This window comes from Maritimimonas rapanae (genome assembly GCF_057837205.1).
Genome location: NZ_JBYQFI010000001.1, coordinates 634,386 through 865,071 on the forward strand (window position 1 = coordinate 634,386; position 230,686 = coordinate 865,071).

Annotated in this window: 221 protein-coding genes and 1 pseudogene (2 of these 222 only partly in view); 105 read left to right on the forward strand and 117 right to left on the reverse strand. The window is 30.9% G+C overall.

Translation table 11 applies throughout. The annotated features are described in order from the left end of the window. The 4 genes in view from rocD to ppk2 (AC3IF2_RS03025) are tightly spaced (at most 8 nt apart) and all read left to right on the forward strand, a layout consistent with a single transcriptional unit that may run on beyond the window. Positions 1-552 carry the 3' portion of an ornithine--oxo-acid transaminase gene (gene rocD, locus AC3IF2_RS03010; RefSeq protein WP_489165543.1) on the forward strand. The gene continues 693 nt to the left of window position 1, outside the view, so 552 of the gene's 1,245 nt are visible here — the last part of the coding sequence; its start codon lies beyond the left edge, outside the window; the stop codon is at positions 550-552. 4 nt (positions 553-556) lie between these two features. Then, positions 557-1,033 carry a nuclear transport factor 2 family protein gene (locus AC3IF2_RS03015; protein ID WP_489165544.1) on the forward strand — a complete coding sequence of 159 codons (477 nt, stop codon included), beginning with the start codon at positions 557-559 and terminating at the stop codon, positions 1,031-1,033. Between the two features lie 8 nt (positions 1,034-1,041). Beyond that, entirely contained in the window at positions 1,042-1,905 is an 864-nt protein-coding gene (ppk2, locus tag AC3IF2_RS03020) for a polyphosphate kinase 2 (RefSeq protein ID WP_489165545.1), read from the forward strand. Positions 1,906-1,907: 2 nt separating this feature from the next. After that, positions 1,908-2,693 (forward strand): polyphosphate kinase 2, encoded by a 786-nt coding sequence (ppk2, locus tag AC3IF2_RS03025; protein WP_489165546.1) that lies wholly within the window; start codon positions 1,908-1,910, stop codon positions 2,691-2,693. A gap of 32 nt (positions 2,694-2,725) precedes the next feature. Here the strand turns inward: ppk2 (AC3IF2_RS03025) and AC3IF2_RS03030 are convergent, their stop codons facing one another. Together AC3IF2_RS03030 and AC3IF2_RS03035 are read right to left on the reverse strand one after the other, a co-directional pair. After that, complete coding sequence (locus AC3IF2_RS03030) at positions 2,726-3,052, reverse strand: CCC motif membrane protein (RefSeq protein WP_489165547.1); 327 nt, start codon at positions 3,050-3,052, stop codon at positions 2,726-2,728. 17 nt (positions 3,053-3,069) lie between these two features. Further along, the gene (locus AC3IF2_RS03035) at positions 3,070-3,366 is read right to left on the reverse strand and encodes a DUF2752 domain-containing protein (protein ID WP_489165548.1); all 297 of its coding nucleotides are present in this window, start codon (positions 3,364-3,366) and stop codon (positions 3,070-3,072) included. 54 nt (positions 3,367-3,420) lie between these two features. Here AC3IF2_RS03035 and AC3IF2_RS03040 point away from each other — a divergent pair. Beyond that, positions 3,421-3,965 (forward strand): annotated as a pseudogene (locus AC3IF2_RS03040) (DUF8465 domain-containing protein). Here AC3IF2_RS03040 and AC3IF2_RS03045 read toward each other — a convergent pair. Further along, positions 3,962-4,474, reverse strand: coding sequence for a hypothetical protein (locus tag AC3IF2_RS03045; RefSeq protein WP_489165549.1), 513 nt, complete (start codon positions 4,472-4,474; stop codon positions 3,962-3,964). The pseudogene AC3IF2_RS03040 and the gene AC3IF2_RS03045 sit on opposite strands and share 4 nt — an antisense overlap. 81 nt (positions 4,475-4,555) lie before the next feature. Here AC3IF2_RS03045 and AC3IF2_RS03050 point away from each other — a divergent pair, with 81 nt between their 5' ends. Then, positions 4,556-5,692 (forward strand): cysteine desulfurase family protein, encoded by a 1,137-nt coding sequence (locus AC3IF2_RS03050; protein ID WP_489165550.1) that lies wholly within the window; start codon positions 4,556-4,558, stop codon positions 5,690-5,692. Here AC3IF2_RS03050 and AC3IF2_RS03055 read toward each other — a convergent pair. From AC3IF2_RS03055 to AC3IF2_RS03090, 8 genes are all read right to left on the reverse strand, one after another. Beyond that, a complete protein-coding gene (locus tag AC3IF2_RS03055; RefSeq protein WP_489165551.1) occupies positions 5,681-7,237 on the reverse strand; it encodes an alkaline phosphatase PhoX in 1,557 nt (518 codons plus the stop codon). The genes AC3IF2_RS03050 and AC3IF2_RS03055 overlap by 12 nt on opposite strands. 98 nt (positions 7,238-7,335) lie before the next feature. Next, on the reverse strand, positions 7,336-9,243 hold the full coding sequence (gene yidC / locus AC3IF2_RS03060) for a membrane protein insertase YidC (RefSeq protein WP_489165552.1): 1,908 nt from the start codon (positions 9,241-9,243) through the stop codon (positions 7,336-7,338). A 244-nt stretch (positions 9,244-9,487) separates the two neighbouring features. After that, positions 9,488-10,384, reverse strand: a complete 897-nt coding sequence (locus tag AC3IF2_RS03065; RefSeq protein WP_489165554.1) for an ATP-grasp domain-containing protein — start codon at positions 10,382-10,384, stop codon at positions 9,488-9,490. Between the two features lie 46 nt (positions 10,385-10,430). Continuing rightward, positions 10,431-11,000 carry a GNAT family N-acetyltransferase gene (locus AC3IF2_RS03070; RefSeq protein ID WP_489165555.1) on the reverse strand — a complete coding sequence of 190 codons (570 nt, stop codon included), beginning with the start codon at positions 10,998-11,000 and terminating at the stop codon, positions 10,431-10,433. Further along, a complete protein-coding gene (locus tag AC3IF2_RS03075) occupies positions 10,981-11,643 on the reverse strand; it encodes a pyridoxamine 5'-phosphate oxidase family protein (RefSeq protein WP_489165556.1) in 663 nt (220 codons plus the stop codon). The genes AC3IF2_RS03070 and AC3IF2_RS03075 overlap by 20 nt, the downstream gene beginning before the upstream one ends. Beyond that, positions 11,627-12,139, reverse strand: coding sequence for a hypothetical protein (locus tag AC3IF2_RS03080; protein ID WP_489165557.1), 513 nt, complete (start codon positions 12,137-12,139; stop codon positions 11,627-11,629). The genes AC3IF2_RS03075 and AC3IF2_RS03080 overlap by 17 nt, the downstream gene beginning before the upstream one ends. Further along, complete coding sequence (locus AC3IF2_RS03085) at positions 12,111-12,401, reverse strand: DUF1272 domain-containing protein (RefSeq protein WP_489165558.1); 291 nt, start codon at positions 12,399-12,401, stop codon at positions 12,111-12,113. Before AC3IF2_RS03085 ends, AC3IF2_RS03080 begins: the two co-directional genes overlap by 29 nt. A gap of 1 nt (position 12,402) precedes the next feature. Further along, positions 12,403-12,921 carry a DinB family protein gene (locus tag AC3IF2_RS03090; RefSeq protein ID WP_489165559.1) on the reverse strand — a complete coding sequence of 173 codons (519 nt, stop codon included), beginning with the start codon at positions 12,919-12,921 and terminating at the stop codon, positions 12,403-12,405. Between the two features lie 81 nt (positions 12,922-13,002). Between AC3IF2_RS03090 and pdxR the strand changes: the two genes are divergently transcribed. Beyond that, positions 13,003-14,484, forward strand: coding sequence for a MocR-like pyridoxine biosynthesis transcription factor PdxR (pdxR, locus tag AC3IF2_RS03095; protein WP_489165560.1), 1,482 nt, complete (start codon positions 13,003-13,005; stop codon positions 14,482-14,484). Here pdxR and ggt read toward each other — a convergent pair. The 5 genes from ggt to dnaN form a co-directional block, all read right to left on the reverse strand. Continuing rightward, the gene (ggt, locus tag AC3IF2_RS03100) at positions 14,481-16,184 is read right to left on the reverse strand and encodes a gamma-glutamyltransferase (RefSeq protein ID WP_489165561.1); all 1,704 of its coding nucleotides are present in this window, start codon (positions 16,182-16,184) and stop codon (positions 14,481-14,483) included. The two genes, pdxR and ggt, sit on opposite strands and share 4 nt — an antisense overlap. After that, on the reverse strand, positions 16,181-16,768 hold the full coding sequence (locus tag AC3IF2_RS03105) for an acyl carrier protein phosphodiesterase (protein ID WP_489165562.1): 588 nt from the start codon (positions 16,766-16,768) through the stop codon (positions 16,181-16,183). Before AC3IF2_RS03105 ends, ggt begins: the two co-directional genes overlap by 4 nt. Positions 16,769-16,852: 84 nt before the next feature. Further along, positions 16,853-17,557 carry a hypothetical protein gene (locus tag AC3IF2_RS03110; RefSeq protein ID WP_489165563.1) on the reverse strand — a complete coding sequence of 235 codons (705 nt, stop codon included), beginning with the start codon at positions 17,555-17,557 and terminating at the stop codon, positions 16,853-16,855. 93 nt (positions 17,558-17,650) lie between these two features. Continuing rightward, positions 17,651-18,346, reverse strand: a complete 696-nt coding sequence (locus AC3IF2_RS03115) for a hypothetical protein (protein ID WP_489165565.1) — start codon at positions 18,344-18,346, stop codon at positions 17,651-17,653. Positions 18,347-18,610: 264 nt separating this feature from the next. Then, positions 18,611-19,729 carry a DNA polymerase III subunit beta gene (gene dnaN / locus AC3IF2_RS03120; protein WP_489165566.1) on the reverse strand — a complete coding sequence of 373 codons (1,119 nt, stop codon included), beginning with the start codon at positions 19,727-19,729 and terminating at the stop codon, positions 18,611-18,613. Positions 19,730-19,902: 173 nt separating this feature from the next. Here dnaN and AC3IF2_RS03125 point away from each other — a divergent pair, with 173 nt between their 5' ends. Together AC3IF2_RS03125 and AC3IF2_RS03130 are read left to right on the forward strand one after the other, a co-directional pair. Next, complete coding sequence (locus AC3IF2_RS03125) at positions 19,903-22,404, forward strand: PIG-L family deacetylase (RefSeq protein ID WP_489165568.1); 2,502 nt, start codon at positions 19,903-19,905, stop codon at positions 22,402-22,404. 118 nt (positions 22,405-22,522) lie between these two features. Further along, positions 22,523-24,220: a sodium:solute symporter family protein gene (locus tag AC3IF2_RS03130; RefSeq protein ID WP_489165570.1), complete on the forward strand. Its 1,698-nt coding sequence runs from the start codon at positions 22,523-22,525 to the stop codon at positions 24,218-24,220. A gap of 48 nt (positions 24,221-24,268) precedes the next feature. On the opposite strand, the gene AC3IF2_RS03135 is transcribed toward AC3IF2_RS03130, so the two are convergent. The 7 genes from AC3IF2_RS03135 to AC3IF2_RS03165 form a co-directional block, all read right to left on the reverse strand. After that, positions 24,269-24,766: a DUF2911 domain-containing protein gene (locus tag AC3IF2_RS03135; protein ID WP_489165572.1), complete on the reverse strand. Its 498-nt coding sequence runs from the start codon at positions 24,764-24,766 to the stop codon at positions 24,269-24,271. A gap of 58 nt (positions 24,767-24,824) precedes the next feature. Then, a complete protein-coding gene (locus AC3IF2_RS03140; RefSeq protein ID WP_489165574.1) occupies positions 24,825-25,667 on the reverse strand; it encodes a DUF2911 domain-containing protein in 843 nt (280 codons plus the stop codon). A 78-nt stretch (positions 25,668-25,745) separates the two neighbouring features. Beyond that, positions 25,746-27,383 carry a gliding motility-associated ABC transporter substrate-binding protein GldG gene (gene gldG, locus AC3IF2_RS03145; RefSeq protein ID WP_489165575.1) on the reverse strand — a complete coding sequence of 546 codons (1,638 nt, stop codon included), beginning with the start codon at positions 27,381-27,383 and terminating at the stop codon, positions 25,746-25,748. Beyond that, positions 27,383-28,096 carry a gliding motility-associated ABC transporter permease subunit GldF gene (gldF, locus tag AC3IF2_RS03150; protein WP_489165577.1) on the reverse strand — a complete coding sequence of 238 codons (714 nt, stop codon included), beginning with the start codon at positions 28,094-28,096 and terminating at the stop codon, positions 27,383-27,385. The genes gldG and gldF overlap by 1 nt, the downstream gene beginning before the upstream one ends. Position 28,097: 1 nt before the next feature. After that, positions 28,098-28,730, reverse strand: a complete 633-nt coding sequence (locus tag AC3IF2_RS03155; RefSeq protein ID WP_489165578.1) for a hypothetical protein — start codon at positions 28,728-28,730, stop codon at positions 28,098-28,100. Between the two features lie 3 nt (positions 28,731-28,733). Then, positions 28,734-29,030: a putative quinol monooxygenase gene (locus tag AC3IF2_RS03160; RefSeq protein ID WP_489165579.1), complete on the reverse strand. Its 297-nt coding sequence runs from the start codon at positions 29,028-29,030 to the stop codon at positions 28,734-28,736. 2 nt (positions 29,031-29,032) lie between these two features. Continuing rightward, positions 29,033-29,863, reverse strand: coding sequence for an SAM hydrolase/SAM-dependent halogenase family protein (locus tag AC3IF2_RS03165; RefSeq protein ID WP_489165581.1), 831 nt, complete (start codon positions 29,861-29,863; stop codon positions 29,033-29,035). Positions 29,864-30,005: 142 nt separating this feature from the next. Here AC3IF2_RS03165 and AC3IF2_RS03170 point away from each other — a divergent pair, with 142 nt between their 5' ends. From AC3IF2_RS03170 to AC3IF2_RS03180, 3 genes are all read left to right on the forward strand, one after another. Continuing rightward, positions 30,006-30,953, forward strand: coding sequence for a PhoH family protein (locus tag AC3IF2_RS03170; protein WP_489165582.1), 948 nt, complete (start codon positions 30,006-30,008; stop codon positions 30,951-30,953). Positions 30,954-31,013: 60 nt separating this feature from the next. Then, positions 31,014-31,961, forward strand: a complete 948-nt coding sequence (locus AC3IF2_RS03175; RefSeq protein WP_489165583.1) for a phosphoribosylaminoimidazolesuccinocarboxamide synthase — start codon at positions 31,014-31,016, stop codon at positions 31,959-31,961. A 326-nt stretch (positions 31,962-32,287) separates the two neighbouring features. Continuing rightward, on the forward strand, positions 32,288-33,718 hold the full coding sequence (locus AC3IF2_RS03180) for a phosphoethanolamine transferase (RefSeq protein ID WP_489165584.1): 1,431 nt from the start codon (positions 32,288-32,290) through the stop codon (positions 33,716-33,718). Positions 33,719-33,776: 58 nt separating this feature from the next. Here AC3IF2_RS03180 and AC3IF2_RS03185 read toward each other — a convergent pair whose 3' ends face one another. Then, positions 33,777-35,003, reverse strand: coding sequence for an aminotransferase class I/II-fold pyridoxal phosphate-dependent enzyme (locus AC3IF2_RS03185; RefSeq protein WP_489165585.1), 1,227 nt, complete (start codon positions 35,001-35,003; stop codon positions 33,777-33,779). A 151-nt stretch (positions 35,004-35,154) separates the two neighbouring features. On the opposite strand from AC3IF2_RS03185, the gene AC3IF2_RS03190 reads away from it, so the two are divergent. After that, positions 35,155-35,613 carry an Lrp/AsnC family transcriptional regulator gene (locus AC3IF2_RS03190; protein WP_489165586.1) on the forward strand — a complete coding sequence of 153 codons (459 nt, stop codon included), beginning with the start codon at positions 35,155-35,157 and terminating at the stop codon, positions 35,611-35,613. Between the two features lie 42 nt (positions 35,614-35,655). Here AC3IF2_RS03190 and AC3IF2_RS03195 read toward each other — a convergent pair whose 3' ends face one another. From AC3IF2_RS03195 to AC3IF2_RS03210, 4 genes are all read right to left on the reverse strand, one after another. Next, positions 35,656-36,246 carry a YceI family protein gene (locus tag AC3IF2_RS03195; RefSeq protein ID WP_489165587.1) on the reverse strand — a complete coding sequence of 197 codons (591 nt, stop codon included), beginning with the start codon at positions 36,244-36,246 and terminating at the stop codon, positions 35,656-35,658. A 131-nt stretch (positions 36,247-36,377) separates the two neighbouring features. Continuing rightward, positions 36,378-38,645, reverse strand: coding sequence for a M1 family metallopeptidase (locus tag AC3IF2_RS03200; protein WP_489165588.1), 2,268 nt, complete (start codon positions 38,643-38,645; stop codon positions 36,378-36,380). A 64-nt stretch (positions 38,646-38,709) separates the two neighbouring features. Then, positions 38,710-39,210 (reverse strand): DUF6702 family protein, encoded by a 501-nt coding sequence (locus AC3IF2_RS03205; RefSeq protein ID WP_489165589.1) that lies wholly within the window; start codon positions 39,208-39,210, stop codon positions 38,710-38,712. A gap of 64 nt (positions 39,211-39,274) precedes the next feature. Beyond that, positions 39,275-40,069: a carboxypeptidase-like regulatory domain-containing protein gene (locus AC3IF2_RS03210; protein ID WP_489165590.1), complete on the reverse strand. Its 795-nt coding sequence runs from the start codon at positions 40,067-40,069 to the stop codon at positions 39,275-39,277. Between the two features lie 105 nt (positions 40,070-40,174). Between AC3IF2_RS03210 and pepE the strand changes: the two genes are divergently transcribed. Continuing rightward, positions 40,175-40,882 (forward strand): dipeptidase PepE, encoded by a 708-nt coding sequence (gene pepE, locus AC3IF2_RS03215; protein WP_489165591.1) that lies wholly within the window; start codon positions 40,175-40,177, stop codon positions 40,880-40,882. Here the strand turns inward: pepE and AC3IF2_RS03220 are convergent. Both AC3IF2_RS03220 and AC3IF2_RS03225 read right to left on the reverse strand, forming a co-directional pair. Further along, positions 40,874-41,638 (reverse strand): DUF4369 domain-containing protein, encoded by a 765-nt coding sequence (locus AC3IF2_RS03220; RefSeq protein ID WP_489165592.1) that lies wholly within the window; start codon positions 41,636-41,638, stop codon positions 40,874-40,876. The two genes, pepE and AC3IF2_RS03220, sit on opposite strands and share 9 nt — an antisense overlap. Beyond that, positions 41,635-42,411: an FkbM family methyltransferase gene (locus AC3IF2_RS03225; protein WP_489165593.1), complete on the reverse strand. Its 777-nt coding sequence runs from the start codon at positions 42,409-42,411 to the stop codon at positions 41,635-41,637. Before AC3IF2_RS03225 ends, AC3IF2_RS03220 begins: the two co-directional genes overlap by 4 nt. Positions 42,412-42,820: 409 nt before the next feature. On the opposite strand from AC3IF2_RS03225, the gene AC3IF2_RS03230 reads away from it, so the two are divergent. The 31 genes from AC3IF2_RS03230 to AC3IF2_RS03380 all read left to right on the forward strand — a co-directional run bounded on the left by AC3IF2_RS03230 (position 42,821) and on the right by AC3IF2_RS03380 (position 80,844). Next, entirely contained in the window at positions 42,821-46,327 is a 3,507-nt protein-coding gene (locus AC3IF2_RS03230) for a T9SS type A sorting domain-containing protein (protein WP_489165594.1), read from the forward strand. 179 nt (positions 46,328-46,506) lie between these two features. Beyond that, complete coding sequence (locus AC3IF2_RS03235; protein ID WP_489165595.1) at positions 46,507-47,490, forward strand: Gfo/Idh/MocA family protein; 984 nt, start codon at positions 46,507-46,509, stop codon at positions 47,488-47,490. Continuing rightward, complete coding sequence (locus AC3IF2_RS03240; RefSeq protein ID WP_489165596.1) at positions 47,490-48,629, forward strand: NAD(P)/FAD-dependent oxidoreductase; 1,140 nt, start codon at positions 47,490-47,492, stop codon at positions 48,627-48,629. Before AC3IF2_RS03235 ends, AC3IF2_RS03240 begins: the two co-directional genes overlap by 1 nt. Then, positions 48,626-49,660, forward strand: a complete 1,035-nt coding sequence (locus AC3IF2_RS03245) for an NAD-dependent epimerase/dehydratase family protein (protein WP_489165597.1) — start codon at positions 48,626-48,628, stop codon at positions 49,658-49,660. Before AC3IF2_RS03240 ends, AC3IF2_RS03245 begins: the two co-directional genes overlap by 4 nt. A 24-nt stretch (positions 49,661-49,684) precedes the next feature. Then, positions 49,685-50,473, forward strand: coding sequence for a glucose-1-phosphate cytidylyltransferase (gene rfbF, locus AC3IF2_RS03250; RefSeq protein ID WP_489165598.1), 789 nt, complete (start codon positions 49,685-49,687; stop codon positions 50,471-50,473). 26 nt (positions 50,474-50,499) lie between these two features. Continuing rightward, positions 50,500-51,033, forward strand: coding sequence for a dTDP-4-dehydrorhamnose 3,5-epimerase (gene rfbC, locus AC3IF2_RS03255; RefSeq protein WP_489165599.1), 534 nt, complete (start codon positions 50,500-50,502; stop codon positions 51,031-51,033). Between the two features lie 3 nt (positions 51,034-51,036). After that, complete coding sequence (locus AC3IF2_RS03260) at positions 51,037-52,341, forward strand: NAD(P)H-dependent oxidoreductase (RefSeq protein WP_489165600.1); 1,305 nt, start codon at positions 51,037-51,039, stop codon at positions 52,339-52,341. Between the two features lie 9 nt (positions 52,342-52,350). After that, positions 52,351-53,637 carry an O-antigen ligase family protein gene (locus tag AC3IF2_RS03265; protein WP_489165601.1) on the forward strand — a complete coding sequence of 429 codons (1,287 nt, stop codon included), beginning with the start codon at positions 52,351-52,353 and terminating at the stop codon, positions 53,635-53,637. After that, positions 53,630-54,994 carry a lipopolysaccharide biosynthesis protein gene (locus tag AC3IF2_RS03270; protein WP_489165602.1) on the forward strand — a complete coding sequence of 455 codons (1,365 nt, stop codon included), beginning with the start codon at positions 53,630-53,632 and terminating at the stop codon, positions 54,992-54,994. Before AC3IF2_RS03265 ends, AC3IF2_RS03270 begins: the two co-directional genes overlap by 8 nt. A 19-nt stretch (positions 54,995-55,013) precedes the next feature. Continuing rightward, entirely contained in the window at positions 55,014-56,015 is a 1,002-nt protein-coding gene (locus tag AC3IF2_RS03275) for a hypothetical protein (protein ID WP_489165603.1), read from the forward strand. Then, positions 56,003-56,374 (forward strand): sugar 3,4-ketoisomerase, encoded by a 372-nt coding sequence (locus AC3IF2_RS03280; protein WP_489165604.1) that lies wholly within the window; start codon positions 56,003-56,005, stop codon positions 56,372-56,374. Before AC3IF2_RS03275 ends, AC3IF2_RS03280 begins: the two co-directional genes overlap by 13 nt. 28 nt (positions 56,375-56,402) lie before the next feature. Further along, on the forward strand, positions 56,403-57,443 hold the full coding sequence (locus tag AC3IF2_RS03285; RefSeq protein ID WP_489165605.1) for a DegT/DnrJ/EryC1/StrS family aminotransferase: 1,041 nt from the start codon (positions 56,403-56,405) through the stop codon (positions 57,441-57,443). A 19-nt stretch (positions 57,444-57,462) separates the two neighbouring features. Next, entirely contained in the window at positions 57,463-59,370 is a 1,908-nt protein-coding gene (gene asnB, locus AC3IF2_RS03290; protein ID WP_489165606.1) for an asparagine synthase (glutamine-hydrolyzing), read from the forward strand. Positions 59,371-59,395: 25 nt separating this feature from the next. Beyond that, a complete protein-coding gene (locus AC3IF2_RS03295) occupies positions 59,396-61,408 on the forward strand; it encodes an alginate lyase family protein (protein WP_489165607.1) in 2,013 nt (670 codons plus the stop codon). Then, positions 61,392-63,554, forward strand: a complete 2,163-nt coding sequence (locus AC3IF2_RS03300; protein WP_489165608.1) for a bi-domain-containing oxidoreductase — start codon at positions 61,392-61,394, stop codon at positions 63,552-63,554. The genes AC3IF2_RS03295 and AC3IF2_RS03300 overlap by 17 nt, the downstream gene beginning before the upstream one ends. Next, complete coding sequence (locus tag AC3IF2_RS03305) at positions 63,541-64,746, forward strand: glycosyltransferase (protein ID WP_489165609.1); 1,206 nt, start codon at positions 63,541-63,543, stop codon at positions 64,744-64,746. The genes AC3IF2_RS03300 and AC3IF2_RS03305 overlap by 14 nt, the downstream gene beginning before the upstream one ends. A 346-nt stretch (positions 64,747-65,092) precedes the next feature. After that, the gene (locus tag AC3IF2_RS03310; protein WP_489165610.1) at positions 65,093-66,154 is read left to right on the forward strand and encodes an MBOAT family O-acyltransferase; all 1,062 of its coding nucleotides are present in this window, start codon (positions 65,093-65,095) and stop codon (positions 66,152-66,154) included. After that, complete coding sequence (locus AC3IF2_RS03315) at positions 66,154-67,065, forward strand: hypothetical protein (RefSeq protein ID WP_489165611.1); 912 nt, start codon at positions 66,154-66,156, stop codon at positions 67,063-67,065. Before AC3IF2_RS03310 ends, AC3IF2_RS03315 begins: the two co-directional genes overlap by 1 nt. Positions 67,066-67,071: 6 nt before the next feature. Further along, positions 67,072-68,922, forward strand: coding sequence for an asparagine synthase (glutamine-hydrolyzing) (asnB, locus tag AC3IF2_RS03320; protein ID WP_489165612.1), 1,851 nt, complete (start codon positions 67,072-67,074; stop codon positions 68,920-68,922). Next, positions 68,919-70,013 carry a glycosyltransferase gene (locus tag AC3IF2_RS03325; protein WP_489165613.1) on the forward strand — a complete coding sequence of 365 codons (1,095 nt, stop codon included), beginning with the start codon at positions 68,919-68,921 and terminating at the stop codon, positions 70,011-70,013. Before asnB (AC3IF2_RS03320) ends, AC3IF2_RS03325 begins: the two co-directional genes overlap by 4 nt. Before the next feature lie 45 nt (positions 70,014-70,058). Continuing rightward, positions 70,059-71,024 (forward strand): glycosyltransferase family A protein, encoded by a 966-nt coding sequence (locus AC3IF2_RS03330; protein ID WP_489165614.1) that lies wholly within the window; start codon positions 70,059-70,061, stop codon positions 71,022-71,024. Positions 71,025-71,119: 95 nt separating this feature from the next. Beyond that, a complete protein-coding gene (locus AC3IF2_RS03335) occupies positions 71,120-72,118 on the forward strand; it encodes a lipid II:glycine glycyltransferase FemX (RefSeq protein WP_489165615.1) in 999 nt (332 codons plus the stop codon). A 6-nt stretch (positions 72,119-72,124) separates the two neighbouring features. Next, positions 72,125-73,138 (forward strand): DUF354 domain-containing protein, encoded by a 1,014-nt coding sequence (locus AC3IF2_RS03340; RefSeq protein ID WP_489165616.1) that lies wholly within the window; start codon positions 72,125-72,127, stop codon positions 73,136-73,138. Between the two features lie 11 nt (positions 73,139-73,149). Then, complete coding sequence (locus tag AC3IF2_RS03345; RefSeq protein WP_489165617.1) at positions 73,150-74,316, forward strand: glycosyltransferase family 4 protein; 1,167 nt, start codon at positions 73,150-73,152, stop codon at positions 74,314-74,316. Further along, entirely contained in the window at positions 74,316-74,957 is a 642-nt protein-coding gene (locus AC3IF2_RS03350) for a hypothetical protein (RefSeq protein WP_489165618.1), read from the forward strand. Before AC3IF2_RS03345 ends, AC3IF2_RS03350 begins: the two co-directional genes overlap by 1 nt. After that, entirely contained in the window at positions 74,957-75,643 is a 687-nt protein-coding gene (locus AC3IF2_RS03355; RefSeq protein ID WP_489165619.1) for a hypothetical protein, read from the forward strand. Before AC3IF2_RS03350 ends, AC3IF2_RS03355 begins: the two co-directional genes overlap by 1 nt. 22 nt (positions 75,644-75,665) lie before the next feature. After that, a complete protein-coding gene (locus tag AC3IF2_RS03360) occupies positions 75,666-76,715 on the forward strand; it encodes a glycosyltransferase (protein WP_489165620.1) in 1,050 nt (349 codons plus the stop codon). Then, on the forward strand, positions 76,712-77,515 hold the full coding sequence (locus AC3IF2_RS03365) for a hypothetical protein (RefSeq protein ID WP_489165621.1): 804 nt from the start codon (positions 76,712-76,714) through the stop codon (positions 77,513-77,515). Before AC3IF2_RS03360 ends, AC3IF2_RS03365 begins: the two co-directional genes overlap by 4 nt. 11 nt (positions 77,516-77,526) lie before the next feature. Next, a complete protein-coding gene (locus AC3IF2_RS03370) occupies positions 77,527-78,474 on the forward strand; it encodes a polysaccharide deacetylase family protein (protein ID WP_489165622.1) in 948 nt (315 codons plus the stop codon). Then, positions 78,452-78,967 (forward strand): acyltransferase, encoded by a 516-nt coding sequence (locus AC3IF2_RS03375; protein WP_489165623.1) that lies wholly within the window; start codon positions 78,452-78,454, stop codon positions 78,965-78,967. Before AC3IF2_RS03370 ends, AC3IF2_RS03375 begins: the two co-directional genes overlap by 23 nt. A gap of 482 nt (positions 78,968-79,449) precedes the next feature. Beyond that, positions 79,450-80,844: a sugar transferase gene (locus AC3IF2_RS03380; protein ID WP_489165624.1), complete on the forward strand. Its 1,395-nt coding sequence runs from the start codon at positions 79,450-79,452 to the stop codon at positions 80,842-80,844. Between the two features lie 361 nt (positions 80,845-81,205). On the opposite strand, the gene AC3IF2_RS03385 is transcribed toward AC3IF2_RS03380, so the two are convergent. The 43 genes from AC3IF2_RS03385 to AC3IF2_RS03595 all read right to left on the reverse strand — a co-directional run bounded on the left by AC3IF2_RS03385 (position 81,206) and on the right by AC3IF2_RS03595 (position 115,778). Further along, positions 81,206-83,635 (reverse strand): GumC family protein, encoded by a 2,430-nt coding sequence (locus AC3IF2_RS03385; protein ID WP_489165625.1) that lies wholly within the window; start codon positions 83,633-83,635, stop codon positions 81,206-81,208. Between the two features lie 14 nt (positions 83,636-83,649). Continuing rightward, positions 83,650-84,447 (reverse strand): polysaccharide biosynthesis/export family protein, encoded by a 798-nt coding sequence (locus AC3IF2_RS03390; protein WP_489165626.1) that lies wholly within the window; start codon positions 84,445-84,447, stop codon positions 83,650-83,652. A gap of 515 nt (positions 84,448-84,962) precedes the next feature. Then, on the reverse strand, positions 84,963-85,244 hold the full coding sequence (locus AC3IF2_RS03395; RefSeq protein ID WP_489165627.1) for a hypothetical protein: 282 nt from the start codon (positions 85,242-85,244) through the stop codon (positions 84,963-84,965). A gap of 327 nt (positions 85,245-85,571) precedes the next feature. Next, on the reverse strand, positions 85,572-86,084 hold the full coding sequence (locus AC3IF2_RS03400; protein WP_489165628.1) for a hypothetical protein: 513 nt from the start codon (positions 86,082-86,084) through the stop codon (positions 85,572-85,574). 139 nt (positions 86,085-86,223) lie between these two features. Continuing rightward, positions 86,224-86,613, reverse strand: a complete 390-nt coding sequence (locus AC3IF2_RS03405) for a hypothetical protein (RefSeq protein ID WP_489165629.1) — start codon at positions 86,611-86,613, stop codon at positions 86,224-86,226. Positions 86,614-86,789: 176 nt separating this feature from the next. Then, positions 86,790-87,506 (reverse strand): hypothetical protein, encoded by a 717-nt coding sequence (locus tag AC3IF2_RS03410; protein WP_489165630.1) that lies wholly within the window; start codon positions 87,504-87,506, stop codon positions 86,790-86,792. Positions 87,507-88,200: 694 nt separating this feature from the next. Then, on the reverse strand, positions 88,201-88,539 hold the full coding sequence (locus AC3IF2_RS03415) for a cyclic-phosphate processing receiver domain-containing protein (RefSeq protein WP_489165631.1): 339 nt from the start codon (positions 88,537-88,539) through the stop codon (positions 88,201-88,203). 38 nt (positions 88,540-88,577) lie between these two features. Beyond that, positions 88,578-89,054 carry a hypothetical protein gene (locus tag AC3IF2_RS03420; RefSeq protein WP_489165632.1) on the reverse strand — a complete coding sequence of 159 codons (477 nt, stop codon included), beginning with the start codon at positions 89,052-89,054 and terminating at the stop codon, positions 88,578-88,580. A 140-nt stretch (positions 89,055-89,194) separates the two neighbouring features. Next, positions 89,195-89,503, reverse strand: a complete 309-nt coding sequence (locus AC3IF2_RS03425) for a hypothetical protein (RefSeq protein WP_489165633.1) — start codon at positions 89,501-89,503, stop codon at positions 89,195-89,197. Positions 89,504-89,650: 147 nt separating this feature from the next. Next, complete coding sequence (locus AC3IF2_RS03430) at positions 89,651-90,625, reverse strand: hypothetical protein (protein WP_489165634.1); 975 nt, start codon at positions 90,623-90,625, stop codon at positions 89,651-89,653. Between the two features lie 147 nt (positions 90,626-90,772). After that, the gene (locus AC3IF2_RS03435; protein ID WP_489165635.1) at positions 90,773-91,228 is read right to left on the reverse strand and encodes an Imm44 family immunity protein; all 456 of its coding nucleotides are present in this window, start codon (positions 91,226-91,228) and stop codon (positions 90,773-90,775) included. Between the two features lie 153 nt (positions 91,229-91,381). Next, positions 91,382-91,960 carry a DUF3997 domain-containing protein gene (locus AC3IF2_RS03440; protein WP_489165636.1) on the reverse strand — a complete coding sequence of 193 codons (579 nt, stop codon included), beginning with the start codon at positions 91,958-91,960 and terminating at the stop codon, positions 91,382-91,384. 154 nt (positions 91,961-92,114) lie between these two features. Beyond that, complete coding sequence (locus AC3IF2_RS03445; RefSeq protein ID WP_489165637.1) at positions 92,115-93,299, reverse strand: alpha/beta hydrolase-fold protein; 1,185 nt, start codon at positions 93,297-93,299, stop codon at positions 92,115-92,117. 153 nt (positions 93,300-93,452) lie between these two features. Continuing rightward, complete coding sequence (locus AC3IF2_RS03450; protein WP_489165638.1) at positions 93,453-93,866, reverse strand: hypothetical protein; 414 nt, start codon at positions 93,864-93,866, stop codon at positions 93,453-93,455. An 11-nt stretch (positions 93,867-93,877) separates the two neighbouring features. After that, a complete protein-coding gene (locus AC3IF2_RS03455; RefSeq protein ID WP_489165639.1) occupies positions 93,878-94,315 on the reverse strand; it encodes a hypothetical protein in 438 nt (145 codons plus the stop codon). Between the two features lie 153 nt (positions 94,316-94,468). Beyond that, positions 94,469-95,215, reverse strand: coding sequence for a hypothetical protein (locus AC3IF2_RS03460; RefSeq protein WP_489165640.1), 747 nt, complete (start codon positions 95,213-95,215; stop codon positions 94,469-94,471). A gap of 166 nt (positions 95,216-95,381) precedes the next feature. Then, on the reverse strand, positions 95,382-95,765 hold the full coding sequence (locus AC3IF2_RS03465) for a hypothetical protein (RefSeq protein WP_489165641.1): 384 nt from the start codon (positions 95,763-95,765) through the stop codon (positions 95,382-95,384). A gap of 162 nt (positions 95,766-95,927) precedes the next feature. Further along, positions 95,928-96,395 (reverse strand): hypothetical protein, encoded by a 468-nt coding sequence (locus AC3IF2_RS03470; protein ID WP_489165642.1) that lies wholly within the window; start codon positions 96,393-96,395, stop codon positions 95,928-95,930. A 254-nt stretch (positions 96,396-96,649) separates the two neighbouring features. Further along, entirely contained in the window at positions 96,650-97,345 is a 696-nt protein-coding gene (locus tag AC3IF2_RS03475; protein WP_489165643.1) for a hypothetical protein, read from the reverse strand. A 160-nt stretch (positions 97,346-97,505) separates the two neighbouring features. Next, positions 97,506-97,904 carry a hypothetical protein gene (locus AC3IF2_RS03480; protein WP_489165644.1) on the reverse strand — a complete coding sequence of 133 codons (399 nt, stop codon included), beginning with the start codon at positions 97,902-97,904 and terminating at the stop codon, positions 97,506-97,508. A 125-nt stretch (positions 97,905-98,029) separates the two neighbouring features. Continuing rightward, the gene (locus AC3IF2_RS03485) at positions 98,030-98,629 is read right to left on the reverse strand and encodes a hypothetical protein (protein WP_489165645.1); all 600 of its coding nucleotides are present in this window, start codon (positions 98,627-98,629) and stop codon (positions 98,030-98,032) included. 156 nt (positions 98,630-98,785) lie between these two features. Further along, on the reverse strand, positions 98,786-99,874 hold the full coding sequence (locus AC3IF2_RS03490) for a hypothetical protein (RefSeq protein ID WP_489165646.1): 1,089 nt from the start codon (positions 99,872-99,874) through the stop codon (positions 98,786-98,788). 150 nt (positions 99,875-100,024) lie between these two features. Further along, positions 100,025-100,444: a hypothetical protein gene (locus AC3IF2_RS03495; RefSeq protein WP_489165647.1), complete on the reverse strand. Its 420-nt coding sequence runs from the start codon at positions 100,442-100,444 to the stop codon at positions 100,025-100,027. 266 nt (positions 100,445-100,710) lie between these two features. Next, a complete protein-coding gene (locus tag AC3IF2_RS03500; RefSeq protein ID WP_489165648.1) occupies positions 100,711-101,109 on the reverse strand; it encodes a hypothetical protein in 399 nt (132 codons plus the stop codon). Between the two features lie 146 nt (positions 101,110-101,255). Next, entirely contained in the window at positions 101,256-101,981 is a 726-nt protein-coding gene (locus tag AC3IF2_RS03505; protein WP_489165649.1) for a DUF6090 family protein, read from the reverse strand. 158 nt (positions 101,982-102,139) lie between these two features. Next, a complete protein-coding gene (locus AC3IF2_RS03510; protein ID WP_489165650.1) occupies positions 102,140-102,784 on the reverse strand; it encodes a DUF6090 family protein in 645 nt (214 codons plus the stop codon). Positions 102,785-103,041: 257 nt separating this feature from the next. Continuing rightward, positions 103,042-103,806: a DUF6090 family protein gene (locus AC3IF2_RS03515; protein ID WP_489165651.1), complete on the reverse strand. Its 765-nt coding sequence runs from the start codon at positions 103,804-103,806 to the stop codon at positions 103,042-103,044. Positions 103,807-103,968: 162 nt separating this feature from the next. Next, positions 103,969-104,400, reverse strand: coding sequence for a hypothetical protein (locus tag AC3IF2_RS03520; protein WP_489165652.1), 432 nt, complete (start codon positions 104,398-104,400; stop codon positions 103,969-103,971). After that, positions 104,397-104,906: a tetratricopeptide repeat protein gene (locus AC3IF2_RS03525; protein ID WP_489165653.1), complete on the reverse strand. Its 510-nt coding sequence runs from the start codon at positions 104,904-104,906 to the stop codon at positions 104,397-104,399. The genes AC3IF2_RS03520 and AC3IF2_RS03525 overlap by 4 nt, the downstream gene beginning before the upstream one ends. 145 nt (positions 104,907-105,051) lie before the next feature. Continuing rightward, on the reverse strand, positions 105,052-105,462 hold the full coding sequence (locus AC3IF2_RS03530) for a hypothetical protein (RefSeq protein ID WP_489165654.1): 411 nt from the start codon (positions 105,460-105,462) through the stop codon (positions 105,052-105,054). Between the two features lie 160 nt (positions 105,463-105,622). Further along, the gene (locus AC3IF2_RS03535; RefSeq protein ID WP_489165655.1) at positions 105,623-106,081 is read right to left on the reverse strand and encodes a hypothetical protein; all 459 of its coding nucleotides are present in this window, start codon (positions 106,079-106,081) and stop codon (positions 105,623-105,625) included. 204 nt (positions 106,082-106,285) lie between these two features. Continuing rightward, positions 106,286-106,846, reverse strand: coding sequence for a hypothetical protein (locus AC3IF2_RS03540; RefSeq protein WP_489165656.1), 561 nt, complete (start codon positions 106,844-106,846; stop codon positions 106,286-106,288). 163 nt (positions 106,847-107,009) lie between these two features. Next, on the reverse strand, positions 107,010-107,468 hold the full coding sequence (locus AC3IF2_RS03545; RefSeq protein ID WP_489165657.1) for a hypothetical protein: 459 nt from the start codon (positions 107,466-107,468) through the stop codon (positions 107,010-107,012). Positions 107,469-107,614: 146 nt separating this feature from the next. After that, complete coding sequence (locus AC3IF2_RS03550; protein WP_489165658.1) at positions 107,615-108,181, reverse strand: hypothetical protein; 567 nt, start codon at positions 108,179-108,181, stop codon at positions 107,615-107,617. Between the two features lie 144 nt (positions 108,182-108,325). After that, positions 108,326-108,535 carry a hypothetical protein gene (locus tag AC3IF2_RS03555; RefSeq protein WP_489165659.1) on the reverse strand — a complete coding sequence of 70 codons (210 nt, stop codon included), beginning with the start codon at positions 108,533-108,535 and terminating at the stop codon, positions 108,326-108,328. Between the two features lie 272 nt (positions 108,536-108,807). Next, positions 108,808-109,323 carry a hypothetical protein gene (locus AC3IF2_RS03560; RefSeq protein ID WP_489165660.1) on the reverse strand — a complete coding sequence of 172 codons (516 nt, stop codon included), beginning with the start codon at positions 109,321-109,323 and terminating at the stop codon, positions 108,808-108,810. Between the two features lie 155 nt (positions 109,324-109,478). After that, positions 109,479-109,910, reverse strand: a complete 432-nt coding sequence (locus tag AC3IF2_RS03565; RefSeq protein ID WP_489165661.1) for a hypothetical protein — start codon at positions 109,908-109,910, stop codon at positions 109,479-109,481. A 148-nt stretch (positions 109,911-110,058) separates the two neighbouring features. Beyond that, positions 110,059-110,895 (reverse strand): SDR family oxidoreductase, encoded by an 837-nt coding sequence (locus AC3IF2_RS03570; protein ID WP_489165662.1) that lies wholly within the window; start codon positions 110,893-110,895, stop codon positions 110,059-110,061. Between the two features lie 91 nt (positions 110,896-110,986). Then, positions 110,987-111,838: a helix-turn-helix domain-containing protein gene (locus AC3IF2_RS03575; RefSeq protein ID WP_489165663.1), complete on the reverse strand. Its 852-nt coding sequence runs from the start codon at positions 111,836-111,838 to the stop codon at positions 110,987-110,989. A 195-nt stretch (positions 111,839-112,033) separates the two neighbouring features. Beyond that, positions 112,034-113,023, reverse strand: a complete 990-nt coding sequence (locus AC3IF2_RS03580; protein WP_489165664.1) for a hypothetical protein — start codon at positions 113,021-113,023, stop codon at positions 112,034-112,036. A gap of 185 nt (positions 113,024-113,208) precedes the next feature. Further along, positions 113,209-113,556 carry a hypothetical protein gene (locus AC3IF2_RS03585; protein WP_489165665.1) on the reverse strand — a complete coding sequence of 116 codons (348 nt, stop codon included), beginning with the start codon at positions 113,554-113,556 and terminating at the stop codon, positions 113,209-113,211. A gap of 164 nt (positions 113,557-113,720) precedes the next feature. Then, a complete protein-coding gene (locus AC3IF2_RS03590) occupies positions 113,721-114,503 on the reverse strand; it encodes a hypothetical protein (protein WP_489165666.1) in 783 nt (260 codons plus the stop codon). Positions 114,504-114,665: 162 nt separating this feature from the next. Further along, positions 114,666-115,778, reverse strand: a complete 1,113-nt coding sequence (locus tag AC3IF2_RS03595; RefSeq protein WP_489165667.1) for a tyrosine-type recombinase/integrase — start codon at positions 115,776-115,778, stop codon at positions 114,666-114,668. A gap of 98 nt (positions 115,779-115,876) precedes the next feature. On the opposite strand from AC3IF2_RS03595, the gene AC3IF2_RS03600 reads away from it, so the two are divergent. Then, on the forward strand, positions 115,877-116,257 hold the full coding sequence (locus AC3IF2_RS03600; RefSeq protein WP_489165668.1) for a hypothetical protein: 381 nt from the start codon (positions 115,877-115,879) through the stop codon (positions 116,255-116,257). A gap of 41 nt (positions 116,258-116,298) precedes the next feature. On the opposite strand, the gene mnmE is transcribed toward AC3IF2_RS03600, so the two are convergent. Further along, a complete protein-coding gene (gene mnmE, locus AC3IF2_RS03605; RefSeq protein ID WP_489165669.1) occupies positions 116,299-117,690 on the reverse strand; it encodes a tRNA uridine-5-carboxymethylaminomethyl(34) synthesis GTPase MnmE in 1,392 nt (463 codons plus the stop codon). A 155-nt stretch (positions 117,691-117,845) separates the two neighbouring features. On the opposite strand from mnmE, the gene AC3IF2_RS03610 reads away from it, so the two are divergent. Next, positions 117,846-118,181, forward strand: coding sequence for a DUF4870 domain-containing protein (locus AC3IF2_RS03610; protein WP_489165670.1), 336 nt, complete (start codon positions 117,846-117,848; stop codon positions 118,179-118,181). A 454-nt stretch (positions 118,182-118,635) separates the two neighbouring features. Here the strand turns inward: AC3IF2_RS03610 and AC3IF2_RS03615 are convergent, their stop codons facing one another. The 3 genes from AC3IF2_RS03615 to AC3IF2_RS03625 are packed head-to-tail and all read right to left on the reverse strand — an operon-like array spanning position 118,636 to position 122,769. Then, positions 118,636-119,217, reverse strand: coding sequence for a MiaE family protein (locus tag AC3IF2_RS03615; RefSeq protein ID WP_489165671.1), 582 nt, complete (start codon positions 119,215-119,217; stop codon positions 118,636-118,638). A 1-nt stretch (position 119,218) separates the two neighbouring features. Beyond that, entirely contained in the window at positions 119,219-120,961 is a 1,743-nt protein-coding gene (locus AC3IF2_RS03620) for a DNA polymerase III subunit gamma/tau (protein ID WP_489165672.1), read from the reverse strand. A gap of 35 nt (positions 120,962-120,996) precedes the next feature. Further along, on the reverse strand, positions 120,997-122,769 hold the full coding sequence (locus AC3IF2_RS03625) for an AMP-dependent synthetase/ligase (protein WP_489165673.1): 1,773 nt from the start codon (positions 122,767-122,769) through the stop codon (positions 120,997-120,999). A gap of 177 nt (positions 122,770-122,946) precedes the next feature. Between AC3IF2_RS03625 and pheT the strand changes: the two genes are divergently transcribed. Continuing rightward, positions 122,947-125,376 (forward strand): phenylalanine--tRNA ligase subunit beta, encoded by a 2,430-nt coding sequence (gene pheT, locus AC3IF2_RS03630; RefSeq protein ID WP_489165674.1) that lies wholly within the window; start codon positions 122,947-122,949, stop codon positions 125,374-125,376. Between the two features lie 10 nt (positions 125,377-125,386). Beyond that, the gene (locus AC3IF2_RS03635) at positions 125,387-126,421 is read left to right on the forward strand and encodes a quinone-dependent dihydroorotate dehydrogenase (protein WP_489165675.1); all 1,035 of its coding nucleotides are present in this window, start codon (positions 125,387-125,389) and stop codon (positions 126,419-126,421) included. Here AC3IF2_RS03635 and AC3IF2_RS03640 read toward each other — a convergent pair. Further along, complete coding sequence (locus tag AC3IF2_RS03640; RefSeq protein WP_489165676.1) at positions 126,418-127,122, reverse strand: pentapeptide repeat-containing protein; 705 nt, start codon at positions 127,120-127,122, stop codon at positions 126,418-126,420. The genes AC3IF2_RS03635 and AC3IF2_RS03640 overlap by 4 nt on opposite strands. 149 nt (positions 127,123-127,271) lie before the next feature. Between AC3IF2_RS03640 and AC3IF2_RS03645 the strand changes: the two genes are divergently transcribed. Then, positions 127,272-128,027, forward strand: a complete 756-nt coding sequence (locus AC3IF2_RS03645; protein WP_489165677.1) for a head GIN domain-containing protein — start codon at positions 127,272-127,274, stop codon at positions 128,025-128,027. A 55-nt stretch (positions 128,028-128,082) separates the two neighbouring features. Here AC3IF2_RS03645 and purL read toward each other — a convergent pair whose 3' ends face one another. The 13 genes from purL to AC3IF2_RS03710 all read right to left on the reverse strand — a co-directional run bounded on the left by purL (position 128,083) and on the right by AC3IF2_RS03710 (position 144,977). Continuing rightward, positions 128,083-131,847, reverse strand: coding sequence for a phosphoribosylformylglycinamidine synthase (gene purL, locus AC3IF2_RS03650; RefSeq protein WP_489165678.1), 3,765 nt, complete (start codon positions 131,845-131,847; stop codon positions 128,083-128,085). 90 nt (positions 131,848-131,937) lie between these two features. Then, positions 131,938-132,477 (reverse strand): dihydrofolate reductase family protein, encoded by a 540-nt coding sequence (locus AC3IF2_RS03655; protein ID WP_489165679.1) that lies wholly within the window; start codon positions 132,475-132,477, stop codon positions 131,938-131,940. A 95-nt stretch (positions 132,478-132,572) separates the two neighbouring features. Next, entirely contained in the window at positions 132,573-134,786 is a 2,214-nt protein-coding gene (locus AC3IF2_RS03660; protein ID WP_489165680.1) for a xanthine dehydrogenase family protein molybdopterin-binding subunit, read from the reverse strand. Between the two features lie 11 nt (positions 134,787-134,797). Further along, entirely contained in the window at positions 134,798-135,253 is a 456-nt protein-coding gene (locus AC3IF2_RS03665; RefSeq protein ID WP_489165681.1) for a (2Fe-2S)-binding protein, read from the reverse strand. Positions 135,254-135,354: 101 nt separating this feature from the next. Next, on the reverse strand, positions 135,355-135,924 hold the full coding sequence (locus tag AC3IF2_RS03670) for a hypothetical protein (RefSeq protein ID WP_489165682.1): 570 nt from the start codon (positions 135,922-135,924) through the stop codon (positions 135,355-135,357). 98 nt (positions 135,925-136,022) lie between these two features. Then, complete coding sequence (locus AC3IF2_RS03675; protein WP_489165683.1) at positions 136,023-137,069, reverse strand: endonuclease; 1,047 nt, start codon at positions 137,067-137,069, stop codon at positions 136,023-136,025. 1 nt (position 137,070) lies between these two features. Then, positions 137,071-138,276 (reverse strand): RsmB/NOP family class I SAM-dependent RNA methyltransferase, encoded by a 1,206-nt coding sequence (locus AC3IF2_RS03680; protein WP_489165684.1) that lies wholly within the window; start codon positions 138,274-138,276, stop codon positions 137,071-137,073. A gap of 30 nt (positions 138,277-138,306) precedes the next feature. Then, on the reverse strand, positions 138,307-139,077 hold the full coding sequence (locus tag AC3IF2_RS03685; protein ID WP_489165686.1) for a TIGR02757 family protein: 771 nt from the start codon (positions 139,075-139,077) through the stop codon (positions 138,307-138,309). Then, positions 139,068-139,520, reverse strand: coding sequence for a methyltransferase family protein (locus AC3IF2_RS03690; RefSeq protein WP_489165687.1), 453 nt, complete (start codon positions 139,518-139,520; stop codon positions 139,068-139,070). Before AC3IF2_RS03690 ends, AC3IF2_RS03685 begins: the two co-directional genes overlap by 10 nt. Before the next feature lie 85 nt (positions 139,521-139,605). Continuing rightward, entirely contained in the window at positions 139,606-141,339 is a 1,734-nt protein-coding gene (locus AC3IF2_RS03695; RefSeq protein ID WP_489165688.1) for a tetratricopeptide repeat protein, read from the reverse strand. Positions 141,340-141,529: 190 nt separating this feature from the next. After that, positions 141,530-142,756, reverse strand: a complete 1,227-nt coding sequence (locus AC3IF2_RS03700; RefSeq protein WP_489165689.1) for an FG-GAP repeat domain-containing protein — start codon at positions 142,754-142,756, stop codon at positions 141,530-141,532. Positions 142,757-142,900: 144 nt separating this feature from the next. Beyond that, positions 142,901-143,635 carry an alpha/beta hydrolase gene (locus AC3IF2_RS03705; protein WP_489165690.1) on the reverse strand — a complete coding sequence of 245 codons (735 nt, stop codon included), beginning with the start codon at positions 143,633-143,635 and terminating at the stop codon, positions 142,901-142,903. Positions 143,636-143,711: 76 nt separating this feature from the next. Further along, positions 143,712-144,977, reverse strand: coding sequence for a DEAD/DEAH box helicase (locus AC3IF2_RS03710; protein WP_489165691.1), 1,266 nt, complete (start codon positions 144,975-144,977; stop codon positions 143,712-143,714). A gap of 121 nt (positions 144,978-145,098) precedes the next feature. Here AC3IF2_RS03710 and AC3IF2_RS03715 point away from each other — a divergent pair, with 121 nt between their 5' ends. Then, positions 145,099-145,782: a peptidoglycan DD-metalloendopeptidase family protein gene (locus tag AC3IF2_RS03715; RefSeq protein ID WP_489165692.1), complete on the forward strand. Its 684-nt coding sequence runs from the start codon at positions 145,099-145,101 to the stop codon at positions 145,780-145,782. A gap of 137 nt (positions 145,783-145,919) precedes the next feature. Here AC3IF2_RS03715 and AC3IF2_RS03720 read toward each other — a convergent pair whose 3' ends face one another. Together AC3IF2_RS03720 and AC3IF2_RS03725 are read right to left on the reverse strand one after the other, a co-directional pair. Continuing rightward, entirely contained in the window at positions 145,920-147,446 is a 1,527-nt protein-coding gene (locus AC3IF2_RS03720; protein WP_489165693.1) for a serine hydrolase, read from the reverse strand. 112 nt (positions 147,447-147,558) lie between these two features. Continuing rightward, positions 147,559-150,408 carry a hybrid sensor histidine kinase/response regulator transcription factor gene (locus tag AC3IF2_RS03725; RefSeq protein WP_489165694.1) on the reverse strand — a complete coding sequence of 950 codons (2,850 nt, stop codon included), beginning with the start codon at positions 150,406-150,408 and terminating at the stop codon, positions 147,559-147,561. A 240-nt stretch (positions 150,409-150,648) separates the two neighbouring features. Here AC3IF2_RS03725 and AC3IF2_RS03730 point away from each other — a divergent pair, with 240 nt between their 5' ends. Both AC3IF2_RS03730 and AC3IF2_RS03735 read left to right on the forward strand, forming a co-directional pair. After that, positions 150,649-151,194: a cupin domain-containing protein gene (locus AC3IF2_RS03730; RefSeq protein WP_489165695.1), complete on the forward strand. Its 546-nt coding sequence runs from the start codon at positions 150,649-150,651 to the stop codon at positions 151,192-151,194. A 36-nt stretch (positions 151,195-151,230) separates the two neighbouring features. Next, positions 151,231-151,740, forward strand: a complete 510-nt coding sequence (locus AC3IF2_RS03735) for a hypothetical protein (RefSeq protein WP_489165696.1) — start codon at positions 151,231-151,233, stop codon at positions 151,738-151,740. Between the two features lie 69 nt (positions 151,741-151,809). Here AC3IF2_RS03735 and AC3IF2_RS03740 read toward each other — a convergent pair whose 3' ends face one another. The 3 genes from AC3IF2_RS03740 to argS form a co-directional block, all read right to left on the reverse strand. Further along, positions 151,810-153,012: a lipase family alpha/beta hydrolase gene (locus tag AC3IF2_RS03740; RefSeq protein WP_489165697.1), complete on the reverse strand. Its 1,203-nt coding sequence runs from the start codon at positions 153,010-153,012 to the stop codon at positions 151,810-151,812. Between the two features lie 303 nt (positions 153,013-153,315). Further along, the gene (locus tag AC3IF2_RS03745; RefSeq protein ID WP_489165698.1) at positions 153,316-153,810 is read right to left on the reverse strand and encodes a hypothetical protein; all 495 of its coding nucleotides are present in this window, start codon (positions 153,808-153,810) and stop codon (positions 153,316-153,318) included. Positions 153,811-153,906: 96 nt separating this feature from the next. Next, the gene (argS, locus tag AC3IF2_RS03750; protein ID WP_489165699.1) at positions 153,907-155,691 is read right to left on the reverse strand and encodes an arginine--tRNA ligase; all 1,785 of its coding nucleotides are present in this window, start codon (positions 155,689-155,691) and stop codon (positions 153,907-153,909) included. 74 nt (positions 155,692-155,765) lie between these two features. Between argS and AC3IF2_RS03755 the strand changes: the two genes are divergently transcribed. From AC3IF2_RS03755 to AC3IF2_RS03775, 5 genes are all read left to right on the forward strand, one after another. Next, entirely contained in the window at positions 155,766-156,131 is a 366-nt protein-coding gene (locus AC3IF2_RS03755) for a cupin domain-containing protein (protein ID WP_489165700.1), read from the forward strand. Beyond that, a complete protein-coding gene (locus tag AC3IF2_RS03760) occupies positions 156,128-156,547 on the forward strand; it encodes a VOC family protein (RefSeq protein WP_489165702.1) in 420 nt (139 codons plus the stop codon). Before AC3IF2_RS03755 ends, AC3IF2_RS03760 begins: the two co-directional genes overlap by 4 nt. Positions 156,548-156,765: 218 nt before the next feature. Then, a complete protein-coding gene (locus AC3IF2_RS03765) occupies positions 156,766-157,212 on the forward strand; it encodes a YybH family protein (protein WP_489165703.1) in 447 nt (148 codons plus the stop codon). 62 nt (positions 157,213-157,274) lie between these two features. After that, a complete protein-coding gene (locus tag AC3IF2_RS03770) occupies positions 157,275-158,393 on the forward strand; it encodes a DEAD/DEAH box helicase (protein WP_489165704.1) in 1,119 nt (372 codons plus the stop codon). Between the two features lie 2 nt (positions 158,394-158,395). Continuing rightward, positions 158,396-158,635, forward strand: coding sequence for a DUF1456 family protein (locus AC3IF2_RS03775; protein WP_489165705.1), 240 nt, complete (start codon positions 158,396-158,398; stop codon positions 158,633-158,635). Here AC3IF2_RS03775 and folD read toward each other — a convergent pair. The 4 genes from folD to AC3IF2_RS03795 form a co-directional block, all read right to left on the reverse strand. Continuing rightward, positions 158,632-159,510 (reverse strand): bifunctional methylenetetrahydrofolate dehydrogenase/methenyltetrahydrofolate cyclohydrolase FolD, encoded by an 879-nt coding sequence (gene folD, locus AC3IF2_RS03780; protein ID WP_489165706.1) that lies wholly within the window; start codon positions 159,508-159,510, stop codon positions 158,632-158,634. The genes AC3IF2_RS03775 and folD overlap by 4 nt on opposite strands. Positions 159,511-159,567: 57 nt before the next feature. After that, entirely contained in the window at positions 159,568-160,899 is a 1,332-nt protein-coding gene (gene ffh, locus AC3IF2_RS03785) for a signal recognition particle protein (RefSeq protein WP_489165707.1), read from the reverse strand. A 55-nt stretch (positions 160,900-160,954) separates the two neighbouring features. After that, positions 160,955-161,563 (reverse strand): SGNH/GDSL hydrolase family protein, encoded by a 609-nt coding sequence (locus tag AC3IF2_RS03790; RefSeq protein WP_489165708.1) that lies wholly within the window; start codon positions 161,561-161,563, stop codon positions 160,955-160,957. 63 nt (positions 161,564-161,626) lie between these two features. Continuing rightward, positions 161,627-162,904 (reverse strand): metal-dependent hydrolase family protein, encoded by a 1,278-nt coding sequence (locus AC3IF2_RS03795; protein ID WP_489165709.1) that lies wholly within the window; start codon positions 162,902-162,904, stop codon positions 161,627-161,629. 80 nt (positions 162,905-162,984) lie between these two features. On the opposite strand from AC3IF2_RS03795, the gene AC3IF2_RS03800 reads away from it, so the two are divergent. Genes AC3IF2_RS03800 through rluF form a run of 5 tightly spaced genes read left to right on the forward strand, consistent with a single transcriptional unit; the run spans position 162,985 to position 167,529 of the window. Next, positions 162,985-163,662, forward strand: coding sequence for an SDR family NAD(P)-dependent oxidoreductase (locus tag AC3IF2_RS03800; protein ID WP_489165710.1), 678 nt, complete (start codon positions 162,985-162,987; stop codon positions 163,660-163,662). A 4-nt stretch (positions 163,663-163,666) separates the two neighbouring features. Continuing rightward, positions 163,667-164,260, forward strand: coding sequence for a SprT-like domain-containing protein (locus tag AC3IF2_RS03805; protein ID WP_489165711.1), 594 nt, complete (start codon positions 163,667-163,669; stop codon positions 164,258-164,260). Beyond that, positions 164,260-165,339, forward strand: a complete 1,080-nt coding sequence (locus AC3IF2_RS03810; protein ID WP_489165712.1) for a mannose-1-phosphate guanylyltransferase — start codon at positions 164,260-164,262, stop codon at positions 165,337-165,339. Before AC3IF2_RS03805 ends, AC3IF2_RS03810 begins: the two co-directional genes overlap by 1 nt. A gap of 24 nt (positions 165,340-165,363) precedes the next feature. Beyond that, positions 165,364-166,794 (forward strand): TIGR00341 family protein, encoded by a 1,431-nt coding sequence (locus tag AC3IF2_RS03815; protein ID WP_489165713.1) that lies wholly within the window; start codon positions 165,364-165,366, stop codon positions 166,792-166,794. Between the two features lie 3 nt (positions 166,795-166,797). Further along, positions 166,798-167,529, forward strand: a complete 732-nt coding sequence (rluF, locus tag AC3IF2_RS03820; protein WP_489165714.1) for a 23S rRNA pseudouridine(2604) synthase RluF — start codon at positions 166,798-166,800, stop codon at positions 167,527-167,529. Between the two features lies 1 nt (position 167,530). Here rluF and AC3IF2_RS03825 read toward each other — a convergent pair whose 3' ends face one another. Both AC3IF2_RS03825 and AC3IF2_RS03830 read right to left on the reverse strand, forming a co-directional pair. Continuing rightward, complete coding sequence (locus AC3IF2_RS03825; protein ID WP_489165715.1) at positions 167,531-168,301, reverse strand: ABC transporter ATP-binding protein; 771 nt, start codon at positions 168,299-168,301, stop codon at positions 167,531-167,533. After that, positions 168,298-169,041, reverse strand: coding sequence for an MlaE family ABC transporter permease (locus AC3IF2_RS03830; RefSeq protein ID WP_489165716.1), 744 nt, complete (start codon positions 169,039-169,041; stop codon positions 168,298-168,300). The genes AC3IF2_RS03825 and AC3IF2_RS03830 overlap by 4 nt, the downstream gene beginning before the upstream one ends. A 119-nt stretch (positions 169,042-169,160) precedes the next feature. Between AC3IF2_RS03830 and pafA the strand changes: the two genes are divergently transcribed. Further along, a complete protein-coding gene (gene pafA, locus AC3IF2_RS03835; RefSeq protein ID WP_489165717.1) occupies positions 169,161-170,810 on the forward strand; it encodes an alkaline phosphatase PafA in 1,650 nt (549 codons plus the stop codon). A 210-nt stretch (positions 170,811-171,020) separates the two neighbouring features. On the opposite strand, the gene AC3IF2_RS03840 is transcribed toward pafA, so the two are convergent. The 7 genes from AC3IF2_RS03840 to porU form a co-directional block, all read right to left on the reverse strand. Then, positions 171,021-171,653: a hypothetical protein gene (locus tag AC3IF2_RS03840; protein ID WP_489165718.1), complete on the reverse strand. Its 633-nt coding sequence runs from the start codon at positions 171,651-171,653 to the stop codon at positions 171,021-171,023. Positions 171,654-171,656: 3 nt separating this feature from the next. Next, positions 171,657-171,875, reverse strand: coding sequence for a hypothetical protein (locus tag AC3IF2_RS03845; protein ID WP_489165719.1), 219 nt, complete (start codon positions 171,873-171,875; stop codon positions 171,657-171,659). 84 nt (positions 171,876-171,959) lie between these two features. Further along, positions 171,960-173,021, reverse strand: a complete 1,062-nt coding sequence (locus AC3IF2_RS03850; protein WP_489165720.1) for a 3-oxoacyl-ACP synthase III family protein — start codon at positions 173,019-173,021, stop codon at positions 171,960-171,962. A 126-nt stretch (positions 173,022-173,147) separates the two neighbouring features. Continuing rightward, positions 173,148-173,522 carry a group III truncated hemoglobin gene (locus AC3IF2_RS03855; protein WP_489165721.1) on the reverse strand — a complete coding sequence of 125 codons (375 nt, stop codon included), beginning with the start codon at positions 173,520-173,522 and terminating at the stop codon, positions 173,148-173,150. Positions 173,523-173,533: 11 nt separating this feature from the next. Continuing rightward, positions 173,534-174,016 carry a cytidine deaminase gene (gene cdd / locus AC3IF2_RS03860; protein ID WP_489165722.1) on the reverse strand — a complete coding sequence of 161 codons (483 nt, stop codon included), beginning with the start codon at positions 174,014-174,016 and terminating at the stop codon, positions 173,534-173,536. A gap of 93 nt (positions 174,017-174,109) precedes the next feature. Then, positions 174,110-175,258, reverse strand: coding sequence for a type IX secretion system outer membrane channel protein PorV (porV, locus tag AC3IF2_RS03865; protein ID WP_489165723.1), 1,149 nt, complete (start codon positions 175,256-175,258; stop codon positions 174,110-174,112). 31 nt (positions 175,259-175,289) lie between these two features. After that, on the reverse strand, positions 175,290-178,778 hold the full coding sequence (gene porU, locus AC3IF2_RS03870) for a type IX secretion system sortase PorU (protein WP_489165724.1): 3,489 nt from the start codon (positions 178,776-178,778) through the stop codon (positions 175,290-175,292). Positions 178,779-178,916: 138 nt separating this feature from the next. Here porU and gldJ point away from each other — a divergent pair, with 138 nt between their 5' ends. The 3 genes from gldJ to recG all read left to right on the forward strand — a co-directional run bounded on the left by gldJ (position 178,917) and on the right by recG (position 184,148). After that, complete coding sequence (gldJ, locus tag AC3IF2_RS03875) at positions 178,917-180,662, forward strand: gliding motility lipoprotein GldJ (protein ID WP_489165725.1); 1,746 nt, start codon at positions 178,917-178,919, stop codon at positions 180,660-180,662. A gap of 68 nt (positions 180,663-180,730) precedes the next feature. After that, positions 180,731-182,002, forward strand: coding sequence for a UDP-N-acetylmuramoyl-tripeptide--D-alanyl-D-alanine ligase (locus tag AC3IF2_RS03880; protein WP_489165726.1), 1,272 nt, complete (start codon positions 180,731-180,733; stop codon positions 182,000-182,002). A gap of 40 nt (positions 182,003-182,042) precedes the next feature. Beyond that, positions 182,043-184,148 (forward strand): ATP-dependent DNA helicase RecG, encoded by a 2,106-nt coding sequence (gene recG / locus AC3IF2_RS03885; protein WP_489165727.1) that lies wholly within the window; start codon positions 182,043-182,045, stop codon positions 184,146-184,148. A 56-nt stretch (positions 184,149-184,204) separates the two neighbouring features. Here the strand turns inward: recG and AC3IF2_RS03890 are convergent, their stop codons facing one another. Both AC3IF2_RS03890 and AC3IF2_RS03895 read right to left on the reverse strand, forming a co-directional pair. Next, the gene (locus tag AC3IF2_RS03890; protein ID WP_489165728.1) at positions 184,205-185,317 is read right to left on the reverse strand and encodes a DUF2911 domain-containing protein; all 1,113 of its coding nucleotides are present in this window, start codon (positions 185,315-185,317) and stop codon (positions 184,205-184,207) included. A 64-nt stretch (positions 185,318-185,381) separates the two neighbouring features. After that, positions 185,382-186,497, reverse strand: a complete 1,116-nt coding sequence (locus AC3IF2_RS03895) for a DUF2911 domain-containing protein (RefSeq protein WP_489165729.1) — start codon at positions 186,495-186,497, stop codon at positions 185,382-185,384. A 192-nt stretch (positions 186,498-186,689) separates the two neighbouring features. Here AC3IF2_RS03895 and AC3IF2_RS03900 point away from each other — a divergent pair, with 192 nt between their 5' ends. Beyond that, complete coding sequence (locus AC3IF2_RS03900; RefSeq protein ID WP_489165730.1) at positions 186,690-187,553, forward strand: N-acetylglucosamine kinase; 864 nt, start codon at positions 186,690-186,692, stop codon at positions 187,551-187,553. Positions 187,554-187,562: 9 nt separating this feature from the next. Here AC3IF2_RS03900 and AC3IF2_RS03905 read toward each other — a convergent pair whose 3' ends face one another. Beyond that, positions 187,563-187,943 (reverse strand): RidA family protein, encoded by a 381-nt coding sequence (locus AC3IF2_RS03905; RefSeq protein WP_489165731.1) that lies wholly within the window; start codon positions 187,941-187,943, stop codon positions 187,563-187,565. 19 nt (positions 187,944-187,962) lie between these two features. Continuing rightward, positions 187,963-190,635: a putative LPS assembly protein LptD gene (locus tag AC3IF2_RS03910; protein ID WP_489165732.1), complete on the reverse strand. Its 2,673-nt coding sequence runs from the start codon at positions 190,633-190,635 to the stop codon at positions 187,963-187,965. Between the two features lie 143 nt (positions 190,636-190,778). On the opposite strand from AC3IF2_RS03910, the gene AC3IF2_RS03915 reads away from it, so the two are divergent. From AC3IF2_RS03915 to AC3IF2_RS03975, 13 genes are all read left to right on the forward strand, one after another. Then, a complete protein-coding gene (locus AC3IF2_RS03915) occupies positions 190,779-191,879 on the forward strand; it encodes an N-acetylmuramoyl-L-alanine amidase family protein (protein WP_489165733.1) in 1,101 nt (366 codons plus the stop codon). Between the two features lie 69 nt (positions 191,880-191,948). Beyond that, positions 191,949-192,893, forward strand: coding sequence for an MlaD family protein (locus tag AC3IF2_RS03920; protein WP_489165734.1), 945 nt, complete (start codon positions 191,949-191,951; stop codon positions 192,891-192,893). A gap of 2 nt (positions 192,894-192,895) precedes the next feature. Beyond that, positions 192,896-193,501 carry a carboxymuconolactone decarboxylase family protein gene (locus AC3IF2_RS03925; protein ID WP_489165735.1) on the forward strand — a complete coding sequence of 202 codons (606 nt, stop codon included), beginning with the start codon at positions 192,896-192,898 and terminating at the stop codon, positions 193,499-193,501. Between the two features lie 21 nt (positions 193,502-193,522). Then, a complete protein-coding gene (locus tag AC3IF2_RS03930; RefSeq protein WP_489165736.1) occupies positions 193,523-194,833 on the forward strand; it encodes a 4Fe-4S dicluster domain-containing protein in 1,311 nt (436 codons plus the stop codon). Continuing rightward, a complete protein-coding gene (locus tag AC3IF2_RS03935; RefSeq protein WP_489165737.1) occupies positions 194,823-195,269 on the forward strand; it encodes a phosphoheptose isomerase in 447 nt (148 codons plus the stop codon). The genes AC3IF2_RS03930 and AC3IF2_RS03935 overlap by 11 nt, the downstream gene beginning before the upstream one ends. A gap of 11 nt (positions 195,270-195,280) precedes the next feature. Further along, positions 195,281-196,060: a (Fe-S)-binding protein gene (locus tag AC3IF2_RS03940; RefSeq protein WP_489165738.1), complete on the forward strand. Its 780-nt coding sequence runs from the start codon at positions 195,281-195,283 to the stop codon at positions 196,058-196,060. A gap of 22 nt (positions 196,061-196,082) precedes the next feature. Further along, positions 196,083-196,700 carry an SPOR domain-containing protein gene (locus tag AC3IF2_RS03945; protein WP_489165739.1) on the forward strand — a complete coding sequence of 206 codons (618 nt, stop codon included), beginning with the start codon at positions 196,083-196,085 and terminating at the stop codon, positions 196,698-196,700. Between the two features lie 4 nt (positions 196,701-196,704). Then, the gene (locus AC3IF2_RS03950; protein WP_489165740.1) at positions 196,705-197,604 is read left to right on the forward strand and encodes a 1,4-dihydroxy-2-naphthoate polyprenyltransferase; all 900 of its coding nucleotides are present in this window, start codon (positions 196,705-196,707) and stop codon (positions 197,602-197,604) included. A 37-nt stretch (positions 197,605-197,641) separates the two neighbouring features. Further along, positions 197,642-198,319 (forward strand): metal-dependent hydrolase, encoded by a 678-nt coding sequence (locus AC3IF2_RS03955; protein WP_489165741.1) that lies wholly within the window; start codon positions 197,642-197,644, stop codon positions 198,317-198,319. Between the two features lie 2 nt (positions 198,320-198,321). Continuing rightward, positions 198,322-198,711, forward strand: coding sequence for a VOC family protein (locus tag AC3IF2_RS03960; RefSeq protein WP_489165742.1), 390 nt, complete (start codon positions 198,322-198,324; stop codon positions 198,709-198,711). Between the two features lie 11 nt (positions 198,712-198,722). Further along, entirely contained in the window at positions 198,723-199,757 is a 1,035-nt protein-coding gene (locus tag AC3IF2_RS03965; RefSeq protein ID WP_489165743.1) for an o-succinylbenzoate synthase, read from the forward strand. 32 nt (positions 199,758-199,789) lie between these two features. Then, positions 199,790-200,713, forward strand: coding sequence for a CPBP family intramembrane glutamic endopeptidase (locus AC3IF2_RS03970; RefSeq protein ID WP_489165744.1), 924 nt, complete (start codon positions 199,790-199,792; stop codon positions 200,711-200,713). A gap of 17 nt (positions 200,714-200,730) precedes the next feature. After that, complete coding sequence (locus AC3IF2_RS03975) at positions 200,731-201,783, forward strand: AMP-binding protein (RefSeq protein WP_489165745.1); 1,053 nt, start codon at positions 200,731-200,733, stop codon at positions 201,781-201,783. A 6-nt stretch (positions 201,784-201,789) separates the two neighbouring features. Here AC3IF2_RS03975 and secA read toward each other — a convergent pair whose 3' ends face one another. From secA to AC3IF2_RS03995, 4 genes are all read right to left on the reverse strand, one after another. After that, positions 201,790-205,128, reverse strand: coding sequence for a preprotein translocase subunit SecA (gene secA, locus AC3IF2_RS03980; protein WP_489165746.1), 3,339 nt, complete (start codon positions 205,126-205,128; stop codon positions 201,790-201,792). A 156-nt stretch (positions 205,129-205,284) separates the two neighbouring features. Next, positions 205,285-205,506, reverse strand: coding sequence for a DUF2795 domain-containing protein (locus AC3IF2_RS03985; protein ID WP_480198563.1), 222 nt, complete (start codon positions 205,504-205,506; stop codon positions 205,285-205,287). 116 nt (positions 205,507-205,622) lie between these two features. After that, positions 205,623-206,198: a cob(I)yrinic acid a,c-diamide adenosyltransferase gene (locus AC3IF2_RS03990; RefSeq protein ID WP_489165747.1), complete on the reverse strand. Its 576-nt coding sequence runs from the start codon at positions 206,196-206,198 to the stop codon at positions 205,623-205,625. Positions 206,199-206,215: 17 nt separating this feature from the next. After that, a complete protein-coding gene (locus AC3IF2_RS03995; protein WP_489165748.1) occupies positions 206,216-206,956 on the reverse strand; it encodes an O-methyltransferase in 741 nt (246 codons plus the stop codon). 121 nt (positions 206,957-207,077) lie between these two features. Here AC3IF2_RS03995 and AC3IF2_RS04000 point away from each other — a divergent pair, with 121 nt between their 5' ends. The 24 genes from AC3IF2_RS04000 to pseI form a co-directional block, all read left to right on the forward strand. After that, positions 207,078-207,866 carry a polysaccharide biosynthesis/export family protein gene (locus AC3IF2_RS04000; RefSeq protein ID WP_489165749.1) on the forward strand — a complete coding sequence of 263 codons (789 nt, stop codon included), beginning with the start codon at positions 207,078-207,080 and terminating at the stop codon, positions 207,864-207,866. Positions 207,867-207,871: 5 nt separating this feature from the next. Beyond that, positions 207,872-210,289, forward strand: a complete 2,418-nt coding sequence (locus tag AC3IF2_RS04005; RefSeq protein ID WP_489165750.1) for a GumC family protein — start codon at positions 207,872-207,874, stop codon at positions 210,287-210,289. An 11-nt stretch (positions 210,290-210,300) separates the two neighbouring features. Continuing rightward, complete coding sequence (locus AC3IF2_RS04010) at positions 210,301-211,602, forward strand: nucleotide sugar dehydrogenase (protein WP_489165752.1); 1,302 nt, start codon at positions 210,301-210,303, stop codon at positions 211,600-211,602. A gap of 9 nt (positions 211,603-211,611) precedes the next feature. Then, positions 211,612-212,925 carry a UDP-glucose dehydrogenase family protein gene (locus tag AC3IF2_RS04015; protein WP_489165753.1) on the forward strand — a complete coding sequence of 438 codons (1,314 nt, stop codon included), beginning with the start codon at positions 211,612-211,614 and terminating at the stop codon, positions 212,923-212,925. A gap of 19 nt (positions 212,926-212,944) precedes the next feature. Then, a complete protein-coding gene (locus AC3IF2_RS04020) occupies positions 212,945-213,994 on the forward strand; it encodes an NAD-dependent epimerase (RefSeq protein ID WP_489165754.1) in 1,050 nt (349 codons plus the stop codon). Beyond that, positions 213,994-214,797 carry a 3'(2'),5'-bisphosphate nucleotidase CysQ gene (gene cysQ, locus AC3IF2_RS04025; RefSeq protein ID WP_489165755.1) on the forward strand — a complete coding sequence of 268 codons (804 nt, stop codon included), beginning with the start codon at positions 213,994-213,996 and terminating at the stop codon, positions 214,795-214,797. Before AC3IF2_RS04020 ends, cysQ begins: the two co-directional genes overlap by 1 nt. A 10-nt stretch (positions 214,798-214,807) precedes the next feature. Continuing rightward, positions 214,808-215,044 carry a DUF2061 domain-containing protein gene (locus AC3IF2_RS04030; protein ID WP_489165756.1) on the forward strand — a complete coding sequence of 79 codons (237 nt, stop codon included), beginning with the start codon at positions 214,808-214,810 and terminating at the stop codon, positions 215,042-215,044. Beyond that, entirely contained in the window at positions 215,034-215,630 is a 597-nt protein-coding gene (cysC, locus tag AC3IF2_RS04035; RefSeq protein WP_489165757.1) for an adenylyl-sulfate kinase, read from the forward strand. The genes AC3IF2_RS04030 and cysC overlap by 11 nt, the downstream gene beginning before the upstream one ends. Next, complete coding sequence (cysD, locus tag AC3IF2_RS04040; protein WP_489165758.1) at positions 215,623-216,528, forward strand: sulfate adenylyltransferase subunit CysD; 906 nt, start codon at positions 215,623-215,625, stop codon at positions 216,526-216,528. Before cysC ends, cysD begins: the two co-directional genes overlap by 8 nt. Before the next feature lie 9 nt (positions 216,529-216,537). Beyond that, positions 216,538-217,797 (forward strand): sulfate adenylyltransferase subunit 1, encoded by a 1,260-nt coding sequence (locus AC3IF2_RS04045; RefSeq protein WP_489165759.1) that lies wholly within the window; start codon positions 216,538-216,540, stop codon positions 217,795-217,797. Positions 217,798-217,809: 12 nt separating this feature from the next. Then, positions 217,810-218,757, forward strand: a complete 948-nt coding sequence (locus tag AC3IF2_RS04050; protein WP_489165760.1) for a glycosyltransferase family 2 protein — start codon at positions 217,810-217,812, stop codon at positions 218,755-218,757. Beyond that, on the forward strand, positions 218,754-219,497 hold the full coding sequence (locus AC3IF2_RS04055) for a sulfotransferase family protein (RefSeq protein ID WP_489165761.1): 744 nt from the start codon (positions 218,754-218,756) through the stop codon (positions 219,495-219,497). Before AC3IF2_RS04050 ends, AC3IF2_RS04055 begins: the two co-directional genes overlap by 4 nt. Further along, on the forward strand, positions 219,488-219,835 hold the full coding sequence (locus AC3IF2_RS04060; protein WP_489165762.1) for a DMT family transporter: 348 nt from the start codon (positions 219,488-219,490) through the stop codon (positions 219,833-219,835). The genes AC3IF2_RS04055 and AC3IF2_RS04060 overlap by 10 nt, the downstream gene beginning before the upstream one ends. A 5-nt stretch (positions 219,836-219,840) precedes the next feature. Next, positions 219,841-220,146 (forward strand): EamA family transporter, encoded by a 306-nt coding sequence (locus AC3IF2_RS04065; protein ID WP_489165763.1) that lies wholly within the window; start codon positions 219,841-219,843, stop codon positions 220,144-220,146. A 124-nt stretch (positions 220,147-220,270) separates the two neighbouring features. Next, on the forward strand, positions 220,271-220,690 hold the full coding sequence (locus tag AC3IF2_RS04070) for an acyltransferase (protein WP_489165764.1): 420 nt from the start codon (positions 220,271-220,273) through the stop codon (positions 220,688-220,690). Further along, a complete protein-coding gene (gene rffA, locus AC3IF2_RS04075) occupies positions 220,674-221,801 on the forward strand; it encodes a dTDP-4-amino-4,6-dideoxygalactose transaminase (protein ID WP_489165765.1) in 1,128 nt (375 codons plus the stop codon). Before AC3IF2_RS04070 ends, rffA begins: the two co-directional genes overlap by 17 nt. Before the next feature lie 3 nt (positions 221,802-221,804). Next, positions 221,805-223,517 (forward strand): DUF6044 family protein, encoded by a 1,713-nt coding sequence (locus AC3IF2_RS04080; protein ID WP_489165766.1) that lies wholly within the window; start codon positions 221,805-221,807, stop codon positions 223,515-223,517. A gap of 28 nt (positions 223,518-223,545) precedes the next feature. Further along, positions 223,546-224,562, forward strand: coding sequence for a UDP-N-acetylglucosamine 4,6-dehydratase (inverting) (gene pseB, locus AC3IF2_RS04085; protein ID WP_489165767.1), 1,017 nt, complete (start codon positions 223,546-223,548; stop codon positions 224,560-224,562). Then, a complete protein-coding gene (gene pseC / locus AC3IF2_RS04090) occupies positions 224,559-225,710 on the forward strand; it encodes a UDP-4-amino-4,6-dideoxy-N-acetyl-beta-L-altrosamine transaminase (RefSeq protein ID WP_489165769.1) in 1,152 nt (383 codons plus the stop codon). The genes pseB and pseC overlap by 4 nt, the downstream gene beginning before the upstream one ends. Before the next feature lie 10 nt (positions 225,711-225,720). Further along, on the forward strand, positions 225,721-226,596 hold the full coding sequence (locus AC3IF2_RS04095; RefSeq protein ID WP_489165770.1) for an aldo/keto reductase: 876 nt from the start codon (positions 225,721-225,723) through the stop codon (positions 226,594-226,596). Further along, positions 226,597-227,352, forward strand: a complete 756-nt coding sequence (locus AC3IF2_RS04100) for a cytidylyltransferase domain-containing protein (protein ID WP_489165771.1) — start codon at positions 226,597-226,599, stop codon at positions 227,350-227,352. Positions 227,353-227,362: 10 nt separating this feature from the next. After that, positions 227,363-228,676, forward strand: a complete 1,314-nt coding sequence (locus tag AC3IF2_RS04105) for an aminotransferase class III-fold pyridoxal phosphate-dependent enzyme (protein ID WP_489165772.1) — start codon at positions 227,363-227,365, stop codon at positions 228,674-228,676. Next, the gene (pseG, locus tag AC3IF2_RS04110; protein WP_489165773.1) at positions 228,676-230,133 is read left to right on the forward strand and encodes a UDP-2,4-diacetamido-2,4,6-trideoxy-beta-L-altropyranose hydrolase; all 1,458 of its coding nucleotides are present in this window, start codon (positions 228,676-228,678) and stop codon (positions 230,131-230,133) included. The genes AC3IF2_RS04105 and pseG overlap by 1 nt, the downstream gene beginning before the upstream one ends. Continuing rightward, a protein-coding gene (gene pseI / locus AC3IF2_RS04115) for a pseudaminic acid synthase (protein ID WP_489165774.1) crosses the window boundary here: on the forward strand, positions 230,130-230,686 show its 5' portion. 478 nt of this gene lie beyond the right edge of the window; 557 of the gene's 1,035 nt are visible here — the first part of the coding sequence; the start codon lies at positions 230,130-230,132; its stop codon lies beyond the right edge, outside the window. The genes pseG and pseI overlap by 4 nt, the downstream gene beginning before the upstream one ends.

A 230,686-nucleotide genomic window follows, 5' to 3' on the forward strand; every position in this document is an offset into this window, starting at 1 on the left:
GCTGATGAGGTTCAAACCGGTATTGCACGTACTGGTAAGTTATTAGCTGTAAATCACGAAAATGTTAATCCTGATATTTTAATTTTAGGGAAAGCACTTTCAGGAGGAGCATATCCAGTGTCAGCAGTTTTAGCTAATGACAATATTATGGATGTTATTAAACCTGGAAATCACGGTTCTACTTTTGGAGGTAATCCTGTTGCAGCTGCAGTTGCAATAGCTGCTCTTGAAGTTGTAGAAGAAGAGGACTTAGCTGAAAATGCAGAACGTTTAGGAAAAATTTTTAGAGATAGAATAGCAAAGTTTTCAGAAACTAATAATTTAGTAAGGTTAGTTAGAGGAAAAGGTTTACTAAATGCAATCGTAATTAATGATTCTCAAGATAGTTCTACCGCTTGGGATATTTGTATCAAACTTCGCGATAATGGTTTACTAGCAAAGCCAACACATGGCAATATTATTCGCTTTGCTCCACCATTGGTGATTAACGAAGAACAATTAGAAGATTGTATATCAATTATTATTAATACTATTTCTGAATTTGAAAAGTAATTAAATGAGAACTTATTATAAAACAATGATAGCAGCTATTATGCTGCTATCTTTTTCAGTAAATATTTCCGCACAAAATAATCAAGAAAAAGAACTTAAAGAAGTTATCGGCATTTTCTTTAAAGGATTACAAAATGGTGATACTCTTACACTAAAAAGTACTTTAGCTGAAAATGTGATTTTACAAACAGCTTATAAGAATAAAGAAGGAAAATCTATTCTACGTACTGACGATATAAATAAAGTTTTAAATTCTATTGCAAATAAGAAGCCTGAAGATATTTGGGAAGAGAAACTACTATCTTATACTATACAAGTAGATGGTAATATGGCTAATGTATGGACACCTTATGAGTTTTTTTTAAACAATGACTTTAGTCATTGTGGTGTAAATTCTTTTCAATTATTTTTACAAGATAATCAATGGAAGATTATATATTTAATTGACACTAGACGTAGAAACGGTTGTAAAAAAGATTAATTTTCTTAATGGAAGAAGTTATTAAAAATGAAATAACATTAGAAGAGTTTAACTCAATTAATTCTAATGCTGAGTTACTTAAGGTAATAAAGCAAAAAGATGTACATGCTAATTGGTTAGACAGGCGTATGTATTATGAGAGTGAATTAAAATTACTCCAAGTAGAACTGGTTAAACTTCAACAATGGATTGTTAATAATAAAAAACGTGTTGCTGTTATTTTCGAAGGAAGAGATGCCGCTGGTAAAGGAGGCTCAATTCGTCGATTTATAGAACATTTAAATCCAAGAACATCTCGTACAGTAGCTCTAAATAAACCTACTGAGATTGAACAGGGGCAATGGTATTTTAGACGTTATATTAAAGAATTACCTAATCCTGGCGAAATCGTTTTTTTTGATAGAAGTTGGTATAACAGGGCTGTAGTTGAACCTGTTATGGGTTTTTGTACAGAAGAGCAATATGATAAATACATGTTACAAGTACCAGATTTTGAACATATGTTGTATGAAGATGGTGTTTATGTAATAAAATTTTGGTTTTCAATATCTAAAGAAGAACAATTAGAACGCTTTAACGCTCGTATCGATAATCCATTAAAGCGTTGGAAGTTTAGTCCAGTCGATAAAAAAGGACAAGAGTATTGGGATCGTTATACAATGTATAAAGAATTAATGTTTAGCAAGTCGCATACAACCTATTGCCCTTGGATGATAGTTCAAGCTAATGATAAGAAAATAGCTCGTTTAGAAAGTATGCGCTATGTATTATCTAGATTTAATTATGATGGAAAAGAAACAGCTTCAACTACATTATTTCCAGATCCAAATATAGTAATGCGTTATCACCGTTCATCTCGTCAAATTGATTAATTATGGAAAGATTTGTTTTGGATGAAATAGAGGTTAAAAAACTCAATTCTAAAAAAGGATTATTAGCATTAATTTCTCGTAAACCATATAATATACAAAGAGCAATCCGCTATGTAGATTATGAAAGACGTTTGGCAAGACTTCAAGTTGAGTTAATAAGACTACAAACATGGGCTATACAAAATAATGAGCGTATAATAATCTTGTTTCAAGGTCGAGATGCTGCTGGTAAAGGTGGAGCGATTCGAAGAATGACCGAACGTATCAATCCACGTCACTTTAGAATAGTAGCATTACCTAAGCCAACTGAAGAGGAAAAAACTCAATGGTATTTTCAACGATATGTCAATCAGTTTCCAAAAGCAGGAGAGATTGTTTTCTTCGATAGAAGTTGGTACAATCGTGCTGTAGTTGAACCGGTAAACGGATTTTGTACTCAAGAAGAATATGAGATTTTTATGAATCAGGTGAACGATTTTGAACGAATGATTACCGAATCTGGTATTCGTTTGGTCAAAATATATATGTCAATATCAAAAAGAGAACAAGCAAAACGTTTTGAAGATATTAAAAATGATCCGTTAAAGCAATGGAAAATGACACCGGTTGATGAAAGAGCACAAGAGCTCTGGGATGTTTATACAGATTACAAAAAGAAGATGTTTGATAATATCAATGGGGGTATTCGTTTTAAGATCATAAAAGCTAATAGAAAAACTACTGCTCGTATTGCAGCAATACAACATGTTCTAAAATCTATACCTTACGATAAGAATTTAGAAGTATAAAAAAAGCCAGCTTTTAAGCTGGCCTTTTACATTTATTGATATTGTTCCATCATTTCATTTACTTTTTCCATATAGCCATCTATTCCACCGACAGAGTAAATAAAATATATAGTATACAATAATATCAAGATACCTAAAACCAATCCTATAATAGATGTAATTCTACCAGTATTTGCATTGTTTATACCGTCATACACATCCGGATCTTCATCATGCAATGCTTTAGCTTTTTTGGCCTCATTCATTCCGATAAGACCTAATACTATACCAGGTAATCCATTACAACAACAAGCTGTTACAATTGATAATATTCCTAGTATAAGTGCAGATTGAGAATGAGGTAATTTTTGTTTTTCCATAATTTGGTTGTTTTCGATTAAAAGATTTTAAGAATATAGCTAGTTAGCATAATTATAACATTACTAATAAAAAGATAGAGTAATATTTTATGCCCTATTTTAAAATTAAATTTTAGATGTAATATTAAGTAGCCAAACATAATAATTAGCGTATAAATTGCAGGGTACATGTAAAAAGCATCTATAAATTCACCTTTTAATAAATGAATAATAGATCTTTGCATACCACAGCCAATACAATCGGCGCCAATTTGTTTTTTTACTTGGCAGCTGAACATATTCTTTTCTAAAAATGAAATGATCCTACTCATCATTAAAATTTATTTAAAAGTATAAAAAATTATACTACTATTTTTACTTTTACACATGTGAATAAAGATTTTAAAATAGGAGACGTGGTAGCTGTTTTGGATGATACTATTAAAGGGAAAATTTCTGAAGTTAACCGAAACAAGATTACTTTTATAACAGAAGATGGATTTTCACTCACCTATGATGCTTCAGAATTGGTTCTCATGGATGGAGACCAAAAGGAATATTCAAAATACGTCGATATAAAAAATAAAGATTTAATTGAGAAAGAGAGACCTAAAAAAGCGCTCGTATCTAAGAAAAAACCGAAAAGAACACCACCTTTAGAAGTTGATCTACATATTCACCAGTTAACCAATTCAATTAAGGGAATGACTAACTATGATATGTTAACTTTACAATTAGAGACAGCTAAAAAAGACTTAATTTTGCTATAAAAAAGAAAATTCCTCGAATAGTTTTTATACACGGAGTTGGAGAAGGCGTTTTAAAAAACGAATTAGAATTTTTATTAGCTAAATATAATGTAGAAGTGTATCCAGCTTCGTTTCAAAAATATGGATTTGGTGCTACAGAAGTGTATATCTATCAGAACAATTAAGGCGTAATTAATGAAGAGGGATGCGTTCCAAATTCAAAAGTGTCAAACTGTAAAGTTTCTCCATTACTTTCTAACACTAGGTTTAAAAAAGTAATTTTGTTTGATAAACTACTGGGTAAGCCGTTTGTATCGTTAATAACTTCGGTTTCAATTACTATACTGCCGTTAGTTGCTTCCCAATTTCTAGCTATTGTCGGAGTAGTAGGTGGAACATTTTGGCAAAAATAACTAGTTGTTACACTCTCAGTAAAAAGTCTGTAAATAATTGTTCTATCACCTCCTAAAGAAACAGTTTTAGAAAGCTCAGCTGGAGCTTCAGTTGGTATATCACTTTCAGAAAGAGTCAAAACTAAAGCTTCTAAGCTATTGTTGTTCCCTAATTTAAACAAAACGGTATTGTCATTACATTCATTGATTTTAGTTTCAAAATCAAAACTAGGCACTTCAACATCACCATCGTTGCATGCTAAAAAGGAAATCGTTAAAAAGAGAATAAGTATTTTCTTCATCTAAACAAAAATAACTGTTTTGCTAAACTAAGCGAAACATATGGAACTTATTTTAGCTATTTTTGCACGAGTTTAACAATTATGCGAAAAGTATATCTAGATAATGCTGCTACAACACCGATTCATCCTGAAGTAATTCAACGAATTACTGAAGTTATGACAGATGTTTTTGGCAACCCTTCTTCTACACATCAATTTGGTAGAAAAGCACGCGTTATTGTTGAAGAAGCTCGCAAAAGTATAGCAAAACATTTTAATGTAACTTCTAGCGAAGTTGTTTTTACGGCTGGCGGTAGCGAGGCCGATAATTTGATCTTACGGAATGCGGTTGAAAATTTAGGAGTGAAACATATTATTACTTCCAGAATTGAACATCATGCTGTGTTACATACAATTGAAGCCTTAGAAAAAGAATATTCGATTAATGTAAGTTTTACAAACCTTAACGGGAAGGGAGAAATAGATTTTGAACATTTAGAAAAATTACTTCAAAAATCTAACGAAAAAGCTTTAATAAGCCTTATGGCTATTAACAATGAATTAGGAAACATATTAGACACGAATCATATTTGTGTATTATGTAAAGAATATAATGTTTTATTTCATTCAGATACTGTACAGGTTATAGGTCATTACCCATTAGACTTACAAAAAACTCCGATTGATTTTATAACAGCCAGCGCACATAAGTTTCATGGACCAAAAGGAGTAGGGTTTTCGATTATCAAAAAAGGATTCGGTATTAAACCAATTTTAATTGGTGGTGAGCAGGAGAGAGGTGCTCGTGCGGGTACAGAGAATGTGCATAATATTGCTGGGATGCATAAAGCACTTGATATTGCTTATGCTAATATGGAAGATGATTCAAGATATATAGGAAATTTAAAGAAGTATTTTATAGAAAAATTAAAGCAATTAGATAAAAGAATTGAGTTTAATGGTTGCTCGGCAGAAGAAAATAAAAGTACTTATATAACTTTAAATGTTCGTTTTACTAAAGAGTTACCAATGCTACTTTTTAATCTCGACTTAAAAGGAATTGCAGCTTCAGGAGGCAGTGCTTGTCAAAGCGGAAGTAATAAAGGATCACATGTGTTAAATAATATCTTATCTAAAGAAGATGCTATGAAAACTTGCGTTAGATTTTCTTTAAGTAAGTACAATTCAAAAGATGATATTGATTATACAATTGATGTTTTAAAAAACCTACTTTCTTAGAATTTTATAACTGCCAATTTGTTTTCCTTCAGATTTTAATTTAATAAAATAGATTCCAGAATTATAACTTTCTAAATTTAGATTTATAGTCTGAGCACTGTTTAGTTTTTTATTTAGAATTTTTTGACCCAAATGGTTGAATAATTGAACATCTAATTTTTGAAATGTTTTACCAAACTCTAGTGTAAAATTACTATTAGATGGATTTGGATAAATATTAACAGATAAACTTGCATCGTCTAGAGATAGCGTAGTGCCTAAATTTTCTTTTCTAGCGATTACTAAAGATATATCTTTTTCAAAACCAATAGAATTACCTGCTGCATCACTTTGAGTTGTTGAATTGTTACCGCTACTAGGATGCATGATTGACATAAATAGAAAATTATAATCTGGTGAAAAAGTAATTCCAGTTGGTTCAGATCCTGTAGGGGTACGACCAAATATTTTTACTTTAGGTGAAGCTTGTGTGTGCCCGTTTTCAACTACCCAAATATAATTATTTGCACCATCTTGTAGTACCCAAAGGTTTCCATCACCATCAAAAGCTAGATTATCATTACCTCTATCCCAATTTACATTTGTAGTACCATTTTCATGTTGTATATCATAAGTTGAATCACCTACAAACGTTTCCATTTGTGATACTGTAGTTCCAGTTATTGGGTCAGAATCTTGAAATCGATAAACTCGATCTTCATTCTTTACTGCAAAATATACCCATCCATCTGGGCCAATTTCTACATCTTCAATACCTTTAAAGACTGTCGCATCTACACCACTTGTACCACTTTGATCTAAGGTGCTATTTCTTTCCGTTTTAGAAGTATTATTAAGTTCTATCCAATTTCCAGAACCACTTTTAGAACCTTTGTATACATATAATTTTCCGGAGCTAAGGTCTTGTGCATTATCTGCAACAAATTTATATAAATAACCAGGATCAGAATCTGCACCTTGATATAGTGTTCTATCATTACTATGTATTACAACATTTTCGTGTTTAAAATTACCTAGCGCCCATCTTTTGTCTATTAAGGTTTTTGCTGCAGGATCAATTTCAACACACCAACCAGTATCAATATACCCATCACTATTTAGATCTGTGCCAGAAACAGCTTCTTCACATGATATTACTGTATTCCATGAAGTAACTGTGCCAGAACAATTTGCAGTTGTGAAAACCACACTTGAGAAATCTATAGCTTTAGATAAAGTTGTTTGCCACAATTTAGTAGCATCATTATAATTAATATCTAATACAGTAACACCACCAATAGGTGATTCAGAATTGATACTTAAGTATCCATTTTTACTACTTCCACTTATAGGTACATAGGCGGTAAAGTCGGCATTATCTGGTAACACTCCTCCTTCTGTCAAAGCATCCCCATGTTCTATTATTTTTTGAAAAGTATGTGAAGAAGGTATTATAAAGTCTGTAGTTTGTGCTAAAGGCTCAACAGAAGTAAAATCTGCAATTTTGTTTTGAGAGAATATAGAGTAACTTAAAAGAAACGTTACATACAGTAATTTTAGTTTCATAATCTACTAGTTAGGTAGCTACTAAGTTCGCCCTTTTTTTATAAAAACCAAACAAAAAACCGAAGCATTACTTCGGTTTTTATATTATAAATTAAAAATTATTTTCTTTTCTTTTGCTGAGATTGTTGTTCTTGTGCCTGCTTCATAGCATCATCTAAACGCTGTCTAAATTTGCTTTTCTTTTTCTCAGGTCTTGCCTTGTTTTCTTGAATTTGCGCATGGATTTTATCTTCATCAATCACATAATTTTTAATTACTAACATAATAGCGATAGTCAATAAATTAGAAATGAAATAATACAAACTCAAACCACTAGCATAATTATTAAAGAAAAACAACATTAATAATGGTGAAAAATACATCATCATTTTCATCATTTTACCCATATCTGGCATACCTTCTTGAGCAGGAGGGGCCATATTAGCTTGTTGACTTTGCGTCATACGCATATAAAAGAAAATAGCAATCGAAGCTAATATTGGAAACAAACTTATGTGATCTCCATAGAATGGAATTTTAAAAGGAAGTTTTGCTATAGTATCATAAGATGATAAGTCATTCGCCCATAAAAATCCTTTTTGCCTTAAATCTATACTTGTTGGGAAAAACTTAAATAAGGCAAAGAATATTGGCATTTGTATCAATGCTGGTATACAGCCAGACAATGGACTAACACCTGCTTTACGTTGCAGTGCCATAGTTTCTTGCTGACGCTTCATTGCATTTTCTTTACCAGGATATTTATCTGTAATAGCTTTCATTTCTGGTCGTAAAACCTTCATACGAGCACTTGATAGATAAGATTTGTAAACTACTGGAGACATTAATATTCTAACAACTATAGTCATTAAAATTATTAGTAAACCGTAGTTACTCATAAATGAGCTTAAAAAGCTAAATACTGGTACAAATATGATACGATTGATCCAACCAAAAATTCCCCAGCCAAGATCTACAGTTTCATCTAGATCAGTTCCTTCATATTGTTTTAGAATTTTATAATCACTTGGCCCATAATACATGTTCATGGCATAATTTAATTCGCCATTTTTCATTTCTAATGGAGCATTTACAGTAAACTTTCTGAAGGTTATAGTATCCTTATCTTCATCTTCAACTGTATTTTTAGATGTTATTTTTGCTGAAGCAAAAGGAGTATCTGTTTTTAAAATTGAAGTGAAAAAATGTTGCTTGAACACTACCCAATCTACATCTTGTTCAGTTTCATCATCATCTTTAGATAAATAATCTACATCATCATCAGCCTTGTAATAATACCAAGTGTACATATCTTCGGCATAACCACTCTTTTCATTTCTATATGCATCTAATTGCCAATCTAGATTTACAGCTTGAGATGAATTGATAACGCTATTTAATCCTTGAGAGTAAATCCCAAAATCTAACATATAGTTATCTGGTTTCAACACATAGCGATATTCTAAAAATCGATTATTATCAACTTTTAGTTTCATAGAAAGTACTTGATTTCCATCATTATTTGTTAACGACGGTTCAAAGTATAAGTCTTTTGTGTTTAAAATACGATTATCGGTTGTTCCGAAATTGAGGTTAAATGATGCATTTGCATCTTTTATCAAATACAAAGGAGCTTGTTTCCAAGTTTTATATTTTTTTAACTCAACCTCAGTAATTTGTCCACCTTTATTATTCACTTTAATCTTTACCAGATCATTTTCTATAGTAGTCTCTTGTTCTTTTGCAGAAGATAAAGTTGCACTATAAGCAAATGCGCCTAATTGATTCTGAATTTTTATCTGATTTAGAGAATCTGATTGAATAGAGGTTGCAAGGGTGTCAATTGAAATTTGGTTGACAGGAGCAGTATTTACTTGAGTCTTTTGAATAGAATCTTGTACTTGTTCTTCTTTTTGTTGTTCTAGTTCTTCTGGTGTAGGTTTATTCATCTGAAAATACCAGATCATAATTAATCCTAATAAAAAGAATCCTATAAGAGAATTTAGATCAAATTTTTTTTCTTCCATATGTTTAAATGCCAAGATGGCATAAATAGTTTAGTATTAAGTGGTTAAAAATCAGACAAACAGTCAAAAGAAGATTGTAGATTTTTACTGCGCGAAAGTATAAAAAACTGACCAAATAGCCTGTTTTTGTTCATTTTTTTATTCTAATTCGATTAATAAAATGATCAATATAAAAATTGAAAACACTCTTGCTAATTCAATAATTCAAAGAGTATTCCAAAAGATAGGTTGGCAGAGAATATATTTAGAAGTATTTTTTTATAGCAATAGCCAGATCGTCTGCCGCAGAAGGATTATTTCTAAACCACAACTCTGGTTCAATTAATTCTAGCTCTGCTAACGTAATTTTATTTGTATTGTCATTAAAAATATCTACTCTTGCGTACAAAGGTTTAGGTTCACATGCATTTACAGCTTTTTCTGCAAATTCAATTTCTTCTTTTGTAGGACGGTATTCATACACAGAACCACCAAAATCATCTTGTACTCTAAAATCACCTTCCTTAGGAATTTTTAAAACTGCATGTGTATAATTACCATCTATTAATACCAATGATTTTTCACCCTCGTTAACTATTTTATATTGAAAAGGTTGTAACAACATAGGCTCATTAGTAATCAATTCGTTAAAAATAGATTCGTAATCTGCTAATATTTCCTTGCTCATTTTATAAGTATGTCTAGCTGAGCCTGAAAATACTGGCTTTAAAACAGTTTCGTTTAAGTTGTGTGCAGTGTAGATTTCTGCTAGCGTTCTTTTATCTCCTTGCTCTAAATAAATTGTTTCAGCACAATGAATACCTTTTTGTTCTAAATCTTTAAGATAACGTTTGTCTATATTCCATTTTATTGTGCTTTCTGCATTGATCATTTTGGTCTTATTTCCTACTTTTTCTAACCATATAGAGAATTCATCAATACGATCAAAGTAATCCCAAGTAGATCTAAATAGTACATATTTAGTTGTAGTCCAATCAAACTTTTTATCATCCCAAGAAAGACGTGTAACTTTTAGTCCTTTTTTTTTGAGAGCAATTTGCACTAAACTATCTTCTAGTAGTACGTTACGATCATAATTGTCAATTTTTGTTGTATTTACATAACGATGATCGGTAAGTATAACTACATCATAAGTTTTCATAGATTGGAAAGCTATTTTTAATATTCAATGATACTCAATTTGTTTATTATTTTGAGTATATGAGATTAAACTTTTCTTTATCTAATTCATAAAGATTTACTTTTTGCTTGAAGCTTATTCTACCAGGAATAATTTCATGCGTTTTAAGAAAATTAAAACCTAGCTTTAGCAGTGCTTTATTTGGAGCGGGATTCATAGCATATGGTCTGCAATACAGAGTTTGTAATTGAAAATTCTTAAAAAAATATGGTATACTTTTCTTAACAAACTCTATCCCTAATCCTTTATTTCGTTTTGAATTTTCCCACATATGTAAATGCATAAATGCTTCAGAACGAAACTTAATATCGTTAATATTACAATGACCAATTGCAACATTATTTAATTGCCAGATTACGTAGTAAATCGATTTTTGTTGATTTTCTTTTTCAAATTCATCAATCATATATTTTAGCCAATCTTTTTTAGCTGGTAGTTTATTTGGGTCGGCACCCATACCCAGTAAAAATTGATGATCAGCATTTAAAAAGTAATCAACAATACTATCTATATCACTAAATTCTAGTTCTCTTACTGATATATTGTCATGAACCTGCTTATCTTTTATTTGCTTCATAATAATTTAACACATGCTCTGGTATGTCTATACCTTTTGGAAGTTGATCATCTGAAATTGGATATTCAGCAATTTGTTTTATAGGTACTAATCCTGCCCAGACTGGTAAATTATAATCTTCTGGTTCATCAGCCACACCTACATCTCTTATCTTAGCTGAAGCTGTTTCTATAGTCATCTCTACCACCATAGTTCTATCGAGCTCATGAGAATGCATTGACCGAACACCACCCCAACGACCTTTCATCATATGCTCCATAAAACATTCAAGTGCAGCTTCTTTTTCAGTATCATTTTCTATATTTTTAACTGAACCAAATAAAGTAGCGGACCTATAATTAACAGAATGGTGCAGACCAGATCGTGCCAAAACCAAAGCATCTAGATGCATTACAGTCATGCTCATTTCACCAGCTTGTAAAAGAGTTAGCAGCATTCTATTGCCCTGAGAACCATGTAAATATATTTTACTATCTAACCTGCCGTATGCCATTGGTAAAGTTATAGCGCCGCCTTCATAAACATAACTTACATAACCAATAAAACCGGCGTCTAGAATTGAATTTATCTTTTTTACATCGTACGTTGCTCTATTAGCACCTCGTTTAATACGATTTAATTTAGATTTAGTGTATTCCTTCATCTTTTTGTCTATAAATGTCTTTTATATAATTTTTGAAGTCAGGGTTGTTAGATTTAGACAAAACATGTTTTATCCAAGCTTTGCGCTCATGGTAAAAGATTTCCAACTCCCAAATACAAACTAAAGCCTTAGATTTATATATCGATGGAATTACTTTCGAAGGGTTTTTAAAACTTGCGAAGTAAATACCTGTTTCTACCATATTCTCACCAGTCCACCAATTTAATAATATCAATACGCCTTCTCTGGCTTCATGTACTATTAAAAAAGCATGCTCATGAGTTGGTATACTTGACTTTTGAGCATTTTTAATCCATTCTGGCAATGCGGCAATTGAAGCTTGTAGCGACTCTTCTGATTCAAATTTTGTTCTATTGGTAATAGTATAAATTTTGATGTTGAAATCATTAACTATTACATTTCTGATGAATTCAATTTTTCTGTTTTGATATTGATCGAACTCTTTGTTATCTGTTTTTTGGATCAATGCTTCCATATTTTTCAATCATTTTTTTTGCTTTTGTTAGATCTTTTGGTTCCACTAGCTTTTTAATAGCGCTAGGATATTTTCTTAACATTGCTTTTGAGCGGATAGGTCTTTCAACAAAGTTACCGCCACAACTTGGGCAAACATTTTTAAATAACCCTATAGCGCAATCTTTACAATAAGTACATTCAAAAGAACATATCACTGCTTCTGTAGAAGTATTCGGTAAGTCTTTACCACAATGTTCGCAATTTGGTCTTATTTCTAACATATTATAAATAGCGTTCTTTTACAATTTCCATATGCCAAATATCATGACCAGGTATAATAAACGCTGCCGCTCTAGCTGAAAGATCAAAGCCACTAGCACTGCCGATAAATTTTAGATTTTTATCAGATAAACTTTCTAAAAGAATAATTGAATTTTCTCTATTGATTTTAAATTCAGTTAGTAAATCTTCAATAGATTTTTGATCGGCACCTGAAGGGACGATGTATGTGTTTTGATCAAATCCAGCCAAAGGTGTTTTATCATTTCTAGCAATACACAAACACCTATACATAAAAACGCGTTCTGTATCTATTAAATGTTGCAATACTTCTTTAATACTCCATTTATCAGATTGGTAACGGTAATCTAGCTTTTCTTTAGGAATACTTTCGTAGAAATCTATGACATTCTTTTTACCAGTTTTATAACTCTCTATAAGAGCTGCGTCGTCAGATAATTTATCTAAATACTTTCCATAGTATTCATTAAATTCATTAGGTGTAAGTTCAGATTTTTTCATTGACCATTAATTTTGTTAATCAAAAATACTACATTTATGGACTGTTATTTTCATCCAGAATAAATATAATGAGTAGTCCAGATGTTTCCATATAAAACCAGCTTAAATGTTAATAGAAATAGCTCTAGAGCTATCTACCTTCAATTGGCCAATCAATTTATAGAATTGATCAAAGAAAGAAAGCTACCACCAGAGACTAAATTACCAGGTAGCAGAACCTTATCAGAACTTTTAGACGTGCACAGAAAAACGATTGTTGCTTGCTACGATGAATTGGTATTACAAGGCTGGGCTGAAAGCATTCCTAAAAAAGGAACATTTGTACACAATAGTTTGCCAGAATTACACCAAAGAGATTTTATTGAAGATACAGCTAATAGAAGTAGTAAAAATTTGGGATTCTCTTATTATATAGACGAGAACTTAAACAATCCTCATTTTTCAACTGGAGAAAAATTCATAAAAATTAATGATGGAGTTTCAGATGAAAGGTTAACACCAATTAATGAACTTGCAAGAATTTATAGAGGAATATCTGGTCGCAACAATAGCTTTGAATATTTATCCTACGGTTCAACTTATGGTAATGAAAAATTACGAAGTGTATTAGTTGATTATTTGAATAAAACTAGAGGGTTGAAAATCACTAAAGATCAAATTTTAATAACTAGAGGAAGCCAGATGGGTATTTATTTGGCGTCTCAATTACTATTACAAAAAGATGATATTATAATAGTTGGTAAAACAAATTATGTTGCTGCAGATATTACTTTTAAGCATCAAAAAGCTCAGTTAATAAGAGTTAATGTTGATGAAAATGGATTGGTAACTAATGAAATCGAAAAACTATGTAGAATGCAAGAAGTGAAAGCAGTTTATGTAACTTCTCATCACCATCATCCAACAACTGTTACACTTTCTGCTGAAAGAAGAATTCATTTACTTAATCTTGCTAAGCAATTTAATTTTGCTATTGTCGAGGATGATTATGATTATGATTTTAACTATAATCATGCGCCAATTTTGCCTCTTGCAAGTCATGATACCTGTGGAAATGTAGTTTATATAGGTTCCGTGTGTAAAACTGTAGCACCAGTATTTAGAATAGGGTATTTAATTGCTCCTAAAGATTTTGTTGATGAGGCTGCGCGATTAAGGAGAATAGTAGATCGTCAAGGTGATGCTTTATTAGAACTGACCTTTGCGGAGTTTATAAAATCTGGAGATTTAGATAGGCATATACGTAAAGTTCTAAAAATTTATAAAACAAGAAGAGATTTGTTTTGTAAACTTTTAGAAGAAGAAATAAGTGAGTTTTTTACTTTTGAAATACCAAAAGGAGGGATGGCAGTTTGGGTTACCTTAAATAAAAAATACTCTTGGCATAAAGTTTCTGAAATTGCAAAAAAGAATACTCTAGAAATTGGTAATTGGCAGCGTTATGATATGGCAGATACTAAGCATAATTCAATTAGAATTGGCTTTGCCACATACAACGAAAAAGAAATTATTTCACTAATTACAAAGCTTAAGAAAACATTGACTGAAGTTAAAATAACTTAAAATCCTACTGCGGTATCATCACCACGTCTATCAGCACCACCTTCTAGTTTACCATCTGATAATACTAAAATGCCATCTACTTTACCAATAACAGGTGAATCTTCTTCATTGATCTTATATCCCAATGCCTCAAGTTGTTTAATTAATTCTCTTGAAAATAATTTTGGTTCCATTTTAATTTCATCTGGTAGCCATTGATGATGAAACCGTGGAGCATTTACTGCATCTTGCATTGTCATATCAAATTCATGAACGTTTAAAATAGTTTGTAAAACAGATGTAATAATGGTTGAACCTCCAGGAGTACCAACAGACATTAACAATTTACCATCTTTTTCAACTATTGTTGGTGTCATAGAACTCAACATACGTTTTTCAGGGGCTATACTATTTGCCTCAGCACCAATTAAACCAAACATATTTGGCACACCTGATTTAGCACTAAAATCATCCATTTCATTATTAAAAAAGAAACCTAATTCATTACTGTAAAGCTTAGAACCATAAGCACCATTTAATGTGGTTGTAGCAGAAATAGCATTACCAAACTGATCTACAATAGAGTAGTGGGTAGTCTCATTACTCTCAACTATTTCTACATTGCCATGCGAAACATCAGAAGATAAAGTTGCTTTTTCAAAGCTAAAATCACTCATTCTCCCTATTAAGTATTCCTCACTTATTAAAGTGTTTTGAGGAACATTTACAAAATCAGGGTCGCCTAAATAATAACTTCTATCTGCATAAGCTCTACGCTCGGCTTCAGTAATTACCTGTATGGTTTTAACTGAATTGTGTCCATATTGAGATACGTCGTAAGGCTCTATCATTTTTAAAATTTGTGCTAAACAGATTCCCCCACTTGAGGGTGGAGACATCGAAATAATTTTTAGATCATCATAATTAAATGATACTGGATTTCTCCACCGCACTTCATATTTAGCTAGGTCTTCTTCGGTAATAATCCCTCCATTATCTTGAATAAATTTTGCTAAAATTTTAGCCGTTTCACCTTTATAGAATTCATCACGACCATTTTTTAAAATACGTGTCAAAGTTTCCGCTAAAGCGGTATACTTTATAGTATCATTTTCTTTCCAATGATTATCAAAAGGAATTGAATCTTTATTGGCTTCGGGAAAATATTTTTGGTAATTTTTAATGCGATCTTCTTGTTTTTTGGTAACAACAACACCTCTTTTTGCAAGATCTATTACTGGTTGAATAATATCTTTTATTGGTAAGGTCCCAAATTTTTCATGAACCGCAAAAACCCCAGCTACACTACCTGGCACACCTACAGCCATAGCACCCAAGGTGCTTTTTCCTTTAATTACATTACCAGCACTGTCTAAATACATGTCTTTAGATGCTGCTAATGGTGCTTTTTCGCGGTAATCTATTGCTCCAACTTCACCATTATTTTTTCTATATACCATAAATCCACCACCGCCAATATTTCCAGCATAAGGATAGGCTACTGCTAATGCCAATTCTGTTGCTGCCATAGCATCGAAAGCATTACCTCCTTTTTTAAGGATGTCTGCACCGATTTTTGATGCTTCTGCTCTGGCAGAAACTACCATAGCTTTTTCTACAATTAATCCTCTTTTTTTAGGAGTTTCAACTTTTAGTTCAGGTGCTTTTTTGCATGAAAAAGCTAAAAAGAATAGACCTGTGATCAGTAAGATTTTTTTCATGTTAATTGGACTAATTTTTTATTTGAAAATTCAATTAATTCGTTAAAAAAAGAAGTAAATTCTCCTTCAAATTCTATATAAAATTCTTTTAATTCGTTTACTGCATGATTCATTTTAGACTTATTTTGAGTACGTCTATTCATGCCCTCCAAAACCTTAGCAATACCTTCAATAGAAGCATAACTAAGTAGCCAATTGCCAGATATCATATAAGGCATCATTTTTTGTATCCTAGCAGGAAGAATTTCAAAATTATCCTCTAAAGAATTATAAAAATTATCTACGTAAATTTCTAACGGAACTTTACTATAATTTTTCCAATTTTTAGCTAAGAAATGATCATATAAGATATCTACAATAACGCCAGAATAATGACTGTAATTTTTATGTAATCTTTTGGTACTCTTTCTTACAGTAATATGTGCATCTGTAAATGTATCTATTTCTCTGTGTAGTAAAATACCAGTTTGTATTTTTTTCGGATATTCTTGGTATTGTTTGCCACGTATACCATCTGCCATGAAATTACCAATGGTTACTAACTCATCGTCACCAGATAAATAAATATGAGCCAGAAAATTCATACGGTGAAAATAGCAAATAAAAAACAACTTTAAGAGAAACTTAAAGTTGTTTAAAAGTGTGATTGGTTAATTGGGTGTTTATTATTAAGGTTGTATAAAATTCCAGTTCATTTTACTAAACAAACTGATTAACTCTTGTTTTTTTTCTTTTTCGCAAACCATAAATTCATAAGCTCCATCACTTATAAGTACTGACAATCCTTTACCACTGACTGCTGATGAAAGCTTTTGTAAGTAAGAATGAGTCCAGTCTCTATTTGTTGGATTTGGAAGACTATACTTAGAAATATATTTTACGTTTTTAAGCGATTTCTTGGTGCTTTTTGCATCTTCGCCATAACCAAGTAAACCATGATACATTAATATTCTATGTAAAGACGTTCTAAAATATTCTATTTCGTTATCAGCAAGTGTCCAATCACTCAAATAAGGATTGGGTTCTAATACAATTTCGCCTCTAAAATTCTTTTTGTTCCAGTTAGGTAGAGTTCTAATAGCGTAATCTTTAAATACCATATCGAACTTTTTTGGATCAGTAAATGACAACCAAATTCTTTCTACTATTTCGTCTCTTTCGTCTTTTGTATAAAACGATTTACCTAATAATTTTACGATCTCACCTATCATTTCTTTGTCTAAAGGCAAGCTTTCAATATTAGGAGTCGATTTCTTATACTCCTTAATCTTCTGTTTGAACTTTATTTGTGTATAGTCTGGTTCCTGCTCTTGACCTAGTAAGGTAAAAGTTGTTAAAAGTAGTAATGTAAAAAGGAAGGATAACTTCTTCATTTAGTATACATTTATTTATTATCTATTGACTAGCAGAAAAACCGCTCTTTGTAGAACGGTTTTTTTTTTAGTTAATTATATCTATCGTTAAATTTATGGAGTAACAAGTTCCCACTTGATCTTTTTAAATAACTCCGTTAATCGATCTTTTTGATCTATTTTACAAACTAAAATATCGTAATAACCTTTTGTTACTAAGGCAACTAGTCCTTTTTTTGCTAGCTCGGTATTAGTAACTTGTAAGTAAGAATAAGCCCAATCATCATCTTTTGGTTCTTCCAATTTTATATTTTTTGTAATCAATAATTCATTAAAAGAAGATTTTACGGTAATAGCATCATCACCATGTGCAAGCAATTCGTAATGATCTAAAATTTTATTTAGTGCCAATTGAAAATATGGGTATTCATTGTCATTAATTGTCCATTCTGTTAAATAAGGATTAGGTTCTAAGACCATTTCTCCTTTAGAATTAACTTTTCCCCAATTATCGTTGGTCTTAATAGCGAAATCTTTATAAACAAAATCAAATGTCTCTGGATTCTTAAAAGCTAACCATGCCTTATTAATAATCTCAGTTTTTTGCTTTTCGTTATAGAAAGAGTTACCTAGGACATCGACAATTTCGGATAATAGCTGTCTATCAATACCTAACTCTGTCGTTCTTGGTATTGTTTTTTTGTACTTATATATCTTACTACTGAATGTAACTTTAGAGTAATCTGTTTGTCCAACAGTAGATAGGGTAAAGGCCAAAAATGTAAGGGAGAATAGTAGTTTTTTAATCATATGTTTTATTTAGTTAGACATCATTTTAAAATGTCGGTTTAAATTGCTATTTATATAACAATATAAACTCTAAAAATCCTACCAAAAAAGATAGAATATTTAACTAAACTAAGCACCTGAAAATTAATGGGTTATAAGGGGTGTTCATAGCTTAACTGTGTGCAATATACAAAAAAACTATTCTTAAAAGAAAATAATATACAAATTACACTATTTAGCTAACAAATGGTAGTTTGCAGTTATTAAATGAAAAAAGTGTTAAAATTAGCTATTAAGCATTACTGGCATAACAAGCATAGTGATGTTTTCACCATCTTCCAGACCATCAATTGGAGTTAAAATACCAGCTCTATTTGGCAAAGACATTTCTAATAAAACATCATTAGAATTCAAGTTACTTAACATTTCTTGCAAAAACTTAGAGTTGAATCCTATCTGCATATCATCACCTTCATAATTACATTGCAGGCGCTCATCTGCTTTGTTAGAAAAATCTAGATCTTCTGCAGAAATATTAAGTGCTGTGCCAGCCATTTTTAAACGAATCTGATGTGTAGTTTTGCTAGAGAAAATTGAAACTCTTCTTACAGAATTTAAAAAAGTACCTCTGTCTAGGGTTAATTTATTTGGATTCTCTTTTGGAATTACAGCTTCGTAGTTTGGATATTTTCCGTCAATTAATCTACATACTAGAATACTGTTGTCAAAAGTAAATTTAGCATTCGATTCATTGTATTCTATGGTAACATTATCGCCAGAACCAGCTAATATATTTTTAAGTAAAGTAAGTGGTTTTTTAGGCATAATGAATTCGGTCACTTCACTGGCAGTAACATCTGTTCTAACGTACTTTACCAACTTATGAGCATCCGTAGCAACAAACGTTAAACTTTCTGGTGAAAACTGAAAGAATACACCGCTCATTACTGGTCTAAGGTCATCATTACCAGAAGCAAAAATAGTCTTGTTAATAGCAGTTGCTAAAATATCTCCAGAAATGATTGTAGAGCTTGGTGCTTCTAATTCAACCGCTTTCGGGAACTCAGCTCCATCCGCGTAAGCGAGTGCATATTTACCGCTATCTGAACTGATTTCTATAGTATTATTATCCTCAACAACAAAAGTTAAAGGCTGCTCTGGGAATGTTTTTAAAGTGTCTAGTAATAAGCGTGCAGGTACAGCTATAGAACCAACTTCATCAGCTTCGACAGCTATAGTAGTACTCATTGTAGTTTCAAGGTCTGAGGCAGATATTTTTAGTTGATTGTTAGTTAAATCGAACAAAAAATTATCTAAAATTGGTAACGTATTATTACTGTTGATAACACCACCTAACACTTGAAGTTGCTTTAATAATTGTGTACTAGAAACAATAAATTTCATTAAAATGAATTTTTAAAAATGGAATACAAATATATTCCATTTATATGAAGTTGCAAAGGATAAATTTTACACAATTTAATAAGTTAATAACAAAAATGTTAAGGTTTTCACAATTAATTATTATTGGTAAATTTTATGTTTAGATTTGCTTGGAATCGATAGTTAAACCTTTTATGAAACAGTATATTTTACTACTTTTCTTTTGTTTTTTTATATCCTTAAATTTTGCTCAAAAACCCTTAAAACAAAACTCTTCTGAGATTTATGAATCTGTACAGAAATTAAACTTTTTAGGATCAGTTTTATATGTTGCTGCACATCCAGATGATGAGAATACAAGATTAATTTCATATTTCTCAAATCATGTAAAAGCCAGAACAGCTTATTTGTCTTTAACGCGAGGTGATGGAGGTCAAAATTTAATAGGTCCTGAAATTCGAGAACTGTTAGGAGTTATTAGAACACAAGAACTATTGGCTGCTAGAAAGGTTGATGGTGGAGAACAGTTTTTTACAAGAGCTAATGATTTTGGTTATTCTAAGCATCCAGAAGAGACATTAGATATTTGGAGAAAAGATGAGGTTTTAAAAGATGTAGTTTCAGTTATTAGAAAGTTTAAACCTGATGTAATTGTTAATAGATTTAATCATAGAACTCCTGGTTCAACACACGGTCATCACACAACTTCAGCTATGTTGAGTGTGGAAGCTTTTGATCTTGCGGGTGATAAGAATTTTATAACACATTTCGGAGAAACATGGCAACCAAAGCGCTTGTTTTTTAATACGCACTGGTGGTTTTACGGTAGTAGAGAAAAATTTGATGAAGCGGATAAAAGCAATATGTTGAATTTTAATACAGGAGTGTATTACCCTACTAAAGGATTATCTAATAACGAAGTAGCGGCAATTGCCAGTAGTCAACATTTATGTCAAGGATTCGGACGCTTAACAACTAGAGGAGAAGAAGAAGAATATATCGAGTTGTTGAAAGGAGACTTACCAAACAATAAAAACAATGCTTTTGAAGGGATAGATACTTCTTGGAATCGTGTAAAAGACGGAAAAGCTATTGGCGATATTCTTAACGACGTCGAGAAGAATTTCAATTTCAGAGATCCTTCAATTCATATTCCTAAATTACTAGAAGCTTATCAGTTAATAGAAAGATTAGAAGATGTTCATTGGAAAGAAATAAAATCTCAAGAGATCAAACAAATTATAGCTTCATGTATTGGGTTGTATTTAGAGGCTTCGGCTTCAGATAATTATGCAAACCCAAGTGGTGATGCAGAGATAAATATTGAAGTGTTAAATAGAAGTGAAGTAGAAGTAAAGTTATTGAGCGCGACTTATAATGGTAATTCTTTTGATATTAATGAAAATCTAGAAAATAATAAGAAGTATACTTCTAAACAAACCATATCGATAGATGCTAACAAGCAAGTTACAGCTCCTTATTGGTTATTAGAAAAAGGCACTTTAGGTATGTATAAAGTCAACAATAAGGAACTTATTGGCACGCCAGAGACAAAACCTTTACAGATGCAATTTTCATTCGAAATAAATGGTTTATCAGTAGACATTTATAAACAGATTATTCGTCGTTATTCTAAACCAGATAAAGGTGAATTGTATGAGCCATTTCAGATCGTACCTAAAGTAACTTCGAGTATTGCAGAAAAGGTTATCATTTTTGCTAACGAAAAGTCAAAAGAGGTAGCAGTTAAGATCAAAACAAATGCCAAAAATCTTGAAGGGAAAGTATCATTAAATCACCCAGAAGGATGGCAAGTAACCCCAACTTCTATAGATGTGTCTATTGAGCAAAAAGGAGGAGAAAGAACAGTGATTTTTAAAGTTACTCCTCCAGCTACACAAAACGAAGGAAAACTAAATCCAATAGTTACTATAGATGGAGAGTCTTTTGATAGAGAATTGATTGAAATTACTTATGATCATATTCCAAAGCAGTCGGTATTGTTACCATCTGAGGCTAAAGTTGTAAGATTAAATATTGCTAAAAAAGGACAGCGCGTTGCATATATTCAAGGAGCAGGTGATCAAATACCCGAGAGCCTACGCCAAATTGGCTATACTGTAATCGAATTAAAAGATGATCAAATCTCAGCAGATAATTTGCAAAATTTTGATGCTGTTATTCTTGGTATTAGAGCCTATAATGTAAATGACCGTGCTAAATATTATCAAAAAGACTTACACAATTACGTTGAGAATGGAGGGACTTTAATGGTTCAATATAATACGAGCCGTAGCCAAGTAGTAGAAAAAGTTGCTCCGTTTGACTTAAAGCTGTCTAGAGACCGTGTAACAGATGAAAATGCTAAGGTCACTATTTTAAACCCTGCTCATGAAGTGATGAGTTTTCCTAATAAAATTACCGATAATGATTTTGAAGGATGGGTGCAAGAGCGAGGTTTGTACTTTCCAAGTGAATGGGGATCAGAGTTTACCCCACTCTTAGAAATGAATGATAAAGGAGAAACCTCAAAAAAAGGAAGTTTACTAATAGCGAAGCATGGTAAAGGACATTTTATTTACACAGGATTAAGTTTTTTTAGAGAATTACCAGCTGGTGTACCAGGAGCTTATAGATTATTTGCAAATCTATTATCAGTAGGTAAGAACAATGTTGAAAAACCAATTAAAAATTAAATATGCAAGAAGATAAACCACCTTTTTTAGGATCATGGAAAAACGTGTACATTTTTGTACTTGCATTTCAAATATTCCTCATTTTTTGTTTTACCATTTTTACTAAAGTATACTCTTAATGCATATTCTAGATTGGACCATTTTAATCAGTATCTTGATTTTCATAGTTGTATATGGAGTTTGGAAATCTCGAAATATAAATAGTACTGAATCTTTTTTGCATGGTGATAAGAGTTTAAAATGGTATACCATTGGGCTTTCAGTCATGGCTACTCAAGCTAGTGCTATTACTTTTTTATCGACACCAGGTCAGGCTTATGAAGACGGTATGCGTTTTGCACAATTCTATTTCGGCTTACCATTAGCCATGGTGATACTCTGTATTTTCGTATTACCACTGTATTTTAGATTGAAAGTTTATACTGCCTATGAATTTCTTGAAGGTAGATTTGACCTTAAAACTCGCTCAATTACAGCTATTCTATTCTTAATTCAAAGAGGATTAGCAGCTGGCCTTACCATATTTGCGCCATCGATTATTTTGTCGTCAATTTTAGGGTGGAACTTAAATGTAACTAACGTGCTGATTGGAGCATTGGTTATTATTTATACAGTATCTGGAGGTACAACTGCTGTGAGTCAAACACAAAAACAACAGATGATTATCATCTTGACTGGTATGTTTGTGGCTTTTTTAATTTTAGTCTTTAAGTTGCCGGCAGATATTACTTTAAATGAAGCGGTTGGCGTTGCCGGTAAAATGGGTAAATTAAATGTTGTCGATTTTGAGTTTGATTTATCAAATAGATATAATATATGGTCAGCATTACTTGGTGGTACATTTTTATTTCTTTCCTATTTTGGCACTGATCAATCTCAAGTACAGCGTTATTTATCCGGAAAATCACTTACAGAAAGTAGATTAGGATTATTGTTTAACGGTATTTTTAAAGTACCAATGCAATTTGCTATCCTATTTGTAGGTATTATGGTGTTTATGTTCTATCAATTTAATGCTTCACCGTTACATTTTAATAAAGCAAATGTAGATGCCATACAGAATTCTGAATATGCTACTGAATACAAACAGCTAGAAAATGAATTAGCAACCGTAAGTAAAGAAAAACAAGATGCTATTTATAAAGTTGTAGAAGATAATAATGATGTTGTTGCTGTGGCTGAAATGAATGGTTTATTAAATAAAGAATTGAGTATTCGAAAATCTGCTAAAAATCTAATTGCCGACTATAGCGAAAAGAGCAATCAAGATCTAGAAGTTGAAGATGGTGATTATGTGTTTATCACTTTTGTTACAAAACACTTGCCTATTGGCTTAATAGGGCTCCTCTTAGCTGTTATCTTTTCTGCTGCAATGTCTTCAACAGCTTCTGAATTAAATGCATTAGCAACTACTACCGTAGTAGATATATACCAGCGTTCTTTTGTAAAAGATAAAGACGATAAGCACTATTTAAAAATGTCTAAATTTTTTACACTTATTTGGGGTATTATTGCTTTAATATTTGCTTCTATAGCATCTTTATTTGACAATTTAATTGAAGCTGTAAATATTATAGGATCGTTGTTCTACGGAACCATTTTAGGAATTTTTGCAGTGGCTTTCTTCGTTAAAAAAGTAAAAGCAAATGCTGTCTTTATAGGAGCAATTATTGCTCAGACATTAGTAATAACACTATTTGTATTAGATAAGCAAGGTACAATCTCATTAGCTTATTTATGGCTGAATTTAATAGGATGCTTAGCAGTAATGATTATATCTTGGTTAATACAATCATCAACTAGGAGTGGAGAATAAAAAAACCTCAGCACAAGCTGAGGTTTGAAAATATTATTTAAAGTTTCTTTACTTTGTAGAAACCGGAATACTCAATCGTGCTTTTTCCCAAGCAAAATTAATGGCATCTTTAGCTACTGTATAAGCTAAAGACTCTTGGTTATCCTTTACAAATTCTGGCTTTACATTTACTCTAACAACATCTTCACTTTCTTTATAAGAATAAGCTCCCCAAGCATCACTTTTAGTATTAAAAATTGCTACCCAATCGCCATCCTTTTTTGGAATTATAAAGAAGCCGTATTTACCAGCTTTTAATGATTTACCACCAATAGTTACATCGTTATCGAATGTTACTGTAGTATTTTCATTAGCACCAGCACGCCATACTTTGTCATATTTTTCTAAACCGCCCCAAACAGTTCTACCTTTAACACTAGGCGAACCATAATCAACAGTTACATTTACAGAATTAATAGTACCCGTAGCGTTTTTTCTAGGGCTTTTTTGTGCACAACCAACTGAAGCGATTAACACAAAACATACTAATAGACTTAATTTTTTCATTCTAAAATTTTAAAAGTTATTAAATTGTTTGTCGATATAGGTTTGGTTTCATTACTTTTTATTTAGACCACTCTGCGATGGATGCTTTATTCATTTGAACAAAGTTAGCATTACCTGCAGCTTCAGCTCCTTCTAAAGATTCTTTAGCGGCAGCTATAGCTTCAGTTTTCTTTCCTAAACCAGCTAAGATTAATGCTTTTTCACGCTTCATCCACCAAGCTTTATCATTAATTTCGACAGCTTTGTTAATCCAGGTAAGAGCTTGGTTTAAATCTTTGCCGTTATTTCTGTAGTATCCTGCAGAATTGTAATAATCATTAGCAGAAGGGCCTTTCATTACTTTAGTAATACTTTCAATAGCTTTAGCGTCAGTAGGAACATTAAATGGAACACCTACATAAACATCTTCCCAAAGCATACCCAGTGTAGCACCATCGTTTTTTAAATCGTCAAAAGTCATAGTAAAACTTTGAATTGGCATTGGCATTTTTTGTACAGGTACTATTGCAGTTAAAGCAACTTTTGCATCACTCCATTCTTGTGGAGTACCACCGCCTGCATAATCAGTATAGAAATATACTTTCCATTTATCAGCATTTGGCTTAGTAAAGATTGCGTAAGTACCTTTTTTCAAAGTATCACCATTGATAGTGATATCATCTTTAAAAGTAATTTTTGTTCTTGCGTTAGCTCCAGTTCTCCATACTTTGTCATATGGTACGAGTTCTCCAAATATCTTTCTTCCTTTCATTGATGGACGAGAATATTCTAACACAACATCAGTTAAACCAACAGTTTGTTTTAGTTTAGAAGATGGGCTTGGTGCCGGTGTTTTTACTTGAGCATTGATAGAAAAGCTAGTTGCTACTACCAATAGGAGCAGTGAAATTTTTTTGATCATGATTTTTAAAATTTAGGTTATTATAGTGATTCAAAGATACTATAAATAAAAGCGGATTAAGAATGCTTTAACGTTTCTTTAACTATACTTTCTTTTACGGAAATAACTAAAAACAAATCCGAATAGACCTAATAAAACAAGTGGAAGTAAGACGTTGATCAGTTGCCATTTTGTTTTTTCTGCAAAAGCTTTTTGTTTATCTAAAAACTGAAGTTTAATTGTTTTTGAACGCAAATTAATTAGACCAGAATCGTCTAATAAGTAGTTTACAGCATTTAAAAGAAAAGTGGCATTGCCATGACGAAGATTGGTCCATTTATCTAATCCTAACTCTAAAGGTTGCCCTTGATGTATTTGATTTGCTATTACATCGCCATCAGAAATCAAGATCATTTTATTAGTAGTACTTTTATCTTTAAATAAATTGGTTTCAAAAGGTTTTATTCTATTCGTATAAGCCGATTTAAATTCACCTTCTAGCAAAACACCTAATATTTTATTGCCATTGTTATAATCTTGAGGGGCGGGTTTTTTTGAAACTTCATCTAACGAAATAATACTTGGTGTACCAACTGGTTTAGAAAGCGTGGAACTTTGTAATAAGACTGTTTTATTAATGCTGTTTTTTAAAGTATCAATTGAACTTGCGAATCGTAAGCCAATAGGATCTGTATTACTTGTAATAGGATGATCGTTCTTAGAAGTGATTACAGGATAATATTGCCAAAGAAAATCTTGAAATTGTGTTCTATTACCTACCTGACCTGCAGCCAAACGAATTGTTGAGCTGTACATATCTTTAACTAGATCATAATTTAATCGTACACCATAACTGAATAATAAATCTGTAATATCTAAATCACGATTAAAAGCTAAAGCCTGCCCGTTTTGCATTAGACTATCCATTTCGGCAACTACATTATCAACTAACCAAAGAGATTTTCCACCATTGATGATATATTGATCTAACGTAAATTTTTCTAATTCAGAAAATTTCTCTGTTGGTTTAGCAATAATAGTTAAATCATATCCAGTTAATTTATCTAAAGTTAGTTGTGGGTTGGCACTAACTGAATCTAAAGTAAAAGGTGCCAAACGATAATATTCTCTTAATTTCATTCCAAAACTAGCCAAATAAACATCTTCTAATTCTCCATTTCCTTTTAAAATGGCAATAGTTTGTTTTTTATCTGATGATATTTTATGGAATGCATCAGCGAAAGCATATTCTAAATTTTGAATAGAGCCTTGCAATTGTTCTTCTTGTGAATTAGCTGAATGACTTGCTAATAATGAAACATTTTCCATTCTGTTTTTATATTCTATGGTTGCCCAAGGAAAAATAACAGCTTCAGAAATTTTCCCATCTTCTTGAACTGATAATCTACTTGGTTGTAACCCTTTCTTAATCAATTTTTCAGCTTGGTTTAATGGGTCTACAAACCGGAATTTAATGTTGTTATTTAAAGCTTTTAATTCTTCTAAATATTGGCGTGTTTCAGTTTGTAATCTTTTAAATTCTGAAGGAAAGTCTCCTTGTAAATACACAGTTACTAGAGCGGTTTCATCAATAGTATCGAGAATGTTTTCTGAGGTTTCAGACAACGTATAACGCTTATCTTCGGTAAGATCGAAACGTTTGTAGAATTTATTTGCTAAAAAATTTAGAACAATTAATCCTATAGCTAAAGCTATTATATTGGTATACTTTTTCATTATTCTTGTTCTAATTTTAATTTAGTTAAGAATAAAAAGAAAGCGGTAATACTTACAAAATAGATAAGATCACGCGTATCTATAACACCTCTAGAAATACTGTTAAAGTGTTCTTTCATACCAAAATTTCGAATACCATTTATGATATTTAAATCAGCTAAAGCTTCGAAACCATAATACATAAAAAATGAAATGATTATGGCTAGAATAAATGCGACTATCTGATTGTTAGATAGAGTAGAAGTGAAGAGTCCAATAGAGGTATATGCACTTGCTAAGAAGAGTAAGCCAATATAAGAGCCTATAGTGCTGCCGACATCTATATTGCCAATAGGATTGCCTAACTTTATGACACTGAACACATAGATTAATGTTGGTATTAACGCTAGAATAATCAACATTAAAGCTCCAAAATACTTACCAAGAACTATTTGCCAATCTGTTAGAGGTTTAGTTTTTAAAATCTCGATGGTTCCTAACCTAAATTCATCTGAAAAACTACGCATCGTTATTGCAGGAATTAGAAAAAGAAAAAACCAAGGAGTTATAAAAAAGAAAGCATTTAAATCTGCAAACCCAGCATTTAAAATATTGAATTCACCTTTAAAAACCCATAAAAGGAGTCCGTTAATGAGTAAAAAAACTGCAATCACCAAATAACCTATTGGTGAAGCAAAAAATGAGTTAAGTTCTTTCTTTAAAATTGCAAACATATTACTGCGCTATTGGTTGCCAAATTTTATTAGTAGGTTTTTTGCCAGTCAAAATTTCAAGAATTTCTAAGAAAAAAGTATTTTCATCTTTACCGCTATCGCTTATCATTTTTTTAAACGCAGCTCTAGACATAGTAAACAATTCTGTTAAGTCAATTTTCCATATATCATCTTCTTTATAAAAATGAAAAAAGAATGGTGTTTTTTGTCCGTTATATATAAATTCTGCTTTTGCAAAATTTTCATTAATTGTAGTTCCTCCAATAGTGTTGCTAGCTACGCTATTTTTACCTACCATACCTTCTTTTATAGCATATAATAAAAGAGCTTTACCGTCAAATGATAATATATCAGCCTCACTAGTTCTGTGTCTAATAGATAAGACCATTAGCTTATCTAAAACACCTAAGCCAACTACTTCTGTTGAATCTGCTTTTTTAGTTGTTTCCAGTATATCAGAATAATATTTTATAGTTCTAGAATCTACATACTTTATAGCTTCTTCTCCATTGTCATTTAAAATAGCTTCTTTATATGAATTAAATGAATTTACTATTTGATCATGGTCACTTTCTTGAGAAAAAGCACTAATAGCAAATAAATAAAAATATATTATTAAACTTAATTTTTTCATTCGTTATAATTGTGAACTTATTTTATCAACACTCCAAGCTTCTGGTTTATCATTAAATAGTGCTTTGGTTTGCGCCCATATTCCTTTAAATAATTCTGAACTTCTATAATTTTCTAGGTCTTGTTCGGTGTTCCAATAACTATATGTAAATAACACATTTGTATGTTGTTTATCACGATATAATTCTAAGAGATTACACCCTTTAGAACCTCGTACTTTATCCTTTATTTCATCAAAATTTGATAAAAATTCATCTACTTTTTCTGGCACAAAAGTCATTTTAACAATACGTACAAACATAACTATTTAAATCTTACGGTTATGGTATCGCGATAATCTAATCCTAGTAAACTCGAAGCACCTCCAACAGTCTTCAAATTACTGCGATAGATAGCAATTTCTAGAAAATCAGCTGAATTAAAAATAGCAAGTTTTTTCCCATCAGCTTGACGATTTTCACTAGCTATTTCATAATTCACTACTTCATTATATTGTCTGAAAATTTTATTAAAAGAATAATTTCGAGCTATCACCTCAAAATCACGCCCTTTACCTATTTCATTAAATAATTTTTTGCTGATGTTGCTAATAACATTACCGTAATTGTCAATATAAATTACACTACCAACAATCTGAGTTTTATCCTCATTAATATAAGGATGCACTTCAGTTAATTGTTTATAGTTTTCTATCTCTTTCCCTATTACTTCTAATGTTCCTCCACGAGTAATATGACAGGCTACTTTTACAAAAACATCCAACACATTAAAACTACTTATAATGGCATTATGAATTGTAATCTCTACCATTTTTTCTGGCTTAATTTCTGAGGCGATCATAGAAATAACACCATTGTCTGGGCAGATAAAATATTGGTCATCTAGTTGTAGAGCAATATGTTTATTCTCTATACTCAATTCTGAGTCTACTCCGATAATATGAATGCTTCCTTTTGGAAAATTCTGATAAGCGTTTTTAACAATATAGGCAGTTTCAGTGATGTTAAATGGTGAAACTTCATGTGAAATATCTATTACATTAACATTATTTAACTCGTTGAAAATAGCTCCTTTAATTGCACCAACAAAATGATCTTTAGTACCGAAATCTGTTGTTAAAGTTATTAAAGGCATTTGTTAATTATTTCCGAAATTGACTCGTAGTTTGTATTATAAATTGTGTAAATTTATTGTGCAAATCTAATGATTTATAGATTATAAATTTGTAGATTATAAGGTAGTTTTAAACATATAATAAACATTAAACCAATTTCATTTGAACGAAAGAATTATTGAATTAACAGAGATAAATCCTAAAGATTTTTTTGGTACACAAAACAGTAATATTGAGCAATTAAAAAAGTATTTTCCTAAGATTAAAGTCGTTGCTCGAGGGAGCAAAATAAAAATATATGGTGAGAAAGAGCTTTTAGACGAATTTGAGAAACGCCTTAAGATGCTTGTAAATCATTTTAACCGCTATAATAAATTGGACGAAAATAGTATAGAACGATTATTAACTTCTAGCGAAATAGAAGACCGAAGCTCAAAAAGAGCTGGTGACGTTTTGGTGCATGGTGTGAGTGGTAAATTGATAAAGGCTCAAACCGCCAATCAGCGTAAAATGGTTGATGCTATTGACAAGAATGATCTATTATTTGCTGTAGGACCTGCAGGAACGGGTAAAACATATACAGCGGTTGCATTAGCTGTTAAGGCTTTGAAAGAGAAAGAAGTGCGTAGAATTATTTTAACTAGACCTGCTGTTGAGTCTGGCGAAAATTTAGGATTTCTACCAGGAGATCTAAAAGAAAAATTAGATCCTTATATGCAGCCATTATATGACGCTCTAAGAGATATGATAGCTCCAGAGAAATTAGCATCATATATAGAAACAGGGGTTATTCAAATAGCACCATTAGCTTTTATGAGAGGTCGTACTCTAGATAATGCATTTGTAATTTTAGATGAAGCACAGAATACTACACATGCCCAAATGAAGATGTTCTTAACACGTATGGGTAAACATGCTAAGTTTATTATTACTGGTGATCCTGGTCAAATTGATCTTCCGCGAAAGCAAGTTTCTGGTTTAAAAGAATCTCTACTTGCTTTAAAAGATATTAAGGGTATTGCTATGGTGTATTTAGATGATAAAGATGTAATTCGCCATAGATTGGTTAAAGAGGTGATAGCTGCTTATAAGAGTATTGAAACTGAATAATTTTATTGCTAGTCATTTACGATTACTTTACTTTTGCGTGCAATTATTGCACAACACGACATGAATACAATTAACAGAACCGATTTTAACTTTCCGAAACAAAAATCGGTCTATAGAGGTAAGGTTAGAGAAGTTTATAATATCAATGATGATTTATTGGTAATGATTGCGACAGATAGGCTTTCTGCTTTCGATGTAATTATGCCTCGCCAAATACCTTATAAAGGACAAATTCTTAATCAAATTGCTGCTAAAATGATGCAAGCAACCGAGGATATAGTACCTAATTGGATATTGGCTACACCAGACCCTAATGTTGCTATCGGCCATTATTGTGAACCTTTTAAGGTAGAAATGGTAATTCGTGGCTACTTGTCTGGACATGCTGCTCGAAAATACAAAGCTGGTAAGCGATTACTTTGCGGAGTGCAGATGCCAGATGACATGAAAGAGAATGATAAATTTCCTAAGTCAATTATTACGCCATCTACAAAAGCTGATAATGGCGAACATGATGAGGATATTTCTAGAGAAGACATTTTAGCTAAAGGAATTGTTTCTAAAGAAGATTATGAAATTTTAGAAAAATACACGAGAACTTTGTTTAAAAGAGGTACAGAAATCGCTGAAAAAAGAGGATTAATTCTTGTAGATACCAAATATGAATTTGGTAAAACTAAAGATGGAAAAATTGTATTGATTGATGAAATTCATACGCCTGATTCTTCACGTTATTTTTATGCTGATGGTTATGAAGACCGACAAGCTAGAGGAGAAACTCAAAAACAGTTATCAAAAGAATTTGTAAGACAATGGTTAATTGCTAACGGATTTCAAGGTAAAGTTGGTCAACAAATACCTAAAATGTCTGATGAAAAGATTACTGAAATTTCAGATCGCTATATAGAACTCTATGAAAATATAACAGGTGAACGCTTTGTGAAATCTGATCTTTCAAACATTACAAAGCGTATTAATGATAGCGTGATTAAATATTTACAGTCTTAGGTCGTGAATGAGTTTTTAAAATATCTAATTCTATCATGTACTTTTTCATTTTTTGACAAATTGTAAAAAAAAGCCTATATTACAACATCATTTGAGTACTACTTACTTAATGATAAATTGCTTTGAAAAGTTACTCTCTGATAGATATTATAAAAAACGCTTTTCCTAAACGATTGGTTTTGTTGGCATTAGCTCCAATTTTACTTGGTTTTATTATTAATTATAATGCTTCTGAGGGTTTTTTTTCTACTCTAGTTAATATAATCTGGATCCCGATTTTGCTTTTGCCTTTTTTTTTAACAAAATGGAAGATTTTTTACAAATTAGTGGTCATTTTTTATTTTTTTATTGGGCTCTTAGAAATAACACATTGGTTAGTTGTTGGAGGTCCCATTACTGCTAATAGTTTATTAGTTATATCTGATTCGAATTATACTGAAGCAACCGAATTTTTTGAATCTAAGGCAGACATCAACCTTATATTATTATTACCATACTTTATTTTATTTGTTTTTTCTATTAAAAAAACACCCTCAATTGAATTTAATAAAAATTTGAAATATATTCCTATAATATTATTCACAGGTTTAGTATTATGGTATTCATTATCTAGCCTCTCTGAAGTTTTAGCTAAAGGAGTTCCTAACTTTGTAAAGCTTTCACACTCTACTTTATTTGATTTAAGAAAATATAAAAGCGCAGTTAGAAATAATAAGCTTAAAAATATAGATGTTAACTTAAAAGATGAATATAAAAAAAGAATATTTGTCCTAATTATTGGAGAGTCTACATCAAGAAACCATATGTCGATTTATGGTTATTCCAAAAAAACTAACCCTAAATTAGAATTGAGGAATGATATAGTTGTCTTTAATGATGTAATTTCTTCTCATCCATTTACTATTAAATCTGTATTATCAATGCTTTCTAATTCGAATATCGAAAATGAAATGCAATTTGATAAAACTATTGACTTAATTGATGTTTTTCATTCTGCTGGTTATAAAACATATTGGATTTCTAATCAACCAAGACTAGGATGGTCTGAAAATTTGATTAGTTCAATAGGCAATAAATCTGATTATACCAATTATGTTAACAGTTTAAGCAATTCTACTTTTGAAGGGGAAAAAAAAATATCTTACGATGAAAAATTGTTCGCCCCGTTTGACGGAGTATTAAAAGATAGTGTTGATAAAAAATTTATTGTTTTACACCTCATGGGGACGCATCTTGTTTATAATAAAAGATATCCACCACATTATGACTTTTTTAAAATAAAGTCAAGAAAGAAAAAAGAAATAATTTTATCTGAGTACCATAATTCGGTGTTATATAATGATTTTGTAATAGACAACTTTTTTAGTAAGCTTAAAAGCCATACAGAATTAGATAAAAGTTTGATTTCTTCAGCTATTTATTTATCTGATCATGGTCAAAACGTATATGACGAATTTAACGGATTAGGGCATACTTTTACTAATAAAATACCTAAATCTCTTTTTGAAATTCCTTTTATAGTATGGTTGTCTCAAAATTTTGTTTTAAATGATAGTAGTAAGGTAAACATTATAAAATCTAATAAGAGTAAACCTTTTTCATCTGATGATTTATTTCATACTATATTGGATTTAAATGGAATAGAAACAGAACTATTTGAAGAGAAGAGAAGTTTATTTAACGAAAAATTTAACCTTAAGCGTATTCGTTTAGTTGAAGATGGAGATGATTATGATAAAAAAATTAAAAATGATTGAGTTGCGGGGTTATTTTAAAACTTGAATTTTTAATGAAATGGTTTTAAAATATTATATGTTATCTATATATTAACGATTTTGTCAAATTTAAAATGCTTAATTCTAACATACACTTTTTCATTTCTTGATAAGTCCGTTCTATATCGTTATCCAGCCCTATAGAAAAACGTATTAAACCGTCTGATAAACCCATTTCGGTTTGTTCATCTTCTGGTATTTCTGATGAAGTTCCAGTGCCAGGTACGTTAAATAAGGTCTTGTAGAATCCTAAACTTACTGCCAAGTATCCTAAGTTGCGCTCTTGCATCATTTCCATAAACTCATTGGCTTTTTCTAAAGAATCAACACCGATGGCAAGCATTCCGCCAAAACCATATTCTTCATTGTACATAGATTTAAAAAGTTCGTGTTGTTTATGACTTTTTAACCCAGGATAACTGATATTAATACCATCTTGCTCAAATTTTTCCGCCAAATACAAAGCATTCTCACTATGTTTTTTCATTCGGATATGCAACGTTCTTAAATTTTTAAGAACACTCGCAGCACGTAAGCTATCCATTACTGGGCCTAACAACATTGAGGCACCATCATTTACATTTCGTAAGTCATTGATAAATTCATGAGTTCCACAAATTACACCACCAACTGTATCGCTAGAACCATTAATAAATTTTGTTAATGAGTGTATAACGACATCTGCGCCTAATTGAGCTGGAGAAATATTTAAAGGTGAAAAAGTATTGTCAACGACCAATTTTAGATTGTATTTTTTTGCTAATTCTGCTAAAGCAGGAATATCTGCAACTTCTAACAAAGGATTGCTAACCGATTCACAGTAAATAACTTTTGTATTTTCAGTTATAGCAGCTTCAACTTTTTCGAGATTTGTAATATCTACAAAAGTGTTAGAAATATTAAATTTTGGAACAAAATTCTTTAAGAATGCATAGGTACCACCATAAATAGTTCTAGCTGAAACGATATGATCACCTGCGTTACACAATTGTAAAAGTACTGGCGTTATGGCTCCCATGCCTGAAGCTGAAACATTAGCCGTTTCTGTGCCTTCCATGGCAGCTAAAGCTTCACCTAAATATAAATTACTTGGGCTTGTATGTCGAGAATATAAATAGCACCCTTCTAAATTGCCTTCAAAGGTGTCTGCCATAGATTTGGCCGCTAAAAAAGTATAAGTTGATGAATCTGAAATTGATGGATTTACCCCCCCGAACTCTCCAAAGTACTGTAAATCTTGAATTTTGTCTGCTGGCTTAAACTTCATTGGTCTTATTTTTAAACAAAGAACTTAATTATTAGAATATTTATCAATTTAAATTAATATATTTAGATAATATATCTATATTTTAACTATATAATAATTTATTAATCTACATTTGATATGTGTTAATGGATTATTTAGAAAAATTTTCATTATGAAGTTTGATGAAATAGACAGAAAGATATTACTTCTCCTACAAAAAAATAGTAAAGCTACTACTAAAAAACTATCACTTGCTTTAGATCTATCTGCTACAGCTATTTACGAACGTATAAGAAAGTTAGAAAGGGTAGGTGTAATAGAAAAATATGTAGCTGTAATAAATAAGGAAAAGGTAGATAAGGCATTTGTAGTTTTTTGCCATATCAAACTAGTACAACACAGTAATGAATTCTTAACCAAATTTGAATCAGAAGTAATTAAGCTGGATGAGGTTTTAGAATGTTATAACGTGAGTGGAGAGTACGATTATATTCTAAAAATTGTGGTGAAGAACATGAAAATTTATCGCGAGTTTATTAATACTAAGCTTACTAAGTTGCAGCATATTGGCAGTACACATAGTATTTTTATTATAAGTGAATTAAAAAACAGCTCTGAAATTTTGGTATAAAAAACCAGCCTTAAGCTGGTCGTTTCTAATTATTAAGTAATATTACTTTTTGGCTTTTACATTAACGGTAATTACAATATCATCATAAATTAACTTATTCTTTAAGTTGTCAAAGAATTTACCAGAACGAAATCTTATATCCCATTTAGTTCTGTCTATTTTAAATTCACCACTTTTCACCGTTACATTGTCTCCATCATTAGAAATATCAGCTAAAAACGATACATCTTTGGTGATTCCTTTTATAGTCAGTTCACCATTTACTTGAGTTTTACCATCTTTTGCCTCGCTGCCTGTTACTTTATAAGACCCAGTAGTATGATTATCAACATCAAAAAAATCTTTAGACTTTAAATGATTTACCAATTTGTCATTATTTTTTCCAGGTTTTATATCTAATACCTTTATAGTATTCATGTCAATTACAAAATCGCCTCCAACTAATTTGCCACCTTCAAAAACAAAATTTCCTTTCGAAATTGATAAAGTACCATCATGAGTTTTACCAGGTCTAGATGCCGCCCATGTTATGGTAGACTCTTCTACAACAGCATTATATGTTTCCGATTCAATTCCTTTAAAAGAGACTAATATCAAGCCTAATACAAAAAGAGTTATTACTATTTTTTTCATTTCTTTAGTTTTAATTTTATTACTACTTAATAGTCGAATTAATTGATTTTCATTACAGTTTCAAATATTATTCCATAAAAAAACATCCTCAATTTTTATTAAGGATGTTTTCTACTATTTCTATAAATGAATTAGTTCTTCAATTCTTGCTTTATACCTTCAAATTCCGATTCACCTTCTTGTTTTGGCCAAGTGTTATTAGTCATATCTATATCGGCAGTTTCTAGATCAGGGTCAACTACAATGCTTGTTATTCTTTTTGAAGTTGCGTAAACCTTTTTTACTTCTGCGTCATTTTTATTCCAAATTTGGGCAGGATATTTCTTACGTTCTTTAGTACCATCTTCATAAGTAATATCTACAATTAAAGGTAGTACTAGTCCTCCTGGTTTATCATAGGTAACTTCATAAAAGTAATTTGGAGCTTCTTTTAATTGCTCTTTTTGTCTTTCGGTTAATGAGGCTAAATGGTCATTTAACATTTTAAAATCTCCTACCTTTTTGGCATTTTCATCTTTAGTAGGATCACCTTCTGCAAAGTACACTAGTCTATCTTTGTAATCATCTAGATTTAAACCAAAGCGTTTTGCATCTGCTTTAGCTTTATCTGTTGGCTTATCTGTTAAATAATAACTTTTAACACCTTTTATACCAACATCATTATAATCTGTTGTGTAAAACCATCCTCTCCAGAACCAATCTAAATCCATAGCAGCAGCATCTTCCATACTTCTAAAGAAATCTGCAGGAGTTGGGTGTTTGAACATCCAACGCTTAGAATATGTTCTAAATGCATAATCGAACAATTCTGGCCCCATAATAGTGCTTCTAAGCATCCATAAACCGGCTGCAGGTTTTGTATAAGCATTTGGCCCAAAATTATATACATTATCACCTTGAGACATAATAGGAGATAAGCGATCTTGATCAATACTCATATATCGTACGATGTCTTTTGGTAAATTACCTGTATCAAAATTAGGATCATATTCATATTCAGCTAACATTTCAACAAACGAGTTAATTCCTTCGTCCATCCATGTCCATTGACGTTCATCAGAATTGACAATCATTGGAAAGAAATTATGACCAACTTCATGTGTAATTACACCAATCATTCCATTCTTTACTCGATCAGAATAAGATCCGTCTTCTTTTGGGCGACCATAATTCCAACAAATTTGAGGGTATTCCATTCCTTGTTGTGCTGCATGTACAGAAATAGCTTTATGATAAGGATAATCGAAAGTATATTTAGAATATACTTTTAATGTATTTGCTACAACTTTTGTTGAGTGTTCTTCCCATAAAGGATTTCCTTCTTTAGGATATAATGAATATGCCATAACTGACTTACCATTAATTTCAACAGCCATTCCATCCCAAATAAATTTTCTTGAACTTGCAATACCAAAATCTCTTACGTTTTCTGCGTGAAATTTCCAAGTCTTAGTTTTTTTAGATCTGCTTTTTTCAGCTTCTTCAGCTTCAGCTTGAGTAACAATCATTACTGGCTTATCGAAAGTCTTTTTCGCAAGTTGTAAACGCTTGTATTGTTCTTTAGTTAAAACCTCTTTTTCATTTAATAACTTACCAGTTGCATTTAAAACGTGATCAGCTGGTGCAGTAATGTTCACAGTATAATTACCGAATTCAAGTGCAAATTCACTTCGCCCCCAAAACTGCATGTTTTGCCAACCTTCTACATTGTTATAAACTGCTAATCTTGGAAAGAATTGAGCAATTACATATAGGTTGTTTCCATCTTTTGGGAAATGCTCATAACCTGAACGCCCATCACTTTCATTGATATAATCATTAATATTATACCACCATTTAATCTTGAAAACATATTTTTCACCAGAAGCTAAAGGCTTCGGTAAATTAATACGCATCATTGTTCTGTTTATAGAATGCGATAAAGGCTTGTTATTAGCATCTCTAACGTATTCTAAATTAAAACCACCTGCAAAAGGCTTCTTTAAATAATTACCAGTAAAAGTTCTTGGCCCATTAAAAGAAGCATTAAAGCTACTGGCTTGAGCATCTGGAGTTTTAGAATCTGGAGCTCTCATGTTTTGGTCTAATTGCACCCAAAGATATTCTAGAGCATCCTTTGAATTATTGTGATATGTTATAACTTCATCACCAAATAGTTTTCTGTTTTCATCATCTAATGTAATATTCATTACATAATCTACCTGCTGCTGTGTATATTCATGCCCAGGTGCACCAGAAGCTGTGTGTTGCGAATCTGGAGTCGGTAATTCTTGCTTTAATTGTCTAAACTTACTGATGTTTAAATGACCGGGTTTTCTTTCTTTTTTTTCTTCTTCTTGAGCAAAAGATGCTGATGTTATTAAAAGAAAAGATAAAAGTAAATAACCTAATTTTTTCATTTTTTATTGTGGATTTAATTTAATTTCCGAAAGTACTTATTTAAGAGGATTTTAAGAATACTCTTTAAAGTTTTAACAAATCTTTATCATTCTTAGAAGTTAGGATAAAAGATTTCTTTTTCTTGTTAATATTCAACTTGATAATATTTTGTTGATCGGAGTATATTTCCATCAACATATTATTCTTAATTTCAATTGATTGGATATTGTTAATATTTTCAATTTCAATGTATAATTTCATTTCATCTGAATCATACTTTTTACCTAAATAATTGTATGCTTCTGTTTTGTTATTTATAGTAACTAAAAATTTATCGGCTATATATTTAGATATATAATCGTCTATGTTAGTCAATTCTTCTTTAGTGGTGAGTTCTGGTTCAATTTCAAACTGATTTTTTAATCCATTTTCTAGATCATCTATAAATACGGTCATTGTTATCTGTATTGCTTTGCTTTTTTCTGAGTAATCAATTTTAGTAAAACTAATGTAGTATTTATGTGCTGAGAATGATAAAAATAAAATGCTAATAGACAGTAATAGGTAATTTTTAACAGTATTCATTCAAGAAAGTATTAGATGCAAATGTCTTTAAACAAGTTTGATTGAACAAAAAACATTCCAAAAATTATTTTTTGATTTCTTTTAAATAAGGTTTACTTTCTTCTATAAATATATTAGTGAGTTCTAATATTCTATTTTTGTTATAAAGCGCAACGATATTATCTTTTAGACAAAAATTAAGAAAGTCATCAATTTCTTCAAAAGGAATATGAAGAGTTTTAATAAAGAATTCATCTTTAAAATGTTGACGTATTTTTTTGATAGTTTTCAAGTTAATACTTCTTAATTTATCCTCTTTAATTAATTTTTTTAATTTTCGATCTTTTTTACGTTTGCCAGATAATACATAATATAAATTATCAATTCCTCCTTTTCTACCTAATAATGGGCCTAATAATAATGCATCTAAAATTACTATAGGAGTACTGGCCTTAGTGTGTCCATCTAACCTTGCGTCAAGTTTAGTTTTAGGCTTTTTATCTGCATTTGGTAGATTTAGACGTTTAGCTACACTAATAGGTTTTATAACAATTTCATCCAATTGATTTATTCTAGGCTTAAGTTCTATAATAATTTGTATTCTTTGTAAATCTATTTTTGAAATAATTCTACGGTGAATTTCAAATTGAACAGCCGAAAATACTAAGGTATCATTTACTTTAACTGGGATTGCGAAGTCACCATATCTATTTGAGAGTGTACCTTTTTGAGTATTTTTATTTACTATATGTATCTTTTCAACAGATAAAGAATCACTTACGATTTTACCATGCAAAACTTTCCTATTATTTTGGGCAGGAAGTTTTATATATTGAATAAACAAAACAAAGACTAAAAATAGAAGTAATTTTTTATGCATAGGCTGACTTGATTTTCACAAAGTAATTATCAGTTATCATAAATAATTATTAAATCTATTGTAAACTTTTGTTAAACGTTTATTTTTAGATGTTAATTAATTAAAATGAAAAACTTAATAATTGCGAGTACTTCTACAGTTCACGGAAGTGGTTATTTAGAATATTTATTACCAGCTCTAAAAAACTTATACAAAGGTGTAAGCGAAATTTTATTTATTCCTTTCGCGAGACCAAGTGGTATAACATATGGTGAGTATACAGAAATTGCTAGAAAAGCTTTCGCTCAAATAAATGTTGAGGTAAAAGGAATTCATGAATTTGTCGATTATAACGAAGTAATTAAGAATTCTCAAGGGATTTTTGTTGGAGGAGGAAATACTTTTGTTTTGGTAAATGAACTATACAAATACGATTTATTTAATGTTTTAAAAGAAACTATTGAAAAAGGGACTCCATATTTTGGAACAAGTGCTGGTAGTAACATTTGTGGATTGTCGATGCAAACAACAAATGATATGCCAATTACTTATCCACCAAGTTTAGAGACAATGGGTATTATTCCTTTTAATATTAATGCACATTATTTAGATCCTGACCCAAATTCTACTCATAAAGGAGAAACTAGAGAAGTTAGAATTAAAGAATTTCATGCTTATAATGATATTCCAGTTTTAGGTTTACGAGAAGGTAGTTGGTTAGAAGTTAAGGATGAGAAAATTATTCTTAAAGGGAACTTAAAAACAAGATTGTTTAGAAAAAAACATGAACCGATTGAATTAGAACCAGAAATTGATCTTTCTACTTTAAGGTAGTGGGTCTTTACTCACATCATATATTTCTAAATCAATAGCAATGTTTTTAGAAAACTCACTTTTTTTTACATTTTCTGTCAAGTTAGAATATAGTTTTGCTATAGTGTCTTTATGTACATCGTTGTTGTTTAGTAAAGAATATAGGACCATAGAAGAAACAAAAGAATCTGGATTATTTCTGACAAAATTTAGACCATGCTGATTATTTTCAGTCTGTATAGCTTTCATTTGCTGATTAATATTAGCTAGTTTTACGATATTATTTTCTGCCCGGGCTTTTTGAAATTCATGGAAAAGATTGTTCATTTTTGATGAAATCTTTTTTGATTCGTCTTTATATTTTCTCAGCTGATCATTAAGCTTTGTACCACTTATTTGAGCATTTATTAAATCATTGACATTAGCTTTTATATTAATTGTGCCTTTTTCAACTATTGGAAAAATACCTTGCTTGTAGTCTTCAATAAAAATTCCATAAACCTCAGGTAAATCTATATTACCCTTAAATGTCGCATTTCCATTTTTTGTAAAAGTAGAATCTATTAGAATAGAAATATTGTTTTCTTGTTTTTTGAGAACTAATTTTGAATTTTCTTTTAAAGTTTGCCCATCAATATTAATAGTGTAGTTAGTATTAGATAATTTTGTCTCATCTTTACAACTTATTAGTAATATGTTATATAATAATGCCAAGATTAATGTAGAAAAATTCTTACAAGCAAATGTACCCACAGCATATAAGTTAACTTGGTTCAAGCAATAATTTTTTTAAATTTTTCTCTATGCTTTATATTTAAAAAAATTAGATTACCACTTTGGAAATCATTAATTTCTTTAAGCTTATTATCTTTTTTATTGTAATAGAATAATTTGTAACCCAGGTTTAATAACCAATTAAAATCACTATCTTTATACGAGATTTCAAAACTAAGTATAGGTAAATAAGCACTAATCGTTTTCTTTCCACCTTCGAGAACATTAAGCTCATTTCCTTCTGTATCACATTTTATAAAGTTAACATTTTTGATTTTAGTTTTTTTGACATAATTGTCAATGGTGCTTACTTCAATTTGTTCAGTATCATATTTAATGTCATTTATTTCTAGTAGAGTTGCCCTAGTTCCTACTACTAAACCACTATCAAAAATCGGGATGTGTATCTCGGTATTTTTATTAGTGTTGCTTATTCCTAATTTATTTATAGTTACTCTATTTAAGTGTAATATATTTTTCATATCTACTAAAGCTGCGAAATTAGCTTTTACGGGTTCAAAACTATGAACATGACCATTACCTTTTTTAACTACCTTATTTAGTCGACAAGCATATTGTCCCATATTTGCTCCAATATCAAGTATAATATCATTACTTGATATTATATCTTTAAATAATTTTGAGATTTCATAGTTTTTTCCAATTTTAAAATCCCAAATAATTTTAAGAAGTTTTATTTTATTATACCATTTTTCATTGAAAATAAAACGAGTAATTCTTTTTATAAAATAGTTTTTAGTCTGCAATTTTTTCATCTTTTAATTTTTTCTATGCGCTAATGTAGAAATTAATAAAAAAATTCTCTAATTACAAATATTTTTATTGATTACAACAAAGCGACTGATTATTAACAAAATTTACCATTTATTAACAAAAATCAACATTTTGTTTAAGATTTTTAAGATCTTCAGATTTTCTTGAGAATTATAAAATACTTTCGCCTCGTTTTTAAGATAGAAATTAGAGTGAATAGTAGTATACAATTTATCACATTTTTTTCCGTTTTAGATTAACGTCGCTAAGAAAAGAATCCGTTCATTTATTAATTGTATCTCCCTGAGTAGCTGTAAAGCATGAAGCCTTACAGGTATTTAGTTAGGATACATATTGCTAAATGATAAACTATTAATAGTCAATTTATTAATTATTTATCTAGGTTCTACTATGATTAAAAATTTATTATTACTTCTATTATTACTTTTTAATACAATTTGTGTTCTAGCCAGTTCTCCCATATTTTCAAATTTTAGAATAGAAGATTCTCATAAAAATAGAGTTTATTTTGATAGCAATAAACCAATAAAGGGGACTTCTGCGGCGGGTTTTATAATAAATGGAAAAGATATTACAAATATGTACATTAATTATGAACAAACAGTTGGACACTATTTTACAGTTTCTTCTCCTTTTACTTTTTGGGATAATAATACTGTAAGGTATGAGGGAGGTAGTAATATAACTGATTCAAATAATAATGCACTATTTGAATTTACTTTGACATATATTGAAAACAAAATTTCTGAGCCTATTGCAAGTGTAGATAGATATGTAACTAATACAGCAAATGGTAGCGGGGATGGTACAAATGAAACTAATGCTTGGACATTAAACCAGGCTATGAGTCAAGCTCGTTCAGGAATGACAATTTGGATAAAGTCTGGAAATTATGGAAATCAACAATTGGTAACATCTGTTGATGGTACACCCACAGCCCCAATTAAGTTTATTGGTTACAAGAATGTAAAAGGAGATATCTCATCTAATTATTATGACAAAGTTGGTAATTCAATGCCAAAGTTAGATTCTAATGAAATGCCAACTTTAACAGGAACTGGAGCAAATGGAACAGCTCTGAATTTAGATGGAGTTAATTATGTTTTTTTCAGGAATATTCAGTTTACAAATTATTATAATGGTATTGTAGGTAATGGAACATTTAATAGCAATTTAGTTATAGAAAGATGTAATGGTAAAGAGTTTGGAACTGGGGGAGATAGCCATGGTAGATATATATATTTTGAAACTTTTATTAATGGTACTTTAAAGGCCACTAGTAACAATAATTTAAAAATACTTGACTGTGTAGGAGTTGATGCAAATATGGCTGCATTTTATGTTCAATCCTCAGGGAATAATCTTATAAAAGATGTTAAGGCATATAATACAAAAGAAACTCCTTCAGAAGTTCAAGATTATAGCATTGCTTTTGGTGGGCACAATAATATTATTATTTATTGCCATGCAGAGAATTTAGTTTTTAATCAATATAATGGGTCTTGGAGCGGTCTTTATACTCATGGAATAACTTTAAGAGGTCAGCATAACCTGGATAATGATTATAATTTGATTGCAAAAAGTACAGCTATAAGTGTTGTTGAGTCATTCGCAATTAGAAATTATGGTTGTGATAATAATGTAATAAAAGACTGTACAGCTACCAGGAATGGTAGTTATGGCAATGAAATCTATGGGAGTTGGAATAGTGGAGGTGTATTTATATGGGGTGGAGCTAATAACAATATTATTGAAAGATGTCAAATTAATGACAGTACTTATGGGATTGTATTTACTGATGATAATGAAGAGAATAATTATACAGGTTACGAAATAGGTAATAATAATATAATAAGAGATTGTGTAATTAATAATGTTAAATGGTCAATAAGATTAGGCGGTAACAATTCTGCCACAATGCACAATAACAAAATCATTAATACTACTTTTTATAAATCTCAATATTTGTTCGGTTTTTATGGAAATCAAGATATCAAGAATTTAGAATTAATTAACTGTATATTTGTTGATCAAGCTACAAATTCAAAAACCCTTAATGACGATAGCGGTAGTTATCAAGTTATCCCAAGTAGTATATCATTTAAGAATTCGGTCTTTTATAATAATAAAGATAATTGGTTTATACCTGGAAATTCTAACATTAATGCTGACCCAATCTTTGAAAATGAAACTACTGGAAATTTTAGGTTAAAGCACAATAGTCCAGCAATTGATAAAGGTATTAAAATAAAAGAGATAGGAATTGATTATGTCGGAACATCAAGACCACAAGGTAAAGGAGTTGATATAGGAGCATATGAACATCTTGATAATACTACGGGCTCAATAATAGATGCATACGCTGGTGAAGATGTTTTAATATGTAAGGGAGAAAGCATTACATTGTCTGCATCTGGAGGAAATACATATTTATGGAATACCGGCGAAACTACAGCAAGCATTGATGTTAACCCTTCTGATACAACTACCTATACTGTAACGGTGTCAGATGGAGTCAATAATGATACTGACGATGTAAAAGTTACTGTAAATGATTTGCCTGTGGTAAGTGTGGGAGCAGATAAAATAATAGAAGAAGGTGAAAGCGTGACTTTAACCGCAATTGGAGAAGGAAATTACACATGGAGTACTGGAGAGACAACAGAATCTATTACAGTTAGTCCAAGTTCTACAACTAATTATACAGTAATAGCAGAAGATGCATATGGCTGTAAGAATGAAGATAGTGTTCTTGTAATTGTAAATAATTCTTCAAGCATTAATGTTAGTGCAGGTAACGATATATCAATATGTCTGGGTTCTAGCACAATTTTAACAGCTACAGGCGGTAGCTCATATTTATGGAGTACTGGAGAGACAACAGAATCTATTACAGTTAGCCCGAATACTACAACTACATATATGGTAACTGCATATGAAGAAGAAAGTAGTGGTACTGACCAAGTGCAGGTAGAAATAATTATGCCACCATCAGTAGATTTAGGGGCTGATAAAACTATTTGTAATGGAGAAAGTATAACCTTAACTGCAGAAGGTTCTGGTGATTTTTTATGGAGTAATGGAAAGACTTCTAAAAGCATTGTTGTTAGCCCTAAAGAAACAACAATTTATTCAATTTTATCAAGTGGACCTTGTGGTACTAATGCCACAGATCAAATAATAGTATATGTCGTAAATCTTCCGACTGTTAGTGCTGGTAATGATGTAACAATTGATCAAGGAGATAAAGTAACTTTAACTGCAACGGGATCGGGCTCATTTCAATGGAGTACAGGAGAAACAACAGCAAGTATAATTGTAAACCCAATTCAAACAACAACTTATTCTGTTACTGCGACAAATGAAAATTGTTCTAAAAGTGATGAAGTTATAGTTACAGTAAAAGAAGTTCCAGCAGTAAATGCCGGTGAAGATATATCTATTTGTCCAGGGGAATCTGTTACTTTAACTGCTACTGGAAAAGGAAGTTTTTTATGGAGTACAGGAGAAAGAACTGCTAGTATAAAAGTGCAACCAAATTCAAATGTAAAATATTCGGTAGAAGCTAAATTAGGAGGTGTTGTTACAAAAGATGAAGTAAAAGTAATTATTGATAACTCTAAATGTTTGGATAATTTAAATGAAGAAATGGTTATTTACCCTAACCCAACTGATGGTATTCTAACCATAGAATCTAAAGTGCTAAGTGATAAATTAAATTTATCGATTACGAGTATAAGTGGTAAAATTATTTATTCAAAAGTTATTGATACTAAAAACGTCTCTGATAATCGACTTTATAAACAAATAGATTTATCTCGTTTTGAGCAAGGTATTTATATTGCTCATTTAAGCGGAGAGAATCTAAGTAAGACAAAAAAGATTATCCTTAAATAAAGTATTGATTTTTTTATAACGGAAAAACCACTAAATTAAATTAGTGGTTTTTTGTTTTTTATAATAAAAAAATTACTTTTGGTAAGCTTTAAAAGAAAAAGAGGCCTTCATCAGAAAAAATAATAGTAATTTTTTGGTCTAAGTTGTCTTATCTAATATCAGTTTAAGCTATTCTAATTATGAAAAATAAAAATTTTGCAATGATTGGTGTAGGTGGTTATATTGCTATAAGACACTTGCGAGCTATAAAGGAAACTAATAATCAATTGTTGGTAACACTTGATAAGTTTGACAGCGTTGGGGTAATGGATAGTTATTTTCCAAATGCAGCATTTTTTGTCGAATTTGAGCGTTTCGATCGTCATATAGAAAAGTTAAGGAGAAAAGGTGTTGTTTTAGATTATATAAGTATTTGTACTCCTAATTATTTACATGACTCACATATTAGAATGGCACTGAGAAGTGGGGCTAATGCTATTTGTGAAAAACCATTAGTTCTAAATCCTTGGAATATAGATGCTCTTAAGGATGTTGAAAACCAATATGGAAAGAAAGTTAATACAATTTTGCAATTAAGATTGCATCCAAGTATAATTGACTTAAAGAAAAAAATTGAAGATGGCCCTAAAGATAAGATATATGATGTTGACTTAATTTATTTAACTTCTAGAGGTAATTGGTATTATACTTCTTGGAAAGGTAATATTGCTAAATCTGGAGGAATAGCTACAAATATTGGGATTCACTTTTTTGACATGCTTTCATGGATTTTTGGATCCTTAAAAAGTAATGTAGTTCACTTGCATAATCATGATCGTGCGTCTGGTTATTTAGAATTTGAAAGAGCAAGAGTTCGCTGGTTTTTATCTATCAATTATGATATTTTACCTAATGAAATAAAAGAAAAAGGACAAACAACTTACAGATCTATAACGGTTGATAATGAAGAAATAGAATTTAGTGATGGTTTTTTTGATTTGCATACTAAAAGTTATGAAAATATTATAAGTAATAATGGCTTTAGTTTAGAGGATGCTAGAACTTCAATTAATATTGTACATGAAATTAGAAACAAAGATATCTGTCCATTGAAAAACGATTATCATCCTATGGCTAAATTACCATTAAGCCAACATCCTTTTAATAAAATTAAAAAAAGATAATGTACGATGCTCAAGTTACAATAATCGGAGCTGGAGTAGTAGGACTTTCTATTGCTTATCAATTATCCAAAAGATTTGATGATATTTTTGTAATAGAAAAAAATGAGAAGTTTGGAGAAGAAACATCGAGCAGGAGTAGCGAAGTAATTCATTCAGGTATTTATTACCCAACAGATTCTTTAAAAACTAAATTGTGTATTGAAGGTAGAAAGTTACTTTATGATTTTTGTGATAATTATAGTGTTTCATATAATAAATGTGGAAAATTAATAGTAGCTACTAATCAAAAAGAGTTGGAAGAGCTAGACAAAATTTTTCAGCAAGGTAAAAATAATGGTGTTGAAAATGTTCGAAGAATAACTGAGAAAGAAATCTGTAAACTTGAGCCAAATATTAATGCAGTAGGAGCTCTTCTAGTTTCCGAAACTGGAGTAATCGATTCTTATGGGTTTATGAAGCAATTAGAAAATTGTTCTGTTAATAATGGAGTCAATTTAGTGTATAATTCTGAAGTAAGTGAAATTAAAAAGGTAGCTGATAATAGTTATATATTAAGAATTATAGACAAAGATGATGATACTTTTGATTTTACAACTCAAATTTTAATTAATGCTGCTGGCTTAAATTCTGATAAAATATCTAATTTAGTTGGAATTAGAGATACAAATTATAATCTTTACTATTGTAAGGGAGAATATTTTGCCATAGGAAATGGTAAAAATAGATTGATTAATAGGCTTATATATCCAGTTCCAAATAAAAATTTAGTTGGTTTAGGAGTACATGCTACCAAAGATATTGATAATGGTTTAAAGCTAGGTCCTAACGTTATTTATTTAGATAATAATAAGATTGATTATACTGTAGATATAAATCATAAGGATAATTTTTATAAGTCAGCTAAAAGATTTTTTCCATTTTTAGAAAAAGAAGATTTATATCCTGCTTACTCTGGGATAAGACCTAAATTGCAAAAAAATGGCGACCCATTTAGAGATTTTATAATCAAAGAAGAAAAAGATAAAGGGTATGAAAATTATTATAATTTAATAGGTATTGAATCACCTGGATTAACTTCTAGTTTGGCTATTGGAAAATATTTAAATCAACTAATTAAAATTAATAAAAGAACAACATGAAAAAGGTTTTAGTTACGGGACATAATGGATACATTGGCCCTCATTTGACTAGGTTATTAAAAGAAGCAGGTTATAAAGTTGTAGGTATAGACACCAACTACTTTGATGATAGCTGTAAATTTTCTTATTACGAAAAGCCTGATTTAGAATTAATCAAAGATATTAGAGAAGTTAACAAGTCTGATTTAGAAGATATTTATGCCATATGTCATTTAGCAGGTTTGTCAAACGATCCTATGGGGGCTCTAAATGAAAATTTGACTTATGATATAAATCATAAGGCTTCAGTAAACCTTGCTAAGTTAGCAAAAGATGTAGGAGTTAAAAAGTTTATATTCTCTGCTTCTTGTAGTATGTACGGTATAGCGGATGGAGATAAAGCTTTAGACGAAACCGCAGATTTTGCACCAGTAACTGCTTATGCTGTAAGTAAAGTTGAAACTGAAAAAGATGTTAAGCCAATGGGTGATGAAAATTTTTCGGTCACTTTTTTAAGAAATGCTACTGCCTATGGATTATCCCCTAAGCTACGATTAGACTTAGTAGTTAATAATTTGGTAGGATGGGCTATGACAACAGGTGAGATTAGAATTATGAGTGATGGTACTCCTTGGAGGCCCTTGGTACATACAGAGGATATAGCTCGAGCTTTTGTTGCTGTAGTAGAAGCACCCAAAGAAAAAGTTAATGGAAAGTCCTTTAATGTTGGTCAGAATAGTGAGAATTTTCAAATAAAAGATGTGGCTAGAATTGTTGGTGAAGTAATACCAAATTGTGATGTAGTCATTACAGGTGAACATGGCAGTGATTCACGTTCTTATAGAGTAGATTTTTCTAAGATAGCAGAAGAATTACCCAATTTTAAACCAAAGTGGAAATTAAAAAAAGCAGTTGAAGATATTTACCAAGGATATAAGAAGTTTGGAATGGATAATGAACATTTTAATGGGAGATATTTTATTAGGTTAAAACAATTAGATCATTTATTGAATAATGATAAATTAGATAATGATCTTATATGGAAAAAATAATACTATATAAAGGTTGATAATTCTATGAAAACAGTTATACTAGCAGGAGGTTTTGGAACTAGACTAAGTGAAGAAACTAGAGTAAAACCTAAACCCTTAGTCGAAATTGGAGGTAAACCAATCTTATGGCATATTATGAAAATGTATTCACATCATGGTTTTAATGATTTTGTTATTTGTTGTGGATATAAGGGAAATATGATAAAAGAATATTTTTCAAATTATTTTCTTGAATCCTCTGATGTAACTTTTGACCTTCAGAAGAATTCAATGGAAGTACATAAAACAAAAACTGAACCTTGGAGAGTTACTTTGGTTGATACTGGTGATGAAAGTATGACAGGAGGGAGGGTAAAAAGAGTACAGAAGTATATTGGGAATGAAAGGTTTTTTCTTACTTATGGTGATGGTGTCAGTGATGTCAATATTACTGAATTACTAGAATTTCATATGAAGCAAAAAACATATGCAACTCTTACTGCTGTTCAACCACCTGGAAGATATGGGGCATTTAATTTAGAAGCTGAACAAACACGTATAAGTAGTTTTAGAGAAAAGCCTACGGATACGTCTGATGGGTTTGATGTAGCATGGATTAATGGTGGTTTTTTTGTTCTCGAACCAGAAGTATTTGATTTTATAGAGAATGATAGTACTATATGGGAGAGAGATCCTATGGAAAATTTAGCAAATAATGATAATTTATCTGCGTACAAACATTCAGGATTTTGGCAAAGTATGGATTCTCTAAGAGATAAAAACATGTTAGAAAGTCTTTGGAATTCTGGCAATTCTAAATGGAAAAAATGGTAGAGCTTTTGGAATTAAAATTTTAATAGATGAAATTTTCTGAAACAAAACTAAAAGGTGCTTACGTTATTGAAATACAAAAACTAGAAGATGAAAGAGGTTTCTTTGGCAGGTCTTGGTGCATGAATGAGCTTAAAAAGTATGGACTTAATACTAATATTGCTCAAGCGAATACTTCATTTAGTAAAAGCAAAGGAACTTTGCGAGGTATGCACTATCAAAATGATCCTTATCAGGAAACTAAATTAATAAGATGTACTAGGGGAGCAATTTTTGACGTTATAATAGACTTGAGGAAGAATTCTTCAACTTATAAACAATGGTTTGGTATTGAGTTAACTCAGAATAATTATAAAATGTTATATGTGCCAGAAGATTTTGCCCATGGCTTTATCACGTTAGAAGACAACTCTGAAGTAACTTATATGGTTACCGAATTTTATACACCTGGGGCCGAATTAGGTATTAGATGGAATGATCATTCATTTAAGGTTGATTGGCCACTAGAACCTAAAGTCATTTCAGAAAAAGACAAAACTCATCCAGATTTTAATCAATATTAAATAATGATAATTGTAGATACCGCCCTAAAAAAAAGAGCTGAAGAAAATAATCCGGTTAAAGTTGGAATGATAGGAGCTGGCTTTATGGGAAGTGGCATTGCTTTGCAAATCTGTAAGTATATACCAGGTATGGAATTGGTAGCTATTGCTAATAGAAATATTGAAAAGGCAAGAAAAGCGTATACTGAGGCACAAATAAAGGAAGTAAAAGAGGTTGATAATCTCAATCAACTTTGCGATAATATTAAGTATAAAAAATTTAGTATAACAGATAATGCAGAGTTAATTTGTGATGCTGAAGGAATTGATGTTATTATTGAAGTTACTGGTACAGTTGAATATGCAGCTCATCTTATATTGAGAGCGATCAATAATAAGAAACATGTTGTTATGATGAACCCTGAAGTTGATGGAACTGTAGGGCCAATTCTGAAATATTATGCAGATAAAAATGGGGTAGTTTTAACTTCGGCAGATGGTGATCAGCCAGGTGTGGAAGGCAATTTATATAGGTTCGTCAAGTCTTTAGGTGTAAAGCCAGTTTTGTGCGGTAATATAAAAGGATTACATGATCCTTATAGAAACCCTACAACACAAAAAGCATTTGCCGAAAAATGGGGACAAAAGCCTCATATGGTTACTTCATTTGCTGATGGTACCAAAATTTCTTTTGAACAAGCTATTGTTGCAAATGCTACAGGGATGAAAGTGGGTAAACGTGGAATGTATGGCCCTACTGTTGAGCCTGGTGCCCATTTAAAAGATGTTGTACACTCTATTTATCCTCTTGAAAAACTTTTAGAAGGCCCTGGGATAGTTGATTATGTAGTGAGAGCTGAACCTGGTCCAGGAGTTTTTGTGTTAGGTACACACAATGACCCTATTCAAAAACATTATTTGAATTTATATAAATTAGGTGAAGGACCATTGTATTTATTTTATACCCCGTATCATTTATGTCATTTTGAAGTCCCATTTACAGCTGCAAGAGCAGTTTTATTTAACGATGCTGCTTTAGCTCCACTAGCTGGACCTACTGTTGAAGTAGTTGCAACAGCTAAGGTTGATATTAAAAAGGGCGAAATTTTAGATGGTTTAGGTTATTATAAGACTTATGGCTTATGCGAAAATGTAGAAAATGTTTATAAAGAGAACTTATTGCCAATTGGACTGGCTGAAGGATGTCAAGTAATAAAAGATATTCCTAAAGATAATGTTATAACTTTTAATGATATTGAACCTCCTAATGATAGACTTTGCTCTAGTTTGTGGTGGGAACAACAAAATTTTTTTAATCAAAAACTTTAAGTTGTGAAGATGAATTCTGATTATTCTGTAGTTAATAGATTTAATCGATTTATCTTATTGATTATGATTTTTGCGCCTTTTGTAGCCTACTTTAGTTACAATTTTTTAAAAGTGGATTTTTTAACTACTTATCAATTAGTTACTTATGTGGGTGTAGTGCTAGTTTTATTTAAAAAGGGCAAACAAGAACCAATAAATTTCCCCCCTTATCTTATCTTTTATCTTTTATTTATTGCTTATATATTCTATTCAACTTTTGTTCAACTAGACCGAGACTTTAAATTGAAGTATATTTTCTCATATAGATTAATAGGTGGTTTTAATTTGTTATTTATAATAGAGAATACTCCAATTACTAGAAAGTATTTTCGTTTCGTTATGAACGCTAGTATAAAAATTTTAGTGATAGCCTTTATTGTAATTCTATACCAGCAATTGTTTAATATTAGTTTTTTTATGCGTACTGATATGGTTCAAAGTTTTTCTACTGAAAGCGGTACTGAGGATAGATTATACTCGATTTACTCATGGATAAATCTGTTATCCAATGGATTTGCCTTTATTCCAGTTTTCATAATTGTAGTTGAAAGACATGGTAAAAAAGGTAAAAAAATAATGATTTGGATTTTACTAGGATTATTGTATGCTATTCTCACTAAAGCAAGATGGATTATGGTAAATTGTCTACTTGTTTTTATCTTATTATTTATAGGTGAGAAATACAAATTTAGATTATTTTTAAAATATACAGTTATAGTCCCTATAATACTTATATCAACATATTTTATACTAAATTCTGCAGGTGTAAACGTGAGCGGAGTTGTACAAGACAGAATTTTAGAATCAAATAATAAATACACTCATCAAAAATCAGCAAGTACAAGAATTCTTGCTTTTACAGTTTTTAATAAATTATATTGGAAAAATCCGATTTTTGGAACAGGAGATGTTAAGTATGGAATGGGGAATAGAGATCAACACAATTTTGATTTGCGTCAAGCATTAGGGGGTAAATCTTCTCAAATTCATGTTGGATTTTTAGCATTGTTTTTTCTATATGGGCTGGTTGGTGGCTCTTTATTCATTATTTTTTTAGTTCTTTTGATTAAAAAATTATTCAATGATTCCAAAATTACTGGTTTTTGGGGGCCTTTGCTCGGCATTATTGGTTTTGCCCTTGCAAATTTCACTTTAGTTTCATTTAATATGATGGAAATGGGATTAATAATTGCCATATTAGTTAATAAATTTTACGTATCTAATACTAATGAACAAGATTTATATCTAGATGCTTAATAAAGTTAGACAATTTATTCTTGATTTTTTTAAAGGTCATGAAAGAACTGTTAAGGCCAAGAAAAATATATTAGCTACGGCATTTATCAAAGGGCTAAGTATGATTGTTGGTTTTTTGATGGTTAGAGTTACACTAGATTATTTAGATCAAACTAAATATGGAATTTGGCTCACGCTTACATCTTTTTTAACATGGTTTTCATTTTTTGAAATAGGTTTGGGGAGTGGATTAAGAAATAAATTAGCCGAAGCTTTAGCAATAGAAGACTATAATTTAGGGAAGGCTTATGTTAGTACAACTTACGCCATTTTGAGTTTTATTATGCTGATTTTAATTTTGGTTTTCTTTATCGGAAATTTCTTTGTTGACTGGACAGCAATTTTAAATACTGACAAATCATTAGCAAAAGATTTAACTTATTTATCGTTCATAGTATTTGGTTTCTTTTTTTTGAGATTTATTTTTCAACTTATAAATATCGTTTTAACTGCTGACCAACGACCAGCAGTTGCCAATACCTTTGGACCAATTGGCAATCTTATATCGTTAATAATAATCTATGTATTAACCAAAACTACTAACGGATCATTAATTTACATAGGATTGACATTAAGTGTTGTACCATTTTTCGTACTTGTACTTGCAACGATATATTTTTTTAATAATGACTATCAACGAATAGCTCCCTCATTTAAGTATGTTAAATTAAAATATGCAAAAGACCTTTTAAATTTAGGTGTAAAGTTTTTCGCTATTCAGATAGCTGGTTTAATAATTTATCAATCAACTAATATAATAATAGCTCAATATTTTGGCCCTTCTGATGTGACAATTTACAATGTTGCTTATAAATATTTCTCTATTCTTACAATGGCATTTACAATAATTGTTTCTCCTTTTTGGTCGGCATATACGGAAGCATGGGTAAAACAAGATTTGTATTGGATTAAGAACACAATAAATAAATTAATTAAAATTTGGTTGCTATTATGCCTTGGAGGGATAATTATGTTATTATTCGCTAAACAGTTTTATAAATTATGGCTTGGCGATGAAATTTTAATCCCTTTTAATTTATCATTTGTATTATTGATTTATTTTATTACTTATACTTTTGGAGGTATTTTTAATATGTTTATAAATGGAACTGGTAAGATAAAATTACAGCTAATATTATCAAATATTAGCGCTCTAATATTTATTATTGTTGCTTATGTTTTGATAAAGTATTACAACCTAGGCATAGTTAGTTTAGTTATTGCATCTATTATAGCAAATATTGAAGGTTTTGTAATAGCGCCCATACAATATAAAAAAATAATAAACAATAAAGCTAATGGAATTTGGAACAAATAACGTGTTGAATTTTTGTATAATGACATCTGTTAATTATATTACTAAAGCTTTGGTAATGTATGACTCATTAACAGATAAATGTAGTAATAAATTTAATTTATATTATTTTACTTTCGATGATTCTACTTATAATTATTTAATCAAATTAAACTATAAAAATATTATTCCTGTAAAATTGAAGGACCTGGAAAGATTTTATCCCGAATTAAAGGATACGATTACTTCTCGGAATAAATCAGAGTATTTTTTCACTTGTACACCTCATATAATTGACTTTGTCTTAAAAAAATATGAAGTTTCTCATGTCACTTATTTAGATGCAGATTTATATTTTTACAAAGACCCTTTAATTATAATTAAAGAACTAGAAAATGCTTCGGTTTTGATTACTGAGCATTGGCGTTTTAACCCTACAGAAAAAGAAATGGAAAGTGGGAAATATTGTGTTCAATTTATTCCTTTTGTTAATGATTCTAATGGCATTAAGGTCATTGAGTGGTGGAAAAAAAGTTGTATTGAGTGGTGTTATTTAAAAGCTGAAGATGGAAAGTGGGCAGATCAAGGCTACCTAAATACCTGGACGAAATTATTTGATGGTGTTATAGAAATGCAGAATAGAGGTGGAGGGGTGGCAAGGTGGAATTTAAATTATTATCGTTTTTTTGAAGAGAATGGTAACTTAAAAGCCTACAATAGTCAAATTCATACAGATGTTGATATAATATTTTATCATTTTGAAGGTTTAAAAATATATTCAAATAGAGCAATGAATGTTGGACTTTATAAAAGTGATAAAGATTTTTTTAAATTTATATACAAAGATTACATTAATAAATTATCAAACAAAGAGAAAGAATTAATTAATAAATTAAATATATCGAGAAGAAATTTTGAATACCAAGATTATCAATATAATTTTTCCAAGTTCATATTAGGTGAAATTAGAAGGATAATTTTACCAAAATTAACTGACACGACTTTTTTCTATAAATACTTAAATCATTACAGATGGCTGCCTTAATAGAATTACCAACTTTTAGTGATGTTAGAGGGAAACTAACAGTGATTGAAAAAATACTACCTTTTAAGATTAAAAGAGTATATTTTATTTATGATACTAATAATAAAGATAGAGGAGGGCACAGGCATAAGATAACAACACAAGCTTTGATTTGCCTTAAAGGAAGTTGTGTTGTTTCTTGTGATAATAATTTTATTAAAGAAGATTATAGACTAGATAAGCCACATAAATGCCTAATTCTTTACCCTGAAGATTTTCATATTATGAAGAACTTAAATGAAGGAACAATATTGCTTGTATTGGCTTCAGAAGATTTTATTGAAAATGATTATATAGATGAACCTTATGATACAATATGAGAATCTAAAAAAGGTTAATGAACCTTTTATGAAAGAATTAATTGAGACAGCTTCAAAAACGATAACAAAAGGTTGGTATATTCTAGGAGAACAAGTTAAAAAATTTGAAAATGAATATGCAAACTATATTGGTTCTAAATTTTGTGTGGGTGTTGCTTCAGGATTAGATGCAATAACTCTGTCGTTATTAGCTTTAGATTTACCAAAAGGCTCAGAAATTATTGTTCCTTCAAATACATATATTGCATCAATACTTTCTATAATTCATGCAGGCTATAGGCCAATTCTTGTAGAGCCAAGTATATTTACTTATAATTTAGATTCTAATCTAATTGAAAACCATATTACAAAGAATACTTCTGCTATTTTAGTTGTACACCTTTATGGTAAGGTATGTGATATGGACTCCATAATAACAATAAAAAAGAAGTATAATTTGAAGCTGATTGAGGATTGTGCCCAATGTCATGGTGCGTCTTTTAAAGGGAGAAAAGCAGGGACCTTTGGAGATGCTGCGGCATTTAGTTTTTACCCTACCAAAAACCTTGGGGCAATTGGAGATGCTGGAGCGGTAACAACGAATAATCAGAATGTTTATAATAAGATGCGTATGTTGAGAAATTACGGATCATCAAAAAGATATATAAATGAAATAATTGGATATAACTCCCGGTTAGACGAAATTCAAGCAGCATTTTTGAGAGTGAAATTGAAATATCTTGATAAAATGAATAATCATAAAAAGAAATTAGCTCAAATCTATTTCGATGAGCTTGATAAAAAATTTATCTTACCTCTAAGAAATGAACATTATGAAGACGTTTTTCATATATTTAATATAAGGCATACCAAAAGAAATGAGATAAGAGATTTTTTACTTAAAAATGGGATAAAATCTGACATTCACTACCCTCTTTCACCCCATAGACAAAAAGCGCTATCAAGTCTGACAGAAAAACATTTTCCAATTTCTGATGAAATCCATAAAACAACTTTAAGTTTACCGATTTCTTTTAGCCATTCTCAAAAAGAGATTGAAATGATAGCAAAAGTTTTAAATGAATATTGATTATTAGCGTTTATAAATTATGTGTGGAATTGTTGGAATAGTAAGTAAGGGTGAAAATGGAGTAGAATCAAATTTGTTAACCGAAATGAGAGATGAAATGATCCATCGAGGCCCTGACGGGTTCGGTTTATGGATTTCTAACGGTAAACGAGTTGGATTAGCACACAGGCGGTTGTCAATTCTAGATCTAAGCGATAATGCTGCACAACCAATGTGTAATAAGAACAACACAGTTGTTATTACTTACAATGGAGAGGTTTATAACTTTAAGGAAATAAAAAATGAACTTCAGAAGTTTAATTATTCTTGGAAAACAGATCACTCTGATACAGAAGTTCTATTACACGCTTATGAACAATGGGGTATAGAATTTATATATAAATTAAGGGGGCAATATGCTTTTGCAATTTGGGATGAAAATCTTAACAAACTTTTTCTTGTTAGAGATAGGATGGGTATAAAGCCTTTGTATTATTCTAATCAAAGAGATAAATTTGTTTTTGCTTCGGAAATTAAAGCAATACTCAAAGACAAAACTTTTAATAGACAAGTTAATGAAGAGTCATTTTATCATTACCTTAGTTTTTTAACAACACCAGCTCCAAACACATTATTTAAAAACATAAATAAACTATCAGCAGGAACTTTTTTAGAAATTAGCCTTTTAGATGACGGGGAGTTGTCAATGAATTTAGAAAAGTATTGGAGCCCAGGTGACGAAAAAGAATCTATTGATAAGAACTATAGCGAGAAAGATATAGTTGAAGAGTTAAGGAGACGACTAAGAGATTCTGTTAATTCGCACAAGGTTAGTGACGTTCCTTCGGGTGTTTTTTTATCTGGAGGAATAGATTCTAGTTTAAATGCTGCATTATTTTCAGAAAATGAAGATCTTCCAGTCAAAACATTTACCATTACATATGACGATAATAATAGTAATTATAAAAGTGAAGCTAAGTATGCAAAAATAGTTTCACAAAAAATAGAATCAGATCATTATGAACATGAGCTTAGTGTAGATGATATGGTAAACTTTTTAGATAAAATGGTATATCTACAAGATGAGCCAATTGCTGACCCAGTATGTGTACCTGTTTATTATGTATCAAAACTAGCTAAAGAGAAAGGAGTAACAGTTTGTCATGTTGGTGAAGGTTCCGATGAGGTGTTTATAGGGTATCCTTCTTGGAAAAAAAACATAGATTATTATTATTTGAATAAAAAAGTACCAGGTAAGTTTATTCAAAATACTTTATTATTTATAGCAAAAATATTTGGAAAAGAAAGATCAAGCAAGTATGAATTATTAAGAAGAGCTAGTAAAGGTGAAGATCTTTTTTGGGGAGGCGCAGAGGTTTTCACAGAAGGTCAAAAGAATAAGCTTTTATCAAAAAGATTAAGGAGAAAATTTAAAAATTTGAGTTCATGGGAGGTTATTAAAAAATACAAAACAGCTTTTGAAAAATCGAATATCAAAAAAAACAGATTTAATTGGATGGGATACTTAGACTTGAATCTACGATTACCTGAATTGTTATTGATGCGCGTGGACAAAATGAGTATGGGTGTAAGTATTGAAACTAGAGTGCCATTTTTAGATTATAAGCTTGTAGAATACGGAATGAGTATTCCAGAATCAATAAGATTAAAAAATGGAACCTTAAAATATATTTTAAAGAAGGCTTCAGAAGGTATAATTCCACATGAAATAATTTATCGAGAAAAACAAGGATTTGGTGTGCCTTTAAATGATTGGTTTCAAGAGGAGTTAGGAAAATATGCTCAGAAAGTAATAGAAAGTTTTATTAAAGAAACAGATTTTTTTGATAAAAATGAAATCAATAGAATGATTCAAAATAAAGATCCTCAGTTATGGTTTATATTGAATTTTGCTTTATGGTGGAATAAATTTATTAGAAAAAATTAAGGCATTATGCCCTTACATATGACTTATGTCGTTGATACTTAGAAAAATATTAAACTTAAATGAGAAATTTGCTTATAATCTTACAGGTATAATAAGAAAATTCGTTATAATTCCATACGACTCTTTTTTAAAATTACAAGAAAAAAACGTAAAAAAAAAAATACTTCGCAATGTTCCAAGTATTAAAAATAAATTATTAAATGTTATACCTCAAGTTGATAAAGGAGATCTGATTGGGGTAATTAATAAGTCTCAAATTAGCAATATTCTAGAAGAAGCTAATGACATTCTATCAGGAAAATTTGAAATCTTTTCTAAAAAAGTAAATTTTAAAGAAGGAATTGATTGGCATTTAGATTTTAAATCTGGATATAGATGGCCAAGAGGCAAGCTTTATTCTAAATATAAGCAGGTAGATATTAACAATAATGCAGATGTTAAGTTCCCAAGAGAACTGAGTAGGTGTCATCATTTTCTAAGCTTGGGTCAGGCCTATATTTTAACTGGTAATGAATCATATACTCAAGAATTTATAGCACAAGTAAGAGATTGGATAGAGGAAAACCCTTACAAAAGATCTATAAATTGGGCATGCTCCATGGATATAGCTATACGAGCTAGTAATTGGATATTTGTTTTACCTATGTTTTCTAAATCCTCTTTACTAAGCAAAGAATTTTATGTAGAAATATTTACATCTCTTTATTTGCACGGTAGATTCATCTATGAACACCCTGAAAAAAATAGAGTTTATAATCATAATCATTATCTATCTGACTTAGCTGGGCAAATTTTTATAAGTATGTTGTTTACAGATTTAAAAATTGATGAAACGAAGCTTTGGAATGAAGATGGTATTTATGAATTTTTTCGGGAAATTAGATTACAGATTCTACCTTCAGGATTTACTTATGAACGAACTACAAGCTATCATAGATTGGTAACTGAACTGATTTCATATACAATTATAATTCTTCAAAGGAATCACTTTGAAATTCCAATTGACATATTATTTCGTTTGAATAAAATGTTTGACGTTATTGCAAATTATACCATATCTAGTGGTTATTCTCCTATAATTGGTGACCAAGACAATGGTAGATATCTGCCTTTTTTTAATTATAATATAAACTATCAACAATATCTTCTTAACATAGGTGCAGTTTTATTTCAAGATAGCTATTTAAAGCATTTTTCTGGAGATAATAATATTGATGTATTATTTCTTTTTGGGCAACAAGGTGTGTCAAAGTATCTTAATTTGAAGCCGGATATTCAAAATTTAAAATCAAAACCTTTTTCAGATGCCGGGTTTTATATTATGAGAAGTGATGAATGTTATTTATTCATAAATAATAGTGGGTTAAGTCATTATAATGAAGTAAAAGGTAGTACTCATACACATTCTGATTTGTTGTCTTTTGTTTATGCTTATAAAGAAGTTTTCTTTTTGATTGACCCTGGGACTTATTTATACTCTTCAAACCCCAAAGAAAGGTTGAAGTTCAGATCAACTTCAATGCATAATACTATAACCGTCGATGATCAAGATCAAAACGATCTAAATGTTGCTAATCTTTGGAGTATAAAAAGAAATGGATTACCTAGAGAAATATCATGGTATTCGAACGAAGATATTGATATTTTTGAAGGAACTCACTCTGCTTATGAAAGATTAGAAAGACCTGTTCAACATTTTAGAAGATTTGAATTGAAAAAAGATGAAAATAAACTGAAAATAGTAGACAAAATTTTTGCTAATGCAGAGCATTTAATTAAGTGCCATTTTCACTTTGATGAAAATGTAGAGATTAGAATTGAAGAGAATACTGTGTTTTGTAAGAAAAAAGGCTATTATATTAAACTCACTTTTGAATCTGATTTTCAATATTTTATAGAATTAAAAAAAGAGTATATTTCAAAATCGTATAATAGTAAGGTACTAGCTAATTACATAATAGTATATTTCAAAATAAATAGTCAAATTGAATTTATAACCCATATTGAGAAAGTAGAAAATAATGAAGCAAATTTTTAAAACAAACTTAGGCATAAAAGTTAAAGAAGTACCAATTCCATTGCCTAGCGATAATGAGATACAAGTAAAGGTTTATAATAGTTTAGTTAGTGTAGGTACTGAGGTTGGTACACTCAAGCCTAAAAGCTTCTCCGATAAGGTTGAATTAAAAAAGCAACAATTTGAAAAATTGTTAGAACTATTTAAAGGAAAAGGAGTAAATGCTGTTTATAGCAAGTTATTAAGTAGAGTAAACGATTCAAAAATTGAATCAAAATATGATACATTGGGTTACAGTAATTCAGGAAAGGTTATAGCAAAAGGACGACTTGTTACTAATTTTAATATTGGTGATAGAGTAGCATGTGGAGGTAATGGTTATGCTGCACATGGAGAAATTGTTGTTGTACCTAAAAATTTAGTGGTACGGTTACCAGATAATGTAACTTATGAATCAGGGGCTTTCACAACCATAGGAAGTATTGCGATGCATGGAATTAGGAGATCTAATGTTCAACCTGGAGAATGGATAATTATTTATGGAGTTGGTCTTCTAGGATTGATAGCTGTGCAAATAGCTAATAGCTGGGGAATTAATGTTATCGCTATAGACATAAAAGATGATAAACTTGATATGGCAAAATCTTTAGGTGCTAACATAACTATTAATGGGCAAACTGATAAGAATATTATAGATATTGTAAAATCTGCTACATTAGGTTTTGGTGCAGATGCTTCGGTTATTTATGCCTCTACTTCGAGTAGTAACCCCATTAATGATTCTTTTATTTTATGTCGTGAAAAGGCAAATATTATAATTGTAGGTGCAGTAGGAATGAATTTAGAAAGGGAAGTCTTTTATCGAAAGGAACAAAATTTAATAATATCAACTTCTTATGGGCCAGGAAGATATGATCCGAATTATGAAGAAAAAGGACATGATTATCCTATCGGATATGTGAGATGGACCGAAAATAGAAATATGATTGAGTTTGTAAATTTACTATCTAATGATAAAGTGAATGTGGAAAAGTTACTTACAAGTACTAATGATGTTTTAGATGCAACAGAAGTATATAAACGATTGGCTTCTCCAATTAGTGATGAAATAGGAGTGCTTTTTAATTTTAACGATGAAGAGGATTTAAAAAAGGGCAATTTTACTAATAACAATATTATATTAAATAATGATAAAGCTTTTATTCGAGATATTAATGTTGGGATTATAGGAGCTGGCAGTTACATTCAAGAGTATATACTACCATCTTTAGTTAAAAATGATAACATAAATTTAATTGGTTTATGTAATAAAACGGGACATAGTTCATTAGCAGTAGGTAAGGCAAATGGATTTAAATATATAACAGGGGATTATAAAAAACTACTTTCCGATAAAACTATCAATTTTATTATTATAGGCACCAGACATCATTTGCATTCTAATCTTTCTTTAGAAGCTTTGAAATGTGGAAAAAATGTTTTTGTGGAGAAGCCACTTAGCTTGGATATTAGTGGTGTTGAAAGAATAGTTGACGAGCTAAGTAATAACAAAACCAAACTTTTTATTGGCTTTAATAGAAGATACTCTAATCATATTCAAAACATTAAGAAGCGTCTATTGAAGCATTCTAGTCCTATAATGATTAATATGAGAATCAATGCTGGAAAAATCCATAAAGATTCATGGATTCAAGATCCTTTAATTGGTGGAGGTAGAATTGTGGGAGAAGCCTGTCATTTTATTGATCTTAGTAATTATATTATAGATGAAGAAATCACGTCAATAGATATTGTTTCTATACCAGTTGACAATAAACTTATTTATACCGAGGACAATTTTATAATTACTATAAAATATGCTCGTGGGTCAATAGCGAATATTTTTTATACTGCAATCGGTAATAGTCAGCAACTAAAAGAACGAATTGAGGTGTTTTGCCAAGGTGAATCATATGTTATTGAAGATTTTATTAGGAGTATACATTATTTTCAAAATGATCAGCATATTGAAGATTTTAATTATCAAGATAAAGGAAGAGAAAGACAAATCATCGAGATTATAAAAAATTTAAAAGGAGAAAAGTCAATTGTGCCAAATACCATTTTTGATATCAATGCGTCTTTAATATCAATATATGCTCAAAATACGTTGCATGGACAAGGATAAAATTAAAAGATTTTATATAATGCCAGACGTATGGGTTACAGTAACCCAATCTCAAGTTTTTAACTGGATAAAATTAGTCAATAATAAAGGTGTAGATACAGATTGTATTTCGTTATCCACTAAAGTTAATGACCCTAGAAATGTAAAAGAATTTGAAAAATTAATTTTAGGTAAATTCATTGAAATAAAGAACCCTAAAAGATTAATAATCAGCGATGTTAAATTATTTATAGTGTTGTTTAAGCATTATATTTTAAATTTTTTAAAATTTGATAAAATAATATTTCAAAGTAGAATGCCTTCTATTGGTTTTACTTTTATATTATTAAAATGGTTACCAAAAGTTAAATTAATTTTTGAAGCAAGAGCTGCCTCCAATGAAGAAGATGTACACAATAACCTTCAAAATTTAAGCCTTAAAATACGGATTAAAAATTGGTTTTCTAAAACTAGCGAAAAGCTTATGGTCAAAAAATCACATAAGGTATTTTGCGTATCTCACGCATTAAAAAATTATTATTTGAGAAAATTTAAGGTTAATATAAACAAGTTTGTAGTATTTCCAGGTGCAGCAGATTCAAATCTTTTTTTTTATGATAAGGAATTTAGGAAAAAAGTTAGAAAAAATCTCAATTTAAAAAATGACGATATATTAATTGTATACTCTGGAAGGTTAGAAATGAAATGGGAAATACCCGATAAAATATTTTCCTTTTATAAGTATTTACGGAACATGAATAATAACTTTAAGATTTTATTGTTAACTCCTGATGTTGAGTTAGCAAGAGAGTTTTTGTTGAATGAGAAAGATGAATTTTCGAACACTTGTATAATAAAAGAGGTTGAATTCCATGAAGTAAATAATTATTTAAACGCTGCTGATATTGGTTTACTTTTAAGGGAAGATATTATTATGAATAATGTAGCTTCTCCTACAAAGTTTGCTGAATATTTTATGACTGGTTTACCAGTGATAATTAGCTATGGTGTTTATGATTTTGCCGAAGTTGTTTCTAAGACTGGTTATGGTACAGTTGTACAAGATCTAGACAAAATTCATAAAGAAGAATATATAAATCTAATTAATTCTCTTACTCATAACAGAGAGGAAATAGCTAATTGGGGAGCAGAAAATTTGTCGAAAGAATCATTTATTGAAAGTTACGTTAACAATTTAATAAAATCTAATTAGAGTGTTATTTAATTCTATTCATTTCATATATTTTTATACGACAGTCTTAGTTATATATTTTTTAATTAACTATAGGTATAAATGGTTGGTATTATTAGCCTCTAGTTATTATTTTTATATGAGTTGGAATGTTAATTATGTTTTTCTTATTCTTTTTACTACGACTATATCTTATATTACAGCTCTAAAAATTGAACAATCAAGAGATGTTTTTTTTAAAAAACTATACTTATCTATTTCTATTATCTCAAGTTTAGCAGTTTTATTTTTTTACAAGTATTTTAACTTTTTTGGAGAATCAATAAATATTCTATTTTTTAATAATACCTCTTTGGAAGTTCCTTATATGAATTTATTACTCCCAGTAGGTATTTCTTTTTACACTTTTCAAACGCTAAGTTATTCAATAGATGTTTTTAATGAAAAGATTAAAACTGAGAAGCATTTTGGTATTTATGCACTTTATGTTTCATTTTTTCCACAATTGGTAGCCGGTCCAATAGAAAGAAGTACTCGTTTGCTACCACAGTTTAAATTAAAACATAAAATTAATTCTGGGAACATAATTATAGGCCTAAAATGGATAATTATAGGATATTTTATGAAACTTGTGATAGCAGATAGATTGTCACTTTATGTTGACTCTGTATATAATAATGTATATGAACATTCAAGTATTTCACTAGCCCTCGCTACCTTTTTCTTTGCTTTTCAAATTTTTGGTGATTTTGCTGGATATTCTAGTATCGCAATTGGTATAGCACGAATAATGGGTTATCAATTGATGACAAACTTTAATAGACCATATTTTGCCGTGTCAATAAGTGACTTTTGGCATAGATGGCATATATCATTGTCAACATGGTTTAGGGATTATTTTTATATACCTTTGGGTGGAAGTAGAGTTGGTATTCCTAGGTGGTATTTAAATTTATTCTTAACTTTTCTTGTAAGTGGATTTTGGCATGGAGCCAATTGGACTTTCGTTGTTTGGGGCGCTTTACATGGATTGTATATAATTTTTGAAAATTTATTTAAACTAGGTGAAATTAGAAAGAACATTTCAGCTATAGAGAGAGTAATCAGAGGAGTTTTTGTTTTTATACTTGTAGATTTTGCATGGATTTTTTTTAGAGCAAATAGTGTAGAAGATGCCTTTTATATTGTAAAAAATATTTTAAACTTTAATACAGAAAATATATTTATAGACTCTAGAGTATTTTTTTATGGTTTTATTGCTCTTTTAATACTTTTCATTAATGATCTTTTAATTGAGCATAATTTAAATTCAAATATTTTGAATGATAAACTTACATATAAAGTAAATATATATTTTGCATTTTTGATTTGTATAATATTATTTATTGGAGTTTTTAACGGAGGTCAATTTATTTATTTTCAGTTTTAATGCAAAAACATTTTCTATACCACATATTTTTTTTCTTAGGAATAATTCTATTCACTGATTTATTAGTAGGTTGGATAGTTAAAAAAAACTTTGATAATTTATCTTTTGGATTTTATGGAGATATTAATGATAGTTTAAAATCTGATTCAGAAATCATTATTTTAGGAAGCTCTAGGGCATTACATCATTATGTCCCTAAGATATTATCAAAAAAACTTAATTATAAAGTTTATAATGCAGGAACAGGCGGTTACGGAATTTTTTTAGATTACGCAGTTCTTTCTGAAAAGATAAGGACAGATAATATACCTAAAATTGTAATCATAGATTTATCACCTAATACCTTTATAAATGACAACCTCTCTTATTCGAAACTCAATAGGTTGCTACCTTATTTTAAAAAATATTCTTCTTTTAAAGAGATAATCCTTTTAGACCCTCAATTTAATAAATTTAAACTAATATCAAGTTTGTATGTCCATAACTCTATTTTATATGACCTCATTAGAAACACTTTTGATAATAATAATAGTGAGGATGGTTATATAGCATTGAATGATGAATTTAATGAAACCAATTATAACCCATATTATCTTGACGAAAACATGAATATTGACGAGAATAAGATTAAATATTTAAATAAGATAATTGAAGTATGTAAAATTAATGGTATTAAATTATATGGAGTAGTTTCACCCACTTATGAGAAATTTGATAAGGATAACAGAATTATTCAGGAATTTGAATCAATATTTTTAACCTCCAACCAATATTTTTTTAATTTATCTAGTCTTCAAGGCATTCATCAGAAAAATAAATATTTCAAAGATCAGCTTCACATGAATCATCTAGGCGCAAGTTTTTTTTCTGAGGAAATATCATTAAAAATAAAATATAAATTAAAGAATTGAAACAGAATGTGTGGAATTGCAGGAAAAATATTTTTTGATAAAGAACAGCATGTTTCTTTTGGCGAATTAAAGCACATGACAGACGTTATTGTACACAGAGGTCCAGATGATGAAGGACATTATGTTAGAGGTAATGTTGGTTTAGGGTTTAGAAGGTTGAGTATTATTGATTTAAAGTTGGGGCATCAACCACTCACTGACAATAGTGGAAGATTTTGGATTACTTTTAATGGTGAGATTTACAATTTTAGAGAATTGAGGAATGTTCTTCAAAAAAAAGGCTATTTTTTCAGAACAAACACTGATACTGAAGTAATAGTTAATCTTTTTAATGAGTATAAAGAAAAATGTGTTGATTATTTAATTGGTATGTTTTCTTTTGTAATTTGGGATGAAAAGGAAAAAACTTTATTTGGAGCCAGAGACAGGTTTGGAATAAAACCGTTTAATTATTACATAGACAATGAAAAGTTTGTCTGGGGCTCTGAAATTAAGTCAATTTTAGCTTCTAGAGATATTAAGAAAGATATAAGTATTGATTCTTTAGATTATTATTTTGCCTATGGATATACTCCTAAAAATGAATCTATTTACAGGCAGATTAACAAATTAGAACCAGGTCATTTTTTTACATTAAAACCACATTCAAAAGAAAAACTAAAAATAATTAATTATTGGAAAGTAAATTTTGAACCTGATTATTCAAAATCTGAAGAATATTGGAAAAAAGCTATTTATGATTTGCTGAATGAAGCTGTGAAGAAAAGAATGATTAGTGATGTTCCTTTGGGAGCTTTTTTAAGCGGAGGAATTGATTCTAGTATAATAGTTTCACTAATGGCGTTGAACTCAAGCTATCCCATAAAAACATTTTCTATTGGTTTTGAAGAAGAAAAATATAATGAACTAAAATATGCTCGACTAATAGCTGAAAAATATAATACAGAACATCATGAGTTTATTATTAGCCCAGAATCAATAGAATTACTCCCCAAACTTGTTAAGGGATATGATGAACCTTTTGCTGATAGTTCAGCTATTCCCACTTATTATGTTTCTAAATATACGAAAGATTATGTTACAGTTGCATTATCCGGAGATGGAGGGGATGAGCTTTTTGCAGGATATAATTCTTACAATAAAATGATCACATTAAAAAATAATAGGTTTAATCACAAAATTTTGTTTGGAACATTAAACAAACTCATACCTGATTATTTTTATGGTAAAGGGTTAGCTTATTACATGTCGCAAAACAAATTAGATATTGCGGCATATTTCTGTATTTGGAGAGATTATGAGAGAAGAAAAGTATTTAATCCAGATGTTAAACAAATAATACAAAAAGGTTTTTCTGAAAAAATTAAATGTAATTTACTTAAGAAATTTAGTGGAGATTTTATTAGTAAAGCTCAACAATTGGATATTAGTACATATATGGTTGATGATATTTTAACTAAGGTAGATAGGTCGTCAATGTTAAATTCTTTGGAAGCTAGAGTACCTTTGTTAGATCATAAATTTGCGGAATTAAGCTTTAAAATACCATCTGAATTTAAATTAAAAGGTCAACAAAAAAAACATATTTTAAAAGAAGCCTTTAAACATTTATTACCAAATGAAGTATTATATCATAAAAAACAAGGTTTCGCTGTACCATTGAACATTTGGTTTAAAGGAGATTTAAAAAGTTTTGCTTATGATAATTTAACAGGAAGCAAATTTTTGTATGAATATCTTGACAAGAAATATGTAGAAGATCTTCTTAATAATCATCAAAAAGGTTTCAGAGATTTTAGTCAAAAAATTTGGTCCCTACTTTTTTTAAATGAGTGGTTAAAACAGACGAACTCTTGAAAATACTATTTATAATAGAATCAATGAGATCTGGTGGTAAAGAGAGAAGGTTATTGTCACTAATCAAGGGCTTAGGAAATTTAAACTTTTTTAAGCTTGAATTAATAATATTGTCCAACAGAATACATTATGAAGAAATATTAAATCAAGACATATTTATTCATTATTTACCAAGAAGCATATTTAAAAATATTAGAATAATACCTAAATTCTTAAAAATATTAAATCAATTTGAACCAAATATTGTACACTGTTGGGATAACGTAGCTGCCATTCATTTTGGGCCGATTTGTCATTTTAAAAAAATTACATTTATTAACTCGATGATTAGCACTGCACCCTCTAAGTTGGGTTTTTTTTCAAAAAGGTATTTAGCATATTCTATTTCTTATCCATTCAGCACATATATTTTGGCTAATTCAAAAGCTGGATTGAAGTCTTTTAGGGTGCCAAACAACAAAGGATTAGTAATTTATAATGGGTTTGATTTTGATAGAATTAAAAACATTATTATAAAGGAAGAGATTCGAAGAAAGCTTAATATTAAAACGGATTTTGTGGTAGGGATGACTGCATCATTTTCAGAAAAAAAAGATCATGTAACATTTATAAAGGCAGCTCTGAAATTATTACAGTTTAGAAAAGATATCACTTTTGTTTTTATTGGGGATGGTCCCCAGTTAAATAAAATTAAAAGTATGGTTGAAGAAAAAGAAAAGCAATTTTTTAAATTTTTGGGGGTTAAAAGAGATGTTGAAAGTATTGTAAATATTTTTGATATTGGCATTTTAACAACATTTACAGAGGGCATTTCAAACGCAATTATGGAGTATATGGTGATGAAAAAACCTGTTATTGCCACAGACGGAGGAGGCACCAATGAATTAATAACAAATTATGAAAACGGCTTTTTAATTGAGGTTCAGAATGTTTCAGAACTTGTGGTAAAAATAGAATATCTCTTGAATAACTCAATTTATGCTCAAGAAATTGGAGTTAGAAACGAAGAAAAAATAAAGAGAAATTTTTCAAATAGAATAATGATTGAAAAATTTGTTGAACTTTATGAAAATAATTTAAGACATTTGTAAGTAATTACCTCTTATAACCTAAATTAATAATTGCTAAGTAAAAATATGGAGTCTACTTTTTTTAGCGTTTTTACATCAGTTTATAATCGAAAGCACACTATTCATCGAGTTTGGGAAAGTTTGAATAATCAAACTTTTCGAAATTTTGAATGGATAATAATTGATAATGGTTCTGAAGATAATGTCAGACCCTTATTGGAAGAGTACCAATCCAGTGCTGATTTTCCTGTAAGACTTTTTTTTCAAAAAAATTCTGGAAAATATGGTGCCTTTAACCGCGCTATTGATTTAGCGAATGGTGAACTCTTCGTTCCAGCTGACTCTGACGATAGATTTGAGCCAAATACACTTTCTAGGTTTCAAAAAATTTGGACCGAATATAATACCGACAAAGTTGCAGGAATAACTGTATTGTGTAAATACAAAGATGGTCAAATTGTTGGAGAGAAATTTCCCTTTGACGGAATTTCATGCTATCTGGATATTGTTTATAAACATAAAATTGGTGGAGAAAAATGGGGATGTGTTAGAGTGGATGTACTTAAGAAATATAGATTTCCAACAAATTTTAATGTGACCTATTTTCCTGATAGATATATTTGGGCACAAATTGGGTTTAACTATAAAACAATTTTTATTAATGAGGCACTCAGAATTTATTACCAAGATGCTGGAAACCAAGATACACATACAGTGTATAAGTCTTTGGAATTTGTAAGAATGAAAAATTTTTTTACTACATGGAGAATAAATTTTATTTTCCCTAAGGCTGAAAAATATATACCTTTAACAGAATACTTAGGCATGTTTGTTTTTCTATGGCTTACTTCCTTTACAATAAAAAAATCAATTTCAAAAGTCATTAAAAGTCTTAAAAGAAATAAGAGCAAAATAGTTGCAATAATAATGTTATTACCAGCTTATATAATTAAAACTTTTGGATTAAAATTAAGGTTTCTTAAAAAAAAGAAATATCGTTATCAGTTAAGCAATAACATTGAAAATAAGTAGTAATTAAATTTGATTATCATAATGTTTTTATTATCTACGTCTGGATGTAATTTTAGTTGTTGATTTAAATAGAAAACATAAAATAAATTTGGAAAGTGAAAATAGTTAAAGGAGAAGAAATTAAATTAAACCTTTGGAAAGAATTTCTCGAAAACAATTTCTTTTCATCCCCATTTCAAACGTCAGATTTTCAAAAATTATATAATAGCACGGATGGCTTATCTGCAAATTCTTTTGCGGTCGAAGAAAATGGTAAATATACCGTATTAATAGTTGTTACTATTCAAAAAGAGAGAGGAATAAAAAGAATTTTTTCAAAAAGAGGTATTGTTTATGGAGGAGTATTGGTTGATGAAAATCAACACTCTTTAAAAAAGCTCTTAAATTACATCAAGAAATATTATAGAAGGAAACTAATTTATTTAGAGATTAGAAATCATTTCGATTTTTCAAACTACCTAAAATGTTTTGTTGATTGTTCTTTTGAATTTCTTCCACATTTGAATGTTCAATTAAAAATAGAAAATAATACTGATTTAGATTCCATTATATCTAAAATGAAGTATAATAGAAGAAGAGAAATTATGCAGTCTTATAAACAAGGCGCGTTTTCTAGAGAAGCTGAAACGATAAATGAGGTTAAAGAATTATATATAATACTGAAAAATTTATATGACAGAAAAGTTAAATTACCCCTTTTCCAATACTCATTTTTTCTAAATGTTTTTAATAGCAATATTGGAAGAGTTTTTGTTGTTATTCACAATAATAAGGTAATTGGTGGAGCATTCTGCATTTTTTCAAAAAAAATGTCTATAAATACTATGTACTATGTGGGGTTGAGAAACTATCATAAAAAAATATTCCCAACTCATCTTGCAATAATTGAAGTAATAAAATTTGCAATTAATAATAAGATAGGTTTAGTTGATTTTATGGGGGCAGGGAAACCTGGCGTAGATTATGGTGTACGTAAGTATAAAATACAATTTGGAGGTGATTTAGTTGAACATGGAAGATTTAGAATAATACTAAACCCCTTTTTATATAAAATTGGTGAATTAGGTTTAAAGGTTATTGCTAAAATCTCATAGTATATTATGATAATACTCTTTGATATTAATCACCCAGCAGATGTGAATTTTTTTAAAAATTCCATTTATGAACTCCATAGACTAGGCCATGAAATTGAGATTATTTATAGAGACCGAGGAAAACTGGCTTCAATTTTGAAACATGAACTTAAAGATTTTCAGGTTACTGAAATTGGTAGACATAGAAAGACGTTTGTTAGTAAAGTGATTTCTCAACTTAAAAGAGATTTTCGCCTTATTTCCTTCTTAAAAAAGGGAAAAATTGATTTAATACTTTGTTTTGGAGCCACTTCAGTAATTGCGGCTAAATTTATGGGAATTCCATTTATAGCTTTCGATGATGATTATGAGTATAAAATACCTTTTTACCACGCCAATCTATTTGCTACAAAGCATATATATCCAGATTTTATAAAATACTCTTCTAAAAGAACAATCAAATATAGAGGTTTTAAAGAATTGGCTTATTTACACCCTGAAGTTTTCAAGGCAAACATTGCTGTTCTAAATAATTATAAATTAAAACCAAATAAATATGTTTTTATTAGAGAAATTGATAATATTAGCCTAAATTATAAAAGGAATCAATCAATATTGCCAGACATTATAAAAATGATTGTCAAACTTAATTTAACACCTATTATTTCTTTAGAAAAAGACCAATTAAAAGAAAAATTTAAAGATTGTGTAATTTTAGAGGAACCTGTAGAAGATTTTTATTCTTTAATTTATAACAGTCTTTTCACAATTTCATCTGGTGATTCAGTAGCAAGAGAAGCTTCATTACTTGGCGTTCCAACCTTATATACTGGAGGAAGATCTATGGTGATGAATCAGCCATTGTTGGAAAATGGGATTATGTTTGAAGAAAGTAATTTAAAAAATATAGCTAAGATATTAAGTGGATTTACAGTAGAATATAAAAATGTGGTAAGGCGAAATATTAATAATTTATCAAACGAAAATTGGGATAATACTACGTCTGTTATTTTAGAACATGCCCTTAATTGTAAAATTTAACAAATTTGATTTTGAAAAAAATAGCTTACATAACTTCTGGAAAAGTTGGAATACATAGATTCACATATAATGAACTTGAATTATTAGCGCAAAATAATATTGATTTTTTTCTATGTTTAACACAACTTAATTCTGGCCCTTGGATGCCAAAACCAAATTGGGATTTGGTTGTAGCTAATAGATATAAAGCTATTAAACAATTTCTTAAGTTAATCTTTTTTAACCCAAAACGAGCTTTTGATTTGTATTTTGAAGCTAAAAATAAGAATGTTGTTGCATATTTTTTTATTGCAATGAGTTTTTATTTTGACCTAAAAAGACATAAAATATCTTCGATACATTGTCAAATGGGAGATGACAAATTGTATGTCGGTTATTTTTTAAAAAAAATGATTAATAAAAAATTAACTGTTACAGTACATGCACACGAGCTTTATCAAAGAAAAGTTTATGACAATAATAACAGTATTGTAGAATTATATTCTAGTTGTGAAAAGATTTTAACAATCTCTAATTTTAACAAAAAAATTATTGAAAAAAAGTTTGGTGTTTCATCAAATAGAATTAAAATAATGAGGTTATTTCCAGAAATTGACAATAATAATATGGTAAAAGATAAAATAAAAATTCTTATAGTTGCTAACTGGGTCGAGAAAAAGGGATATAATGTTTTATTAAAGGCATTAAAAAAAATTGAAAGAGACGATTTTGTTTTATGGGTTGTTGGAGGAACAGTTTTTTCACATGATTCTATAGACTTATCTAATTTAATAGAAATAAACAATTTAAATGACAAAATAACTGTTTTAGGAAGATTAAGTTCACCATTAATAGATATTGTATTTGAATCCTGTGATATTTTTTGTCTACCATCTTTAACAAATTATTACAAAGATGGAAACCCTTCAGAGCGAGAAGGTATTCCAGTGGCTCTTATGGAAGCCATGGCATGGGGTAAGCCAGTAGTAGCCACGAACCATGCTGGAAATTCTGAACTTGTAAAAGAGATTTTAATAGAAGAAAATAATGTTGAACAGTTAATTGATGCTATTGAATATCTTTTAGATAATCAAGATAAATGGAAATCCATGGGTAAAAGAAACCAAGCAATAATAAAAAAAAAATATTCTAAAACAAATATTAATGTGTTAGTAGATGTTTTAAGTGAGTTAAATTGATGAATTCTTTTTATTATATAGCTGGTTCTGATGGTACGGGTAAGACAACTTTTTTAAAAGATTTAGAATGTGCGTTATTGGAGAAAAAACTCCCGATTAGATATATTTGGATTAGATCACCCAAAATTTTTTCTAAACCTTTAATGGCGTATTGTAGATTGGTGGGTTTAACACAATACAAAAGGATAAACGGAGTTAAATATGGGAAGCATGAATTTCATAAATCTAAATTTGTATCCTTTATTTTTCCTATTTTACAACTAATAGATTTTAGAATAAAGTGGTATTTAGAAAAGAGAAAGATTAAACCAAATGAAATTATTTTATTTGATAGGTTTAGTATAGATACCTTGGCAGATTTAATGGTAGATACTAAAAGAATGACATTACATAAAACTTGGATTGGTGAGAGCTTTATAAGACTTATCCCTGAAAATATTCAGATTATTGTTTTAAATGTTGAAGAAGATATAATCAGAAAACGTAAGATTGATACACTATTTGATGAACAATTAAGTTCTAAAGTAGAGGTATATAAAATCTTGAGTAACAACTTTAATATTAAAGTGGTTGATAATAATATAGATTATAAATCTGGAAAAGAAAAAGTACTAAGTTATTTATTGAACTCTAAGAATTAATGATAAGATTTATTAAAAAGATATTGTTAAACAAATATTTTAGCTGGCTTCAATTTTTTAGTAATTGGCTAATGCAAGGGATTTTGAATGCAGATAAATCTGAAAAATTGTATAAAATTGTTTTTACTATTTTCTTTAGCATACTATTTTTTTTGGTTTTTTCTCAATGGACATCTTATGGTTTTATTAAAAGCTTAATTTTTAGCTTTATTCTTGCCCATACTATAAATTGGTTTGTCAATTGTAATTTTTATGTTATTTTGATTCATAGAGCAAGGTTGTTAAAGACAACAAAAATAGAATTATTTACTCATCTCTATGCTATTCAAAATCGACTAGAAAATTTAAAAGATAAAAGTTGGTTGCTATATTGTGTTTCACACGGGGGAATATGTAAAGGAACTCTTAATTTACATTCAGATATTGATGTTTCCTTAATTAGAAAACCTGGACTTGTTAATATGTTAAAAGCAACACTTTTTTATGTTAAAGAAAAAAAAATTGCAGATTTAAATAGAATACCTTTGGATATTTTTATTTGTGATTCTCCTAAAAATTGTATAGATAGATCGAATGGACAAAAAAACCCTATTGTTCTATTAGATCATTATAATCAAGTGGATAATTTCTATCACGATAAGTTAAAAATATCTATAAAGGAAGCCCAAATATTAAATAAAGTTTAACAAACTAATAGGTAGATCGATTTTGATTAAAATTTTGCTTATTACTGAATACATTGATCCTCCATTTGATGAAGGCATAAAAAAAACCGTTTATAATTTATACATTAATTTAAAAAAGAAATATCATTTGGAAGTGATTTGCAGGTATGGTTTTAATGAAACGAATGTTAACAAAATCAATTCTAACTTTTTATATTCTCCTTTTAAACTAAAAAATATTTTCAGAAGTTATAAACCTAACGTAATTATTTATTTACCATTTCAATCTAGTACTTTTGCTAGTTATTTGAGGTTAAAGCTCTTTTCACTTATTGCTGGTAAAGAGGTAAAAACAATCTTTATTGCATTACAACCTAAAAGAATAAGAAAGTGGCAAGAATTATTTTTAAAATATACAAGACCAACAGTAGCTTTAACTCCATCGTTGGTACTACAAAATTTTTGGAAAATTAACATGTTTAACAATAAGCTCATCCCATTATTAACTGATTTATCAAAGTTTAAACCCCTTCAGGGTGGTGTAGCTTCAAAAAAGAGATTGAGAAAAAAGTACAAAATCCCTCAAGATATGTTCATTATTTGTCATATGGGGCATTTAAATGAAGGAAGGAATCTTATGTCATTAGTGCCCCTGCAAACAGACAATAATCAAGTCTTAATAGTAGCTAGTAGTTCTACACCAAGTGATGCACTTGGTGAAAAACCTTTAGAAAATCAATTAGTTAAGAATGGGATTAAAATTATTAATGAGTATATTGAAAGTATTGAAGAAATATATCAATTATCCGATGTATATGTGTTTCCTGTTGAGAGATTAAATAGCTCAATTGGAATGCCCTTATCTATTTTAGAGGCTAGAGCTTGTGGAATACCAGTTATAACGACTAATTATGGAAGTATTAGAAATTATTTAAGGGATGACTCAAGAGGGATATATTATTCAAATCCAAATGGCTTTCTAAATTTGATTGATATTATTAAATCTATGGAAGAAGAAAATTTTTCAGAAACTAATGTTTCAAAACTTAATGATCAGTTTTATCATATTATTTATTCTGAAGTAGAAAAATGAGAGATTTTACTTTATTGACTTATTCGAAATTATTAAAAGCCCTTGTTGAAAATGGTTATTCGTTTCAAACATTTGAAGAATTTATTGAATTTCCTGAAAACAAAGTTATTGTTTTAAGGCATGATGTTGATGAATTGCCGAGTAATGCACTAAAACTTGCTCTTGTTGAGCAGAAATTAGGAATCAAATCAACATATTATTTTAGAATTGTTAAGATAAGTAATAACCCAACTATTATTAAGAAAATAGCTTCTCTAGGTCATGAGATTGGTTATCATTATGAAGATTATGCAATGGCTAATGGAAATATCTATAATGCATTAAAGAACTTTAAAAAAAATTTGGATTATTTTAGAAAGTTCTACCCAGTGAGAACAGTTTGTATGCATGGCAGTTCAATGTCAGATTACGATAACAGAGATATTTGGAAACATAAAAAATTTTCAGATTATGAAATTATTGGGGAACCTTATTTATCAGTTGACTATTCTAATATTTTTTATATTACTGATACAGGTAGATGTTGGGATGGTAGAAAATTTAGTGTTAGAGATTTTGTGCTTACTCATAATGATTATCCTACTTTTCATAGAACTAATGATATTATTGAAGCAATTAGAGAAAAAAAATTTCCAGATAGGGCAATAATTCAATCTCATACACTATGGACAGATTCTATAACTCAATGGTATTGGTTATTTATTAGAGAATGGTTAAGAAATAGAGTTAAGATAGTTGTGGTTAATTTTCCAATAATTAAAAAAATTGGTTATAGATTAATTAAATTTTACAGCCAATAATATCAAAAAACATGGAAAATAAAAATTTTTTTCTTGCTACTAATGATGTAGAAACTACGTCAATTATTAACCATAAGCTATTAGATTCTACTGGTAAAAAAGTTCTTGTGCAGGGTATGCCTAGGCTACTAGATTTATATGAGAAGTATAATGTTAAAGCTACTTTTTTCTTCACTGGATATATAGCTAACTTATATCCTGAAGTTGTAAAAATGATTTTACCATATGGCCATGAGGTTGCTTCTCATGGTTTAACTCATGATGTTACTAAAGCTTTTGATATTCTCCCTGTAAAAACTCAAATTGAACATTTAAAGAAGTCTAAAAATATTTTGGAAGATATTTCTGGTGAAGAGGTGATATCCTTTAGAGCCCCAGCTGCGCGAGTTAATTATAATACAGTCATTGCTTTACAAGAGGCTGGTTATAAGGTGGATAGCTCCGTGTCTTCCCAAAGATTTGATATGTTTTTTTCTTTTGGAAGCGCGAAAAAAATGAATTGGATTAATGCGCCTAGAAAGCCTTATTTTACTAAAAAAGATAATATTTTTAGAAAGGGTGATTCAAGTATTTATGAGATCCCTATTTCTGCATTTGGATTTCCATATATTGGAACTTTTATGAGAATATTTCCTAGATTAAATAGAATCACTAGAAATATGTTATATTTAGAATCTATGATAAACAATAGGCCATTTGTCTTTTTAACTCATCCTAATGAATTTATAGATGAATTAAAAGATATAAAGAGCATAGATAGAAGAGCAAGTAATTTGTTTTCTTATGTTTTAGGAGATGTTTTGAGATATAAACTAAAAGTAAAGAATCTTGGTAATAAAGCAATTCCCATTTATGAAAAAGAATTGAGATTCTTTGAGCAAAAAAAATATAATTTTATTACTTGTAAAGATTTATATAAATTAAATAATCAGAATAATGCCGGCAAAAGAAGTACTTGAATTTTATAATCTCAACACACCACTAGGAACGATTATATATGCAATTAGATTTGTTATAAGATTTATTTTAGATAAAATAGCGTACTTTACTTTTATAAAATCTTGGAGAACAGTAATTCATAGATGGAGAGGAGTCAAAATAGGCAAAGGAGTATATATAGGGCATGAAGTTATTTTTGATAGAGTTTTTACAGATCAAATAACTATTGGTGATAATTCTGCGATAGGTGACAGAACAATTATATCCGCACATGCTAATATTCCAACTGACACGATTTTGAAAAAAATTTACCCTAGAAATATTCTACCTACTAAGATTGGAAGTGGTGTTTGGATTATGCCTGCTGTGATTATTGCGCCTGGAGTGACTATCGGTGATGAAGCGGTTATTGCTACAGGGTCAGTTGTAACAAAAGATGTCCCTTCTAGAACTTTAGTAGCTGGAGTACCTGCCAAAGTTGTAAAAGATTTGAATAATCTACTCGAAAGTTGATTTAAAATGTGATATAGGTGTTCAAGAAGAATATGTATATATATAACACCTCTCTTGCATATAAGATTTAAACTTATGTTTCATATAGGGTATTGACAATCTATCAAAAAAAGGATAAGAATATAATTATTTAAAAAAAGATAACCTACTCATATAGAAGAATGGGTATAAAATATATAATTCTTAATTTTGTATTGGTTTATGATAAAATAATAATAAGTTGATTTACCAAATATTTATAAATTAATGTAGAATACTTGTAATTTAAAGTAAAATGTTGATTTTATCTGATAAGATAAAAAAAACTCGTATATTTGCTAAAGCTATAAAAAAGAAAGTCCCCTTAAATGCCCTTCTAGTAAGTAGTATATATTGGAGTTATACCCTAATTGATGATTATATGCTTGCGGGTTTTATAGGATATAAATTTCTTTTTATCGCTTAAGTTTAATAACCTCTCGCTGGGTTTTAAGTATTTTGCTATGATAAAAGAATTTCTAACCGATACTCTGGAAATTGACAAATTCGTAAAGAACGATTTTCATCTTAAAAAAGATTATATTAGAAAACGAAGTCAATTCGTTTTTAATAATAGATCTGATAAAAAAATCTCCTTTCTTGGTAAGGTAATTAAACCAAACAAGGCATCTAACAACTTTTCATCTTTAGAGAGAATTAGAATAGTTGTAGATAGTTTGATTGAAAAAACGAGTATTGAAGATATCTGTAAAAAGGAAAGAATATCTAAAGAAACTTATTATGAATGGAAGAGTGATTTTCAAGACGCTTTTAAAAGATACTCTGAACAGTTTCTTGCTAGAGAAAGAATAGCACAGTCGAATAAGAGATTGATTTTAGATTTGACAAGTGAAAAAGTTTATACTTTTTATAAGAAACATATTAAAGACTCTAGTTCAAAACTAAGTTTGGTGATTCCTAATAAAGAAAAACTTACAACTTTTAGCAATTTTTACACAATACATAATGTTTTCATCTTAGATAAGATGAATAATTTTAGAAAAATTAATAAGTATTTAGAAGAAGTGAATCTAAAATTACCTAGTGACGGACTTTTATTCGGGTGTTTTGAGACATTTAAATCAAAGTATAGTAAGAGTAAGCTTTCTAAATTACCTATTATAAATCAAATTTATTTTAGTACTGAATTCATTTTTAAGAGAGTTATACCAAAGTTACCTTTTTTAAAGAAGATTTATTTTTATGTAACCAAAGGTAGAAACAGATTATTATCAAAAGCAGAGTCCTTAGGAAGGTTAGTTTCTTGTGGTTTTGATATTGTTGATTACAAGGTTATAGATGGTGTACATTATTTTGTTGCAAAAAAAGTTAAAGAGCCAAGTTACGATATGAGCCCGAGCTATGGACCTATTTTTAAAATGCAACGTGTTGGAAAAAACGGAAAAATAATTGGTGTTTATAAATTTAGAAGTATGCACCCATATTCTGAATATCTTCAAGACTATGTATTAAAGCTAAATGGATATGCTAGAACAGGTAAACCTGCTAATGATTTTCGTGTTGTTCCGTGGGCTAAATTTTTAAGAAGATATTGGATAGATGAATTACCTCAAATAATAAATGTGTTCAAAGGAGAACTAAAATTAGTTGGTGTTAGACCTGTTTCTCAAACTTATTTTAATAATATTCCTAAAGAGATACAAGAGCTAAGATTAAAACAAAAACCTGGTTGTATTCCACCATATGTGGCTCTAAATAGAATAAGTTCTGTAGATAGTGTCCTTGAAGCTGAAAAGGAGTACTTATTGGAAAAATTGAAGAACCCATTTACTACCGATATTAAGTATTTTTTTAAAGCTATTTTCAATATTATTTTTCTAAATAAGAGAAGTGCATAATATTATTTGATTTTTTATTTCTATCATGTCAATAGTATAGATTTAATTAGATTTTAATTTATATAAATGTTAGATGAATAATGGGATTTTTCTTGTATAAGTTAGATTTTTTAATAGAATAAAATATTTGTTAGTCCAGCCTAATTATAAGAAATTGTTATAGCTTTATAAACATCTATAGCTGTGAATGCTAGGTTTAAAATTTAATTTATTGAACTGCAGGGGCTTAGTGTAAAATTTCATGATTGGAGAAAAAGATAAAATTTACCATTATTATCTTAATTAAGATTTAGAGATCTTAATTAATGCTATTTTTCTATACGGTATGATAATGTGTTTAAACAAAAAATAAGTAAAGACTTTAAAGGCCAAATTTCCACCAAGGGCTATTAGATTTTTCAAATTTAGTACCATAGCCATAGCCATAGCCATAGCCATATAGTTTTTTATAATCTACACCATTAATTAATAATACCATATTCGGTAATCTTTCATCAGTATATAGAGTTTTAATGTATGGTAACATTCTCTTATCTAAGTAATTTGATCTAATAGTGTAAATAAAGGCATCTGCGTACTTACTTATTAGTAGAGTGTCAGTTACCATACTAAACGCTGCAGTATCAACTATTATATACTCAAAATTTTCTTTAGCGAAATCAAATAAAGTCTTGACACGAGAACTCATTAATAACTCTGCCGGGTTAGGAGCTAAATCACCAGAAGAGATTATAAATAAGTTATCTGTATCTGGTACGGTCACAACTAAATCTTTAGGTAAAATATTTTTGTCGGCTATAAAATTTGTTACTCCTTTGCTTCCTCGAACTCCTAAATAAGGTTTAATCTTAGGAGCCCTAATGTCCATACCTATAATTAAGGTTTTTTTGTCGGCATGAGCTAATGCCATTGCTAGATTTGTTGAGACTAATGATTTACCTTCATGTGCAATTGTTGAAGTTACAAAGATGGCTTTTCCTTTGGTTTTAGTTTCATCACCATCATCAGGTAAAACAAAGCTTAAGTTTGTTCTTAATATTCTAAATGCTTCGGCAACACTAGAATAATCCTCTTTTCTTAGGATATACCTCTGTTGCCCATTTTCTAATTTTGGGATATCTCCAATAATTGGAATATTCAAAATTCTTGCAACTTCATCTCTTGAATGAATTTTTGTATCAAGAACCTCTTTACCATAAAGTATAGAAAAAGGAATGATTAATCCCAGAAGTAAAGCAAGAGCATAAGCTTTCATTTTCTTTGGTGCTACTCTATTTGGCGAACTTTCAGCATAATCTATAATCTTAGCATTTGGATCCACAACGCCTAAAGCAATGGCCGTTTCCTCTCTTTTTTGTAAGAGGTATAGAAACAATGATTCTTTTATACCTTGCTGACGTTGTATATCTCTATATTGTCTCTCTTGCTTAGGAGCAGAATAAAGTCTCGAGTTTATTATTGCATCTTGTCTACTCAATGCGTCTAAGGAAATTTGTTGAGTGGACTCTAAGTTATTTAACCCTTGTTTAATATTTTTCCTTAAATCGATTAATTGTTCATTTAAGAAGACAACTGTTGGATTTTTTTCTGTAGATGTTTTCATTAAACGTTTTTTTTCCAACATCAGTTCGTTGTATTTATTCATCGAATTAGAGACAGTATTGTCTTTAACACCTATATCTAATGGAAGAAGGTCATTATCTTCTTTGGCATCAACAAATTCCTTAACAGCCCTTGTGGTTTGCAACTGGGTATTTGTTTGGACTATCTGATTTTCAATTTCCTTCCCTGCTTGCATATTTAAACCAGCTGAGGAACCTACATCAGAAATCTGATATTTCGTTTTAATGGACTCAGCTCTTAGATCAACATCTGATAATTCTTCTGAAATTATTTCTAATCGGTCACTTACAAATTTAGCTGTACTTTGTGCTAATTCATCCTTAAGAAAAATAGCTCTCTCGTTATATTTTTTAACCAATTCATTTAAAAAATCTTCAGCTTTTTTTCTTGTACCGTCTTCAATTGATATATTTACGACTGATGATACTTCAGAAATTGGCTCAATTTTTACAGCCATAGCATAGGAATTAACTAAAATTGATAATGGAACAATATTTATAAGTATTCCTTTATTTATTAAACTATTTTTTATTAAGTCTATATTTGGGGTGATTATTATTTCACCAACTCTACTTGGAAACTTTTGTCCAAAAGAATGTTTTTTTTCAAAACCAGTTCCTACGTCTTTATATATAAATTCTGATATTGATAAAGGAGTAATAATAAATTGATCACTTAATTGATAAATTGTTGAATCACTTGCAAAAAAGTTTATTTTTAATGGTGGATTAGAATATTTCTCATCCTTATAAAATTCTGTGTCTAATCCTAAATTATTATCAACAAAATGACTTAAAGAAGTTTTATTACTAAAAAAACTAACATTAAGACCAAGTGACTTAACGACCTCACTAATAAGACTTTTAGATTTTAGTATTTCTACCTGATCTTCAATATGATCTTGAGTGTTCATAAGTCCGGACATACTCAAGTCTTGTAATGCTGCAAGTTCTGAATTGCCTTTGTTTTTTTCATTATCAATCTGTATAGTTGCGGATGCCATATAAGAATTTCTACTAAAACTTAAATTCCAAAATGCTATTAAAAAACAAATTACACAAGATAAAAGGAACCACTTCCAGTGAGCAAGGTATTTTTCTACCTGTTCTCTAATACTTAAATTTCCATCATTTATATTTAGATCAGAAGTGCTAAAATTTTTACCCATAATTATTTTACAGATTATTTTGTTGTGATACTAACTACTAATGCAGCAGCGGTAATTAAAGTCCCAATTAATGTTAAAGTGACAGATGTATTGGGACCAACATTTGATGACTTTGCTCTTGAGTCATTTGGCTCAACATAAATAACATCATTTTGTGTTAAATAATAGACTGGAGAGTTAAACATTTCTGGAGCAGTTAAATCTATACGTGTGTAATGTTTTTTTCCTTTTATTTCTCTTATAATTAGTACATTTTCCCTTTCAGCTTGAATAGTCATGTCTCCCGCTAACCCAAGAGCCTCTAAAATAGTTATTCTATCATTTGATATTGTATAAGAACCTGGTCTATTTACTTCACCGAGTATTGTAACTTTGAAATTTAGCGTTCTGATATTTACAATAGGATTTTTTATGTACTCTTTTAGACGATCTTTGATAAGACTTGTTGCTTGAATTCTACTCAAACCATCTAATTTAATTGAACCTAAAACAGGAAATTCTATATAACCGTTACTATCTACAAGATAATTTTGTTGAGTAAGTCTACCAATATCTCCAGTTTCATTAGCATAAGTAACTGAAGTTAAATTAAATGGTCTTGCTGCATCTTGATCTAATGCAGATACAATAATCGCAAGCATATCATCCGGTTTTATGGTGGGGTCGTATTTATTTATTGACTTACTTGAGCCAACTAAGTCAATATTTTGAAAGTAGACAATATCTTGTTTAGATCCGCATGAAATAAATATAACAGTAAGGCTATAAAACAATAAATAGTTTATGAGATTTTTTAGGGGTGATTTTTTCATTTTTCAAATTTTTTGCTAAAATAGTTATAATATGTTTACAAATTTCAATATAAAAACGGTTAATATGAGTCTTTAGTATTTATAATACAAAACCATTAACTTACATTCTAATTTTTAGAAAAGAAAATTGAGTAATAAATTTAATGATTTTCTAATTGACTTTGAGTAAATTAATATAATACTTATTTCCCAATACAATATTTAACTTTTCTTTTTTTACAAGGCTTTTCGAAAGATCAGTTGAAAATGAGTTGAAAGATAATGTTTTCTTTTAGTAAGACGATGTTTTCATTTCTAATTTGGACCAAGGTGTAAGTTTAAATATATCCCTTAGACTCGAAAAAAGTCGCTGCGCGATTTTAAAGTATTTTTCTTTTGGAAAATCCGAAGCAACCATTGTAAAATACGAACTTGAGAGAATGATCAGCATAGCTAACGAAATATACGAAGATTATGGAAAGTTGTGACTAATTCAGAAGTAACAATGAACTATACACGTTGTTGTAAACCGTTTCTTATTTATTAGTTTTAATTCGCTGATATTTTACTTTTCCATATTCAACAACCTTCAACACTTGCAATTCCGTATTATTAGATTCAAGATGACCATATCCTTTCGGATCATCATTTCTTAGTACTCCTTTGATAATCATATTAATGTAATAATTACAGCCATACATGCTTGACAATCTTTGACTTAGAATAGAGTCAAGTTCAATTCCGCTCAAATTCAATTCAATGTCCATATCGTTAATACATTCATCTTTTTTAATTGGACTAAAGTCATCATACTCCATACATCGCCAGAATTTTCCACTAACAACTATTGTATCGTTAAGACTATTTTTTAAATCACAAGAATGAGTGATTATTTCCTTGTTTTCGTAATGAGTTAAAGGTGCTTTACAAGCGCTTGCGATCGAAAGAAATAGAATACAGATAGGAATGTAATATTTTAAGAATTTTTTCAAATGGTTTACAACGGTTCGGCTATGATTCCGTTGTGGATAATTCCGGAGGAATTGTCCGCTTGAGGAATCATGTATTTAAAAGTAATGTTTTTTGTTTAGAAAGTAGTAACAATGGATTATAGCCATTGTTGTAGCCGGTGATTTTATTCCGCTTTATTGGTATTCAACAGGAAGAAACTCTTTTTCCGATACTCTTCCAAAATCACAAGGATTATCCAGAAATCGAAAATCGCCTTCGAATTCTTTTCTTGTCATGATTCTTTTTCCGTTCCGCGCTTGATAAGATCCAGTTTTCGGCTTTAATTCCCATTTCCACAGAAATAATTTCTCATCAATGTCAATTATTTTCATTAATGATTTCATGGCGTAATATTGATTATGGCCTAAAATTTCAATTTCATTTAATGAATTCAAAATTTTGACTGAATCTATCTTTAGGGTGTAAGGGCCTTCATGCCCCATCTGATAGATGATTTCCTTTTCGTTTACAGTTATCGAACTACTAAACCCACTATCACATGGTTCGTATATCAGGTATCCACTCGAATCTCTTTCTAAATTGACCCAAGTTCCTTGAAGCTCCGAAGGATTATTCCAATAGTTATTTTTCTTGCTAAAACATGAAACAAACAATATTAGGGTTATAAGGAAAGCAATTTTTTTCATAGCATTGGCTACAACGGTTTGTGTATGATTAGTTGCGGAAAAGGGCGTTAGTCATTTTCCGCTGTTGGCTAAGATAATTAATGCGTGTGAATTTCCGGTGAGGAAATTCCGCAGCAATTAATTATACACGTTGTTGTGTTTAGTTTTTTCTCAATTCAAATATTGTGTCAGTTGTAATTCCGTTTTCACCTTTTTTAATTAGTTGCTCATATTCATAGTCAAAATCCATTAAGTTATTTTCAGGATTTTTATCTGATAGTACGACTTTATAAAAATCTCCAATTTCAATCGGGTCAGATAGTCTCTTTCTTATTTCTCCAGAATATGTCTTTCCTCCATACTCGAATTCATATTCGTAAATTTTCTTTCCCGTTGTGCTTCCTGCGACATGCCTGATTCGGAATACTTTTCCTACAGTTTCTGTTTTATTCTTTTCAATGTCATTAAAATTTGAATTTCGAAAAATTAGTCCGAATACAAGTCCTACGACAACTATTAAAACAACTATAATTTTTGAATTAAATTTCATTTGATTTTAGGGCTAGGGGTTTCTCTCAAAATTAAACACAACGGTCTTGTGTATGTTTTCGTTGCGTGAAAATATGCGAGGATTTTCAGATTAAGAAACCAAGATAGTAAAAGTGCGAGGAATTTCCGATAGGAAATTCAGAAGCAATGAACTATACACGTTGTTGCCAGTAGTATTTAATACACTTTGTATCCAACGAGTTCCATTTTTCCGTCAATATGCTGAAAATTAAAAGACTCATATTTTGATTTATTGTCTTTCTGCCAATAATGATATTCAATTATGTCAGCTAATTCTTCTGGATTATCATTGAATTTAATCAGCGCTTTATTCAGATATTCACGTTGCTCTTTTTTAAATCCCATTCCTTTTATCTGTTCCATAAAAGTCAGGAACTGTTCATAAGAAAACTGTTTCGTCACTTTGGAATGCAAATTTTTATAAAATTCAGCGTAATTTTCTGTATCCAACATTTTAATTAATTCCTCAACTTTTTTTGTCGATTCAAGAATTAATTTTTCATTCTCCTTTTGAAACCTCTTTATTTCCTCAATTTGATTAACAGTCACTTCTCGGATTTTCTCCAAGTTTTTTGGTTTGTCAAATTTCGGATATCTGAACTGAATTATTAACTTTTTTTCCTGTGGTCTGGTATTAGAAAAGAACTTTAAGTCTTTAATGTCATTTGGATCAAATCCATTAATCTTTGTTTTCAAGAACTCATTCCAATTTTGATTGACGATATCTTTACTCAACTTAACATTGTCTTCGTAGTTATCAAAAATATCAATGTGTGCAATTTCGTCAATTTCAATGTGGTTCACTTGACTATTACAAGATGTGAAAATCAAAGCGATAATTGAAAATTTAAGTAGAATGTTCGTTTTTTTCATATTACTGGCAACGGTTGGTGTATGGTTAGTTGCGGAAAATCAGTTGTGATTTTCCGGCGTACTCAAATGTAATTAATTCAAGTGAATTTTCCGCGAGGAAAAGTCCGCAGCAATTAATTATACACGTTGTTGTAAAGCGTTTATTTATTTTTTTCATCTCAATTTTTCCGTTCCAACTTTCAATTCCGATATTTTTATTTATTCAATTTATTCAGTCTAATTTTTATTCGACCAGAATGCTCTAAATCAATAAATTCCAAATACTTTTCCGTATAAAATATTCTTTTTCCCACTATTGGAACTGAATCATAATAATTTAAAAATATTGAATCTTTTTTTATTATAGCTTTCCCATTATATTCATCCCGTTCTCGTAGTCCGCGGGATGTATAATTAAAAGTACTATCCGAATAAATTGTAAAATAAATCCAACCTAATGGCGCCTCACGATCTGATAGAAGTATAAAATCATCTCTTTCTCCGTTACTGTTTTTACAAGAGATAGTTACTAAAAAGATGGATATTAGAATTATTATTTTTTTCAAGTCTCAAATGCTTTACAACGGTTTGTGTATGATTCCGTTGCGGGAAATCCGAGGGATTTCCGAGTAAGGAATCAGTACAAATTAAAAGTAGTAAATATTCTTTGAATTAAGAGAGTAGCTATGGATTATACACGTTGTTAGGCACAGTTTTATTCAGATGTTTTTAAATGTTTTATATAATTATTCAAAAGTCCTCTTATTTGTTCCGCTGCAACTGGATTTGCTGAATGAACTTTAAATTCCAAATCCCGTAAATCAATTCCAGATTCATATACAAGCCATTTCGCAGCAGCCAATCCATCAGGTGCAACTTTTCCATCTTCTCCAAGTCCAAGGTCATTGTCAAAACTTATGTAATTAGGAAGCCCATTAGTTTTTATATAATCAACAAAAGCAGAGTAGGTGCGAACAATATCAAATTCCGATTCCATTGATTTATCATAAACCATTTCTATAGTTCTGACATCGTCTAAAAAGAGTTTCTTCATTTCGTTTTTTAAATTGTCCTAAACGTTGTTAGGAATTGTTATTCTGGCATAGGATCTCCTTCTCCAGCATTTAAAATTGAAAATGCCCAATCTGTCGACTTTGGAACATTTAATTTATCCAGCCATTCTCCTCCTATACCGGTTACTTGTATTTTATTATCAATTACTTCTAATCCTTCTGTTTCACCAAAGAAGAATTGAATTCCGTTGTCAAGTGCAATACCCATCGTATCAGGTATTTTAAATAAATAACTTTCGTTGGGCTTGATAATTACTTTTTCGTTTGCCGAAATTGAGTTTTCAGTTTCATTGTAAATAAAAATACGATATATTTTTCCAGTGGCATTATATGTTTCAGGTTCAATGGTCTCTCCACTATAATTTGGATTAATATATACCTTGTTCATTTGACTATGATCAGTACCGTTTTGTTTGCTTTCGGTTTGCGATTTACATTGTAAAAAGAAAATTGTGGCAAATGTTATTATGTAAACTAAATATTTTGTGTATTTCATTTTTGGGTATTGTGCCTAACGGTTTGGCTATGGTTTTCGTTGTGGAATCGTCCGCGAGGACTATTCCGCTATCACCAAGCCTTCATTGCAAGATAGGAATTTCCGGAGGAAAATTCCGCCGCAATGAACTATAGGCGTTGTTAGAGAACGTTTTTTATTTTATTGAACCCATATCTGAAATCAAAAATCGGTTTTGGGGTGTTGCCTTCCGAATATTGATATTCAGCATATAATATCGCATCTCTCCAATCCGTTTTTGCAATCCGAATGGCGTTGTCCAATTCCGTAATTGAGCCGTTAGCCATATGAACAATACATCTATTGATTCTTTCTTTCCGAATATCTTCATATTTATCATTTGCTAAATTTAATTTTTCAAACGCCAACTGATATTCTTCTTGAAAATCCGTTTTTAATTTTTCAATTATATCTTCTTTTATTTCTGTCAAAATGTTCTCTAACGTGTTTGTATATGGTTTGTTGCGTGTTTCAAGCACCTAATTTAGCAAATACAAACCGAATAGAAAATCCGCGAGGATTTTTCGTAAGTAGGCTAGAACTAGCAATAAATTATATACGGTGTTGCCACACGTTTTTTATTCATCAGGTAAAAGGTCAGATGTAAATCCACTATCTTTTCCCCATTCCTTTATTTGTTTCATTTTCTTTGTTTCCAAGAATTCTCCTGTCCAAGGATTAAATGAATAAACGTTAAACTTATAAGTAATTCTCGAACGACCTTCTTTTTTTATTTCGTCTATTTGGTCTGTCAATTCCGCGATATAGTATTTGAACTGTCCATCATAAAAAGTCGCTTTATTAAATCTCTCCCATTTTAAAAATTCAGAAACGTTTTCTTCTTTTAATCCTTGTTTTCTCGCAATTGAAATAGCTTTTGCTTTATCAATTTCAAAAGTTCTGTTTTTTGAATCTAGTTTTTCAAATCCGTTGTTGTTGAATCTATCATGACTCGGAATGTAGATTCCTTTTTCATCAAGTTTAATTCCTATCATTTCACTTTGCCAATCCGAGTTTTTTAGTCTCACTTGATATCGAAAAAGAAATTCAGTTGGTTTTCTTTTCATTGGTTCTGTCCAACTACCAACATAACCATCTTTATCGTAAGCATAACAGTTAAAATTGAAACGAACTTGATTATCGTAAAACTCTTGACCATAATTAGAAATAATTAAACTGTCGGCTGTTTTTTTCATTCGTTCAAGTATTTCGTGATAAGGAAATAGTTTTTTGTTTACTTCACAAATTGCATTGTCATAATCGCGAGTAAATAATAACTGTTTGTTGTAGTTGTACTCTTTCCAGATTCCGATTCTCTTTCCACTTTTTTTTGTCCAACCTTCGGTATTTAATCTTGTCGTGTCTTTTATGAAATGAACACTATACCAAACAGAATCCTTGTTTTTATAGCTTTCTTCGTAAATATGATAAACCGAATTTCTGACAATTTCAATATCAGATGAATCTGTCGAAATATTTTCACGACTGAACTGTCCGAAAACAGAAAGTCCCGAAATAAGTGTGAAAAATGTTAGCAGAAATTTACTGTTCATAGGTTTCGTTCAAATGTGTGGCAACGGTTGGGCTATGGTATCGTTGCGGAATCGTCCGCACGGACTATTCCGCGAGACCAAGCCTTCATTGCAAGATAAGAATTTCCGGCAGGAAATTCCGCCGCAATGAATTATAGCCGTTGTTGGCTACAGTATTTTTTCTTTTATATATTGTTTCTCCAATAAATAGTTTTCCAAATCAGATATGTAAGATTCAAAATCAAACTCTTTAAGTTTTGATAATCGAGTAAGGCAATCCGATTCAGTTAGTATCTCTTTACACACCTTTTCAATCAGTTCCGTTTTTTTTAAGTCCGAAACTTCGCTGAATCCAATTTTGCAATCAATTTCCGCGCAATTATTTGATTTTATTTCTATTCCGTCGACATAAGAAGTTCTTTCTCCTGGTCTAAATCTTGGTCTTTTCTTTTTAAAGAACTGATCAAATTCAGGTTTCACAGTAATTAGTCCGAAATAGAGTTCATTCAGGTCTTTTCCATAATTTCGGTTTTCGAAGAAAGATTTTAATTCAACGGATAAGTCGTTCACCCAATTATTCTGATCTTGTGTTAAATTCGAGTATTGTGCTATTCCAAAAGTCAATTTGCGTTCAGTTTTGATATTGTAGCCAACGGTTGGGCTATGGTTTCGTTGTGGAATTGTCCGCGAGGACCATTCCGCGAGAACCAAGCGATAATTTAAAGGTAGGAATTTTCAGTGGAAAATTCCGCCACAATGAATTATAGCCGTTGTTACCTACTGTTTTTTTATTCCTTCTTTCTTTAAATTCAAAAAGAACGATAAAGTGTCAGAAATTTTAAGCTCCTTTCTTTTTTTATCAAAATTTTTCTTCTCGATGAATCGATATAATTTGTTTTTATTCGTTGCATCAATGATGTTCCAAAAAGGCACAATCTTGTATGGATAAACTGTATCAGTCCCTGATTTTACATGAGCATATTTTAATGTCCATTTCCCATTAACATTAACTAAATGCTCTTTTTTGAATTTCATGTAGTCCTCTTGATTTTTAAGTTCGCCAGAAATAAAATCAGTTAATTCATTTTCTTTAGGAATATTATTTGGTTCGGGATGTGACCGAGCTATAATAAAATTATTGCTCCAACCTATCTCAATTATTGATGGGTTTATAATTGCAGAACCATATCCAGTATTATCAAATTCAAACAATCCTAATTCATCCTTTTCAAAAAGGGAATAAAGTTTAAGATTTCCAGGTAAGTTTTTATCATAAACTGGAACATTTGCTCCAAAATAGCATGATTGAATTAATATCAGGCTCGATGTAAGTACAATATATTTTATCTTTTTCATTTAATCTAAAATTGTAGGTAACGTGTTTGTATAAGATTAGTTGCGTGGTTTAAGCAACTAATTTAGCAAATACAAACCGAATAGAAAATCCGCGAGGATTTTCGTAAGTAGGCTTGCACTAGCAATTAATTTTATACGGTGTTAGCACACGTATTTAATTTTTCAGTTCTTCCAATCTTTTCTTTATGTCAATACTTTTCGGATTTAATTTTAATGCTTTTTGATAAAACCTTTCCGCATTTATTTTATCTCCTTTAATTTTATAAGCTTTAGCTAAATTACTCCAAGTACTGCTCGATAAGGGATAGTTTTGAGTGTTGTAATTAAAGTAAAAAATTGCTTTTTCAATATCTGGTCGATTATATAGAAATAAATTACCATAATAATTAATTAGTCCTTCGGGTAAATAAATATTATAGCCAAGTCGTTCTGAAAGTGTAGAAAACTTTGTTTTTATCAGTTCTGGATTGGTGTACATTTCATCATAATTTATCATATGCCCTCTAAAAATATATTTCATACCATCAATAAATGAAATTAGAGGCATAGAATGATGATTCTCTTTTTTATACTTATATTTTTTATAATCAAAACTAATATTAGGTGGAAGAGTTTGTTCAAATTCTTGAATAAAAGTCCATCCAGGATTATACTCTTCAGGGTAAACTTTATTCGAAACCCTATCTACGGTTGTGAAGAAAATATCTCGTTTAGAACCTTTGTATTCTTTAGAAAAATTCTTGAGACGTTTTATCATTACCTCATTGTCCCACCACGCACTAAAATCAATTACTAAATAAGAGTTAAATGTTTCAGGAATTGAAAATAAAGCTTGTAAAACAGGTAAACCTGTAAATGAATAACCTACAAAAGTCCGATATGAATTAGTCCTGTATTTATGTTCAACAAATGGAATTAACTCTTTTTGAATAAATTTCAGAAAGTCATCTGCACCTCCACTAACTTCTAATCCTTTTTCCGCTTCCTTTGTGTAACCAATTAAGGAATTTGTAGGAGAAGAATCTTTAACTCGGTCTTGACTCGTAATTCCTATAACAATCATTTCAGGTATTTGTGGACTGGCATCACTACTTAATTGTGTAATTACTCCTGAAAATGAATTAAAAAACTTTCTTCCATCTAAAAGATATAGTACAGGGTAATTTATATAATTATTTTCATAATAAGAATTAGGAAGGTATACTGAAATTTCTCTATCTGAATTAAGTATTTCAGATTTGATTGTTAATCTTTTTCCAATGATGATATCCTTTTCATTTTGTCCATATGATGTATTAAAAAAAAATGTTAATATTAGTAGGGTAAATAGTTTTCTCATTTTTGTTTTTATGTGTGCTAACGGTAAGGCTATGAGTAGTTGCGTGGTTTAGCACTTAACTTTGCAAGTACACACCAAACTGAAAATCCGCGAGGATTTTCAGAAGTAGGCGAGAACAAGCAATTACTTATAGCCATTGTTGTACAACGTTTTTTAATTATATTTTTCACTTAATTCTCTACATTTATCACAGTAAACAATGTTAACTGTTTTAGGATAACTAAACCTTTCCAAATCTCGTGGCGCATTTATATTTGCCATTGGAAAAAGCTCTTTTTCTCTTTCATTAGAGACTTTAGAATTAATCTCATTTCCATCGACTATCGGAACTGTGTCATTCTTCAATTCATAACTATGAACAGGACAATAATTAAATATCTTGTGAATTTGTCCGAACTCGATTGGTTTCAAGTCAAATTTATTGGCAAAGTCCTTTAACAACTTTTCCTGCCAAAAGAAAAGTCTATCCCTCAAAGGAAACGCCTCATATAGAGTCAGGATAAAATGATTATATTTTTCATTTCCGACGAATTTCTCAAATCCAATTCTTATTTCTTCGACAGTCAATTCCTTTGTTTTTATTTTTTAAGATTATCCTTTAACCAATATTTGGCATAAGTCCACATAAAGTTTTCTTCGTCTTTTAAGAGTAACTTTTTTAGTTCAATTTGGTCGAAATATGTGCATCCTGAACATACAGAAACTAAATCAGTCGATTCGTATGCTTTTTTAATAAACTCTTTGTCAGTTTCCGTCAGCTGGTATTTGTCCAATTCCGATAACTGTTCCGCTACAATTACTGCCATAAATCGTTCCGCTGGATTTTTTGATTTTAGTTTTTTGATAACCTTTTTGTAATTTTTGTCGTAAATGGCAAAAGTCACATCATTCACGATGTCCGAACTCGTCCCACCTGCATAACATCCAAATCCGATTAGCTTTTTCGGATTGATATTATCTTGACCAAATCCGCTGAATGAAAGAAGAAAAGTTAATATTAAAATCAGTTTTTTCATTTTTTGACAAATGTTGTACAACGGTTCGGCTATGATTCCGTTGTGGATAATTCCGGAGGAATTGTCCGCTGTAGGAATCATGCATTTAAAAGTAATATTTTTTATTTAGAAGAAAGTAACAATGGATTATAGCCATTGTTGTGCATAGTATTTTTATTTTCCGCCACTCGGTATTTTTCCGTTCATCCATTCCTTTATTTGCATTTCCGAGCCTGGAAAATATGCCAACTGTTTGTTTTCTAAATTCACTATTCCAAAAGCTAAAATGTGATATTTTTCATTATGAATTTTTCTTTCGAATTCATTGTCGTTGGGATCAATTTCAATTAAATAACCAGCAATTCTTAATTTATTTCCAGCTTTTTCATATCCACTATCCACCATCGAGATTATCCAAATTTCGTCTTCACCCATTTTTAGTTTTGAGTAAGGCGTATTGCGCCTACTTTTCTCTACTTGCATTACCTCTCCATCTAACGCAACAATTTTATTTTTCCAATTTTTAATTTTTCTTAAATCCTTTTCGGTAAAATTTATTGGAAATGCTTTTACGTCACTCTTAGCAGCAGGTTCAACAGAGCTTTCAAGTTCCGAATTAATGACTTTTCTAATTTTTTCACACTTGTTATTTAAATATGGGATAATCCCATTTTTAATTTGGTCCAGAGCTCCTTTCTGTATTAATATTTTTTGTTCTTCCGAGTTAACAATACCGAAAATTTGATTGAACTCTTTATCATAACATCTATTAAATTCAGGTTTGATTTCTGAGTATGAGCTAATGTCATCTCTTATGCATTCACAAATTTTGTTGGATATTTTTTCAGTTATTGTTTCTATACTTTGACTATAACTGACTAAACTGATGTAAATTAAAATTAATGTCGTTATTTTTTTCATTCTCAATATTATGCACAACGGTTGGGCTATGGTATCGTTGCGGAATTGTCCGCACGGACTATTCCGCGTTACCAACGCCTTCATTGCAAGATAAGAATTTCCGTTTAGGAAATTCCGTCGCAATGAATTATAGCCGTTGTTGTGCTTTCGTGCTTTTTAAATTCGACTAATTTATTATCAATTCAACAGATTTTGACATTCCTTGTTCATCATAACTGATTTCTAAAAAAATCATTTCTTCAGGGTCAATATTCCAGCCATACTTTTCTTGAACAGGGTAGTATTTTTTCTCCGAATTGGACTTATTATTTAATATTTCGGGATTCCCAATCAATTCAGCAATTTCAGATTGACTTTTTTTAATTAAAATTCCGCTTTCAATTAAGTCATTGACCATATTAGCCCTGGTGTCCAATGTAATGTTCTCACCTCCGTTTTCCTTCCATTTATTACTTTCAAATTTTGAATCATGATGACAGGATGCAAAAAATGTTCCAATACAAAAAATGACTATAATTCCTATTCTATTTTTAAATTTCATGGTATTCATTAGCACAGCATGAAGCACAACGTGTTTGTGTATGGTTAGTTGCGCTTAGCAACTAAGATAGCAAAAGGTGGCGAATCTGAGGAAAATTCGGAGAATTTTCCGATTAGGACTTACCATGCTCAAGCAATTAATTATACACGGTGTTGTGCACTGGCTTTATCTTTATAACTCGTTGTAATATAATTCCGCTAACTTTTTCCGCTCAGTTTCCTTTTTTAGTATATTCCGCAACCACATTTGAGGTTGTTCAGTTGCGCTTTTATATTCTCTGTCTTTATATTCTTTAAACTCGGAAAAATCAAACCAATTCTTATTATGAATGTGCTGTAGTGAATAAACAGCCATTTCTCCATTTGTCGCTCCAAAAAATGGGCAAGTGTGAACTTTTGTTTTAGTCGTATCAGAAAGTTTACCAATCAAAAATTTCGTCAGCTTTGTTTTATCATTCTTCGCAAATTTTTTCCAATTCGTTTCGCTAAAAACAAGGCGTTTGGGTTCACTCTTAAATTCCTTATCTGAAATATATTGCTCTCCTCCTAGGCATCCACCTTTTTCAAATATCATTAAATTCCATTGTTCAGAAATTGAATTTATTTGTTGCAATTCAATTTGAACAACTTCTTTTTTCATTTCTGCAATTTCTTTATTCAATTCCGAGTCGGATTCCGTTTGATTCTTACATGAGGTCAAAATCAAAATCAAAAGAAGAATGTTTATTAGGTTTCTCATTTTCTAGCTTGTGCACAACGGTTGGGCTATGGTTTCGTTGTGGAATTGTCCACGAGGACTATTCCGCGAGAACCAAACGATCATTGCAAGATAAGAATTTCCGTTTAGGAAATTCCGCCGCAATGAATTATAGCCGTTGTTGGGTTTAGTACAATTTATTTCATTTCAATTAGCTCGTACAACTCTGCCATTCCACAGAAATTTTTTTCCGAAATTTTTATTTCCAACGGAAAGACATTTGTAATTTCCTTAGTTAAATTTATTACAGAATGAACAGGTAATTCAATTAATTCCGTTACATACATTTCGTAAATCGTATCGCCTAAATCACTTTCCGAATCCTTTCTTACTAAAGTTAATTTGAAACAATCAAAACCATTTATTTCTTTCCTGTCTTTTCTGTTTTCCGACACTAGATATTCATCATTTTGAGCAAACAGGTCATATTTCCTATAATTAATAGATTTTGATTTATCGTAATAATATAAAATTCCATTACTTCTTTTAATCATAAAGTAATCACCAATCATTTTCCCATTTTCCCTTTTGTGACGCCATATTGAGTCGTTCTGTATATCGATGTGAATTTCTAATGATTGAGATTTTGGAATAAAATTCGCTTTTAGAATTTCTTCACGAATTTTTTTAGTTATTGAATCTTTTAATTTCTTGTCTTTACCAATAACTAAGTAATCAGTTTCCGAGTATATTTTTGATGAGTCAATCTGTTCAGAAACGATGGACTTCTTAAAAACTAATTTTTTAGGAATGAAATTTCTATCATTCAGTTTATTCTGTGCTGAACAGCAGATAGATATGAAAAATATTAAAATGTATAAAGTGTTTTTCATTTGTATTAAACCCAACGGTCTCGTATAAGAATAGTTGCGGTGTTTACGTGCGAGGATTTTCCGCAGGAAAATCAGACGTAGTAAACTTGCAACGACCTTTGGTTAAGCCCAGAATTGAGCGATTATTTTTATACATTGTTGGCATTAGTTTTTTATTCCGCTATATAAGTTGTCCATTTTCATTAAACAATTCCGAATATGGCTCAAATCCTAACTCCGAACCAAAATCATTATTGTGATATAAAATCATATTATTTTCCAATCGGAAATAAATTCCACCAGTTTCATTTTCCGCAATAATATTTTCAATCCGCTTTTTTTCGAAATCGTTTTTAAATTCAGTTTCGAGTTCAACTAATTTTTCGCTTTCGTCCCAGTCACATAAATAGTCATAGTGAAATTCATATTTCTTTCCGTTATTCAATTCCATAATGTATTTATATGAAAGTAAATTCCCTAATCCATCAAACCAAAATTCACTAAAAGGCTCTTCAGTCCGATAGATTTTTATCAGAACTGAATTATTAATTTCAGATTTTATTTTGTCAAAATTCTCCATTTCTCAAATTAATGCCAACGTGTACGTGTATGGTTAGTTGCGTGATTAAGCAACTAATTTAGTAAACAAAAACGAACGCGAGAAAATTCCGAAGGAATTTTCCAAATAGGCAAGGACCAAAGCAATTAATTATACACGGTGTTGGCATTTCGTTTTTTATTTCTTCGCACAATTATCAGAACAAGAATTAATAGAATTCCAATTGTGATAATTATTACTAAATCCCAATTACCGTTTTCCAATTTATTTTCAAACGAATCAAGGTCGATTTGATTCCTGAACATTGAATAATTCCCGTAAGCTTTATTTGATTCAATATCAACTTTTAAATATTCAGTTCTACAGGAAAAAAAGTCATATTCAGTATTTTCAGAATTGTCTAATGGATTTGGCGTGACTAAATAATATCCGTTAATTTCAAAATCAGATAAGTAAGGTCGGCATAATATTCCATTGTCTCCAAAAATTGTAATTCTTTTTCTACTTTCTTTTCCTTTGTATTTTTTGATTATTTCGGCGGTCATTGAGTAAGGCATCTTTCCGTCATAATCAGTTATTTCACGGTCAAGATATTCATCAAATGATATTATTTTGACTAATGCTACGAATTCAGAATTTTCTGCTGTTAAACTAAAAGAATCATTCCAATTCCGAGAACAACTACAAGCGAATAACTCGAAAGATGAAAAAAGAATGAATAAAAAAATTAAAAATTTCTGTCTCAAGTTCGTTTTTTTTAAATGAATGCCAACGGTTTGTGTATGGTTAGTTACGGAAAATCAATTAGGATTTTCCGACGTACGACTAAGTTAATTAATTCAAGTGAATTCCTGCGAAGGAATTCCGTAGTAATTAATTATACACGTTGTTGCCATTAGTACTTATTCGCGCATATATTGGTTAAATCCTGCGATTGCACCAACAGCCTCAAAAACATCATCTTGGTCAGATTTTTTATTCCAACCTTTCAATGCCAATTCCGCTCGAACCTCACTCTCGGTTTTGTTATTTTCGAAAAGATATATTGAATATTCAATTACCTTCTCCGGAACTTTCTTGATGGAATAAGTCAAGATGCCGTTCAATATTTTTATTTGTGCAACAAAATATGGAATAACTAACTGTAAAACCCAAACTACAACTAAACCTATCCAGCCAACATTCATTTTGTCAATCGTGAACCCCTCATCTAAAAGATATTTTTGAAATTCGATAAAGCCAAAATTTGGAATGTCATTTTCTATGAGTATCAAATGAAATTGAAAATATTGATTTACAGTGAAAATCACAAAAACGAAAATCGCGGTCAAAATTCTGGCTATTTTAAAGTCAGTATAATGAGCTTTCCCGATAACTTTACTGAACAAATAGCCAAACAAGAATCCGATACCTATCTCAAATAAAAATACAATATATGTGAATTTTTGAATTAAAAAACCAGTTAAAAGTCCTATTCCAATTGCTATTAAAAGCCCACTGATAACAATTAATGCCATGTTTGGTTTTGCAGTTTGTTTTGGTTTGGGCAATTCGTTTGGAATTTCATAATCCGCCCAACTATTTTGCTTTTCAAATTCAGACTCTAATTCAGATAATTTTCCACTCTCCTTATATTCAATCACTAACTTTTTAAAAAGAGCAATGAATAAACCTGTTCTTTTAGAATTTTTTCCAAAGTCAGTAAAATTCCCCTCGATTGTTTTACTATGAACTTCTATTCGTCCCGCCGACTTTTTATTAATTGTTATTTTTTCGGTTAGTTTATTCCAGTCTCCTTTTCTTTTCGCCTCTACAGAGTTTTTATCTGTATAAACAATTGGCCATTCCAATTTTTCAAAAACCTCGATTATTAGAGGGATTATTTGACTTTCTTTAATGTCCGTTTTGAAAGATTCAGAAAATTCAGGTTTGTACTTAAAACTGTATTTTCTTTTTATTGTGGATTGTAAATTTTCTAACTCTATTTTCATTTCGGTATTAATGGCAACGGTTTGTGTATGGTGCGTTGCGTTAGGTTTAGCGACTAATTTAATAAATAAAACTTGCGATAGTTCTTTTGCGAGTGATTTTCCGAATGGAAAATCCGTAGCAATGAACTATACACGTTGTTAGCATACGTATTATTCCATTTTTAAGTATTCTTTTCCATTTTCAAGTACTAATTTTTTGGGTGTAAGTTTATTTATTTTTTCAAAATATTGTTCTCCCATTCCGGTAAAAAGAATTCCAAAATTACTTTTATAAAAAACCAATTTAGGAATCGGTTGATGATTGGTTATCTCAATAATCTCGCTATTCAAATATTTTCTTTCCTTTGAATAAAAACCCTTTCCTTTTTTGAAGCTATATGTTACTTCGTAATAGTAGTTCGCTTTTTTCCTTTTTCCATTTATTATTTCGTAAATAATTCCGTTTTCTACAACCCCATAAGTACTCTTGTTATTCCAAAATCTTGCGAATAAAGTATCGGTCAATATTCCATTATTTCGATTCCCAAGATATTTCCACTTTCCTGCTAGTCTCTCTTCAATACTTTGCAACGAATCTTTGTGTTTGACCTGAAGTTTTAAATCGTACTTAATTTCATCAAATTCTTGAGAATAGGACGTGCCAAAAAATAGGCTCAACGTTATGATAAAAAATTTCAGTCTCATATGTATGCTAACGGTTTGTGTATGATTAGTTGCGGGATGGTTCATGAGAAACATTCCGCTGTTGGCTAAGATAATTAATGCGTGTGAATTTCCGAGAAGGAAATTCCGCAGCAATTAATTATACACGTTGTTGTATGCTGTATTTTATTTTTTTAGTTCAACTCAAACTTGATTTCCAGATTCCCTTGAGTTGCTTTATATGGGTCAAAAATTAGGGTTTGGTCAAATCCGCCGTAATAATCTGTATACCATCTTTCTTTTATTTTTCCTGATAATTTTAAAATGGGCAAACTTTCTTCAGTTCCGAGCTTAATTAAGATTGTATCATTTGTCCGTCCGTTTATCCATACGTTCATCATAGCATATGAATCATTATCACAAGGCTTGACGAAGACCGTTCGTGTCTTAGAAAAATCGGTAACCTCTAATTTAGCTTTGTCTTGATGACAACAAGAGTAAAATATTAAACAAGGCAATATTAATGTACAAAGTTGTTTAAGATTAATAATTTTGTTTAACATAATTGTCTTTTCGGTGTTTCGATATTGCATACAACAACGTGTTTGTATATGGTTTGTTGCGTGTTTTAAGCACCGATTTTAGCAAATACAAACCGAATAGAAAATCCGCGAGGATTTTCGTAAGTAGGCTAGAACTAGCAATAAATTATATACGGTGTTGTGCTTTCGTTATTTTTCTATTTTGTCTCGTTATATTGACGTAAATTTTCTATCAAATCTTCAATTTCATTCGCGGAAGCTTCTAAGCTGACTCTAAGTCGTTTTTTACCGCTAATGAACAACTTTGAGTTTAAAATATATTCTTTTTTTACGGGTTCTAATTTTTGCAGAATTACATCTGTATCTCTATCCAAGTCCATTAAATCATTTGGGGTTAGGAAATTTAGTCTGCAAAATGTCCCATATTCGGTTAATTTGTCAAAAGAAACGCCTACTCTTTTAAGACGAATGCGATACACCTTGTCGATTTGTTTGGTCAAACTATCTGGTATTTGCTTCCAAAGGTTTGTAGATGATAGTCCTGAATAAATAGGTGAACTTTGATTTTGAAAATATCTGTCAATTCCAAGTAATTCAAGATTTCTCTTTAGACTTGTAGTATCGATTTTTTCTTCATAATCCCACATATCAGTTGACCTTTGAAATCTTTGGATAATTCCGGCACTATTTTTCAAATCTGATATATTCTCATCTTTTTTTTCTTCTAAATCCGTAATTAGTAAATTAATGAGTTCTTTTTCTAAAGACTTTTCTTTTTTTTGCTCATTCCAATTATTAATCTGCAAGGCAATTAAAATTCCGATAACTACAAGTACTATTTCTCCGATTGCGTATTTCAAATACTTTCCAGTTTTTCCTTCTGAAAGTAAGTTTTGCCTAATTTTTCTAAAGAATTTTATCATTGGTTAGCGGTTTCTGATAATGAAGCACAACGTATTTGTGTATGGTTTCGTGGTGTTAGGACTAAAGATAGCAAAAAGAGACCAACGTGTAGGAAATTCGGCAGAATTTCCGAGATAGTTCTTAGACACTATGAACTATACACGTTGTTGTGCTTTCGTTATTTATTTTCAGATTTTAATATTTTAATAAGTTCTTGATTCTTCATCTTGAGTTCATTTAAAAGTCTATTGAAAGATTCTGTTTTAAGTCGTCTCTCATAAAGTAGTTGCTGAAATTTCACGTCTTCTAATTTTGCATCAAGAATTTCAGGTTGGAGCATCATTGGAATCTTAAGAGCACCTTCTCTGAAATATAGTGAATTAAGGTTGTGCATTCCTGATTCCCTCAAATAAGGTCTAATTTCATTATGTACTATCTTCTCATATTCCAGAAAAATATCTACAACCTGATCTTCTTCAATAAAATAGCTCTGAAGTACTTTACGTATAGATTCATTTTCTAAATTACTTACAGCTGCAGTATGATTGCGCTGAGATTTCGGACGAAAATCTGAGGAATAACGAACCAGTCCCATATTATCATAATTTATACTTTTTGTAGAATCCATTGACTTAGCTATTAAAGAATCTACAATACCTAATTGCTCTTTTAGTTCGAATAAAGCTCGATTCATATGCTCAGTGTCTGAGCTTAAATCATCAACGATGTTCTTAATCAAAATAGTCTCTTTTTCGTTATTCTTTCTGCCCTCATTCCAATTGTTAATCTGTAATGCAATTAAAATCCCAATGACGACAAGCACAATTTCTCCAATTACATATTTTAAATACTTTCCAGTTTTATTTTTCTCCATAAGGTCGTAGCGAATTTTTCTAAAGAATTTTATCATTAGTCATTGGTTGGTCAATAATGAAGCACAACGTGCTCGTGTATGATTAAGTTACGGGAAATGACGTGAGTCATTTTCCGATGAGTAGACAAGTTAATTAATTCCGAGGAATTTCCGTTTAGGAAATTCAGAAGTAATTAATTATACACGTTGTTGTGCTTTCGTTATTTTTAGGTTTTCAAATCTGATTCAATCTCAGATAATATATTTTCTACTGTTTTTAATATATTCTGTTGATAGTTTAATCTATTGTCTTCCATTTGTGTTTTAGAATTCAATATTCCTAAAAATGAGTTATTATTCAAATGCTGATTTAAAGCATTTTTTCTTTCATTATCGTTCACTTTCCGTTTAGAAGCTCCTTGTCTCCGTCTATATTCTGGCAGTAACAAATATAAATATTCACTCGATTTTTCTGTAAGTAGCGTTGTTAATTCTATACAATAATTTTCATCTTCAAAACCGAACTTAATTTCAGCTGAAAATTCGGCAAGAAGTTTTTTAAGTTTTTTATTTCTAATAAGTCCAATTTTGCCAGAACCAATAATTGCGTCATAAGTTCCATTTACAGGCTCTATTCTCCAATAAGATAAGGCTCCAACAACTATATATCTCCCAATAGAGTCAATATTTACTTCATTATTCTTATCAAACATTATAGTTTCAAGTTGAGCGCAATACTTTACGACTCTATTTTGTAATCCTATAGTGTTTTGAGCTCTCTTTTTCGTTTCAATAAAATCGTCTTTAATTGATTTTATAAGTGAAATTTCTTCCTCTTTATCGATTCTATTCTGATTAAAATCATTTATTGTTAATGCAATCAATATCCCAATTACCACAAGAATAATTTCTCCAACTGCATAAAGTAAATATTTGCTGAATTTATTTTCTGTCATCAGATTTTGTCTAATTTTTCTAAAGAATTTTATCATTGGTTAGCGGTTGGTTATAATGAAGCACAACGGTCTCGGCTATGAGTAGTTGCGTGGATTAGCACTTAACTTGGCAAGTACACACCAAACTGAAAATCCGCGAGGATTTTCAGAAGTAGGCGAGAACAAGCAATTACCTATAGCCATTGTTAGGCAACGTATTTATTTTAGTTTAAACTTCTTTCCTTCTTTATAATCAACTGGCAATTTTGGACTTTTTATTCCAAATGGTCCAGAACCATTGTCATTATAATAATATTCTTTTTTATCGTCCGAATATCTACCTGAACAAAGCAGATTGAAAGTTGTACTTTTTCTACTCGATTTTAGCACATTAATATCAATCCAAACCGGCACTTTTCCATTCCGATAAAGTAATTCAACAACCTCTTGGTCAGTTAAATCCAATTCCATTTTTCCATCATCTTCTCGATAAATATCAAATTGAGTGAGATTTGGGTCATCTGTCGAAGCATTTAAAATTACATTATACTTGAAATCAGTTGTCAACTTATTCTTTATATAATTCTCCGCAAATTTTAAAGCAACTAAACTTGCACCTTTTAAATGAAATAAGAACTCTTGTTTTGTCATTTTCCGATTAATTTTTCAATCCAATTTTTTCGTTTGATTCCGAGTTCTTTTTCCAATTCAGCTATTTCGTTCTTTGTCGGTTGAAATCTTGGTTCAATTTTCTTTGCTTTTTTAAAGTCAGATAACGCTTTTTCTAATTCTCCATTTTCTTTTCTCAAATAAGCTCGACATCTCCAAAAGGTTGCGTCTTTTGGGTTTAACTCGATTGCTTTTCCGTAATCGTTTTCAGCGTCGTGATTTTTATTCCACTTTTTATTCAATTCCGCACGATTTGAGTAAGCTATAGAATTCCGCTTATCAAGTTCAATTGCTACATTCAGATTTTCAATTCCTTTTTCAAGTTGTCCAATCTCAAAATGAGCAACTCCTAAATTATTATACGCATTGCTATTTTTCTCCGTTTTCAGTTTTTCATTCAATTCCGATATTGTTTTTTCATATTCCCACATTTCGTCGAAGAATAGAATTCTGAATGATTTATTATATAATTCTGAAGTCGGTTTCATATGTTGCCTAACGGTTTGTGTATGGTTAGTTGCAGGAAATCCGTTAGGATTTTCCGGCGTATTGGCAAGTTAATTAATTCAAGTGAATTTCCGGCGAGGAAATTCCGCAGCAATTAATTATACACGTTGTTGTACACTGGCTTTTTTATTCAGTTATATATTCAAATATTATTTTCGGATTTACAGATTTTGATTCCGTTTTTTTCTCAAAAATTTCCAATTTCTTATTATATCTAATAGTCAAAGTGTCAAAGTTTTTCCATTTAAAATCGACATCTTTTGGTTTAATAAATCCAGCGCTTGCGACAAAAATTAATTCCGATGTTTTTTCTTCATTATCACATTCAGTCGCATAAATTATAATCGAACGGTTTGTTGTTGCATTTCCGCTTTCTTGGGTCATTTTTATTTTCCGCAATCCTTCATAATCGCATTCCGCTTTTAATTCCGTTTCGGTTGGTTCATCAAAAATCTCAAAGTTTGCCATTAAAACGAAAAATCCGATTATGGTAATAATTCCGAGTATTAAAATTCCAATAAGAGTCTTTTTAATCAATTCGAGTGATTTTTTTCAGCTTGTGTACAACGGTTCGGCTATGATTCCGTTGTGGATAATTCCGCAGGAATTGTCCGCTGTAGGAATCATGCATTTAAAAGTAATGTTTTTTGTTTAGAATGAAGTAACAATGGATTATAGCCATTGTTGTAGTGCGTTTTTATTTTATAATTATTGGAACGATTACTTCATTCTTTTCAAAGGTCTTAATTCTAACCGCGCCATTCTTACCTTCTCTTTTACCCCAAATTGCAATGGATTCATTTATTCCAATTTTATCTAGTTCCTTTATTTTTCTTGAAATCAGATATTCTGCAACGAAATCATAATTGTGCGAAGGTATTCCGTCAACCAAGAATAAGACCTTCTTTTTGGGATCAATATTTTTAATGAACTCAAAATCAATTCCCATTTCGGAATTGAATTCCGCAACATTTGTCAATCCGATTATTTGATCATAGTTGTTTGAGTAATTTATTTCGGATAATTGTATTTGAACAACATTTATTGAATTCCGATTGGTCAGTCCGTCAATAAATTCCTTTGGATTAAGCACTAGCCATTCATTATTCACAACAACCCCAGTATTTTCACTAATTCTAAGTTTTTCCAATTCCATTTTAGAGCTTTTACAGCTTAAAAAAGTGACTGAAATTATGATAAATAATAATGTGGTTTTTTTCATTCCTGAATGCACTACAACGGTTTGGTATAAGATTAGTTGCGTGTTTCAGGCAACTAATTTACTAGATAAATCACGAACGGCGAAATTCCGAAGGAATTTCCCAAGTGAGCCAAAACTAGCAATTAATTTTATACGGTGTTAGCCACTGGTTTTATTCTTTTCAACGTATCTTTTTACTTTCGGAATTTTCAAATAATCTTCGTCATCTAAATACAGACATATTTGATAAGAATCAATTTCAGTCAATCTTTCCAATAGTTTTAATTTCTCTTTATTATTTAATTTTCCAGAGCAAATAAATTCAAAAAGTCCTTCCGCTAATTTTTGTTCAGCGTTAATATTCTTTTCTGTTTTTAACTGTTCAATTATCTTCTCAATTCCGATTTTCAAGGTTTTTAATTCAAAATCAGAAATATCAAATTCAAGAAAATCACAAAGAATTTCGGAAGCAAACTCTTTTGTTTTTTCGTCTTTTGATTGAATATCTCTTATTAAACGATTAAAAAAGTCAATCTTTGAAACTTTTTCTCCGAAAGAAATATTTTCTGCTTTTATTCGCTCAATTATTTTCTCATTGTCGAAACTTACTGAATACTTTTCAATGAAATTTTCAGTACTCCAACTATTCATTTCAAGTGTAATTCCTGTTTTTTCAGAATTAACTAATTTGAATTTATGTCCGATTAATTTGTCGTTCATTTTGAGTTCTGATTGGTACTTGTGGCTAACGGTTTGTGTATGGTTAGTTGCGTAAGCGACTAAGATAGCAAAAAGGGCAGGAGTAAGGAAATCCGCCAGGATTTCCGAGACACTCTTTAAACACCGTAGTAATTAATTATACACGGTGTTGTACGCTGGCTTTTTAGTTTTTTTCCTTGTTTATGGTTCCCAATATTTTTTTCATTTCAGGGTCCAATTCGTTCATTACAATTTCTTTATTCAGTTCAGTTGAGTAATCAGATTTGATTCGGCAAAATATTCTATCATTTTCCTTATAGAAATCAAATTCCAAATATTCGTTTTTCGGGTCTGTTTTGTACAGAACTAATTCCGTATAAACTAGATTTTTCGAATAATTAATGACCAAAGTATAAATCCCCTTTTCCTTCGGAAAGTTGTTTTCCGCGATTTTATTTCCTCGAAATAAGTCATAAAAGGTAATATTCCAACCAAAACCTTCCACGAGTTTTATTGTTAGTTTTTTCGTATCAATATTTTGGTCAGCTGTAATATTTATCATTCCGCTTTTAAATTCAGTTTTTGTTTGAGCAATCAGATTCAATGTCAAAAATAAAGTTAGAATTACTGTGTTTAGTTTCATTTTTTAGCTTGCGTACAACGGTTTGTGTATGGTTAGTTGCGGGAAATCCGTTAGGATTTTCCGACGTACTCAAATGTAATTAATTCAAGTGAATTTCCGAGTAGGAAATTCCGTAGCAATTAATTATACACGTTGTTACCACACGTTTATTTTCTTATTTCCAATATTCCGTAACTTTTGTCAAATGGACTAAGAGTTTTATTATTGTCGTCAAGTATATATTGTGTTGTAAATACTCTTTGCGTCATATCAGATAAATCCGACCTATTTAGCTCAAGTTTGTTGTTATTAATCAAATATTTACCTTGAAAAGTACAACTGTTATCGGCATTATGTAAAGTCGCAGAAAAAGTCCCATTTTCATACAAATTAAGAGATCCACTTCTCGGAGTGGCTTCTATTTCAATCCTGGCAGTCAGAGTTTTTTTTGTCCAAAATTTCCGATCGTCCAGTTCCAAAATTGTGAAATATATAATTCCGATTGTTATAGTTATTAAAAGAGGAATAAAATCAAATTTAGATTTATTCTTTATCATTCCAACAATATCAAATATTGCGATGATGAGAAACAACAGTAGAGTCAAAGCACCGAAGAAGAAAAAATTCATTGCCGCTCCAAGGCCGCTGCAATAATCTCCATAAGGCACAATGGGTTTGAGTATAAAATACCCCAAAACCAAAAACACTATATATCTAAGCTTTCTTACTTTCAAATGTGTGGTAACGGTTCGGCTATGATTCCGTTGTGGGTAATTCCGCAGGAATTGTCCGCTTTAGGAATCATGCATTTAAAAGTAATGTTTTTTGTTTAGAAAGAAGTAACAATGGATTATAGCCATTGTTGTACGCTGGCTTTTTTATTTTTTTGATTCCCGATATTGATATTCATTCTCAACAAAAACCAAGTAATGGGACATTCGCAGAACATCATTATTTCCTTTAATTTTTTCCACTAAATACCATTTTTCATTTCCAACAGTCATAGGATTATTCCAGTCAATTTCCAAGTAATCAGGCTCCACTTTTTGCACACTTTCAATATTCATTCCGCTTTCAAGCTTGTCCATCCATTCTATTGTATCATTATAATAGTTTTTACAACTAATGATTGACATAAATAAGAACAAAAGGATGAGGAACTTAGTCCAATTCATATTTTTTGAGCTTGCGTACAACGTTTAGTATATGGCAAGTAGGGCAGTAGAAAGCGATAAACTTTCAATTTTGCTCTGAGCCAAAGGGTTGTATTTTGTTTTTAATTTATTCATTCTTAAAGGCCAAATCAACGATTTGGCGGTGTTTGTAAATAGCACTAAACTTTCGTAAACCACCGAACGCCCTATTTGCTATATACAGTGTTGTAGTGCGTTTTTCTTTTTTCAATTTCCCTTCCAATGAACCAACCTGTTAATCCTCCTTGAGCAGCTCCGATTATTATAAATAATGGACCACCCATAAGCAGCCACATCAGTATGCCGAGTCCAATATGTTCTAAGTTAAATCCATATTCAATAAGTCTTGGTATCATTTCAGAAAGCATTGCTACTATAAATATTCCAAACCATAATTTCAAGAAACCTAGAAAAGTCGTTAGAAAAGAACTTTTATTATTTTTAATTATTGCTTCGCCAATTTTCCCTGCTATAAAATATGCTATTATTAAGTCCAACACTATTTGGATTGAAAAATACACAGTTTCGTTCAAGTACGGATTAATCAAATTTCTATTGATCAGTTTCTTTAACTCTGGAGATAAATACATAGACAAAATCAGCATTCCACTTAGGATAAGTACAGTTATTCCTATGTATTTAAAGAATGAAATTCTACCAATATTTTTTGCGTCTATTTTCATTTTATCGTAATGCACTACAACGGTTTGTGTATGTTGCGTTGCGTTAGGTTTAGCGACTAAATTAATAAATAAAACCGGCGATAGTTCTTTTGCGAGTGATTTTCCGAAGGGAAAATCCGAAGCAATGAACTATACACGGTGTTGTACAACGTTTTTTATTCCATTTTGAAATAAAGATGAGTGTTTCCCCGTGGCAAATAAACCAATGACATATTTTTTTCAGACAGAAAGTCGATCCCATATTTCAGTGTATCCGCTTCTTGTATCAAGAATAAATAGCCATCGACAATTGCACCATGCTTATCATAGACACTTTCCGTTATTACATATTCGTGATTGTCTTCTGGTTCCCTTTTTTCATTCCCATATTGAAAAATCCACTTATTCCCTTCGATATTAACAGTTGACAATGAATCTATCAAACTCACCCATTGACCTTCACTTATGGAATTTTTGTTTAGCTTTTCAAGTGACTCTATTTTTAAACCAGTTGAATCAACAACAATTTTAACTTCTTCCGACTTATTTTGCGGCATTTTTTTGCAGCTAAAACAAATAGATAAAAGAACTACTATTCCTATTCTCATAAAATGTAAATGTTGTACAACGTGTTCGTGTATGAGTAGTAGCGAGTTTTAATACACTACTTTTCAGAAAGTAATTTACAAAATAAAAAATATAGCGACTTGATTTAAGATTCAAATCGCTATTACTTATACACGTTGTTGGCAATAGTTATTGGACTTCAACTTGACTCCAAATCCCGGTTTCGGCAGTTTCTTGTGCATATTCTAGAAATGTTTTCGCTTTTCTTCCTAAAACTCGTTCAATATCATTAACAACCAGTTGATTTTTTGGATTGGTTAAAACATGACTAAATAAATACTCAATTAACCACACAACATCATTAGGTATTTGCAATTGTTTCATGCCATCGATATACTGTTCTAGCGTGATATCGTAAAAATTCAAATTTCTTTTACTAGTTCTTGAAATGATATTCACAATATCTTTAAACGTGATTAATTCTGGACCAGTCACCTCAATAATGTCACCATTATAAGTATCATCCAGTAATACAGTTGCTGCTACTTCTGCAATATCATTTGTATCTACAAATGGAATTAAAACATCTGACATTGGTAATGCCACTTCTCCTGAAAGAATAGGGTCTAAAAAGAAACTTTCACTCCAATTTTGGTTAAACCAAGAAGCTCTAACTATTGTATAATCGATACCTGAATCCATAACAATTTTTTCACAGGCTTCTGCTTCGGTTTCACCTTTTCCTGAAAGTAAAACCATTTTTATTACTCCTAATTCTTTTGCTAAATAGGTTAAACTCTCAATGGCTTCTTTCGCTCCTGGAACAGCCAGATCAGGATAATAAGTGACATACATTTTTTCTATACCTTCTAAAGCAGTGATCCACGTATCTTTATTATCCCAATCAAAGCTTGGTGATGCATTTCTTGAGCCAACTCTTGGTTCAATTCCTTTGTTTTGTAATTGTTCAACTACTCGGCGACCAGTCTTACCAGTTCCACCAATAACTAAAATGTTAGATTTCATAATTTTTGTTTTTTGAATTATGATACAAATCTATTGTAGCTGTGAACCAGTGACTTATTCAAAAAGAATTATGATTTATTCGAAAAGAATTTTACGCTTGACTAGGTCTATAACCAAACTTTTTTTCAAAAGCGTTAGAGAAAGAACCTAAACTATCATAACCTACAGCCCAAGCAGCTTCTTGAATAGTTTTACGTTCGTTCTTTATTAAATTATAAGCTTTTTTTAACCGTTCGTTTTGTAAGTATTTGAAAACAGGAACGCCAAACTGTGCTTTAAATTCTGTTTTAAGTTTATTTGTATTTGTTCCGATTTTATAGGCAAGCTCTGTTAAGGAAGGCGGATTTTCCAAATCTGATATTAAAATTTCTTGGGCTAGATTGATTTTTTCTATTTGCGAAGTATCAAGTTTTGTGTGTTGTTGTTTTGCTAATTGTCCAAAATAATGAGAAAGTAAAGCTGTGATATGACTTTTATAAAACATCATTTTAATTTCGCCCTCATAGGTATTGCTAAAGAACTGTTCAACTAATTGAAACATTTCTGGGCTCATATTAAATACTGAGCCTTCAACATAATGATCTTTAGGGTGAATTAATTGATATAAAAATTGTTCCATGAATTGACCTTCACCATTAGGCAATTTGTCTATGTTTCTTATTGTTGTTGCGATTACTAAACATTGCAGCGATTTTAGTTTGGAAACATGATGTTCAAACTCTACCATATTATCTGCATAAAATGATAGCACCATACCTTTGGTGTGATGGAATTCTTTGACTTTTCCATCAAATTTTACTTTTAGTCTAACGTCACCTGCACCATAAAAGGCGATAGCTATTACAGGTTCGTCAAAAAAACATGAATCTATTAAATTATTATCTGTAGAAGCAACTTCCAACAAGATTGTATAATCATTTATATCTATTATTTCACGATTCATTCTTATGAATTATCTCAATCGAGTTTAATTATTGCCAACGGTCTCGGCTATGAGTAGTTGCGTGGGTTAGCACTTAACTTTACAAGTACACACCAAGTTGGAAATTCCTGCGGAATTTCCAAAGTAGGCGAGAACAAGCAATTACTTATAGCCATTGTTGTGCATAGTATTTATTCTTAGTGCTAAATCGAATTATTATTCTTTTTTATAATAAGTAGCTTCTGAACCAATTAAAATGTAATCAAGATATTTACCTCCTGGATTCCTACTATAGAAGTAAACAATTCCCCAAAATTTACCATTTTCATCTTTATTGTTTATAAAACCTGTTTTGTCTTTTGCTGAATAAAATAGTACTGGATAAACATTATAATTACGATATTTCGTTTCAACTTTCATACGATAAAATGGTTTTCCGTCAATGGTAAAAAAACCCCATTTATATTCAGACTTAAACCATTGATTATTGGCCTTATAATTGAACGAGGAAGTTCCATCCATATTTATTTCAAAAAAATTTCCAAATGTTTGTTGTCCGTTACCTAAATAATATTTACCCCCAAAATTCAAGCTATTTGAAATCACAAAATCACTAGAAGAAATTTTATCTGTATTTAATGAAAAATTTGGCGTGTAACCAGTTCGTAGTTTACCATTTCTAGAAGACTCATAAGATTTTTCTATAATATTTATAAGCAAAGATTTTGCTTCTGTCAAAATGGAATTTGGGATACCTCCACCACCTGAATCTAAGCCCGAATCAATCACACGAGGTGCAATAAAAGAGGCTTGATTGCCACTTTTCATACAATTAGATTCTTCTGAGCCGTCTTGCCCAAAAATTACATTTTTAATATGCACATGAATTTTATTGTCTACATCTGATATTTTAGTTGAGATGGTTTCATTTTGAAAAGGTTTGATGGTAATACGACCTTCAGTAAGTTTGTTATTAGTAAATGCTTTGTGAGTTGGTAATGCACCATAACTTAGACTAATAGATTTCTCATATCTATTTCGGAATTCGATAACCCAAGTATTACCACTTTCGGAATTGGAAAGTTTTTTTACTCTTGCGTCAAGTCCGCTTGCACACATAAAGCCTTTGTAGTCGGTCCATTCGGTTTGAGCGTTACAAATTGAACAAATAATGAATGAGACTAATAGAATCTTAAACTTTTTCATTTTATATGGATTTAAATTATTATTCGTAATTCAATATTATGCACAACGGTCGGGCTATGGTTTCGTTGCGGAATCGTCCGCGAGGACTATTCCGCGTTACCAAGCGTTTATTCAAAGGTAGGAATTTCCGGGAGGAAATTCCGCCGCAATGAACTATAGGCGTTGTTGTGTGTAGTTTTTACTTTTTAACTTATAATATATTTTAGAGTAAATCCGGATTCAGAATGTCTTCCACCTAACCAGCTATCGTAGAGAATTCTTAATGGAATTCCACAGTTTGGACAGTAATAATCCAGAAAAGAGTTTGGGATTTCGGTTAATTCAGTTTTTATAAATTCCGATATTTTTATTGCATCCTGTTCCGAAAGATTCGTGAAATCCGAGTTAGAATGTTTTTCTAAATTTTTGAAATTTAAAGAAATCTCGCTATTACAATTCGGGCATCCCAATTCAGTTGTTGGATAAGTTTCGAAATCGTCATAACTATTAAAATCAATTTTATCAGTTACTTTATGTATTTCCGTTAATTTCATTCCTGACGAACCAGATTTTCAAATTACACACAACGGTTGGGCTATGAGTAGTTGCGTGGGTGAGCACGAAATTTTACAAGCAAGCACTACGGCTGAAAATCCGCAGGATTTTCGCAAGTAGGCGAGAACAAGCAATTACTTATAGCCATTGTTGTACACAGTATTTATTTCATTAATTCTATTTGATATTTCGTAGCATCAAAAGCCATATGTAAACCTCTCAAATTTGATTCAGATTTATTTTGTTCAAATAATTCAGTCAAGTGTTCAGTTTGTTTAGTGACATTATCATTCTCTTTTTTAAAGATTTGATATTTTAAGAGAATTAAATTAGCCATAATTTTATCAGAAGCAGTTATATCATTTTGGTTTAGATATTCCGCTATTGTGCTTTCTATCTCGGAATCGTTTTCAGTTAGTTCATCGAATAAGTATGCATTAGCCAAGTCAGATTTATTCATAGTCGAGTAATCATTCTGGTCAGACATATCTTTTCGATAAGTCATTTTGTTTCCATTTAGAAAATACCATCTCGTGTAAGAATCATTTTCCATTTTTATTTCTTTTTCAAATTCTTTTTTCTTTACACTCCAGTTTGTGAAAGCAATTAAAAGTTCAGTTCCGTCATCTTTCTTTAAAATTGCAAATCGAATCAAGTAATTTCTTTTTCCAGGTTTTTCAATTTCAACGTCTAATTTGTTTTCTACAGAAACATACTTTTTAAGAGCTTTTAGAATAGAAGAAACATCTTCAGAACTCGCTTCTGGAAATAGATTTTCTCTTAGAAACAGGTCAATGTATAAATAATGAGTCAAATAAAAATCATCCATTTGCAGATAATTCGCTTCCGTCAAATGTTTAGTTTTAATATTGATTTTGTCAGATTGAGCATACCCAAAATTCGTGAATATTGCTAAAAGTAAAAGTGTGATTATTTTTCTGTTCATTCTGTTGGTTTATATTGTGTACAACTTGTTTATATACAGAGCTTTTATCCTTTTACCCAACCAATATAGTTGGCTATGCAGAAGTTTAGGTTATTTTTATGACCGATAGTTTTCAACATAAAAAGGTAAAAAATTCTTTGTTGATGACAATTTAACCATGTTTTATAAATTATCAAATGGATTTTTTATTTTTCTAATACTAGTTTCAGTTACATGCGTATAAATCATGGTGGTTTTTGGGCTATTATGACCTAATAATTCTTGTATATATCGTATGTCAGTTCCATTTTCGAGTAGGTGAGTAGCAAAGCTATGCCGTAGCGTATGTAAAGTTATTCGCTTTTGTAATCCAATTTTTTCTATTGCATTTCTCAAGACTTTCTGCGAACTAGTAGCAGTATACTGTGCTGAATTTTGTCCTTCAAACAAATAGTTCTTGGGTTTATAAGTTTTATAATAGAGTCTAAGTAATTCTAAAAAAGATGAAGATAATAAGGTATACCTGTCCTTTTTACCTTTCGCTCCTTTCACGTGAATAAGCATACGCTTACTATCAATATCATTTATTTTTAGATTGATTGCTTCACCAATTCTCAATCCTGCAGAATAGATCAAACTTAATAATGTCTTATGTTTTAGATTTTCAGTAGCATCAAGAATATCTTTTACTTCTTCAAGACTCAGTACTACTGGTAATTTTTTCTCTTTTCTGGGTCGTTTTAATTTTAATTTTTCAATGTTAACACCTTTATAATCTAAATACTTTTTAATACCGTTAATGCACTGATTTTGATAAGAAATAGATTTACCTTCTTTTACAATAAAATCATAATTAAAAGATTCTATTAATCTAACTGAGTAATCTATTGTGTTTTTTAAATTGGTATATCTTATAAAAAATGTAGTTACTTCTATATATGTATTTACTGTGTTTATACTTAGTCTTTTTTGGGTTAACCATTTTTTAAATTTGAGCAAATCCTTTTGTTGACTTTCATAGAGATTTGGAAGAATAATACTTGATATGGGGTTGATGTTTTTCTTTTTAATTTTTAAAGCACTATAATCAACAAACCAATTTTTAATTCGTAAATGATTATATAGCCTACTCTTATTTTCTGTTGAATATAAGATATAAAAAACTTTATGTGTTGTACTCCATTGAATACCTTCTAACTCTTTAAGATGTAAACGAACTTCGTTGTCATATACAAACTGAATTGCTATTTGATGATTGTTATTATGAATTAATGGAATTAACTTTACTTCTTTCATAAGATTTATCTTCTTTTTCTTATCAATACTAATTAATTAAATTATTATATTAGTGTATTATACGTATGCTATACGTATAAATTACGATTAAATTAAAAATGAGACTCCAAAAAACATGCTTATCATGTGAAAAACCACTTAAAGGAAGAGTTGATAAAAAATTCTGTGACCCTTATTGTAAGAGTACTTACCATTACAAGAAATCTCAAGAAGAAGCTCCTAAGTTTTTCAATAAAGTTGATAATCAATTAAAGTTAAACCGTAGAATTTTAAAAGAATATAATAAAGCTGGTAAGGCTACCATTCGGTCTGAAGTTCTATTAGAAAAAGGATTTGATCCTAACTTTTTTACACACTATTGGAAGAACACCAAAGGTGATGTATACTTATTTGTCTATGAATATGGTTTTCTAAAAAAGAAAGAGCATAACAGGTATAAATATGTTCTTATTTTATGGCAGGATTATATGAATAAGTAAATTTTTATTGTATTAATTAGTTGGTAATCAATTAATTAAAATCATTTTCCAATGCAAAAATTAGAAAATATATTACCTAAAATATCTTTATCTACATCATATTCACCAGTAATATTACCTAAATGCCTTAAACATTCACGAATATCGATAGAAAAAAGATCAGAAGGTAAATTATTGTCGATGCCATTTTGAACAGCTAAAATACTTTCTAAAGCGTTATTTAAAGCTTCAAAGTGACGTGAATTGGTAACTATAGTTTCATTATTGCTTAAAGCTCCAGCGTTTACTAAAGAGGTTAGTTCTGACTTGAGTTCATCAATACCAACTCCTTTTTTTGCAGATAATAATAATGCTTCAGGAATAAGTGCTTTTAAAGTAGAAATTTCATTTTCTGATAAAGAATCAATTTTATTGGCGATAACTAATAATCTCTTACCATCAAATCGTTGTTTTACTATTTGTAATTCTTCAATAAGTTTAGAGTCTTGAATTTTAAACTTTTCAGAATCTATTAAAAAAATAATCAACTGGGCTTTTTCAGCTTTTTCATAAGCTTTCTTGATACCAATACTTTCAACTACATCTTTAGTATCTCTTATGCCGGCTGTATCGATAAATCGAAAAGCAACACCTTCTATAATTACTTCATCTTCAATGGCATCTCGAGTAGTACCTGCGATATCAGATACAATAGCCTTTTCTTCATTCAGTAAAGCGTTGAGAAGGGTAGACTTACCCACATTTGGTTCACCAATAATAGTTACTGGAATTCCATTTTTCATAGCATTTCCGAATGCAAATGAATCTATTAGTTTTTTCAAGACAGAAGTGATTTTTGCAACCAATTCTTTAAATCGTGATCTATCTGCAAATTCAACATCTTCTCCAGAAAAATCTAATTCCAACTCAATTAACGACGCAAAGTCAAGCAATTGTTGTCTTAATACCTTTAATTCACTAGTTATACCCCCACGCATTTGTTGTATGGCCATTTGATGTGAAGCCTCAGAATTAGATGCTATAACATCTGCAACTGCTTCTGCTTGACTCAAATCCATTTTCCCGTTAAGGAAAGCTCGCATAGTAAACTCGCCATTGTCTGCTATTCTACAACCATTTCTCAAAAACAGTTGAATAATCTCTTGCTGAATATAAGCCGATCCATGACATGATATTTCTACAACATTTTCACCTGTATACGAATGAGGATTTTTAAAAATTGATACCAGTACTTCATCTAAGACTTTATTGTTTTCAATAATATGACCTAAATGTATAGTATGTGTTTTTTGCTTTCTTAAAACTTTACTGCTAATAGATTTAAAGAAAGAAGAAACAATTTCAATAGCTTTTTCGCCCGAAATTCTAATTACAGAAATAGCGCCAACACCGGAAGGGGTAGCTAAAGCAATAATAGTATCATTCTGAATCATTGGTTCATTTTAGCGTCTGTAAAATTAAGAAAACTAATTGGTTACATATTATATTAAGTTATGATCATAAACTATTGACTTGTAGCAGTTTGTAACAAAATTAAAGTTTATACGTCATATATATACAAGTATTCATTAATCAAAAGAACCAAAACATGAAAACAAATAATCAATTATTAGTAATTACACATCTGAGTCAACTATTAGATTTAGTAACACTTATTGGCGGATTTTTAGTTCCGTTAATATTATGGCAAACAAATAAAGATAAAGTTATAGAAATGGATGAGCATGGTAGGAGTATTATCAACTTCCGATTAAGTATGATCATTTATACTTTAATCTGTATTCCGTTGATCTTATTTTTCGGATTAGGATTATTAGGATTTGCAGTAATTGCGGTGTTTTACTTTATATTTCCTATCATAAACGCTGTAAAAGTGAGTAATGGAGAGCATCCCAGCTACCCATTTACCATGAGAATAGTATAAGCTTAAAAAAATATTTAAAAAAATCATCAATTAATTTTGATGATTTTTTTGTTAAAATTAGACTCTTTCTTTAAATTTAAACATATAGGGTATTGATTATTAAATAATTACAAATACTTTTGAAACTCCCTGAAAACCATGAGTTTTAAAAATACCAATTTGCTCTATTGACCGATATAGTTTTTGAACATACATTTGTCCTGTACAATAATTAGAAACAGTATTACGTTCTTAATATACTCCGAGAGGAGACAAAGAAAAGGGGAGAAAGGAGAGAAGCGAAAAGTTAAACTATGAGATTAACACCTACGAGTAACTTTTCTCCTTACTATTTTTTTCGTAAAATCTTGCTCCATTAGGAGCAAACAACAAGGGGAGAAAGGAGAGAAGTTATAAAAGCAATTGCTTTACTACAATTAACTTTTCTCCTTATTTTTTGTCCAAATTTAAGGTTTTATCCGTGAACTTTGGCTTTGTTGCCTCTAGTTTTCATAAATTCAGCTTCGTAGGCTAACAAATCTTTCCATTTTTTATCTACAACATCTCGATCTAAATATTTACGAGCAAAGCCTAAAAATAATGTGTAATGATTAGCTTCAGAAATCATTAAATCTTTATAAAATTCTGATAGCTCTTTATCTTTTAAATTTTCAGAAAACACTTTAAAACGCTCACAACTTCTGGCTTCAATTAAAGCTGCATAGAGTAATCTATGTACTAATTGTACTTTTCTATCACCACTTTTTTCAAAGAACTTATGTAAGTGAAGTGCATAATCGTTACGTTGTTCTCTACCTAAGGCCATTCCTCTAGCTTTCATTAATTCATGAACCATTTTAAAATGTTCCATTTCTTCTAAAGCGATGTCTGCCATTTCTGTTACCAATTCAGTTTCCTCAGGATAATTAATTATAATAGAAACTGCATTAGAAGCTGCTTTTTGTTCTGCGAAAGCATGATCTGTTAATATTTGTTGTAAATCGTTCTCGGCAACTTCTGCCCATGAAGTTTCTGTATCAAATTTTAAACCTAACATGTTAAAGATCTAGTTTAAATGTACTTTTTAGTTTAGCTAAAGATTTATTTTTTTCTAGTAGTTTATTGTATTTTTCTTGAGGTGTGTAGGCGAACTTTTTAGTATCCTCCTCATTTACAACAATATTGAAGTCAATGCTATAATTATTTAAACTTTCACGAAGGTGTTTTAAAAGCTTATGTTTAGCTTTATTAAACTCACCTTTCATCATAGAATTCGGAAAAGTTAATGTTACTACTTGTCCTTCAATTTTTGGTTTATCAGAATTAATGATAGAAGCCACGATCTTTTCACCATTCTTATTCAACTTTTCAATATAAGCCTCCCAAAGTGTTAAGAATTGAGATTCAGTAAAAGGATCTTTGGGTAGATTATCAGTATTTAGAGTTTCTTCGTCATTAGATTTCCTTGTTACCGGCTTTTTATAAATACTGTTAAGCGATAGGGCAGACGAACGCCTTCTTTCAGTTTTTAAAATTGGCTTTTCGAGAACTTCAACGGTTTCTTCTTTGTTCTGTTTCGCTTTGCTCACGGAAGGAGACAAAACCTCTTTTTGTATTTCTAAAGGATGTGTTTCTAACTCCGAAACATTATTAGAAATTTTTTCTTTTACTATTACAGGTTTAGAAATGCTTATAAAATTCTTAGCCGGAATTATAAAATGTTTATGTTTTTTTTTTTCTCCATCAAAAGTAATGGAGGCTAATTGCATTAAGGCTAACTCAACTAACAAGCGTTGGTTTTTGCTAGACTTAAACTTAAGATCGCAATCGTTGGCAATATCTATTGCTTTTAATAAAAAGCTCATAGGTGCTTTAATGGCCTGTTCTAAATACTGTTTTTTAGCAGTATCACCAACTTCAAGTAAATCTATAGTCGCTTTATCTTTGGCCACAAGTAAATCTCTAAAGTGAGATGCTAATCCACTTATAAAATGATGACCATCAAAACCTTTACCAAGAATTTTATTAAAATGAATTAGTACTTTAGGGATATCATTTTCCAGAATTAAGTCTGTTGCCTTAAAATATGAATCATAGTCAAGCACATTCAAATTTTCAGTTACAGCTTGACGTGTAAGATTATCACCAGAGAAACTTACAACCCTATCAAAAATTGAAAGTGCATCACGCATAGCACCATCAGCTTTTTGGGCAATAATATGCAATGCGTCATCATCGGTATTTATGTTTTCTTGTGCTGCAATTTTCTTTAAGTAATCTTTTGCGTCAGATACTCCAATACGCTTAAAATCAAATATTTGACATCTAGATAAAATTGTAGGTATTATCTTATGCTTTTCTGTTGTAGCTAGTATAAAAATAGCATGAGAAGGAGGTTCTTCTAATGTCTTTAAAAATGCATTAAAAGCCGCCTGAGATAGCATGTGTACCTCATCAATAATATAAACTTTATACTTACCTGTCTGTGGTGGAATTCGTACCTGATCTGTTAAGCTACGTATATCATCAACAGAGTTATTTGATGCTGCATCTAATTCAAAAATATTAAAAGCAAAATCTTCATCTGGGTTGGCTTCTTTACCATCTTGATTGATCTGTTTGGCCAAAATGCGAGCACAAGAAGTTTTGCCTACGCCTCGTGGTCCAGTAAATAATAAAGCTTGTGCTAAATGGTTATTTTTTATAGCATTTTGTAGCGTATTTGTTATCGCTTGCTGCCCAACAACGTCTTCAAAAGTTTGAGGGCGATACTTGCGAGCAGATACTATAAAATGTTCCATTAAATACTAAAAGTTAAGAAGTACAAAGTTATAAATTAACAATAGATTTTATCGTATAAATCTTTATAGATTTCTTTAATAACTTTTCGTTTCATTTTCATAGTGGGTGTGAGCTCACCACCATCTATAGACCATACTTTTGGTGTGAGTTCAAAGCGTTTAATTTGTTCCCACTTTCCAAATTTTTCATTACAAGCTAAAACTTCTTCCTGTATTTTATCAATAATTACTTTTGAATTGATTATTTCTTCATTAGAAGTTCCAATGCTCATTTCTTCTCTTTCACTCCATTCTTTAATATATTCAAAATTTGGTTGAATCAAAGCAGCTGGCATTTTTTCTCCTTCACCAACAACCATAATCTGTTCTATAAACAGTGATTGCTTAAACTCACCTTCTAAAAGAGGCGGTATTACATATTTACCTCCAGAAGTCTTGAACATTTCTTTTGTACGTCCGGTAATTCTTAAAAACCCATCAGCATCGATTTCTCCTTTATCACCTGTATGAAACCATTCATCAACAATAGCTTCTGCAGTTTTTTCAGGATCTTTATAATAGCCTTGCATTACATTAGGTCCTTTTACCAGAAGTTCTCCGTTTTCGGCAAATTTAACTTCAACACCTTCAATAACTCTACCTACTGTTCCTGGTCTAAATCCTCCATTTCTTACATCGTTTACAGATACAACGGGTGATGTTTCTGTTAAACCATAACCTTCCATAATAGGCATACCAGCAGCAGCAAACACTTTAGTTAGTCGTTGTTGTAAGGCTGCACTACCAGATACCATAATTTTTAAATTACCACCTAAAGCTTCTTGCCATTTACTAAAAATGAGTTTACGTGCCAACTTTAATTGACGCTCATACCACCAACCATTTTTACCATAGGGTTCATATTTTAAGCCTAAGTCTAAAGCCCAGAAAAATAATTTCTTCTTAACTCCCGATAAAGCATCTCCTTTTGCATAAATCTTATCATAAATCTTTTCATACAAACGCGGTACAGCCGTCATTACGTTTGGTTTTATTTCTTGAGCATTTTCACTTAGTTTTTCAATAGCTTCAGCAAAATATATTTCTAAGCCATTGTATTGATATAAATACAAGATCATGCGTTCAAAAATGTGACAAACTGGTAAAAAGCTTAACGATTTATCTTTACCCTCATCTAATGGTACTCTTTTGTGGGCGCTTAGCACATTACTAACAATATTATTGTGAGATAACATTACACCTTTTGGCCTCCCTGTTGTGCCAGAAGTATAAATTAATGTTGCTAGATCATTAGGCATTACTGAGCTCATTCTGTCCTCTACAACATCCTGATTGCTATTATCTTTACCAAGCTCTAGAACTTCTTGCCAACTTTTTTCACCTGCTATATCGTTAAAGGTGTATACTTCTTTTAATTTTGTGTTTCCTTTTATTTGATTTAATTTTTCGAGAATAGTTTCATCAGAAACAAAGCAATAAATAGATTCAGAATGGTTTAAAACATATTCATAATCTTCCTTAGAAATTGTAGGATAAATAGGAACATTTTGTGCTCCAGTTTGTAAAATACCAATATCACAAACATTCCACTCAGTTCGGTTGGTAGTAGAAATTACAGCTATTTTATCATCTTTTTTAACTCCTAAACGTATTAATCCTCTACTAATAGCATTTGCTTTATCTATATATTCTTTAGTAGAGGTGGCGACCCACTTGTCACCATATTTAGTTATTAAAGCTTTGTCAAGATTATATTTTTCTAATTGATAATAAGGAAAATCAAAAAGACGTGTAATTTCTTTCGACATAAAGTAAATTTTTGAGGGAATGCAAAGTATAAAAATTATAAGGATAAAGCAAATGCTCTAACGTTACAGTATAAATGAAAAATTCTCAAAAAATATCAGTACAAATTTGTTAAAAAGCTTTTAAGCTACTTAAACAGATTCTTTATCTTTGCACACTTACAGAAATAAGATTTATAGATGAAGATATCTTACAATTGGTTAAAACAGTTTCTAGAATTAGATTGGAATGCAGAAAAGACAGGAGAACTATTAACAGATCTTGGATTAGAAGTTGAAAAGATTGAGACTGTTGAATCTATTAAAGGAAGCTTGAAAGGGATAGTAGTAGGCGAAGTACTTACGTGTAAACAGCATCCTAATGCAGATCGATTAAAAGTTACCACTGTAGATTTAGGGAATGGAGAACCAGTTCAAATAGTTTGTGGAGCACCTAATGTAGCAGCTGGCCAAAAAGTACCAGTAGCCACTATCGGAACCATATTGTATGATAAAGAAGGAAACGAATTTAAAATTAAGAAAGGAAAAATTCGTGGAGAGGAAAGCCATGGAATGATCTGTGCCGAAGATGAATTAGGGTTAGGCGATAGCCATGATGGGATTTTAGTTTTAGATGCATCTGAAGAAACCGGTAAGGCCGCGGCCGACGTTTTTGATATAACTACTGACGACGTTTTTGAAATAGGTTTAACACCAAATAGGGCTGATGCTATGAGTCATTTAGGAGTAGCCAGAGATTTAAAAGCTGGTTTATCGCAGAGAGATTTAGATATTGAGCTAATAACACCTTCGATAAGTAATTTTGATGTAGATATTAGAAAATTAAAAATAGATGCCGAAGTAGAAGATCATAACTTAATACCTCGTTACGCTGGTGTTACCATTACAGATATAAAAGTAGAAGAATCTCCACAGTGGATCAAAGACCGATTAAAGGCTATCGGTTTATCACCAATTAATAATGTAGTAGATATTACTAACTATGTATTGCACGAATTAGGGCAACCTTTACATGCCTTTGATGCTGCCAAAATAAAAGGAGAAAAAATAATTGTAAAAACCTTACCAACCGGAACTAAATTTAGAACTCTAGATGATATTGATCGTGAATTACATAAAGAAGATATTATGATTTGCGACGGAGAATCTAACCCAATGTGTATAGGTGGTGTTTTCGGCGGTATAAAATCTGGTGTTACAGAAAATACAACTTCTATCTTTTTAGAAGCGGCTTATTTTAATTCTGTTTCTATCCGTAAAACAGCTAAACGTCATGGATTAAATACTGATGCTTCTTTTCGTTTTGAACGTGGTATTGATCCTAATATCACCGAATATGCACTAAAAAGAGCCGCTATATTGATTGAGGAAATAGCTGGAGGACAAATTTCTTCTGATATGGTAGATATTTATCCTAAAAAAATTGAAGATCACCAAGTACATTTATCTTATGACAGAGCCTTTAAACTTATTGGAGAAGAGATATCTAAAGATGCTATTAAGAATATTTTAGCTTCTTTAGAAATTAAAATAAATAATGAGACTGAAACTGGATTAGGTTTAACCATACCTGCTTATAGAGTTGATGTTACCAGAGAAGCCGATATAGTTGAAGAAATTTTGAGAGTATATGGCTATAATAATATTAAAACTTCGGAAAAGTTAAGCACATCTATTTCTTATACAGATAAGGTAAATGCTGATAAAATTCAGAACTTGGTTTCAGACCAACTGGTTTCTATAGGTTTTAATGAAATGATGGCTAATTCATTAACAAAACCAGAATATACTGAATTGTCTGAGTTATTGAAAAAAGAACATAATGTAGAGATGCTCAATCCACTAAGTGTAGACCTTTCGGTGATGCGTCAATCATTACTTTTTAGCGGGCTAGAAGCAGTATCTTATAATTTAAATAGAAAAAATAATAGCTTAAAGTTATTCGAATTTGGTAATACCTACCATAAATATGAAAGTGGGTATAATGAAGACAAACATTTAACCTTAACGATTACAGGCAATCGCTCTAAAGATAGTTGGGTAAATACCACTAGAACATCTGATTTCTTTTATTTAAAAGGAGTCGTAAATAGTTTGATTGAAAGACTGGGCATTAATGGCGTAAAATCTTTGCCTGTAAAAAATGATATTTACTCAGAAGGTTTGTTGCTAAAACAAGGAAAGATTTTATTGGTTGAATTTGGAGTGGTTAAACACTCTATTTTAAAAGAGTTTGGCATTAAACAAGAAGTATTATTTGCAAATTTCAACTGGCAAAATATATTACAATTGATGGGCAGAAAATCTTTGAAAGTTAAAGAATTATCTAAGTTTCCTGTTGTAAAAAGAGATTTAGCATTATTGCTAGATGATTCGGTAACGTTTAAAGAATTGTACACAACTGCTTTGCAAACAGAAAAGCAATTATTAAAAGATGTTGATCTATTTGATGTTTATCAAGGCAAGAATTTACCTAAAGGAAAGAAATCGTATGCAGTTAGCTTTCAATTACTAGATGAAAATAAAACATTGAATGATAAACAAATAGATAAGGTGATGCAAAAATTGCAAAATGCTTTCGAACGCGATTTTAATGCAGAATTGAGATAAGATATGATTCATGTATAAGGCTATCATTCGACCAATCTTGTTTTTATTTGATCCAGAAAGAGTACATCATTTTACTTTTTCACTATTAAAGATTGCCTTTAAATTACCTTTTATAGCTTCTATTACCAGAAATATTTATCAGGTAAACGATAAAAAACTAGAACGTAATCTTTTCGGATTAACTTTTAAAAATCCTATTGGTTTAGCTGCTGGTTTTGACAAAAATGCCTTACTGGTTGATGAGCTTCCTAATTTTGGATTTGGTTTTATAGAAATTGGGACGGTAACTCCGAAACCTCAAGATGGTAATCCTAAAAAAAGACTATTTCGATTAAAAGAAGATAATGGCATTATTAACAGAATGGGTTTTAATAATGATGGTTTAGAAGTTATATGTAAGCGACTTAAATATAGAAAAGGAAACATTTTAGTTGGAGGTAACATAGGTAAGAATAAAGTAACACCAAATGAGCAAGCAGTTGATGATTACCTAATAAGTTTTAATGATCTTTTTGATTACGTAGATTACTTTGTAGTAAATGTTAGCTCACCAAATACGCCTAATCTCAGAGAATTACAAGATAAAGAACCATTGACCAAACTACTAAAAGCGTTGCAGGTTGAGAATGAAAAGATGGCGAAGTTTTGTCCTAAAGGTAAAACGAAACCCATTCTTTTAAAGATTGCACCAGATTTATCAAATGATCAGTTATTAGATATTATAGATATTGTAAAAGAAACAAAAATTGATGGTGTCATAGCTACAAATACAACTATTTATCGTAAAGGTCTTCAATCGGATAATAAGAAAGAAGCTGGAGGTTTAAGCGGTAAACCTCTTACAAATAGATCTACAGAGGTGATTCGTTTTTTAGCTGAAAAATCTGATAAAGCATTTCCAATAATTGGCGTTGGTGGAATTCACTCTGCGAAAGATGCTTTAGAAAAAATTGAAGCCGGAGCAGATTTAGTTCAAATCTACTCCGGCTTTATATATAAAGGGCCAAGCCTCGCTAAACAAATTAATAGAGCGTTGTTAGCTTAGTTGTTTAGCAAATATTTAGACAGACCACTACCGTTAATATCTGTATATTTTGAGTTGATGTCGTGAGCTACTTTCATACCAGACACGTTAAAATCTCCTCTTACTTTAGTATATTTTAGATTTAAATCTTCGTCAAAACGCGCATTGTTAAAAGACACACCGTCTTTAAATTTTGTGTATTTAAATGTTGCGTATTCTTCAAAAACAGTATTTGCAAAACTTACATTGTTATCGAATTTTGCATATTTAAAAGTAGATTCTTTTCTAAATTTTGAGCCTTCAAAATTAGCCTGACGTTCAAAAGAAGAATATTTAAACATGGCATTTCTTTTAAACTCACAATTTTTAAATCTTATATCATTTTCGAAACTAGCAGTAAAAGTATATTTGCTATCCTCGTCATGAATATAAGCTAAAACATCACCTTCAAAGGTGCAGTTAACAAAAGATATTTTACCTTCTAAAGTTTCTTTTACTGTATTACTGCCACCATTTTTATACCACTTATGTTTTTTAGGTAGATCTGGTAATTTATCTTCCATATAAGTCATATCTAATGTGCCAGTTATGGTAGCATTTTCGTAAGAAACTGTTTTACCAGCTTTAATATCGTTTAAAATGTCTGACGCACTTACAGTTCGTTGTGCAGAAATAGTTAGTGAAAGAAATAAAATAAATACAAAAGGCAAGAGTTTGTTCATGATTGATGATTTTTAGAATTCTATATTAATAAGACTACTAAAAAATAAAACTGTTACACTTTTGTTAACTTTATAGAATAAAACTGTAACAAAAACTAAACACAATTGTCTCTTATATAAACCATAAAAAACTACAATAAAACAGTATTATGAAAAAATATTTACAAATCACTTTTCTATTAGTTGCAATTCTTTCTATTCAAGTATCTATTGCACAAGAAAAAACTATTACGCCTAGAGATAGCTACGATAAGATTATTGTTAGTCCACATATAGAGGTAGAATTTGTTCAAGGCGCAACACCAAAAATTGAAGTTAATGAAATTACTGTTCCGATAGAAAAGTTTAATTATGAGATTAGCAATAATACGCTGCAGGTGTATTTAGAAGGTGCTAAAACAACTACTAAGCATGCAAAGTACAAGCATAACGGTTGGAAACATAGGAAGCCAATTTATAAAAATACGGTAGCCAAAGTAAAGGTTACGTATACTAATGTAGATACTTTTTCTCTAAGAGGAGAAGAGAAAATTACTTTTGAAAGCCCTCTAGATCAAGATGAGTGTACTCTACGTATTTATGGTGAATCTGAAGTATTAATAAAAAAAGTCAAATTGAATGATTTGCGAGTAGCAATTTATGGTGAAAGTCATTTAGTTATAGATGACGGTAGTATTACCAATCAGAAGATCACGGGTTATGGGTCTAGTAAAGTAAGAACCTTAGATGTAGCTACAAAAAATGCTAAAATAACTTCTTATGGAGAAGGTACTTATCAACTAGCGGTATCAGATAGGTTAAAGGTTACGTCGTATGGCGAAGCGAATGTGTTATATAAAGGTACGCCTGATCTTAAAAAAGGTATTATAATCGGTGAGTCTACAATAGCAAGCGTGAATGAATGATCCCTTTTTACTATAAATTAAAAATGGCTTTAGATTTTTCTGAAGCCATTTTTTGTTATTCATTTATTTTCTCGATCCACTTTCTGGCATTTACAAAAGCTTCTAACCAAGGAGACACTTCGTCTTTTCTGTTTTCAGGATAATGAGCCCAGTTCCATTGAAATGTAGATCGTTCTATATGCGGCATGGTTGCTAAATGACGCCCTGTTTTATCACATAACATAGCCACATTATAATCAGATCCGTTAGGATTATGAGGATAACCTTCATAGGCATATTTCGCACAGATATGATAGTTTTCTTCACAAAGCGGAAGACTGTATTTTCCCTCACCATGTGATATCCAAACGCCTAAAGTACTTCCTGCTAAAGAGGATAGCATTACAGAATTATTTTCTTGAATTTTTACTGATGTAAAGGCGCTTTCGTGTTTACCAGAATCATTATAGGTGAGCTTACCATGAACATCATGTTCTGGATTCATTAATTCTAATTCCATCCATAATTGTGCGCCATTACAAATACCAACCGATAAAGTATCTTCTCTTTTAAAGAAGTTTTTTAAAGCGGTATTGGCTTTTTCATTATATAGAAATGCGCCGGCCCATCCTTTAGCAGAACCTAGAACATCGGAGTTAGAAAAGCCTCCAACAGCACCTATAAATTGAATATCTTCTAACGTTTCACGACCTGAGATGAGGTCGGTCATATGTACATCTTTTACATCAAAACCAGCTAAGTACATGGCATTGGCCATTTCACGCTCTGAGTTAGAACCTTTTTCACGAATAATAGCGGCTTTTGGACGCCTATCGTCATTACGAGGAGCTTGCGACGTGGTAATCTCATCGTTTTGAACAGATTGCTCCGTTTCACTCGCAATGACATCTTTTAGTTTTCCTGTAAAATGTTTAGGGAAAATATATTGTAATGGTTGTTTTTTGTAATTGTCAAAACGATCTTTTGCTAAACCGTTTGCAGTTTGTTTGTTGTCTAATAAATAGGAGGTTTTATACCAAGTATCTCTTAATTCAGCAATAGAAAGCGCGAATACATCTGAGCCATTTCTAATATTTAGTCGATCGAATTCTGCTACAGAACCTATGTTAAAGAACTCAATATTATTTTTTTCCAATTCAGCTTCAACACTATCATCTACAGCTTGGAATACAATTCCTGAATTTTCTGCAAACAATAGTTTAATACTATCTTCTTCATTTATTTGAGATAAATCAAGATTAGCTCCAATATTTACATCTGCAAAACATAATTCTAATAGGGTAGTAATCAGTCCGCCTGAAGCCACATCATGTCCGGCAACTATTTTATCTTCTTTAATTAAATGTTGTAATACATTAAAAGTAGATTTAAAGAATCCATTATTGGTAATAGTAGGAGCAGTATTGCCAATTTTATTTACAATTTGCGCAAAAGAACTACCGCCTAATTTAAAATCATCTTGTGATACATTGATATAGTAAATACTTCCTTTACCTGGTTTAAAAACGGGTTCTACAACTTTAGTTATGTTATTACAATTAGCTGCAGCAGAAATGACTACAGTACCCGGAGAAATGACTTCTTCATTTGGATACTTTTGCTTCATTGACAAAGAATCTTTTCCCGTTGGTACATTGATTCCTAAATCAATTGCAAAGTCAGAAATAGCCTTTACAGCCTTGTATAAACGCGCATCTTCACCTTCATTTTTACAAGGCCACATCCAGTTTGCAGATAATGAAACTGACTGCAAACCTTCTTTTAATGGTGCCCAAACAATGTTTGTTAATGCTTCTGCAATAGAATTTTTACTCCCTGCTTCTGGCGTTATTAATCCAGAAATAGGAGCGTGGCCTATAGAGGTAGCAATACCTTCTTTTCCATTATAATCCAATGCCATAACACCAACATTATTTAAAGGAATTTGTAGAGAACCAACACATTGTTGTTTCGCAACTTTGCCTCCAACACAACGATCTACCTTATTTGTTAACCAATCTTTACAGGCAACTGCTTCTAATTGTAATACTTGCTCTAGGTAATTTGCAAAGTTCTCTTTAGAATAAGATACTTCTTGATAGTTTCGATCTACAGTAGTATCTGTCATAACTGTTTTTGGTGAGCTACCGAACATATCTTCTAAAGCCAAATCCATGGGTTTATTACCATTGGTTTTAGACTCAAAAGTAAAGCGATGATCACCCGTAACATCACCAACGGTGTACATTGGTGAACGCTCACGCTCTGCAATTCTATTTAAAGTGTCAATATGTTTTTCGGCAATTACTAACCCCATTCGCTCTTGAGATTCGTTACCGATAATTTCTTTATCAGAAAGGGTAGGATCACCGACTGGTAATTTATCTAAATCGATATTTCCTCCAGTATCTTCAACTAATTCTGATAAGCAGTTTAAATGTCCACCTGCACCATGATCATGAATAGAAACGATAAAGTTTTCTTCACTTTCTACCATACCGCGAACAGCATTTGCAGCACGCTTTTGCATTTCTGGATTAGAACGTTGAACGGCGTTTAACTCAATACCTGTAGAAAATTCACCAGTATCGGCAGAAGATACAGCAGCACCTCCCATACCAATTCGATAATTTTCACCTCCAAGAATTACTATTTTATCTCCTTCTTTTGGAGTATCTTTTAAAGCCTGTTCTTTTTTACCATATCCAATACCTCCAGCTTGCATAATTACTTTATCGAAACCAAGCTTTCTAGGTTGAGACCCTTCGACTCCGCTCAGGGTGACATCGCTATGTTCGTCATGTTCAAAAGTTAATACGGATCCACAGATTAAAGGTTGACCAAATTTATTACCAAAATCAGATGCTCCGTTGGAAGCTTTAATGAGAATATCCATTGGAGTTTGATACAACCACTTACGTTCTTCCATTCCTTGTTCCCATGGACGGTTAGCATCTAAACGCGAATATGAGGTCATATAAACGGCTGTTCCTGCTAAGGGTAGTGAACCTTTTCCACCGGCCAGTCGATCACGAATTTCTCCACCAGAGCCTGTTGCGGCACCATTAAACGGCTCTACCGTAGTAGGAAAGTTATGTGTTTCTGCTTTTAACGATATAACTGATTCGAATTTTTCTTTTTGGTAATAATCAGGAATATCAGCCCTTTGAGGTGCAAATTGTTCCACTTGTGGACCTTTTATAAAAGCGACATTGTCTTTATACGCCGAAACAATGTCATTCGGATGTTGTTTTGATGTTTCTTTAATTAATTTAAATAAAGAAGTTGGCATTTCTTCTCCATCAATGACAAAGGTTCCGTTAAAAATTTTATGGCGACAGTGTTCAGAATTTACTTGAGAAAAACCAAAAACTTCTGAATCGGTTAATTTTCTACCTATTTTAGTTGATACTCCTTCTAAATAGTTGATTTCTTCATCGCTTAATGCTAATCCTTCTTGCTCGTTATAATTAGCAATATCGTCTATTTCTATGATGGATTCTGGTTGAATGTCAATAGTAAAAGTATCTTGATTCAATCCGTTGAATTTTTCTGAGATCATTGGGTCAAAATCAGAGAAATCTTCCGCGACAGCGTTAAACTCTTCAATACGAATAATATTATTTATTCCCATATTTTGAGTAATCTCAACAGCATTGGTACTCCATGGGGTGATCATTGCCTTACGAGGGCCAACAAAAAAGGCGTCAAGAGACGCCGCGTTTATTTTAGATTGGTTGCCGAACAACCATGTTAATTTTTTTTCTGTTTCGTTTGAGAATTCTGAAGTGGCTTGAACAGCATAAACTTTACTGTTTTCACCCCCAAAAAAATGGATCATTTAGTTGTGCATTTTTGAAAGCACAAAAATACATTTTTTGAAAGTATTTCTATGTCAATTTATTACTATTTATTAACGAATGTTAAGTGCTTATTTTATGCGCTTAAAACGATTTTGAACAATCTTGTCTAAGTACACTTTCGAAGACACACATTCAAAATGTAGTTTTTTTGGAAGCTCACCAAACAAGGATGAACCACCACCTAACAAGGTTGGAATAATAGTGATTATCATCTCATCAATTAAGTCTTCTTTTAAAAAACTTTGAATCACTTTTCCTCCGTCGATATACAATTTGTAAAATCCTTTATCGTGAATGGTTTTTAAGACTTTTTTAAGTGAACCTTTAACTAAAAAAACCTTGCCTTCAAGGTTTTCTGGAACTTCAGATAAGGTTCTACTAAGCACAAAAACAGGCTTTTTATAAGGCCATTTAATTCCAAAGCTTAAAACGGTTTCAAAAGTTGTTCGACCCATAACTATGGCGTCAATTTCTGATGTAAAGGCTTCATATCCAGTATCGATAGTATTGATTTCAGGGACTTCATCTAACCAACCAATACCACCATTTTTATCGGCAATGTAGCCATCAAGACTTGTGGCAATAAATACTTTGTTCTTTGATTTCATTTTTTTATTTATAACTTCAAAGTTAGTCATCAAAAATAAAAATAAACCAATGAAGCGAACTCCATTGGTTTATCAAGTTTGACTTAATTGACCATTTATACTTTTACACCTTCAGTTTCGAGATTCAAATACTTAGAAAAAGGCTGTTTATACAAACGTTGTCCTGTAGTTTTATATAATGCATTTGCCAATGCTGCAGGAACCGGAGGTAAGCTCGGTTCTCCTAAACCAGTAGGAGCTATTTCGTTTTTAACAAAATGAACTTCAATTTCTTTTGGAGCTTGAGAATGACGTATTAATTGATATTTATCAAAATTGCTTTGATCTGGTGCGCCATTATTAAAAGTTAATTCACTATACATGCTATGACCAATACCATCAATAACACCTCCTTGAATAATATTAGTTGCGCCATCTGGGTTTACAACTATACCACAATCGACAGCAGCAGTCACCTTTTGAACGATTGGTTGTTTGTTTTCCATAACTACATCTACCACAATTGCGACATAAGATGAATGACAATAATAAGCTGCTACTCCACGATGAACATTGGGTTCAGATTCACCCCATTTGGCTTTCTCTTTTACTAATTTTAAAACGCCAGCATAACGTTCTGCGTCGTAATCATATTCTTCACCGACTGGATTATTCTTTGCACGATCAAAGAGCTCTAATCTAAAATCAATAGGGTCTTTACCAGCCAGTTCAGCTACTTCATCAATAAAGGACTGTTCTGCTCCAGCAGTAAAATGTGATCTAGGAGCACGCCATGCTCCTGTAGAAATATTTGTTGGAGCTTTAATTTTTTCTGCGGTATAATTTTCAACTGCTCCAGCTGGAAATCGTTTTGGAAAAACAGATCCTCCTGGTAACCCTGCTCCTTTTACACTAAACGCAATAAGATTATTGTTTTCATCTAAACCCGCTTTGTATGTTGACAAGTAAGTTGGTCTATAAGTACCTTGAGTCATATCATCTTCACGAGAATATATAAGCTTTATAGGTTTTTTCATTTGTTTAGAAATTGCAGCTACTTCTAATCCATAATGCTGATAAAGTCTTCTGCCAAATCCACCACCTATTCTTGTCATGTTTACGGTAATATTCTCAAGAGGTAAGTTTAGAAGTTTAGAAATAGACTTTTCAAGTCGTTCTGGCATTTGTGTAGGGCCAATTAATTCAGCTGAATTTTCGGTAACATTGGCAAAAAAGTTCATAGGCTCAAGTGTATTATGAGCCATAAATGGAGAACTATAACTACGTTCTATGACCTTCGTCGCATTTTTAAATGCCGTTTCAACATCACCATCTTTTCTACTTTCTTCAACTTCACCCGATTTTAGCGCTTTTTCTAATAATTGAGCATGTTGATCAGAATTTTCTAAAGAGGCCACAGTTTCCCAATCTACTTTTAATGCCTTTTTTGCTTTCATCAATTGCCATGTTTTATCACCAACTATAGCAATTAATTGTGGAAAAGCATTCACATCATGCCATTCTGGTTCTTCGATAGTGGTATCAATAATAAAAGCATCCTTTATACCATGCATATTTTTAATTTCTTCTTTATTAAAGTTTTTAGGCTTCATACCGAAAGCTGGAGGATGTTCAATCATAGCAAGTAGCATTCCCTCTCTCTTAAAATCTAATCCAAATAATGGTTTACCAGTAACAATTTTTGCCCCTTCAACATTCTTTCTGCTCGTTCCAATTAGTTTGTAGTCTTTAGGTTCTTTAAGTTTTACTTCCTTCGGAACTTCAATATCTATAGCTTTTGAAGCTATTTCACCATAAGTGACGCTTCTTTCTCCATTCTTGTCTTTAATTATTCCTTGAGAAGTTAATAAATCAGATGCTTTAACTCCCCATTCTTTGGCTGCAGCTTCTAGCAGCATCTGCCTACCAGTTGCACCAGCCATTCTGAGTGCATCCCAGCTTAAGCGTATAGATAAACTCCCTCCTGCAAATTGATTTTTATAAAGTTCTGTATTCAAAGGAGCTTGCTCTACAACCACATTTTTCCAATCTACATCCAATTCTTCAGCGACAACCATAGGCATGGAAGTTCTCACATTCTGACCAATCTCAGGATTTGGAGAGTAAATAGTAACCAGACCGGTATCGCCAATTTTTATATAACCATTAATATCAAACCATTCATTGGGAATTTCAACTATTTCTTCTTTGGATTTAGTTGCAGGAACACATCCCGCTAACCAACTAAATCCAATAAGCATTCCTCCTCCTGCAGCCGTAGAAATTTTTAAAAAAGAGCGACGATCGTATTGTGTTTTTACCTTTATCATAATCGTGTAGTTTAAAGTTTAGCTGCAGTTTTAATGGCACTTTTTATTCTAACATAGGTGCCACATCTACAAATATTACCATTCATAGAAGCTTCAATTTCTTCGTCGGTAGGATTCGGATTATTCTGTAAAAATGAGGCTGCGGTCATCACCTGACCAGCTTGGCAATAACCACATTGAGGTACATCGTGCTCAAGCCACGCTTTTTGAACAGGGTGATCACCATTTTCTGATAAACCTTCAATTGTAGTTATACTAAGACCATCTAAACCAGAAACTCGAAGTTGGCAGCTTCTGGTAGCTTGGCCATCTACATGAACTGTACAAGCGCCACATTGAGCGATACCGCAACCATATTTAGTACCCACTAAATTAAGTTCGTCGCGTAGTACCCATAGTAAAGGTGTGTCTTCGTCAACGTTTACTGACATGGTTTTCCCGTTGACTTTTAGATTGTAGTTTGGCATTTTTGAGAAGTTTAAAATTGCCAGCTTAAGTTACAAAAAATTGCAAGGAGGAAATGTTAAACTTTTTGCAAACTTATGCACCACCTTTACGAATGTAGGTTTTAATTTTTAACAGCAGCGAAACCAATAGGTTGATCTTTATAATAAACCTTACCATACGAAAAATCTGCTTCTACAGGGAAATCTATGTAATAAGCCGTTTTTGTCTTTACAGTAACTTTTTTAAGAGATTTTACACTTGCAGCTTTATTTTTCTTTTTTAAACCTAAAAAATTAGGCTTAAAGGTTTTGGCTTGAAAATTTTTGTACCCGTCAAGATTATAATCTTCAAAATCATTGTAGTTGTTATTCACTACTTTAGATTTTAAATAGATTTTTTTATCTCTAGATTTTAAATAGTAAACAGCATTAGGTCTAATGCGAAGTTTTTTGTTTTCATCAACAAGAGAAATATAATTTAAGTTGACTAATTTTTCATCACTTATACGCTCTATAAATAATTTTATACTTAAGCTTTTTAAATCTTTATTTTCAAATCGGTAGGGTTGAGACCATAATGTTTTATTGAGCTTGGCCCATTCAACTTTAAATTTAAACTCTTCAGTAATTTTATTTGAAAATGAGGAGCTTAAAAAAAGAAGTAGTACTGAAATTACCAGTATTTTTTTCATCTTTCTTAATTGATTTTTACTTTCTTATTAACCATTCCTTTTTTAGAATGTATCCTAAGAACGTAAAAAGCTGTAAGTAAATTGTTTAATTAAATATTTTATTGCCAAAGATTTTCTGCATTTTCACCTCCCCAAATTAGGGTAGCTAAATACGGATTGTCAATAAATGGGTTTCTATTCCCTTGAGGGTTTTGAATAACAGTATTTCGTTGTTTTTCAAAGTCAGATACAGGATCTTCTTTGTTCCATTTTAAAAATAGTTCTAGAGAACCGACATCGTCAAAACTTTCATCATATCTTAAATTTAAATACATAATCATTCTTGCAACATCACCACGCCAGTCATCACCTGGATACCATCCTCCTGAAACATTACCATAAGAACCAGAACCTTCGGCAAAAGATTGATTCCCTCTATTCGAATTTATATTAATATCGCAAGTTCTTAAGTGATGTAAATCGGCTTCAGATGTACCAGAAAGTTTTGATCTAGGATACACATGCTCAGTATTGAAAGTTTGCGGAGAATGCGAGTTGCCTCCTGAAAGATATTCTCGTTCATCTCTACTTTCACCACTATACATTAAAATTACGTTAGCAGTATTATTTAAATCTTCGTCAGCATCATATAAATAATTATGTCTTTCTGAATAATTTAAGAATGTAGAATGTTTACTAATTACATGAGTAGCCAGCTCATCTTTTAATAATTGACTGTCTTCATAAAAAACCATACTACTATAATAATCAGATAAGTTGTTAGGAATGTTAAAGTCAATTGTATTGGCATTCGTATCTTCAAGCGTAGTAAAATTGTAAGTAGAAGACGATGTTCCACCTTTACCATCATTAGCTGTAACACTACCATTATAATCAGTGTCTGGAGTTAGATTGTTAAATGAGGTAGTTGTAGTGATTAAATTACTTGTAGAAGTAGTTCCATCGATTACAATAGTATAAGTTACATTGTCACCATCAGGATCAATTGCCGCTGTCCAATTTAAGGTAGCTTCAGTCTGAGTAATATTACTTGTACTAATAGTGAAATTTCCAGGATTTCTATTTTGCTGAATAGGTGGTGAATCATCCGAACCACCACAAGCTGTAATTACAAATAGAATAAAAAGGAACACCAAATTTTTCATATTATTTTTTTTCTAAAAGAGCCATATAAAATCCATCATAACCAGATTCAGAAGCCAGAATTTTTTGATCAGTAACAAAATTAAACTCTTTATTCAATTCTAAAAAAGCTTTTATTTGATTTTGATTTTCTGATGGTAAAATCGAACATGTGGCATAAACCAATTTACCGCCAGATTTTACCATTTTAGAATATTGTTGTAGAATATCTTGTTGTGTTTTACGAATGTCATCTAAAAATTCTGGTTGTAGTTTCCATTTAGAATCCGGGTTTCTTCGTAAAACACCTAAACCAGAACAAGGTGCATCTATTAAAACTCTATCTGCTTTGTTATATAACTTTTTAATTGGCTTTGTAGAATCAATTACTTTGTTATCTATATTATGAATACCATTTCTACGAGCACGTATTTTTAACTTTTTTAGTTTGCTTTCGTAGATGTCCATTGCAATAATTTGTCCTTTATTTTGCATTAAAGAAGCTAAATGCAATGTTTTTCCACCAGCACCAGCACAAGTATCTACTACTTTCATACCAGGTTGTACATCAAGATAAGCTGCTACTAATTGTGAAGAAGCATCTTGTACTTCAAAATACCCTTTTTTAAAGGCATCTGTTTTAAAAACATTTGCACGTTCAGTTAGTTTTAAAGCATCTGGATGATTAGGTATTGTTTCGGTAATAATGTTTTCAGTTCTAAGCTGTTTTTGAAGGCTCTCTTTAGTTGTTTTTAAGGTGTTAGTTCTTAAAATAACATCGGCTTGTTTATTTAAGGCTGCAATTTCTTTAGTCCATAGTTCTTCACCAAGTTCCTTAACCGCAACTTCATCAATCCAATCAGGAATAGATTCTCTATATTTCCTAATTTTTGATAATTCATCGAAACGCCCTTTTATCCTTCTTGTAGGAGTTGGTTCAATTTGATTCCAATCTGGTAAATCAATTCCTTTTAAAACACACCATACAGAAAAAAGTCGCCATAAATTTGATCTATCAAAAGGTTCTTTTACCTCAGCAATTTCTGCATACAGGCGTTTCCAACGAACAATTTCATAAATGGTTTCGGCAACAAATTTACGATCACGACTTCCCCAACGTTTATCACGTTTTAAAGCTTTTTCTACAGCTTTATCTGCATAGACACCTTCATTAAAAATATCTCGTAAACTATCTATAACTGTAAAAACTAAATTTCTATGTAACCTCATGTCTATATTTAGGGCTGCAAAGGTAGCTATTTAAAATTTTTCAAATACACCTAAACCAAATAAAGCAAAGTCATATTTTACTGGATCGTTAGCATCTAATTTACGTAGATTGGTGTCCAATTCTGCCAATGCTTTTGCATCATTCAGTTTTCTTGAAAGTAATCCTAATTTTCTCGCCACATTTCCAGAATGGGTGTCTAATGGACATGACAATTGTGAAGGAAGTATTGAGCTCCAAATACCAAAATCAACACCTTTGTTATCATTTCTAACCATCCAACGCAAAAACATATTAATACGCTTTGCAGCAGAGCCTTTAATAGGATCAGAAATGTGCTTTTGAGTTCTTTGAGGATGTTCTGTCTCGAAAAATATTTTTTTAAAGCCGCTAATTGAGGTTTGTAAAGAATTCGTTTCAGCGGAAGCATTAAAAACAGTTTCTAATCCGTTATGATTTATATAAATATTTTTTAAAGATTTGATAAAGTATTGTAAATCTATTCCATTGAAAGTACGATGCACAAAATCCTCTAACGAATCTAAATGATGAGGTCTATGGTTTATAACAAAATCATATGGTGAATTACCTAATAATTGCATAAGTTTTTGTGCGTTATTAATGATCATTTTTCGATTACCCCAAGCAATGATTGAAGTTAAAAATCCTGAAATCTCTATATCTTCTTTTAGCGAATATTGATGAGGAATTTGAATTGGGTCAGATTCAATAAACCGAGGTCGGTTATATTGATCTACTTTTTCGTTGAGAAACTCTCTAAGCTCATCAAAATCTAAATCCATCTTCGCACTTTCGATTTATAAGCAAAATACTGTTCTCCAAAGAGGGATGTTAATGCTTTTTCTTCTGGTTTTATCTGAAATGCTGTGATATACCAAATATATAACACTATTATTATCATATTGTACAGGTTTCCTAATCTTAAAAAGAAGGCTAAAAGCACAAATAGCATAGCTAAATACATAGGATTTCTAGAATATTTATATAATCCTTTAATAACAAGATTTGACGCTTTAGACGGATTAGTTGGATCAACTGTTGTTTTAGCTTTTCTAAATGAATAAACAGCTGCTACACCTATCAATATTCCTATAAAGAAAACTACCCAACTGATTTCTTTTTGATAATTAAATTCAAAATGTGTTTGTTGAGTTACCTTTTTAAGAAACCACATAAAACCCGCTAAGGTTAATACTTGAATTGCAGGCGGTATTTTTAACTTCATAAATAAAAATCTGTTTAGATTTTCAAATATATAAGTTATTAAGAAGGAAAACTGAGCATTTAAATTATAAATGCCCAGTAACATTTTAAAGTACCGAACCCTCTATTTTAATATCGGCGTCGGCCCAAGCTTTGTCGAATTCTTTTTTAATTGCCTTAGCTTCTTCAGTTTTTCCTTGCAATTCTAAACTATTATACAGACCAATTAAAGACCACCCATTTTGCCTTAACTTAACTAAGTCTTCTTTGTAAATAGTTTCTGCCTCAGTATACTTATTGGCTTTTAATAAAACAGCACCTAAATTTTGTCTAGTTGGTATATACCAAGCAGCTGGCTCTGTATATGTAAGTTGGTCTTCATATTCAACGGCTTTCTTAAGATGATTAATTGAACTTGTTAAGTCTCCTTTTAGAGCTGCTAATTCACCAGCAACTACTTCATAAGCTATGTTTGCAGATCTTGATGAAGGATTATGAGCTGTAGCTACCAATTCTTCTAGTTCTGGATCTTTTTTCATTTCAGCTAATGCATCTAACTCTTCTTGAGCTTCTTTAATATTGTTTTTTCTAATAAAAGCAATACCACGTGCATAATGCCAAATCAAGTTAAGATGTTTAATGTCAGCATTAGGTTTCGGAACAGTTAAAATATCATTCCATTTACCAAAACGTGTATAAGCTAATAACGGAGTTGCAGCAAAATCTTGTAAAAATGGCATCGTGATCAGCTCGCCAGTAGGCACTTTTTCAGCTGTTTTTTTTGCTGCATCTATGGCAGTATCACTTGCTCCTAAAAGACTTGCCGATGACCATAAAAAATGAATATTATGAGGATAGTACCCTAAAGGATAAATTCCTTGCGAGTAGCATTGAGAAATATAATCTTCATCAGCTAAAATAGCTTGTTGGTTTACCTTTACAGCATCTTTATAGCGGCCTATTCTAATATAGATATGAGAAGCCATGTGTACAATATGACCTGCTCCTGGCATTAAGGTGCCAATTCTATCTGCACTTCCTTCCGCCAGGTCTGGCATTGGTAACTCAACCATATGTATATAATAATGATGAGCACCAGCATTGTTCGGATTGATATTCATTGCTTTCTCTAGTGCAGTTTTGGCTTCAGCTATGTAAGGAGAAGGATTGCCATCTTTATCCCAGTAATTCCAAGGAGTAGTATTCATAATAGAAGCTGCATATAATGTTAATACATCATCGTCTTGTGGAAATTTTTCAGCAACTTTTGTCATTGCTTTCATATAATCAATATTTAATTCTGCAATATCTTTAGTGAGATCTTCGCTATACCTAGACTGCAAAGCTTCTATTAATGCTTTTTCTTTCGATGTAGCATTTGCCAATAAACTTTTTGCTTTTTGGGCAGCTTTAAAGGCTTGCTTTTTACGTTCATCGTCGGGCATTGGATCGTTAATATTTGGACCTAAGGCATAAGCCTGTCCCCAATAGCTCATAGAAGAATTTGGATCTAAGCGAGAAGCTTCTAAAAAAGAACGATGAGCTTCGGCATGATTAAATGCATATGTTAATCTAACACCTTGATTAAAAAAACGTTGTGCCATTTTATTTTTGGTAGAAATTGCAACATGATGATTGCCTAGATTCTCAAATAATGGAGAAATTTGCTTTGTTGTATCTACTCCTTCTAATAAAAATTTTGCAGGCGTACATTTTATAAAGTTTAATGCAACTTTTGGTTTCGGATTTTCGATTTTCTTTTCAATAGCTTTTGAAGTAACAAAATAAACTGTAACTAATGCTAGAGCTGCTATTAATGCCACTTTCCCAGAATTTTTCATGATAATTTAGTTTTAGTTAGGTGATACAAGATATAATTAAACACATTTAGTGCTTAAAATCAATTAGATATATAGTAGTAGGGTATTCAAAGTTACAAAAACAGATTTCGCTAATTATAATATATATTATCGTTGGCAATAATATATGTGTCAGCTAGTACATTTTTTGTGTAATTGTAACAAACTAAGCTTAATTTGTAGTTCTTAAAAGTAAAATATCATTACCTCTAAAATTACATAAATAGATATCTGTTAATCCATCTTTATTAAAATCTGCAAATTGGAATTCGAAAGGGTAAGAATTAATTTTTGGGAAATAATCTTTTGTACTATCATTGAATTTATTGTTTTTGTTATTAATTAAAACAATATTTTCAAGCTCGTTAAACCTGTTTCCTGAAATCAAGTCTAAATAGCCATCTTCGTTGATATCAAAAAAAGAAGCACCAACTGTTCTAAAATCACTTTGTGGTAGAGAAGAGCTTGTTATCTCAGTAAATTTCCCTTTACCATCATTTTCTAAAAGACGATTTTGAGGATTACCAATACCGCCAAAATCAACATTTGCAAAAAAGATATCCAAATCTCCATCATTATCAATATCTGCTAGTTCTACTTCTCGAGTTTGATCATTTATATTTGGTAACCTTGAACTTGTTTCGTCTGAGAAAACTCCTAAACCATTATTGATTAGAATTCTATTATTTGTTTCGTTTGCCTCAATAATGTCTAGATCATTATCACCATCAACATCTTTTAGTTCAATATCCTGAGTAGTTGCATTTCCACTGGGAAGCCTCGTAGATGTTTCATTAATAAATTCACCTTTACCATCATTAATAAGTAGAAAATTTTGTCCTCTGTTTCCAATGATTAGGTCGGCGTAACCATCATTGTTAAAATCGGCTGTTTCTACTACATTTGAAGTGCCAGATACTTTTAGGAGATTATTTACATTGGTAAATGTTGCATCCCCGTTATTTTTATAATATTCATTTGTTTGATCATCTTCACTAACAAATATGATGTCTAAATCACCATCTTTATCAAAATCAGCAATAGCAATGTCTTCTGAATCATGAACTGTATTTGGGAACCTTGTATCGCTCTCGTCGTTTAATACTCCAGTTCCATCATTTATTAAAATAACGTTTCTTCTAAATTCCATGGCTATTATCATATCAATGTCTCCATCATTATCTATATCTATTGCTTCGCCATCCATAGAATTTCCATTAAGCTTATTACTAATCAAATTAGATTGGCTTACATTTTTGAATAAAGTTTTTTGATTATTAATAGAAGGCTGATTTTCGTTAATTTCAGAAGAAGATGAACATCCTAAAAAAAGACAAAGATGAGTAACGAAAAATAGAGTTTGAGGAATCATAAATATTGAATTAATACTTTTTTTCATTAAAAAATAGTTCATATGTTAATATAGTAGTTAATCAATGTTGTGGGTGACATGATCTGACGCAATTAACACCTAACTGTGTGGAAGTTAAGTATATTTTTTGAGGAAGCATTTTAAAATTGTGTTAAAGCAGAAAATAGAAAGTTATTTGTTTGATAAAATAAACTCTTTAAAAGCCTCCCAATATCCTTTATTACCTTTTGTTGATTCCCATAAAGCTCGAGAGCCATGAATACCTGTTTCTTTGGGTTTATAATGAGTGATGTACTTTGGCTTTACGTAGCGTAACAGTTTTTCAACGGGAACGGTTTCTCGTTTAGAAGATGTAACAAATGTTGGAATCTTTATTGACTTTATCAATTTCGCTAGATCCTTACCTTTTAAATATTCACCGGGACTAAAGACGGCTACCGCCTTTACTTTTTTATTTCGCTCACTGGCAATCCACAAAGCTAAAGAAGCTGAATACGAGCTACCAACTAAAATAATAGGTTTATTCCCATTAAGATTATATAAATAATCGATTGCAGCTTCCACATCTTTTTTTGCTCCTGCAAATCCAATGTTCATGCCTTTTTTTCTTGCATCTAAAGCTGTTTCATTTATAATGTCATTAACTCCCTTGCCGGAACGTTGATCGATAGCCATACAAGAAAAACCTAGCTTGTTTAATTTTCTAGCTGTTTTAAGGTACTCACCTCTACTAAAACCTGCTTGATGACATAATAATATAGTTGGAGAAATGTCTTTTATAAAATATGTATCAGCCGTTATCTGTACTGAATCCTTAGCAAAAAAAGTAATGGTTTTTCGATCAGCTTTTTGTGCATTAACAAACTGAATAGAAAATAAAATAAAGAATAAAGAATAACGATGCATAAAACAAAATTTCACAAACCTAAATTTAAGAAAATTGTCCTTTGTAAATTGGCAATATTCTTATTTTAACAATGATTTAAGAATTTCTACCTCTTGATTTATTTCTAATTGATTTTCTGTTATTGTTGTTTTTTCTTCCTCTTCTAAAATTTCGAGACTTAGAATTCTGTTTAGAATTATCTGTTTCTTCTTTAGTCTCATCAACATGATGAATAAAAGGATGCTCTTTTATTACCGGTATATGTTGACGAATAAGTTTTTGAATACTCTGTAAGTATGGTCTTTCTTCTTTATCACAAAACGATAATGCTATACCACTAGCTTTTGCTCTACCAGTTCTGCCAATTCTATGCACATACGTTTCAGGTATATTGGGCAAGTCGTAATTGATTACAAAAGCTAATTCAGAAACATCTATACCTCTAGCCGCAATGTCAGTTGCAATTAGAACTTTTGTGTCACCATTTTTAAAATTTTCTAAGGCTTTTTGACGGGCACCTTGTGATTTATTGCCATGTATAGCTTCCGCTTTTATTTTAGCTCTATCTAGTAGCTTTACAATTTTATTCGCACCATGTTTTGTGCGAGAAAAGACTAGTGTAGAACTTGTTACTTTGGTTTCCAGTAAGTGAATCAACAACTTTATTTTAGCCTTTTTTGAGACAAAATATACAGCTTGATCTACTTTTTCGGCAGTTGCTTGTTTAGGTTTAATAGTTACTTTTTCATACTTACCCAATATCTTTTGCGAAAGTGCAATAATACTCGAAGGCATAGTTGCAGAAAAGAATAATGATTGACGTCTAGGTGGTAGTTTTGCAATGATTTTACGGATGTCATGTATAAAACCCATGTCGAGCATTTGATCAGCCTCGTCTAAAACAAAATATTCAACATCTCTTAGCGTAATAAAACCTTGTTGCATTAGATCTAATAATCTACCTGGTGTAGCAACTAAAATATCAACCCCTTGTTTTAATGCTTGGGTCTGAGCACCTTGTTTTACTCCGCCAAAAATAACCGTGTTTTTTATACCAGTATATTTTCCGTATGCCGTAAAACTTTCAGCAATTTGTATTGCCAATTCTCGAGTAGGCGTAACTACCAATGCTTTTATTCTACGCTGTCTGTCTCTAAGCTTAATATTATTGTAAAGATGCTGCAATATAGGTATAGAGAATGCTGCTGTTTTACCAGTACCAGTTTGTGCGCAGCCTAATAAATCTTTATTACGAAGTAAAATTGGGATTGATTGTTCTTGTATAGGTGTTGGTTGCGTATAGCCTTGATCGTCTAAGGCTTTTAGGATAGGCTCAACTAAGCCTAAGTCTTTAAATGTCATATAATTCTTTGTACAGGGGGCAAAGGTAGTTGATTAATTAGTACATTTTGCTTTTATATTATTTAAGTAAAAGTTTATTTTAAGTATTATTACTTTTACGCTTCAATAATGTGTTTTATTTATGCCAAAGAATTCTTTTTCGAAATTTTTAAATGATATAAGTAATAAACCACTTCATGTTATAGACAATTCAATCGCTATAAATAAATATATTACAATTGATCTGTCAGTTGAAAATAAAGACTTAAGTGAAATTAATATTTCTAGCTCTAAAGAATGTGATACTTATATCAATTTATACTTAAAAAAATACAATGCGCAAGTAGCTTTTGGCGGATATCTAGAACAAAGAAACTTATATAGCGGAGAACATAATTTTATAGGAACTGAAAAACGAAACATCCACCTAGGTATTGATCTTTGGTGTAAAGCGGAAACAAAGGTTTTAGCAGCGTTAGATGGAGAAATTCATAGTTTTAGTAATAATAATAATTTAGGTGATTATGGGCCTACAATTATTTTAAAACATATAGTAAACGAGGAGGTGTTTCATTCTTTATATGGTCATTTAAGTTTGCATTCTTTACAAGGATTACAAGTAGGGCAGAAGGTAACACAAGGGCAAACGATTGCTGCTTTAGGCTTACCAGAAGTTAATGGAGGTTATGCTCCTCATTTGCATTTTCAAATTATAAAAGACTTACAAAGTAATTTTGGTGATTATCCAGGTGTTTGTAATAAAGATAATTTAGATTTTTATAAAGTGAATTGCCCAAATCCAAAATATTTATTGAAATTGAAGTAGTTTAGCTTATCGTGTTTGTTTATGGTTAGTTGTGTAAGTGACTAATATAATAAAAAGGCGTAGGAGTAATGAAATCCGCTAGGATTTCCGAGACACTCTTTAAACGCCGTAGCAATTAATTATACACGTTGTTATACTCAGTTTTTATTTTTCAAAATATTAAGTTCTCCAAAATCAACATCTAGTAAATTTTCTTGATCGAATGAGAACCCCATTATTTCTCTTTTAGAATTAAAATTGAAAGTTAAAAACCCATCAGGAACACGAATGTCATACCAATCGATTTTAAAGGTGTCAAAGTGCCAATGTTTCAACTTTCCTTTGAATACTTTAGTATGAGAAAAGGCGATTTCTAATTCATCTTCATCTATTCTATTAATAAATATTTCGCCGTACATCTTGTCGGTATATTTTCCTGTATAGTCTTTGATCGCCAATGAAGGGTTAGTATTAATAGATCTTGAAATATTTTTTGAGGATGCTCTTTTTTCTTTAATGTTATTTGCCCGCCATTCTTTTACTCTAGTGTAAAAATTGTCAGAGAGAGGTTCATTAAGAAGCTCACTCAATAACAAGGCTCTCAAGAAAAAAGTTGATGGTTCTTTTGAGGTATTTGTAAGTATGATAAACCCCACATTCATATCCTTTATCATTACCAACTGGGCGGACATCCCATCAATCCCACCACTATGTTCTATTATCTTATGCCCATTAACAGGCGTGAGCCACCAACCGAACCCATAGGAAGAAAATTCATTTTTGAACATTCCTCCATCTGCATAAATAATTTGTGGCTTAAAAATTTCCTTGACAATTTTCGGACTAACTACAGTGTCATTATCAATTACTCCATTATTCAATAACAATCTCATATAATTCGACATTTCAGTTGCAGAGGAATAGATAAACCCACCAGGTGCAAGATTGTCTCCTTTTTCTTGAATTATTGCAACTTTTTTATATTCTTCATTCCAAATATGTGGCTGCGCTAGGTTTATGTTATCTTCTCTTTCCTTGGCGAAAGATGTACTATTGTTCATATTTAGTTTGTTAAACACACGTTCTCTTAGGAAATCATCCCAGGATATTCCAGAAACTACTTTAACTATCTCAGAAGCAACAACATACATTACATTTTGATATGCTGGCTTTTCTCTATAGCTGGACTCAGGCTCCAAATATTTGAGTCGTTTTATTATTTCTTCCCTAGAATAATCTGAGTGATACCATAGTGTTCCACCACTGACATCTTTAAGACCACTTCTATGAGTAAGTAAATCTCTAATTGTAAAATTATCTGTTACGTAAGGGGCATACAATTCAAAATAGGGTAGATACTCTTTAACTTTATCATCCCAATTAATTTTTCCTTCATCAACCAAAATCCCTAATGTTAGGGCAGTAAATGATTTAGAAATCGAACCTATTCCAAAAAGAGTGTTTTTATCAACTTTTCTTTTTTTAGGTATTTCCAATTTTCCATACCCTTTGGAAAATATTACAGAATCATTCCTAATGATACCTATCGAAAGCCCGGGAATTTCGAAGTCTTTTATAACTTGTTCAATATGGAAATCTAGTGAATCTAATTGTATCTGTTGGGCGAATGAATTGGAGAATAATAATAATCCAATTAGGGAAAGGAAGTTTATTTTGATTTTCATTTTTTTGTGCACTAAAGTTTAGATATCGTTCCGTTTTAATGAACTATATCCATCGATAAGCGAAGTTAGCCGAAAATAGTTCAAGAATCAAACTTAATTAGTTATTAAAGGCTTATACTTTGCTAGGTAACACACCAAACTTTTCTTTAAAGCTTTTGGTGAAGTAAGACATGTTAGAAAAACCAACAGAATATGCAATTTCTGATACAGATCCGGTTTTATGCTTAAGCATACGCTTAGCCTCGTTTAATCGAATTTCGCTAACTAATTGTCCAGCTGATTTATTAGTTAAAGCTTTTAGTTTACGATGTAGTTGGGCTCTACTAAAACCTACTTTAGAAGCAATGTCTTCTACAGATAGCAATTCATTGTCTAAATTTTCTTTAATAGTTTTTACTACTTTTTGTAAAAACTGGTCATCAATAGATTTTAATTCTAAATCATCAATACTGGCTAGATTTAATGACTTAAAATGTTCCCATATTTTTTTTCGAGCAGCAATTAAATTTTTAACTCTTATTAAAAGCTCGTCAGCATCAAAAGGTTTGGTAAGGTATGCGTCTGCACCTTGAGATAATCCAGCCATTTTACTTACCTGCCCAGCTCTGGCAGTTAACATTATAATTGGAATATGACTGGTTTTTAAATTTACTTTAAGTGAATTACACAATTGGTAACCATCCTTTTTAGGCATCATAATATCACTAATAACTATATCTGGTATATGTTCAAAAGCCATGCGCTCTCCTTGCAATCCGTCAGAGGCCAAAAGCACTTGATACTTTTCTTGCAGAATTTCTTTTATAAAATTTCTTAGATCAGCATTATCTTCTACTAATAAGGCTACAGGTAGATTTTGGTCGTTCTCAATTTCGAAATTTTGATTAGAATTCAAGATAGTATCGAACTCTTCAATTTCTTCAATACCTAGAATCACTTTATCTGTATAAGGAGTACCAATAACTGCTTTTGGTAATGCTTTTATAGTATATGGTAATCTTATTTTAAAAGTAGTACCTCTACCTTGTTTACTATGAACACTAATTTGTCCTTTATGCAAGTCAACCAATTCTTTGGTTAGGGCTAAACCAATCCCAGATCCTTTAGCTTCAGAACCTTCAACACGGTAAAATCTATCAAAAATTCGATCTATTTCTTCTTGACTAATACCTTTACCCGTATCAGATATTTCTATTGTAAAAGTATCGCCGTTGATAGCTGTATTAACACTAACTGCTCCTCCTTGAGGTGAATATTTAAAAGCATTTGAAAGTAAATTAGTTATTATTTTCTCTAATTTATCTTTATCATAGTAGGCATCACTCATCTCTTCAGAGAAATGCGTATTAAGGCTTATATTTTGTCTCTCAGCCATACTTTCAAATGAAAAAACTATTGACCGAACAAATTGAATGAGTCCTCCTTTTTTTAGATTTAAGTGTACATTTCCACTTTCAATTTTTGATAGGTCTAATAATTGATCCACCAGGGTTTGCAATCGTGCTGTATTCTTATTGACAATTTCAAAAGATTTATCACTTAACAATATAGAACCACTATGTTTATCTTCTGATGATTTTTTAGCCTGTTGTAAAGGTCCGTTAATAAGTGTTAATGGTGTTCTAAACTCATGACTTATATTGGCAAAGAAACGGGTTTTCACTTCATCGAGATCTTTCATGCGTTGTATTTCAGACCTTGAGCGCTCAGATTGTAGTTTTTCTTCTTGTGCCTTTTGTGTTATTTTTTGCTGCCTGTATGCGATGCCAAAAGCATATATAATTATCTGTAGAAACATACCTGTAGCAAATGGGTCTAGTCTTAAGGGAGGTTTTTTTATAATTCCCATAGACCAAAGAGTTCCTATAACAAGAAAAATACTAGCGACTAAAGAACCTATACCAAAATATCTGGCAAAAAGATCTTTTTTTAAGCTTAGAACGATTGAAAGTACAAGGCTGCCTAAAGTATAAATACCTAGTAGTTGATAGTGTATACCTACGCTTGTAAAATATGTCTGTGGTTTAAAAATAATTACGTAGCTCGTCGTAATAATTATTTCTGTAAGTATAAATAATGCTAAACCAAGCATGAATTTGTCTAATACAGGAAATTTCTTCTTTGATTGAACAAAAGATCTACCAAAAAACCAAAATGTAAAATAGATTCCATTAGCAATTAGCATCCATACAGGATATCTAAACTTGGGGATAGAAATAATAAGCCCAATAGTCATAGCATGAGTTAGCATACAGAACAACAACCATAGAGAAAACCAAAAAAAGATACTTTGTCTTGAATAAATAAATTGTATGAGGTAAAATAAAAAGATTATAAAGGTAACCCCGAACATAAAAACATTAAAACTATTGTGGAATTGGTAGATCTGATGATAAAAAGGTTGTTTTGGGCTTCTTACAGATAGATTAAAATAAGCAGGATAACCAATACTGTTTCCTTTAGCCTTAATTATTATTGAGATAGGTGTATTACTTTGAAGATCATCAATACTTATATTATTTAATACCCAATTAGCTTTAGAATCTCTTTCTTTTTTTGGGTAATCAACACCACTCTTCTTATGAAATAATAATTGACCGCTTGCGTAGGCATATATATCTATTTTTCCGTTACTCTTTGCCCATGCCGGTGGACCAATCATTTTATCTTCAAAATGTAAAGTCCAACCTTTTAAAGAATCTTTAATTAGTAGGTTTATTTTTCCCCAATATGTTGTTCCTACATTAAGAAGTCGAGGTAATTTGTCACCTTTTTGAAACTTCATGGTAGTATCGTGAAGAATAACTTCAGGAGTAAAATTATCTATGCTATCTGTATAAACCTTAAGATGTGTATTTAAATCATGCACCGGATATTTAGGGTCTATTTCATACACCTCTTGAGCAAAAGAAGAGAAACCTAAAAGGGAAAAAATAATAATGTATAAGAGGTTCTTTTTCATGATTAGTTATTGAAAAGATACTAAAATTTCTTTGCATTTTTTGCTAAAGCTAAGGTCAGTAGTTTATTTATTTACTACTAACACTTATGTTTCATGCATTAATACTGTTGTTGCCTTACTTACTTTTTGCAACAAAAGAGTTATGATTTGTAACGTTAGCAGCGTTGTGAATCACCAGCTCTAAATACTTTTGTTTCAAAGTTTTATACTTGAAAAACATTAATCTAAATCGCAATGATTATGAATAGAGAAACATTTTTAAAACAATTAGGAGGGATGGGAGTACTAACCCTGCTTCCTGTAACTTCAGTATTGGCAAGTACTACTTCAGACCCAGTTACTGATAAAATGATAAAAGAAAAAGTAATTACAGCTGAAGCTGGAAAAGAATTAATGGTACTTGGTAATAAACAAGTACATAAGTTAGTAGGTAAGGATACTAATAATCAATTTTTTGAATGGATTGATTATTTAAAGCCAGGATCTGGTATTCCGCCACATGTTCATACAAAAGAAGATGAAATATTTCGTGTAGTAGAAGGAACTGTAGAATTTACTATCGGAGATAAAAAATCTGTTTTACAAGCTGGCGATATAGCATTTGCACCTAAAAACATTACGCATTCGTGGAGAGTGCTTGGTGATAAAGATGTTCAATTAAATGTTTCTGTATATCCTGCTGGCATGGAGTTTATGTTCGAAGAATTTGACAAAATGTCTCCAGGGAAACCTGACCTTAATAAAGTAGCAACCATTAGTGCGGAGTATGGAATTAAGTTCGTGTAAACAAATAACAAATTATTAATCAAAATCATAAATAACATGAAAACGAAAAAAATTAAGATAGTAAAAGTATTATGTCTTTTACTTTTCATCACTGCTTTTTTAGGATGTAGTAGTGATGACGACGGAATACAATTAGTTCAATGGGAGCTGGAGGTAAACCAATTAAAAGATGCCATGGCTAAATATGAAAATATTGATGTAGCCACTTCTGAAGGCTTTTTTGACGCTTCTGGATTTGTACCTAACATGGGGCATCACTACCTATTACCGCAAAGAGTTGATAATACTTTTGAATTATTAAGCCCAGAAATAATATTGTATGCTCCTGATAGTAATGGAAATATGGAATTTGTGGCTGTTGAATACGTAACACCTGTTGCAGATTTAGATAATCCTGGTACACCACCAGAAGGCTTTACAGGTAGTGAAGACCAATGGTATTTGAACACCAATTTAAGTCAGTGGCAATTACATGTGTGGATTGGTAGAGATAACCCTGACGGAATCTTTGCTGAATTCAACCCTGCCGTTGGAACAGGGAACTAAACTTTGAAAAATTGTTCTGAAAAAGAGTTTTTGATTAATAAACCCAAACTGAAAAGTTTGGGTTTATTTTTATATATACAACCACTCCTTTATTTTAGTACATACTTTTAGACTACTCAACAAATCTATATGAGTACTCTCATAAGTGATCCAAGTATTTTTTCTATTAAAATGCAAACTTTTAGTAGCATCTTTATGTTTTCCTAGAGCACTATCTATACCAACCAACCTATCTCCTAATAATCGAGAAGATAATGAGTCTGCCTCTTTTTTAACACAAGCAGCTATACTAAAACATGCTATTTGTTCAGGTAAAGGAATGATTTGTTTTTTTTCTGTTTGCATTTTGAAACGATCACTACCTTGCCAATCTTGATCCACTAGATAACCATACCTTAAATCCGTTACACCAGCACTTCTTATTTTCCCTAGTCTTGCAAAAGGTTTTGTATAGGGTATTGTTTCTAGAATAACATCTAAATAGTTACCAGCCCTTTCTAAAGGTGTGCCATGATGAGGTGTTCCTAAAAAAACAACTTTTTTTAGATGCTTTATCCAATTTTTTTGTTGCTGTTGCCCATAATGCATTGCACTTCGAGTTACTAAACCACCCATACTATGAGCAACAATGGTTAGTTCTTCTATAGGTACTGGCCAATTAACTATTAATTTTTCTAATAATTCATTAAAGTTTTGCCCATTAGTAGAAATATGACGACCACTATTGTAATGTAGGTAAATAAGTGTTTTGTGTAACTCTTTTGCTAGTACTACACCATGGTTATGTTCTTTTTGAGTCCATTGTATATCATTCATACAAGAACCATGTACCATCAAAAGTATTTTTCCATTTATATCAGGATAAGCTAATGCAATATTTTTGCTATCAAGTGGTATAACTTTTACCTGATGCCTAAATTGCATAGTAACCCTTAACGGATTTTCTTTTTCTTCTAAATAATCTCCAATCACACCATTTAAAGCTGACCTTATAGCTTCCTTTTTCTCTGTACTTTTTAGTTGGCCAAATGTAGGTGCTAATTGTTCTAAACCTTTATCTAAACCATTTCCGATAAGTTTGGTACTCCATTTAATATTTTTATAAGTAATACCAGCTATATTAGTAATAAGATGTTGAATGGGAGTTGACGGTAAAAATGGAGGATGTACAACTCGCTTGTGCATTGCCTCAACCAAATCTGTTATACCTAATGTAGCTTCTGTAATTAAACGAGTAATGCCTTGTAAATCTGAATTTTTATTTTTTGACATTTAATACTGTGCCTATGATACATGAAAGATAAATAAATTTGAGTTTGTTTTGGCTAAAAAATAAAAAGTTCGCTTATCGGTTTTGTATATGATTTGTAGCGGTGTGGCGGTAGCTTCAGCAAGAACCAGTTTTGCGGAGCAAAAGCTGGGAAGCAGGTCTTGGACCTGCGTGAGCTTCAGCAAGCGCTGGAAACCGCTATCTCGGATTATTCCGAGAAACTAATTTAAACAATTGAAACGAGAGTATGATGTTAGCTTGGAACAAGCTATAAATTATATACGTTGTTGTAAAACGTTTTATAATCATAATTCAGTTAGGTTTTTAATCAATTCTTTTTTGAATGAATTCAACATATTTCGGCCGATAGATAATTGAAATAATAGAATTAACACAAAAACTGGAACTAAAATTATTAAAGCTGGATACGCTTTATTTAGCATCACATTAGTCACCGAAATCACGAATAATACAGGGCCTAAGATTAATCCTAACCCTGTGAAAGTATCAAATGCAAAACATTCTATTTCCAATCTTGTCTTTCCGTTTATGCCAATTATACTGCCTTCAACTCTTCCAGGAAATGAAAGTCGCATAAATTTTCTTTTAACTCTTAGATTAAATCTATCCTGACTAATATTTCCAATATATTTTTTATCCGATTTAATTAATTCATCAAATAGATAGTCGTCATGTGAATCAACTAGCTTATCGAATCTAACAATTAACTCTTCTTTATTTAAATCAGAATTAAAGGCAAAAGATTCATACAGGTTTAATTTCTCTAGAATGCCTTTCATCAAATGTTTTACAAAGTTTAGATATCGTTCCGTTTTAATGAACTATATCGGTCGATAAGCGAAGTTAGCCGAAAAGAAGTTAAGAATCAAGTTAAATTACATGCGTTCAGGTACATCTATGCCTAATAAACTAAAAGCAGATTTAATAACTTCAGCCACTTTTTTAGAAAGCTTTGTTCTAAAGATTTTCTCTTGTTCGTTTTCTGAACCTAGAATAGGTACACTTTGGTAGAATGAATTGTATTCTTTTACCAGATCGTAAGTATAATTAGCAATTAATGCAGGGCTGTAATTCTGAGCAGCTTGTTGTATTGTTTCCGGAAAAAGTGAAAGTTGTTTTAAAAGATTACGTTCTTTTTCATGTAAAGACCCTTCAATTATGCGCAGGGTGTTAGAGTAATCAAAATTAGCTTTTCGCAAAATAGATTGAATTCTAGCATAGGTATATTGAATAAAAGGACCAGTATTTCCTTGAAAATCAATAGACTCTTTTGGGTCAAATAGAATTCGTTTTTTAGGGTCTACTTTTAAAATATAATACTTTAAAGCACCTAAACCTATGGTTTTGTATAGAGATTTCTTTTCATCTTCAGTGTAGCCTTCAAGCTTGCCAAGTTCTTCTGAAATCTCACGAGCGGTATTAGCCATTTCAATGATCAAGTCATCAGCATCTACCACAGTACCTTCTCGAGATTTCATCTTACCTGAAGGAAGATCAACCATACCATAACTTAAATGGTAGAGATTTTTAGCCCAATCAAATCCTAATTTTTTTAAGATTAGAAATAATACTTTAAAATGGTAATCTTGTTCGTTACCAACAGTATATACCAATCCGCCAACATCTGGATGATCTTTAATACGTTGAATGGCCGTACCAATATCTTGGGTCATATAAACAGCTGTGCCATCTGAGCGTAATACTATTTTTTCATCTAAACCTTCATCAGTTAGATCACACCAAACAGAACCATCTTGTTTTTTAAAGAATACGCCTGTTTTTAAACCTTCTGCAACAAACTCTTTTCCTAATAAGTAGGTATTGCTTTCATAGTATAATTTGTCGAAATCTACTCCTAAATTTTTATAGGTAATATCAAAGCCGTCATACACCCAACCATTCATTTTCTTCCAGAGGTCAACAACTTTTTTATCTCCACTTTCCCATTTACGTAGCATTTCCTGAGCTTCGAGTAGGATAGGGGCTTGCTTTTTAGCATCTGCTTCAGCAATGCCTTCCGTGACAAGCGTATTGATTTCTTTTTTATACTCTTGGTCGAACTTTACATAGTAATTACCAACTAGTTTATCACCTTTTAACCCTGTAGATTCTGGCGTTTCATCATTTCCGTATCGTTGCCAAGCCAACATACTTTTACAGATATGTATACCTCTGTCGTTAATTATTTGGGTCTTGTATACTTTTTTACCTGAGGCTTTTAATATTTCTGAAACGGAATATCCTAAAAGAATATTACGCATGTGCCCTAAATGCAGTGGTTTGTTTGTATTAGGCGAAGAATATTCTACCATTACAGCATTTTCATCCGCGTTAAGCGAAGAAATTCCATAATTAGTAGTTTGATAAGTTTCATTAAAACGATCTAAGAAATAAGTGTCATTCAATTCAATATTTAAGAAACCTTTCACTACATTAAAATTGGCAACTTCACTTACATGCTTTTTAATATACTCACCTAACTTGGTAGCAATCTCAACGGGATTCCCTTTAACTACTTTCAAAAATGGAAACACAACAACAGTAATATCACCAGCAAATTCTTTGCGAGTAGCTTGAAACTCAACAGATTCAATAGATACATTATAAATAGCTTCGAATGCTTTTTTAATGGTTTGCTTTAGTGTTTCTTGAATATTCATTATCAAAATTGAAGGCGCAAAATTAAGCAATTAGCTTTCAAATTGCTATTTTTATTCTTGGTAATTAAACTAAGATGTCTAAAAAATATAGAATACAAAAATCACCGCTTGTAGTGCCAACTACCGATGGCAAATTAATAGAAGAACATTTTGGAAATGCCACAGATGGCAATTCAAAAATTAGTATTGCACATATGGTAGCTCCTTCTGGTTGGAGTGAACCTTTTCAAACGCCAGAGTTCGATGAATACACGTATATAATTAAAGGGAAAAAGCAATTTATTGTCGATGACGAGAAGGTTGTGTTAGAAGCAGGACAATCAATTAAAATTGAAAAGAATACTAGAGTTCAATATTCTAACCCTTTTGATGAAGAGTGCGAGTATTTAGCAGTATGCACCCCTGCTTTTTCTATAGGTTTAGTAAATAGAGAAGAATGAATATACAACCATTTCATATAGCAATACCAGTTCATAATTTAGATGAATGTAGAGCTTTTTATAGAGAAATTTTAGAATGTGAAGAGGGTAGGAGCTCAGACCATTGGGTAGATTTTAATTTATTTGGGCATCAATTAGTAATTCATTATAAGCCAAAATCTGAAGAACAATTGCACACAAACCCAGTTGATGGAAAGAATGTACCGGTACCACATTATGGCGTAGTTTTAGAATGGAACACCTTTGAGATTTTTGCGAATAAGTTAAAATCTAAGGGCATCAAGTTTGTTATTGAACCTTATGTGCGTTTTAAAGGTGAAGTAGGTGAACAAGCTACCATGTTTTTTTTAGACCCTGCTGGTAATGCGTTAGAATTCAAGGCGTTTAAAGAGGTCAGCCAATTATTTGCAAAATAAATGTTAAATAAATATTAAATAAGAATTTGTTAACATTAAGGTTGTATACAATTAGTAGTTTTGATATCAAATAATCTAACTATGTTGGTACGTTTAATAATAGAACTCATTTTGGTAATCTTATCTGCAGTTGCTTAAAGTATTTGTAATAATTAGCAAGACTTATAACTTTTTTAACTTCGTATTTTTAGATACTTAATTATTAACGAACCAATATTATGTGTAAATCAATTTTGCCCCTTTTACTTTTTATAAGTCTAAACCTATTTTCACAAAATTATTTAGGAGATAAACAAGATATAAACCAAATACTGAGTACTGTTAAAGAATTTTCAAAATCTTATACAAATGCTGATTATGATAGGTTAACGTCATTTTATAGTGAGGATGGTAAAATTTTTCCAACAGGAACAGACATAATTGAAGGTCATGCAGCAATAAAAAAGCGTTGGACTTTACCTAAAGGTGTACAAATACTATCGCATAAAGTGACTCCAAATGAAATAAAAATTATTGATGATTATGGTTATTATGAAGGTGCATCTAAAAACGAAAAAGGCACATTTTCCTTTAAAGGAAAATATGTAATTGTTTGGAAGAAGATAAATGATGATTGGAAAATCTACCTAGATATCTGGAATAGAATAAATCAAAAAGACAATTAATAAACAGAACTACTTACATTTACTACTCTTAAGAAGCATATATTTGCACATTTATAAGATATATGTCGACATTTTTAGATTTAGGAGTAAATAAAAAGTATATAAAAGCTTTAAAAGAACTTGGTATACAATCACCTACAGAAGTTCAGCAAGAAGCAATACCTATCTTATTACAATCAGCAACAGATTTTATTGGCTTAGCTCAAACCGGTACGGGTAAAACTGCCGCTTATGGTCTACCAATTTTGCATAGCATTGATGCGGATACACCAGTAGTACAAGCTTTAATTCTATCACCAACAAGAGAATTGGTACAGCAAATAAAAAAGCAGTTATTTAAGTTCACTAAATATACCGATGATAAAGTATTTGTTGAGGGCGTTTATGGAGGAGAAAAGATTGATAGACAAATAAGTCGATTACAAAGACCTACGCATATAATTGTAGCTACACCAGGTCGATTAATTGATTTGATAGAAAGAAAAAAGATTGATCTTAGAAATATTAAAACATTGGTATTAGATGAAGCTGATGAAATGCTAAGTATGGGCTTTAAACAAGAGTTAAATAATATTCTAAAATATACGAGTGGTTCTAGAAATACATGGTTATTTTCTGCTACAATGCCAGAAGAAATACAAAGAATAGTAACTAATTATATGGATGCCGATGCTCAAAGAGTAGAAGTAAATAAGAACTCTTTAGTCAATGCAAATATTTCGCACAAATACATCTTAACTTCAGTTAAGGATAAAACAACAAAACTTTTACAAGTTTTAGATGCAAGAGCAGAAGATAGAGGGATTATATTTTGCCGCACAAAATTGGGAGCTCAAAGTTTAGCTAAAGAATTAAAAGAAGAAGGATTATCGGTTGGAGCTTTAGAAGGAGATATGCAACAAAAAGAGCGTGACAAAGTAATGCGTGCTTTTAAAAATAAAAGTTTGCAAGTTTTAATTTCTACAGATGTTTCCGCAAGAGGAATAGATGTTAATAACCTCGGTTTTGTAATCCATCATCAATTGCCAGAAAATTTAGAATACTATACGCATAGAAGTGGTAGAACTGCTAGGGCGGGAAAGACGGGAGATTCAATAGCTTTAATATTACCAAGTGAAATACAGCGTGTACATGAAATTGAAAAAGCTCTAGGTATTAAATTTAAAGAATCAATTATTTAAGCATGGCATTAACAAATAATGATATTTTTAAAAAATTACGTGTAGCTTTAAAATTACGTGATGATGATATAGTCAAAATTTGTGCTTTAGTAGATTTTAAAGTTTCTAAAAGCGAAATAAACTCATTTTTTAGAAATGAAAACCATCCTAAATATGTAGAATGCGGAGATCAGATTTTACGCAATTTCTTAAATGGATTAGTTATTCACCTACGGGGACCAATGCCTCCTAAAAATAATTAATCATTCCTTTTATTACAAGCTAGTAATGTGTTTTTTAATAGCATTGCTATAGTCATTGGTCCAACTCCACCTGGTACTGGTGTTATATGGCTGGCTTTTTCGCTAACACCTTTAAAATCTACATCTCCAACCAAACGAAAACCATTCTTTTTAGAAGAATCTGCAACACGTGTTATGCCAACATCTATAATAACAACACCATCTTTAACCATATAAGCTTTTAAAAATTCTGGTATACCCAAAGCAGCAATAATTATATCGGCATTTTTAGTGAATTCATTTAAATCTTTTGTTCTACTATGCGTAATCGTAACAGTAGCATTACCAACCTTTCTCTTTTGAGATAATAAGATACTCATGGGACTACCCACAATATGACTTCTACCAATTACTACAACATTTTTACCAGAAGTTTCTACATTATAACGTTCTAATAATTCTAAAATACCGTAAGGGGTGGCGGAAATAAATGTAGGTAAGTTTAAAGCCATTTTACCAACATTGGTAGGATGAAACCCATCAACATCTTTATCTGGACTTACAGCCATAATGATCTTCTGCTCATCTATATGTTTAGGTAATGGTAATTGAACTATAAAACCATCAATATCATTATCGATGTTTAAAATAGCAATTTCATTAAGCAATTCTTCTTCTGTAGTTTCTTCTGGCAATCTTACCAAAGTAGATTCAAAACCAACACGTTCACAAGCTTTTACTTTAGCATTCACATAGGTTAGACTTGCACCATCATTACCAACAATTACAGCAGCCAAATGAGGTATTTTTTGATCTCGATTTCTTAATTCGGCTACTTCTAAAGCTATTTCTTCCTTAATATCTGCTGATGTCTTTTTTCCGTCTAATAGAACCATAATTACTATAAAATTAATATAAAAAAAGGCTACCTTTTAAAAGTAGCCGTTCATATTTTATCTTCCCATTCCTTTCATCATTTGCATCATACGTTTGCCACCACCACCTTGCATCATCTTCATCATTTTGCTCATTTGCTCAAATTGTTTCATAAGCTGATTTACTTCTTGAACCGTTGTACCCGAACCTTTAGCAATACGTTTTTTTCTACTTGCGTTTATTGTTGTTGGTGTACTTCTTTCTTTAGGAGTCATAGAATGAATAATTGCTTCAATACCTTTAAAAGCATCGTCATCAATATCTACATCTTTCATAGCTTTACCAACACCAGGAATCATCCCGACAAGGTCTTTCATATTACCCATTTTTTTGATTTGCTGAATCTGCTTTAAGAAATCATCAAAACCAAATTGATTTTTGGCGATCTTCTTTTGAATCTTACGTGCTTCTTCCTCATCATATTGTTCTTGAGCACGTTCTACTAAAGAAACTACGTCACCCATACCAAGTATACGGTCCGCCATACGATCAGGATGGAAAACATCAATAGCTTCCATCTTTTCGCCAGTTCCTATAAACTTAATAGGTTTATCTACAACCGATTTGATCGATAAAGCCGCACCCCCGCGTGTATCACCATCTAATTTAGTAAGTACTACACCTTCAAAGTTTAGGATATCGTTAAAAGCCTTAGCAGTATTAACAGCATCTTGACCCGTCATAGAATCAACCACAAATAAAGTTTCTTGCGGGTTAACAGCTTTATGGATGTTTGAGATCTCTGTCATCATCTCGTCATCTACCGCTAAACGACCAGCTGTATCTATAATAACTACATTTTTTCCTGTTGTTTTCGCATGTTTGATGGCATTTTGAGAAATTTCAACAGGATTCTGATTTCCTTCCTCGGCATAAACTTCAACACCAATTTGTTCACCAACTACTTGTAACTGATTAATGGCCGCAGGTCTATAAACATCACAACCAACTAATAATACTTGTTTTGTTTTCTTAGTTTTTAAGAAATTGGCAAGTTTCCCCGAAAAGGTCGTCTTACCAGAACCTTGTAAACCAGACATAAGAATTACCGTTGGTGATCCGCCAAGGTTAATACCTACGGTTTCGCCCCCCATTAATTCGGTTAGCTCATCTTTAACGATCTTAACCAGTAATTCGCCTGGTTTTAATGCAGTTAATACATTTTGACCAAGCGCTTTTTCTTTAACACGATTGGTAAATTCTTTGGCTATTTTAAAGTTAACATCAGCATCTAAAAGGGCTCTGCGAACCTCTTTAAGTGTTTCAGCAACATTTATTTCAGTAATTTTTCCATGCCCTTTTAAGACATGAAAGGCTTTATCTAATTTATCACTTAAATTATTGAACATAGTCTTACGTCATTTTTTTGTAAGTGGCAAAGATAAGGATTTGTAGGTAGATTTTTTAATTGAGCAATAGGGTTTTTACAATGATTTTTGCTGCTTCTTTACTTCCTTTTAATGATGGGTGAAATCCGTCTAATCCGTAATATGAAAAATCGTTCGTCTTATCAAAATGCTCTTTCCACATTTTACCAACAGGGCAGAGAAGTGTTTTATTTTTATTAGCTGCGTCTGTATGATTTTTAATGACGCCGTTAAATGTATGATAATATTGTGTTGACGGCCAAACCATAAAATAGACTAATTGTGCATTATTTTCTTTACAGACTTTACTAAGTTTTTGTCCGTATTCTACAAGGCTTCTTCTACCATAAGCTTGTGAAGATGGCCCTTGTTGGATTACTACATAGTCATACTTACTGTTTTCTATTAGCTTTTGTACCTTACCATCATTCCAATGATCTTCTAAACCATAGTTAGGATAGGCTATCATTTTTGCTTTAACTACTCTGTCATTTCTTTTAGCTTCTTCTTTGACTAATTTGGGTAGATCATTGGTGTAGGTAAGGCTATTACCAATAAAGAGAATATTTGTTTTAGAATCTGATTGCGAAAACCCTATCTGAACAATAATAATTAAGAAACCAAGAATGATCTTTTTATAGCACATTTTAATCTTTTGCTTATCGTATTTATATCAACTCAGTTATAATGATATATTAGCTTTAGAATTTTATTTTTTATACACCTTTCCATTTTTCATTACAAACACCACATTTTCCATGGTGTTTATGTTTTTTGTAGGATCGTCATTTACAGCAATAATATCTGCAAACTTTCCTTTTTCTATAGAACCTAGTTGATCAGTCATTTCTAATACCTTAGCGTTCGTAACTGTAGCAGATTGTATGGTTTCCATGGCAGGCATACCAGCTTCTACCATGTAACCAAATTCTTTACCATTTTTGCCATGATCGAAAACACCAGCATCTGTACCAAAAGCAATACCAACACCTTTTTTATAAGCTTTACCAAAAGTATCTTGAATTTTTGGACCAATTTCCAACGCCTTTGGAACTATAACATCTGGAAAAAACCCTTTAATTTTTGCTTTCTCAACAACAGATTTACCAGCAGTAATCGTCGGTACATAATAAGCATCATGTTTTTTCATTAGTTCCATGGTTTCATCACTCATTAATGTACCATGTTCTATGGTTTTTACTCCGCCTATAATAGCACGCTGCATACCTTCATCGCCATGAGCATGTGCTGCTACATGCATTCCGTAATCTTTAGCTGTTTGTGTAATAGCTTTAATCTCTTCAGTAGTAAATTGCGGATTTTGACCATTTTTAGCTACACTTAGTACTCCACCTGTAGCAGTAATCTTGATCATATCTGCACCATTTTTATAACGTTGTCGAACAGCTTTCTTAGCATCATCTATACTATTTACCACACCTTCTTTCGGGCCTGGGTCACCCACCAAAGCTCTATTTCTACCATTAGTTGGGTCGGCATGGCCACCTGTTGTTCCTAAAGCTTTTTCTGCAGTAATAATTCTTGGCCCATCTACTTTACCAGCATTTATGGCATTTCGTAAAGAAACATTTACACCACTTCCGCCAAGGTCGCGCACAGTAGTAAAACCAGCCATTAGAGTTATTTTAGCATATTTTTGAGCATCGTAAGCAACGTCAGCTTCATTTAAAACGAAAGGCTCTAAATATTTTTTTGGATTCAACTGTCCTTCAATGTGTACATGCATATCGATCAATCCGGGCATTACTGTTTTATCCTTTAAATCTATAATTTTTACTTTAGTATTTTTTGGTATAATATACCCACCAATTACGTTGGTAATTTTGTTGCCAGAAACAACGACTGTCATTTCTTTTTTAATTTTTCCAGCATTGGTATCTATTAATTTTCCGCAATAGAGGTATTTTTCCTGAGCATTAATCGTTAAGCAAAAAGTAAGGCATAAAAGAAAAAGTAAGTGTTTCATGGTATTCGAATTATTTTGTTAGAAGACATAAAAGTATCAAAAAAAAGTGGTAGATTTCTCTCATTATCCTAATTAATATAATGAGTAAAAAAAATATAGTTATTACAGGTGCAAGTAGAGGTATTGGCTTAGAGTTAGTAAAACAATTAACTTCTGCTGGTCATAATGTACTAGCGCTTTCGCGGAATATAGATTCGCTCGAAAATTTAACATCAAAAAATTTTAGTATTGATATTAGCAAAGAAAAAGATTTAAAAAATGTAAAAGATTTTATATCAGAAAATTGGAAACAGGTTGATTATATTATTCACAATGCTGGTAAATTAATTAATAAACCATTTTCTGAAACTACTACCAATGATTTTTTAGAAGTTTATAAAGTGAATGTCTTTGCCGTTGCTGAATTAACTCGTTTATTAATTCCTTTCCTTAAAAAAGGGAGTCACGTAGTAACTATAAGTAGTATGGGTGGTATACAAGGAAGTATGAAGTTCCCAGGATTGGCAGCCTATTCATCTTCTAAAGGAGCGGTAATTACGTTGACTGAATTATTAGCAGAAGAATATAAAGAACAAGGTATTGCCTTTAATGCATTAGCTTTAGGTGCCGTAAAAACAGAAATGTTAGAAGAAGCTTTTCCAGGGTTTAAAGCACCAAACTCTGCTGCTGAAATGGCTAGTTATATTACCAATTTTACCTTAACAGGATCTCAATTTTATAACGGTAAAGTATTACAGGTGTCTTCTAGCACGCCTTGATTGAATGAAAGAGACATTACAAAAATATATACCAAAAGCTGCTGTAGATCAGGTTATTGAATTACTAATTCAATATCCATGCACTTTAAAAATTGTAAAAAATAGAAGAACTAAGCATGGCGATTTTAGACGCTTACCAAATGGTAAACAAGTAATTACCATTAACAACGATATGAATCAATATCGATTCCTATTCACATTAATTCACGAGCTAGCACATTTAGTCACTTACAAAAAACACAAGCAAGTGAAACCGCATGGAGTGGAGTGGAAGCATTATTTTCAGCATCTTATGTTACCATTTTTACATCCTGAGATTTACCCGGAGACCTTACTTCCGCTTTTAGCAACATATTTAAAAAAACCTAAGGCTAGTACAGATACCGATGTTAAATTATCATTAGCATTAAAACAATACGATGAGCGCAACGGAAAGAGTTTTATATTTGAATTACCCTTAGAACAAAAATTTATATATAATAAACGTATTTTTGTGAAAGGCGAAAAACGCCGAACGCGTTTTGGATGTATCGAAGTAAAAAGCGGTAAAACGTATTTGTTTCATCATAATGCAGAAGTAGAATTAAAAGAGAGTTAATGAACGAGAATTATTACGCAGTAATTATGGCCGGTGGAGTAGGCTCACGCTTTTGGCCAGTGAGTACGCAGAATTTCCCTAAACAATTCCATGATATGCTTGGTACGGGAGATTCTTTGATTCAAAAAACATTTGAACGCTTAGGTAAATTAATACCTAATGAGAATATTTTAATATCAACAAACAAACGTTATAAAGACTTAGTCTTTGAACAACTAAAAGGAAAAGTAACTGACCAACAATTGGTGTTAGAGCCAGCAATGCGAAATACATCGCCATGTATATTATACTCTGCATTAAAGATTTATAAAGAGAATCCGAATGGCGTTATGATCGTAGCGCCATCTGATCATTGGATCGATAATGAAGATGAATTTATTAGAAATATAGAAGCTTCATTTAAGGCATGCTCAGAGCAAGATATTTTAATGACTTTAGGAATTCAACCATCATACCCAAATACTGGATATGGATATATTCATTTCGAAAATGATAATACAGAAATAAAAAGGGTAAAGCAATTCACAGAAAAACCAGATTTAGAAACTGCAACACAATTTTATGAAAGTGGTGAATATCTTTGGAATGCTGGTATTTTTATCTGGAGCGTAAAAAGTATTTTAAAAGCTTTTGAGCAGCACTTACCAGAAATGTACCAATTATTTTGTGAAGGAAATAATGTATACAATACTGAATTTGAAGATGACTTCATCAGATCAAATTATGAAAAAGCTGAAAATATCTCTATCGATTATGGCGTAATGCAAAGTGCGAATAATATTTATGTACTACCAGTAGATTTTGGATGGAATGATCTAGGTACTTGGAGTTCTTTATTTGAGAAGTTACCAAAAGATGATGCAAATAATGCTACTGTAAATGGTAAATCTATTTTTAAAGATGCCAAGGGTAACATGGTAAGCACTCAATCTAAAAAGCATGTGGTTGTACAAGGTTTAGATGATTTTATAATTGTAGAAAAAGACAATGTATTATTAATTTGTCCTAAAAAAGAAGAGCAAAATATCAAACAGATAGTTGCCAATGTTAAAGATACATTTGGTGATGATTTTGTGTAGTACATAAAAGTAAAACTCCCTGTAATGGAAGATGAAGATAAAAAAATAGAAGTCGAATTTGATGTAAAAAAAGAGGAAATCAAGAAAGAATTTACTGGCTTTTTTGGTAGTGTAAAGCGATTTTTAAAAGATTTACTTGAGATAAGATACGATACCAACAAAGAAGGAACTATCCAGCAAATTAAGGATGGTATTTCTATGAAAGGTCATACTGCTTGGATTTTGGTATTCTCAATTACAATTGCTTCTATCGGTTTAAATGCGAATTCAGCTGCGGTAGTTATTGGCGCCATGTTAATTTCACCACTAATGGGGCCAATCTTAGGCGCTGGTTTATCTATTGGCATTAACGATTTAGATACTCTAAAACGCTCTATGACAAACCTAGGAGTGATGATAGGTTTGAGTTTATTGACATCTTTTTTATTTTTTAGTATTCCTTTATTTCAAGATGCTACTCCAGAAATTTTAGCAAGAACTCGCCCAGATGTACGAGATGTTTTTATTGCATTAGCGGGTGGTTTGGCATTAATTGTAGCTGTAAGTAGACCTTCTACTCAAACGAATACTATAGCTGGTGTCGCAATTGCTACAGCTTTAATGCCACCATTATGTACGGCTGGTTATGGTTTAGCTACTGGCAATTTGAATTTCTTTTTTGGAGCTATGTTCTTATTTACAATCAACACAATATTTATTGCTCTAGCCACTTTTGTGATCGTGAAATATCTAAGATTTCCGATGGTAAAATATATCAATTCAGCTAGACGTAAGACTATAGCTAGATTTGCTTCGGTGGTGGCATTTGTAATTTTTGCCGGTAGTATCTATTCGTTTTATAATTTATTTAAAGAAAATCAATTTAAACAAATTGCTAGTAGCTTTATTACAGAACTAAAGGATGGAGGCGTTGCTATTTTAGGTGAAGATGATGAGAATATTGATTATTTAAATAAAACTATAACATTGCCAATTTTGGGTAGCATGAGACCACAATCTGAAATAGATGGATGGAAAGTAAAGATGCAAGAAATGGGACTGGAAGAGGTTAGATTAGATGTGCAGCAAGGTGATGATTCAGAGATTCGTCAGCAGGTACAAAATTTACAAGACCTGTATTCTCAAAATCAAAAGATCATTACTTCAAGAGATGAATCGATAAAAGAAAAAGATGAAAAAATACGTAAGCTTGAACAGCAATTATCACGAATAAGCGAAAATAGTATTCCCCTGTATCAGGTTGGCGAAGAAGCTAAAGTTTTATTTTCAGCTTTAGAAGAATTATCGTATTCAGATAGAATTAGAACGAACTTCAAATCTGTTGATACAGTAAGAGCTTTTCAGTTTAACTGGTACGACTCAATTCCTAGAAAGACTATTACAGAACAAGAACCTCGTTTAAGATCTTGGTTAAAAACTAGATTGCAATTAGATACATTAAGAGTTGCTAATTAATTTATGGATGAACCTCAATTAAAGCGCATTAATAAGTATTTAACCGAAATCGGTTACTGCTCAAGACGTGCTGCAGATAAATTAATTGATGAGGGTAGAGTTACTATAAATGGTAAAGTGCCAGAATTGGGCACTAAAATAGCAATTACAGACGAGGTTAGGGTTGATGGTAAAGTAGTTGGTGAAACTAAAGAGAAATTAGTCTACTTGGCTTTTAATAAACCCGTTGGTATTGTTTGTACTACTGATACTAGAGTAGAAAAAGATAATATTATTGATTTTATTAATTATCCAACTAGAATATTTCCTATAGGTCGATTAGATAAACCTAGCGAAGGACTTATTTTTCTTACTAATGATGGAGATATTGTTAACAAGATATTGCGTGCTAGAAACAATCATGAAAAGGAATACATAGTTACTGTTGATAAACCTGTCACTAGTTATTTTGTACGTAAAATGAGTAATGGTGTGCCTATTTTAGACACTATTACACGTAAATGTCATGTAGAGCAGATAAGTAAGTACAAGTTCAAGATTATCTTAACACAAGGATTAAATCGACAAATTCGTAGAATGAGCGAATATTTAGGATATAAAGTCACTAAACTAAAACGCATTCGAATTATGAATATTTCACTAGATGTACCTGTAGGGAAGTGGCGTTATTTTACTGAAAATGAGTTAAAAGAACTAAATCGATTGGTTTCAGATTCTTCTAAGGTAAACACTTAGGTTATAAATGATCTTCTTTTAATTGAGCCTCGCGAACTTTTTTAAATAGGTTAGATGAATAGACAAAATCTGTAACAGCTTCATTATCGGTTCTAAAAACAAGATCACTATAGCCATCCCATTCTTTAACACCATTTTTTAAGAAGATAATTTTTTCACCAATTTCCATTACAGAATTCATATCATGAGAATTGATAATAGTGGTGATATTATATTCTTTAGTAATTTCTTGAATTAAATTATCGATTACTATAGCTGTTTTAGGATCAAGTCCTGAGTTAGGTTCATCGCAAAATAAATATTTAGGATTCATAACAATAGCTCTTGCAATGGCTACACGTTTTTGCATTCCACCCGAAAGTTCAGCAGGATATTTTTTATTAGAATCTTCTAAGTTTACACGTTTCAATACTACATTAACTCTATCTAACATTTCACTCAGTGGTTGCTTGGTAAACATTTTTAAAGGAAACATAATATTTTCTTCAACAGTAGAAGAATCAAATAAAGCACCTCCTTGAAAAACCATACCAATATCTTTTCTCAGATTCCTTTTATCATCATCATTCATTTCTGTATAACTTACTCCATCATATAGAATATCGCCCTTTTCAGGAGTAAACAAACCTAACATACACTTTAAAAGAACAGTTTTACCAGAACCACTTTGTCCAATTACCAAACTGGTCTTACCATTTTCGAATGTGGCATTAATACCTTTAAGCACTGGTACACCATCAAACTCTTTATAGATATCTTTTACTTCGATCATTTACCTAGTATCATTTGAGTTAAAAAGTAATTTAAAACAATAATTACAATACTTGTCCATACTACGGCTCTAGTACTAGCTTTACCAACTTCTATAGCACCACCATTAACAAAAAAACCATGATAGGCGGGCACAGTTGCAATTACAAAAGCAAACACAGCTGTTTTTATAATTGAATAAGTAAAGTGGAAAGGTATAAAACCAAATCGTATCCCTTCAATATACTCATTTGAGCTCACGAGTCCAGTGATTATACCAGCTGTCCATCCTCCAAAAATCCCTAAAAAAATACTAATAATAATAATGAAAGGGTAAAAGAAAACTGTAGCAATAATTTTTGGTAGCACTAAATGATTTAATGAATTAATACCCATTACTTCTAGCGCATCGATCTGTTCTGTAACTCGCATGGTACCAATGCTCGATGTTATGTATGAGCCTACTTTTCCGGCAAGTATGATAGAAATAAGTGTTGGAGAAAATTCTAATATTAATGACTCTCTAGAAGCAAAACCAATTAGATATTTGGGGGTTAAAGGATTTTCTAAGTTTAAGGCAGTTTGTATTACTACTACGCCACCAACAAAAAATGAAATAAAAGCAACTATACCAATTGAGCTAATGCCTAGATCTTCTATTTCTTTAAAAATGGCATCTTTAAAAACGGATCCTTTTTGAGGTCTTTTAAAGACATCTCCAAGCATTTTAAAATACTTGCCAATATGTTCAATATAATTCACGTAGCTATGACAGAATTTTAGATATTAAATTATAGTTAACAGTTGATTACACTACTCCAAAAATATGATTTTAAATATAAAATAGAGTACTTTTGAAGAATATTAAAATCAAAATTCTTATGAACCGATTCCTAACATTTTTGCTGGCTTTCATATTTATTGTACCAGTAACAGCTCAGCAAAAGAATTCATTAGAAAATGAAAAACCCAAGTTAGTGGTAGGTATAGTTGTTGACCAGATGAGATATGATTACCTAACTAGATTTTACGATAAATATGGTGAAGGAGGCTTTAAGCGGTTATTAAATGATGGTTTTAATTTAGAAAATGCACATTACAATTATATACCTACTTATACTGCAGTTGGACATGCTTCAATTTATACTGGTACTACGCCTCAAAATCATGGAATAATTGGTAATTGGTGGTACGATAAGTATCTTAAAAAGTCTATTTATTGTGTAGATGATAACAATTATAAAACAATTGGTGGACTTAGTGATAAGGGTCAAAAATCTCCTTATAGAATGAATGTTACTACAGTAACTGATGAGCTACGTCTTAATCAAAATATGCGAGGTAAAGTAATAGGTATTGCTATTAAAGATAGATCTGCTGTTTTGCCTGCCAGTCATACAGCTAATGCAGCATATTGGTTTGATGGAGGAAATGAAGGAAAATGGATTTCTAGCTCATTTTATATGAAAGATTTACCTAAATGGGTCGAAGAATTCAACGCTTTAGATAAAACAAGTGAATATCTCTCTAAACCATGGAATACACTTTATGATATATCATCTTATACAGAAAGTATTAAAGATGATAATCCATATGAAGGGTTATTTAATGGAGAAATAGCACCGGTATTTCCACATGATCTACCAAAACTTAAAGAAAAAAATGAAGGCAAAGGTTTAATTAAAGAGACCCCATTTGGAAATACTTTTACTGTTGATTTTACTAAAGCCGCTATTCTAGGTGAAGATTTAGGTAAGGATGATTTTACAGACTTTTTAACTGTTAGCTTTTCTAGTACAGATTATGTTGGTCATAAATATGGAGTAGAAGCGATTGAGACACAAGACACTTATCTACGATTAGATAAAGATATAGCAGATTTATTAAATTTTTTAGATAAGAATGTTGGTAAAGACAATTATACATTGTTTTTAACAGCAGATCATGCAGCAGTTCAGGTTCCTGCCTATTTAGAGAGTTTGAAAATACCAGCTGGATATTTTAATAATAGTGAATTTAAAAAATTCTTGAATGGCGTAACGAAAGAACATTTCAATTCTGAAGAATTGATCGAAAATGTTTCTAATCATCAAATATTCTTAAACAAGAAAAAATTAAAGGAATTAAATCTTAATTTAAATAATGTAACCAATAGTTTGTTAGAAGAAATTATAAATTTTGATGGAGTTTATAAAGTTATTTCTGCTAAGACTATGAATAATACTTACTTTAATTCTGGAATATTACAACTGCTTCAAAATGGTTATAACCAAAAGGTTTCAGGTGATATTTTGATAATACCTAATCCTTCATATATTATTAGAGGGAGAACAGGTACAACTCATGGTTCTGGATATAATTATGATACTCATGTGCCAATGATTTTCTATGGTAAAGGGATTAAAAAAGGTGGAAGTTCTAAAAGATATGTACCAATTATAGATATAGCACCTACTTTATCTAATTTATTGAATATAAGCTTCCCAAATGGAACTACGGGTAAAATTATTCCTGAAGTCTTTGATCGATAAATTTATTAGATTTCCTTTTATGAATAATTTTTCTTTTTCTTTTTTCTGAATTTATTATTTGTAATACAAGTAGAAAAGCAAATAATAAAAGTGCCAAGATTATCTTGTTCGCCATCATCTTTTAGAGTATTTAATCAGTATTAAAACGGCCTTATTTTAAATTTAGTATATAAAAAAACCTCCAATATTTATTGGAGGTTTTTTCTGTTGTTATTTAGTCTCTTTTACTTTGACTTTCTCTAGTTTTTCTTTTTGCTTTTTAACTTTTTCTTTAGAGGCTTTTATTTTTTCTTCTATATCATTCAGCTTGTCTTCTACCTTTTTTATCTTTTCTTCATTCTTTGCATGTTCTTCTTCACTGATATTTTTCGCTTCTTTTGCCTTATCATTTCTGTCACGAGCTTTTTTTATACGGTCTCTGTGATCATTAATAGAACGTTCGTTACGAGCTATTCGCTCTCCATCTTCTTTTACTTTATTTCTAGCATCTTCAGCTCTAGCCAGTCCAAATTCTTTACCAGATAGGTCTCCTTTATTTTTACCATAGGCATTGCCTTTCGATTTATTCTCCTTTATTTTTTCTTTTTTAGCACTATTAGACTGGTCATCATCTTTCTCAGCTTCTTTTTGCTCTTTTCGCTCTTGTCTTTCTTCTTCTCTAATTTCTTTTTTTAGCTCTCTAGCTTCTTTTTTAACTTCTTTTATTTCTTGCCTTTTTTCTTTTATTTGCTCTTTTTTCTCTTTTACCTTTTTCTCTTTTTTCGTTTCTTGAGCATTACTAGTCTGCAATCCAATAAAAGTAACTAGTACTAATAAGGATAATATTGTTCTTATTGTTTTCATAATTTATTCTTTTATTAAACTATCTAATTCTTTTAAATTTTCTTCAACTTGTTTTAAGTCTGCTTCAACTTCTTTAGTAGCAGCTTCAACTTCTTGAGCTAATTGCTCAACTTCTTCAACTGCTTTTACAAGTTCTTCATTTTCTTTTTCAGCTTTTTTGTTTCCACAGCTAGCTAAAAATATAAATACTGTAGCTAGCACTAAGATTTTTGGTAATTTCATAAGTAATATTTTATCTGTTTGACCCCAAAACGTTAAAAAGGTCACCTAAGTATGTTGATTTGTAGAATCTTATTAACTTTTTACCTAGTACTTATAAACAATTGCGTTAATATTCATGCCAGCACCAACAGAAGCTAAGATGATTACATCTCCTTTTTTAACCTGATGACTTTCTAATTGATTTTTTAAGACCAAATCTAATAGCGTAGGTACAGTAGCTACCGAACTATTACCTAATTTATGAATACTCATAGGCATCACTCCCTCTGGTGTAGGTGTTTTGTATAATCTAAAGAAACGCTTAATAATAGCTTCATCCATCTTTTCATTTGCTTGATGCATGAATACTTTTTTAACATCATTAATCGATACGCCACTTTTATCTAAGGCAACTTTCATGGCTTGCGGTACATTATTTAAAGCATACTCATATATTTTACGGCCATGCATTTTAATATATCGTACTCTTGGATCAGTATCTGGTATGTTCGACTTCCCCATAAAGAGATAGTTAGCTTCTTCGTATGTATGAGATTGCGTAGCATGACTCATAATACCCGATTTACCATTTTCACTGAATTCTAGTATACATGCACCAGCTCCGTCAGAATAAATCATAGAATCTCTATCATGCATATCTAAAACTCTAGATAATGTTTCCGAGCCTACAACCAAGCATTTTTTTGCTAAACCAGCTTGTATAAATGTATGTGCTTGAATTACACCTTCTACCCATCCTGGGCAACCAAAGATAACATCATAAGCAACACAATTCGAATTTTTGATCTTTAATAAATGTTTTACTCTTGAGGCCAAACTTGGCATTATATCCGTTTGAACTGTTCCTTTTTTTATATCACCAAAATTTTGTGCTACTATTATATAATCTAACTCTTCAGGATCAATACTAGCGTCATCTATAGCTCTTTGGGCAGCAATTGCAGCTATATCGCTCGATTGTTTTTCTTCGGTAACATAACGTCGCTCTTCTATACCCGTAATTGCTTTAAATTTTTCTATAATAACATCATTCTTAGCTTCGAAAGGTTCATTCTTATCACTATAAAAACGTTCATCATTAAAATCTGCATTTGTTTTTACCACAGATGGTATGTAACTGCCAGTTCCTGTAATTACCGAATTCATTCTGGTTAGTTTTTGTTGGAATTACGAAACTAAGTCATTTTAGATAAAACGAATAAATATTCGTTAAATACTTTTAAAATTTGCGAATACTTTTATCAATTTAATAATTTTGATATGATAAAAATATTAATCTTGTAATTTTATCTGCATGATTGTAGCAATAGATAGAGCCCTTGTCTTTGCTAAATCGGACTTTTCGCCAATAAAACTAGCCTCAATAGTTGAGTTGAAATGTTTTAACCAAACACTAAAATGTTCTTTTTTAAATGGAATGGTTCTATGTAGATCATAATGAGGTTTCATAGCATTTTTACCATATTTTATAGTTCCGAACAGAATATCTTCCCAAAAATCTATGATTGTTTCTAGGTGTTTTTCTAGTTCTGCACCTTTACCTATATGATCGAAAAAATAGCTAATAGCATCATCATTTAAAAGCTTTTCATAAAATTGATGAATAAGTAAACCAATATCTTCTCTATTGGTTATATCATTGCTCATAAATGGATAAATTAAAGGAAAGATTTATCAAAACCAATAGGGAGTAGGTTCTTAAGTGATTCAGTTTTGATCACTTTACCAGTTTCACCCATAAAGATAATACAAATTGGTGTGACTTGTTTCAACTCATATTCTGCAATAGTTTGTCTACAGGCACCACAAGGAGCAACGGGTTGATCTACTTTTTTATTAGTTGAACTGGCAGAAATGGCAATTTTTAAAACATGTGATTCAGGGTAATTTGCACCAGCATTATAAATGGCTACGCGTTCTGCACATAATCCAGATGGGTAAGCAGCATTCTCTTGATTATTGCCCAAAATTATTTTCTGATTGTCTAATAATAATGCAGCACCTACACTAAAATTTGAATAGGGAGCATAAGCCTTTTCTCTTGTTAAAATGGCTTGTTGCATTAAATGTTGTTCTTCAGAAGATAATTCTGAAAGATCATCATAAACGATGAACTCTGTTTTCAATTCAATTTTCTTCATTTATTCGAATAAGAATTTTAAATATAGAGAAAAAAATAATCATTCCAGCGTTTGCCAAAATGATTATTTGATATATTTTTTATTTAATTCTAGTTAAAAATCTTCATAAACATCACCAAAATTAAATGTTAGAGAAAAACGTAATGTATTCTCTAATGGATTGTTTACATCTGATGAGTTTAATAAATAAGATAGGTTTAGGTCTATAGCATTAAATCTAAAACCTGCGCCTAGGGTAAAATACTTTCGCTGCCCTTTTTGCTCACTTTCATTAAAATAACCTGCTCTAAAAGCAAATGTATCATTATACAGGTACTCAGCACCTAAAGCCCATGTAAACTCCTTTATTTCTTCACTAAAACCATCTGGAGCGTCACCAAATGATTGAAATATACCTCCTAAAAAGCCTACATCTTCTTGTCTATATCCTATAAGCTCTCCAGCTCCGTTTGTTACTGGGATACTTGGTGTTGGTACTAATAATTTGTTAAACTCTAAATTGGCAGAAATGGTATTAAAATCGTCTAAAATAAAATCAAAACCACCACCTAATTTTAAATTTGTTGGTATAAAATTATCTTGTCCTCCATCAGTTAAAGTTACTTTAGGCCCTATATTAGAGATGTTAAAACCACCTCTCCATTTACCATTAAAATTACCAAAATTCTTTTCTTCTGATTGATAATAACCAGATACATCAACGGCAAAAGCGTTTACTGTATTAATATTTGAATTTTCAACATTCAGGGCATAATCTGATCTTATGTAGCGAACTGCAACAGCCATAGCATACTCTTCACTTAATTTTAATCCATAAGAAAGATCAAATGAAAGTTCGTTCGGATTTTCTGAACCAATACCCACACCGCTCGAATTTGTAAGATCGATAGTTCCTAAGGAAAAGTATTTTAAACTTGCCGCCCAAGCACTACCTTCATTAATTCTATTTGCAAAAGATAAATTGCTTACAAAAACATCATTAGTTAAATTTCTTAGCCAAGGAGTATAATTAACCCCAATTGCAAATTGTGATTCTAAAAATGTAAATTTTGCGGGATTATGATGTTGTGAGTTAGCATCTGGTCTCGATGCTACACCTATATCACCCATACCCCCAGCTCGTGCATCTGGCACAATCAATAAGAATGGAGCCGCAGTAGTTATTGGATTGTCAATATCTTGAGAATATCCCTTTGAAAAGGATATTGATAGGATTACTAAAAATAAAATTGCTTTTTTCATCAAAACGAGAGTCAGTTATTTGTTAAAGGGGTTACTGTAATATTACTAGTTTTTCAAATTTTTTAGCCTTGGCATTCGATAATGTAGATCTAACATTTAGCTTATAAACGTATACACCTTTACCAATTTTATTACCAAAATCATCTAAACCATCCCAAGAAATTGATCGTGCTAAATTCCCTTCTGTTTGTACCGTCTGATTTATAGTTTTAACTAATTTACCAGAAACAGTGAAAATTTGTACTTGAACTTCTAAAGGTTCATTAGGTTTATTATGATTAAACCAAAACTCTGTGTAATTGATCATTGGATTTGGATAATTTAACACATGGTCTAGTACCAAATCTCTATCATCTACTACAACAAAATTTAACGTAGCTTCTGACGGATTATTGTATGTATCCCAACATTTAAATGAAATAGTGTGTGGGCCAGGTTCTAAATTTCTAAATGGAAACTTTACTTTACCTTTCGTAAAATCATCTAATTCAGTTTGATAGAAGTCATTTAGAATAAAAGGATTTGCTTGATCACCATCTAATACGGCAATAATGTCATGATCAACAGCAGTAATGGAAGTATTTATACCAGATTCATCTTCAAGAGTAGCAATTAAAAATGGCGATTCATTTGTATTTCCTCCATCTACAAATGATTCGTCATTCATAAATAATTTTATAGTAGGTCCTACTTTATCTTCAGGAGCATTTTCATTAATACCTCCAATTACAATATCCCTATTAAATCCTGACTTATCGATTAACTTATTATCGGCATACATACTCAATTTGGCTTTACCAAATGCTATTCTAATATCTCTTGGTACAATAAAATCAAATTTAAAAGTACCATTAGTAACAGATGCTTGTCCTCTAAAAATTTTACTTTCTATGGCGTCAAAGGTTAACTTTTGACCAAAATTATCATTATCTAATGTGGCTCTATCGACTGATTTATCAAAAATAGTAGCAGATAGCGTACCGTTAAAGTTGTTTATTAGATTATCTGAATTATCAGTAATAATCCCTTCTAGAGTAACACGTGATAATGCTTTTAATGTATCTAAAGATTGAGATACATCTACATTATTCATTTTGGTAATCTTGATATTGGGCTTTGGTTGCGCTAATTTCATTGCTGGATCTCCTAAAAAATAAACAAATAATCGCTGACTTGTACGAGGTGATAGTGGATCATTTTTCATTTCCATCATTGCCTGAGCAATTGTGTAGTCTTCGTTATTAAATCCAAAAAGTTTTTTTACCAATATCTCATTATACCGCTGACCAACTGAAATGAATATTTCTCTTGTAGTTGTAATCATGCTTGTTGCACCACCTTTTGGGTTTAAAAAAACGAATTCACCAGCAGTAGGGCGCAAAGGGTTGTCAAATCGAGAAAATTCACAGGTTACAGTGATCATCAAAGGTAAGGTGTTTGGGTTTCGCCAATTATTAATTTGACCAACTTGTAAAATTCGCTCATTAGCCCAGCCACCTTCACCTCCATGTCCAAAATAATCTAAGACCAAAGTTCCAGATTCTATAGCGTTATCAATTGCTTCTTCAACGTCTGGGTATCGTTCACCACCAGAAGAAGTTTGTTGTACAAAAGCATCAGAATAGATTTTAGTAATATTTAATTCAGGTTTATTTAGAGCAATATCGTCAGCAATGCGTTCTACTGTCTGTTGTAATACAAATTCGCCAGCTGTATCTGGGTCATCAGCTACAACAGTTACTCTATTACGCCAATCTCCAAAAGAAGTTATAGCGTAATAAGACAATGTTTTATCTATAGTTAGCTTGGCTTCTGTTAGGGTTGTTACTGGAAATCTACCAGTAACAACATCTTGTTGATCATTGGTTGTTAAAGTACCTTCATTATCATCCATCATTCCATAATAATCATCTGTAACATAAGATCTGGCCAAATCAAAACTCTCAAAAGATTGAAATGCTGGTATGATATTATTGTTACTATTAATTCTATCCTTAAAATCATAAGAAGAATCACCAAATAAACAGACATATTTTATTCTGTCTTCAACACTAGTAGCATTTACATATAGATGTCTTATAAAATCTCTAATTGCAGTTAAATCTGGCGATCCAGAACTAAATTCATTGTAAATTTGGTTTATATCAACAACTAAAACATTAAGATTAGAGTTAGTTCTATGATGCTCTGCAAGCCTTTCTGCTTCATTAGATAAATAATCTTGCGTAATGATTATATAATCTACGTCTTGTAAAATATGTAGGTTTTGATTTGCAATTAAGCTAGTTGATAGTGTTTCTGGTGTGAAATAATCATTTTCGTTTAATACAATAAACTCTTGTAATCGCCCTCCGTTCGTTTTAAATGTAAAGTCATTTCCAGTTGATTGATTTGTGATAATCGAAGGACTAATATAATCCGTTACATTCCATATTTCAGATATATTGTTGCTATTTTGTAAGTTATATTCTATAGTTGAAGTAAAAGGTTCATTTGATGATTGAAAATTCCTGAAAGAGAATTGTTTATCTGTAGCTATTAAATTTTTGTAACCTAATATTTCGACATAATCTAAATGTGCTCTCGCAGAAGGATTTCCATTATTATTATATGTTATTTCTACTGCTATTTGCTCATCAGAAACATTAATGTTTTGAATTGCTTCACGAGGAATGGCTAGTGTAAGATTATTAATAGATGACGGTATAGCAGGAAAATTAATAGTAGTTAAATTTTGACCATTTACTTTAATATCCATAGAAGAAGTAGTAAAGGATTCTATAACTCCTCTAACGCGTACATAAATATCTTGACTAGTATCTATATTACTAAAAGTAAAATTTACTGTAGTTGTATTTTCAAAACTAAGGTCTTGTCCGAACCATTGTTGTCCATTCGAAAATAGATTTACTTCATCTTCTTCGTACACTAAATAATCATTAAAAGTGTTTACTTGTAATGTAGTTGGAGCTGTAACTTCAGGAGCAGCTTGTATTCGCTTTCCGAAACCATTATCGGTAGTTATAAAATAATAAGATTTATCTGAATAAATATTGTTTTGGTGTCTTGTTTGTTCAAATTGAGTAGTATTTGGTAACCAGGCATGGGGGCCTTTAGCATAGAATAATATAAAATCATTGGAATCAAAACTATTATCATCTTCACCAATTATCTGGATAGCATTTTCTTGCAATCCATCATATCTAAAGTCACTGTTCAACATTGGTAATAATTGCCCTCCATTACCAAAAAGTCTTATATTCTTTGGATTGATTTCATTGACATTGATTCCTAAATTTTCTAAAAAAGCTCTATCTATTTTATAAACTCCAGTAGTATCTACTGCAAATTTGTACCAAGTACCATTAGATAAAACAGAATTTTTAACAGTAGAAGTTGAGGTTAGCTTTTGAGTAGTAGGCGTTTGCGATGATGATGAATAGCTAAATAAAATAGCTATAAAAAGAATTAGAAATTTATGTGAATTATTCATCATCATATTCAAAACGAAAGTTAACATTGGTTATTTTAATATTTTGCAACATTACACATAATAAAGAAATAAAACAATCGTTATACATGCATCGAGTGCACTTTGTGTGCTCTCAAATTAAAATAACAGGACTACAAAACCCCTAAATTAAATATTAAAGTAAATATGAAAAGGTTTATAGGAAAAAAAGTTTTATTAGCTGTTCTTATCGCAGGATTTTTAGCTAGCTGCGGCAAGAAAGGTAGAACATCTTCTGAATTGACAGGTTGGAACTTTAATGATCCAACTTATGGAGGATTTACGGCAAATACTAACTATCAAGGTCAAAAGACACCTCCGGGTATGGTATTGATTGAAGGTGGTACTTTTACAATGGGTAGAGTACAAGATGATGTAATGTTCGATTGGAATACTACACCTACAAAGCAACAAATCAGATCTTTTTATATGGATCAGGCTGAGGTGACCAACTTAGAATATTTATTTTATTTACAATATTTAGAAAAAGTATTTCCTCCTCAAGACGATAATTATAGAAAAATTTATCAAGCTGCATTACCAGACACTTTGGTTTGGAGAGATGCATTAGGTTTTAATGAATTATTGACAGAAAGTTACTTACGTCACCCTTCGTATGCAGATTATCCTGTTGTTGGTGTTTCTTGGAATCAAGCTACTGAATATTGTAAATGGAGAACTGATAGAGTTAATGAAAAGATTTTATACGATAAAGGAGTGTTAAATAGGCTGTTTGATCAAGATTCATTAGTTGTAGAAGGTAAAAATCGTTTTGATACAAGTGCTTATTTGGCAAACCCATATTTATTATTTGATGGAGATTCTTCTATCTATAATAAAGGATTACCAGATTATACTCAAAAACGTAAAAAGAGTAATAAAGGCCCTAAAAGGGATGCAGAAGGAAATAAAATTTCTAAAAGAGATAGAAAGTCAGGGAGATCTAAAGGGCAGTTTACTGGTCGTCATGTAAAAACTTCTGACGGTATTTTAGCACAACGTTTTAGACTACCAACTGAAGCTGAGTGGGAATATGCAGCAAAAGCTTTAATAGAGAATAGAGAATATAATTCGATTAGAGGCCGTAAAAAATATTCTTGGAATGGTCGTTATACACGTGATCAATCTAAAAGAAGGGCTGGTGATCAATTGGCAAACTTTAAACAAGGTAAAGGTGATTATAGTGGTCTTGCAGGTTGGAGTAATGATGGTGCAGATATTACCATTAAAGTAAAATCTTACGACCCAAATGCATTTGGATTATATGATATGTCAGGTAATGTTGCCGAATGGGTAGCAGATGTTTACAGACCTATTGTAGATAATGATGCTAATGATTTCAACTATTTTAGAGGTAATGTATTTAAAAAACCACTAATTGATGCTGAAGGTAAAGTTGTTGTTGTAGACTATAACAGTATAGAATTTGACACCTTAGATAATGGTAAGATTGTACCAAAAGATCTACCAGGTAGCGTTAAATATGTGCCTATTACTAAGCGTGATGCATTTATGAGACCTAATTATGAAAAGGCTGATAATATATCAATTGGTGATGGTGACGTTGCTTCTACAAAAGACTATTTTAAAGAGGAAGATGAAATGGAAATTAAACCAAGAATGTATAATTCTCCAAAAAACCCTCGTCAAATAGGTGAAAGTGGATTAATCATCCAACAATATGACACTCAAAAACGTACGACATTAATTAGTGATCAGTCTAGAGTATATAAAGGTGGATCATGGAGAGATAGAGAATATTGGTTAGATCCTTCTCAACGTAGATATTTACCAGAATATATGGCAACTAACTTTATCGGTTTCCGTTGTGCTACAGATAAGCTAGGAGCAATGACTCAAAAGAGAAGACGTAAAACTCCATTAAAGAGATAATTACAACCAAAGATCATATTTACAGAAAACTCAACACAATTTTGTGTTGAGTTTTTTATTTTTACCAAATGGAGATACCTCAAATTTACCAACTTTATAAAAAATCATTTTTAGTTTCTACTGATACAAGAAAGATTACTAAAGGATGCATTTTTTTTGCTTTAAAAGGAGATAATTTTAATGGTAATGCTTTCGCGGAAGAAGCTTTAAAAAAAGGAGCATCATATGCTATAATTGATGAGAAAGATTATCATGCCAATAATCGAATGATTTTAGTCGATGATGTATTACAAGTGCTTCAAAAGTTAGCTAACTATCATAGGAGAGAGTTGGCTATTCCAATAATATCGTTAACTGGAAGCAACGGTAAGACTACTACAAAAGAATTAATTAATGTTGTATTATCTAAAAAATTTAAAACTACCGCTACAGTTGGTAATCTAAATAATCATATTGGTGTTCCACTAACTTTATTATCGATGACACCAGATACTCAGTTGGGTATTGTAGAAATGGGTGCTAATCATTTAAAAGAGATAGCATCTTTATGCAATATTGCTGAGCCGGATTATGGTTATATCACTAATTTTGGTAAAGCCCATTTAGAAGGTTTTGGTAGTTTAGAAGGTGTTGTTAAGGGTAAAACAGAAATGTATAGATACCTAAAAGCAAATGAAAAAACGGTCTTTGTAAATGCATTAGATAAAAAGCAATTTGAACAATCTAAAAAAATTAAGAGAATCACTTTTGGAAGTAAAGAGTCAGATTGTAATATAGAATTTAATGGTGCTAATCCTTTTGTTAAGATAAAATATAATAATCTGGATATAGAAAGTAAGTTGATAGGTTCTTATAATTTTAATAATATTTCAGCAGCAATAGCTATAGGAAACTATTTTAAGGTTGACGACCTATCTATAAAAGATGCAATTGAAAATTATGTACCTACAAACAATCGTTCTCAAATAATTCAAAAAGGTACTAATAAGATCATATTAGATGCTTACAATGCAAATCCAAGTAGTATGCAGGCTGCCTTAGAAAATTTCTCAAGTCTAACTGATAAAAATAAAATTGCGATACTTGGAGATATGTTTGAGCTAGGTTCAGAAGCTCACAATGAACACCAACAAATAGCAGATTTAGCATCAAAATCTGATTTAGATAGTGCTTATTTGTTAGGAGAGAATTTTTATAAGACCGACACAAACGGAACGAAATGCTTTAAAACTTTCGATGATTTTAAGCACTACTTTTTAAATCACAAAATTGAAAACTCAACACTATTGATAAAAGCTTCACGTGGTATGGCTTTAGAGCGTATTATAGATTTGATTTAGTATTTTTAGAGAACTAATATATTAGCAGATACTAAAACCAATGCCACCCATAGATTTACATACTTCATTAGATTATTTAAAAGGTGTTGGACCAGCTAGAGCGGAATTGTTGCGTAAAGAATTAGGAACAAGAACCCTATCTGACTTGGTTAACTTTTTTCCAAACAGATATATTGATAGAACCCAATTTTTTAAGATTAATAAATTGCAAAACAATAATGCTGAAGTTCAGGTTATAGGTAAAATCACCCATTTGAAAACAGTTAAACAAAAACGTGGAAGTCGTTTAGTTGCAACTTTTGTTGATGAAACAGGCATTATGGAATTGGTATGGTTTAGAGGTGTAAAATGGATTAAAGAAAATTTAAAAATTGATACCCCTTATGTGGCTTTTGGTAAAACGAATTGGTTTAATAGTATGTTCAATATGCCACATCCTGAATTAGAATTAGTTTCAGAGTATAAAAAAAGTATGCAAACCGCTATGCAACCCGTGTATCCTTCTACAGAAACATTGACTAATAAAGGAGTTACAAATAGAGTAATTGGTAAAATGATGCAGAATTTGTTTGCTGCTTTTGGTAATAATTTTCAAGAGACATTATCACAAGAAGTTTTAAATAAACTACAATTGATTTCTAAAAATCAAGCATTATTTAATATTCATTTTCCTAAAAGTCAAAAGTTACTCACTAAGGCTCAACAGCGATTAAAGTTTGAAGAATTATTTTTTATTCAATTACAATTAATAAGAAAGAAATTAGTTCACAAATCAAAAATTAAGGGTTATGTTTTCGACCATGTTGGTGATCATTTTAATAAATTTTATAGTCAGCATTTGCCGTTTGAATTAACCAATGCTCAGAAACGTGTTATTAAAGAAATTAGAAAAGATTTAGGCTCTTCTGCTCAGATGAATCGTCTATTACAAGGTGATGTGGGCTCTGGTAAGACTATTGTTGCGTTATTATGCATGTTATTAGCTTTAGATAATGACTTTCAATCTGCTCTGATGGCTCCTACAGAAATTCTTGCTACTCAGCATTTTAATGCTATTCAAGAACTCCTTAACGGGATGAATATTAATACGGCATTGTTAACGGGCTCAACTAAAACCAGTGAACGAAAAGCCATTCATGAGCGATTAGAAAACGGAGAATTACATATTCTTATAGGAACACATGCTTTGTTAGAAGACAAAGTAAAGTTTAAGAATTTAGGCTTAGCCATTATTGATGAGCAGCATCGTTTTGGAGTAGCGCAACGTGCAAAAATGTGGATGAAGAATCAATTACCGCCGCATATTTTGGTAATGACAGCTACACCTATACCAAGAACATTGGCTATGAGTGTTTATGGTGATCTTGATATCTCTGTTATTGATGAATTACCACCAGGGAGAAAAGAAATTAAAACAGCGCATCGATATGATAGTAATCGATTGAGTGTTTTTAAATTTATGAAAGAAGAAATCGCTAAAGGAAGACAGGTTTATGTGATATATCCGTTAATTCAAGAATCTCAAAAGCTAGATTTTAAAGATTTAATGGACGGTTATGAAAGTATAGTAAGAGAATTCCCGCGGCCCGATTATCAAGTGAGTATTGTGCATGGTAAAATGAAAGCTAAAGATAAGGAATATGAGATGCAACGTTTCTTAAAAAGTGAAACTCAAATTATGGTAGCAACAACTGTGATTGAAGTAGGTGTAAATATTCCTAATGCATCTGTTATGGTAATTGAAAGCGCTGAACGTTTTGGCTTATCTCAATTACATCAATTAAGAGGTAGAGTAGGACGTGGAGCCGAACAAAGCTATTGCATTTTAATGACCAGTTTTAAATTAACTAATGATACTAAAATACGTTTGGAAACTATGGTTAAAACAAATGATGGGTTTGAAATTGCTGAAGCAGATCTAAAATTAAGAGGCCCTGGTGATTTAATGGGTACACAGCAAAGTGGTGTTTTAAATTTGCGAATAGCAGATGTAATAAAAGATTCGGCAATATTAAAAAAAGCTAGAGAAGTGGCTATAAAGGTATTGGCTGATGACCCAAATTTAAGTAAACCTGCAAATAAAAACATTAACAATACTTATCAAGAGATTACTAGAAATAGGGCTATTTGGGCTAATATAAGTTGAAAAGGCCGCACAAATTGTACAGCCTCTTTTTAATTAAAAATCAATAAATATCAATCTTAGGATGATATTTCAACGCCTAATTCTTTTAACATCTTAATTGAATTAGCTTTTAAAGCAGGGTTTGGGTTTAAAGTCAACGATTTTTTATAATTTTTAATCGCATTTTTCTTGTCTCCTTTTGTTTTATAACCTTCGCCTAAACTGTCATAAACATTAGCATTTGTTGGGTTTTTCTTAACATTCAATTTGAAAATTTCAATAGCCTTATCTACTTTGCCTTTAGTTAAGAATTGATAACCAACAGTATTTAATTGATTTACATTAGCTAGAGGTATAATTTCTTCTTGAAGTTTTAAACTTTCTTCTGTTTTTCCTTGTTTTGCTAATATCTGTGATTTAATAAACTGATTTTGAAAAGTTTTTTGGCTAAAAAATTGACCAGCAATGGCAGCATCTATCCATTTTAAAGCTTCTTCTAAATCACCACCATTGTTTGAAGCCCAATTTGCAGCTTGCTCCCAGTTTGCACGTGCAAATCCTTTTTGTCCTTTCATTTCATTTCTAATATCTGCTAATACAATATCTGTTACTGCTACATCTATTTTAAAAGGAATTTGTTTCTTTTCCCATATTAAAGCTGCAGTTGCAGAAGTTGGTTGTACATCTACAAATTCAAAAGTTAAAAGCTCTTTATGAGGTACTTCTTCTGTTTTTACGGTTACTTTAGCAACATCATTAGCCGGGTCGTAAAAGAAGCTTCCCCATGCTTTAGTATCTTTAGAGAGTATTAGATCTGCATCACCATTTTCTTTGATCACCATGTGTAATCCATACTTTCCTGCTTTTACAGGAGTGCCTTCTATTGTTACATCGTCTGTAAATTTAATGATTGTGTTTTCGTTAGCACCTGCACGCCAAGGTGATTCTTTAGCAGTACCAAAACCGAGATTGTTCATTCCGTAAGGCACTAATTTTCCCCAAATTTCACGTTTATTCACCTTTGGTCTAGAATAGGTAATATAAATGTCTGTAGTACCTACTCGTTGTTTAACAGTAGCCTGTTGACTACCTCTAGGTGTATTTAACTGCGCTTCTATAGTTGTGCTAAAAAATAGAATTGCAACAAAGGCTAAAGTTGATAAAATGTTTCTTGTACTAATTTGTTTCATAATAGTTTGGTTTAGAGTAAAAAATAAAAAGCTGAACAAGATTGTTCAGCTTTTTTTATAAAAATTAATTAATGTCTTCTCCTTTTTTTAGTTTATCAATATTTGCTTGAACTCGCCCTTTTTGAGGATCTCCAGGAGCAAGAGTTAATGCTTTATTTAGATATTTGATAGCATTTTTATAATCTCCTTTTGCAGAATAAGCTCTACCTAATCCATAATTTACAGGCCAAGTATTTTTATGATTAGCAGCATTCCATTTAAAAACCTCCATGGCTTTATCTTTTAAGCCTAAACCAATTAGTTGCCTGCCATATCCATGTACTTGAAAAACAGTCCCATCTTTTAAAGATTCGTCCATTAATTTTAAACCTTCAGCCTGCTTCTCCATTTTATTTAAAATTCCAGCTTTTATTTGTGCATTTGCAAATGTTTTTTGGCTGAAAAATTGGCCTTGTCTCGCGGCATCTATCCATTTTAAAGCCTCTTCTAAATCACCACCATTGTTCGAAGCCCAATTTGCAGCTTGCTCCCAATTTGGACGTGCAAATCCTTTTTGTCCTTTCATTTCATTTCTAATATCTGCTAATACAATATCTGTTACTGCTACATCTATTTTAAAAGGAATTTGTTTCTTTTCCCATATTAAAGCTGCAGTTGCAGAAGTTGGTTGTACATCTACAAATTCAAAAGTTAAAAGCTCTTTATGAGGTACTTCTTCTGTTTTTACGGTTACTTTAGCAACATCATTAGCCGGGTCGTAAAAGAAGCTTCCCCATGCTTTAGTATCTTTAGAGAGTATTAGATCTGCATCACCATTTTCTTTGATCACCATGTGTAATCCATACTTTCCTGCTTTTACAGGAGTGCCTTCTATTGTTACATCGTCTGTAAATTTAATGATTGTGTTTTCGTTAGCACCTGCACGCCAAGGTGATTCTTTAGCAGTACCAAAACCGAGATTGTTCATTCCGTAAGGCACTAATTTTCCCCAAATTTCACGTTTATTCACCTTTGGTCTAGAATAGGTAATATAAATGTCTGTAGTACCTACTCGTTGTTTAACAGTAGCCTGTTGACTACCTCTAGGTGTATTTAACTGCGCTTCTATAGTTGTGCTAAAAAATAGAATTGCAACAAAGGCTAAAGTTGATAAAATGTTTCTTGTACTAATTTGTTTCATAATAGTTTGGTTTACATTAATAATTAATTAAAATGGAATGAAACTTGGTTTTATTTTACTGGTTTTCAAATTACTTATATATAACAGTGTATGGAGTTATAGCTATGTTAAAGTTTTTGTTTAAATGTTAAAAACTAACTGCTAGATTTATTTTCAGGTTTCTTTACCTTTACCAGTCTTTAAAAATTTACTATGATACTTATAGTTGATAGCGGTTCAACAAAATGCGATTGGAAAGCCATAGATAAAAAAGGGAATCAGTTACTCGAAAAAATTCGAACTAAAGGATTAAACCCAGCTATATTATCCGAGAAGAAGCTAACCAAGACTATAAAGAAGAGTGAGTTATTGAAAATTCATAGAAAAGAGGTTACTCATGTTTTCTTTTATGGAGCAGGTTGTGGAACTCAAAAAGCAGCAAGTTTACTTAAAAATGTTTTAGAAAAAATATTTATTAATGCGCTTATTGATGTGAAAGAAGACACCATGGCAGCTGTTTTTGCAACAGTAAATAATGAGAATGAAGCAGCAGTTGTATGCATTTTAGGAACTGGTTCCAATTGTAGTTATTATGATGGTAAGGTATTACATCAAAAAGTTAAATCATTAGGTTATTCAGTAATGGATGATGCTGCAGGTAATTATTTTGGTAGGCAATTGTTAAGAGATTACTATTTTAATAAAATGCCAGAAAATATTAAAGTGGCTTTTGAAGAGAAACACAATGTCGAGGTAGATTTTATAAAATATAATTTATACAAACAGCCAAATCCCAATGCTTATCTAGCGTCTTTTGCAGAATTTATTTTTTTAAACAAAGATTCTGACTATATAATTAAATTAATTAGGGATGGTATACGGTTATTTGCCAATAATATGATAATGCAATATAAAGAGGAACTTAAAAGTGTACCTGTGCATTTTGCTGGTTCAATTGCTTTTTTCTCACATGAGCAAATAAAAGAAGTCGCCGAAGAATTAAATTTTAAAGTTGGCAATTTTGAACGCAGACCTATAGAAGGACTTGTAAAATATCATATAAATAAGCTTATTTAAAATATTTTACTATCTAATAGCTATCATTGAGATTTCTACATTCACATTTTTTGGTAAGCAAGCAACTTGAACTGTTTCTCTTGCTGGTGCAGTTTCGTCATTAAAATATGATCCATAAACTTCATTTATCGCAGAAAAATCTTTCATATCGGTAATAAAAATGGAGGTTTTAACCACATTTTCAAAGGTCATTCCTGCTTCTATTAAAACTGCTTTCATATTCTCCATAACTTGCTTGGTCTCTGTCTTAATATTATCTAAAACCAGTTCTCCAGTTTTAGGGTTTATTGCAACTTGCCCAGAAGTATATAAAATATCTCCTTTTAATATAGCTTGATTATAAGGACCTATTGGTGCTGGTGCATTAGATGTAGATATGATTTTTTTCATGTTCTTTAGAGTATAGTTATTAAAATAATCTTCTATCTGGTACTTTACGTTGATCGTATTTTAGATCGCTTAAAATCGATGATTTTACGCCAATAAAGAAATAATAAGTTTGATTTGAGCTTGTGTTTACAGGTATCCAATTAAAACTCATGCGCCAGCTATCTAGATCTCGCTCAAAGTTCAAACTTAAATTTGAAATCCCTTTGCCTTTGAAGTCATAACCAGAAGAAACTCCAACATTCCATTTAGGCGAAAGTTCTATGTTTCCAGAAAATTGTACAGTATTAGTAGAGATTTCGTTTTGACGCCTGTTATTTGAATATCCAAAAGTATGTCTAAAGCTAAAACTCCATGGTATAGAAGCGTTGAATAATTTTACATTTTTTTCTTTATCTTCTTCAGAGGAATTTTTATTATCAAAAGCACTATTTCTCGTATTTAAATTTCCACCAAACAAGTCATTAGAATTAGGGTTTGAAGATTGATTACTGCTACTAGATTGTTTATTGTTTTTCCCAAAGTCATCACTAGAAATAGTATAGTTTGTAGAAATGCTGGCACGAGTTAATCTAAATAAACTTCCACCATTACTAATGTTAAAAGTATTTATTCTGGTACCGTTAGCATTTAATGCATAGGGATCTAGAGTTGCACTCATGTTTATACCTAGCTTATTATCAAAAAACTTTGTACCAGCTGTTACAGAAACAGGTTGCCATTTTAAAGAGTCTGCAGCTATATTGTAGCTTGTAGAAAAATTTAGATTGTTAAGTAAAGTTATCTTTTTCGCCTCTGTTTGCGTAGAATCTTTAGACATTACTTTGGCTTCTAACACATTGTTGATAGAAATACCAATACTACTCGATAATCCTCTAGATGGCCCACCAAAAATCCCTTCTTGAAAACGAGAGTATTCTAATAAATCATCTTCATCTTCACTTTGTTGTACATGGTCATAAAAATTACTAAAATCAGGTCTGTAACTAAAAGATATGGAAGGCCTTATGGTATGCCTTATTGCCTTTATACGCCCTTTTTTAAAGTTAAAGGTTCCATAAATATTTGTAGATGCTGATACGCTAGTAGAATATTCTCTATATGAATCAAATCCATTGATTGTGTCTGTTACTATTTGATCTCCTAATGGTTGTGTAGAGTCATATTGTTTACTGATTGTTTTTAAATACGAAACTTCACTATAATTTGCACCAGGAGAAATAGTGATATATTTTAGGGCTTTCATATTTGTGCCCAAAGAAACTGTTTGGCGCATACCACTTCTAGCATTTTTGAACATATCAGATTTCAAAAATTCTTCGTCGGTTGTAGAGATTCTGTTCTGTAGATCTAAATTATAATTTAATCCTAAATTGTGAAAAGCATTCTTTTTTGCTCCAGATTTTGGCGCAAAAGGGTAGATACGATCCATACTTAATTGTAATGAAGGTAAATTCATATCTATTCTCTCAGTATTGGTATTCTGAGTATGGGTTAGAGACATATTCATATTAAACGGCGTACCAACAAATTTTTTATAATAAGTCACAGATGATTGAAAGGTGTTGGTGACATTTTGTGAAACATTAATTTCATTTAAAGACTGCCTAAAGTATTGGCTACTACCCAGATTTACAGATGCTGAAAACCTTGAATTTGGATTCGATTTAGCATCTTGATTATGATTCCATCTAACATAGAAATTATTAGTTTTTCCAAAATTTGGGAAGCCTCTTTGACCAGTTATTAAATTTTCAAAACGTAAGCTAAAAGCACCTCCAAATTTATAGCGTAGTGCATAGTTTGACTCGAACCGCAATGCCCAACTACCATTGGTATATACATCACCCAAAACCGCAAGATCTACATAATCATTTATAGCAAAATAATAACCACCATTTTGTAAGAAAAAACCTTGATTACTATTTTCACCCCAAGTAGGTAAAATAATACCAGATTCAGATTCTTCCTTGCTTAAAGGAGCATAGAAAAAAGGTAAAATTGCTGGTGTTGGTACTTCTGCAAGATACAGTTGCGATAGTCCGCCAACGATCTTTTTGTTTGGAACAACTTTAATATTATTGGTTACAATTTTATAATCTGGTTTTTCCTTTTGCGATGTTGTAAATTGGGCCTTACTAATATAAAGTGTAGAATCGTTTTCTCGCTTGGTAATTTCACCTCTAATAAAAACACCTGTTTGTTCAGTTTTTGTATTATAGATTACCGCTTTTTCATTCTTAAAATTATAGACTAAAGAATCTTGTTCAGATTCTTGACCAGCCTGTTTAAAGATAGGCTTTTGGGTATAATTGCCTAGGCTGTCAATTATTCCTTTAGCATAGGCAAGGTTTTTGCTATAATCTATAATTATAATACCAGCTCTTAGTTCAATATCCTGGTAGAGTACTTCTGCATTGTTATAAAGAGTTGCACGTTTATTAATAAAGTCATTAGAAATATAATCGTCAGATTTTTTCTTAATAATATCTGCTAAAAATTCTTTTGGTGTCTTTAAAGTATCAACTTTAGTAGAATCAGTTGCATTCACTCTTATATTTTTATCGAGAATTTTCAGTGAATCTTTTCGAATAGAAGTGCTATCTTTTTTAGCGTCTATTTGAGCAAAACTAAGCTGATTTGCAACACCTAAAAAAAGTAAAACTAAAAGTATGTGCTTTAAATTTGTATGCAATGCTATTAATAGTATTTTTGTAAATGTAAAAACGGCTTAGTTTTTGAGTTTACAAACTTACATATATTTTTTATGTGGTTATGCTTAAAGGCAAGTTAAAAATAGCGGTTATTATTTTTCCCCTAAATAATAAAAAACAGAGAATGAAAAAGATTTTTACAATTCTATTAGTAGTCGGATTTTTATGGTTAAATCCGAATGTAATTATAGCTCAAGGAACTTTTAAAGTAGTACTAGATGCAGGTCATGGCGGTACAGACCCTGGTAATTTAGGTGCTACAGGGCACAATTATTTAGAAAAAGATATTGTGCTAAATATAGCCCTAGAAGTAGGAAAGTTATTAAAAAAGAATAAAGACATAGAGGTTATTTATACTCGTAAAGATGATTCGTTTATAGAATTATTTGAGAGAGGAAAAATTGCTAACAAAGCTGAAGCTGATTTGTTTATTTCTATTCATTGTGATGCATTTACACAGTCATCGGTTAATGGTGCAGGTACCTTTGTTCTTGGACTGCATGCTAATAAACAAAACTTTGAACTTGCTAAAAAAGAGAATCAGGTAATCCTTTTAGAAGACAATTATGAGCAAAATTATGATGGTTTTGATCCGAATTCGCCAGAATCTGTAATAGGAATTACTTTAATGCAAGAAGAGTATCTAGACCAAAGTTTATATCTAGCCAGTTTAATTCAAGGTAAAATGGTTACCAAGGCGAAGCGTAAAGATAGAAAGGTGAAGCAAGCTGGTTTTATTGTATTACATCAAACATTTATGCCTAGTGTTTTAGTTGAAGCTGGGTTTTTAACTAATAAAAATGAAGGAGCTTATTTAAACTCTAAAAAAGGTCAACAAGAAATTGCGAATGCTATCTATCAAGGAATAATTGCTTATAAAAAACAACATGATGCTAATACTGTTGTAGATGTGAAACCTAAGCCTGAAAAGCCAGTTGTAAAAGAAGAGAAGCCAAGAATATTTAAAGGTGTTGATTTTAAAGTGCAAATAGCTTCAAGTTCTAAAAAAGTGAATACAGCTCCTTATAATTTTAAAGGTCTAAAAGGCGTTGAACGTATAAGAATTGGTGCTCATCACAAATACTATTATGGTGTTACTTCAGATTATAACGAAGTAACTAGATTAAAGAAGCAAGCGCAACAAAAAGGATATAACTCAGCTTTTGTTGTAGCATTTAAAAATGGAAAGAAAGTTTCCGTTAAATCAATCTTAAACGCACTCTAAAAATAAGCTGTTACTTTTTTTACTGCCAGAAATTATTAGTATTATTGCTTGTAATATAAACGTAATCTTTTGAAAATTTCAAGCGAGTTAAAAACAGGTCTTATTGCTCTAGGTACCGTAGCTATTTTTATTTGGGGATTCAGTTATCTTAAAGGAGAAAAATTACTTGATAAGTCTAGATATTTCTATGCTGAATATGATAATGTTCAAGGACTAGAATCATCTGGTTATGTGACTATAAATGGACTTAAAGTAGGAAAGGTTGAAAATATTTATTTTCATCCTAATAAGGCAGGAAAACTTGTTGTTAAATTTTCTCTAGAAAATCCAATCACATTTTCTAAAAATAGTATTGCTCAAATTTACGCCCCTGATTTTATTAGTGGTAAATCCATTAAAATTTTACCAAAATATGACGGCCAAACAGCTGTTTCTGGTGATTCTTTAAAAGGAAATGTAGAAGCAGGTATTTTAGGCGCATTAAATGATCAAATTGCTCCACTTCAATTAAAAGTAGAAAGCTTTTTGATAAATGCTGACACTTTGCTTCAAGGTTTCAATCAGATTTTCGATAAAGATGGTCAAACTAACATAAAACAATCTTTGGCAAAACTAAATACAACACTTTCATCATTTCAGAGTGCTTCAAAATCTTTAGACGGAATGCTTGCCGACAATGGTAAAATAGATTCTATACTTAAAAATGCTTCTACAGCATCAAATAATTTAGTGAGCCTTACAGATTCATTAAATAATGCTAATCTAAAATCTACAGTAAAAAGATTAGAGACAACTGTAAATAGTTTTAATGCTGTACTAACTAAAGTAAATAACGGTGAGGGTTCTTTAGGTAAGTTACTTAAAGATGAAGGTCTTTACCAGAACTTAGAAGGTGCTACTAAAGAAATGGAAGAGCTCCTTAGAGAAATGAAACTGAATCCTAAACGTTTTGTTCACTTTTCATTATTCGGCAAAAAGCCGAAGCCTTACGACGCTTCTAAAGAAGAAAACTAATAGTGGCATTTATAAAAACCATATTATATAAAGAAGCAACAGGAGCACTGAAGCGATTATATGATAAGGTTAGCGGGCCGAATAATAATGTAGATAACATTATGGCTGTTCATAGTTTAAGACCTCATACTATGAAAGGACATATGGTACTTTATAAGAATGTTCTCCACAACAGTAATAATATATTGCCCAAATGGCTTTTAGAGACTATTGGTGTGTATGTTAGTATATTAAATAATTGTGATTATTGTATAGATCATCACTTTGAAGGGTTAAAGAGATTGCTAAATGACGATGAGAAATCAACAATTATTAAAAAAAAGTTAATAACTAATTCTTATGAGTCTATCTTCAATAAGGATTATTATTTAGTTTTACGCTACGCTGAAATGCTCACTAAAACGCCAGATTCTATCACAAGTAATGTGATTCATGAGATTAAGAATCAAGGTGTTAGTGATGGTGAAATTTTAGAGGTTAATCAAGTTGTTAGTTATTTTAATTATGCTAATAGAACAGTATTAGGTCTCGGCGTAAACACAAAAGGTGATATTTTAGGATTATCGCCTAATGATTCTAATGATGAAAATAACTGGAATCATAAATAAAGATTAAATAACTCGAATTAAATGCAATACGTACCAAATATACTTTTTGCACTATTACTTGTTGTGGGTATAGGTTTCTTTGTTAGAAATGTAAAAAAACTCACAAGAAATATAAAGCTAGGTAAGGCTATTGATCGCTCAGATAATCCATCAGAACGATGGAGAAATATGATCAACATTGCTTTAGGGCAATCTAAAATGGTACGTCGCCCAATAGCCGGATTACTTCACATTATCGTTTACATAGGATTTATTATTATTAATATAGAAGTTTTAGAAATCATTATTGATGGTCTTTTCGGAACGCACCGTGTGTTGTCATTTTTAGGTGGGTTTTATCACTTTTTAATTGGATCATTTGAGGTATTAGCAGTATTAGTTTTAATATCTGTAATAATTTTTTGGATTCGAAGAATGATACTTCGTATTCCTCGATTTTGGAATAAAGAAATGAAAGGCTTCCCTAAAAATGATGCATTGTATATTTTATATTTCGAAATGGTACTAATGACCTTGTTTTTAGTAATGAATGCTACAGATGTATCTTTTCAACAAGCTGGTTCAGGTAATGTTATTAGTCAGTTTATTGCTCCTTGGTTTCAAGGATTTAGTGCAGAATCATTACACCTTATAGAACGGGGCGCTTGGTGGTTACATATTATTGGTATTCTAGTATTTCTAAATTACCTGTATTACTCCAAGCATTTGCACATTTTATTGGCATTTCCAAATACATATTATGCAAATTTAAAACCTAAAGGTCAGTTCAATAATTTAGAATCTGTTACTAACGAAGTAAAATTAATGTTAGACCCAAATGCTGATCCTTTTGCCGCTCCTGCGGAAGCAGAAACTGAAGAAATACCAGAAAAATTTGGAGCAGAAGATGTAACTGACCTTAATTGGGTTCAGTTAATGAATGCTTATACATGTACAGAATGTGGTAGATGTACTGCATCTTGTCCAGCTAATTTAACAGGTAAAGAATTGTCACCTCGAGCAATTATGATGAAAACTCGTGATCGTTTAGAGGAGGTTGGTAAAAACATTGATGCTAATGGAGGCGAGTTTAATGATGATGGTAAAAAGTTATTGAACGATTATATTACTCCGGAAGAATTATGGGCTTGCACTACTTGTAATGCTTGTGTTGAGGAGTGTCCTGTAAATATAGATCCATTATCAATTATTATGGATATGCGTAGGTATTTAGTAATGGAGCAATCGGCAGCACCTCAAGAATTGAATATGATGATGACCAATATAGAAAACAATGGTGCGCCATGGCAATACAATCAGATGGATCGGTTAAATTGGAAGGATGAAGAATAAATTTGATAAAGAATTAAAAGAACTAAGAGACAAGGATGGCAATTTATTAAGTCCAGCTTTACCTGAAGGTGTAAAAAATTATTTAATAGATATAGATGGTACTGTGTGTGATGACATACCTAATGAAGAGCCTGAAAGAATGTTGACGGCAGAGGTATATCCTGATGCACTAAGAACATTGAACAAATGGTATGATGAAGGACATATTATCTGTTTTTTCACTTCTAGAACAGAAGATCATAGAACCTATACAGAAATTTGGCTTCGTGAAAACGGATTTAAATACCATAGTTTATTAATGGGTAAACCTAGAGGAGGTAATTATCATTGGATAGATAATCATTTGGTAAAGGCAACGCGTTACAGAGGAAAGTTTACAGATTTAGTAGAAAAAGAAGTAACCATACAAGTTTTTGACGACGGTAATCACGAATAAAGTATTTTAGTATGAATGTACCTACAATGGCAGAAATGATGGCTCAAGGGAAGCAACCCGAAATTTTATTTTGGGTAGGCTCTGCAGGTAGTTTTGATGATAGAGCAAAAAAGATTACGAGAGCTTTTGTAAAAGTATTGCATAAAGCTAATGTAGATTTTGCCGTATTGGGTACCGAAGAAAGCTGTACTGGTGATGCAGCTAAAAGGGCTGGCAATGAATTTCTGTTTCAGATGCAAGCCATGACTAATATTGAAATATTAAATGCTTACGAAATACAAAATATAGTTACTTGTGATCCGCACTCTTTTAACACCTTAAAAAATGAGTATCCTAGTTTAGGTGGTAACTATCAAGTATGGCATCATACGCAATACATTGAGAAGTTATTTGAAGAAGGCCGCCTAAAAGTTGAAGGTGATAAATACAAACAAAAAAGAGTAACGTTTCATGATCCTTGTTATTTAGGCAGAGCAAACGAAGAGTATGAATCACCTAGAGCATTAATAAGAAGATTAGGTGTCAATTTCACTGAAATGGATCGTGCCAAATCTACTGCCTTATGTTGTGGAGCTGGCGGTGCACAAATGTTTAAAGAACCAGAAAAAGGAAATAAAGATATTAATGTTTTAAGAACAGAAGATGCTCTTAAGACAAGTCCTGATATAATTACTACTGGCTGTCCGTATTGTAATACGATGATGACCGATGGTATTAAAAATAAAGAAAAGGAACAAGAAGTCGAAGTTTTAGACATTGTTGAACTCATTGCAAACGCAGAAGATTTATAATAAAAAATTATTACCTTAAGCCATGCCTTACATTAAAGATAAAAATCTAGTAAATATCTACGAAGAGGTAGATAAAGCCAATCAAACTATAGGCAAATTGACTGGTCTATTGCGAGAAGAAGAAGAAAATAATTCTATCTTAAAAAAGCATAGAGCTATCTTGGGTATTTTTGGACTGTTTTTATTAATATTATTTTTATGGTCATTTTTAAGTAAAGATGATAGCAAAACAACAGACAAGTACTTGCAAAAAAATAATTTAGCAATAATTGATGCTGATAGTTTAGAGGTTTTAAAAGAAGTTGCTTCAGTATCTAGTGGAGATGAATTTTCAGATGAAGTAGAAGGCGGTGGCCTAGCTGGTGAAACTATAGTTTATAGCGTACAGATAGGCGCTTTTAATAATTTTAAAGCACAGCTCTTTTCAGATGACTTGGCGCATATGAAAGAATTTACTGAAGGTGGTCTTAATAAATATGCTATTGGTAATTATATCACTTATGCCGAAGCAAAACAGCTAAAAGAAGATTTACGCAGATTAGGTTTTAAAGATTGTTTTGTAATTGCTCAATCTTATGGTGAACCAGTAAATATAAAAGAAGCACTTCAGTTGAGTGAAGAAACTCAATATCTAAACTAAATTCATGTTTAAGGCTTTTATAGAAGCTGCTCGTTTACGCACTTTACCTTTATCCATTTCAGGTATTTTAGTTGGTAGTGCCCTCGCTTTCGCGGAAGGCCACTTTAATTGGAAAATCTTTGTACTAGCTCTTTTAACGACTGCTGGTTTTCAGGTCTTATCCAATTTTGCAAACGATTATGGAGATGGTGTGAAAGGAACTGATAATAAAGATAGAGTAGGGCCACAAAGAGCGTTACAAAGCGGTACAATTTCGCCTAAGCAAATGTTAAATGCTATTAAGGTTACGAGTATGTTAACTTTTTTAGTAGCTCTTTTGTTAATTTATATTTCTTTTGGTACTAAAGAATATTCTAACTACTTTTTTTTGTTTTTAATTTTTGGTATTGCAAGTATAGCTGCAGCTATTAAATACACAATGGGTAAAAAAGCATATGGCTATAGTGGTTTTGGTGACCTGTTTGTTTTTCTGTTTTTCGGATGGTTGAGTGTTGTTGGTAGTTACTTTTTATATACAAAAAATTTAGACTTAACTATCTTTTTACCAGCTACATCAATTGGTATGCTTAGTGTTGGGGTTTTAAATCTTAATAATTTACGCGATAGAGAATCTGACGAAAAGGCTGGTAAAAGAACTTTGGTGGTTAAAATAGGAGAAGAATTTGCGAAATATTATCATTATTATTTATTGATAGCTGCATTTTTGTTGACACTGTTATATGTCACTTTTCATTATAAAGATCCAGTACAATTTTTGTTTGTTATTGCTTTTATTCCAATTGCAATCCATTTATTAACTGTTTATAGAAATAAAGACGCTAAACTGCTAGATCCAGAACTTAAAAAACTGGCTTTAAGTACATTTTTGTTTGCCATCCTATTCGGATTAGGACAAATTTTATAATTCATTTTGCTAACTTTATCTTCTAATTTACCAACAGATGAAGATTACATATTTAGGTCATGCTAGTTTAGAAATTGAAGTTTCTGGAAAGTATTTAATTGTTGACCCTTTCATTTCTGGCAATGATTTAGCAAAACATATAGATATAAATTCATTAAAAGCAGATTATATTTTAGTTACGCATGCGCATCAAGATCATATTTTAGATGTTGAGTTTATTGCTAAAAATACTAGCGCTAAGATCATTTCTAACTATGAAATCGTAATGCATTACGGTGCAAAAGAGTTAGATGGACATCCTATAAATCATGGTGGTTCATGGCAATTCGATTTTGGAAAAATAACTTATACTAATGCGATACATACAAGTTCTTTTCCTGATGGTACTTATGGTGGCAACCCAGGTGGGTTTATACTAGAAACTGAAGAAGGTAACATTTATATTGCTGGAGACACAGCATTGACTTACGATATGAAATTGATTCCACTAAAGACGAAAATTGATTTAGCAATTTTACCTATTGGTGATAATTTCACTATGGGTATAGACGATGCTGTAATAGCATCTGATTTTGTAGAATGTAATAAGATATTGGGTTATCATTACGATACGTTTGGTTATATTAAGATCAATCATATTGAAGCTAAATCAAAGTTTTCAGCAAAAAATAAAGAATTAATACTCCTAGATATAGGAAAATCAATAAGCATCTAATTATGAATACACAAATGGTAGGCTGGTTCGAAATCCCTGTTTTAGATATGGATAGAGCCGTAAAGTTTTATAACGAGGTTTTTCAAATTGAAATCGGAGTACATGATTTAGGGAACGTTATTATGGGATGGTTCCCTTTTGCTGAAGAAACAAAAACTCCAGGAGCATCTGGCTCTTTAGTCTATGCACCAGATTTTTACAAGCCTTCTACCGAAGGAACCTTAGTTTATTTTTCATCAAAAATTGATGATTTAAATGATGAGTTAAATAGAGTTGAAAAAGCTGGAGGGAAGATATTGCAGCAAAAAACACAAATTTCGGAAGACCATGGTTATTATGCTTTATTAATTGATACTGAAGGTAATAGAGTAGCATTACATTCTCGTAAGTAGTTATCTAGTTGGTGAAAGCTTCTTATAAAAAACATATTCTCAATTTTAAAATACCTGGAGGCACTTCTCGAGGTATTTTAAGAACTAAGGAAACTTATTTCTTAATTATTGAAAATGATGGTAAAAAAGGAATAGGTGAGTGTGGGCTTTTTAAAGGATTAAGCGCAGACGATAGACCAGATTATGAAGAAAAACTGCAATTTGTATGTGATAATATTCCTTTTGGTAAAGATGATTTACTAAAAGAAGCCAATGGCTTCCCGTCGATTCAGTTTGGTGTTGAGCAAGCATTTTTGTCTTTAGAAAGTGATAATCCTTTTGAGCTATTTCCATCAAAATTCACTCAAGGTGAAGACGCAATATCAATAAATGGATTGATATGGATGGGCTCAGAAGCTTTTATGAAGCAACAGATTATTGAAAAGATTAATGCAGGATTTACAACTGTAAAGCTTAAGATAGGAGCGATAGATTTTGAAACTGAATTGAATTTATTGAAGTTTATCCGTCAAGAGTTTTCTGAAAAAGATATTGAGCTGCGAGTTGATGCAAATGGAGCTTTTCAAGTTAAAGAAGCTTTAGAAAAGCTAAAAAGGCTTTCAGAATTTAATTTGCATTCAATTGAACAACCAATTAAACAAGGACTATGGCAAGAGATGGCGTCGCTTTGTGAAAAAACACCATTGCCAATTGCATTGGATGAAGAATTAATTGGTGTTTTCTCTTTTTCTGAAAAAGAAAAGTTAATTAAAGACGTAAACCCGCAGTATATTATTTTAAAACCAAGCTTGATTGGAGGTATGCAAGGAAGCAATGATTGGATTGAGATATCTGAAAAAAATAATGTGTCGTGGTGGGTGACATCTGCTTTAGAAAGTAATATTGGTTTAAACGCAATTGCTCAATTTACATATTCGCTGAATACAATAATGCCGCAAGGACTTGGTACTGGTAGCCTATTTACCAATAATTTCAATTCACCTTTGTTTGTAGATAGAGGTCAACTTCACTATAATCCAAAAATTGACTGGAATTTCAATCTATAAATAGTATTTTTGATCAAATTTGATTTTTAAATATGAATTACATACAGCAAGCATATAAAGGTTACAATCATTGGTGGAGATATATAATTACTACGCTAGTAGTTATGTCTCCTTTTTTATTAAATATAGCTATTTATTTTGTATTACCTGAAATGTTTGAAGCGTCAATGAAAGAGATGGAAAATTTTGACGGTAATAAAAACTTTTTTCTTCTGATGAATTTATTGCCATTTGTAGCTCTATTGGTGTTTTTATTCTTATTTGTTAAATTTTTGCATCAGAGGTCGATTACAAGTTTAACTACAAGCAGAGCTAAAATTGATTGGAAACGTGTCTTTTATGCATTTGGTTTATGGTTTGCTATCTCTGCAACTTTTTTAATAATAGGATACTATATGGCTCCAGAGGATATGGTCTGGAATTTTAAACCTATTCCATTTTTGCTTTTAGCTTTAATATCTTTAATATTTATTCCTTTACAAACAAGTTTAGAAGAATATTTATTTAGAGGTTATTTAATGCAAGGTTTAGGAATTCTCGCTAAAAATAGGTGGTTCCCTTTATTAGTTACTTCACTTGCTTTTGGTTTATTGCATTCGTTCAATCCTGAAGTTGAAAAGTTAGGCTGGGGTGTAATGGTTTTTTATATTGGTACTGGTTTGTTTTTTGGTATTGCTACTTTGATGGATGAAGGAATAGAATTAGCCTTAGGTTTGCATGCAGCAAATAATATAGTAGCTGCTATTTTTGTAACAACCAATTGGACAGTTTTTCAGACAGATGCCTTGTATATTGACACTTCTGAACCTACTTTAAGTTGGGATACATATATTCCTGTTTTTATTGTATACCCTATTATGTTATTGATCTTTTCTAAAAAATATGACTGGACTAATTGGCATGGTAAATTATTTGGAAAAGTAGAAAAACTAGATCCCATAGCAGAAACTAACTAGTCTTACTTTCTATTTAAGTGAAGAGTCAAAGTTTTCATAAAGATTTTCTCCTAAATGGAAATAGATTTGATTCTGAAGAAGATTTACTGAATTATTCTATAACTCTTTCTAAATCTATCCATTCGTTTTTAATTAATTGGTTGAATAATGAAGATTTTGTTGTTGTAAAAACATCTGGTTCAACAGGAAAACCAAAGGAAATTCAGTTAAAGAAAGAGTATATGAAAAATAGTGCTTTAGCAACAGGTGAATATTTTGACTTACCTAGTGAAACTACTGCATTGTTATGCCTTTCAACAGGTTATATAGCTGGTAAAATGATGTTAGTTCGCGGGTTAACTTTAGGTTGGCATTTAGATGTTGTGAAAGCAGACGCAAACCCATTACAGAATGTTAAAAAGAGCTATGACTTTTCTGCTATGGTGTCTTTTCAAGTTTATAATTCATTAGATAAACTTTCACAAATTAAAAAACTAATTATTGGAGGAGGTGTAGTTTCAAAAGAGTTAGCAGTGCAGGTTCAAGATATTTCTACTGAATGTTTTGCCACTTATGGTATGACTGAAACGATTACTCATATAGCAGTTAAAAAGCTGAATCATGATCCAACTTCCTATTATCAAACATTGCCAAGTGTTACAATTTCAAAAGATAATAGAGGCTGTTTGCTAATTTATGCCCCAAAGGTTTCGAATGAACAGGTGATTACTAATGACTTGGTAGAAATTATTTCTGAAACAGAATTCAATTGGTTAGGGCGTTACGACAATATTATAAATTCAGGAGGCATTAAACTTATACCTGAGCAAATCGAAGTTAAATTGGCTGAAGTTATTAACAGTCGATTTTTTGTTACTGGTGTATTTGATAAGGTCTTAGGAGAAAAATTAGTTTTAATAATAGAATCCGAGAAAGTAAATTATATGGATGTTTTAGATAAATTGAAAGATTTGACTTCTTTGAGTAAATATGAAATTCCTAAAGAAATTCATTTTGCATCAAAATTTATTGAAACAGAAACAAAAAAAATCCAGCGTCAAAAGACATTGGATTTAATTTTTAACAATTAGCAAGTTTTAGTCAACTAGCACCCATTCACCTTTTTCTATTAAAGGAATAGCCTGTTTGTATTTTACCTCTTTACTTTGACCGTTCATTACGTGCTTTATAGTTACACGTTCATTACGGCCAATTTTGCGTTCTGTGCGAACAATAGTTTCTGTTACATGTTGCTCTTGAGTCTGATTAGTAGAAGTATCTTGTGTTGGGCTTCTAAAATCAGCCTTACTAACCTGAACTTTTTCACGTTTTTGCTCACGAGCTTGTGAAACTTGATTTGCATTTTGATTTGGTAATTCACCTTTAAATAAGAATGATAATACTTCCTTATTTACTTTATCGATCATTTTTTTGAATAATTCGAAAGCTTCGAATTTATAGATCAATAAAGGATCTTTTTGCTCATAAGTAGCATTTTGAACCGATTGTTTTAACTCATCCATTTGACGGAGATGATCTTTCCAGGTTTCATCTATAATAGCTAATGAGATATTTTTTTCAAAATCAGTTACTAACTGTTTCCCTTTAGATTCGTATGCTTCTTTAAGATTTGTAACAACATTTAATGTTTTTACGCCATCCGTAAAAGGAACTGCAATACGCTCATATTGATTTCCTTGTTTTTCATAAACATCCTTAATTACTGGATATACGGCATCTGCGTTACGGACAATTTTATCTTGATAATGTTTGTAAACAACATCAAATAGCTCATTAATTAATTCTTGCTCAGACTTACTTTCAAATTCTTCCTTGCTAAAAGGAGACGAAGTAGAAGAGAAGCGAATTAACTCAAATTCAAAATTCGAATAATCGTTAGAAGCTTTATTTTCTAGCACAATGCTTTCACAAGTATCATAAACCATGTTTACGATATCTACCTGTAAACGTTCACCATATAATGCGTGCTTACGACGTTTATAGACAACTTCACGTTGTGCATTCATAATATCATCATACTCTAATAAGCGTTTACGAATACCAAAGTTATTTTCTTCAACTTTTTTCTGTGCACGCTCAATAGATTTAGAGATCATCGAATGCTGAATCATTTCACCTTCTTTAAGCCCCATTCTATCCATCATCTTCGCTACACGTTCAGAACCAAATAAACGCATTAAATTATCTTCTAATGAAACATAGAACTGTGAAGAACCAACATCACCTTGACGACCAGCACGACCACGTAGCTGTCTATCCACACGGCGAGAATCATGACGTTCTGTACCAATAATTGCTAATCCGCCAGAATTTAAAACTTCATCAGATAATTTAATATCTGTACCACGTCCTGCCATATTTGTAGCAATTGTCACCACGCCGCTTTTACCAGCTTGATCAACAATATCAGCTTCTTTTTTATGAAGTTTAGCATTTAATACATTGTGAGGTATTTTACGAATTGCAAGCATTCTACCTAATAATTCAGAAATTTCTACTGAAGTAGTACCAACTAAAACGGGACGACCAGCATTTACTAATTCTACAATTTCATCTATTACAGCGTTGTATTTTTCACGTTTAGTCTTGTAAATTAAATCCTCTCTATCATCACGAACTAAAGGTTTATTTGTAGGTATCTCTACAACATCTAGTTTATAGATTTCCCAAAATTCTCCAGCTTCAGTAACAGCAGTACCTGTCATTCCAGAAAGTTTCTTATACATTCTAAAGTAATTCTGTAGAGTAATTGTTGCAAAAGTTTGAGTAGCATCTTCAATTTTTACATTCTCTTTTGCCTCAATAGCTTGATGTAATCCATCTGAATAACGTCTACCATCCATTACACGACCAGTTTGTTCATCAACAATCTTGATCTTATCATCCATTAATACATATTCAACATCTTTTTCAAAAAGGGTATAAGCTTTTAATAGTTGATTTAACGTATGAATACGTTCACTTTTAATACTAAAGTCACGGTATAGTTCTTCTTTTGCTTTTGCTTTTGCTTCAGGATCATTTTCCTCACTATCAATCTTGGCAATTTCGATGCCAATATCTGGTAAAACAAAGAAGTTTTCACCTTTCTCTTTACTTCCAGATAAGTGTTCTATTCCTTTATCTGTCAGTTCAATAGAATTATTTTTTTCATCAATCACAAAATATAAAGCCTCATCAATTTTTGGCATTTCACGATTGTTATCTTGCATATAAAAATTTTCAGTCTTTTGAAGCAGTTGCTTAATTCCTTCTTGACTCAAAAATTTAATTAATGCCTTATTTTTTGGTAATCCTCTAAATACACGTAGTAAATGGAATGCTCCTTCTTTAGTATCACCTTCCGAAATCATTTTTTTAGCATCTGCTAATACTCCTGTAAGGAACGTACGTTGTGTTTTAACAATATCATCAACCTTAGGTTTTAGTTCATTGAATTCATGACGATCACCTTGAGGAGTAGCTCCAGAAATAATTAGCGGAGTACGTGCATCATCAACTAAAACTGAATCTACTTCATCAATAATTGCATAATTATGAGGACGTTGTACAAGATCATTAGGCGAATGTGCCATATTATCACGTAAATAATCGAAACCAAATTCATTATTTGTACCGTAAGTAATATCTGCGTTATAAGCTTTTCTTCGAGCATCTGAATTGGGTTGATGATAATCAACACAGTCTATACTTAATCCGTGGAACCCAAAAATAGGCCCCATCCAAGCTGCATCACGTTTTGCTAAATAATCATTTACAGTAACAACATGTACTCCTTTTCCTGTTAAGGCATTTAGATAAATTGGCAATGTTGCAACTAACGTTTTACCTTCACCAGTCATCATTTCGGCAATTTTACCTTGATGTAATACTGACCCACCAATTAATTGTACGTCATAATGAATCATATCCCAAACAATAGGTTTACCAGCTGCATCCCAAGAATTACTCCAAATCGCTTTATCGCCTTCAAGAGTAACATAATCACCATTTGCTGAAAGTTCTCTATCGAAGGGGGTAGCAGTAACTGTTAGTGTTTTGTTATTTGTAAAACGTTTAGCAGTTTCTTTAATAACTGCAAAAGCTTCAGGTAAAATTTCGTTTAAAACAGCTTCCGAACTTTCATATATTTCATCGTTTAAAGCGTCTATTTCTTTGTAAACATCTTCTTTACGATCTATATTTGCTGTATCTATTTCGCTCTTAAGCTCTAGAATTTTATCTTCGGCAGCTTGAGTTGCATCCTTAATCTTTTGCTTGAATTCACTAGTTTTACCTCTAAGCTCGTCTATAGATAGCGATTCCATTTTACTATCAAAAGCTCTAACTTCATCAACAACTGGTTGTAATTCTTTTAAGTCTTTTTTGCGTTTATCTCCCACAAAGACCTTTAAAACTGAATTTAAAAGACTCATAATTTCTTATTCAAAATGTTTAAGTAAATAGTAATAATTACTATTAATTTTTTGCAAACACAAATATACTTATTGTGTTGCCTGTTTTATAATTTTATCCGTTAAATATGTTCTTTAAGGACAAAAAAAAAGTCTCAATTTTGAGACTTTAGGTTTTTAATATTCATCTTCGTTCCAGAGAAAATCCTCATCAGTAGGATAATCTGGCCAAATCTCTTGAATGATCTCATACGATTCACCTTCATCTTCAATTGCTTGTAAATTTTCTACAACTTCAAGAGGAGCACCTGTTCTGATAGCGTAATCTATCAATTCATCTTTAGTGGCTGGCCAAGGTGCGTCACTTAAGTACGATGCTAATTCTAATGTCCAATACATAGTGTAATCTATAAATTTTTAATTTTTGCAAATGTAATTTTTTTAAGCAAAAAAGCAAGTTTTTTATAAATTATTTTTTTTGATAAAAAAAGAACGTTTATTCTAATACTATTTTACTACTCTTTTTTCTTTGGGATCCAAGGAATTTCTGTAGCGTGATTATCGATAGTCAATTTTCGTGCCAGTACAAAAAGGTAGTCAGAAAGTCGGTTTAGATAAGATAGAACAGTTTTGTCTATTGGCTCTTGTTCATTAAGATAAACTACCAAACGCTCTGTTCTTCTACAGACACAACGTGCTATATGACAGAATGACACAGTTTGATGACCGCCAGGAAGGATAAAATTGGTCATTGGTTTTAAGGTTAGTTCCATAAAATCAATTTCTTTTTCAAGAAATTCAATATCTTCTTGAACAATTTTTGGGATATTCAGTCGGTCTTTACCACTTTTTAATTTTTCCTTTTCTGGAGGAGTTGCAAGCATAGCTCCAAGCGTAAAGATTTCATTTTGAATTTTTAATAGCGATTCAGAAGTTCTCTTATCAATTTTTTGATCACGAATTAATCCTATGTATGAATTTAATTCATCGGCAGTACCATAGGCTTCTATGCGAGCATGATATTTAGGGACGCGAGTGCCTCCATATAAAGCTGTTGTGCCTTTATCTCCAGTCTTAGTATATATTTTCATAAAGCGAATTTATCGATTTAAACACGAATTGTGAAATGTTCTTTTTCTTGTTCCTTTCTAAAAAAAACAATACCCCATTGAAAAGTATCTACTGTTATAGTAACTTTAGGATGTTTTTTGATATGTGACCATGCTTCTGACATTCCTTTACTCCAATAGATATCATCAAAAATAAAAACGGACTCATTATGAATATGGTTCAAACACTGTTCAAAATATTCTATTGTTGGCCCTTTTTGGTGGTTTCCATCAAAATAGATAAGATCAAACATTTTATCTTTTAAAACTTTCGGAAGTGTTTCTTGGAACTCTCCCACTTGTAAATCAATATTTTTAAATTCAAATTTATTAAACTGCTGTTTAGTAATTGTTGCTGTTTCAGGACAGCCTTCTAAAGTATAATTAATACCATTTGAATTAGCTAACGCTAAACTCGAAGTACCTATTCCCAAAGAAGTACCTATTTCGATGATATTTTTGCAATCGAAATATTTAGATAATCTATAAAGTAATTGTGCTCTTTTTTTCGAGATTCCTACATTTTTTGCAATGGCTGAAATTTTTCGATGATTATTTAAAACTTTTGAACCAGCACCAAAATCTGTAACTTTAATTTCGGAGCTATTCTTTAATAACTGATACCTATAATTCGATAAAATTTGATAATCCTCATAATGAAATCTATCATAAAAACATCTTGTAATTAGATTATATACAAATGGAGAATGTATTCCATGTTGATTTGTCGATTTTAGCATGAACCTTAAATATGACCTAATTTGAAAAAACATTGTTTATTTCTTGTGTTCGAAAATAGGTAGAAATATTATTTTAATAAACAATTAAAAATTATATTTGCCGTTAGTTTAAAATTGTATGATGCAGCGTTTATTAGTTATTGTTCTGTTGGTTGTTTTTGCTACTTCGTGTATACCTAAAAAAGATTTAGTTTATTTTCAAGGTGAGCCAACTCAGAAAGGTTCAATTCATAAAATGTTAAATGAGCCATACAAATTACAGGTGAATGACATTTTAGACATTAGGATAAAAGCAGATGATGAAAAGTTGGTGGCACTGTTCAGTCAAACAAATATAGGTGGTTCTCAAGCTGGAAATCAAATTAATGAAGCTAGTCTATATTTTAATTCATATACTATAAATAGAGAAGGAAATATTCGAATACCATATGTAGGTGAGCTTAATGTATTAGGATATTCTGAAAAAGAAGTTAGGAAAAAAATAGAAGATAAATTGAAAACTTTTTTTAAGGATATTGGTGGAATTTTTGTGACTGTAAAGCTAGGAGGAATTAGATTTACTGTTTTAGGAGAAGTAGGTAGCTCTGGAACAAAAGTTTTATTTCAAAATCAAGTAAGTATTGTTGATGCTATATCGAATTCAGGTGATATTACCTTAACAGGTAATAGAAAAAGAGTGGCGGTTATTAGGAAGACCTTAGATGGAACCAAAAAAATTTATATTGATTTAACTAAAATTTCCACATTTGATGAAGAGCTTTTTTACATAGAGTCAAATGATATAATATATGTGGAACCTTTAAGACAAAAATCTTGGGGTACAGGAACAACTGGTGTTCAAACATTAACAACAATCATTTCTGTGTTGTCCTTGGTAGCTTCCTCTATATTAATTTCTAGAAATTTATAAGAAAGATGCAACAGTTAGATATAGATGACATTAAATCCTTTGATGTTAAAGATTATGTTTTAAAAGTAATTTCGCATTGGAAATTATTTTTATTCATGTTGCTCTTAGGTTTATTGGTAGCTTTTTATATCAACAAAAGGAAACCTAGAATATATAGTCTTAGTAGTTTAATTACGGTTAAAGAAGAGCAAAACCCTTTGTTTACTTCTAGTACTAATATAGCTTTTAATTGGGGAGGACCTAGTGATAAGGTCGAAACAATTATAGCAATATTAAATTCACGTACTCATAATGAAAAAGTTGTAAAAGAATTAAAATACTATATTAATTATTATAAAGATGGTAATTTTAGACTTGAAGATGTATATGGAAATGTTCCATTTGAAATTGAATTAGATTCAAATAGTTATAACCTACTAAATGTACCTATTAAATTTGAATTTTTAAGTGATGATGAGGTTCAGTTATCTGTTAAGCATGAAAATGATGTAGTTAATTTAACCAATTATATCTCTCAAGATTTTAGGCAATACTCAATTAAAGAGAAAGAATTTTCTCGAAAGTTTCCAATAAACAAAGCTATTGAAACTCCTTTTTGTGATTTTAAAATTTTGCGAAAAAATTTTAATTCTCAATTATCAGGTGAAATTTTCTATGTTATTTTTAGAAGCTTTAATGGTACAGTGAGTTCTTATCAAGGGATAAATGCAAGAACTTATACTAAAGGAACTTCTTTAATTGAATTAGAACTTAAAGGTACTAATAAGAACAAAATAGAAGATTATATTAATACGACGGTAGAAGTTTTAGATCAAGATCAGAAAAAACAGAAAATAGAATATGCACAAAAAACTAAAGAATATATTGATGATGTATTTTCTAAAGTTTCAGATACTTTAGCAGACATTGAAAAAAATTTAGGAGAATACAAGCGAAAAAATAATGTTTACAATCTGAGTCTAGAAGGACAAGCACTGTTTACCGAAGTTTCAGAACTTGATAAGCGACAGCAACTAACTACTGACAGACTACAATATTATAATGACTTAGAAAGGTATATATTAAATAATAATGATATTAACCAAGATGTTCCAGCACCAGTTAATGTAGCTATTGAAGACCCAAATATTGTAAGGAACATTACCGAATTGGTAGAGCTATCGAAAGAAAAGAAAAATCTAGAACAAACTGTAACCCCAAACTATCCTCCCTTAAAAAATGTAAATGATAGAATAAAGATTACTCGTAATGTTGTTTTAGAAAATTTATCTAATTTAAAAAATGAGACTCAAAACAATTTAAATAATGTTAAGCGTCGTTTGGGAAATTATAATTCAAAATTAAAAACTTTGCCAAAAAAAGAACAAGGTCTACTTACACTTCAAAGAACCCAAGGGCTTACAGCAACCAATTACGAATATTTAAAACAAAAACAATACGAAGCAGGTACGGCAATAGCTGCAAATGTTTCAGATATAAAAATTTTAGACAAAGCCAAAGATATAGGTCAGTCTCCAATAAGTCCACGACCAAAGTTTAATTACTTAATAGCTGCTATGTTAAGTTTTGGATTACCTTTTTTGTTTATTTTAATAAAGGAAGCTCTCAATAATAAGATTGTAAGTGTTGAAGAAATTGAAAAACTATATGAGATTCCTGTGTTAGGGGTTATAGGCAGTGGTAAGATCGATAACTATTTGGCTGTTTTTAATAAACCTAAATCAGCCATGGCTGAGTCTTTTAGAGCATTAAGATCAAATATTCAATTTTTATTTAAAAAGGGAGAAAATTCTAAAACTATTGTAATAACTTCTTCAGTGAGCGGAGAAGGTAAAACATTGTCTTCAATAAACATGGCAACGGTTTTTGCGCTTAGTGATAAGAAGACTATTCTATTAGGTCTTGACCTAAGAAAACCTAAAATACACGACGATTTTAATGTCTCTAATGAAATAGGAGTTGTTAATTATTTAATTGGTCAAAAAAAAATAGAAGAGATTATTCAAGAAACAGATATTAAAAATTTGGATATTATAGCTTCTGGTCCAGTTCCTCCAAATCCTTCTGAATTATTGTTGAATGATCAAACTAAAGATTTAATTCTGTATTTGAAAGAAAATTATGATTATATAATTATAGACACACCTCCAATAGGTTTAGTAGCTGACGCTATAGAATTGTTTAATTATGCCGATGCTATAATGTATATTATTAGGCAAAATTATACCCAAAGGAAAATGCCTAAAATGATTGATGACAAATATAAAAACGGAGAGGTAAAAAACATTAGTTATGTTTTAAATGATTTTTCTGTAAAGGATAGCTATGGTTATGGCTATGGAGGCTATAGTTATGGAAAGTATGGAAATGGATATCATGATGAAGAAATGATGCCTTGGTATAAAAGAATATTTAAAAAATAAAATTGTGTAATATGAAAAAACCAAAAATTGCTATAATTGGTTTAGGGTATGTGGGATTGCCTCTGGCTGTCGAATTTTCAAAAAAATATCAAGTTATAGGTTTTGATATTAATAAGCAACGAATCAAAGAGTTAAGATCTAATAATGATTCCACTTTAGAAATATCTCCAAATGAATTGAAAAAAGCGAATATTAATTCTTATGATGATTTATCAGCAAATTTAAAAGGGCTGTGGCTTACAAATAAACTTTCTGAAATAGCTTCTGCCAATTTCTATGTAATAACTGTTCCAACACCAGTAGATAAAAATAATAGACCAGATTTAACCCCTTTATATAAGGCGAGTGAAACTGTAGGAAAAGTATTGAAAAAAGGAGACACTGTTGTTTATGAATCTACTGTTTTTCCTGGGGCTACCGAAGATGAATGTATTCCAATTCTTGAGAAAGAATCGGGTTTAACTTTTAATAAAGATTTTTTTGCAGGTTATTCACCTGAAAGGATTAATCCAGGTGATAAAAAACACACGGTAACAAAAATACTTAAAGTCACTTCAGGATCAACACCAGAAATTGCTAAATATATAGATGATATTTATAAATCGATAATTGTTGCTGGTACACATTTAGCGCCATCAATTAAGGTTGCTGAAGCAGCAAAAGTAATTGAAAACTCTCAGCGAGATATTAATATTGCATTTGTGAATGAGTTATCAAAAATATTTCGTTTAATGAATATTGATACTAATGAAGTATTAGATGCAGCTGGTACTAAATGGAATTTTTTACCTTTTAAACCAGGCTTGGTAGGAGGGCACTGTATAGGTGTAGATCCTTATTATTTAGCCCAAAAAGCAACAGAATTAGGTTATAACCCTGAAATAATACTTTCTGGAAGAAGGCTGAACGATAGTATGGGGCCTTACGTGGCTCAAGAAACTATTAAAATGATGATTAAAAAAGGTATTGATGTTGGAAAGGCCAAAGTATTAGTTTTAGGTATTACTTTTAAAGAAGATTGTCCAGATATAAGAAATTCTAGAGTGATCGATATTGTCGATGAGTTAAAGTCTTTTAATATCAATGTGGATGTTTTTGACCCATGGGCTTCTAGTAAAGAAGTTAAGCATGAATATGGATTAAATTTAATTACTTCACTTAAAGATATTGACACAACATATGACGGCTTAATAGTGGCCGTTTCACATAAAGAGTTTATGGAAATAAAATTAGATAATTATCTAAATAAAAATCATGTAATTTTTGATGTTAAGTCTACATTATCAAAAGAGGAATCTGATTCTAGATTATAATTTAAGTTTATGAATATAACAGTAATTGGAACGGGCTATGTAGGATTAGTCACAGGTACTTGTTTATCCGAAATGGGAAATAATGTTACTTGTGTAGATATCGATGAAGAAAAGGTTGATCAAATGCGTAAAGGAGTAGTACCTATTTACGAACCAAATTTAGAGGAATTATTTCATAGGAATATTGAAGGTAAACGATTACATTTTACTACTGATTTAAAGGTTGCCATAAAGGATTCAACAATTATATTCCTAGCATTACCAACTCCCCAAGGCGAAGATGGTTCTGCAGATTTATCTTATGTTGAAGATGTTGCTCATGATTTAGGAAAGCTAATCAAAGATTATAAAATTGTTATTAATAAAAGTACAGTACCTGTTGGGACTTCGGATAGGGTAAAAGAAATAATTTCTAACCATACTGATGTTGAATTTGATGTAGTTTCTAATCCTGAATTTTTAAGAGAAGGATTTGCAGTCAAAGATTTTATGGAACCCCAGCGTATAATTATTGGCAGTAAGAGTGTAAAGGCAAGAGAAATTTTAGAAAACCTTTATAAACCTTTTATTGATGTAAAAAGACCAATAATTTTTATGGACGAACGTTCATCAGAATTAACTAAGTATGCTTCAAATACTTTTTTAGCAACTAAAATATCATTTATGAATGAAATGGCCAATTTATGTGAAAAAATTGGAGCTGATGTAGATTTGGTGAGAAAGGGGATGGGATCAGATAATAGAATTGGTAATCGTTTTTTATTTCCAGGTATAGGTTATGGCGGGTCTTGTTTCCCTAAAGATGTAAATGCATTAGTTAAATCTAGTGATAATAATCTATATGATTTTAAAATTTTAAAATCTGTATTGGAGGTTAATAAGGTACAAAAAAGATCATTGTTGCCTAAAATTAAGAATTATTTCGGAGCTAGTTTAAAAGGTAAGAGGATTGCTATTTGGGGGTTAGCCTTTAAACCAAACACTGACGATATTCGTGAAGCTCCCTCTATAGATATAATTAATGAATTATTATTAAATGGAGCTTATATTTCTGTGTATGACCCAGAGGCTATGACAAATATTAAAAAAATTTTTAGAGACAAAATTATGTACGGAGAGGATGCTTACGCAATCTTGAATGATGCTAATGCTTTAATTATCTGCACAGAATGGAGTCAGTTTATCTCACCAGATTTTCATAAAATAAAATCTTTAATGAGTAATGCTGTTATTTTTGATGGAAGAAATATATTTGATTTAAAGACTATGGAAGAACATAAGTTTCATTACGAATCAGTTGGGCGATCAATTATTAATGTATAATTGTTTAAATATATAATTAATGAAAAAAATTTTAGTCACAGGTTCAGCTGGATTTATTGGTTTTCACTTATCAAAATTGTTAATTAAGAATAATTTTGAGGTTGTTGGGACTGATAATATAAATGATTATTATGACCCTAATTTAAAATTGATTCGATTACGAGAATTAGGGATAGATACTTCAAATATCGAATATAATTACCCTATAAAAGGAAATATTAAGTTTATAAAATTAGATATTCAAGACAAAGAGAATATTCTCAAGTTGTTTGAAAATGAGCAGTTTGATTATGTTATTAATCTCGCAGCACAAGCTGGCGTAAGATATTCATTAGAAAACCCGCAAGCTTATGTAGATAGCAATATTACCGGTTTTTTAAATATTTTAGAAGGATGTAGACATTTTCCTGTCAAGCATCTTGTTTATGCCTCTTCTAGTTCTGTATATGGTTTAAGTGAGCAAATACCATTTTCAGTTAATAATCATACAGATCATCCTATGGCTATATATGCAGCTAGTAAAAAGGCTAACGAAATGATGGCGCACTCATATTCACATTTATTTAATATACCTAGTACTGGATTGCGTTTTTTTACTGTATATGGCCCTTGGGGGAGACCAGATATGGCATTACATATCTTTACAAAAGCTATTGTAGAAGATAAAGAATTTAGCGTTTTTAATTTTGGTGATATGAGTCGGGATTTCACATATGTTGATGATATAGTTGAAAGCATTAGACGATTAATTCCTTTGTCACCTAGAGCTGATAATCCTGATTTTAACGCTGAAAAACCAAATCCTTCTATAAGTTCTGCACCTTATAGGGTTTTTAATATCGGAAACAATAGCCCAGTAGCACTGATGGATTTTGTTCATGCTGTTGAAGATGCTTTAGGTAAAAAGGGAAAAATTAAGTTAGAACCAATTCAAGCTGGAGATGTGCCGAGAACTTATGCTGATGTACAAAGCCTATTTGATTATATCAATTTTAAACCTTCAACAGATATTAAAGATGGGGTAAAAGCGTTTGTAGATACATATTTAGAAATATATTCAAAGAATTGATGCATAGAGAGGAGTTAAAGTTGGCTATAGAAGCGTCCATTGAGGCTGGGAAAGAAATTATAAAAGTTTATGAAAGTGATTTTGCTTATGAAGTAAAAGATGATAAATCACCACTAACATTAGCAGATAAAAACGCAAATGATGTAATTAATTCTTATTTACTCAAAACTAACGCACCTATTATTAGTGAAGAAAATAAACTGATTGAGTATAGTGTACGAAAGAAATGGAATCATTGTTGGATTGTTGACCCACTAGATGGAACTAAAGAATTTATCAAACGAAATGGTGAGTTCACTGTGAATATAGCGTTGATAGAAAACGGTGAGCCAGTTTTAGGCGTTATCTATGTACCAGTTACTAAAACACTTTATTTTGGAAATATTTATCAAAAGAAGTCTTATAAATATGAATTAAAGGACGAAAAAAACTCTATAGAGGATATTTTTGAAAAAGCCAATATCATAAATAACATGGCAGATGCTTCTAATCAAATAAGGGTTGTAGGTAGTCGTTCACATATGAATCAAATGACACAAGATTTTATAGATAATCTAACAGCAGATAATAAACAAGTACAAGTACTTTCTAGTGGAAGTTCATTAAAGTTTTGTTTGGTGGTAGAAGGTAATGCAGATGTATATCCTAGATTTGCACCCACAATGGAGTGGGATACTGCTGCAGCACATGCTATATGTAAAGCTTCAGGTATTTCTGTAAAAAGTATTGAAACCAATCAAGAGCTAATATATAATAAAGAAAACCTTTTAAACCCTTGGTTTATTTGTAAGCCTAAGAATTAAAGATGGAGTTATGAAAAACGATATTTCAAGAAAAAGGCATATTGCAAAAACATTTACCTGGCGTATAATCGCTACAGGAACTACTGTTATTTTAGCTTGGGTTATTTCTGGTGACCCTATGATTGGATTGCAAGTTGGTGGTTGGGAGTTTTTTATAAAGATGTTATTGTACTATGTACACGAAAGAGCATGGTATAAAATTAATTTTGGGTTAAAATCAAGAAAGAGTAAGGTTATTGATGAGTAATATCGTTCCACATAATTATCAGATAGATAAAAAGGATAGAAATAAGCAAAATAAACATTCATCCTTTTTAATTTGGTTTACTGGGTTATCTGGATCTGGAAAGTCTACAATTGCAAATGCTTTAGAAGAAAACCTTTTTAAAAAGTTAATCAAAACTTATATTTTAGATGGTGATAATATTCGTAAAGGTATCAATAAAGATTTGACATTCTCGCCAGAAGATAGAACGGAAAATATTCGTAGAATTTCTGAGGTTGCTAATTTATTTGTTGATGCTGGTTTAATTGTTCTGGCAGCTTTTGTTTCGCCATATAGAAAAGATAGAGAAGAAATAAAACAAATTGTTGGTAAAGACAATTTTATTGAAATTTTTGTAAATACTTCTGTCGAAGAATGTGAAAAGAGGGATGTGAAAGGGCTGTATAAAAAGGCCCGATATGGGGAAATTAAAAATTTTACAGGCATAGATGCGCCTTATGAACCTCCTATAAACCCAGACATTGAAATTAACACAGAACTATTAACAGTTGAAGAGTCTGTTTCAATAATTTTGGAAGTCATAAATAAAAAATTAAGTTATGAATAAGTATTATTTGAGTTATCTTGATGAACTTGAGTCTGAAGCGGTTTTTGTGATGCGTGAGGTATTTGCGCAATTCAGAAATCCAGTTATCTTATTTTCAGGAGGAAAAGATTCAATAGTACTTACTCACCTAGCAAAAAAAGCTTTTTACCCTTGTAAAGTACCATATGCTCTAATGCATATAGATACAGGGCATAATTTTCCAGAAACTATGAAATTTAGAGACAATTTGGTTAAGAACCTTGGTGTACAATTATTGGTTGGTTCTGTACAGGAAGCTATTAATGATGGAAGAGTGTTAGAAGAGAAAGGCAAAAACGCTACCAGAAATAGCTTACAGATTACTACCCTATTAGATGCCATTGAAGATAATCAGATTGATTGTGCTATAGGAGGAGGGAGACGTGATGAAGAAAAAGCACGAGCTAAAGAACGCTTTTTTTCGCATAGAGATGATTTTGGTCAATGGACTCCTAAAAATCAACGTCCTGAGCTTTGGAACTTGTTTAATGGTCGTATGAACCAAGGTGAACATTTTAGGGTGTTTCCTATTAGTAATTGGACAGAAATGGATGTTTGGAATTATATCAAAAGAGAACAAATTGATATTCCATCATTATATTTTGCACACGATCGTGAAGTAGTATGGAGAAATGATAGTTGGATACCTGTTTCTGAATACCTTCCTAAAATAGATGGAGAACAGACTTTTAAGAAAAAAATACGCTTTAGAACATTAGGAGATATTACAATTACTGGTGGTATAGAAAGTGATGCTGATACTTTAGAGAAAATCGTAGAAGAAGTAGCTGCCATGCGTGAAACAGAAAGAGGTAATAGAGCTGATGATAAACGTTCTGAGACTGCTATGGAAGATCGTAAAAAACAAGGTTATTTTTAAGGCAATAAAATGAGTAATATAGATAACAATCAATTATTAAGATTTACAACTGCTGGTAGTGTAGATGATGGTAAAAGCACTTTGATAGGTAGGTTATTATATGATTCCAAATCAATTTTCGAAGACCAGATAGCTGCTGTAGAAAAAACAAGCAAGCGAAAAGGGCAAGAAACAGTTGATTTGGCTTTATTTACTGATGGGTTACGAGACGAACGTGAACAAGGGATTACCATTGATGTAGCTTATAGATATTTTACTACACCAAAGCGTAAATTTATCATTGCTGACACACCAGGTCATATTCAGTATACGCGTAACATGGTTACCGGTGCATCAACTGCTAACTTAGCATTGATATTGATTGATGCTCGAAAAGGTGTTATCGAGCAGACTAAAAGACATTCATACATCGCTTCATTACTTCAAATATCACATGTTATTGTATGTATAAATAAAATGGACCTAGTCGACTATAGTGAAGATATTTTTAACGATATCGTTGGACAGTATGAAGCTATTTCATCAAAAATGATGATTAAAGACGTACGGTATATCCCTATAAGTGCTTTAGAAGGAGATAATGTAGTTCATCGTTCTAAAAACATGGCATGGTATCAAAATGCACCATTATTACATACTTTAGAAACTATTCATATTAGTAGTGATAATAACATGGTAGACGCCCGTTTTCCTGTTCAAACAGTATTAAGACCACAAAGTGAAGAACACAGAGATTATAGAGGTTATGCAGGTAGGGTGTCTAGTGGCATTTTTAGAGTTGGTGATGAAATAAAAGCGTTACCCTCTGGTTTGACTTCTAGAATTAAATCAATTAATTCTTATGATGAGAATGTATCTGAAGCATTCTCAGGCATGTCAGTTTCCATCGCACTAGAAGATGATGTGGATATCAGTAGAGGTGACATGATTGTAAAATCAAACAATGTACCTAATGTGACACAAGATGTTTCTGCTATGATGTGTTGGTTAAATGATAATAGAGCAAGACCACGTGCAAAGTATGTTTTAAAGCATACAGCTAATGAGCAAAAAGCAGTTATTAAGGAGGTACTTTATAAGGTAAACATAGATACTTTTAAACGTATTCAAGATGATAAAGATTTGGATATGAATGATATTTGTAAAGTAAGTTTAAGAATTACTGCACCTATTATGTCAGATGAATATGATGTGAACAGAGATACCGGTAGTTTTATATTAATTGATGAAGCTACAAATGAAACTGTTGCCGCTGGTATGATTGTATAAATTTTTTAAAATTTGAAAAAAACATCAATTTCTAATATGGCTAAATATTCTATTGTTATACCAGTTTATAATAGTGAAAGTATTGTATCAAAGACAGTTAGGGAAGTATACGGTGTGCTAAAATCTAATGATCTGAATGGAGAAATTATATTAGTTAATGATGGAAGTCCTGATAATAGTTGGCAAGTGATAAAAGAGCTAGCTATTGAATATGAAATAGTAAAATCAATAGATTTAGTAAAAAATTTTGGACAACATAATGCCGTGCTATGTGGATTTGAATATTCAACTGGCGATTATGTTATAACTATGGATGATGATTTGCAAAACCCTCCAAGTGAATTAATGATATTAATAAATAAATCTTTAGAGGGTAATTATGATCTTATATTTGGAAAATTTAAGAATAAGAAGCATGCTAACCATAGAAAATTAGGTTCAAAATTAGTTGGTTATTTGAATTATAAAGTATTCAATAAACCTAAAAACATAACCCTTACTAATTTTAGAATAATAAGTAAAGATGTTATTAATAGAGTTTTAACTTATAAGACTTCATATCCCTACGTACCAGGTTTGTTATTAATGTTTGCTTCTAAAATTGGTAATGTTGAAGTAGAACACCATCAAAGAGTTGTAGGGCAATCGAATTATACTTTTAGAAAAATTCTTACACTTTTAAGTAGACTTTTAATTAATTACTCTTCCTATCCTTTAAGATTATTAAGTGGTATTGGACTTATTATTTCTGGACTTAGTTTTTTCCTTGGAATGGCATACTTATTGAAAGGTGTTTTTTTAGGAACAAGTGTTGAAGGGTGGACAACGCTTGTTGTGTTAACAGCTTTTTTAGGGGGATTTATAATTGCTCTTCTAGGAGTAATAGGAGAATACTTATCTAGGATATTGGATCAATTATCTTCTAATAAAAGCTATTATGTAAAAGAAATTATAGAATGAAAGAACATTTTATAATTGTTGGAGCTCAGAGATCGGGTACTACTTATTTATACAAGCTTCTTGATCAACATCCAGAAATTTGCATGACTAAACATGTGAAACCTGAGCCAAAATATTTTTTAAATAAAGAACTGAGTAAATTAGATATTAATACTTATTTAACAACTTTTTTTAGTAATTGTATAAAAGATAGTAAGATTATAGGGGAAAAGAGTACCAGTTATTATGAAAATGAAGAAAGCGCTAAGTTGATAAAATACTTATTACCAAACGCAAAATTGATCTTTTTACTTAGAAATCCGATCGAAAGAGCTATTTCGAACTATTTTTTCAGCTCAAATAATAATTTAGAAAAAAGAACATTAAAAGAAGTCTTTGTAGACAATTTACCACCCTCTAGTGTTAATATCTCTAATATATCAGTAAACCCTTTTGGTTATTTAAGTAGAGGTGAATATGCTAAGTTTATTAAAATTTATCTAAAGTACTTCGATAAAAGACAAATTAAAATAATATTCTTTGAAGAAATAATAAAGGATATAAAATATATTCAAAATTTATATTCCTTCTTAAACGTAAATAAAGACTTTTTACCTTCCAATATAAATAATAAAGTTAATTCTTCGAAAAGAGAAGTTAGCATTTCTAATGAAGTTATTGTAAGTATAAAAGAATATTATAAGTACCATAATCAAGAGTTAGAAGAATTAATTGATAAAAAAATACTAGTATGGAAATAAAAAAAATTCTACTAGTTCTATCTACAGTGATAGTAACAATATCAACGGCCTTAATTTTAAATTTTGCCGCTAAGGATATAGCAAAAGTAAATTTTTTATCAATTACCTTAATTGCTATAGTTCTAATAGTAAATTTTACAAAGTTTATTATTTGGGGAATTATATATAAGAAATTTAATTTAAGCGAAGCATATCCATTAACTGCTCTTTTTTTTCCACTTATTTACCTAATATCTATTATTAAAGAAGAAACTGAATTAGAATTAAATAAAACTATAGGGGTTATATTGATTTTATTTGGCGCATACATTATGAACAAAAAAAGTGTCAAAGTGTGATGCAGATGAGCTATATTTTTCTTTTCGGAGCAATTTTTTCAACAGCTTTGGGGCAATTTTTTTATAAAAAATTCTCTTTATCTTCTAAATCGTTTTATCTTTTTTTAACTATTTTTTTATTTATAGCAACTCCGGTTTTAAGCTATTTAGCATTGAAAACTATTAGCGTGGACTTAGTTTATATGTTTACCTCGTTGACATTAGTAATTGTTTTATTATTATCTAAATTTTTTCTAAAAGAAAGAATTAAAAGAAATATGTATTATGGGATTTTTTTAATTGTATTAGGTATAGTAATTTATGGTATTTAAATCTAAAAATTTCTTGAGAGTTTTATTTTCTCATTATTCATATCTTTTAAACTTATCTCTAAAAGTACTTGACTTTATGCCCCCCGTGATAAGAGATTTAATTTTTAAGATTTTATTTAAAAAAATGGGAAGTAAAGTTTTTATTGATTATGGTGTATATTTTAGATTTCCAAGTAAAATTGCATTTGGTAACGAAATAACTGTTGGAAAAGGAACAAATTTTTTTCCATCTTTTCATAATAAAGAATCAAGAATTGTGATTGGAGATAATGTTAGAATTGGACCAGAAGTTTTTTTCCTAGGGGCAGGTCATGATTATAGTTTTATAAATTTGCCTGACATTGGTGGGACGATTGAAGTTAAAGAGAATGTTTGGATAGGGGCAAGATCTACTATAGTTCATGGTGTAACGATTGGCAAAGGAGCTGTTATTGCTGCTGGAAGTATTGTTACAAAAAATGTTGAGGAATTTCAGATAGTTGGTGGAGTACCAGCTAAATTAATTAGAATGAGAAAAATTAAGAATAGTGATAACATTCAATAAGCCTTATTTAACTGGTAATGAGACTAAATATATTGAGAAAGCTGTTTTTAATGGCAAAATCTCTGGTAATGGTATATATACAAAAAAATGCCAAGTGTTTTTTGAAAAGAAGTATGGGTTTAGAAAAACCTTACTTACTACTTCTTGTACAGATGCTTTAGAAATGGCTGCTATTTTAATAGATATTAAACCAGGCGATGAGATAATTATGCCATCATTTACATTTGTCTCTACCGCCAATGCATTTATTTTAAGAGGTGCCAAAATAATATTTGCAGATAGTAGAGATGATCACCCCAATATCGATGAAAATAAAATTGAAAGCTTAATAACACAGAAAACAAAAGCTATAGTAGTAGTACATTATGCAGGTCACGCATGTGAAATGGATGCCATAATGAATTTAGCTAAAAAGTATAATATTTATGTTATAGAGGATGCAGCGCAAGCAATTGACGGTTATTATAAAGGCAAACCACTTGGTAGTATTGGTCATCTTGCAGCATTTTCATTTCATGAAACAAAAAATATTATATCAGGTGAGGGCGGGCTTTTAGCTGTTAATGATGATACATTTAAAGAAAGAGCTGAAATTATTTGGGAAAAAGGTACAAATAGATCAGCTTTTTTTAGAGGAGAGGTAAATAAATATGGGTGGGTAGATATTGGTTCTTCTTTTTTGCCTTCCGATATAACTGCTGCATTTTTATATGCTCAACTTGAAAAAATAGAGAATATTCAACAACAGCGAATAAAAATATGGAATACCTATTATAATGGTCTTTTACCTCTTGAAAAAGAAGAAAAGATAAAATTACCTAAGATACCTAGCTATAGTACAAATAATGCTCATATGTTTTATTTAGTATGTAGAAGTATTGAAGAGAGACAAGAATTGATAAAATATCTCGGTAATAATTCGGTTAAAGCAGTTTTTCATTATTTATCGTTACATAAAAGTGATTTTTTTGCCAATAAACATGATGGTCGTGAGTTAATTAATTCAGATAAATTTACTAATACTTTAGTAAGGTTACCTTTTTATTATGAATTAAAAAACACACAACAAAAAGAAATTATTAATTTAATAAGAACATTTTTTTTTGGATAAATAATGGTATTATTCTCAAATAATTTAAACGTTTCTAGTCTTTTCAAAGACTCAAATAAAAGATTGGTAACTATTTTAACCTCAATACTGTTTTTAGCATATTTTTCACCATACATACTTAAAGGAAAGGACACTTATATATTAATACATGACAATTTAGACCAAATAAACACTAGAAATATTTTTAATAAAAAATTTGAAGGTACAATCTTGCCTGGTGATGTCATAGAAAATTTTGACATGCCTGGTGTAAAAGACGCTTTTAGAGATTTGAATACTTCTATAGCATCTTTATTTTATAAGTATTTAGGTTATTTCTGGGGATTTGTAGTTATAGAGTTTTTATACAGATTATTGGCTTTTATTGGTTTCTACTTTTTGATTAGAAGAATAACTGTAAATATTGATTTTCCAGATTTATTAAGGGGATTAATTGCATTTTCTTTTGTTTCTTTACCGTTTTGGCCTCAAGGATATTTGTCGGTAGCAGGAGTACCTATTTTAATACTAATGCTTCATAATTTGTATAAGAGAGAATATATAGGTTTTTCTTTCTTGGTTTTAGTTTTATTTCCCTTATTCTCCTCTTTTTCCTTATCCGGAATTTTCATACTTATGTTAGCAGGTCTATCCTTTTTGTATTTCTTAATAGTAAAGAGAGAATTCAATTTTTTCTATTTAATTGGGTTATCATTGTTAACTATTGGTTATATAGTTACTAATTATAACCTTTTTTTAATTCAGTTTCTTTATAAAATACCTACAAATAGATTAGAAACTCATTTTCCAACCTTAAATATTGTACAGTCTATACAGCGAATGAAAGATGTTTTTTTAAACTCACAATATCACGCACCGACTCTTCATTCTAAAATTATTTTACCTAGTTTATTAATTTTAATACCATATTTTTTGATTAAGCGCAACTTAATCTTCAAAAAATTAATCTTTGTAATAAGTTCATTTTTAATTTTTACATCTTCTATTTATGGGATATTTTATTATGAAGCCTTTAATAAATGGTATACCAGCTTAAATTTCGGTTTAAACTTATCTAGATTTTATATGATTTCTGTGGCTTTTTGGTATTTGTTATGGGCAATTATACTTATAAATTTTTATAAGAGTATTAAGAAAAAAGCTATAGCATTTATCGCTATTTTTTCTTTGGTTATTTTACAAATAGCTTATAATTCTTATAAATATACTGGGCTAGCCTATACTAATAAGCCAACTTTTAATCAAATTATGTCTGTCGAACAATTTGATGATATAACCGAAAAGTTAGATTTAGATCTTAAGAATGCTCGAATTGGTTGTATTGGTTTTTTCCCAAGTATTGCAAATTATAATGGGTTTAAAACAATTGGTGGATATCGTGCTTTTTATAATTTGAGCTTTAAGAATGATTTTCATAAAATTATTAAAGGTGAAATAGTGTTAAGTAAAGAGGCTAGTGACTATTTTTTGAATTGGGGAAATAGGGCTTACCTATTTGATGATGAATTACCTTTAAAAATGTCTTTTATTAATGGTAAATTTGTAGATAAAAAAAATGGTATTACTTCTAAACTAAACATTGATGAGCTAAAAAAAAGTAATGTAAATTACCTTTTTTCGACTTCTCCAATTATTAATACTGACGAATTAAAAATAGAAGAAATTTATAGAAGTAAGAAAAAATATTCTTACAATTTAATAGTTTACAAGATATGAATATTAGAAATAAATCAATTATTAAAATATGTTAGACTTAAATGGAAAGTCAATTCTTATTACTGGAGGAACTGGGTCTTTTGGTAAAACCTTTACTAAACTCATATTAAATAGGTTTCCAAACGTTAAGAGGCTAGTTATCTTCTCAAGAGATGAACAAAAACATTTTCAGATGGCTATGGACTATCCAGAAGAAAAATATAGCGCTTTGAGATATTTTGTTGGAGATGTTAGAGATGAAAAACGTTTAGTTAATGCCTTTGAATCAATTGATATAGTTATTCATGCTGCTGCAATGAAACATGTACATATTGCGGAATATAACCCGATGGAATGTGTAAAAACTAATGTCTTAGGAGCTGAAAATGTTATCAATGCTGCATTGCAAACTGATGTGAAGTCTGTAGTTGCGCTGTCTACTGATAAAGCAGCAGCACCAATTAATTTGTATGGAGCTACAAAACTTGCTTCTGATAAACTATTTGTAGCAGCAAATAATATTAGAGGTAAGAGGGATATTAAATTTTCTGTGGTGAGATATGGCAATGTAATGGGGTCTAATGGTTCTGTGATGCCATTTTTTTTAAAAAGACGAAAAGAAGGTATATTACCAATCACTGATTCTAGAATGACTCGTTTCAACATTAGCTTAGAGGATGGCTGTGAAATGGTCTTTAATGCAATTGAAAATGCTTGGGGAGGTGAAATTTTTATCCCTAAGATTCCATCTTATAAGGTCACCGACGTTGCAACTGCAATTGCTCCAGAATGTGAACAAAAAGTAGTTGGTATAAGGCCTGGAGAAAAATTACATGAAGAAATGATAACAGCTTCTGATTCTTTTAATACATGGGATCTTGGTAAATATTATACGATCTTACCCCAGAAAACAGTGTTTGATCTGAAAGACTATATAGCTTATTTTAAAGCTGTTAAAGTTAAAGAAGGATTTAACTATAACTCTGGGAAGAATAGCGAATGGGAAACCGTTGAAAGCCTTAGAACATTAATAAGACAACATGTAGATCCTAATTTCAAAGTATGATGAAACCTATACCATATGGTAGGCAGTTTATTGACCATGATGATATAAATGCTGTTATAGAAACATTGACTAGTGATTTCTTAACTCAAGGTCCGAAAGTAAAGGAGTTTGAAAGTGATTTTGCAAAGTACATTGGAGTAAAATATGCTGTGGCTGTTAACAATGCAACAGCAGGATTACATTTGTCAGTTTTAGCTTTAGGTTTAAAACCAGGAGAACGAGTTATTACAACCCCAATTACATTTGCAGCTTCTGCCAATTGTATACGATACGTAGATGGAGAGGTTTGGTTTGCTGATATAGATCCTAATTCTTATACGTTATCACTTAATAAAACAAGAGAGCTTATTGAAAGTAAACCGAAAGGCTTTTTCAAAGGTATTATACCTGTTGATTTTGGAGGTTTACCTGTTAATTTAGAACAATTTCGAAGCTTAGCAGATGAACATAATTTATGGATTATTGAAGACGCCTGTCACGCTCCTGGAGGGTATTTTATTGATAGTAAAGATAAAAAGCAAATGTGTGGTAATGGTATATATGCTGATATTGGAGTTTTCTCTTTTCACCCAGTGAAGCATATTGCTTGTGGTGAAGGAGGAATGATAACAACTAATTCAGAAGCGACTTATCAAAAACTTTTATCATTAAGAACACATGGTATTACAAAAAATAATATGTCTGAGAATCACGGCGGCTGGTATTATGAAATGCAAGAGCTAGGATTTAATTACCGATTAACTGACATTCAAAGTTCTCTTGGGATAATTCAACTTAGAAAAAATGAGATAGGGGTAGAGCGTAGGAATGAAATTGCTAATAGGTATAAAAAAGCATTTGAAGGGAAAATTAAACATCAATTACTGCCAGAAAATATGTATAATGCTCACCATCTATTTGTTATAGAGATTGATAAAAGAAAGGAGCTTTATAATTATTTAAGAATACATAATATCTATGCACAAATTCACTACATCCCCGTACATATATTGCCCTATTATAAAAACATAGGTTATGGAGATGCTGACTTAAGTAATTCTGAAAAGTACTATAATCATTGTATTAGCTTACCCATGTATCCTACTTTGAATGATGAAGAGCAGAACTATGTAATAGAAAAAGTTCTTTCTTTTACTAATGATACTTGATTAATTAATAATGGCTAATAAATTTATTTTAGGTACAGTACAGTTGGGGTTAGATTATGGAGTTAATAATAAAATTGGCAAACCATCATTAGACTCTTCTTTTGAAATACTAAATCATGCTTTTGATAGCGGAATTAAAATTCTAGACACTGCTGAAGCTTATGGAGAATCTCAGGATGTTATTGGTGCTTTTCATAAGAAGTATCCTGAAAAAAGATTTGATATTATTACAAAATTGTCTTCATATAAACCTATTGAGAAACAAAAAATAAAAAAAAGTATTATTGAAAATATTAAAAGGCTTAAAGTAGAAAAATTAAAAGGCTACATGTTTCATAATTTTAACAGTTTTATAGAAAATAATTATTGTTATGATGAAATGCTTATAGCAAAGCAAGACGGGTTAATAAATGAAGTTGGGATTTCTTTATATGAAAATGATGAAATAAAAATTATAGCAAAAGATTACAATCAATTTGATTTTATTCAAATACCTTTTAATTTATTTGATAACGAATCACAAAGGAAAGATGTAATTCTTTTTGCAAAATCAAAAGGGATTAAAGTTCATGTACGATCTTTATTTTTACAAGGCCTTTTTTTTAAGCCTGTTAATACAATAAGTAAAAAATTTCCTCCTTTAGCTGATCATATAAAATCAATAATAGAAATATCTAAGCTTTATAAAGTAGATATTGCAACTTTGGCAATTCAATATGTAAAACAAAAACAATATATTGATAAAATATTAATTGGAGTTGATAGTGTTAACCAGTTAGATAGTAATATTTTAGCAATTACTAAAAAAGTGAAAATACCTCACAAGGTTATAGATGAAATTAATGTTGAAAGAACAGATTTATTGAATCCATCTAATTGGAATTAAATGAAAGTTTTAGTTATTACACAAGCAAGATCTGGTTCTACTAGATTACCAAGTAAAGTACTTAAAAAGATATGTGATAAAACACTATTAGAAATTCACATTGAAAGAATAAAATCTTCAAAAAATATTGATGAGATATGTATAGCAACTACAATTAATAAGGATGATGATGTTATAGAGAATTTAGCTAACGAATTGGATGTTAATTTTTTTCGAGGTAGTGAGAATGATGTGTTAGATAGATTTTATAAAACTGCCATAAAATTTAGACCTGATTACATAATAAGGTTAACCTCAGATTGTCCATTAATTGATCCCTCTTTAATAGATGAAATAACTTTAGAAGCAAAACGTAGAAAACTAGATTATTATGCTAATGTATTTGAGGAAAAATACCCAGATGGACAAGATATTGAAATTTTCACATTCAATACTTTAGAGATAGCATGGAAAAGAGCTAAACTGAATTCAGATAGAGAGCATGTAACTACGTTTATAAGAAAAAATTCAAGTTTTTTGAAAGGCGATTTATTCATTTCTGATAATCATTATTTACAATCTAATTACAGTAATGTTAGACTAACTGTAGATGAACATAATGATTTTGAAGTTATAAGTATATTAATAAAAGATCTAGGTTTAAAAGAAGACTGGAAAACTTATGCCGATTATTATTTGGCAAATGATAAGATTAAGTCTTTAAATGAAAATATCAAGAGAAACGAAGGATATAAAAAGTCTTTACTTAAAGATTAAATGAATAATTATGAACAAAAGAACTGGGCAAAAATTATATAAAAAAGCAAAAACAATAATCCCAGGAGGTACTATGTTACTTTCTAAGAGACCAGAAATGTTTTTGCCTGAAAATTGGCCATCTTATTTTTCAAAAGCTAAAGGATGTAAAGTATGGGATTTAGACGGTAATAAATATATTGATATGTCTATTATGGGAATTGGTACTAATACACTTGGTTATGGTAATGATAAAGTAGACAAAGCAGTATCAGATGTTATAATAAAGGGCAACATGAGTACATTAAATTGCCCAGAAGAAGTGTATTTAGCTGAGAAGTTAATAGAATTAAATCCCTGGGCTCATATGGTAAGATTTGCTCGTAGTGGAGGAGAAGCAAATTCTATTGCAATTCGAATTGCAAGGGCCGCTTCAGGTAGAGATAAAGTTGCCATATGTGGTTACCATGGGTGGCATGATTGGTATTTATCTGCAAACCATAATCAAGGAGATAATTTATCAAATCATTTATTATCTGGTTTAAATCCAAATGGTGTTCCAAAGAATTTAAAAAATACTGTTTACCCATTTCATTATAATAATTTTGAAGAGCTTCAAAGTATTGTTGATAATAATGACATAGGAGTAATTAAAATGGAGGTAGAAAGAAACTTTGGTCCCAAAGATGATTTCTTGATAAAGGTAAGAGAATTGGCAACTAAGAATAATATCGTTTTAATTTTTGATGAATGTACTTCAGGTTTTAGAGAAACATTTGGAGGTATCTATAAAAAATATGGAGTTGAACCAGACATGGCTATGTATGGCAAGACATTAGCTAATGGATATGCTTTGACCGCTGTAGTAGGAAAAGAATCTGTTATGGAAGCAGCACAAAACTCTTTTATTAGTAGTACTTTTTGGACTGAAAGAATAGGGCCTACAGCTGCTTTAAAGACTTTAGAAGTTATGGAAAAACTAAAGTCTTGGGAATTAATTACTACTATAGGAGAGAAAGTAAGACAAGGGTGGTTATCCGTTGCAAATAGTAATGACATTTCAATTAACATATCAGGAATACCATCTTTAAGCACTTATTCTTTTAATTCTACATTTAGTTTAGAATACAAAACTTTCATAACGCAAGAAATGCTAAAAAAAGGGTTTTTAGCTAGCACAAATTTTTACGCCTGTATAGAGCATAAAGATGAATTTATAGATAATTATTTATTAGAGCTGAATTCTATTTTTAAAATTATTTCAAAATGTGAAAATGGAGAAAAGAATATCTATGAGTTATTAGAAGGTCCAGTATGTCATTCAGGGTTTAAAAGATTAAATTAATGATAACAAACCCAATTATTTTAAGGGTAGATGGAAACTCTAAAGTAGGTTTAGGTCATATTTATAGGTGTATTGCATTAGCTTTAATTTTAAAGGAGAAGTTTGAAATTATTTTTTTAACAAGTAATTCTACCTTAGTTGAACCAATAATTAAATCTAAATGTAGTTTTAAGTTAATTCCTGAAGAAATAAATATAGAAGATGAGCCTAAGTGGCTTTATAACAAATATAATGACCATTTAATCGTATTAGACGGTTACCAATTTGATAAACAATATCAATCAAAACTCAAAGAACATAATTTTACTTTTGTTTATATAGATGACTTAAATCAAGGCAATCAAATAGCAGACTTAATTATAAATCATACTCCAGGTTTAATAGCTGAAGATTATAAAATATCTAAGAATACTAAACTAGCGTTAGGTTTGAAATATGCTTTACTGAGACCCTCTTTTTTAAACTTTAATAGAGAAAAGCTACCAGAAATTAAAGAAATAAAAAAACTTTTTATTTTGTTTGGGGGGGCAGACCCTTATGATTTCACTTTTAAAGCTGCCAATAATTTAATACAGTTAAAATCTATAAAAAAGATAAATATTGTTCTAGGTGCTGCATATCAACATCAGGAAATTTACAAGCTAAAAAATAATAAGATTGCTATTTATGAAAATCTTTCTGAAAAAGAAATGATAATTTTAATGAAGAACTCAGATTTGGCCATAACACCTGCAAGTACTACCAGTTTAGAGTTAGCTTCACTAGGAATTCCGATGTTATTGGGTTATTTCGAAGAAAATCAAAAAAACATTTATAATGGATTATTATTAAAAGAATGCGTTTATGGTTTAGGGAATTTTAAAAAATTTAATTTTACAGACTTAACAGATAAAATATTTCCATTTATTACATTAGAAGATATTAACTCTAAAAGAAAAAAGATAGTTAAACTTTTTGCATCAAATACTAAAAGTAATATTCTTAAATTATTTGATCAGTATGAACTTTTAAGCTTAAGAAAAGTAAGGGGATCTGATGCAGAATTTGTTTTTAAGCTTTCTAATGAAACATTGGTAAGACAAAATTCGTTTAGTACTGAAGCAATAAAGTTTAGTGATCATAAAAAATGGTTTGTCAAAGAGATTAACAGTAAAAACCTTTTTTATATTATTGAATATAAAAAGACGCCTATTGGTCAAGTCAGATTTAAAATATTAGAAGACAATTCAATTATAGGAATATCAATTTCAAATAAATATAGAGGAAAAGGTTATGCATTTAAATCTTTAAAATTAGCCATTAATGAATATTTTAAGCAAAATAATTTACCCATTTTTGCCTACATAAAAAAAACAAATAAGCCATCGTTAAAGTCATTTGAAAAATCTGGGTTTTTACTTCATGAAGAAAGGCTAATTCATAATAATGAAAGTTTTATATACGTGTTTAAAAAATGAGAATAGGGAATTTTAAAATAGGAATAGGTAGTACTTTTATTATTGCAGAACTTTCAGCTAATCATGGGAATAGTATCAATATTGCTATTGATACTATAAAAGCTGCAAAAAGGGCTGGCGCAAATGCAATTAAATTACAAACCTATACTGCTGATACTATAACTATAGATAGCGACAATGAAGATTTTGTAATTTATGGAACTATTTGGAATGGGAAAACTTTGTATGAATTATATGAAGAAGCACACCTTCCATGGGAGTGGCATGAAGAATTATTTAAAGTAGCCAAAGAAGAGGGATTAATTTGTTTTTCATCACCTTTTGATATTTCAGCCGTTGACTTTTTAGAAAATTTGAAAGCACCTGCTTATAAAATTGCTTCTTTTGAAATTACAGATATACCGTTAATTGAATATGCAGCTAGTAAAGGAAAACCGATGATTATATCTACAGGTATAGCAACTCACGAAGATATTAAGTTGGCAGTTGATACCTGTAGAAATGTAGGTAATAATGATATTGTTTTATTAAAAACTTCATCACAATATCCAGC

What these genes read in the sequence shown, in the direction of transcription:
- AC3IF2_RS03130 (WP_489165570.1), top strand. Translation starts at nt 22,523, where the DNA reads ATGCATATTCTAGATTGGACCATTTTAATCAGTATCTTGATTTTCATA.
- AC3IF2_RS03810 (WP_489165712.1), top strand. Translation starts at nt 164,260, where the DNA reads ATGAACGAGAATTATTACGCAGTAATTATGGCCGGTGGAGTAGGCTCA.
- AC3IF2_RS03460 (WP_489165640.1), bottom strand. Translation starts at nt 95,215, where the DNA reads ATGAAAAAAATAACGACATTAATTTTAATTTACATCAGTTTAGTCAGT.
- AC3IF2_RS03370 (WP_489165622.1), top strand. Translation starts at nt 77,527, where the DNA reads ATGGAAAATAAAAATTTTTTTCTTGCTACTAATGATGTAGAAACTACG.
- AC3IF2_RS03565 (WP_489165661.1), bottom strand. Translation starts at nt 109,910, where the DNA reads ATGAGAATAGGAATAGTAGTTCTTTTATCTATTTGTTTTAGCTGCAAA.
- AC3IF2_RS03440 (WP_489165636.1), bottom strand. Translation starts at nt 91,960, where the DNA reads ATGAAAAAGATAAAATATATTGTACTTACATCGAGCCTGATATTAATT.
- pseB (WP_489165767.1), top strand. Translation starts at nt 223,546, where the DNA reads ATGTTAGACTTAAATGGAAAGTCAATTCTTATTACTGGAGGAACTGGG.
- AC3IF2_RS03540 (WP_489165656.1), bottom strand. Translation starts at nt 106,846, where the DNA reads ATGAACGACAAATTAATCGGACATAAATTCAAATTAGTTAATTCTGAA.
- AC3IF2_RS03410 (WP_489165630.1), bottom strand. Translation starts at nt 87,506, where the DNA reads ATGAAAAAAACGAACATTCTACTTAAATTTTCAATTATCGCTTTGATT.
- AC3IF2_RS03720 (WP_489165693.1), bottom strand. Translation starts at nt 147,446, where the DNA reads ATGAAAATCAAAATAAACTTCCTTTCCCTAATTGGATTATTATTATTC.
- AC3IF2_RS03990 (WP_489165747.1), bottom strand. Translation starts at nt 206,198, where the DNA reads ATGAAAATATATACTAAGACTGGAGATAAAGGCACAACAGCTTTATAT.
- AC3IF2_RS03815 (WP_489165713.1), top strand. Translation starts at nt 165,364, where the DNA reads ATGGAAGATGAAGATAAAAAAATAGAAGTCGAATTTGATGTAAAAAAA.
- porU (WP_489165724.1), bottom strand. Translation starts at nt 178,778, where the DNA reads ATGTTAACTTTCGTTTTGAATATGATGATGAATAATTCACATAAATTT.
- AC3IF2_RS03560 (WP_489165660.1), bottom strand. Translation starts at nt 109,323, where the DNA reads ATGAAAATAGACGCAAAAAATATTGGTAGAATTTCATTCTTTAAATAC.
- AC3IF2_RS03625 (WP_489165673.1), bottom strand. Translation starts at nt 122,769, where the DNA reads ATGTCGAAAGAAATTACACGTCTTTTTGATTTTCCTTATTATCAATTA.
- AC3IF2_RS03230 (WP_489165594.1), top strand. Translation starts at nt 42,821, where the DNA reads ATGATTAAAAATTTATTATTACTTCTATTATTACTTTTTAATACAATT.
- ggt (WP_489165561.1), bottom strand. Translation starts at nt 16,184, where the DNA reads ATGAAAAAAATCTTACTGATCACAGGTCTATTCTTTTTAGCTTTTTCA.
- pepE (WP_489165591.1), top strand. Translation starts at nt 40,175, where the DNA reads ATGAAAAACTTAATAATTGCGAGTACTTCTACAGTTCACGGAAGTGGT.
- AC3IF2_RS03125 (WP_489165568.1), top strand. Translation starts at nt 19,903, where the DNA reads ATGAAACAGTATATTTTACTACTTTTCTTTTGTTTTTTTATATCCTTA.
- AC3IF2_RS03475 (WP_489165643.1), bottom strand. Translation starts at nt 97,345, where the DNA reads ATGAAAAACACTTTATACATTTTAATATTTTTCATATCTATCTGCTGT.
- AC3IF2_RS03800 (WP_489165710.1), top strand. Translation starts at nt 162,985, where the DNA reads ATGAGTAAAAAAAATATAGTTATTACAGGTGCAAGTAGAGGTATTGGC.
- recG (WP_489165727.1), top strand. Translation starts at nt 182,043, where the DNA reads ATGCCACCCATAGATTTACATACTTCATTAGATTATTTAAAAGGTGTT.
- gldJ (WP_489165725.1), top strand. Translation starts at nt 178,917, where the DNA reads ATGAAAAGGTTTATAGGAAAAAAAGTTTTATTAGCTGTTCTTATCGCA.
- AC3IF2_RS03660 (WP_489165680.1), bottom strand. Translation starts at nt 134,786, where the DNA reads ATGATAAAGGTAAAAACACAATACGATCGTCGCTCTTTTTTAAAAATT.
- pdxR (WP_489165560.1), top strand. Translation starts at nt 13,003, where the DNA reads ATGTTTCCATATAAAACCAGCTTAAATGTTAATAGAAATAGCTCTAGA.
- ppk2 (WP_489165545.1), top strand. Translation starts at nt 1,042, where the DNA reads ATGGAAGAAGTTATTAAAAATGAAATAACATTAGAAGAGTTTAACTCA.
- AC3IF2_RS03790 (WP_489165708.1), bottom strand. Translation starts at nt 161,563, where the DNA reads ATGTGCTATAAAAAGATCATTCTTGGTTTCTTAATTATTATTGTTCAG.
- purL (WP_489165678.1), bottom strand. Translation starts at nt 131,847, where the DNA reads ATGATCCATTTTTTTGGGGGTGAAAACAGTAAAGTTTATGCTGTTCAA.
- AC3IF2_RS03295 (WP_489165607.1), top strand. Translation starts at nt 59,396, where the DNA reads ATGTCGTTGATACTTAGAAAAATATTAAACTTAAATGAGAAATTTGCT.
- AC3IF2_RS03590 (WP_489165666.1), bottom strand. Translation starts at nt 114,503, where the DNA reads ATGAACAGAAAAATAATCACACTTTTACTTTTAGCAATATTCACGAAT.
- AC3IF2_RS04095 (WP_489165770.1), top strand. Translation starts at nt 225,721, where the DNA reads ATGGCTAATAAATTTATTTTAGGTACAGTACAGTTGGGGTTAGATTAT.
- AC3IF2_RS03045 (WP_489165549.1), bottom strand. Translation starts at nt 4,474, where the DNA reads ATGAAGAAAATACTTATTCTCTTTTTAACGATTTCCTTTTTAGCATGC.
- AC3IF2_RS03350 (WP_489165618.1), top strand. Translation starts at nt 74,316, where the DNA reads ATGAATTCTTTTTATTATATAGCTGGTTCTGATGGTACGGGTAAGACA.
- AC3IF2_RS04060 (WP_489165762.1), top strand. Translation starts at nt 219,488, where the DNA reads ATGGAAATAAAAAAAATTCTACTAGTTCTATCTACAGTGATAGTAACA.
- AC3IF2_RS03645 (WP_489165677.1), top strand. Translation starts at nt 127,272, where the DNA reads ATGAAAAAATATTTACAAATCACTTTTCTATTAGTTGCAATTCTTTCT.
- AC3IF2_RS03845 (WP_489165719.1), bottom strand. Translation starts at nt 171,875, where the DNA reads ATGAAATTACCAAAAATCTTAGTGCTAGCTACAGTATTTATATTTTTA.
- AC3IF2_RS03775 (WP_489165705.1), top strand. Translation starts at nt 158,396, where the DNA reads ATGGCATTAACAAATAATGATATTTTTAAAAAATTACGTGTAGCTTTA.
- AC3IF2_RS03950 (WP_489165740.1), top strand. Translation starts at nt 196,705, where the DNA reads ATGTTTAAGGCTTTTATAGAAGCTGCTCGTTTACGCACTTTACCTTTA.
- AC3IF2_RS03620 (WP_489165672.1), bottom strand. Translation starts at nt 120,961, where the DNA reads ATGGAACATTTTATAGTATCTGCTCGCAAGTATCGCCCTCAAACTTTT.
- AC3IF2_RS03110 (WP_489165563.1), bottom strand. Translation starts at nt 17,557, where the DNA reads ATGAAGAAGTTATCCTTCCTTTTTACATTACTACTTTTAACAACTTTT.
- AC3IF2_RS03595 (WP_489165667.1), bottom strand. Translation starts at nt 115,778, where the DNA reads ATGAAAGAAGTAAAGTTAATTCCATTAATTCATAATAACAATCATCAA.
- AC3IF2_RS03555 (WP_489165659.1), bottom strand. Translation starts at nt 108,535, where the DNA reads ATGGACAAGCTTGAAAGCGGAATGAATATTGAAAGTGTGCAAAAAGTG.
- AC3IF2_RS03535 (WP_489165655.1), bottom strand. Translation starts at nt 106,081, where the DNA reads ATGGAATTGGAAAAACTTAGAATTAGTGAAAATACTGGGGTTGTTGTG.
- AC3IF2_RS03930 (WP_489165736.1), top strand. Translation starts at nt 193,523, where the DNA reads ATGCAATACGTACCAAATATACTTTTTGCACTATTACTTGTTGTGGGT.
- AC3IF2_RS03890 (WP_489165728.1), bottom strand. Translation starts at nt 185,317, where the DNA reads ATGAAACAAATTAGTACAAGAAACATTTTATCAACTTTAGCCTTTGTT.
- AC3IF2_RS03970 (WP_489165744.1), top strand. Translation starts at nt 199,790, where the DNA reads ATGAATTACATACAGCAAGCATATAAAGGTTACAATCATTGGTGGAGA.
- AC3IF2_RS04070 (WP_489165764.1), top strand. Translation starts at nt 220,271, where the DNA reads ATGGGAAGTAAAGTTTTTATTGATTATGGTGTATATTTTAGATTTCCA.
- AC3IF2_RS03260 (WP_489165600.1), top strand. Translation starts at nt 51,037, where the DNA reads ATGATAATTGTAGATACCGCCCTAAAAAAAAGAGCTGAAGAAAATAAT.
- rfbF (WP_489165598.1), top strand. Translation starts at nt 49,685, where the DNA reads ATGAAAACAGTTATACTAGCAGGAGGTTTTGGAACTAGACTAAGTGAA.
- AC3IF2_RS04000 (WP_489165749.1), top strand. Translation starts at nt 207,078, where the DNA reads ATGCAGCGTTTATTAGTTATTGTTCTGTTGGTTGTTTTTGCTACTTCG.
- AC3IF2_RS03280 (WP_489165604.1), top strand. Translation starts at nt 56,003, where the DNA reads ATGGCTGCCTTAATAGAATTACCAACTTTTAGTGATGTTAGAGGGAAA.
- AC3IF2_RS03575 (WP_489165663.1), bottom strand. Translation starts at nt 111,838, where the DNA reads ATGAATCGTGAAATAATAGATATAAATGATTATACAATCTTGTTGGAA.
- rfbC (WP_489165599.1), top strand. Translation starts at nt 50,500, where the DNA reads ATGAAATTTTCTGAAACAAAACTAAAAGGTGCTTACGTTATTGAAATA.
- AC3IF2_RS03385 (WP_489165625.1), bottom strand. Translation starts at nt 83,635, where the DNA reads ATGGGTAAAAATTTTAGCACTTCTGATCTAAATATAAATGATGGAAAT.
- AC3IF2_RS03415 (WP_489165631.1), bottom strand. Translation starts at nt 88,539, where the DNA reads ATGAAGAAACTCTTTTTAGACGATGTCAGAACTATAGAAATGGTTTAT.
- AC3IF2_RS03600 (WP_489165668.1), top strand. Translation starts at nt 115,877, where the DNA reads ATGAGACTCCAAAAAACATGCTTATCATGTGAAAAACCACTTAAAGGA.
- porV (WP_489165723.1), bottom strand. Translation starts at nt 175,258, where the DNA reads ATGAAAAAAGCAATTTTATTTTTAGTAATCCTATCAATATCCTTTTCA.
- AC3IF2_RS03695 (WP_489165688.1), bottom strand. Translation starts at nt 141,339, where the DNA reads ATGAAAAATTCTGGGAAAGTGGCATTAATAGCAGCTCTAGCATTAGTT.
- AC3IF2_RS03515 (WP_489165651.1), bottom strand. Translation starts at nt 103,806, where the DNA reads ATGATAAAATTCTTTAGAAAAATTAGACAAAATCTGATGACAGAAAAT.
- AC3IF2_RS03995 (WP_489165748.1), bottom strand. Translation starts at nt 206,956, where the DNA reads ATGCTAAAATCGACAAATCAACATGGAATACATTCTCCATTTGTATAT.
- AC3IF2_RS03585 (WP_489165665.1), bottom strand. Translation starts at nt 113,556, where the DNA reads ATGAAATTAACGGAAATACATAAAGTAACTGATAAAATTGATTTTAAT.
- AC3IF2_RS03690 (WP_489165687.1), bottom strand. Translation starts at nt 139,520, where the DNA reads ATGAAGTTAAAAATACCGCCTGCAATTCAAGTATTAACCTTAGCGGGT.
- AC3IF2_RS03210 (WP_489165590.1), bottom strand. Translation starts at nt 40,069, where the DNA reads ATGCATAAAAAATTACTTCTATTTTTAGTCTTTGTTTTGTTTATTCAA.
- AC3IF2_RS03070 (WP_489165555.1), bottom strand. Translation starts at nt 11,000, where the DNA reads ATGAAGCAAATAAAAGATAAGCAGGTTCATGACAATATATCAGTAAGA.
- AC3IF2_RS03610 (WP_489165670.1), top strand. Translation starts at nt 117,846, where the DNA reads ATGAAAACAAATAATCAATTATTAGTAATTACACATCTGAGTCAACTA.
- yidC (WP_489165552.1), bottom strand. Translation starts at nt 9,243, where the DNA reads ATGGAAGAAAAAAAATTTGATCTAAATTCTCTTATAGGATTCTTTTTA.
- AC3IF2_RS03455 (WP_489165639.1), bottom strand. Translation starts at nt 94,315, where the DNA reads ATGAAAAAACTGATTTTAATATTAACTTTTCTTCTTTCATTCAGCGGA.
- AC3IF2_RS03675 (WP_489165683.1), bottom strand. Translation starts at nt 137,069, where the DNA reads ATGAAAAATTTGGTGTTCCTTTTTATTCTATTTGTAATTACAGCTTGT.
- AC3IF2_RS03200 (WP_489165588.1), bottom strand. Translation starts at nt 38,645, where the DNA reads ATGAAAAAATTAGGTTATTTACTTTTATCTTTTCTTTTAATAACATCA.
- cysD (WP_489165758.1), top strand. Translation starts at nt 215,623, where the DNA reads ATGAATAAGTATTATTTGAGTTATCTTGATGAACTTGAGTCTGAAGCG.
- AC3IF2_RS03365 (WP_489165621.1), top strand. Translation starts at nt 76,712, where the DNA reads ATGAGAGATTTTACTTTATTGACTTATTCGAAATTATTAAAAGCCCTT.
- AC3IF2_RS03635 (WP_489165675.1), top strand. Translation starts at nt 125,387, where the DNA reads ATGTATAAGGCTATCATTCGACCAATCTTGTTTTTATTTGATCCAGAA.
- AC3IF2_RS03355 (WP_489165619.1), top strand. Translation starts at nt 74,957, where the DNA reads ATGATAAGATTTATTAAAAAGATATTGTTAAACAAATATTTTAGCTGG.
- AC3IF2_RS03615 (WP_489165671.1), bottom strand. Translation starts at nt 119,217, where the DNA reads ATGTTAGGTTTAAAATTTGATACAGAAACTTCATGGGCAGAAGTTGCC.
- AC3IF2_RS03400 (WP_489165628.1), bottom strand. Translation starts at nt 86,084, where the DNA reads ATGAAAAAAATTGCTTTCCTTATAACCCTAATATTGTTTGTTTCATGT.
- pafA (WP_489165717.1), top strand. Translation starts at nt 169,161, where the DNA reads ATGAACCGATTCCTAACATTTTTGCTGGCTTTCATATTTATTGTACCA.
- AC3IF2_RS03135 (WP_489165572.1), bottom strand. Translation starts at nt 24,766, where the DNA reads ATGAAAAAATTAAGTCTATTAGTATGTTTTGTGTTAATCGCTTCAGTT.
- AC3IF2_RS04005 (WP_489165750.1), top strand. Translation starts at nt 207,872, where the DNA reads ATGCAACAGTTAGATATAGATGACATTAAATCCTTTGATGTTAAAGAT.
- AC3IF2_RS03310 (WP_489165610.1), top strand. Translation starts at nt 65,093, where the DNA reads ATGAATTTATTACTCCCAGTAGGTATTTCTTTTTACACTTTTCAAACG.
- AC3IF2_RS03735 (WP_489165696.1), top strand. Translation starts at nt 151,231, where the DNA reads ATGAAAACGAAAAAAATTAAGATAGTAAAAGTATTATGTCTTTTACTT.
- AC3IF2_RS03205 (WP_489165589.1), bottom strand. Translation starts at nt 39,210, where the DNA reads ATGAATACTGTTAAAAATTACCTATTACTGTCTATTAGCATTTTATTT.
- AC3IF2_RS03685 (WP_489165686.1), bottom strand. Translation starts at nt 139,077, where the DNA reads ATGGATTTAGATTTTGATGAGCTTAGAGAGTTTCTCAACGAAAAAGTA.
- AC3IF2_RS03420 (WP_489165632.1), bottom strand. Translation starts at nt 89,054, where the DNA reads ATGAAATACACAAAATATTTAGTTTACATAATAACATTTGCCACAATT.
- AC3IF2_RS03570 (WP_489165662.1), bottom strand. Translation starts at nt 110,895, where the DNA reads ATGAAATCTAACATTTTAGTTATTGGTGGAACTGGTAAGACTGGTCGC.
- pseG (WP_489165773.1), top strand. Translation starts at nt 228,676, where the DNA reads ATGATAACAAACCCAATTATTTTAAGGGTAGATGGAAACTCTAAAGTA.
- AC3IF2_RS03700 (WP_489165689.1), bottom strand. Translation starts at nt 142,756, where the DNA reads ATGAAAAAAAGTATTAATTCAATATTTATGATTCCTCAAACTCTATTT.
- AC3IF2_RS03240 (WP_489165596.1), top strand. Translation starts at nt 47,490, where the DNA reads ATGTACGATGCTCAAGTTACAATAATCGGAGCTGGAGTAGTAGGACTT.
- AC3IF2_RS03225 (WP_489165593.1), bottom strand. Translation starts at nt 42,411, where the DNA reads ATGAAAAAATTGCAGACTAAAAACTATTTTATAAAAAGAATTACTCGT.
- AC3IF2_RS03725 (WP_489165694.1), bottom strand. Translation starts at nt 150,408, where the DNA reads ATGAAAAAGAACCTCTTATACATTATTATTTTTTCCCTTTTAGGTTTC.
- gldG (WP_489165575.1), bottom strand. Translation starts at nt 27,383, where the DNA reads ATGAAAAAGTATACCAATATAATAGCTTTAGCTATAGGATTAATTGTT.
- AC3IF2_RS03175 (WP_489165583.1), top strand. Translation starts at nt 31,014, where the DNA reads ATGAATACAATTAACAGAACCGATTTTAACTTTCCGAAACAAAAATCG.
- AC3IF2_RS03710 (WP_489165691.1), bottom strand. Translation starts at nt 144,977, where the DNA reads ATGACATTTAAAGACTTAGGCTTAGTTGAGCCTATCCTAAAAGCCTTA.
- AC3IF2_RS03505 (WP_489165649.1), bottom strand. Translation starts at nt 101,981, where the DNA reads ATGATAAAATTCTTTAGAAAAATTAGGCAAAACTTACTTTCAGAAGGA.
- AC3IF2_RS03235 (WP_489165595.1), top strand. Translation starts at nt 46,507, where the DNA reads ATGAAAAATAAAAATTTTGCAATGATTGGTGTAGGTGGTTATATTGCT.
- AC3IF2_RS03115 (WP_489165565.1), bottom strand. Translation starts at nt 18,346, where the DNA reads ATGATTAAAAAACTACTATTCTCCCTTACATTTTTGGCCTTTACCCTA.
- AC3IF2_RS03330 (WP_489165614.1), top strand. Translation starts at nt 70,059, where the DNA reads ATGGAGTCTACTTTTTTTAGCGTTTTTACATCAGTTTATAATCGAAAG.
- AC3IF2_RS03190 (WP_489165586.1), top strand. Translation starts at nt 35,155, where the DNA reads ATGAAGTTTGATGAAATAGACAGAAAGATATTACTTCTCCTACAAAAA.
- AC3IF2_RS03380 (WP_489165624.1), top strand. Translation starts at nt 79,450, where the DNA reads ATGATAAAAGAATTTCTAACCGATACTCTGGAAATTGACAAATTCGTA.
- AC3IF2_RS04020 (WP_489165754.1), top strand. Translation starts at nt 212,945, where the DNA reads ATGAAAAAAATTTTAGTCACAGGTTCAGCTGGATTTATTGGTTTTCAC.
- AC3IF2_RS03105 (WP_489165562.1), bottom strand. Translation starts at nt 16,768, where the DNA reads ATGAATTTTCTGGCTCATATTTATTTATCTGGTGACGATGAGTTAGTA.
- pseC (WP_489165769.1), top strand. Translation starts at nt 224,559, where the DNA reads ATGATGAAACCTATACCATATGGTAGGCAGTTTATTGACCATGATGAT.
- AC3IF2_RS03085 (WP_489165558.1), bottom strand. Translation starts at nt 12,401, where the DNA reads ATGTTAGAAATAAGACCAAATTGCGAACATTGTGGTAAAGACTTACCG.
- AC3IF2_RS03465 (WP_489165641.1), bottom strand. Translation starts at nt 95,765, where the DNA reads ATGAATACCATGAAATTTAAAAATAGAATAGGAATTATAGTCATTTTT.
- AC3IF2_RS04080 (WP_489165766.1), top strand. Translation starts at nt 221,805, where the DNA reads ATGGTATTATTCTCAAATAATTTAAACGTTTCTAGTCTTTTCAAAGAC.
- AC3IF2_RS03705 (WP_489165690.1), bottom strand. Translation starts at nt 143,635, where the DNA reads ATGCATCGTTATTCTTTATTCTTTATTTTATTTTCTATTCAGTTTGTT.
- AC3IF2_RS03445 (WP_489165637.1), bottom strand. Translation starts at nt 93,299, where the DNA reads ATGAGAAAACTATTTACCCTACTAATATTAACATTTTTTTTTAATACA.
- AC3IF2_RS03840 (WP_489165718.1), bottom strand. Translation starts at nt 171,653, where the DNA reads ATGAAAACAATAAGAACAATATTATCCTTATTAGTACTAGTTACTTTT.
- AC3IF2_RS03160 (WP_489165579.1), bottom strand. Translation starts at nt 29,030, where the DNA reads ATGTTTGTACGTATTGTTAAAATGACTTTTGTGCCAGAAAAAGTAGAT.
- AC3IF2_RS03140 (WP_489165574.1), bottom strand. Translation starts at nt 25,667, where the DNA reads ATGATCAAAAAAATTTCACTGCTCCTATTGGTAGTAGCAACTAGCTTT.
- AC3IF2_RS03195 (WP_489165587.1), bottom strand. Translation starts at nt 36,246, where the DNA reads ATGAAAAAAATAGTAATAACTCTTTTTGTATTAGGCTTGATATTAGTC.
- AC3IF2_RS03900 (WP_489165730.1), top strand. Translation starts at nt 186,690, where the DNA reads ATGATACTTATAGTTGATAGCGGTTCAACAAAATGCGATTGGAAAGCC.
- AC3IF2_RS03275 (WP_489165603.1), top strand. Translation starts at nt 55,014, where the DNA reads ATGACATCTGTTAATTATATTACTAAAGCTTTGGTAATGTATGACTCA.
- AC3IF2_RS03770 (WP_489165704.1), top strand. Translation starts at nt 157,275, where the DNA reads ATGTCGACATTTTTAGATTTAGGAGTAAATAAAAAGTATATAAAAGCT.
- AC3IF2_RS03745 (WP_489165698.1), bottom strand. Translation starts at nt 153,810, where the DNA reads ATGAAAGGCATTCTAGAGAAATTAAACCTGTATGAATCTTTTGCCTTT.
- AC3IF2_RS03680 (WP_489165684.1), bottom strand. Translation starts at nt 138,276, where the DNA reads ATGAGGTTACATAGAAATTTAGTTTTTACAGTTATAGATAGTTTACGA.
- AC3IF2_RS03165 (WP_489165581.1), bottom strand. Translation starts at nt 29,863, where the DNA reads ATGCCTTTAATAACTTTAACAACAGATTTCGGTACTAAAGATCATTTT.
- gldF (WP_489165577.1), bottom strand. Translation starts at nt 28,096, where the DNA reads ATGTTTGCAATTTTAAAGAAAGAACTTAACTCATTTTTTGCTTCACCA.
- AC3IF2_RS03185 (WP_489165585.1), bottom strand. Translation starts at nt 35,003, where the DNA reads ATGAAGTTTAAGCCAGCAGACAAAATTCAAGATTTACAGTACTTTGGA.
- AC3IF2_RS03340 (WP_489165616.1), top strand. Translation starts at nt 72,125, where the DNA reads ATGATAATACTCTTTGATATTAATCACCCAGCAGATGTGAATTTTTTT.
- AC3IF2_RS03940 (WP_489165738.1), top strand. Translation starts at nt 195,281, where the DNA reads ATGAATGTACCTACAATGGCAGAAATGATGGCTCAAGGGAAGCAACCC.
- AC3IF2_RS03430 (WP_489165634.1), bottom strand. Translation starts at nt 90,625, where the DNA reads ATGAACAGTAAATTTCTGCTAACATTTTTCACACTTATTTCGGGACTT.
- AC3IF2_RS03765 (WP_489165703.1), top strand. Translation starts at nt 156,766, where the DNA reads ATGTGTAAATCAATTTTGCCCCTTTTACTTTTTATAAGTCTAAACCTA.
- AC3IF2_RS04010 (WP_489165752.1), top strand. Translation starts at nt 210,301, where the DNA reads ATGAAAAAACCAAAAATTGCTATAATTGGTTTAGGGTATGTGGGATTG.
- AC3IF2_RS04100 (WP_489165771.1), top strand. Translation starts at nt 226,597, where the DNA reads ATGAAAGTTTTAGTTATTACACAAGCAAGATCTGGTTCTACTAGATTA.
- AC3IF2_RS04015 (WP_489165753.1), top strand. Translation starts at nt 211,612, where the DNA reads ATGAATATAACAGTAATTGGAACGGGCTATGTAGGATTAGTCACAGGT.
- dnaN (WP_489165566.1), bottom strand. Translation starts at nt 19,729, where the DNA reads ATGAAATTTATTGTTTCTAGTACACAATTATTAAAGCAACTTCAAGTG.
- asnB (WP_489165606.1), top strand. Translation starts at nt 57,463, where the DNA reads ATGTGTGGAATTGTTGGAATAGTAAGTAAGGGTGAAAATGGAGTAGAA.
- AC3IF2_RS04105 (WP_489165772.1), top strand. Translation starts at nt 227,363, where the DNA reads ATGAACAAAAGAACTGGGCAAAAATTATATAAAAAAGCAAAAACAATA.
- AC3IF2_RS03935 (WP_489165737.1), top strand. Translation starts at nt 194,823, where the DNA reads ATGAAGAATAAATTTGATAAAGAATTAAAAGAACTAAGAGACAAGGAT.
- AC3IF2_RS03050 (WP_489165550.1), top strand. Translation starts at nt 4,556, where the DNA reads ATGCGAAAAGTATATCTAGATAATGCTGCTACAACACCGATTCATCCT.
- AC3IF2_RS03080 (WP_489165557.1), bottom strand. Translation starts at nt 12,139, where the DNA reads ATGGAAGCATTGATCCAAAAAACAGATAACAAAGAGTTCGATCAATAT.
- AC3IF2_RS03670 (WP_489165682.1), bottom strand. Translation starts at nt 135,924, where the DNA reads ATGAAAAAAATACTGGTAATTTCAGTACTACTTCTTTTTTTAAGCTCC.
- AC3IF2_RS03955 (WP_489165741.1), top strand. Translation starts at nt 197,642, where the DNA reads ATGAAGATTACATATTTAGGTCATGCTAGTTTAGAAATTGAAGTTTCT.
- asnB (WP_489165612.1), top strand. Translation starts at nt 67,072, where the DNA reads ATGTGTGGAATTGCAGGAAAAATATTTTTTGATAAAGAACAGCATGTT.
- cysQ (WP_489165755.1), top strand. Translation starts at nt 213,994, where the DNA reads ATGCATAGAGAGGAGTTAAAGTTGGCTATAGAAGCGTCCATTGAGGCT.
- AC3IF2_RS03520 (WP_489165652.1), bottom strand. Translation starts at nt 104,400, where the DNA reads ATGACAAAACAAGAGTTCTTATTTCATTTAAAAGGTGCAAGTTTAGTT.
- AC3IF2_RS03030 (WP_489165547.1), bottom strand. Translation starts at nt 3,052, where the DNA reads ATGGAAAAACAAAAATTACCTCATTCTCAATCTGCACTTATACTAGGA.
- AC3IF2_RS03545 (WP_489165657.1), bottom strand. Translation starts at nt 107,468, where the DNA reads ATGAAACTAAACACAGTAATTCTAACTTTATTTTTGACATTGAATCTG.
- AC3IF2_RS03715 (WP_489165692.1), top strand. Translation starts at nt 145,099, where the DNA reads ATGCCAAAGAATTCTTTTTCGAAATTTTTAAATGATATAAGTAATAAA.
- AC3IF2_RS03730 (WP_489165695.1), top strand. Translation starts at nt 150,649, where the DNA reads ATGAATAGAGAAACATTTTTAAAACAATTAGGAGGGATGGGAGTACTA.
- AC3IF2_RS03390 (WP_489165626.1), bottom strand. Translation starts at nt 84,447, where the DNA reads ATGAAAAAATCACCCCTAAAAAATCTCATAAACTATTTATTGTTTTAT.
- AC3IF2_RS03490 (WP_489165646.1), bottom strand. Translation starts at nt 99,874, where the DNA reads ATGAAAATAGAGTTAGAAAATTTACAATCCACAATAAAAAGAAAATAC.
- AC3IF2_RS03880 (WP_489165726.1), top strand. Translation starts at nt 180,731, where the DNA reads ATGGAGATACCTCAAATTTACCAACTTTATAAAAAATCATTTTTAGTT.
- AC3IF2_RS03895 (WP_489165729.1), bottom strand. Translation starts at nt 186,497, where the DNA reads ATGAAACAAATTAGTACAAGAAACATTTTATCAACTTTAGCCTTTGTT.
- AC3IF2_RS03655 (WP_489165679.1), bottom strand. Translation starts at nt 132,477, where the DNA reads ATGAAATCAAAGAACAAAGTATTTATTGCCACAAGTCTTGATGGCTAC.
- AC3IF2_RS03525 (WP_489165653.1), bottom strand. Translation starts at nt 104,906, where the DNA reads ATGAAACCGACTTCAGAATTATATAATAAATCATTCAGAATTCTATTC.
- AC3IF2_RS03960 (WP_489165742.1), top strand. Translation starts at nt 198,322, where the DNA reads ATGAATACACAAATGGTAGGCTGGTTCGAAATCCCTGTTTTAGATATG.
- AC3IF2_RS03580 (WP_489165664.1), bottom strand. Translation starts at nt 113,023, where the DNA reads ATGAAAAAGTTTAAGATTCTATTAGTCTCATTCATTATTTGTTCAATT.
- AC3IF2_RS03375 (WP_489165623.1), top strand. Translation starts at nt 78,452, where the DNA reads ATGCCGGCAAAAGAAGTACTTGAATTTTATAATCTCAACACACCACTA.
- ffh (WP_489165707.1), bottom strand. Translation starts at nt 160,899, where the DNA reads ATGTTCAATAATTTAAGTGATAAATTAGATAAAGCCTTTCATGTCTTA.
- AC3IF2_RS03850 (WP_489165720.1), bottom strand. Translation starts at nt 173,021, where the DNA reads ATGAATTCGGTAATTACAGGAACTGGCAGTTACATACCATCTGTGGTA.
- AC3IF2_RS03915 (WP_489165733.1), top strand. Translation starts at nt 190,779, where the DNA reads ATGAAAAAGATTTTTACAATTCTATTAGTAGTCGGATTTTTATGGTTA.
- cdd (WP_489165722.1), bottom strand. Translation starts at nt 174,016, where the DNA reads ATGAAGAAAATTGAATTGAAAACAGAGTTCATCGTTTATGATGATCTT.
- secA (WP_489165746.1), bottom strand. Translation starts at nt 205,128, where the DNA reads ATGAGTCTTTTAAATTCAGTTTTAAAGGTCTTTGTGGGAGATAAACGC.
- AC3IF2_RS03155 (WP_489165578.1), bottom strand. Translation starts at nt 28,730, where the DNA reads ATGAAAAAATTAAGTTTAATAATATATTTTTATTTATTTGCTATTAGT.
- AC3IF2_RS03760 (WP_489165702.1), top strand. Translation starts at nt 156,128, where the DNA reads ATGAATATACAACCATTTCATATAGCAATACCAGTTCATAATTTAGAT.
- AC3IF2_RS03300 (WP_489165608.1), top strand. Translation starts at nt 61,392, where the DNA reads ATGAAGCAAATTTTTAAAACAAACTTAGGCATAAAAGTTAAAGAAGTA.
- AC3IF2_RS03090 (WP_489165559.1), bottom strand. Translation starts at nt 12,921, where the DNA reads ATGAAAAAATCTGAACTTACACCTAATGAATTTAATGAATACTATGGA.
- AC3IF2_RS03500 (WP_489165648.1), bottom strand. Translation starts at nt 101,109, where the DNA reads ATGCAATATCGAAACACCGAAAAGACAATTATGTTAAACAAAATTATT.
- AC3IF2_RS03245 (WP_489165597.1), top strand. Translation starts at nt 48,626, where the DNA reads ATGAAAAAGGTTTTAGTTACGGGACATAATGGATACATTGGCCCTCAT.
- AC3IF2_RS03740 (WP_489165697.1), bottom strand. Translation starts at nt 153,012, where the DNA reads ATGTCAAAAAATAAAAATTCAGATTTACAAGGCATTACTCGTTTAATT.
- AC3IF2_RS03795 (WP_489165709.1), bottom strand. Translation starts at nt 162,904, where the DNA reads ATGAAACACTTACTTTTTCTTTTATGCCTTACTTTTTGCTTAACGATT.
- AC3IF2_RS03265 (WP_489165601.1), top strand. Translation starts at nt 52,351, where the DNA reads ATGAATTCTGATTATTCTGTAGTTAATAGATTTAATCGATTTATCTTA.
- argS (WP_489165699.1), bottom strand. Translation starts at nt 155,691, where the DNA reads ATGAATATTCAAGAAACACTAAAGCAAACCATTAAAAAAGCATTCGAA.
- AC3IF2_RS03405 (WP_489165629.1), bottom strand. Translation starts at nt 86,613, where the DNA reads ATGAAATTTAATTCAAAAATTATAGTTGTTTTAATAGTTGTCGTAGGA.
- AC3IF2_RS03805 (WP_489165711.1), top strand. Translation starts at nt 163,667, where the DNA reads ATGAAAGAGACATTACAAAAATATATACCAAAAGCTGCTGTAGATCAG.
- AC3IF2_RS03270 (WP_489165602.1), top strand. Translation starts at nt 53,630, where the DNA reads ATGCTTAATAAAGTTAGACAATTTATTCTTGATTTTTTTAAAGGTCAT.
- AC3IF2_RS04065 (WP_489165763.1), top strand. Translation starts at nt 219,841, where the DNA reads ATGAGCTATATTTTTCTTTTCGGAGCAATTTTTTCAACAGCTTTGGGG.
- AC3IF2_RS04045 (WP_489165759.1), top strand. Translation starts at nt 216,538, where the DNA reads ATGAGTAATATAGATAACAATCAATTATTAAGATTTACAACTGCTGGT.
- AC3IF2_RS03315 (WP_489165611.1), top strand. Translation starts at nt 66,154, where the DNA reads ATGCAAAAACATTTTCTATACCACATATTTTTTTTCTTAGGAATAATT.
- mnmE (WP_489165669.1), bottom strand. Translation starts at nt 117,690, where the DNA reads ATGATTCAGAATGATACTATTATTGCTTTAGCTACCCCTTCCGGTGTT.
- AC3IF2_RS03640 (WP_489165676.1), bottom strand. Translation starts at nt 127,122, where the DNA reads ATGAACAAACTCTTGCCTTTTGTATTTATTTTATTTCTTTCACTAACT.
- AC3IF2_RS03065 (WP_489165554.1), bottom strand. Translation starts at nt 10,384, where the DNA reads ATGAAAACTTATGATGTAGTTATACTTACCGATCATCGTTATGTAAAT.
- AC3IF2_RS03905 (WP_489165731.1), bottom strand. Translation starts at nt 187,943, where the DNA reads ATGAAAAAAATCATATCTACATCTAATGCACCAGCACCAATAGGTCCT.
- AC3IF2_RS03305 (WP_489165609.1), top strand. Translation starts at nt 63,541, where the DNA reads ATGGACAAGGATAAAATTAAAAGATTTTATATAATGCCAGACGTATGG.
- AC3IF2_RS03035 (WP_489165548.1), bottom strand. Translation starts at nt 3,366, where the DNA reads ATGATGAGTAGGATCATTTCATTTTTAGAAAAGAATATGTTCAGCTGC.
- AC3IF2_RS04055 (WP_489165761.1), top strand. Translation starts at nt 218,754, where the DNA reads ATGAAAGAACATTTTATAATTGTTGGAGCTCAGAGATCGGGTACTACT.
- AC3IF2_RS03285 (WP_489165605.1), top strand. Translation starts at nt 56,403, where the DNA reads ATGAAAGAATTAATTGAGACAGCTTCAAAAACGATAACAAAAGGTTGG.
- AC3IF2_RS03825 (WP_489165715.1), bottom strand. Translation starts at nt 168,301, where the DNA reads ATGATCGAAGTAAAAGATATCTATAAAGAGTTTGATGGTGTACCAGTG.
- AC3IF2_RS03055 (WP_489165551.1), bottom strand. Translation starts at nt 7,237, where the DNA reads ATGAAACTAAAATTACTGTATGTAACGTTTCTTTTAAGTTACTCTATA.
- AC3IF2_RS03755 (WP_489165700.1), top strand. Translation starts at nt 155,766, where the DNA reads ATGTCTAAAAAATATAGAATACAAAAATCACCGCTTGTAGTGCCAACT.
- ppk2 (WP_489165546.1), top strand. Translation starts at nt 1,908, where the DNA reads ATGGAAAGATTTGTTTTGGATGAAATAGAGGTTAAAAAACTCAATTCT.
- AC3IF2_RS03665 (WP_489165681.1), bottom strand. Translation starts at nt 135,253, where the DNA reads ATGCCAAACTACAATCTAAAAGTCAACGGGAAAACCATGTCAGTAAAC.
- AC3IF2_RS04030 (WP_489165756.1), top strand. Translation starts at nt 214,808, where the DNA reads ATGAAAAACGATATTTCAAGAAAAAGGCATATTGCAAAAACATTTACC.
- rluF (WP_489165714.1), top strand. Translation starts at nt 166,798, where the DNA reads ATGGATGAACCTCAATTAAAGCGCATTAATAAGTATTTAACCGAAATC.
- AC3IF2_RS03075 (WP_489165556.1), bottom strand. Translation starts at nt 11,643, where the DNA reads ATGAAGGAATACACTAAATCTAAATTAAATCGTATTAAACGAGGTGCT.
- AC3IF2_RS03985 (WP_480198563.1), bottom strand. Translation starts at nt 205,506, where the DNA reads ATGTATTGGACATTAGAATTAGCATCGTACTTAAGTGACGCACCTTGG.
- AC3IF2_RS03470 (WP_489165642.1), bottom strand. Translation starts at nt 96,395, where the DNA reads ATGAAAAAAGAAGTTGTTCAAATTGAATTGCAACAAATAAATTCAATT.
- folD (WP_489165706.1), bottom strand. Translation starts at nt 159,510, where the DNA reads ATGGTTCTATTAGACGGAAAAAAGACATCAGCAGATATTAAGGAAGAA.
- AC3IF2_RS03015 (WP_489165544.1), top strand. Translation starts at nt 557, where the DNA reads ATGAGAACTTATTATAAAACAATGATAGCAGCTATTATGCTGCTATCT.
- AC3IF2_RS03855 (WP_489165721.1), bottom strand. Translation starts at nt 173,522, where the DNA reads ATGAGCAATGATATAACCAATAGAGAAGATATTGGTTTACTTATTCAT.
- AC3IF2_RS03480 (WP_489165644.1), bottom strand. Translation starts at nt 97,904, where the DNA reads ATGGAGAATTTTGACAAAATAAAATCTGAAATTAATAATTCAGTTCTG.
- AC3IF2_RS03945 (WP_489165739.1), top strand. Translation starts at nt 196,083, where the DNA reads ATGCCTTACATTAAAGATAAAAATCTAGTAAATATCTACGAAGAGGTA.
- AC3IF2_RS03395 (WP_489165627.1), bottom strand. Translation starts at nt 85,244, where the DNA reads ATGGAGTATGATGACTTTAGTCCAATTAAAAAAGATGAATGTATTAAC.
- pheT (WP_489165674.1), top strand. Translation starts at nt 122,947, where the DNA reads ATGAAGATATCTTACAATTGGTTAAAACAGTTTCTAGAATTAGATTGG.